The sequence below is a fragment of the Gordonia sp. ABSL11-1 genome (assembly GCF_030315685.1).
Lineage (GTDB): Bacteria > Actinomycetota > Actinomycetes > Mycobacteriales > Mycobacteriaceae > Gordonia.
This window is the reverse complement of sequence record NZ_JASXSI010000004.1, coordinates 1-229,499: the sequence shown is the minus strand read 5'-3', so window position 1 is coordinate 229,499 and position 229,499 is coordinate 1. Positions and strand designations below refer to the sequence as shown.

At 66.9% G+C, this 229,499-nt stretch carries 217 protein-coding genes, 5 pseudogenes and 1 riboswitch (1 of these 223 running past the window's edge); of the genes and pseudogenes, 135 read left to right on the top strand and 87 right to left on the bottom strand.

Translation table 11 applies throughout. The annotated features are described in order from the left end of the window. Window positions 1–202, bottom strand: partial view of a FadD3 family acyl-CoA ligase gene (locus QSJ19_RS06625; RefSeq protein WP_286319180.1) — the beginning only. 1,352 nt of this gene lie to the left of the window's left edge; the window shows 202 of its 1,554 coding nt (coding positions 1–202); the start codon lies at window positions 200–202; the stop codon falls past the left edge of the window. Window positions 203–244: 42 nt separating this feature from the next. Between QSJ19_RS06625 and QSJ19_RS06620 the strand changes: the two genes are divergently transcribed. The 5 genes from QSJ19_RS06620 (at window position 245) to QSJ19_RS06600 (ending at window position 5,905) form a co-directional block, all read left to right on the top strand. Continuing rightward, window positions 245–1,525, top strand: coding sequence for an acyl-CoA dehydrogenase family protein (locus tag QSJ19_RS06620; RefSeq protein WP_286319178.1), 1,281 nt, complete (start codon window positions 245–247; stop codon window positions 1,523–1,525). After that, a complete protein-coding gene (locus QSJ19_RS06615; RefSeq protein ID WP_286319177.1) occupies window positions 1,522–2,343 on the top strand; it encodes an SDR family oxidoreductase in 822 nt (273 codons plus the stop codon). Before QSJ19_RS06620 ends, QSJ19_RS06615 begins: the two co-directional genes overlap by 4 nt. Before the next feature lie 22 nt (window positions 2,344–2,365). Further along, entirely contained in the window at window positions 2,366–3,523 is a 1,158-nt protein-coding gene (locus tag QSJ19_RS06610; protein WP_286319176.1) for an acetyl-CoA C-acetyltransferase, read from the top strand. Window positions 3,524–3,715: 192 nt separating this feature from the next. Continuing rightward, window positions 3,716–5,224, top strand: coding sequence for an aldehyde dehydrogenase family protein (locus QSJ19_RS06605; protein ID WP_286319175.1), 1,509 nt, complete (start codon window positions 3,716–3,718; stop codon window positions 5,222–5,224). An 81-nt stretch (window positions 5,225–5,305) separates the two neighbouring features. Then, window positions 5,306–5,905 (top strand): TetR/AcrR family transcriptional regulator, encoded by a 600-nt coding sequence (locus tag QSJ19_RS06600; protein ID WP_187590025.1) that lies wholly within the window; start codon window positions 5,306–5,308, stop codon window positions 5,903–5,905. 5 nt (window positions 5,906–5,910) lie between these two features. On the opposite strand, the pseudogene QSJ19_RS06595 reads toward QSJ19_RS06600, so the two are convergent. Continuing rightward, window positions 5,911–6,058, bottom strand: a pseudogene (locus QSJ19_RS06595) (NADP-specific glutamate dehydrogenase); the annotation flags it as partial. A gap of 109 nt (window positions 6,059–6,167) precedes the next feature. On the opposite strand from QSJ19_RS06595, the gene QSJ19_RS06590 reads away from it, so the two are divergent. Together QSJ19_RS06590 and QSJ19_RS06585 are read left to right on the top strand one after the other, a co-directional pair. Beyond that, complete coding sequence (locus tag QSJ19_RS06590; protein ID WP_286319174.1) at window positions 6,168–8,039, top strand: ABC transporter ATP-binding protein; 1,872 nt, start codon at window positions 6,168–6,170, stop codon at window positions 8,037–8,039. Continuing rightward, window positions 8,036–9,781 carry an ABC transporter ATP-binding protein gene (locus QSJ19_RS06585; protein WP_286319173.1) on the top strand — a complete coding sequence of 582 codons (1,746 nt, stop codon included), beginning with the start codon at window positions 8,036–8,038 and terminating at the stop codon, window positions 9,779–9,781. The genes QSJ19_RS06590 and QSJ19_RS06585 overlap by 4 nt, the downstream gene beginning before the upstream one ends. A gap of 101 nt (window positions 9,782–9,882) precedes the next feature. Here QSJ19_RS06585 and QSJ19_RS06580 read toward each other — a convergent pair whose 3' ends face one another. From QSJ19_RS06580 to echA20, 4 genes are read right to left on the bottom strand one after another with little or no spacing between them, the layout of a single operon-like run. After that, entirely contained in the window at window positions 9,883–10,974 is a 1,092-nt protein-coding gene (locus QSJ19_RS06580) for an NAD(P)H-dependent flavin oxidoreductase (protein WP_286319172.1), read from the bottom strand. Further along, window positions 10,971–11,759: a CoA-transferase subunit beta gene (locus QSJ19_RS06575; RefSeq protein WP_286319171.1), complete on the bottom strand. Its 789-nt coding sequence runs from the start codon at window positions 11,757–11,759 to the stop codon at window positions 10,971–10,973. The genes QSJ19_RS06580 and QSJ19_RS06575 overlap by 4 nt, the downstream gene beginning before the upstream one ends. Further along, window positions 11,756–12,655 carry a CoA transferase subunit A gene (locus QSJ19_RS06570; protein ID WP_286319170.1) on the bottom strand — a complete coding sequence of 300 codons (900 nt, stop codon included), beginning with the start codon at window positions 12,653–12,655 and terminating at the stop codon, window positions 11,756–11,758. Before QSJ19_RS06570 ends, QSJ19_RS06575 begins: the two co-directional genes overlap by 4 nt. Beyond that, the gene (echA20, locus tag QSJ19_RS06565; protein WP_286319168.1) at window positions 12,655–13,443 is read right to left on the bottom strand and encodes a (7aS)-7a-methyl-1,5-dioxo-2,3,5,6,7,7a-hexahydro-1H-indene-carboxyl-CoA hydrolase; all 789 of its coding nucleotides are present in this window, start codon (window positions 13,441–13,443) and stop codon (window positions 12,655–12,657) included. Before echA20 ends, QSJ19_RS06570 begins: the two co-directional genes overlap by 1 nt. Before the next feature lie 65 nt (window positions 13,444–13,508). On the opposite strand from echA20, the gene QSJ19_RS06560 reads away from it, so the two are divergent. From QSJ19_RS06560 to QSJ19_RS06550, 3 genes are read left to right on the top strand one after another with little or no spacing between them, the layout of a single operon-like run. Continuing rightward, window positions 13,509–14,309 (top strand): SDR family oxidoreductase, encoded by an 801-nt coding sequence (locus tag QSJ19_RS06560; RefSeq protein ID WP_286319166.1) that lies wholly within the window; start codon window positions 13,509–13,511, stop codon window positions 14,307–14,309. Window positions 14,310–14,357: 48 nt separating this feature from the next. Beyond that, on the top strand, window positions 14,358–15,254 hold the full coding sequence (locus QSJ19_RS06555; RefSeq protein ID WP_286319163.1) for an SDR family oxidoreductase: 897 nt from the start codon (window positions 14,358–14,360) through the stop codon (window positions 15,252–15,254). Between the two features lie 2 nt (window positions 15,255–15,256). Beyond that, window positions 15,257–15,646, top strand: coding sequence for a DUF8021 domain-containing protein (locus tag QSJ19_RS06550; protein WP_286319160.1), 390 nt, complete (start codon window positions 15,257–15,259; stop codon window positions 15,644–15,646). Window positions 15,647–15,692: 46 nt separating this feature from the next. On the opposite strand, the gene QSJ19_RS06545 is transcribed toward QSJ19_RS06550, so the two are convergent. Further along, entirely contained in the window at window positions 15,693–16,349 is a 657-nt protein-coding gene (locus QSJ19_RS06545) for a GNAT family N-acetyltransferase (RefSeq protein ID WP_286319157.1), read from the bottom strand. Window positions 16,350–16,532: 183 nt separating this feature from the next. On the opposite strand from QSJ19_RS06545, the gene fadD8 reads away from it, so the two are divergent. Beyond that, window positions 16,533–18,173, top strand: coding sequence for a fatty-acid--CoA ligase FadD8 (gene fadD8, locus QSJ19_RS06540; RefSeq protein WP_286319155.1), 1,641 nt, complete (start codon window positions 16,533–16,535; stop codon window positions 18,171–18,173). Between the two features lie 94 nt (window positions 18,174–18,267). Here the strand turns inward: fadD8 and QSJ19_RS06535 are convergent, their stop codons facing one another. Together QSJ19_RS06535 and QSJ19_RS06530 are read right to left on the bottom strand one after the other, a co-directional pair. Further along, window positions 18,268–19,506, bottom strand: a complete 1,239-nt coding sequence (locus QSJ19_RS06535; protein ID WP_286319153.1) for a cytochrome P450 — start codon at window positions 19,504–19,506, stop codon at window positions 18,268–18,270. A 72-nt stretch (window positions 19,507–19,578) separates the two neighbouring features. Next, window positions 19,579–20,832 (bottom strand): cytochrome P450, encoded by a 1,254-nt coding sequence (locus tag QSJ19_RS06530; RefSeq protein WP_286319151.1) that lies wholly within the window; start codon window positions 20,830–20,832, stop codon window positions 19,579–19,581. Between the two features lie 185 nt (window positions 20,833–21,017). On the opposite strand from QSJ19_RS06530, the gene QSJ19_RS06525 reads away from it, so the two are divergent. Next, window positions 21,018–21,671: a TetR/AcrR family transcriptional regulator gene (locus QSJ19_RS06525; protein WP_286319149.1), complete on the top strand. Its 654-nt coding sequence runs from the start codon at window positions 21,018–21,020 to the stop codon at window positions 21,669–21,671. Here the strand turns inward: QSJ19_RS06525 and QSJ19_RS06520 are convergent. Both QSJ19_RS06520 and QSJ19_RS06515 read right to left on the bottom strand, forming a co-directional pair. Then, a pseudogene (locus QSJ19_RS06520) lies at window positions 21,641–22,128 on the bottom strand (nitroreductase family deazaflavin-dependent oxidoreductase). The gene QSJ19_RS06525 and the pseudogene QSJ19_RS06520 sit on opposite strands and share 31 nt — an antisense overlap. Continuing rightward, window positions 22,128–23,291, bottom strand: a complete 1,164-nt coding sequence (locus QSJ19_RS06515; protein ID WP_286319147.1) for a steroid 3-ketoacyl-CoA thiolase — start codon at window positions 23,289–23,291, stop codon at window positions 22,128–22,130. Before QSJ19_RS06515 ends, QSJ19_RS06520 begins: the two are co-directional and overlap by 1 nt. Before the next feature lie 353 nt (window positions 23,292–23,644). Here QSJ19_RS06515 and QSJ19_RS06510 point away from each other — a divergent pair, with 353 nt between their 5' ends. From QSJ19_RS06510 to QSJ19_RS06500, 3 genes are all read left to right on the top strand, one after another. Then, window positions 23,645–24,934 (top strand): cytochrome P450, encoded by a 1,290-nt coding sequence (locus QSJ19_RS06510; protein WP_502876103.1) that lies wholly within the window; start codon window positions 23,645–23,647, stop codon window positions 24,932–24,934. Then, window positions 24,931–25,395 carry a nuclear transport factor 2 family protein gene (locus QSJ19_RS06505; RefSeq protein WP_286319145.1) on the top strand — a complete coding sequence of 155 codons (465 nt, stop codon included), beginning with the start codon at window positions 24,931–24,933 and terminating at the stop codon, window positions 25,393–25,395. The genes QSJ19_RS06510 and QSJ19_RS06505 overlap by 4 nt, the downstream gene beginning before the upstream one ends. Window positions 25,396–25,514: 119 nt before the next feature. Further along, window positions 25,515–26,057, top strand: a complete 543-nt coding sequence (locus QSJ19_RS06500; protein WP_286319143.1) for a carboxymuconolactone decarboxylase family protein — start codon at window positions 25,515–25,517, stop codon at window positions 26,055–26,057. A 151-nt stretch (window positions 26,058–26,208) separates the two neighbouring features. Here QSJ19_RS06500 and QSJ19_RS06495 read toward each other — a convergent pair whose 3' ends face one another. Genes QSJ19_RS06495 through QSJ19_RS06485 form a run of 3 tightly spaced genes read right to left on the bottom strand, consistent with a single transcriptional unit; the run spans window position 26,209 to window position 29,493 of the window. Then, a complete protein-coding gene (locus QSJ19_RS06495; protein WP_286319142.1) occupies window positions 26,209–27,387 on the bottom strand; it encodes a thiolase family protein in 1,179 nt (392 codons plus the stop codon). Then, complete coding sequence (locus QSJ19_RS06490) at window positions 27,387–28,421, bottom strand: thiolase family protein (RefSeq protein WP_286319140.1); 1,035 nt, start codon at window positions 28,419–28,421, stop codon at window positions 27,387–27,389. The genes QSJ19_RS06495 and QSJ19_RS06490 overlap by 1 nt, the downstream gene beginning before the upstream one ends. A 37-nt stretch (window positions 28,422–28,458) precedes the next feature. Beyond that, entirely contained in the window at window positions 28,459–29,493 is a 1,035-nt protein-coding gene (locus QSJ19_RS06485) for a Zn-ribbon domain-containing OB-fold protein (RefSeq protein ID WP_286319137.1), read from the bottom strand. 69 nt (window positions 29,494–29,562) lie between these two features. Between QSJ19_RS06485 and QSJ19_RS06480 the strand changes: the two genes are divergently transcribed. Beyond that, entirely contained in the window at window positions 29,563–30,600 is a 1,038-nt protein-coding gene (locus tag QSJ19_RS06480; RefSeq protein ID WP_286319327.1) for an LLM class F420-dependent oxidoreductase, read from the top strand. An 11-nt stretch (window positions 30,601–30,611) separates the two neighbouring features. Here the strand turns inward: QSJ19_RS06480 and QSJ19_RS06475 are convergent, their stop codons facing one another. Further along, complete coding sequence (locus QSJ19_RS06475) at window positions 30,612–31,220, bottom strand: TetR/AcrR family transcriptional regulator (protein WP_286319135.1); 609 nt, start codon at window positions 31,218–31,220, stop codon at window positions 30,612–30,614. Next, complete coding sequence (locus QSJ19_RS06470) at window positions 31,192–31,629, bottom strand: PaaI family thioesterase (RefSeq protein WP_286319132.1); 438 nt, start codon at window positions 31,627–31,629, stop codon at window positions 31,192–31,194. Before QSJ19_RS06470 ends, QSJ19_RS06475 begins: the two co-directional genes overlap by 29 nt. 105 nt (window positions 31,630–31,734) lie before the next feature. Between QSJ19_RS06470 and QSJ19_RS06465 the strand changes: the two genes are divergently transcribed. Continuing rightward, complete coding sequence (locus QSJ19_RS06465) at window positions 31,735–33,156, top strand: cytochrome P450 (protein ID WP_286319130.1); 1,422 nt, start codon at window positions 31,735–31,737, stop codon at window positions 33,154–33,156. A gap of 43 nt (window positions 33,157–33,199) precedes the next feature. Here QSJ19_RS06465 and QSJ19_RS06460 read toward each other — a convergent pair whose 3' ends face one another. Further along, on the bottom strand, window positions 33,200–34,021 hold the full coding sequence (locus QSJ19_RS06460; protein WP_286319129.1) for a crotonase/enoyl-CoA hydratase family protein: 822 nt from the start codon (window positions 34,019–34,021) through the stop codon (window positions 33,200–33,202). A 70-nt stretch (window positions 34,022–34,091) separates the two neighbouring features. Between QSJ19_RS06460 and QSJ19_RS06455 the strand changes: the two genes are divergently transcribed. Together QSJ19_RS06455 and QSJ19_RS06450 are read left to right on the top strand one after the other, a co-directional pair. Continuing rightward, window positions 34,092–35,735, top strand: a complete 1,644-nt coding sequence (locus QSJ19_RS06455; protein WP_286319127.1) for an acyl-CoA synthetase — start codon at window positions 34,092–34,094, stop codon at window positions 35,733–35,735. 1 nt (window position 35,736) lies between these two features. Next, window positions 35,737–36,885 carry an NAD(P)H-dependent flavin oxidoreductase gene (locus QSJ19_RS06450; RefSeq protein ID WP_286319126.1) on the top strand — a complete coding sequence of 383 codons (1,149 nt, stop codon included), beginning with the start codon at window positions 35,737–35,739 and terminating at the stop codon, window positions 36,883–36,885. Between the two features lie 92 nt (window positions 36,886–36,977). Here the strand turns inward: QSJ19_RS06450 and QSJ19_RS06445 are convergent, their stop codons facing one another. The 3 genes from QSJ19_RS06445 to QSJ19_RS06435 form a co-directional block, all read right to left on the bottom strand. Next, a complete protein-coding gene (locus tag QSJ19_RS06445) occupies window positions 36,978–38,558 on the bottom strand; it encodes a long-chain-fatty-acid--CoA ligase (protein ID WP_286319125.1) in 1,581 nt (526 codons plus the stop codon). 11 nt (window positions 38,559–38,569) lie between these two features. Then, window positions 38,570–39,715, bottom strand: a complete 1,146-nt coding sequence (locus tag QSJ19_RS06440) for an acyl-CoA dehydrogenase family protein (protein ID WP_286319124.1) — start codon at window positions 39,713–39,715, stop codon at window positions 38,570–38,572. A 96-nt stretch (window positions 39,716–39,811) separates the two neighbouring features. Further along, entirely contained in the window at window positions 39,812–41,017 is a 1,206-nt protein-coding gene (locus QSJ19_RS06435; RefSeq protein ID WP_286319123.1) for an acyl-CoA dehydrogenase family protein, read from the bottom strand. 152 nt (window positions 41,018–41,169) lie between these two features. Here QSJ19_RS06435 and QSJ19_RS06430 point away from each other — a divergent pair, with 152 nt between their 5' ends. The 12 genes from QSJ19_RS06430 (at window position 41,170) to QSJ19_RS06375 (ending at window position 53,039) form a co-directional block, all read left to right on the top strand. Further along, entirely contained in the window at window positions 41,170–41,358 is a 189-nt protein-coding gene (locus tag QSJ19_RS06430; RefSeq protein ID WP_286319326.1) for a ferredoxin, read from the top strand. A gap of 94 nt (window positions 41,359–41,452) precedes the next feature. Further along, entirely contained in the window at window positions 41,453–42,343 is an 891-nt protein-coding gene (locus QSJ19_RS06425; protein ID WP_286319122.1) for a 3-oxoacyl-ACP reductase, read from the top strand. Between the two features lie 114 nt (window positions 42,344–42,457). After that, on the top strand, window positions 42,458–43,198 hold the full coding sequence (locus tag QSJ19_RS06420) for an MlaE family ABC transporter permease (protein ID WP_502876109.1): 741 nt from the start codon (window positions 42,458–42,460) through the stop codon (window positions 43,196–43,198). Window positions 43,199–43,201: 3 nt separating this feature from the next. After that, window positions 43,202–44,053: an MlaE family ABC transporter permease gene (locus QSJ19_RS06415; protein WP_187590052.1), complete on the top strand. Its 852-nt coding sequence runs from the start codon at window positions 43,202–43,204 to the stop codon at window positions 44,051–44,053. A 4-nt stretch (window positions 44,054–44,057) separates the two neighbouring features. Then, window positions 44,058–45,236, top strand: coding sequence for an MCE family protein (locus QSJ19_RS06410; protein WP_286319121.1), 1,179 nt, complete (start codon window positions 44,058–44,060; stop codon window positions 45,234–45,236). Beyond that, on the top strand, window positions 45,229–46,293 hold the full coding sequence (locus tag QSJ19_RS06405) for an MCE family protein (RefSeq protein WP_286319120.1): 1,065 nt from the start codon (window positions 45,229–45,231) through the stop codon (window positions 46,291–46,293). Before QSJ19_RS06410 ends, QSJ19_RS06405 begins: the two co-directional genes overlap by 8 nt. Beyond that, the gene (locus QSJ19_RS06400; protein ID WP_286319118.1) at window positions 46,290–47,534 is read left to right on the top strand and encodes an MCE family protein; all 1,245 of its coding nucleotides are present in this window, start codon (window positions 46,290–46,292) and stop codon (window positions 47,532–47,534) included. Before QSJ19_RS06405 ends, QSJ19_RS06400 begins: the two co-directional genes overlap by 4 nt. Window positions 47,535–47,541: 7 nt before the next feature. Further along, complete coding sequence (locus QSJ19_RS06395; RefSeq protein WP_286319117.1) at window positions 47,542–48,792, top strand: MCE family protein; 1,251 nt, start codon at window positions 47,542–47,544, stop codon at window positions 48,790–48,792. Further along, window positions 48,789–50,054, top strand: coding sequence for an MlaD family protein (locus QSJ19_RS06390; RefSeq protein ID WP_286319116.1), 1,266 nt, complete (start codon window positions 48,789–48,791; stop codon window positions 50,052–50,054). The genes QSJ19_RS06395 and QSJ19_RS06390 overlap by 4 nt, the downstream gene beginning before the upstream one ends. Beyond that, the gene (locus QSJ19_RS06385) at window positions 50,054–51,478 is read left to right on the top strand and encodes an MCE family protein (RefSeq protein WP_286319115.1); all 1,425 of its coding nucleotides are present in this window, start codon (window positions 50,054–50,056) and stop codon (window positions 51,476–51,478) included. Before QSJ19_RS06390 ends, QSJ19_RS06385 begins: the two co-directional genes overlap by 1 nt. Further along, window positions 51,475–52,416 carry an Rv1363c family protein gene (locus QSJ19_RS06380; protein ID WP_286319113.1) on the top strand — a complete coding sequence of 314 codons (942 nt, stop codon included), beginning with the start codon at window positions 51,475–51,477 and terminating at the stop codon, window positions 52,414–52,416. Before QSJ19_RS06385 ends, QSJ19_RS06380 begins: the two co-directional genes overlap by 4 nt. Beyond that, window positions 52,416–53,039 carry a hypothetical protein gene (locus QSJ19_RS06375; protein ID WP_286319108.1) on the top strand — a complete coding sequence of 208 codons (624 nt, stop codon included), beginning with the start codon at window positions 52,416–52,418 and terminating at the stop codon, window positions 53,037–53,039. Before QSJ19_RS06380 ends, QSJ19_RS06375 begins: the two co-directional genes overlap by 1 nt. A 155-nt stretch (window positions 53,040–53,194) precedes the next feature. Here QSJ19_RS06375 and QSJ19_RS06370 read toward each other — a convergent pair whose 3' ends face one another. The 3 genes from QSJ19_RS06370 to QSJ19_RS06360 form a co-directional block, all read right to left on the bottom strand. Next, on the bottom strand, window positions 53,195–54,697 hold the full coding sequence (locus QSJ19_RS06370; RefSeq protein WP_286319105.1) for an aldehyde dehydrogenase: 1,503 nt from the start codon (window positions 54,695–54,697) through the stop codon (window positions 53,195–53,197). A 93-nt stretch (window positions 54,698–54,790) separates the two neighbouring features. Continuing rightward, on the bottom strand, window positions 54,791–55,402 hold the full coding sequence (locus QSJ19_RS06365) for an LON peptidase substrate-binding domain-containing protein (protein WP_286319325.1): 612 nt from the start codon (window positions 55,400–55,402) through the stop codon (window positions 54,791–54,793). A 44-nt stretch (window positions 55,403–55,446) separates the two neighbouring features. Further along, a complete protein-coding gene (locus QSJ19_RS06360) occupies window positions 55,447–55,755 on the bottom strand; it encodes an antibiotic biosynthesis monooxygenase family protein (RefSeq protein WP_286319103.1) in 309 nt (102 codons plus the stop codon). Between the two features lie 175 nt (window positions 55,756–55,930). Here QSJ19_RS06360 and QSJ19_RS06355 point away from each other — a divergent pair, with 175 nt between their 5' ends. Beyond that, window positions 55,931–56,740, top strand: coding sequence for an alpha/beta fold hydrolase (locus QSJ19_RS06355; protein WP_502876108.1), 810 nt, complete (start codon window positions 55,931–55,933; stop codon window positions 56,738–56,740). A 32-nt stretch (window positions 56,741–56,772) separates the two neighbouring features. Here QSJ19_RS06355 and QSJ19_RS06350 read toward each other — a convergent pair whose 3' ends face one another. Continuing rightward, on the bottom strand, window positions 56,773–57,669 hold the full coding sequence (locus QSJ19_RS06350; RefSeq protein ID WP_286319101.1) for an iron-sulfur binding domain-containing protein: 897 nt from the start codon (window positions 57,667–57,669) through the stop codon (window positions 56,773–56,775). Between QSJ19_RS06350 and QSJ19_RS06345 the strand changes: the two genes are divergently transcribed. Then, on the top strand, window positions 57,668–58,312 hold the full coding sequence (locus QSJ19_RS06345) for a carbonic anhydrase (protein WP_187590040.1): 645 nt from the start codon (window positions 57,668–57,670) through the stop codon (window positions 58,310–58,312). The two genes, QSJ19_RS06350 and QSJ19_RS06345, sit on opposite strands and share 2 nt — an antisense overlap. Window positions 58,313–58,426: 114 nt before the next feature. Further along, window positions 58,427–59,194, top strand: coding sequence for a hypothetical protein (locus QSJ19_RS06340; protein WP_286319099.1), 768 nt, complete (start codon window positions 58,427–58,429; stop codon window positions 59,192–59,194). A 121-nt stretch (window positions 59,195–59,315) separates the two neighbouring features. Here the strand turns inward: QSJ19_RS06340 and QSJ19_RS06335 are convergent. Further along, window positions 59,316–60,318: pseudogene (locus QSJ19_RS06335) on the bottom strand (LacI family DNA-binding transcriptional regulator). 117 nt (window positions 60,319–60,435) lie between these two features. On the opposite strand from QSJ19_RS06335, the gene QSJ19_RS06330 reads away from it, so the two are divergent. The 4 genes from QSJ19_RS06330 to QSJ19_RS06315 all read left to right on the top strand — a co-directional run bounded on the left by QSJ19_RS06330 (window position 60,436) and on the right by QSJ19_RS06315 (window position 64,218). Next, window positions 60,436–61,623: an acyl-CoA dehydrogenase family protein gene (locus QSJ19_RS06330; protein ID WP_286319097.1), complete on the top strand. Its 1,188-nt coding sequence runs from the start codon at window positions 60,436–60,438 to the stop codon at window positions 61,621–61,623. Next, entirely contained in the window at window positions 61,620–62,801 is a 1,182-nt protein-coding gene (locus QSJ19_RS06325) for a CaiB/BaiF CoA transferase family protein (protein WP_286319096.1), read from the top strand. Before QSJ19_RS06330 ends, QSJ19_RS06325 begins: the two co-directional genes overlap by 4 nt. Before the next feature lie 155 nt (window positions 62,802–62,956). Continuing rightward, complete coding sequence (locus QSJ19_RS06320) at window positions 62,957–63,766, top strand: MFS transporter (protein ID WP_286319323.1); 810 nt, start codon at window positions 62,957–62,959, stop codon at window positions 63,764–63,766. Further along, complete coding sequence (locus QSJ19_RS06315) at window positions 63,721–64,218, top strand: MFS transporter (protein WP_286319094.1); 498 nt, start codon at window positions 63,721–63,723, stop codon at window positions 64,216–64,218. The genes QSJ19_RS06320 and QSJ19_RS06315 overlap by 46 nt, the downstream gene beginning before the upstream one ends. 3 nt (window positions 64,219–64,221) lie before the next feature. Here QSJ19_RS06315 and disA read toward each other — a convergent pair whose 3' ends face one another. After that, window positions 64,222–65,304, bottom strand: coding sequence for a DNA integrity scanning diadenylate cyclase DisA (gene disA / locus QSJ19_RS06310; RefSeq protein WP_286319092.1), 1,083 nt, complete (start codon window positions 65,302–65,304; stop codon window positions 64,222–64,224). 110 nt (window positions 65,305–65,414) lie between these two features. On the opposite strand from disA, the gene QSJ19_RS06305 reads away from it, so the two are divergent. Beyond that, the gene (locus QSJ19_RS06305; RefSeq protein WP_286319321.1) at window positions 65,415–65,924 is read left to right on the top strand and encodes a PaaI family thioesterase; all 510 of its coding nucleotides are present in this window, start codon (window positions 65,415–65,417) and stop codon (window positions 65,922–65,924) included. A gap of 18 nt (window positions 65,925–65,942) precedes the next feature. Here QSJ19_RS06305 and radA read toward each other — a convergent pair whose 3' ends face one another. Next, a complete protein-coding gene (gene radA, locus QSJ19_RS06300; RefSeq protein WP_286319090.1) occupies window positions 65,943–67,325 on the bottom strand; it encodes a DNA repair protein RadA in 1,383 nt (460 codons plus the stop codon). 180 nt (window positions 67,326–67,505) lie between these two features. Further along, entirely contained in the window at window positions 67,506–68,084 is a 579-nt protein-coding gene (locus QSJ19_RS06295; RefSeq protein ID WP_353507121.1) for a copper chaperone PCu(A)C domain-containing protein, read from the bottom strand. A 391-nt stretch (window positions 68,085–68,475) separates the two neighbouring features. Here QSJ19_RS06295 and QSJ19_RS06290 point away from each other — a divergent pair, with 391 nt between their 5' ends. The 7 genes from QSJ19_RS06290 (at window position 68,476) to QSJ19_RS06260 (ending at window position 75,127) form a co-directional block, all read left to right on the top strand. Continuing rightward, window positions 68,476–68,964 (top strand): CarD family transcriptional regulator, encoded by a 489-nt coding sequence (locus QSJ19_RS06290; protein WP_005169342.1) that lies wholly within the window; start codon window positions 68,476–68,478, stop codon window positions 68,962–68,964. Between the two features lie 7 nt (window positions 68,965–68,971). Beyond that, a complete protein-coding gene (gene ispD / locus QSJ19_RS06285; protein ID WP_502876102.1) occupies window positions 68,972–69,703 on the top strand; it encodes a 2-C-methyl-D-erythritol 4-phosphate cytidylyltransferase in 732 nt (243 codons plus the stop codon). Window positions 69,704–69,763: 60 nt separating this feature from the next. Beyond that, on the top strand, window positions 69,764–70,222 hold the full coding sequence (gene ispF / locus QSJ19_RS06280; protein ID WP_286319085.1) for a 2-C-methyl-D-erythritol 2,4-cyclodiphosphate synthase: 459 nt from the start codon (window positions 69,764–69,766) through the stop codon (window positions 70,220–70,222). Window positions 70,223–70,277: 55 nt separating this feature from the next. Then, complete coding sequence (cysS, locus tag QSJ19_RS06275) at window positions 70,278–71,672, top strand: cysteine--tRNA ligase (RefSeq protein WP_286319083.1); 1,395 nt, start codon at window positions 70,278–70,280, stop codon at window positions 71,670–71,672. 1 nt (window position 71,673) lies between these two features. Next, a complete protein-coding gene (rlmB, locus tag QSJ19_RS06270; protein WP_286319080.1) occupies window positions 71,674–72,627 on the top strand; it encodes a 23S rRNA (guanosine(2251)-2'-O)-methyltransferase RlmB in 954 nt (317 codons plus the stop codon). 77 nt (window positions 72,628–72,704) lie between these two features. Next, complete coding sequence (locus tag QSJ19_RS06265; protein ID WP_286319079.1) at window positions 72,705–73,478, top strand: LamB/YcsF family protein; 774 nt, start codon at window positions 72,705–72,707, stop codon at window positions 73,476–73,478. Window positions 73,479–73,576: 98 nt separating this feature from the next. Next, window positions 73,577–75,127 carry a carboxylesterase/lipase family protein gene (locus QSJ19_RS06260; protein ID WP_286319077.1) on the top strand — a complete coding sequence of 517 codons (1,551 nt, stop codon included), beginning with the start codon at window positions 73,577–73,579 and terminating at the stop codon, window positions 75,125–75,127. Window positions 75,128–75,178: 51 nt separating this feature from the next. Here the strand turns inward: QSJ19_RS06260 and QSJ19_RS06255 are convergent, their stop codons facing one another. Beyond that, window positions 75,179–75,973, bottom strand: coding sequence for an alpha/beta fold hydrolase (locus QSJ19_RS06255; protein WP_286319075.1), 795 nt, complete (start codon window positions 75,971–75,973; stop codon window positions 75,179–75,181). 272 nt (window positions 75,974–76,245) lie between these two features. Here QSJ19_RS06255 and QSJ19_RS06250 point away from each other — a divergent pair, with 272 nt between their 5' ends. The 4 genes from QSJ19_RS06250 to QSJ19_RS06235 are packed head-to-tail and all read left to right on the top strand — an operon-like array spanning window position 76,246 to window position 82,944. Next, the gene (locus QSJ19_RS06250; RefSeq protein ID WP_502876101.1) at window positions 76,246–78,204 is read left to right on the top strand and encodes a hypothetical protein; all 1,959 of its coding nucleotides are present in this window, start codon (window positions 76,246–76,248) and stop codon (window positions 78,202–78,204) included. Beyond that, window positions 78,201–79,730, top strand: coding sequence for an archaeosortase/exosortase family protein (locus tag QSJ19_RS06245; RefSeq protein ID WP_286319073.1), 1,530 nt, complete (start codon window positions 78,201–78,203; stop codon window positions 79,728–79,730). Before QSJ19_RS06250 ends, QSJ19_RS06245 begins: the two co-directional genes overlap by 4 nt. Next, window positions 79,727–81,262, top strand: coding sequence for a glycosyltransferase (locus tag QSJ19_RS06240; protein ID WP_286319072.1), 1,536 nt, complete (start codon window positions 79,727–79,729; stop codon window positions 81,260–81,262). The genes QSJ19_RS06245 and QSJ19_RS06240 overlap by 4 nt, the downstream gene beginning before the upstream one ends. Then, window positions 81,259–82,944 (top strand): ArnT family glycosyltransferase, encoded by a 1,686-nt coding sequence (locus QSJ19_RS06235; RefSeq protein WP_286319071.1) that lies wholly within the window; start codon window positions 81,259–81,261, stop codon window positions 82,942–82,944. The genes QSJ19_RS06240 and QSJ19_RS06235 overlap by 4 nt, the downstream gene beginning before the upstream one ends. 55 nt (window positions 82,945–82,999) lie before the next feature. Here the strand turns inward: QSJ19_RS06235 and QSJ19_RS06230 are convergent, their stop codons facing one another. Continuing rightward, entirely contained in the window at window positions 83,000–84,121 is a 1,122-nt protein-coding gene (locus tag QSJ19_RS06230; RefSeq protein WP_286319070.1) for a beta-mannosidase, read from the bottom strand. Between the two features lie 33 nt (window positions 84,122–84,154). Between QSJ19_RS06230 and QSJ19_RS06225 the strand changes: the two genes are divergently transcribed. Next, a complete protein-coding gene (locus tag QSJ19_RS06225) occupies window positions 84,155–84,679 on the top strand; it encodes a DUF2599 domain-containing protein (RefSeq protein ID WP_286319069.1) in 525 nt (174 codons plus the stop codon). 121 nt (window positions 84,680–84,800) lie between these two features. Here the strand turns inward: QSJ19_RS06225 and QSJ19_RS06220 are convergent, their stop codons facing one another. From QSJ19_RS06220 to QSJ19_RS06210, 3 genes are read right to left on the bottom strand one after another with little or no spacing between them, the layout of a single operon-like run. Further along, complete coding sequence (locus QSJ19_RS06220; protein WP_286319067.1) at window positions 84,801–85,676, bottom strand: metal ABC transporter permease; 876 nt, start codon at window positions 85,674–85,676, stop codon at window positions 84,801–84,803. Continuing rightward, on the bottom strand, window positions 85,673–86,518 hold the full coding sequence (locus tag QSJ19_RS06215) for a metal ABC transporter ATP-binding protein (protein ID WP_286319066.1): 846 nt from the start codon (window positions 86,516–86,518) through the stop codon (window positions 85,673–85,675). Before QSJ19_RS06215 ends, QSJ19_RS06220 begins: the two co-directional genes overlap by 4 nt. Window positions 86,519–86,522: 4 nt before the next feature. Next, a complete protein-coding gene (locus tag QSJ19_RS06210; RefSeq protein ID WP_286319064.1) occupies window positions 86,523–87,530 on the bottom strand; it encodes a metal ABC transporter solute-binding protein, Zn/Mn family in 1,008 nt (335 codons plus the stop codon). A 160-nt stretch (window positions 87,531–87,690) separates the two neighbouring features. Between QSJ19_RS06210 and QSJ19_RS06205 the strand changes: the two genes are divergently transcribed. Further along, entirely contained in the window at window positions 87,691–88,080 is a 390-nt protein-coding gene (locus tag QSJ19_RS06205; RefSeq protein ID WP_286319062.1) for a DUF5313 domain-containing protein, read from the top strand. Window positions 88,081–88,129: 49 nt separating this feature from the next. Here the strand turns inward: QSJ19_RS06205 and QSJ19_RS06200 are convergent, their stop codons facing one another. Further along, the gene (locus QSJ19_RS06200; RefSeq protein ID WP_286319060.1) at window positions 88,130–88,726 is read right to left on the bottom strand and encodes a TetR/AcrR family transcriptional regulator; all 597 of its coding nucleotides are present in this window, start codon (window positions 88,724–88,726) and stop codon (window positions 88,130–88,132) included. Then, window positions 88,719–90,002 (bottom strand): cytochrome P450, encoded by a 1,284-nt coding sequence (locus QSJ19_RS06195; protein WP_286319058.1) that lies wholly within the window; start codon window positions 90,000–90,002, stop codon window positions 88,719–88,721. The genes QSJ19_RS06200 and QSJ19_RS06195 overlap by 8 nt, the downstream gene beginning before the upstream one ends. Before the next feature lie 113 nt (window positions 90,003–90,115). Between QSJ19_RS06195 and mshA the strand changes: the two genes are divergently transcribed. Beyond that, entirely contained in the window at window positions 90,116–91,465 is a 1,350-nt protein-coding gene (gene mshA / locus QSJ19_RS06190; protein ID WP_286319057.1) for a D-inositol-3-phosphate glycosyltransferase, read from the top strand. A 4-nt stretch (window positions 91,466–91,469) separates the two neighbouring features. Further along, window positions 91,470–92,084 (top strand): type III secretion system chaperone family protein, encoded by a 615-nt coding sequence (locus QSJ19_RS06185; protein WP_286319056.1) that lies wholly within the window; start codon window positions 91,470–91,472, stop codon window positions 92,082–92,084. Between the two features lie 52 nt (window positions 92,085–92,136). Here QSJ19_RS06185 and QSJ19_RS06180 read toward each other — a convergent pair whose 3' ends face one another. After that, window positions 92,137–92,343, bottom strand: coding sequence for a helix-turn-helix domain-containing protein (locus QSJ19_RS06180; protein ID WP_286319055.1), 207 nt, complete (start codon window positions 92,341–92,343; stop codon window positions 92,137–92,139). Then, window positions 92,343–92,822: a DUF2975 domain-containing protein gene (locus tag QSJ19_RS06175; RefSeq protein WP_286319053.1), complete on the bottom strand. Its 480-nt coding sequence runs from the start codon at window positions 92,820–92,822 to the stop codon at window positions 92,343–92,345. The genes QSJ19_RS06180 and QSJ19_RS06175 overlap by 1 nt, the downstream gene beginning before the upstream one ends. Window positions 92,823–93,042: 220 nt before the next feature. Here QSJ19_RS06175 and QSJ19_RS06170 point away from each other — a divergent pair, with 220 nt between their 5' ends. Beyond that, window positions 93,043–94,647, top strand: a complete 1,605-nt coding sequence (locus QSJ19_RS06170) for an AMP-binding protein (RefSeq protein WP_286319051.1) — start codon at window positions 93,043–93,045, stop codon at window positions 94,645–94,647. Between the two features lie 112 nt (window positions 94,648–94,759). On the opposite strand, the gene QSJ19_RS06165 is transcribed toward QSJ19_RS06170, so the two are convergent. Next, complete coding sequence (locus tag QSJ19_RS06165; RefSeq protein ID WP_286319049.1) at window positions 94,760–96,184, bottom strand: APC family permease; 1,425 nt, start codon at window positions 96,182–96,184, stop codon at window positions 94,760–94,762. Between the two features lie 205 nt (window positions 96,185–96,389). Here QSJ19_RS06165 and QSJ19_RS06160 point away from each other — a divergent pair, with 205 nt between their 5' ends. From QSJ19_RS06160 to QSJ19_RS06145, 4 genes are all read left to right on the top strand, one after another. Further along, window positions 96,390–97,136, top strand: a complete 747-nt coding sequence (locus tag QSJ19_RS06160) for a phosphoglyceromutase (protein ID WP_286319048.1) — start codon at window positions 96,390–96,392, stop codon at window positions 97,134–97,136. A gap of 71 nt (window positions 97,137–97,207) precedes the next feature. Beyond that, a complete protein-coding gene (locus QSJ19_RS06155; protein WP_286319047.1) occupies window positions 97,208–97,540 on the top strand; it encodes a GNAT family N-acetyltransferase in 333 nt (110 codons plus the stop codon). A 151-nt stretch (window positions 97,541–97,691) separates the two neighbouring features. After that, complete coding sequence (locus tag QSJ19_RS06150; protein WP_286319045.1) at window positions 97,692–99,110, top strand: sensor histidine kinase; 1,419 nt, start codon at window positions 97,692–97,694, stop codon at window positions 99,108–99,110. 20 nt (window positions 99,111–99,130) lie between these two features. Further along, window positions 99,131–99,817 (top strand): response regulator, encoded by a 687-nt coding sequence (locus tag QSJ19_RS06145; protein WP_286319043.1) that lies wholly within the window; start codon window positions 99,131–99,133, stop codon window positions 99,815–99,817. Between the two features lie 196 nt (window positions 99,818–100,013). Here QSJ19_RS06145 and QSJ19_RS06140 read toward each other — a convergent pair whose 3' ends face one another. Then, window positions 100,014–100,856: a DUF3109 family protein gene (locus QSJ19_RS06140; protein WP_286319319.1), complete on the bottom strand. Its 843-nt coding sequence runs from the start codon at window positions 100,854–100,856 to the stop codon at window positions 100,014–100,016. 147 nt (window positions 100,857–101,003) lie between these two features. Here QSJ19_RS06140 and QSJ19_RS06135 point away from each other — a divergent pair, with 147 nt between their 5' ends. From QSJ19_RS06135 to QSJ19_RS06090, 10 genes are all read left to right on the top strand, one after another. After that, complete coding sequence (locus tag QSJ19_RS06135; protein WP_286319042.1) at window positions 101,004–101,996, top strand: Ppx/GppA family phosphatase; 993 nt, start codon at window positions 101,004–101,006, stop codon at window positions 101,994–101,996. A gap of 58 nt (window positions 101,997–102,054) precedes the next feature. Next, the gene (locus tag QSJ19_RS06130) at window positions 102,055–103,659 is read left to right on the top strand and encodes an Rv0497 family membrane protein (protein ID WP_286319040.1); all 1,605 of its coding nucleotides are present in this window, start codon (window positions 102,055–102,057) and stop codon (window positions 103,657–103,659) included. A gap of 8 nt (window positions 103,660–103,667) precedes the next feature. Further along, window positions 103,668–104,588, top strand: a complete 921-nt coding sequence (locus tag QSJ19_RS06125) for a sugar phosphate isomerase/epimerase family protein (protein WP_286319039.1) — start codon at window positions 103,668–103,670, stop codon at window positions 104,586–104,588. A gap of 47 nt (window positions 104,589–104,635) precedes the next feature. After that, window positions 104,636–105,490 (top strand): thioesterase family protein, encoded by an 855-nt coding sequence (locus QSJ19_RS06120; protein ID WP_286319038.1) that lies wholly within the window; start codon window positions 104,636–104,638, stop codon window positions 105,488–105,490. A 70-nt stretch (window positions 105,491–105,560) separates the two neighbouring features. Beyond that, on the top strand, window positions 105,561–106,421 hold the full coding sequence (gene proC / locus QSJ19_RS06115; protein WP_286319037.1) for a pyrroline-5-carboxylate reductase: 861 nt from the start codon (window positions 105,561–105,563) through the stop codon (window positions 106,419–106,421). Between the two features lie 188 nt (window positions 106,422–106,609). Continuing rightward, a complete protein-coding gene (locus tag QSJ19_RS06110; RefSeq protein ID WP_286319036.1) occupies window positions 106,610–106,843 on the top strand; it encodes a helix-turn-helix domain-containing protein in 234 nt (77 codons plus the stop codon). 214 nt (window positions 106,844–107,057) lie between these two features. After that, a complete protein-coding gene (locus QSJ19_RS06105; protein WP_003402602.1) occupies window positions 107,058–107,159 on the top strand; it encodes a 30S ribosomal protein bS22 in 102 nt (33 codons plus the stop codon). A 186-nt stretch (window positions 107,160–107,345) separates the two neighbouring features. Then, window positions 107,346–108,401 carry an NAD-dependent epimerase/dehydratase family protein gene (locus tag QSJ19_RS06100; protein WP_286319034.1) on the top strand — a complete coding sequence of 352 codons (1,056 nt, stop codon included), beginning with the start codon at window positions 107,346–107,348 and terminating at the stop codon, window positions 108,399–108,401. A 159-nt stretch (window positions 108,402–108,560) separates the two neighbouring features. Next, window positions 108,561–109,769 (top strand): lysophospholipid acyltransferase family protein, encoded by a 1,209-nt coding sequence (locus QSJ19_RS06095; RefSeq protein ID WP_286319033.1) that lies wholly within the window; start codon window positions 108,561–108,563, stop codon window positions 109,767–109,769. Window positions 109,770–109,879: 110 nt separating this feature from the next. Next, complete coding sequence (locus QSJ19_RS06090; protein ID WP_286319032.1) at window positions 109,880–111,043, top strand: zinc-binding dehydrogenase; 1,164 nt, start codon at window positions 109,880–109,882, stop codon at window positions 111,041–111,043. A 76-nt stretch (window positions 111,044–111,119) separates the two neighbouring features. On the opposite strand, the gene QSJ19_RS06085 is transcribed toward QSJ19_RS06090, so the two are convergent. Then, on the bottom strand, window positions 111,120–112,184 hold the full coding sequence (locus QSJ19_RS06085) for an HAD family hydrolase (protein ID WP_286319318.1): 1,065 nt from the start codon (window positions 112,182–112,184) through the stop codon (window positions 111,120–111,122). 254 nt (window positions 112,185–112,438) lie between these two features. On the opposite strand from QSJ19_RS06085, the gene QSJ19_RS06080 reads away from it, so the two are divergent. The 10 genes from QSJ19_RS06080 (at window position 112,439) to QSJ19_RS06035 (ending at window position 121,869) form a co-directional block, all read left to right on the top strand. Beyond that, the gene (locus QSJ19_RS06080) at window positions 112,439–112,696 is read left to right on the top strand and encodes a glutaredoxin family protein (protein WP_286319030.1); all 258 of its coding nucleotides are present in this window, start codon (window positions 112,439–112,441) and stop codon (window positions 112,694–112,696) included. A 179-nt stretch (window positions 112,697–112,875) separates the two neighbouring features. Then, complete coding sequence (locus QSJ19_RS06075; RefSeq protein WP_286319317.1) at window positions 112,876–113,574, top strand: redox-sensing transcriptional repressor Rex; 699 nt, start codon at window positions 112,876–112,878, stop codon at window positions 113,572–113,574. Then, complete coding sequence (locus tag QSJ19_RS06070) at window positions 113,571–114,974, top strand: glutamyl-tRNA reductase (protein WP_286319029.1); 1,404 nt, start codon at window positions 113,571–113,573, stop codon at window positions 114,972–114,974. The genes QSJ19_RS06075 and QSJ19_RS06070 overlap by 4 nt, the downstream gene beginning before the upstream one ends. Continuing rightward, on the top strand, window positions 114,971–115,930 hold the full coding sequence (gene hemC, locus QSJ19_RS06065) for a hydroxymethylbilane synthase (protein WP_286319028.1): 960 nt from the start codon (window positions 114,971–114,973) through the stop codon (window positions 115,928–115,930). The genes QSJ19_RS06070 and hemC overlap by 4 nt, the downstream gene beginning before the upstream one ends. A 114-nt stretch (window positions 115,931–116,044) precedes the next feature. Next, entirely contained in the window at window positions 116,045–117,733 is a 1,689-nt protein-coding gene (locus tag QSJ19_RS06060; RefSeq protein WP_286319027.1) for a bifunctional uroporphyrinogen-III C-methyltransferase/uroporphyrinogen-III synthase, read from the top strand. 74 nt (window positions 117,734–117,807) lie between these two features. Further along, the gene (gene hemB, locus QSJ19_RS06055) at window positions 117,808–118,785 is read left to right on the top strand and encodes a porphobilinogen synthase (protein WP_286319026.1); all 978 of its coding nucleotides are present in this window, start codon (window positions 117,808–117,810) and stop codon (window positions 118,783–118,785) included. A gap of 147 nt (window positions 118,786–118,932) precedes the next feature. Then, window positions 118,933–119,706: an MATE family efflux transporter gene (locus tag QSJ19_RS06050; RefSeq protein ID WP_286319025.1), complete on the top strand. Its 774-nt coding sequence runs from the start codon at window positions 118,933–118,935 to the stop codon at window positions 119,704–119,706. Beyond that, window positions 119,693–120,112 (top strand): hypothetical protein, encoded by a 420-nt coding sequence (locus QSJ19_RS06045; RefSeq protein WP_286319024.1) that lies wholly within the window; start codon window positions 119,693–119,695, stop codon window positions 120,110–120,112. Before QSJ19_RS06050 ends, QSJ19_RS06045 begins: the two co-directional genes overlap by 14 nt. A 65-nt stretch (window positions 120,113–120,177) precedes the next feature. Then, window positions 120,178–120,858 carry a transport-regulating membrane protein Mce1N gene (mce1N, locus tag QSJ19_RS06040; protein WP_502876107.1) on the top strand — a complete coding sequence of 227 codons (681 nt, stop codon included), beginning with the start codon at window positions 120,178–120,180 and terminating at the stop codon, window positions 120,856–120,858. A 93-nt stretch (window positions 120,859–120,951) separates the two neighbouring features. Beyond that, window positions 120,952–121,869, top strand: coding sequence for a hypothetical protein (locus QSJ19_RS06035; RefSeq protein ID WP_286319023.1), 918 nt, complete (start codon window positions 120,952–120,954; stop codon window positions 121,867–121,869). Between the two features lie 126 nt (window positions 121,870–121,995). On the opposite strand, the gene QSJ19_RS06030 is transcribed toward QSJ19_RS06035, so the two are convergent. After that, complete coding sequence (locus tag QSJ19_RS06030; protein ID WP_286319022.1) at window positions 121,996–124,035, bottom strand: acyl-CoA dehydrogenase family protein; 2,040 nt, start codon at window positions 124,033–124,035, stop codon at window positions 121,996–121,998. Window positions 124,036–124,170: 135 nt separating this feature from the next. On the opposite strand from QSJ19_RS06030, the gene QSJ19_RS06025 reads away from it, so the two are divergent. Then, a complete protein-coding gene (locus QSJ19_RS06025) occupies window positions 124,171–124,986 on the top strand; it encodes a TetR family transcriptional regulator (protein WP_286319021.1) in 816 nt (271 codons plus the stop codon). 122 nt (window positions 124,987–125,108) lie between these two features. Then, complete coding sequence (locus QSJ19_RS06020; protein ID WP_286319019.1) at window positions 125,109–126,272, top strand: acyl-CoA dehydrogenase; 1,164 nt, start codon at window positions 125,109–125,111, stop codon at window positions 126,270–126,272. Window positions 126,273–126,312: 40 nt separating this feature from the next. Here QSJ19_RS06020 and QSJ19_RS06015 read toward each other — a convergent pair whose 3' ends face one another. The 5 genes from QSJ19_RS06015 to QSJ19_RS05995 form a co-directional block, all read right to left on the bottom strand. After that, window positions 126,313–126,870 (bottom strand): YdcF family protein, encoded by a 558-nt coding sequence (locus QSJ19_RS06015; RefSeq protein ID WP_286319017.1) that lies wholly within the window; start codon window positions 126,868–126,870, stop codon window positions 126,313–126,315. Between the two features lie 210 nt (window positions 126,871–127,080). After that, window positions 127,081–128,550, bottom strand: coding sequence for an NAD-dependent succinate-semialdehyde dehydrogenase (locus QSJ19_RS06010; protein WP_286319015.1), 1,470 nt, complete (start codon window positions 128,548–128,550; stop codon window positions 127,081–127,083). Between the two features lie 50 nt (window positions 128,551–128,600). After that, complete coding sequence (locus tag QSJ19_RS06005) at window positions 128,601–130,553, bottom strand: primary-amine oxidase (RefSeq protein WP_286319013.1); 1,953 nt, start codon at window positions 130,551–130,553, stop codon at window positions 128,601–128,603. A gap of 100 nt (window positions 130,554–130,653) precedes the next feature. Beyond that, entirely contained in the window at window positions 130,654–132,003 is a 1,350-nt protein-coding gene (gabT, locus tag QSJ19_RS06000) for a 4-aminobutyrate--2-oxoglutarate transaminase (protein ID WP_286319011.1), read from the bottom strand. Between the two features lie 25 nt (window positions 132,004–132,028). Then, window positions 132,029–133,438, bottom strand: a complete 1,410-nt coding sequence (locus QSJ19_RS05995) for an aminobutyraldehyde dehydrogenase (RefSeq protein WP_286319010.1) — start codon at window positions 133,436–133,438, stop codon at window positions 132,029–132,031. A 145-nt stretch (window positions 133,439–133,583) separates the two neighbouring features. Between QSJ19_RS05995 and QSJ19_RS05990 the strand changes: the two genes are divergently transcribed. The 9 genes from QSJ19_RS05990 to ccsB all read left to right on the top strand — a co-directional run bounded on the left by QSJ19_RS05990 (window position 133,584) and on the right by ccsB (window position 143,419). Then, the gene (locus QSJ19_RS05990) at window positions 133,584–135,095 is read left to right on the top strand and encodes a PucR family transcriptional regulator (protein WP_286319009.1); all 1,512 of its coding nucleotides are present in this window, start codon (window positions 133,584–133,586) and stop codon (window positions 135,093–135,095) included. Next, window positions 135,092–135,991: an SGNH/GDSL hydrolase family protein gene (locus QSJ19_RS05985; protein WP_286319008.1), complete on the top strand. Its 900-nt coding sequence runs from the start codon at window positions 135,092–135,094 to the stop codon at window positions 135,989–135,991. The genes QSJ19_RS05990 and QSJ19_RS05985 overlap by 4 nt, the downstream gene beginning before the upstream one ends. 196 nt (window positions 135,992–136,187) lie before the next feature. After that, window positions 136,188–137,078, top strand: a complete 891-nt coding sequence (locus tag QSJ19_RS05980; protein WP_286319007.1) for an endonuclease domain-containing protein — start codon at window positions 136,188–136,190, stop codon at window positions 137,076–137,078. Between the two features lie 137 nt (window positions 137,079–137,215). Further along, entirely contained in the window at window positions 137,216–138,553 is a 1,338-nt protein-coding gene (gene hemL / locus QSJ19_RS05975; protein ID WP_286319005.1) for a glutamate-1-semialdehyde 2,1-aminomutase, read from the top strand. A gap of 17 nt (window positions 138,554–138,570) precedes the next feature. Then, window positions 138,571–139,179, top strand: coding sequence for a histidine phosphatase family protein (locus QSJ19_RS05970; protein WP_286319312.1), 609 nt, complete (start codon window positions 138,571–138,573; stop codon window positions 139,177–139,179). 27 nt (window positions 139,180–139,206) lie between these two features. Next, window positions 139,207–139,836, top strand: coding sequence for a TlpA family protein disulfide reductase (locus tag QSJ19_RS05965; RefSeq protein ID WP_286319003.1), 630 nt, complete (start codon window positions 139,207–139,209; stop codon window positions 139,834–139,836). Between the two features lie 8 nt (window positions 139,837–139,844). Further along, window positions 139,845–140,669 carry a cytochrome c biogenesis CcdA family protein gene (locus QSJ19_RS05960; RefSeq protein ID WP_286319002.1) on the top strand — a complete coding sequence of 275 codons (825 nt, stop codon included), beginning with the start codon at window positions 139,845–139,847 and terminating at the stop codon, window positions 140,667–140,669. Continuing rightward, entirely contained in the window at window positions 140,666–142,369 is a 1,704-nt protein-coding gene (resB, locus tag QSJ19_RS05955; RefSeq protein ID WP_286319000.1) for a cytochrome c biogenesis protein ResB, read from the top strand. Before QSJ19_RS05960 ends, resB begins: the two co-directional genes overlap by 4 nt. Window positions 142,370–142,402: 33 nt before the next feature. Next, window positions 142,403–143,419 (top strand): c-type cytochrome biogenesis protein CcsB, encoded by a 1,017-nt coding sequence (ccsB, locus tag QSJ19_RS05950; protein ID WP_286318998.1) that lies wholly within the window; start codon window positions 142,403–142,405, stop codon window positions 143,417–143,419. On the opposite strand, the gene QSJ19_RS05945 is transcribed toward ccsB, so the two are convergent. The 3 genes from QSJ19_RS05945 to QSJ19_RS05935 all read right to left on the bottom strand — a co-directional run bounded on the left by QSJ19_RS05945 (window position 143,404) and on the right by QSJ19_RS05935 (window position 144,685). Next, window positions 143,404–143,883 (bottom strand): helix-turn-helix domain-containing protein, encoded by a 480-nt coding sequence (locus tag QSJ19_RS05945; RefSeq protein ID WP_286318996.1) that lies wholly within the window; start codon window positions 143,881–143,883, stop codon window positions 143,404–143,406. The genes ccsB and QSJ19_RS05945 overlap by 16 nt on opposite strands. 295 nt (window positions 143,884–144,178) lie before the next feature. Continuing rightward, on the bottom strand, window positions 144,179–144,391 hold the full coding sequence (locus tag QSJ19_RS05940; protein ID WP_286318994.1) for a hypothetical protein: 213 nt from the start codon (window positions 144,389–144,391) through the stop codon (window positions 144,179–144,181). Between the two features lie 57 nt (window positions 144,392–144,448). Continuing rightward, a complete protein-coding gene (locus QSJ19_RS05935; protein ID WP_187587297.1) occupies window positions 144,449–144,685 on the bottom strand; it encodes a BldC family transcriptional regulator in 237 nt (78 codons plus the stop codon). A 90-nt stretch (window positions 144,686–144,775) separates the two neighbouring features. Between QSJ19_RS05935 and QSJ19_RS05930 the strand changes: the two genes are divergently transcribed. The 4 genes from QSJ19_RS05930 to QSJ19_RS05915 all read left to right on the top strand — a co-directional run bounded on the left by QSJ19_RS05930 (window position 144,776) and on the right by QSJ19_RS05915 (window position 149,693). Further along, window positions 144,776–145,183, top strand: coding sequence for a DUF4229 domain-containing protein (locus QSJ19_RS05930; RefSeq protein ID WP_502876100.1), 408 nt, complete (start codon window positions 144,776–144,778; stop codon window positions 145,181–145,183). Window positions 145,184–145,190: 7 nt separating this feature from the next. Continuing rightward, a complete protein-coding gene (gene cds1, locus QSJ19_RS05925; protein ID WP_286318993.1) occupies window positions 145,191–146,321 on the top strand; it encodes an L-cysteine desulfhydrase Cds1 in 1,131 nt (376 codons plus the stop codon). A 163-nt stretch (window positions 146,322–146,484) separates the two neighbouring features. Next, complete coding sequence (locus tag QSJ19_RS05920; RefSeq protein WP_286319309.1) at window positions 146,485–147,114, top strand: ABC transporter ATP-binding protein; 630 nt, start codon at window positions 146,485–146,487, stop codon at window positions 147,112–147,114. Then, entirely contained in the window at window positions 147,111–149,693 is a 2,583-nt protein-coding gene (locus QSJ19_RS05915) for an FtsX-like permease family protein (protein WP_286318991.1), read from the top strand. The genes QSJ19_RS05920 and QSJ19_RS05915 overlap by 4 nt, the downstream gene beginning before the upstream one ends. A gap of 40 nt (window positions 149,694–149,733) precedes the next feature. On the opposite strand, the gene QSJ19_RS05910 is transcribed toward QSJ19_RS05915, so the two are convergent. From QSJ19_RS05910 to QSJ19_RS05885, 6 genes are read right to left on the bottom strand one after another with little or no spacing between them, the layout of a single operon-like run. Then, entirely contained in the window at window positions 149,734–150,777 is a 1,044-nt protein-coding gene (locus QSJ19_RS05910) for an LLM class flavin-dependent oxidoreductase (RefSeq protein ID WP_286318989.1), read from the bottom strand. Window positions 150,778–150,791: 14 nt separating this feature from the next. Further along, the gene (locus QSJ19_RS05905) at window positions 150,792–151,004 is read right to left on the bottom strand and encodes a tautomerase family protein (protein ID WP_286318988.1); all 213 of its coding nucleotides are present in this window, start codon (window positions 151,002–151,004) and stop codon (window positions 150,792–150,794) included. Between the two features lies 1 nt (window position 151,005). Further along, the gene (locus tag QSJ19_RS05900) at window positions 151,006–152,493 is read right to left on the bottom strand and encodes an aldehyde dehydrogenase (RefSeq protein WP_286318987.1); all 1,488 of its coding nucleotides are present in this window, start codon (window positions 152,491–152,493) and stop codon (window positions 151,006–151,008) included. Further along, window positions 152,486–153,217, bottom strand: coding sequence for an alpha/beta fold hydrolase (locus tag QSJ19_RS05895; RefSeq protein WP_286318985.1), 732 nt, complete (start codon window positions 153,215–153,217; stop codon window positions 152,486–152,488). Before QSJ19_RS05895 ends, QSJ19_RS05900 begins: the two co-directional genes overlap by 8 nt. Before the next feature lie 27 nt (window positions 153,218–153,244). Next, window positions 153,245–153,799 (bottom strand): amino acid synthesis family protein, encoded by a 555-nt coding sequence (locus QSJ19_RS05890; RefSeq protein ID WP_286318983.1) that lies wholly within the window; start codon window positions 153,797–153,799, stop codon window positions 153,245–153,247. After that, window positions 153,793–154,413 (bottom strand): amino acid synthesis family protein, encoded by a 621-nt coding sequence (locus QSJ19_RS05885; RefSeq protein ID WP_286318981.1) that lies wholly within the window; start codon window positions 154,411–154,413, stop codon window positions 153,793–153,795. Before QSJ19_RS05885 ends, QSJ19_RS05890 begins: the two co-directional genes overlap by 7 nt. 264 nt (window positions 154,414–154,677) lie before the next feature. On the opposite strand from QSJ19_RS05885, the gene QSJ19_RS05880 reads away from it, so the two are divergent. The 5 genes from QSJ19_RS05880 to QSJ19_RS05860 are packed head-to-tail and all read left to right on the top strand — an operon-like array spanning window position 154,678 to window position 158,612. Then, window positions 154,678–156,363 carry a BCCT family transporter gene (locus QSJ19_RS05880; protein ID WP_286318979.1) on the top strand — a complete coding sequence of 562 codons (1,686 nt, stop codon included), beginning with the start codon at window positions 154,678–154,680 and terminating at the stop codon, window positions 156,361–156,363. Between the two features lie 14 nt (window positions 156,364–156,377). Beyond that, window positions 156,378–156,806: an ester cyclase gene (locus QSJ19_RS05875; protein ID WP_286318977.1), complete on the top strand. Its 429-nt coding sequence runs from the start codon at window positions 156,378–156,380 to the stop codon at window positions 156,804–156,806. A 5-nt stretch (window positions 156,807–156,811) separates the two neighbouring features. After that, window positions 156,812–157,321, top strand: coding sequence for a flavin reductase family protein (locus QSJ19_RS05870; protein WP_286318975.1), 510 nt, complete (start codon window positions 156,812–156,814; stop codon window positions 157,319–157,321). A gap of 32 nt (window positions 157,322–157,353) precedes the next feature. Beyond that, a complete protein-coding gene (locus QSJ19_RS05865) occupies window positions 157,354–158,040 on the top strand; it encodes a GntR family transcriptional regulator (protein ID WP_286318973.1) in 687 nt (228 codons plus the stop codon). Beyond that, window positions 158,037–158,612: a 3,4-dihydroxy-2-butanone-4-phosphate synthase gene (locus tag QSJ19_RS05860; RefSeq protein WP_286318972.1), complete on the top strand. Its 576-nt coding sequence runs from the start codon at window positions 158,037–158,039 to the stop codon at window positions 158,610–158,612. The genes QSJ19_RS05865 and QSJ19_RS05860 overlap by 4 nt, the downstream gene beginning before the upstream one ends. A 75-nt stretch (window positions 158,613–158,687) precedes the next feature. Here QSJ19_RS05860 and QSJ19_RS05855 read toward each other — a convergent pair whose 3' ends face one another. Further along, window positions 158,688–159,545 carry a DUF559 domain-containing protein gene (locus tag QSJ19_RS05855; protein WP_286318971.1) on the bottom strand — a complete coding sequence of 286 codons (858 nt, stop codon included), beginning with the start codon at window positions 159,543–159,545 and terminating at the stop codon, window positions 158,688–158,690. A 130-nt stretch (window positions 159,546–159,675) separates the two neighbouring features. Between QSJ19_RS05855 and QSJ19_RS05850 the strand changes: the two genes are divergently transcribed. Together QSJ19_RS05850 and QSJ19_RS05845 are read left to right on the top strand one after the other, a co-directional pair. Beyond that, entirely contained in the window at window positions 159,676–159,963 is a 288-nt protein-coding gene (locus tag QSJ19_RS05850; protein ID WP_286318969.1) for a helix-turn-helix domain-containing protein, read from the top strand. Then, window positions 159,956–160,843, top strand: coding sequence for a Clp protease N-terminal domain-containing protein (locus QSJ19_RS05845; RefSeq protein ID WP_286318967.1), 888 nt, complete (start codon window positions 159,956–159,958; stop codon window positions 160,841–160,843). Before QSJ19_RS05850 ends, QSJ19_RS05845 begins: the two co-directional genes overlap by 8 nt. A 131-nt stretch (window positions 160,844–160,974) precedes the next feature. On the opposite strand, the gene QSJ19_RS05840 is transcribed toward QSJ19_RS05845, so the two are convergent. Then, window positions 160,975–161,202 (bottom strand): hypothetical protein, encoded by a 228-nt coding sequence (locus QSJ19_RS05840; RefSeq protein WP_286318966.1) that lies wholly within the window; start codon window positions 161,200–161,202, stop codon window positions 160,975–160,977. A 540-nt stretch (window positions 161,203–161,742) separates the two neighbouring features. On the opposite strand from QSJ19_RS05840, the gene QSJ19_RS05835 reads away from it, so the two are divergent. The 4 genes from QSJ19_RS05835 (at window position 161,743) to QSJ19_RS26755 (ending at window position 165,287) form a co-directional block, all read left to right on the top strand. Beyond that, window positions 161,743–162,402, top strand: coding sequence for a response regulator (locus QSJ19_RS05835; RefSeq protein ID WP_286318964.1), 660 nt, complete (start codon window positions 161,743–161,745; stop codon window positions 162,400–162,402). Continuing rightward, window positions 162,369–163,574 carry a sensor histidine kinase gene (locus QSJ19_RS05830; RefSeq protein WP_286318962.1) on the top strand — a complete coding sequence of 402 codons (1,206 nt, stop codon included), beginning with the start codon at window positions 162,369–162,371 and terminating at the stop codon, window positions 163,572–163,574. Before QSJ19_RS05835 ends, QSJ19_RS05830 begins: the two co-directional genes overlap by 34 nt. Continuing rightward, window positions 163,571–164,644: a DUF8320 family protein gene (locus QSJ19_RS05825; RefSeq protein WP_286318961.1), complete on the top strand. Its 1,074-nt coding sequence runs from the start codon at window positions 163,571–163,573 to the stop codon at window positions 164,642–164,644. Before QSJ19_RS05830 ends, QSJ19_RS05825 begins: the two co-directional genes overlap by 4 nt. Window positions 164,645–164,804: 160 nt before the next feature. Further along, complete coding sequence (locus tag QSJ19_RS26755) at window positions 164,805–165,287, top strand: response regulator transcription factor (protein WP_353507120.1); 483 nt, start codon at window positions 164,805–164,807, stop codon at window positions 165,285–165,287. Between the two features lie 122 nt (window positions 165,288–165,409). On the opposite strand, the gene QSJ19_RS05815 is transcribed toward QSJ19_RS26755, so the two are convergent. The 5 genes from QSJ19_RS05815 to QSJ19_RS05795 form a co-directional block, all read right to left on the bottom strand. After that, window positions 165,410–166,114, bottom strand: coding sequence for a DUF8020 domain-containing protein (locus QSJ19_RS05815; RefSeq protein ID WP_286318960.1), 705 nt, complete (start codon window positions 166,112–166,114; stop codon window positions 165,410–165,412). Window positions 166,115–166,279: 165 nt separating this feature from the next. Next, window positions 166,280–166,864 carry a YdcF family protein gene (locus QSJ19_RS05810; RefSeq protein WP_286318959.1) on the bottom strand — a complete coding sequence of 195 codons (585 nt, stop codon included), beginning with the start codon at window positions 166,862–166,864 and terminating at the stop codon, window positions 166,280–166,282. Between the two features lie 64 nt (window positions 166,865–166,928). Beyond that, a complete protein-coding gene (locus QSJ19_RS05805; RefSeq protein WP_286318958.1) occupies window positions 166,929–167,795 on the bottom strand; it encodes a 1,4-dihydroxy-2-naphthoate polyprenyltransferase in 867 nt (288 codons plus the stop codon). A gap of 21 nt (window positions 167,796–167,816) precedes the next feature. Continuing rightward, window positions 167,817–168,119, bottom strand: a complete 303-nt coding sequence (locus QSJ19_RS05800; protein ID WP_286318957.1) for a hypothetical protein — start codon at window positions 168,117–168,119, stop codon at window positions 167,817–167,819. 409 nt (window positions 168,120–168,528) lie between these two features. Continuing rightward, complete coding sequence (locus QSJ19_RS05795) at window positions 168,529–169,530, bottom strand: glycoside hydrolase family 26 protein (RefSeq protein ID WP_286318956.1); 1,002 nt, start codon at window positions 169,528–169,530, stop codon at window positions 168,529–168,531. Window positions 169,531–169,836: 306 nt separating this feature from the next. On the opposite strand from QSJ19_RS05795, the gene QSJ19_RS05790 reads away from it, so the two are divergent. Beyond that, a complete protein-coding gene (locus tag QSJ19_RS05790) occupies window positions 169,837–170,919 on the top strand; it encodes a GmrSD restriction endonuclease domain-containing protein (protein ID WP_286318953.1) in 1,083 nt (360 codons plus the stop codon). A gap of 104 nt (window positions 170,920–171,023) precedes the next feature. Here the strand turns inward: QSJ19_RS05790 and QSJ19_RS05785 are convergent, their stop codons facing one another. Further along, window positions 171,024–172,025: an FUSC family protein gene (locus QSJ19_RS05785; RefSeq protein WP_502876106.1), complete on the bottom strand. Its 1,002-nt coding sequence runs from the start codon at window positions 172,023–172,025 to the stop codon at window positions 171,024–171,026. Between the two features lie 200 nt (window positions 172,026–172,225). On the opposite strand from QSJ19_RS05785, the gene QSJ19_RS05780 reads away from it, so the two are divergent. Then, the gene (locus QSJ19_RS05780; protein ID WP_286318950.1) at window positions 172,226–173,110 is read left to right on the top strand and encodes a LysR family transcriptional regulator; all 885 of its coding nucleotides are present in this window, start codon (window positions 172,226–172,228) and stop codon (window positions 173,108–173,110) included. 302 nt (window positions 173,111–173,412) lie between these two features. Here the strand turns inward: QSJ19_RS05780 and QSJ19_RS05775 are convergent, their stop codons facing one another. Then, window positions 173,413–174,006: a hypothetical protein gene (locus tag QSJ19_RS05775; RefSeq protein WP_286318949.1), complete on the bottom strand. Its 594-nt coding sequence runs from the start codon at window positions 174,004–174,006 to the stop codon at window positions 173,413–173,415. 345 nt (window positions 174,007–174,351) lie between these two features. Between QSJ19_RS05775 and glsA the strand changes: the two genes are divergently transcribed. Together glsA and QSJ19_RS05765 are read left to right on the top strand one after the other, a co-directional pair. Continuing rightward, complete coding sequence (glsA, locus tag QSJ19_RS05770; RefSeq protein ID WP_286318948.1) at window positions 174,352–175,362, top strand: glutaminase A; 1,011 nt, start codon at window positions 174,352–174,354, stop codon at window positions 175,360–175,362. A gap of 19 nt (window positions 175,363–175,381) precedes the next feature. After that, window positions 175,382–177,022, top strand: coding sequence for an MFS transporter (locus QSJ19_RS05765; protein WP_286318947.1), 1,641 nt, complete (start codon window positions 175,382–175,384; stop codon window positions 177,020–177,022). On the opposite strand, the gene QSJ19_RS05760 is transcribed toward QSJ19_RS05765, so the two are convergent. The 3 genes from QSJ19_RS05760 to QSJ19_RS05750 all read right to left on the bottom strand — a co-directional run bounded on the left by QSJ19_RS05760 (window position 177,019) and on the right by QSJ19_RS05750 (window position 179,536). After that, window positions 177,019–177,288, bottom strand: a complete 270-nt coding sequence (locus QSJ19_RS05760; protein ID WP_286318946.1) for a hypothetical protein — start codon at window positions 177,286–177,288, stop codon at window positions 177,019–177,021. The two genes, QSJ19_RS05765 and QSJ19_RS05760, sit on opposite strands and share 4 nt — an antisense overlap. 671 nt (window positions 177,289–177,959) lie before the next feature. Further along, window positions 177,960–178,523: an LGFP repeat-containing protein gene (locus tag QSJ19_RS05755; RefSeq protein ID WP_286318944.1), complete on the bottom strand. Its 564-nt coding sequence runs from the start codon at window positions 178,521–178,523 to the stop codon at window positions 177,960–177,962. A gap of 272 nt (window positions 178,524–178,795) precedes the next feature. After that, entirely contained in the window at window positions 178,796–179,536 is a 741-nt protein-coding gene (locus tag QSJ19_RS05750; protein ID WP_286318942.1) for a VOC family protein, read from the bottom strand. A 104-nt stretch (window positions 179,537–179,640) separates the two neighbouring features. Then, window positions 179,641–179,737: riboswitch (TPP riboswitch) on the top strand. Between QSJ19_RS05750 and QSJ19_RS05745 the strand changes: the two genes are divergently transcribed. Beyond that, window positions 179,728–180,498: a 3-oxoacyl-ACP reductase gene (locus tag QSJ19_RS05745; RefSeq protein ID WP_502876099.1), complete on the top strand. Its 771-nt coding sequence runs from the start codon at window positions 179,728–179,730 to the stop codon at window positions 180,496–180,498. Its footprint overlaps the riboswitch before it by 10 nt. Window positions 180,499–180,522: 24 nt before the next feature. On the opposite strand, the gene QSJ19_RS05740 is transcribed toward QSJ19_RS05745, so the two are convergent. Both QSJ19_RS05740 and QSJ19_RS05735 read right to left on the bottom strand, forming a co-directional pair. Then, window positions 180,523–182,040: a phospholipase D-like domain-containing protein gene (locus tag QSJ19_RS05740; protein ID WP_286318938.1), complete on the bottom strand. Its 1,518-nt coding sequence runs from the start codon at window positions 182,038–182,040 to the stop codon at window positions 180,523–180,525. An 80-nt stretch (window positions 182,041–182,120) separates the two neighbouring features. Further along, window positions 182,121–182,729 carry a TetR/AcrR family transcriptional regulator gene (locus tag QSJ19_RS05735; RefSeq protein ID WP_286318936.1) on the bottom strand — a complete coding sequence of 203 codons (609 nt, stop codon included), beginning with the start codon at window positions 182,727–182,729 and terminating at the stop codon, window positions 182,121–182,123. 116 nt (window positions 182,730–182,845) lie between these two features. Here QSJ19_RS05735 and QSJ19_RS05730 point away from each other — a divergent pair, with 116 nt between their 5' ends. The 3 genes from QSJ19_RS05730 to QSJ19_RS05720 are packed head-to-tail and all read left to right on the top strand — an operon-like array spanning window position 182,846 to window position 184,425. Further along, a complete protein-coding gene (locus QSJ19_RS05730; RefSeq protein WP_286318934.1) occupies window positions 182,846–183,667 on the top strand; it encodes an SDR family NAD(P)-dependent oxidoreductase in 822 nt (273 codons plus the stop codon). Window positions 183,668–183,724: 57 nt separating this feature from the next. Further along, on the top strand, window positions 183,725–184,129 hold the full coding sequence (locus QSJ19_RS05725) for a phage holin family protein (protein WP_286318933.1): 405 nt from the start codon (window positions 183,725–183,727) through the stop codon (window positions 184,127–184,129). Further along, window positions 184,126–184,425, top strand: a complete 300-nt coding sequence (locus QSJ19_RS05720; protein WP_286318932.1) for a DUF3618 domain-containing protein — start codon at window positions 184,126–184,128, stop codon at window positions 184,423–184,425. Before QSJ19_RS05725 ends, QSJ19_RS05720 begins: the two co-directional genes overlap by 4 nt. A gap of 104 nt (window positions 184,426–184,529) precedes the next feature. Here the strand turns inward: QSJ19_RS05720 and QSJ19_RS05715 are convergent, their stop codons facing one another. From QSJ19_RS05715 to QSJ19_RS05695, 5 genes are all read right to left on the bottom strand, one after another. After that, complete coding sequence (locus QSJ19_RS05715; RefSeq protein WP_286318931.1) at window positions 184,530–184,976, bottom strand: Hsp20/alpha crystallin family protein; 447 nt, start codon at window positions 184,974–184,976, stop codon at window positions 184,530–184,532. Between the two features lie 1,213 nt (window positions 184,977–186,189). Continuing rightward, window positions 186,190–187,881 (bottom strand): ATP-binding cassette domain-containing protein, encoded by a 1,692-nt coding sequence (locus QSJ19_RS05710; protein WP_286318930.1) that lies wholly within the window; start codon window positions 187,879–187,881, stop codon window positions 186,190–186,192. Then, on the bottom strand, window positions 187,878–188,786 hold the full coding sequence (locus QSJ19_RS05705) for an ABC transporter permease (RefSeq protein ID WP_286318929.1): 909 nt from the start codon (window positions 188,784–188,786) through the stop codon (window positions 187,878–187,880). Before QSJ19_RS05705 ends, QSJ19_RS05710 begins: the two co-directional genes overlap by 4 nt. A gap of 1 nt (window position 188,787) precedes the next feature. After that, a complete protein-coding gene (locus QSJ19_RS05700; RefSeq protein WP_286318927.1) occupies window positions 188,788–189,861 on the bottom strand; it encodes an ABC transporter permease in 1,074 nt (357 codons plus the stop codon). Continuing rightward, window positions 189,861–191,453 carry an ABC transporter substrate-binding protein gene (locus tag QSJ19_RS05695; RefSeq protein WP_286318925.1) on the bottom strand — a complete coding sequence of 531 codons (1,593 nt, stop codon included), beginning with the start codon at window positions 191,451–191,453 and terminating at the stop codon, window positions 189,861–189,863. Before QSJ19_RS05695 ends, QSJ19_RS05700 begins: the two co-directional genes overlap by 1 nt. Before the next feature lie 283 nt (window positions 191,454–191,736). Here QSJ19_RS05695 and QSJ19_RS05690 point away from each other — a divergent pair, with 283 nt between their 5' ends. The 7 genes from QSJ19_RS05690 to QSJ19_RS05660 all read left to right on the top strand — a co-directional run bounded on the left by QSJ19_RS05690 (window position 191,737) and on the right by QSJ19_RS05660 (window position 201,160). Continuing rightward, entirely contained in the window at window positions 191,737–192,936 is a 1,200-nt protein-coding gene (locus tag QSJ19_RS05690; RefSeq protein WP_286318923.1) for a GNAT family N-acetyltransferase, read from the top strand. Window positions 192,937–193,005: 69 nt separating this feature from the next. Then, window positions 193,006–194,256, top strand: coding sequence for an acyl-CoA dehydrogenase family protein (locus QSJ19_RS05685; protein WP_286318921.1), 1,251 nt, complete (start codon window positions 193,006–193,008; stop codon window positions 194,254–194,256). 2 nt (window positions 194,257–194,258) lie between these two features. Further along, window positions 194,259–195,173 carry an LLM class oxidoreductase gene (locus QSJ19_RS05680; protein WP_286318920.1) on the top strand — a complete coding sequence of 305 codons (915 nt, stop codon included), beginning with the start codon at window positions 194,259–194,261 and terminating at the stop codon, window positions 195,171–195,173. Between the two features lie 58 nt (window positions 195,174–195,231). Continuing rightward, window positions 195,232–196,527 (top strand): NtaA/DmoA family FMN-dependent monooxygenase, encoded by a 1,296-nt coding sequence (locus tag QSJ19_RS05675; protein WP_286318919.1) that lies wholly within the window; start codon window positions 195,232–195,234, stop codon window positions 196,525–196,527. A 169-nt stretch (window positions 196,528–196,696) separates the two neighbouring features. Continuing rightward, complete coding sequence (locus QSJ19_RS05670) at window positions 196,697–198,265, top strand: APC family permease (protein ID WP_353507119.1); 1,569 nt, start codon at window positions 196,697–196,699, stop codon at window positions 198,263–198,265. Next, entirely contained in the window at window positions 198,147–199,052 is a 906-nt protein-coding gene (locus tag QSJ19_RS05665; RefSeq protein ID WP_286318918.1) for a hypothetical protein, read from the top strand. The genes QSJ19_RS05670 and QSJ19_RS05665 overlap by 119 nt, the downstream gene beginning before the upstream one ends. A gap of 995 nt (window positions 199,053–200,047) precedes the next feature. Continuing rightward, window positions 200,048–201,160, top strand: a complete 1,113-nt coding sequence (locus QSJ19_RS05660; RefSeq protein ID WP_286318917.1) for a T6SS phospholipase effector Tle1-like catalytic domain-containing protein — start codon at window positions 200,048–200,050, stop codon at window positions 201,158–201,160. Window positions 201,161–201,417: 257 nt separating this feature from the next. Here QSJ19_RS05660 and QSJ19_RS05655 read toward each other — a convergent pair whose 3' ends face one another. Beyond that, a complete protein-coding gene (locus QSJ19_RS05655) occupies window positions 201,418–201,936 on the bottom strand; it encodes a DoxX family protein (protein WP_286318916.1) in 519 nt (172 codons plus the stop codon). Window positions 201,937–202,133: 197 nt separating this feature from the next. Between QSJ19_RS05655 and QSJ19_RS05650 the strand changes: the two are divergent. The 4 genes and pseudogenes from QSJ19_RS05650 (at window position 202,134) to QSJ19_RS05635 (ending at window position 205,519) form a co-directional block, all read left to right on the top strand. Beyond that, window positions 202,134–203,284: pseudogene (locus QSJ19_RS05650) on the top strand (dicarboxylate/amino acid:cation symporter). Window positions 203,285–203,359: 75 nt separating this feature from the next. Continuing rightward, window positions 203,360–203,974: a DJ-1/PfpI family protein gene (locus QSJ19_RS05645; protein WP_286318914.1), complete on the top strand. Its 615-nt coding sequence runs from the start codon at window positions 203,360–203,362 to the stop codon at window positions 203,972–203,974. A 265-nt stretch (window positions 203,975–204,239) separates the two neighbouring features. After that, complete coding sequence (locus tag QSJ19_RS05640; protein ID WP_286318913.1) at window positions 204,240–205,037, top strand: cyclase family protein; 798 nt, start codon at window positions 204,240–204,242, stop codon at window positions 205,035–205,037. Window positions 205,038–205,207: 170 nt separating this feature from the next. Further along, the gene (locus QSJ19_RS05635) at window positions 205,208–205,519 is read left to right on the top strand and encodes a GlsB/YeaQ/YmgE family stress response membrane protein (protein ID WP_286318912.1); all 312 of its coding nucleotides are present in this window, start codon (window positions 205,208–205,210) and stop codon (window positions 205,517–205,519) included. A gap of 526 nt (window positions 205,520–206,045) precedes the next feature. On the opposite strand, the pseudogene zapE reads toward QSJ19_RS05635, so the two are convergent. Together zapE and QSJ19_RS05620 are read right to left on the bottom strand one after the other, a co-directional pair. Beyond that, a pseudogene (gene zapE, locus QSJ19_RS05625) lies at window positions 206,046–207,140 on the bottom strand (cell division protein ZapE). Window positions 207,141–207,549: 409 nt separating this feature from the next. After that, window positions 207,550–207,915, bottom strand: a complete 366-nt coding sequence (locus tag QSJ19_RS05620; protein WP_286318907.1) for a PLDc N-terminal domain-containing protein — start codon at window positions 207,913–207,915, stop codon at window positions 207,550–207,552. Between the two features lie 415 nt (window positions 207,916–208,330). On the opposite strand from QSJ19_RS05620, the gene QSJ19_RS05615 reads away from it, so the two are divergent. Continuing rightward, complete coding sequence (locus QSJ19_RS05615; RefSeq protein WP_286318905.1) at window positions 208,331–208,804, top strand: hypothetical protein; 474 nt, start codon at window positions 208,331–208,333, stop codon at window positions 208,802–208,804. A gap of 27 nt (window positions 208,805–208,831) precedes the next feature. On the opposite strand, the gene QSJ19_RS05610 is transcribed toward QSJ19_RS05615, so the two are convergent. Together QSJ19_RS05610 and QSJ19_RS05605 are read right to left on the bottom strand one after the other, a co-directional pair. Beyond that, the gene (locus QSJ19_RS05610; RefSeq protein ID WP_286318903.1) at window positions 208,832–209,302 is read right to left on the bottom strand and encodes a hypothetical protein; all 471 of its coding nucleotides are present in this window, start codon (window positions 209,300–209,302) and stop codon (window positions 208,832–208,834) included. 164 nt (window positions 209,303–209,466) lie between these two features. Then, entirely contained in the window at window positions 209,467–211,065 is a 1,599-nt protein-coding gene (locus QSJ19_RS05605; protein WP_286318901.1) for an HNH endonuclease signature motif containing protein, read from the bottom strand. A gap of 339 nt (window positions 211,066–211,404) precedes the next feature. On the opposite strand from QSJ19_RS05605, the gene QSJ19_RS05600 reads away from it, so the two are divergent. Genes QSJ19_RS05600 through QSJ19_RS05585 form a run of 4 tightly spaced genes read left to right on the top strand, consistent with a single transcriptional unit; the run spans window position 211,405 to window position 216,704 of the window. Next, window positions 211,405–213,144 carry an ABC transporter substrate-binding protein gene (locus QSJ19_RS05600; RefSeq protein WP_286318900.1) on the top strand — a complete coding sequence of 580 codons (1,740 nt, stop codon included), beginning with the start codon at window positions 211,405–211,407 and terminating at the stop codon, window positions 213,142–213,144. A gap of 2 nt (window positions 213,145–213,146) precedes the next feature. Further along, window positions 213,147–214,100, top strand: coding sequence for an ABC transporter permease (locus QSJ19_RS05595; RefSeq protein WP_286318898.1), 954 nt, complete (start codon window positions 213,147–213,149; stop codon window positions 214,098–214,100). Window positions 214,101–214,104: 4 nt separating this feature from the next. Next, on the top strand, window positions 214,105–214,983 hold the full coding sequence (locus tag QSJ19_RS05590; protein WP_286318896.1) for an ABC transporter permease: 879 nt from the start codon (window positions 214,105–214,107) through the stop codon (window positions 214,981–214,983). Then, a complete protein-coding gene (locus QSJ19_RS05585; protein WP_286318894.1) occupies window positions 214,983–216,704 on the top strand; it encodes a dipeptide ABC transporter ATP-binding protein in 1,722 nt (573 codons plus the stop codon). The genes QSJ19_RS05590 and QSJ19_RS05585 overlap by 1 nt, the downstream gene beginning before the upstream one ends. 32 nt (window positions 216,705–216,736) lie before the next feature. Here QSJ19_RS05585 and QSJ19_RS05580 read toward each other — a convergent pair whose 3' ends face one another. The 7 genes from QSJ19_RS05580 to QSJ19_RS05550 form a co-directional block, all read right to left on the bottom strand. Further along, the gene (locus QSJ19_RS05580) at window positions 216,737–218,119 is read right to left on the bottom strand and encodes an NtaA/DmoA family FMN-dependent monooxygenase (protein ID WP_286318892.1); all 1,383 of its coding nucleotides are present in this window, start codon (window positions 218,117–218,119) and stop codon (window positions 216,737–216,739) included. A gap of 32 nt (window positions 218,120–218,151) precedes the next feature. Continuing rightward, a complete protein-coding gene (locus QSJ19_RS05575) occupies window positions 218,152–219,240 on the bottom strand; it encodes an LLM class flavin-dependent oxidoreductase (protein ID WP_286318890.1) in 1,089 nt (362 codons plus the stop codon). A gap of 1 nt (window position 219,241) precedes the next feature. Then, the gene (locus QSJ19_RS05570) at window positions 219,242–220,273 is read right to left on the bottom strand and encodes an aldo/keto reductase (RefSeq protein WP_286318889.1); all 1,032 of its coding nucleotides are present in this window, start codon (window positions 220,271–220,273) and stop codon (window positions 219,242–219,244) included. 39 nt (window positions 220,274–220,312) lie between these two features. Then, entirely contained in the window at window positions 220,313–221,341 is a 1,029-nt protein-coding gene (locus QSJ19_RS05565; RefSeq protein ID WP_286318888.1) for an aldo/keto reductase, read from the bottom strand. A 61-nt stretch (window positions 221,342–221,402) separates the two neighbouring features. Continuing rightward, window positions 221,403–222,641, bottom strand: coding sequence for an acyl-CoA dehydrogenase family protein (locus QSJ19_RS05560; RefSeq protein ID WP_286318887.1), 1,239 nt, complete (start codon window positions 222,639–222,641; stop codon window positions 221,403–221,405). Continuing rightward, window positions 222,638–223,552, bottom strand: a complete 915-nt coding sequence (locus tag QSJ19_RS05555; protein WP_286318886.1) for an LLM class flavin-dependent oxidoreductase — start codon at window positions 223,550–223,552, stop codon at window positions 222,638–222,640. Before QSJ19_RS05555 ends, QSJ19_RS05560 begins: the two co-directional genes overlap by 4 nt. Window positions 223,553–223,561: 9 nt before the next feature. Beyond that, a complete protein-coding gene (locus QSJ19_RS05550) occupies window positions 223,562–224,824 on the bottom strand; it encodes an LLM class flavin-dependent oxidoreductase (RefSeq protein WP_286318885.1) in 1,263 nt (420 codons plus the stop codon). Window positions 224,825–225,003: 179 nt separating this feature from the next. Here QSJ19_RS05550 and QSJ19_RS05545 point away from each other — a divergent pair, with 179 nt between their 5' ends. The 6 genes from QSJ19_RS05545 (at window position 225,004) to QSJ19_RS05520 (ending at window position 229,148) form a co-directional block, all read left to right on the top strand. Next, complete coding sequence (locus QSJ19_RS05545; protein ID WP_286318883.1) at window positions 225,004–226,116, top strand: acyl-CoA dehydrogenase family protein; 1,113 nt, start codon at window positions 225,004–225,006, stop codon at window positions 226,114–226,116. Window positions 226,117–226,158: 42 nt separating this feature from the next. Beyond that, entirely contained in the window at window positions 226,159–227,244 is a 1,086-nt protein-coding gene (locus QSJ19_RS05540; RefSeq protein WP_286318882.1) for an LLM class flavin-dependent oxidoreductase, read from the top strand. Between the two features lie 105 nt (window positions 227,245–227,349). Beyond that, a complete protein-coding gene (locus QSJ19_RS05535) occupies window positions 227,350–227,748 on the top strand; it encodes an MFS transporter (RefSeq protein WP_286319308.1) in 399 nt (132 codons plus the stop codon). 418 nt (window positions 227,749–228,166) lie between these two features. Beyond that, the gene (locus QSJ19_RS05530; RefSeq protein WP_286318881.1) at window positions 228,167–228,466 is read left to right on the top strand and encodes a hypothetical protein; all 300 of its coding nucleotides are present in this window, start codon (window positions 228,167–228,169) and stop codon (window positions 228,464–228,466) included. Window positions 228,467–228,531: 65 nt separating this feature from the next. After that, the gene (locus tag QSJ19_RS05525) at window positions 228,532–228,744 is read left to right on the top strand and encodes a ribbon-helix-helix domain-containing protein (RefSeq protein WP_286318880.1); all 213 of its coding nucleotides are present in this window, start codon (window positions 228,532–228,534) and stop codon (window positions 228,742–228,744) included. After that, window positions 228,741–229,148, top strand: a complete 408-nt coding sequence (locus QSJ19_RS05520) for a PIN domain-containing protein (protein WP_286318878.1) — start codon at window positions 228,741–228,743, stop codon at window positions 229,146–229,148. Before QSJ19_RS05525 ends, QSJ19_RS05520 begins: the two co-directional genes overlap by 4 nt. Before the next feature lie 102 nt (window positions 229,149–229,250). Here the strand turns inward: QSJ19_RS05520 and QSJ19_RS05515 are convergent, their stop codons facing one another. After that, window positions 229,251–229,412 carry a hypothetical protein gene (locus QSJ19_RS05515; protein ID WP_286318877.1) on the bottom strand — a complete coding sequence of 54 codons (162 nt, stop codon included), beginning with the start codon at window positions 229,410–229,412 and terminating at the stop codon, window positions 229,251–229,253. Window positions 229,413–229,499: the final 87 nt, after the last annotated feature.

The following is a 229,499-nucleotide window of genomic DNA, read 5'->3' as shown; positions in this document are numbered from 1 at the left end:
ACCAGATCGCGACGCGGTCGCCGGTGGCGATACCCGAGGCCACCAGCGCGGCGGCGAATGTTCGGACTTCTTCGGCGAACTCCGACCACGTCAGCTCGACGATGGGACGATCGCTCCATTGGTCGTCGACGACGGCCAGCCTGTCCGGCCAGGTCTGGGCGGCCCGGCGCAAGGCAGCCGGGGTCGTCAGGATCGGCTCCATGTCCCCAACCTAGCACTTGCTTGGTGAGTTATGCTAGCGGTCATGACCTCGAACAATCTTGCCGATCGGTCGCTTGACCTCGGCGAATGGGCGCGCTCCACCCCGGACGCCGCCGAGGTGTTCGCGACGGCGGTGCGCGCGTGGCTCGACGAGAACCTCGCCGGAGAGTTCGAGCACCTGAAGGGTCGCGGCGGGCCGGGCAGTGAGCACGAGTTCTTCGCCGAGCGGCTCGCCTGGGATCGGCACCTCGCACGGTCCGGGTGGACCTGCCTCGGTTGGCCCACCCGTCACGGAGGACGCGGCGCGACCCTCGATCAGCGGATCATCTTCCACCAGGAGTACGCCCGTGCGAATGCGCCGGCGCGGGTCAATCACCTGGGGGAGGAGCTGCTCGGGCCGACCCTGATCGAGTTCGGCACGCAGGCACAGCAGGAACGCTTCCTGCCGGGGATCGTCGACGTCACGGAACTCTGGGCACAGGGCTATTCGGAACCCGGCGCCGGCTCCGATCTCGCCGGGGTGTCGACGACGGCCGCTCTCGACGGCGACTCATGGATCCTGAACGGGCAGAAGGTCTGGACGTCGCTCGCGCATGTGGCGCAGTGGTGTTTCGTCATCTGCCGTACCGAGAAGGGTTCGACGCGACACAAGGGACTGAGTTTCCTACTGGTCCCCCTGGATCAACCGGGTGTGACCGTGCGGCCGATCCAACAGCTCACCGGCACATCCGAATTCAACGAGGTGTTCTTCGACGACGCGTCCACCGACGCCGATCTCGTCGTCGGTGAACCCGGCGACGGGTGGAAGGTCGCGATGGGCCTGCTGCAGTTCGAACGCGGCGTGTCCACGTTGGGGCAGCAGGTCGGCTTCGAGCGTGAACTCGACAATCTGACGACGATCGCGCGCCGAAACGGCGCGACGGGCAACCCCGAGATCGCATCCCGTCTCACGCGGGCGCGTATCGGTCTCAAGGTGATGCGTGCACACGCTCAACGGACCCTGGCCGGCGGCGGAAGTGCGAGCGGGCCGTTCGACGCGCAGGCGGGTTCGGCGTCCGTCGCGAAACTGTTGTGGGCGAACTGGCATCGGGATCTCGGTGAGCTGGCGATGGCCGTCATCGGCGCGCCGTCGCTGCTCGGTCCCGCGCAGACCGTCGAGGGCGTCGCGAACGACATCACCGACCCCGACCACGTCGAACTGGACGAATGGCAGCGACTGTTCCTCTTCACCCGCGCCGACACGATCTACGGCGGTTCGAACGAGGTGCAGCGCAACATCATCGCCGAGCGCGTGCTCGGCCTACCGCGAGAGGCCCGACAGTGACCGAAACGACGATCTCCCAGCACCGTTCGCCGCTCGCCACGCCACCGGAGGAGACCCCGGGACATGGTCTGCTCCTCGGCCGCAAGGTCGTCGTCACCGCTGCAGCGGGTACCGGGATCGGCTTCGCGACCGCGCGCCGAGCGCTGCTCGAGGGGGCCGACGTGGTGATCAGCGACTGGCACGAACGGCGGCTGGGGGAGGCGCAGGACCGGCTCGCGACCGAGTTCACGGACTCCACCGTCGGCCAGATCGTCTGCAATGTCCAGGAGTCTTCTCAGGTCGACGCTCTGATCGAGTCGGCCGCAGGTGAACTCGGACGGATCGATGTGCTGGTCAACAACGCCGGACTCGGTGGCGAGACCCCGGTGGCCGACATGACCGACGAGGAGTGGGATCGGGTCATCGACATCACCCTCAACGGCACCTTCCGCGCGACCCGTGCCGCGCTGCGCTACTTCCGTGGGGTCGAGCACGGTGGCGTCATCGTGAACAATGCGTCGGTGCTCGGTTGGCGCGCACAGCGCGGGCAGGCGCACTATGCGGCCGCCAAGGCCGGGGTGATGGCGTTGACCCGATGTTCGGCGATCGAAGCCGCCGATGTCGGCGTCCGCATCAATGCGGTCGCGCCGTCCATCGCCAACCACCCGTTCCTCGCGAAGGTCACCAGTGACGATCTCCTCGACGAGCTCGCCTCACGCGAGGCCTACGGCCGTGCCGCCGAGGTCTGGGAGGTCGCCGCCACCATCGCCATGCTCGCCAGCGACTACACCACCTACCTGACCGGCGAGGTCGTCTCGATCTCCAGCCAGCGTGCCTGACAACAGAATTGGAGCACTGACCATGTCCACACCCCAGGCCTACATCGTCGACGCCGTCCGCACCCCGGTCGGCAAGCGCAACGGTTCGCTCGCCAAGACCCATCCCGCCGACCTCGGCGCACACGTCATCTCGTCGATCATCGATCGCACCGGCATCGATCCGAACGTCGTCGACGACGTCGTGTTCGGGTGTGTCGACGCGATCGGGCCGCAGGCCGGCAACATCGCGCGCACCGCGTGGCTGACCGCGGGTCTGCCCCTCCACATCCCGGGTACCACCGTCGACCGGCAGTGCGGGTCGTCGCAGCAGGCCATCCACTTCGCCGCGCAGGGTGTGATGAGCGGAACACAGGACGTCGTCGTCGCCGGTGGTGTGCAGAACATGAGCGCCATCCCGATCTCGCAGGCGATGATCGCCGGGCAGGAGTTCGGATTCACCACGCCCACAGCGGAATCCACCGGCTGGCGCGAACGGTTCGGCGACGCCTCGATCTCCCAGTTCAACGGCGCCGACATGATGGCCACCAAGTGGGACATCAGTCGTGAGGACATGGAACGGTGGGCCCTGCAATCCCACGAGCGTGCGCGCGCGGCGATCGCCGACGGCCGCTTCGACAAGGAGAACGTCGCGATCGGCGATTGCGTCGCCGACGAATGCCCGCGCGAGACGTCGATGGAGAAGATGGCCGGCTTGTCGCCGCTCGCCGAGGGATCCCGGCTGACGGCGGCCGTCGCGTCACAGATCTCCGATGGTGCGTCGGCGACGCTGGTGGTGTCCGAGCAGGCGCTCAAGGAGTACGGTCTGACCCCGCGGGCCCGCATCCATCACATGTCGGTGCGTGGCGACGATCCGGTGATGATGCTGTCGGCACCGATCCCCGCGACGGCGTACGCGCTGCGGAAAGCGGGCCTGTCGATCGACGACATCGACGTCGTCGAGATCAACGAGGCGTTCGCATCGGTGGTGCTGGCGTGGCTCAAGGAGACCGGTGCCGACCCGTCGAAGGTCAATCGCAACGGTGGCGCCATCGCCCTCGGGCATCCGCTCGGCGCGACCGGCGCCAAACTGTTCGCAACCCTGCTGAACGAACTCGAACGCACCGGCAGCCGATACGGTCTGCAGACGATGTGCGAGGGCGGCGGCACGGCGAACGTGACGATCATCGAGCGTCTGAGCTGAGCGCTGCGGCCGCAGCTCGAATCGGTCCCCGAGGAATCACGCTGAACCGGTCCCTGAGGAACTCCGCTCAAGGTGGCCACATCTGAAAACAGGTGTCGCCAGAAGGGTGTGATCTGACGCATACTATGGTGGAACAAACATGCGCGGTCGTTTCACGACACGCATGGCCATCGGTACGAGTCGGAGGATCGGATGACCAAACCAGCAGAGGTGAACACCGCGGCGGCCGGCCGCGTGTCGTCGGAAGCCCACACCATGACCGAGCTGCTGGAGATCCAGCGGGCCGCGTTCCTGCGTGACGGCATCCCGGATGCGAAGACCCGGATCGATCGCATCACCCGATTGTCGTCGCTGCTGCTCGACAACGCCGACGAGATCGCGGAGGCGCTCGAGGCCGACTTCGGCAGTCGGCCGCGTGAGTTGTCGATCGCGGCCGACGTCGTCGGCTGCATGATCGACCTCACCCACCAGCGGCGGCACGCCGAGAAGTGGATGAAGGAGGTCAATGTCGCCAAGGGGCAGGGGCTGGCCGGATTCAAGCAGCGGCTGCGGCACGATCCGCTCGGCGTCGTCGGCATCATGGGGCCCTGGAACTTTCCGCTGCAGCTGACCTTCGTCCCGGCCGGGTCGGCGTTCGCGGCAGGCAACCGGGTGCTGATGCGCCCTTCGTCGATCACCGCCCGCACGACCGATGTGATCGCCAAGCATGCCCCGGACTACTTCACCGTCGAGGAGTTCGCGGTGATCACCAGCAAGCATGGTTCGGGATCGGACTTCGCGAAGCTGAAGGTCGATCACATGTTCTTCACCGGCTCGCCGGAGGTGGGTGCGTCGGTCGCGGTCGAGACCGCCAAGAACCTCGTGCCGGTCACTCTCGAACTCGGTGGCAAGAACCCGGCGGTCGTCGACGCCGATGCCGACATCGACAAGGCGGCGAAGTTCCTCGCCGATGCGCGCATGGTCAACGGCGGCCAGGTCTGCCTGTGCCCCGACTACGTCTTCGTGCCGGAGGCCAAGGTCGGCGAGTTCACCGACAAGGTCATCGCGCGGTGGAAGGACAAGTTCGCGACGATCCGCTCCAACCGCGAGTACACCGCGACGATCAACGAGAAGAATTTCAACCGGATCGTCGACCTGATCGACGACGCCGAGAAGCTCGGCGCGACCAAGCATCAGGTGATCCCGGCCGGGGAGTCGCTGCCCGACGCCGATACCCGCAAGATCCCGCCGACGCTGCTCACCGGTGTCAAGGCCGGCATGAAGATCGAAGAGGACGAGGTCTTCGGGCCGGTGCTCACGGTGTACCCGTACCGCAAGTTGTCCGAGGTGATCAGCCACATCACCAGCCACCCGCATCCGCTGACCATGTACTGGTCCGGCGATGACAACGACAATCTGAAGACCCTCGCCGACAGTACCCGCAGCGGATCGATCAACGCCAACGACTTCGCCACGCACCTGTTCAGCGGTGGCCTGCCGTTCGGCGGCGTCGGCAAGAGCGGAATGGGCAACTATCACGGCAAGTTCGGGTTCGAGACGTTCAGCCATGCCCGCGCTGTCACTGTCTCGACCTTGCCGCTTTCGGTCGCGGAGATGATGTCGCCTCCGTTCACCTCACGCGACAAGAAGATGACGAACAGCCAGCTGAAGCTGTGGGCGCGACTCAACAATCGCGCCATCAAGAAGCTCAAGCGCCGCTGATGCGACACTGATCGCACACGACACCGCTTGGCCGGGCTCGCATCACCGCGCGCCCGGCCAAGCGCTTGCTAGGGTGGACCAATGGCACCACGCGGCTCCGTCACCGGCACCACCAGGCGCGACGAGCTCCTGGCGACAGCGGGGAGGATGTTCGCCGAGCAGGGTCTGAGGTCGACGACAGTGCGGGACATCGCGGATGCGGCGGGCATCCTGTCGGGCAGCCTCTATCACCATTTCGATTCCAAGGAATCGATGGTCGACGAGATCCTCCGCAGCTTCCTCGACGACCTCTTCGCGCGCTACCGCGAGATCGCCGGCTCCGGCCTGAGTGCCGCGGAGACCCTGCGTGGACTGGTGGTCGCCTCGTTCGAGTCCATCGACGCGCAGCGCAACGCCGTCGCCATCTACCAGGACGAGGCCAAACGCCTCGCCGGCCAGGAGCGGTTCGCCTACATCGACGAACTCAACACCGAGTTCCGCCAGCTCTGGCATGCCGTCCTCCGCCGAGGCGTCGACGACGGTGAATTCCGCGCCGACCTCGACGTCGAGCTGGCCTACCGATTCCTGCGCGACACGGTGTGGGTCGCGGTGCGCTGGTATCGGCCCGGAGGCGCGCTCGCCGCCGATGACATTGCGCGTCAATATCTTTCGATCGTGCTCGACGGTATCCTGCCTCGCTGAGACGGTCAGATCACGCCGAGTGACAGCATCGCATCCGCCACATGGGTGCATCCTGCGATGTTCGCGCCGACCACGTAATCGCCTTGGGGCGCCGTACTCCTCCGCAGTCGCCAGGCAGATCTCGTGGATCGGCCGCATGATCTCGGCCAGTCGGTTCTCGGTGTGATCGAAGCGTGTCGATGGACAGATATGAGGTACCACGTGGGAGAGTGCAAGTTAGGGCACCCTTGCCCAGGATTCACGCGGGCGTTATCGTACGCGTATGACAACTGGTGCCGAGCTCGCCGAACGGACGGAGAATCTACCGGACCCACCGCCCGAGAATGTGACGCCGGACGCACGAGCCGAAGCGCAGCAGAGTGCTGCTGCGCTGCGGTCGCTGCTCGAACCCGTCCGCACGAGGATTCGTGTCGCGCAGATCCTGCAGGTCATAGCATCGGCAGCGACGGTCATCCCGTTCATCGGCATCGTCGAGTTGGGCAGGACGCTTCTCGGCGACGGTGCGGTGGACACCGGCCGTGTCTGGCTCATCGTCTGGGTGGTGACCGCCGGTCTCGGCGCCCGCGCCTTCTTCAGTGGGCTGGCCCTGGCGGTGACACACTTCGCCGACGTCGACCTCCAGGCAATACTGCGGCGACGCATCACCGCGAAACTCAGTCGGCTGCCGTTGGGATGGTTCACCCGCACGACCTCTGGGCAGGTCCGCAAAGCCACCCAGCACGACGTCGGCGAACTGCACTATCTCGTCGCACACGCCGACGTCGAGACGACGGCCGCGGCCGCGACACCGCTGTTCGCGCTGATCTACTGCTTCGTGCTGGACTGGCGCCTCGGTCTGCTCGCCGTGGCAACCCTGCCGCTGTACGCCATCGCCTACGCATGGATGGTCAAGGACAGCACCGAGCAGATGGCCAAGATGAACGCGGCACTCGCGCGGATCAGCAGCACCATCGTGGAGTTCGTGTCCGGCGTGTCGGTGGTGAAGACGTTCGGGCAGACCGGCCGCGCGCACAAGGCGTTCGTCGATGCGGCCGACGAGTTCAACGACGACTTCGCCGGTTACGTCGGCCCGATGCTGCGCATCGAGGCTCTCTCGATGCTGATGTTGTCGGCACCGCTGGTGTTGCTGGTGAACCTCGGCGGGGGCTACTGGTTCGTGCGGTCGGGCTCGGTGGATCCGATCGAGGTACTGGGGTCAACCCTCGTCGCACTCATCCTGCCCGCGACACTGCTCACCGTCAGCATGGCGATGTACAGCAGGCGTGAAGCGGCCGCTGCGGCGCAACGACTCGTCGAGCTGTTCGACCTCCCAGAGCTCGAGATCTCCACGACACCTTCGGTGCCGCAGGGGAACACGGTCGAGTTCCTGGATGTCTCGTTCGCCTACCCAGGCGACGCCGCCGCCGCCGAGGTACGGGCCCTCGAGTCGGTGTCGGCGACGCTGCACCCAGGCACGGTGACCGCCCTGGTCGGGCCGTCGGGAAGCGGGAAGTCGACGCTGGCAACGCTTCTCCCGCGGTTTGCCGACCCCGACGAGGGCGCGGTCATGATAGGCGGCGTCGACGTCCGGGACATCGCTCCAGAGGAGCTCTACCGACACGTCGGATTCGTGTTGCAGGACGTCGCACTTCTGGGTGTCAGTGTCGCCGACAACATCCGTCTCGGACGCCCAGAGGCGGGACTGGACGAGGTCATCGCGGCCGCCCGCACGGCCAACATCGACGATCGGATTCGTCAGTTGCCCAACGGCTACGACGCGATAGCAGACGTCGACGCGCACTTCTCCGGTGGTGAGGCTCAGCGCATCAGCATCGCGCGGGCACTGCTGTCCGATGCGCCCATCCTGGTACTCGACGAGGCGACCGCCTTTGCCGATCCCGACTCGGAGGCCCAGATCCAGGAGGCCGTCGCGCGATTGATGGTCGGTCGCACAGTGCTCGTGATCGCCCACCGCCTGGGCTCGATCACTCACGCCGACAACATCATCGTCCTCGATGGCGGGCGGGTCGTCGAGACCGGTATCCACGCCGAACTCGCCGGCGGCGATGGGCTGTACGCGTCGATGTGGCGGGCATACCTCGGTGGGACATCCCACCGTGACGAAGAGATCGCCGGAAAGGGTGTGTCCGAATGATCAAAGGGTACTTGATGATCCTCGGATCAGAACGCTCCCGGATGATCGTCTATCTGATCTGGGCCGCAGTCTTCGGAGTCGCCCAGGGACTCTCCATGATCCTGTTGGTGCCGATCGCCCGAGATCTGTTCGACGGTGATCTGACCGCTGCCGGGCGGTGGCTGCTCGTGTTGCTACCCGTCGTCGCGTTCTGCGCCGTGACGTTCTATGTGCAGTCGCTGAAATCGATGCGGATGGCCGTGTTCACCATGCGCACACTCCATCATCGGTTGGGCGATCACCTGGTGACCCTGCCGTTGGGATGGTTCAGCCGCGAGAAGGTCGGATCGGTGTCCCAGATCGCGGTGAAGGGAACGATGTTCGTCGGCAGCGCTGGTGCCCACCTGATCACGCCGGTGGTCACGAATCTCATCAGTTCGATCACCGTTGTCGTCGGTGTACTGATCATCGACTGGCGGATCGGAATCGTAGCGGTGATCGGCGCCGTCGTCCTGTGGGGCATCGGCGGGCTGTCGAGCCGCATGATCGCCGAGGCCGAGGCGCGCAATCACGGAGCCGCCGTCGAGGTCAACAACCGGGTGCTCGAGTTCGCTCGTCATCAACCGGTTCTGCGTGCGTTCGGCAGGGCCGGGGACCGATATGAGCCGCTCGACGATGCCCTGATCGGGCAGCATCGGGTCGGGCGTCAGGTGATGTGGCGATCGGTGCTGGGCATCATGCTCAACGGCGTCGCCGTGCAGGTGGTGTTCACCGCGATCATCGTCGTCGGTGCGTGGCTCGCGGTGACCGGGCGTATCGAGGCCGCATTGCTCGTCGCGGTGATCGGCCTGGCCGCTCGCTTCACCGACCCGATCGCCGAATTGGCGTTGCTCGGTTCATCGTTGCGGATGGCGACGGCGGAGATCGATCGCATCGCGGCGATTCTCGACACCGACGCCATGCCGCAGCCCGACCATCCGAAGGCAGTCACAACGCCGGGTCTGGTCGAGATCGACCATGTCGGGTTCTCCTACGAGGGTGAGGCGACGCGCCGAGTACTCGCGGACGTCGATGTCCGGCTGCCGACCGGATCGATGACCGCGCTCGTCGGACCGTCGGGATCCGGCAAGACCACGATCACACGCCTCATCGCCCGTTTCTATGACGTCGACTCCGGTGCCGTGCGGGTGGGCGGCGTCGACGTCCGCGACCTGGATCCGGCGACCCTGATGGACCAACTCTCTCTGGTGTTCCAGGACGTGTATCTGTTCGACGACACACTGTGGGACAACATCCGCATCGGACGTCCCGCAGCGTCCGACGACGACATCCGTGCTGCCGCTGCGACCGCCGGAGTGACCCCCATCGTGGACCGGTTGCCGGACGGCTGGCGAACGCGCGTCGGGGAGGGTGGATCGGCGCTGTCCGGGGGTGAGCGGCAACGGGTCTCGATCGCACGGGCTCTGTTGAAGAACGCTCCGATCGTGCTGTTCGACGAGGCGACGAGCGCGCTCGACCCGGAAAACGAGGCGCATGTCGCGGCGTCGATCCGCGCCCTGGCCGAGCACAGCACTGTGCTGGTGATCGCCCACAAGCTGTCGACTGTGGTGGCGGCCGATCAGATCGTGGTCCTCGACGATGCCGGACGTGTCGACGATATCGGTACGCACGAGGAACTCCTCGGACGCGGTGGCAGGTACACCGATTTCTGGGATCAGCGCAGCGCTGCGACCGGGTGGAGGATGGCGTCTGCCCGAAACTGACGGAGTCGACAGTTGATACTGTGAGCGGCCCGAGTAGGTCCCTTGCACAGATGACGTGGTTCGTAACGCTGACCGTTACGAACCACGTCATCTGAGTGCGGTCACGCCAGCGTGCCCAGCGCCTTCAGTCGCGCGTGGGCCTGCGTCATGATCGACTGGATCAGCTCGTCGCAACTCGGCAGGTCGTCGATCATGCCGACGACCTGACCCGACGCGAGCACACCCGCGCGGGTGTCGCCCTCGACAAGACCGGCGCGCAACAGCATCGGCGTGTTGCCGGCCATGATGACCTGCTGCCATGTGCGTTCACCGGACTTCCGCATGGTCCGACCGTCGCGCAGCATCGTGGTCCATTTCATGCCGGTCATCTGCTTGAACTCGTTGGCGTTTCGGGCGGCGGCGACCAAGGCCTTCGCCCGGCTACCGCTATCGAGAGCCTCGACGAGCGGAGTACGGAGTACTCGGTGCGGCATGCCGTCGACCTTGACAGAGACGACGGTGTCGCCGAGACCGCGCCCGAGATACTCCTGTTTGACGGCGTCCGGAACGGCGCTGTCGGAGGTGAGCAGGAAGCGCGTGCCCATCGCGACGCCCTCGGCCCCGTATGCGAGCGCAGCGAGCAGGCCTCGCCCGTCGAAGAACCCGCCCGCCGCCACGACAGGCATGTCGATGCCGTTGGACGACAGAGCATCCAGCACCGACGGCAACAGCAGGGTGGTCGCCACCGGTCCGGTGTGGCCACCGCCCTCTCCGCCCTGCACGATGACGGCGTCGGCCCCCCACGACGCCACCTTCACAGCATGTTTGGCGGCACCGATCGACGGGATGACCACGACGCCGTGGTCCTTCAGCTTGGCGATCAACTCCTGCTTCGGAGCCAGGGCGAACGACGCGACCTTCACACCCTCCCGGATGAGGAGGTCGATGCGCTCGGGTGCATCCGTGGCGTCGGCCCGGATGTTGACTCCGAATGGCTTCTCGGTCAACGACTTCGTCTTCGCGATCGCCGCGGCGAGTTCGTCGAACGTCATGGTCGCCGACGCGAGGATGCCGAGCCCGCCCGCATTCGACGTCGCCGACGTGAGCGACGGACCCGACACCCACCCCATACCGGTCTGCACGACCGGGTACTCGACGCCGACGAGTTCGGTGAAGCGTGTCGACAGGCCCGCCGCCCTGGCAGCGGAGGTCATTTCACTTCTCGATTCCGGACGCCCTTGGGATCGAGAACGTCCCGGATCAGGGAGAGTTCCTCCGCCGAGGGCAGGCGCGTCGTCGGAGCGGAGTCGAGTCCCGCGACCTCGAATCCGGTGTTCTCGGCGACTTCCTCGGGCCCTACGCCGGGGTGCAGCGACCGCACACGCATCGTGTGGCTCGGCCCCTCGAAGTCGAAGACACCCAGGTTGGTCACCACACGGTGGATGTTCAGGAAGCGGAAGGCCGGATTGTCCGGGGCGACCTTGTCGTAGCCGACACCCGCGACGATGTCGACGCTGTCGCCGAACACCCTGGTGGAGTGACGAGGGACCCAGTAGCTCGTCGGATGATTGATGGTGTTGCCCGGTGCGCCGCGGACGCCGAACATCTGCCGGGTCGGTTGCTGCAACGGTCCGAAGGCCGACAGGTTCTGATTGCCATAGCGGTCGATCTGGTTGGCGCCCATGACGACATGACGACGGCCGGAGGCGACGACGTCGAACACCTTCCGGAACGGCATCCATCCTTCGATGGGGCCCGACTTGCCGATGGCGGGGGTGTCGGCCAGGATCAGCGCCTCGCCATCGGTGATCAGCAGATCGGGCTCGGTGGTGAGCCGGGCCAGACGGGCTCCGATCAGCGGTGTCGGCGCCATCGGCGACGCCATGATCTCGCCGGCGCCGGTGAATATCTCGGCGCAGGCGATGACGCACACCTCGGCCCTGGTGACCTCGGCGACGTCGGTCGGCGACACGGACTCGGTGGTTGCGTTGTTGCTCACTGCTGGTCCTCCTGCTCGCTCTGCCATTCGGTCACCGCGCGTTGATAATCGGCCTCGTCGACCTCGAGGAAGCGAGTGGAGAACGCCTTCCAGGTCTCGGGATCCTTCGCGGACTCGACATAGAACTGCTGGAACCTCTCATCGCGCCCGTACTCGCCGGCGAAGGTGAAATGAGCACCGTTGGGGGCGTGCACGACACGATCGACGTTCATCCTGTTCAACAGGAGCCGTTGCGTCGGAACGGTCTTGACGAGCACCTCGGTCGAGACCAGTTGATCGGCCTCGAGATAACGACGTTCCGCGGCGGCGCAGAACAGGTCGTCCATGTACGGGTCGACCCCCGTGTAGGCGGCGTTGCCGCGGTTGTCGGCGAGGTCGAGATGGACGAAGGCGGCGTCCAGACGCAGTGCCGGCATCGCGATCAGGGTCTCGGCACGGCCGTCCTCGTCCGGATAGGGCGACGTCACGGTCTGCAGCTCGCCATCCCAGAAGTTGGGCACATCCGAGCCCAGCCCGGCGCGGATCGGCAGGAACGGAAGTCGGGCCGAGGCGGCCTCGAGGCCGCACTTGACCATCCCCTCATCCATCTCACGGGCCTCGAGAGTGCCCGACGTCCGTGCCTTCGCGAACCACGGATCGTAGAACGGAGCCGAGTCGAGCGACACGAATCCGTAGTAGGCGCGGGTGACCTTGCCTGCGGCGCAGAGCAATCCGAGGTCGGGTCCACCGTAGGTGACGACGGTCAGATCCTTGACGTCGGAGCGGGCGAGCGCGCGCACCAGTGCCAGCGGCTTGCGGCGCGAGCCCCAGCCGCCGATGCCGATGGTCATGCCGTCACGCAGTTCGCCGATGACGTCGTCGAGCGAACTGGTCTTGTCGGTCGGTGTGGCCGCCATCAGGCATGTCCTCCATTGGTGTTCGATGCAGCGGTGTCGAGGGCCTTGCCGGTCGAGACGAACGCGTCACGATGCTCGTCGGCAACACCGGCCAGATTGAGTTCGAAGGTGAAGCCCTGCTCGAGTCGGTAGCTGCTCTTCACATCCACCGGGTCGATGTGGTTGATCGCTTCCTTGGCCGCCCGGATCACGCGGGTGTCCTTGGTGGCGATCTTCTCGGCCACCTCCATCACGGCGTCGAGCAGGTGATCGCGGGTCACCACGCGGTAGACCGAGCCGAAGTGTTCGAGCTGCTGCGCGGTGACGTTCTGCGCGGTGTAGTAGAGGGTCCGCATCATGTGCTGGGGGACCAGTCGGGCCAGGTGGGTGGCCGCGCCGAGGGCCCCCCGATCGACCTCTGGCAGGCCGAAGACAGCGTCGTCGGTGGCGACGATGACGTCGGCATTGCCCACGAGGCCGATGCCTCCGCCGACGCAGAAGCCGTTGACCGCGGCGATCACCGGGACGGCGCAGTCGTACACCGCGGAGAACGCGGCTGCGCATCCGCGGTTCGCGCCGATAAGTGCATCGAATCCCTCGGTCGCCTGCATCTCCTTGATGTCGACGCCGGCGTTGAACCCGCGCCCCTCGGCCCGCAGGATCACGACGTGCGTGGACATGTCGTGGCCGGCCGCGGTGACGGCGTCGGCGAGTTCGAACCACGCCGCCGACGGCAGTGCGTTGACGGGCGGGTAGTCGACGGTCACCGTCACGATCCCGTTCTCGGTGCGTGTCGTGGTGATCGGCACACCTGCTCCTCTCGGGTACGAATCACAACCAAGCAAGTGCTTGGTTGTTTGGTAGGGTAGCACCCATGAAGGCGCAGCGGCAGACCGCAGGTCAGCGGTCATCGGCTCGGGACCTGGGGCTCGACAAGAAGGTCGTGCTCATCACCGGGGGCACGCGTGGCGTCGGCGCGGGGATCACCCGCGTCCTCGCCGACCTCGGCGCCGTCCCGGTGGTGTGCGGTCGCCATCCCGGAGCCGAGGACGATGTCGAGTTCGTCGCCTGCGATGTCCGTGACGCCGATGCCGTCGACGCGATGGTGCGTGGCATAGCGGAGGATCACGGCCGGCTCGATGGAGTGGTGAACAATGCCGGGGGGTCACCGTTCGCACTGGCCGCCGACGCCTCGCCGCGGTTCTCGAGCAAGATCGTCGAACTGAATCTCCTGGCGCCGCTTGCCGTGGCGCGTGCGGCCCACGCCGTGATGACGGCCCAGGAGTCCGGTGGGGCGATCGTGAACGTGTCGAGCGTGAGCGGCCATCGTGCGTCGCCGGGGACCTCGGCCTACGGTGCGGCCAAGGCGGGCCTGGACAATCTGGTGACGTCGCTGGCCATCGAGTGGGCACCGCACGTGCGCATCAATTCGGTGGTCTGCGGTGCCGTCCTCACCGAGCAGGCCCACCTGCACTACGGCGACGACGAGGGCGTTGCCGCCGTCGGCGCGACGATCCCGATGGGTCGGCTGGCGATGCCGGAGGATGTCGGCAACGCGGTCGCGTTCCTGCTGAGCCCGATGGCCGGATACATCACCGGGTCGACGCTCACGGTGCATGGTGGAGGAGAACGTCCGGCCTTCCTGGCCGCGGCCACCGCCGACAACACGATGTGATCGGCCGTGCGTCGTCGGGCGCACGAGGAGACGAACGAGGGGAAGAACTTGTCTGACAAGCTGAATGAAGGACGGGTGGCGATCGTCACCGGGTCTGGCCAGGGCATCGGGCGCGCACATGCGCTGGCGCTCGCGGCCGACGGCGCCAAGGTGGTGGTCAACGACTTCGACGCGAATGCCGCACACTCGGTCGCCGACGAGATCACCGCGGCCGGAGGCCAGGCCATCGCGATCGTGTCCGACGTCGCCGACTGGGCGGCGGGGGCGACGATGATCGACTCCGCGGTCAAGGAGTTCGGCGGCCTCGACATCATCGTCAACAATGCGGGTTTCGTCCGTGATCGCATGCTGGTCGCGATGTCGGAGGACGAATGGGATGCGGTGATCCGTGTGCATCTCAAAGGGCATTTCGTGACGATCCATCATGCCGCGGCGTTCTGGCGGGCGCAGTCCAAGGCGGGGCAGGAGCCGGCGGCGCGCATCATCAACACTTCCTCGGGTGCCGGACTCTTCGGCTCTGTCGGCCAGGGGAATTATGTTGCCGCCAAGGCGGGTATCTCTGCGCTCACGATCCAGGCGGCTGCGGAGCTGGGCAACTACGGTGTCACCGCGAATGCGATCGCACCGTCGGCGCGGACGCAGATGACGATGAGCGCCGGCGATGCGATGGCCGCGCAGATGGCGGCACCGGCCGACGGATCGTTCGACACGATGGACCCGGCGAACATCTCGCCGCTGATCGTGTGGCTGGGCTCGCCCGAGTCGTCGGCGGTGACCGGACGGGTCTTCGAGGTCGAGGGTGGCCGGATCACGGTCGTCGACGGATGGCAGCGCAGTGCCGAACAGGACAAGGGATCTCGATGGGCGCCGAGCGAACTCGGTCCCGTCGTCGAGGAGATCCTGGCCAAGTCGCCTGTGCCCGTTCCGGTCTACGGCGCGCGGTAGACGTGACGCCGAACGTCGATCCCGAACGGGCCTCCGAACGCGTCGCGGTGGCCCGTGCCTACGTCGATGCACTGGTCAGCCACGACCCGTCGGGCGTCTCGCTGCACGGCGAGTGCACCCGCACCGAAATGGGTGTGAAGACGGGACGCAGTGGGTCGCACATCGCACGGAGTCTCGCGCGCGGGCCGCAGTTCCGGCTGATCCATCGCATCAGCGATTTCAGCGCAGACGTCGACGGCCACACGGTGTCCACCAGATACTGGGTGCACGTGCGGCCCAAAGCGATCGGACTCGCCGCCCACGTCAGCGAGTCGTTCGTCGTCGACGAGGACAACCGGATCCGGGCGATCGTCGCCCGGTTCGGCGTGCCTCGGCGACGCGTCGGGTCCTGACCCTTCGAGACGCTCGCAGGCTCGCTCCTCAGGGATCGGGGTAGGCCTAGGAACTCGGTGCGCGGACCACCATCGGGACGCCGGGGAAGTCGGCGGCCATCTCCGAGCGTGACTTCCGCAGCGCCGCTGTGCCATAGCCCTTCTTGCGGTGCTCCGGATGGATCCAGATCCGGACGTCGACCTCACCGTTGACGAGCTCACCGAAGACGAAACCGACCTTGGTGTCACCCTCGAGCGCGACCAGCCACACGGCGTCCTCATTGTCGACGCGCTCGGTCGCCTTGGCGATCTCGTCGCCGAGATCTCCCGCCGGGCTGCCGGAGCCGTCGCCGGCGACCTTCAGTTCTTCGGTGCGCACCTTGAACAGGTCGGCGTCGTCGGATGCGGAGAAGGGGCGCAGATCGAGCGAGTCGCCGCTGCTCGCCGGCCGCTCGGCCAGAGTGAAGGTCAGCGCATTGTTGAGGTCGTCGAGCTCGGCCTGATTCTTCCGGCGCTCGTCCTTGGTGAGCTGATAGAAGGACATACCCAGGACGGCCTGGGCGCCGAGCGTCGACTTCCCGAGCAGGGTGGCGATGGCCTCGACCGCCTCGTCCCGGGTCTCGGCGTCGACGATGGCGTCGAGGACGTCATGGCGACGCTCGAGTGCGGCCAGAAGTGCATCGGTGATGTCGCGGCGAGTGGTCGCCAGGTCAAGATCGGTCATGACTCCCGATGGTAGTTCAGCACCCGCTGGGGTGGGGCGTCGATGACATTCCTCGTTCGATCAAAATGAAACACGTTCTATGTTGCTCCGATCGCGAGCTGAATGTCCTTATTGCCACGTCATCGCCACTGAAGTGAACCCGGTCCTTCCCTGAAGCTGTAACACGTCCTAGTCTTTAGAACCATGACTGATGTTCAGGATGCGACGACCGACCTCGACCACCTGCGCGGCGGCACCCACCTCGGCGACCTGCTGGTCGCGGCTCTGCGCCGCCACGCGAGTCGCAAGGTGCTGTTCCTCGGCGAGACCGAACTGACCGGTCGTGAGATGGCCGACGCGGTCAGCCGGTATCAGCAGGCGTTCGAATCGCTGGGCGCCGGAACCGGGTCCACGGTCGGATTGCTCGCGCTGAATCGGCCGGAGGTCCTGCTGGTGATCGGCGCCGGGCAGACCCAGGGCTGGCGGCGTACCGCGCTGCACCCGCTCGGTTCGCTCGACGATCACGCCTACGTTCTCTCCGACGCCGGCGTCACCACCCTGGTCATCGACCCGGTGCCGATGTTCGTGGAGCGCGCGCTCGCCCTGGTGGAGCGGGTGGACAGCCTGAAGCAGGTCCTCACGCTCGGCCCGGTCCCCGAAGAACTCGCCGCCTACGGTCGCGATGTGATCGCGGAGGCGGACAACTATCAGCCCAAACCGCTCGCCGCTGCGGATCTGCCACCCGAGCACGTCGTGTCCATCACCTACACGGGCGGCACGACCGGAAAGCCCAAGGGCGTCATCGGAACTGCGCGCGCGATGTCGACGATGACGCAGATCCAGCTCTCCGAGTGGGAATGGCCGGAGAATCCGCGGTTCCTGATGTGCACGCCGCTGTCGCACGCGGGTGCCGCATTCTTCGTGCCCACGCTCATCAAGGGTGGGTGCATGGTCGTCATGGCGAAGTTCGATCCCGCCGAGGTGCTCCGGGTCATCGAGGAGGAACGCATCACCGCGACGATGCTGGTGCCGTCGATGCTCTATGCCCTGATGGACCATCCCGACTCGCGGACGCGCGACCTCTCGTCGCTGGAGACCGTGTATTACGGTGCGTCGCCGATCAATCCGGTCCGGCTGGCCGAGGCCATCGAACGCTTCGGACCGATCTTCGCCCAGTACTACGGACAGTCCGAGGCGCCGATGGTGATCAGCTATCTCGGCAAGAACGATCACCCCAAGCCCGGCGAGGATCCGCGTCGGCTGAGCAGTTGTGGACGCCCGTCGGCGTTCTTGCGCACCGCATTGCTCGGTCCCGACGACAAGCCCGTCCCGCAGGGTGAGCCTGGCGAGATCTGTGTGGCCGGTCCACTGCTCGCCGGCGGCTACTGGGGCCTACCGGAACAGACCGCCGACACCTTCCGCGACGGGTGGCTCCGTACTGGCGATGTCGCCCGCGAGGACGCCGACGGATTCTGGTACATCGTCGACCGGACCAAGGACATGATCGTGACCGGTGGTTTCAATGTCTTCCCGAGAGAGGTGGAAGACGTTGTCGCCGAACATCCCTCGGTCGGTCAGGTGGGTGTGATCGGTGTCCCCGACGACAAGTGGGGAGAAGCGGTCACCGCCGTCGTCGTCCTGCGGACCGATGCCGATCAGAGTGATGAGGCCAAGGAGAAGGTGACAACAGAGATCCAGCAGTCGGTGAAGGATCGCAAGGGCGCCGTCCAGTCGCCCAAGCAGGTCATCTTCGCGGAGTCGCTGCCCCTGACCGCGCTGGGCAAGCCCGACAAGAAGGCGCTCCGCGCACAGTTCTGGGAGGGGTCGGGACGCGGGGTGGGATAGGGCGGAACGTCCGAGAGTCGACGCTGCGCGAGCGTCCCGGGGGCCGTAGGGAAGTGATGGGTGGGCGACTCGCTCCTCACTCAGGGACCGGAGTTCAGCTCACTCCGTAATCGACCCGTAGCTCCTTCACCCCGTTCAACCAGCCGGATCGGACACGTTGTGGCTCAGCGAGTTTGGTGATGTCGGGGACGAGGTCGGCGAGGGTGTCGAACAGCAGGCGAACCTCCAGGCGCGCGAGATTTGCCCCGATGCAGAAGTGTGCGCCGTTGCCGCCGAAGCTCAGATGCGGGTTCGGGTCGCGCAGGATGTCGAAGGTGAACGGGTCGTCGAAGGCCATGTCGTCGTAGTTCGCCGCACTGTAGAACAGGCCCACTCGCTGGCCCTGCGCGATCCGTACGCCGCCGACTTCCGTGTCGATGACAGCAGTGCGCTGGAAACAGTGCACCGGGGTGGCCCAGCGGATGATCTCGTCGACTGCGGTGGGCGGACGTTCACGCCGATACAACTCCCACTGATCGGCGCGGTCGAGAAAGGCGTCGAGGCCATGGGAGATCGCGTTGCGGGTGGTCTCGTTGCCGGCGATGACGAGCAGGATCACGAAGAACCCGAACTCGATCTCGCTGAGCGCGTGACCGTCGACGTCGGCCTGGACGAGGACGGTCACCACGTCGTCACGGGGATGTGCACGACGGTCCTCGGCCATCGCCTGGGCATAGCCGAGCATCTCGATGTGGGCGGTGAAGGGATCGAACTTGCTGTCGGGGTCGTCGGGATTGACCATCGAATCGGCGAGATCGCAGAGATGCTCGTGATCGGCCTCCGGAACGCCGAGGAGGTCGAGGATCGCACGCAGCGGTAGGTGGACTGCGATGTCCTCGACGAAGTTCCCGCTACCGTGATCCGCTGCGGCGAAGATGATGTCGCGGGCATGCTCGCGGAGGTCATCCTCCAGTGCGGCGACCGCACGCGGTGTGAACATGCGCGAGACGATCCTGCGCATCCGGGTGTGCTCGGGCGGATCCATGTTGAGGAGGAAGGCGCGCCCGGCGTCGACCTGTTCCCGTGTCGACGTCTCCGGCAAGCGCATGACGGCACCCTTGGCCCAGTTCGACCACGTGGCGGTGTCCTTCGAGACCGACCGGATGTCGGCATGGCGACTGATCACCCAGAATCCCTCGTCATCGAAGAAGGCCGGGCCGATGGCCTGCGGATTCCACCACACCGGCGCGGTCGCGCGGCGCTCGGCGAACTCCGCCAGGGGGAGACCACGCTCGAGCAGTGCCGGATCGGTGAAGTCGATGACGTCGAACGTGTGGTGAGTCGATGCGGTCATGGCGTCCTCCGCGGTCCCACGGGCGGCCGGTCCACACCGTGGATGTGTCCTACGTCACATGACCGTACACCGTCAGGTCACCGGACAGCCCCCGTAGCGCACGGGGAGGTCCTTGACGCCGTTCAGCCAGCCCGAGCGGACCCGACGCATGTCGCCGAGCCGGCCGATGTCGGGCAGGACCTCCGCGATCGCGTTGAAGATCAGGGTCAGTTCGAGCCGGGCGAGGTTGGCGCCGATGCAGAAGTGCGCGCCGTTGCCGCCGAATGCGAGGTGCGGATTCGGGTCGCGGGTGATGTCGAAGGCGAACGGGTCGGTGAACACGTCTTCGTCGTAATTGGCTGAGCTGTAGAATAATCCGACGCGCTGCCCCGCGGTGATATCGACGTCGCCGACCCTCGTGTCGGCCAGCGCGGTGCGCTGAAACGCGTGCACGGGCGAGGCCCACCGCAGCACCTCGTCGTTCGTCGTGCCGGGTCGTTCGCGCTTGAAGAGCTCCCACTGGTCCGGATTGTCCAGGAAGGCGTTCATCCCATGAGTGGTCGCGTTGCGGGTGGTCTCGTTGCCGGCGGTGATGAGCAGGATGACGAAGAAGCCGAACTCGAGTTGGTCGAGGGCCTCGCCGTCGATGTCGGCCTGGATCAGGGTGGTGACCACGTCGTCGGTGGGGTTCTTCCGTCGCTCCTCGGCCATCGCATAGGCGTACCCGAGCAACTCGGCGTTGGCGGTCGTCGGATCGATCGTCTGATCGGGATCGTCGCTGTTGATGATCGCGTCGACGAGCTCGTGCAACCTCGGACGGTCGGGTGCCGGCACGCCCAGCAGATCCAGGATCGCCTGCAGCGGAAGGTGAATCGCGACGTCGTCGACGAAGTTGCCGGTGTCCTTCTCGGCCGCTTCGCGGACGATGCGGCGGGCCGAGTCCGTCAGGTTCTCCTCCAGGGTGGCGACCGCACGCGGGGTGAACATCCGGGAGATGATCTTGCGCAGTCGGGTGTGCTCGGGCGGATCGTGGTTGATCAACAGCGCCTTGGTGAACTCGATCTGGTCCGGGGTGACGTAGTCGGGGAGCCGGATGATCCCGCCGTTCGCGTTCGTCGACCACAGCTGACTGTTCTTCGAGATCTCCCGGACGTGGGCGTGTTTGGAGATCACCCAGAAACCGCCGTCGGTGAAGCCCGATGTCCCTTCCGGCTGGGCGTTCCACCAGACGGGTGCGGTCGCGCGGAGCTGGGCGAACTCGGTCAGCGGGATGCCCTGCTCCAGGACGTCGGGATCGGTGAAGTCGAAGTCCGGGCTGAACGGGCAGACGCCGGTTGCAGAGGCCATGGTGTCTCCTCGGATCCGGCTCGCGGTGGGACGGGAACTGTCCGCCGACTGTGGCGGCCGTCACCACACCATGCATTATCCGCGCATCGCGTATGGTCGGCGAGATGTCCGACTCCGCCGGGAGCGTGCCGGTAGGCTGGCGTCCCATGAAGGTCCGTCGGATTCGGTGAGGGGTAGAGCGGTACATGCGCACCCACGGATGGGGAGGCAATGTCCCGGTCAACGACGAGGACGCGGTGGCCAGGATTCTCGCGGCGGCTCGCGAGACGATAGACCGGGAGGGGCCGGGCACCGGGCTTGCCGACGTCGCCCGCACCCTGGGTGTGACGCGGCAGACCGTCTACCGGTATTTCCGCAGCACCGATGAATTGCTCTCGGCCACAGCGATAGACGCCGTGGGTGCACTGCTGGGCAGGATCGAGGAGAGGTTACGGGGGATCACGGCCCCGGATGAAGCGGTGGTGGAAGGTCTCGCGGTGTGTCTCGCCGAGCTCGCCGACGACCGATACGTCGGTCTGCTGCTCCGGGCCGACCGGCTGAGCGTGCCCGTCGTCGGCGAGATCACCTCGGAGATGGCGCGCCAGTTCGCGCGGTCGATGGTCGATCGGATGGACGTCGACTGGGTGGGTGCCGGCTATCGGTTCGCCGAGATCGAGGACATCATCGAAATCGTCCTGCGGACACTGCAGTCCATGGTCCTCGATCCCGGCCGGCCACCACGGTCCGATACGGAGCTACGGGCGTTCCTCGACCGCTGGGTGGGCGCTGCCGTCCGCGGGCTACCGCGGTCGGACCGGGAAGCAAAGGGTCAGCGCGGCTCGCAGACGACCGGGATCTGACGGTCGGTCCACGCGGCATAGGTGTCGAAGTCGGCATAGAGCTCGACGAGCTCCGACCAGAGTTCGGCACGTTCGGAGTCGGACGCGGTGCGCGCCACCAGCTCGTGGGTGGTGTTCTTGCCGACCTGGATGCTCACCGCCGGATTCGCGGTCAGGTTCGGGAACCACGCCGGATTCCTGGGCAGTCCACCCTGCGACGCGACGAGCACGAAGGCATCGCCCTTTCGGAGATAGAGCAGCGGCGCGGTCCGCGGCGCACCGCTCTTGCGGCCGATCGTCGTCAGCAGACACACCGGACGGGCTTGCGGAAGCCGGACCCGACGCGCCAGCTGTTGCCCAAGCGACCACCCGTGGCCCGGTAGAGCTTCGTGTTGAGGCGGGAGCCGGCCTTGATCAGCCACGCCACCGTCGGCGAGCCGGGCTGCTTCGGCCTCGCGTTGGGATCCATGACCGGCATCAGATGCGCTCGATGATCGTTCCGGTGGAGAGTGCCCCGCCCGCGCACATCGTGATGAGGGCGGTCTGACCGTCGGTGCGCTCGAGTTCGTGCAGAGCGGTGGTGATGAGCCGGGAACCGGTGGAGCCCACCGGATGTCCGAGCGCGATAGCGCCGCCGTTGACGTTCACCCGATCCATGTCCGCCTTGTGGACCTGAGCCCAGCTGAGGACGACGGAGGCGAAGGCCTCGTTGATCTCGACGAGGTCGATGTCGGAGAGCGCCATCCCGGACTTGGCGAGAACACGCTCGGTCGCCTGCACCGGACCGTCGAGGTGATAGTACGGTTCGGCGCCGACCAGTGCCTGGGCCCTGATCCGTGCTCGCGGCGTCAATCCGAGCGCACGGGCCTTCGATTCGTCCATGATCAGGATGGCGGCGGCGCCGTCGGAGATCTGGGATGACGTGCCGGCGGTGTGGATTCCGCCGTCGATCACCGGCGTCAACCCGCCGAGCGACTCGAGTGTCGTGGCGCGCAGACCCTGATCGCGACTGACGTCGAGGATGTTGCCGGTGTACTCACCCTCCTTCGTGCGCTCGGGGGCCTTGAGGGCGAGGACCTCCCGGTCGAACCGGCCCTCGTCCCACGCCCGCTTCGCCAGGCGCTGGCTGCGCTCGCCCAGGGCGTCGACATCGGCGCGGCCGATACCCCGCCGCTCCGCGATGCGTTCGGCCGCCCGGAACTGATTCGGCATGTCGACGTCCCAGGAGTCCGCGTGGTAGGGCCCTGCATCGGTGCCGACGTTCGCGCCCAGCGGCACCGTCGACATCATCTCGACACCGCAGGCGACGCCGACGTCGATCGTGTCGGAGGCGATGAGTCCGGCGATGAGGTGATTGGCCTGCTGCGCCGACCCGCACTGGCAGTCGATGGTGGTCGCGCCGGTCTGATCGGGCAGCCCGGCAGACAGCCACGCCTTACGCGTGATGTTGCCCGCCTGCGCACCGGCCTGGGTCACGCAGCCGCCGATCACCTGCTCCACCAGGGAGGTGTCGATTCCCGCCCGCTCCAGCAGCCCCCGCTGGGCGGCGCCCAGCAGTTCCTCGGCATGCAATCCCGACAGCCAGCCGGCACGCTTGCCGATCGGGGTCCGAACCGCTTCCACGATCACCGGTACGCCCATCGCGCTCCTCCTCGTTCTCGTCACCACACGTCATGTCGTCATCCTCAAACTAGAACATGTTCTCATCCGAGTCCATGGGCGGGTGACCTGGGCCTGCGCTGGTGATCGGAAGACGTTCTGTCGGATGTCGGCGATGATGTGGAGACGTTGCTGGTCGCGCATAACAGCGCGCGACGGGGCGCCACCGGCCATCTCTGAGGCATGCCACAATTGATGGTGGCAGTATCGCCGCATCTCGAGACGGGTCGGGCGGCCCAAACTAGAACAAGTTCTCGTTGAGGCCTGTCATTCGGGTCACAATGTGCTCTAATGAGATTGAAACAGGTTCTAATCTCACAGCGAGGTGGTGTGACGTGACCCAGGCACAGGGTGCGACAACCGGCGCCGACATCGGGGGCGCTGCGGCCAATGTTCCGTTCATGGAGCAGGAGGGTTGGGATTTCACCAACCCGGACCTGCTCGAGAACGGCATCCCGGTCGAAGAGTTCGCTCAACTGCGCAAGACAGCTCCGGTCTGGTGGAATGCCCAGTTGCCCGGCAAGGGCGGGGGCTTCCATGACGGCGGGTACTGGGTGGTGTCCAAGCACGCCCACATCCGGGAGATCTCCAAGAACAACGATGACTGGTCGACCGCGACCAACGGTGTCATCATGCGCTTCGAGGACGACATGAGCCAGGATCAGCTCGACGTCACCAAGGCGCTGCTGATCAACCATGATCCGCCGGATCACACCAGGCTGCGCAAGCTCGTGTCGAAGGCCTTCACGCCACGCGCGGTGCATTCGCTGGAGGAGAAGCTCGACAACGCGGCGCGCACCATCGTCAGCAAGGCCGCGGAGAAGGGGAACGGTGACTTCGTCCACGACGTCGCCGTCGACCTGCCGCTGCTGGCGATCGCCGACCTGCTCGGCGTGCCGGAGGAAGACCGCGGCAAGCTGTTCGACTGGTCGAACAACATGATGAACTACGACGACCCGGAGTTCGGCGAGGATCCCGCCATGGCATCCGCCGAGATCCTGGGCTACGGGTACACCATGGCCGAGGCGCGACGCAAGGACCCGGTCGAGGACATCGTCTCGACCCTGGTCAATGCCGACATCGACGGACAGGCTCTTGACGAGACCGAGTTCGGGTTCTTCTTCATCCTGCTGACCGTCGCCGGCAACGAGACGACGCGCAATGCGATCAGCCACGGCATGAACGCATTCCTCGAGCACCCGGATCAGTGGGAGATCTTCAAGAAGGAACGCCCGGCGACGGCCGTCGACGAGATCGTCCGTTGGGCGACCCCCGTCAACGCGTTCCAGCGCACCGCCAAGCGCGACACCCAGATCGGCGGGATCGACATCAAGGAGGGCCAGCGCGTCGGGATGTTCTACGGCTCGGCCAACTACGACGAGGACGTATTCGACGATCCGTTCTCGTTCAACATCCTTCGCGATCCCAACCCGCACGTCGGCTTCGGCGGCAACGGTGCACATTTCTGCATCGGCGCGAACCTCGCGCGCATGGAGATCAACCTGATGTTCAACGCGCTCGCCGATCTCGTCCCAGACATCAGCCGGCTGGCCGCGCCGCGCCGACTCCGTCACGGGTGGATCAACGGCGTGAAGGAACTCCAGGTCGATTACGGCACCAAATGACGGATCAGGAAACAGGTCTGGGCAACGACGCCCCCGCCTACCTGAACATCGACCGGGAGAATCATCCCGCGGTGGTGGCTGGTCGTCGGTCGCGGGAGCTCGTCGCGTCACGTGACAAGCAGGCGTGGGTGGAGAACTTTGCCGCTGAGGGGACGGTGGAGGATCCGGTCGGGCCGTCGATGTTCGATCCCGAGGGACACGGATTCCGCGGACACGAACAGATCGCGGAGTTCTGGGACAAGTCGATCGCGACTACCGCGAGCATCGAGTTCGTCTTCGACGACGAGATCATCTGTGGCAACGAGGTCGCTTACGTCGGCAAGATCGTCACGCACATCGCGGGGCACATCTCCGAGGCGCACGGCGTGTTCACCTACCGTGCGGACGCCGACGGCAAACTGAGTGCGCTCCGCGCATTCTGGGAGGTCGAGAAGACGATCAACTCGGTCCGACCGGCCTGAGAACTCGATCACGAATCCACCCCATCTCTTGTCAACCACCTTCGGACCGACGAAGGTGAGAGACGAGAGGTGGGGTGGACGCATTTCTCCCCACGTTCATCGGCTGCAAAGGTGGAGCGATGCGTGCAATCGAACGAATCCGTGGCTACGGCAAGGCGTTTGCCTCCTCCAAGCGACATCGCGGTGACCTGGTCGGGTGGCTCGGACGACGACCGCAGATCGCCGCGGCCACCGGTGTCTACGAGACCGCATTGCTGCTGAGCAACGCACTCGACCCGAAACTCAAGGAACTCGCCGAACTCAAGACCGCGGGCCTCGTCAGTTGCGAGTTCTGCCTCGACATCGGATCGGCGCTGGCCCGCGGTGCGGGCGTCACCGAGCAACAGATCCGTGACCTTCCACGCTTTCGCGACAGCGGCGCCTACACGGATCTGGAGAAACTGGTCATCGGCTACGCCGAGGCGATGACCATCACACCGGCCGTCGGCGACGATCTCTCGGAACTACGAGATCGACTGTCACACCATCTGTCCCGCCGTCAGATCGCCGAATTGGCCGCCACGGTGGCGTGGGAGAACCAACGGGCGCGACTCAATCAGGCGCTCGGTGTCCGTCCGACCGGGATGTCCGACGGGGCGGCGTGCGCGGTGCCGGAGAGGTAGCGCCCCACCGCACGCACCGCACCGCAGCTTCCCCCCAACGTGCCCAGCACGGAGGCGCCCCGCGGCGTCGTGTCCCTGGCGCGGCGTAGCCTCCGTGCTGGGTGCGTTCGGGAGGCGGGTGCGGTGGCCTCCGTGGTGGGCGGGCGCGGGGCTAGTGGACGGGTTTGTCGGCGCCTACCAGCCACATCGAGAAGTACTGGGAGCCACCGCCGTAGGCGTGGCCGAGGGCCTTGCGTGCGTCGGGGACCTGGTGCGCGTCGGCTTTGCCCATCACCTGGATGGCGGCCTCGGCGAAACGGATCATGCCGGAGGCGCCGATCGGGTTCGACGACAACACGCCGCCGGACGCGTTGACCGGCAGGCGTCCACCGATCTCGGTCTCGCCCGCCTCGGTGAGCTTCCAGCCCTCGCCTTCGGCGACGAAGCCGAGGTTCTCCAGCCACATCGGCTCGAACCAGGAGAACGGCACGTAGATCTCGGCGGTGTCGACCTCCTCGAGCGGATTGCTGATCCCGCCGGCCTTCCACAGTGCCGCCGCCGCGTCGCGTCCCGCCTGCGGACTGACGACGTTGCGATGAGCGTACGACAGCGGTTCGGTGCGCATGGCGGTGGCGTGGATCCAGGCCACCGGATCGCCCGCGGCGATCGCGCCGTCCGCGGTCTTCTCGTCACCGATCACCACAGCGCACGCCCCATCCGACGACGGGCAGGTCTCGTCGTATCGGATCGGATCCCACAGCATCTGCGACTCCATCACCTTCTCCTTGGTGATGTCGGGTTGCTGCAGGTGCGCCAGCGGGTTCTTCGAACCGTTCCGACGATCTTTGGCGGCGACGATGGCGCCGATGTGCGAGGGCGCCCCCGACTGTCGGATGTAGGACCGGACATGCGGGGCGAAGAACCCACCCGCACCGGCGCCCACCGGCTTGGTGAACGGCACCGGAATCGACAACGCCCACATGGCGTTCGACTCGGACTGCTTCTCCCACGCAACTGCGAGCACGCGCTGATGAACGCCGGCGAACACCAGGGAGGCGGCGACATTCGCGGTGGATCCGCCGACCGAACCGGCGGTGTGGACACGGATCATCCGCTTGCCGACGGCGCCGATCGCCTCGGCCATCGCGAGTTCGGGCATCATCGAGCCCTCGAAGAGGTCGGGCGCCTTGCCGATGACGATGGCGTCGATGTCGTCGATGGAGACCTTGGCGTCGGCGAGGGCGGCGTCGATGGCCTCTCGGCACATGCCGGCCATCGTCACGTCGTGCCGCTTGGCGACGTACTTCGTCTGTCCCGTGCCGAGGACAGCCGCGCGGTTGTTGTGTGCCATCAGTTCTCGTCTCCTGCCAAGGTGACCACCATGTTCTGTTGCAGCAGCGGGCCGCTCGTCGCGTGCGCCAGTGCTGTGCCGGCGTTGCCGGTCAGGATCTCGTGGGCCGCATAGCCGACCCGCTGCAGACCTGCGGAGAACAGCGAGTTGCCGGCCAGCGAACCGCCGGACGGATTGATCTGCACCGAATCCGGGAGCTCGAGCGCGTTGCGGATGATCAGTTCCTGATGGGTGAACGCCGCGTTGATCTCCGCGACGTCGACGGCGCGGCTGCGATCACCGAACGCCGTGCGGCCGGCGAGCGCGGTCGACGGTGACACCGTCAGATCGCGGGCCCCGAAGTTCGGGGTGTCGATCCGATGATCCCAACCGGTCACGAATGCCGGATTCGCGACGAGCTCGCGGGCGCGTCGTTCACTCGCGATGATGACCGCGGCGGCCGCGTCGGTGTACGGCGCGATGTCATGGGCGCGCAGGGGATTCGCGACATAGTCCGCGGCGAGCAGGTCGTCGAGGGAGGCGCCGGTGGTGCGGGCCGCGACCGAAGCCATGTCGGCCTCGGTCCAGGTTCCGGCGTCGAGGCCGGCTCGTGCCTGCAGGGCGCCGAGTGACCGGGCGTCGGGCCACAACGGTCCGACGGTGTACGGATCGGTCTGCAGTGCGAGGGTCTGATCCATGTTGCCTGCGGTCGACTTGCCGAAGCCGTATGCGAGCGCGAGATCGACCTCGCCCGTGGCGATCTTCACCCACGCCTCGTACAGTGCCCAGGCGCCGTCCATCTCGACGTGGGATTCGTTGATCGGCGGCATGGCGCCGATGGAGTCGATTGCCGAGATGAACGAGAATGCCCGCCCGGCGAGGTAGTCGGATGATCCACTGCACCAGAAGTCGATGTCGGTGCGGGAGATGCCGAGGTCGGCGTACAGCTTCTGGAAGCAGGGGATCAACATCTCGACACCGTTGGTGGTGCCGTGGGTCCCGACGACATTCGGGCTGTGTGCGAACCCGATGATCGCGATCCGTGGGAGTGTCACAGGTGCTCCTAGTCCGGAGTGGTGGTCTGATGTGCGATCAGAGCTGATCGCGGTAGGTCTCGTAGTCGGCGTCGGGTTCACCCGTCGGCGCGAAGTGGCTGATGTTGCCGATCGAGTACTCCCACTCGTCCTCCGGGAGCCAGACGGCCTTGACGCGCATGCCCATTCGGACGTCGGCTGCCTCGCAATCCAGGATGAGATGTAGGAACGGGATGTCGGTGCCGTCGAGGAGGACGTAGGCCGCGACATACGGCGGCTTGATGCGCTGGCCCTGGAACGGCACGTTGACGATGCAGAACGTCGTCACGATGCCGGTGTGCGCCAACTCGACACGCTCGACTGCCTGCGCGCCGTCGGCGGGGCTGACCTTGCGGGGCGGGAAGTAGACCCGGTCGGCGTCGACGCCGGAGCCGATCCGGGTGCCGTAGAGCTTGCCGGCCTTGAGACCCTCCAGATACCAGGACTCTTCCTCGGTGGCCGAATGCTCGATCTCGGTGGTGATGGGGGTCGGCATCACGACGAGATCGCCCTCGGGGTTCTCCGCCTCGTTGGGTGGTGCGTCCGCGGCCGCGTCGCCGGGCGCGAAGTACGCGATGTCGTCGATACGCCCGACACGAGCAGCCCTCCACACGGCGTGGACCCGCAGGCCGGTGGAGATGCCGGCGGGGGAGTCGACCGCCACGACGTGCAGGAGTGAGGTTCCGGCGCCGTCGAGGGTGATCAGTGCCCAGGCGAACGGCTTGTCGACCGGCTGGGCCGCCAGCGGTTCCGGCTGCCACGACCACGTGGTCACGGTGCCGGTGGTGGCGACGTCGACGAGTTCGGTGATCGGCGCGCCGCCGGCCGGATCGAATTCGACGGGCGGGACCGACACCGTGCCGTCACTGCTCTTCGAGCCGATGATGCGACCGTCACGCAGCGCGAGGGCGAACTGACTCAACACCGGGCCCAGCGAACGCGTGTAGTCGAACGAGTTCTTCAGGGGAGCGGTGAGGATCGGGGACTCCGGTCGGGGTACCGCCGCGACGGGGCTGGCCGGGGCCGGGCGGGGTGCAGTTGTGCTGGTGCTCACGCTTCGAGTAGAACACGTTCTAGTATTGAGGCACAAGGTGCACGTCACGGACCCGTGGAGGACGCAGAGGTGAAGCTCGGACTACAACTCGGCTATTGGGGCCGAGGACCCATCGAGAATGCTCCGGGCCTGATCGCGGCCGCCGAGGAGTCCGGATTCGATGCGGTGTTCACCGCCGAGTCGTGGGGGTCGGACGCGTACACGCCCCTGGCATGGTGGGGGGCCGCCACCGAACGTGTCCGGCTCGGGACGGCCGTTGCCCAACTCTCCGCCCGACCGCCCACCTCGTTGGCGATGCACGCGCTCACGCTCGACCATCTGTCGGGCGGGCGACACATCATCGGACTCGGGGTGTCCGGGCCGCAGGTCGTCGAGGGGTGGTACGGGCAGCCGTTCGCCAAACCGCTCGCGCGCACCCGCGAGTACGTCCAGGTGGTCCGCGACGTCCTGGCGCGCGACGGCGCCGTGACCAGTGCCGGCCCGCATCATCCGCTGCCCTATCCGACCGACGCGCCGGGCGCGACGGGACTCGGCAAGCCCCTCAAGCCGATCACGCACCCACTCCGCGCCGACATCCCCATCTGGCTGGGCGCCGAGGGGCCCAAGAACGTCGCGCAGACCGCCGAGATCGCCGACGGCTGGCTGGCGATCTTCTACAGCCTGCGGCTCGCCGATCAGTACGAGGAATGGCTGGCCGAGGGCTTCGCCCGGCCGGGCGCCCGGCGCACACGCGACGAGTTCGAGGTAGCCGCGACGGTCCAGCTGGTGATCACCGATGACGTCGCGGAGGCGGTGGAGCGATACCGGCCGTCGACCGCGCTCTACGTCGGTGGAATGGGCGCCAAGGAGAAGAACTTTCACGCCGAACTCTACCGGCGGATGGGATACGGCGATGCGGTCGACGAGATCGGTGCCCTCTTCCGGGAAGGCCGCAAGGTCGAGGCGATGGCTGCGGTGCCCGACGAGATGGTGCGCGAGACGATGATCGCGGGAACAGCGGACGAGGTGCGTGCGCAGATCAAGCAGTGGGAGGCGGCCGGCGTGAGGATGCTGATGGTGACCGCCCGCGACACCGAGACGATCCGGGAATTGGCGGCATTGGTCTGACCCTGCGAGCGTCACGAAGGGTCCCCGCCGGGATCCATCTCCGCGAGTATCGCCAGCGCCGACCGAACAGTGAAGTCGCGCAGCCACTCCGACGGCGTACCCCGATCCGGGAGATGTCGGCGGACCGCGGCGTAGGGCAGGTCGACGAGCGCGAAGGTGACCCGGTCCATGACCTCGACTGTGTCACTGGCGAAGCGTCGACGAGCGTAGTCGCGCAGCGCAGTTCGAGCTGACCGGTTGTGCCTGCGCAGTTCCGTGGCGAGGGTGTCCGGCCACGACCGCAGGAGATCCCGCTTGTCGTACTGCACCAGCAGCGCGGACTCTCCGGGATGTGTGGCGGTCCAGTCGAAGCAGTGGGCGACGACGGCGCGGGCGGCGTCGTCGGCGCCGTCGATCGCCAACGCCGCGACGACACCCTCCTGGTACCGGACGATCGTGCGCAACCACAGTCGAGCCATCAGTTCGTCCCGGCTGGCGAAGCGGTGATACACCGACCCCGACGGTGCGCCGATTGCTCGCCCGATGGCTGTGGCGGTCGCCGCTCCTGGGCCGTCATCGACGACGAGTGCCAGTGCCGCGTCGAGGATCTCGTCAGCGCTGAACTGCGGTCGACGACCCACGGCCCCGTACCATGCTCGTACCCTGCGCCGCAGCGACGATCCGCCGCGAACCATCGTCGGCGACCAGGCTGATGTCGCACCGCGCAACGGCTTTCGTGCGACCCGAGTGGACGAGGACGGCGTCGGCGACGAGTTCTCGACCGTCGTCGGCGGGCGCGAGATACTCGATGCTGAACCCGCTCGTGATGATGTCCGTCCCGAGGCCGAGGGCCGCCGCGTAGGTCAGTGCGTTGTCGGCGAGGTAACTCAGCACGCCGCCGTGGATGTAGCCGTACTGCTGCCGGAGATCATCGCGGATGTCGACGGTCAACGAGACGCCGTCGTCGCCGACACGGGTGAGTCGTGCACCGATCATCCGACTGAACGGCTGAGCGTCGAGCACCGAGCGTGCGAGGTGTAGATCCATCATTTATCAGAGAGTGCTCGCTATTATCGACTCTGTCAAGAGCGCCGGGGGCTCGATTCCACCCGTGGATGGATTGACATCGTCGACGGCCCGGCGCAGGGTCGAGGTGTGGTCGGCAAGGTGAAGAACGACTGGTCGGGACAGTCCTTTCCGCATGCGGGCGCACGCAAGCCGCTGATCGGTGATCTGGGCGTGTCCGATCCGCGGCACCCGCTGCTGGATCTCCTGGAGTGGGGCGCCGACCTCGGCCCGATCTACGAGATGCGGATCTTCCGACAGAATTTCGTGTTCGTGTCGAGTGCTGAGCTCGCCGCGGAGCTCTGCGACGAGTCGCGATTCTGCAAGGCCCTCCCGCCCGCGATCGTCGCGCTCCGGCACTACGCCGGCGACGGACTGTTCACCGCGCGCAATGACGAGCCGAATTGGCAACTCGCGCACGAATTGCTGATGCCGGCCTTCACCAAACCGGCGATGCAGTCATATCACCCGATCATGCTGGAGACGGCCGGTGAGCTGTTCGACTACTGGGATCGACAGTCCGGACCGGTCGACGTCACGCGATCGATGACCAAACTCACCATGGAGACACTCAGCCGCGCGGCGTTCAGCCACGACTTCGGGTCGTTCACGACGTCGCAGCCACACCCGTTCGTCGACGCCATGATCCGCGCGCTGGAGACCGGCCGGCGGAAAGGCGGTCTCCTGACCGCGCCCGGCGGCCGACTGCTGGGTCGATGGCTCGATCGCCGCAACGCCGCCCAGCAGGCGTATGTGGACGAACTCCTCGACGACCTGATCGCCGAACGTTCCGGCAGTACCGATCAACACGACCTGCTCGGCATCATGCTCAACACGGCGCATCCGGAGACCGGAGATCGACTGTCTGCGTTGAACATCCGGTATCAGATCCTGACGTTCCTCGTCGCTGGGCACGAGACCACCTCGGGGGCACTGGCCTTCACGCTCTACTACCTGTCACGGAATCCCGGGTGCCTCGCACGGGCGCGGCAGGAGGTCGACGACATCCTTGGTGAGGATGCCGGCGCGACACCCACATTCGAACAGGTCCCGAAGTTCCGCTACATCCGTCGGTGTCTGGACGAGGCGTTGCGGATCTGGCCGACGGTCCCCGGATTCGCCCGCAGCCCGAAGTCGGAGACCACCATCGGTGGCGGTCATCGGATGCGGCCGGAGGATTGGGCGGTGATCGTGCTCGGCCAGGTCCACCGGGATCCGACCGTGTGGCGAGATCCTGACACCTATGACCCGGATCGATTCCTGCCGGCCGAGGTCAAGAAGCGCCCCGCGCACAGCTACAAGCCGTTCGGTGCCGGACTGCGCGCGTGCATCGGGCGTCAGTTCGCGTTACACGAGGCGGTGCTGGTGTTGGCGTGCCTCATCCACCGGTATGACATCGCCGCCGATCCCGGCTACGAGCTGGCCGTCGATGAGCGACTGACGATGGTGCCGAGGGGATTCGAGCTCACGGTGACGCCGCGGCGGGTAAGGGCGACGGTACCCATTCTGTAGTCCGGACACGCGTCGAGGGCGGGTTCGTACTACGAAATCGCAGTCACTCCCCCGTGAAGACCGGCTTCTCCTTGTTCGCGAACGCTCGCGGGCCGACCTTGGCGTCCTTGCTCTTGAACACGGCGATGCCGAGCTTCGACTCGATGTCGAACGCGTCCAACTCGTGCAGCCCCTCGGTGTCCCGGATGGTCTTGAGGATCGCCTGTACCGCGAGCGGACCGTTGGCGGCGATCGATTCGGAGATCTCCAGGGCCTTGTCGAGGGCCGAGCCGTCCGGAACCACGTAGCCGATGAGGCCGTACTCCTTGGCCTCGGCCGCGGTGATGTGCCGGCCGGTCAGCAACAGGTCGGCGGCGATCGTGTACGGGATCTGCCGGGGCAGTCGCACCGCACTGCCGCCGAGCGGGAACAGACCCCACCGTGCCTCTGCGACACCGAACTTCGCACCCTCGCCGGCGACCCGGATGTCGGTGCCCTGCAGGATCTCGGTGCCACCGGCGATCGCAGGCCCCTCGACCGCGGCGATCAGCGGCTTGGTCAGACGGCGACCCTTCAGCAGTGCCGGCAGACTGGCCGGATTCCACGTGCCCTGATCGGCGGTCTCGCCGGGGGAGTTCTTGTTCATCGCCTTGAGGTCCATGCCGGCGCAGAACGCGCCCCCGGCACCGGTGAGGATTGCGACTCGGATGTCCGGGTCGTTGTCGACCTGGTCCCAGGCCTCGACCATGATGCGCATCATCTCCGCCGACAGCGCGTTGCGTGCCTGCGGGCGGTTCATGGTCACGATCAGGATGTGGCCGCGCTTCTCGACGAGGCACTCCGGTGCCCGGTCGGTGTCGGTCTCGGCGCCGGCAACAGTGGTCATCGTCGTCCCTCGCGAATCTGTGCGTGATTGCTGCTTGCCCGAAACGATAACACGTTCTAATTTTGTTGCCATGGCCTATACGATTGCCGACCTCATCGAGCATGCAGTCGACCTGGTGCCCGATCGCGTCGCGCTGGAATCCGGCGACGAGACGCGGACCTACGCACAGCTCGAGGCGAGATCCAACGCCCTTGCCCACACGCTTCGCGAGCTCGGGGTGAAACCGGGCGACAGAGTGGGGTTGTACAGCAGGAACATCATCGAGGCGGTCGAGTCGATGGTCGCCATCTTCAAGGCGCGCGCGGTGATGGTGAACGTCAACTACCGCTACGTGGAGTCCGAACTCGAGCACATCTTCACCGACTCGGGGATGTCGGTGCTCATCCACGAGCGCCAGTTCTGTGAACGGGTGTGCAACACGTTGCCGAACGCGCCCTCGATCGAACACCGAATCGTCGTCGAGGACGGCTCCGATGCCCCACCGACCTGCGTCGGATACTCCGACTCCATCCGGTTCGAGGACGCCATCGCCGGAGCGAGTGGGGAACGGGACTTCGAGGAGCGGTCCGACGACGACCTGTACATGCTCTACACCGGCGGCACGACCGGCAAGCCGAAGGGTGTCGTCTGGCGCCAGGTCGACGTGTGGCGAGTTCTCGGCGGTGGAATCGACTGGTACACCAGCACTCCCGTTGCCGACGAGTGGCAGCTCGCGCGTGCGGGTGCCGACGGCGGGCAGCTCGTCCGGTTCCCGATCCCGCCGTTCATCCACGGCGGTTCGCAGTGGGCGATCTTCCAGGCGCTGTTCGGTGGCGGAAAAGTGGTGGTGTACCCCGAGTTCAGCGGTGGCCATGTCTGGGACGTCATCGAGCGGCACCGCGTCAACGTCGTCTTCATCACCGGAGATGCCATGGGACGTCCCATGATCGAGGCGCTGGCGGAGAAGGACGAGCACGATCTGAGCAGTGTCGTGTCCATCGCGTCGTCGGCGTGTCTGTTCTCGCCGAGCATCAAGGAACAGTTCATCGACCGCTTCCCGAATGCCATCATCATCGACGCGATCGGGTCGTCGGAGACGGGCTTCGGCGGTCTCGGAGTCGCGTCGAAGGACTCCCCGCACACGGGTGGGCCCCGGGTGAAGGCCGACAGCGAGACCCACGTACTCCGGGAGGACGGCACCCGCGTGGCACCTGGCAGCGGTGAGATCGGCGTGCTGGCGCGCACCGGCCACATCCCGCTGCGCTATCACAACGACCCGGAGAAGTCGGCGAAGACTTTCAAGGAGTTCAACGGAGTTCGCTATTCACTCCCGGGAGATTTCGCCCAGGTCGAGGAGGACGGCACCATCACGATGCTCGGCCGGGGCTCGGTCTCGATCAACACCGGCGGCGAGAAGGTGTTCCCGGAAGAGGTCGAGGGTGCGCTCAAAGCTCATCCGGATGTGTTCGACACGGTGGTGGTCGGCGTCGCGGACGACCGGTTCGGCCAGCGGGTCGCCGCGGTCATCGCCACCCGCGACAACGCCCGGCCGACCCTCGCCGAACTGAACGACGTGGTGCGCAAGGAACTCGCGGGCTACAAGTGCCCGCGCAGTGTGTGGTTCGTCGACGAGATCAAACGATCGCCGGCCGGCAAACCCGATTACCGGTGGGGTGCCGGGATCACCCAGGAACGACCCGCAGATGAGGCGCTCGGCGCCCCGGAGAAGAGCTGACATGCGTACCGCACTCGCCGAACGATTCGGCATCGACTATCCGATCTTCGGATTCACCCCGAGTCAGGACGTCGCCGCGGCGATCAGCCGCGCGGGCGGGTTGGGGGTACTCGGCTGCGTCCGCTTCAACGAGGCCGACGAACTCGACGAGGTGCTCGAGTGGATGCATCAGAACACCGACGGCAAACCGTTCGGTGTGGACATCGTGATGCCGGCGAAGATCCCCACCGAGGGCAGCAAACTCGACCTCGACTCGATGATCCCGCCGGAGCATCGCGCGTTCGTGGAGCGCACCCTCGACGATCTCGGCGTGCCTCCGCTGCCGAACGGCGAGCGGGTCGACGCCGGGGTGCTCGGGTGGTTGCACTCGGTGGCCCGCTCGCACGTGGACGTGTCGATGGAGCATGCGCGTAAGTACGGCCAGATCAAGTTGATCGCGAACGCGCTGGGCTCGCCGCCCGCCGACGTCATAGCCACCTCGCATGACAACGGAGTTCTCGTGGCCGCCCTCGCGGGCGCGAAAGAGCATGCGCTGCATCATGTCGAGGCTGGTGTCGACATCGTCATCGCACAGGGCTACGAGGGTGGCGGTCACACGGGTGAGGTGACCTCGATGATCCTGTGGCCCGAGCTCGTCGACGCCGTGGGAGATGCCGCCCCGGTGCTCGCGGCGGGTGGCGTCGGCAGTGGACGCCAGATCGCGGCTGCCATCGCACTCGGCGCACAGGGGGTGTGGATGGGCACCTACTGGCTGACCGCGGCTGAGTACAAGCTCGGTGTGCAACCCGACGCCGACGGGCCCTCGACGATCCAGAAGGCCCTGCTGAAGGCGACGTCGCGGGACACCGTGCGGCGGCGGATCTACTCCGGAAAACCTGCGCGACTGCTCAAGACGAAGTGGACCGACGCCTGGGACGCGCCCGGTGCGCCCGATCCGCTACCGATGCCGCTGCAGAACCTGCTGGTCGGCGAGGCCCACGCGCGGATCTCACGGGCCGACGATCCCGAGGTCGTCGCGATGCCTGCGGGTCAGATCGTGGGTCGCTGCAACGAGATCGTCCCCGTGGCCGACATGATCGCCGGTCTGGTGGGGGAATACGACCGGGCGGTCGCGCGGATGAACGCGACGGTCACCACCCCGGTGAGCTGAGCGGCCGCGATATCAGAGCAGTGCGGGGGGGCCGGGGCGACAACAGTCGTCGCCCGGGCCCTTTCGTGCTGCAGGCGCATCTGGGTCGTCGACTACTGCGACGGTGAGTGCTGGACGGCGACATATCGTCCGTCACGCCGGGTCCAGGTGCACGGCTCGGGGGCGTCGCGGAGCTGTCGCTTCACCGTCTTGAAGGTGGCGGTGTCGGGCAACTCGTGGGTGAGGCGGATCCGGTGCGGCCACTGCTTGGGGCCGAGATCGTTCTGTGCCTTCAGGAATTCGGTGAACGCTTCAGCGTCGACGGTGTCGTCGGTGACGAGGACGGCCTCGATCTCGTCGCCGATCTCGACGGGCACACCGTAGACCGCGGTCTGGCGTACGGCCCGGTGCCGCAAAAGGATTCGCTCGATCGGTCCGGTCCCGAGATTCTCACCGTCGACCCGTAGCCAGTCGCCGAGCCGCCCGGCGAAATGCAGGAAGCCGTCGTCGTCGACCCAGGCGAGATCGCCGGTGTGATAGACGCCGCCGCGCATCCGATCCGCGGTGGCGTCGGGATCATTGTGGTAGCCGCTGAACAGTCCCGGCCCAGAGGCATTGACGATCTCACCGACCTCTCCGGGAGGCACCGGGTCGCCGGACTCGGGATCGATGACGGCGGTGGGTGCGCGCAGGGGACCCAGCGCGTCCGGGGGCGTGTCCGCTGTGCGGGTGATCGCGACACCACCCTCGGTCGATCCGAATCCGTCGACGACACGGCAGCCGAACCGCTCGGCGAACCGGGCTCGATCACGTGCCGACGCCTCGTTCCCATACATGATCCGCAGGGTGTTGTCGGCGTCGTCGGCGTGCTCCGGTGTCGCCAGGATGTAGTTGAGCGGCTTGCCGACGTAGTTGGCGAACGTGATGCCGTAGCGGCGCACGTCGGAAAGGAAACCGCTGGCGGAGAAACGATCTCGAAGGGCGATCGAGGCGCCTCCGGCGAGCGCCACCGACCATCCTGCGATCACCGCGTTGGAGTGGAACATCGGCATCGACAGATACACGACGTCTCGGGAGCCGATCTCGAAGCGATCGGCGAGCATGCGCCCGCTTTCCGCGAACTTCCGCTGCGTGCACCGCACGGCCTTGGGGTCGCCGGTGGTCCCGGAGGTGAAGATGAGCATCATCAGGTCGTCGGGTGTCGGGAGTGGTCTCGATACGCGTCGGGCTTGCTGCGCTCGCTCGCCGCTACTCGACCAGCGGTTCGAGGCGTCGGGATTCTCCTGCTGATCGCGTTCTTCCTGCTGATCGAGTAGCGGCGAACGGAGTGAGTCGCGTATCGAGATCACCGGCAGATCACCGAGATCGGCATCATCGAGCAGTGCGCGGTGCGTGCCGTCGGTGAGGACGATCTGACACTCGGATCGCGCGATGTCGGCGGCGAGTGCGGCGCCCCGTCGGGTCGTGTTCAGCCCGACGAGGACGAACGCGCCGGTCGCCGCGGCCCCGAGCAGGTAGCTGAACCCCGGCGAATTCCCCATCAGCACACCGACATGCGGGGGACGGTCGGCCGGCAACACCTGGTGTACGGCCGTGGCCCACTCATCGGAGCGGGCCACATGGTCGCGCCACGACACGAACTCGTCTCCGTGGTGGAGGCCGCGGTCGTCGACGTCGGCGACCGCGGCCAGCATCTCCGCGAGGGTCACACCGGGGTGGCGGCCAGCTCGGCGCCGATCGAGGCCAGGACGACGGGCGCCGAGCCGAGGGTGAACTCGTTCTGCTTGGCGCGCAAGAAGTATCGATGCACCGGGTCACTGGTGTCGAGGCCGACGCCACCGTGCACGTGGACGGTCGTGTGGGCGACGCGGTGGCCGGCCTCCGTGGCCCAGAACTTGGCCGTCGCGATCGCGGTCCGCAGGTCTGACTCGGTTCCGGTCGGTGCGTCGGTGTGCAGGTTCGCGAGCATCCACGACGCCTGGGTGGTCGTGAGCGACAGCCCCTGGGCGTCGATGTAGCCGTCGGCGAGGCGCTGCGCGACCGCCTGGAACGACCCGATCGCGCGGCCGAACTGCTCACGTTCACGGGCGTACTCGGCGGCGAGTTCGAGCGCGCGCGTCACGACGCCGGACTGCTCGGCACAGACCGCCAGCGTGAACCGGTCGGCGATGTCCTGGACGGCGGTGAGGCCGCCGTCGAGGACGTGGTCGGCGTCGACGACGACGTCGGTGAGATCGACCTGTGCGGTGGGGATCTTGCCCGTCGAATCCGTGGCGGTGATCGAGAGGCCCGTGGAGCGCGCGGGGACGACGACCGCCACCGGGCCGTCGGGTCCGACGGTGTTGACGACGAAGTGATCGGCCGCCTCGGCGTAGGGAACGTTGACCTTGGTGCCGGTGACGGTCAGTCGGTCACCGTCGCGCGTCGCGGTGGTAGCCGGTGCGGTGACGTCGACCCCGAGGTCCTCCTCGAAGGCGACGGTCAGCACGACCTCGCCCCCGGCGGCGGGGACCACGATCGAGTCACGCAGTGCGTCCGCGCGGGTCGCGATCACCGGCAGGGCGGCGCAGGCGTGCGCAGCGAACGGCACACGCGCCAGGGCGCGGCCCAGTTCCTCGGCGACGAGGTCGTTCTCGATCGCTGACAGGTCGCCGCCGCGCTCGCCCGCTGCGGCGCTGGACACCTCGAGACCGAGCAGGCCGGCCGCGCCGAGTTCACGCCACAGGTCGGTGTCGATCGGCGCCGACGACGACTCGAGGTCGGCGACGCGTTCCGGTGTGCTGATCTTGCCGGTGATGTCGCGGGCGAGGCCACGGACGTCCTCGCCGGATTCGGGAAGTGTGAAGTCCATTGTGCTGGGGTGCTTTCGGTGTGTGGGGTTTCGATACGCGTCGGGCCCGCTGTGCTCGCTTGTTGCTACTCGACCGGCGGATGGAGGTCGGGGCGGCTACCGACGCTGGTGGGGGAGGCCGAGGGCGAGCATCGCGATGATGTCGCGCTGGACCTCGTTGGTGCCGCCGCCGAAGGTGAGGATGAGCGAGGATCGCTGGAATCGCTCGAGACGGCCCTGTAGGTGAGCGCCCGGGGTGCCCTGCCGGAGAGTGGCGGCGGGCCCGACGATCTCCATCAGCAGCCGATAGGCCTCGGTGGCGAACTCGGTGCCGAACACCTTGGTGGCGGAGGCGTCGGCCGGACTCGGCGATGCGCCGGACGCGGCGATCGACGCGATCTTCCAGTTGATCAGCTTCAGGAACTCGACCTTGGCGTGAACCCGCGCGAGGTTGGCCTGGACCCACGGGGAGTCGATCACCCGCTGGCCGTCACCGGTCTTGGTGTGCTGTGCCCACTCGATGGTCTCCCGTAACGCGGTCTGGATCGGGGCCGCGCTGCACAGTGCCACGCGTTCGTGGTTGAGCTGATTGGTGACCAGCGACCATCCGCCGCCCTCCTCGCCGACGATCGCCGACGTGGGCACCCGCACGTCCTGGTAGTAGGTCGCGCTGGTGTCGACTCCGGCCATGGTGTGCACCGGCGTGTAGCTGAAACCGTCGGCCGTGGTCGGCACGATGAGCATCGAGATGCCCTTGTGCTTCTTTCCGCCCGGCTCGAGCGTCGATGGATCGGTGCGGCAGGCGAGCCAGATGTAGTCGGCGTAGGGGACCAGGCTGGTCCACATCTTCTGGCCGTTGATGACGTACTCGTCGCCGTCGCGGATGGCGGTGGTGCGCAGGGCGGCGAGGTCGGTCCCCGCGCCCGGCTCGGAGTACCCGATGGAGAAATGGAGTTGTCCCGCAGCGATCTTCGGGAGGAAGAACGCCTTCTGCTCGTCGGTGCCGTAGTGCATGATCGTCGGCGCGACGGAGTTGATCGTGAGGAACGGGACGGGCGCACCCGCGATGGCCGCCTCGTCGGTGAAGATCAGCTGATCCATCATCGATCGGTTCTGCCCGCCGTACTCGGTGGGCCAGCCCAGCGCGAGCCAGCCGTCGGCGCCCATCTGTGCGACCACGTCGCGGTAGGCGTCGCCCTCACCGAGCTCGCCGCCCTCACCCCCGGTCAGCGCGGCGCGACGATCGTCGGTCATCAGACCCGCGAAGTAGGCCCGGAGTTCACGGCGTAGTTCGTTCTGCTGGTCGGTATAGGCGATGCGCATCGGGCTGTCCTCTGGGGCGTGGTCTCGGGCGGGTGTGTCTACAGTGATCAACCGGGGTCGGGCGAACTGTTGCTCGCCAACTTCTGAAACACGTTCTAACCTGAATGACACAGCCCGTCAACCAGATGAACTTTCGTGAAGGAGTGGGCACGATGCGAATCAAGGCCGATTTCGACCTCTGCGAGTCCAATGCCGTGTGCGTGGGTATGGCACCCGACGTCTTCGACCTCGGTGACGACGACTACCTGGTGATTCTCGCCGAAGATGTTTCCGCCGAGCGAGAAGAGGAAATGCGTCAGGTGGTCGCCAGTTGTCCGAAATCCGCGCTGTCGATGGAATGAGTTCGCGACAGCCAATCTGACCAATCGGTTCCGGCCCGAGCGCGTTCGTGCTAGAACAGGTTCTAGTTTGTGGCAGCCTCGGAAAGGAACAGGCGTGGGTCGGTCGTTGGACGGACGGGTGGCGGTCGTGACCGGTGCCGGTGGGGGGCTCGGTCGCGCGGAGGCGATCGGGTTGGCCGCACACGGTGCGGCCGTGATCGTGAACGACCTTGCGTCGTCGTTGGATTCGAGTGACGTCGTCGACGTCATCAGCAGTGCGGGTGGCCGTGCGGTGCCGGTCGCTGGTGACATCGCGGAGTCCGCGACCGCAACCGAGATCATGCGGACCGCCACCGAGGATCTCGGTGGACTCGACGTGGTCATGAGCAACGCGGGCATCACCCGCGACAAGATGCTCTTCAACATGACCGACGACGAGTGGGACCTGGTCATCCGGGTCCACCTGCGCGGGCACTTCCTGCTCAACCGCAATGCCGCGAGCCACTGGCGTGCCGCGTCGAAGGCCGCGGGTGCCCCGGTGTACGGCCGGCTGATCAACACCGCGTCGGAGGCCGGCCTGCTGGGTCCGGGTGGACAGGCCAACTACGCGGCGGCGAAGTCGGGGATCATCGCGCTGACGGTGTCGGCATCCCGGGCTCTGGGGCGCTACGGCGTCCGTGCGAACGCGATCTGCCCCCGGGCCCGGACGTCGATGACCTCCGACGTGTTCGGCGAGGCGCCGACCGACGGTGTCGATCCGTTGTCGCCCGAACACGTCGTGAACCTCGTGACCTACCTGGCCGCACCCGACGCCGCGCAGGTCACCGGACAGGTGTTCGTCGTCTACGGCGGCAAGGTCATGCTGATGGCCGCGCCGACCGTCGAGGAGACCTTCACCTCGGTGGGAGAGGCGTGGGATCAGGGTGACCTGGCGAAGACGCTGACCAGCTACTTCGCCGACCGCGACGAGAACCGTACGTTCTCGGCGAGTGAATTGGTCGACTGACCTAATCCATCTGAGCGTGCGTGATAGGTTCGCGGTGTTCGCCGGGGCGAACGCAGGAACGGGAGCGATCCCGGGGGGTGAGGAGTGTCGGTGTTCGAGAAGCTCGCAACGCCCATGTCCGGTGTTGGGGACTTCGTCGCCCTGGGGGTCGAATCGGCACGGGAACTGCTCCGCCGCCCGTTCCAATGGCGGGAGACCGTCGAACAGTCATGGGCCATCGCGCGGGTCTCGATGGTGCCGACCCTGCTGGTCGCGATCCCTTTCACGGTGCTGGTCAGCTTCACGCTGAACATCCTGCTGCGTGAGATCGGCGCGCAGGATCTCTCCGGTGCCGGCGCCGCACTCGGCACCATCACCCAGATCGGCCCGATCGTCACCGTGCTCATCGTCGCGGGTGCCGGTGCCACCGCGATCTGCGCCGACCTCGGTGCGCGCACCATCCGCGAAGAGATCGACGCGATGAAGGTGCTCGGCATCAACCCGATCCACCGTCTCGTCGTGCCGCGCATCATCGCCTCCACGGGCGTGGCCGTCCTCCTCAACAGCCTCGTGTGCACGATCGGCATCGGTGGTGGATTCATGTTCTCGGTCTTCCTGCAGGACGTGAACCCGGGTGCGTTCATCGCCAATCTGACACTGCTCACCGGCTTCGGCGAGCTGATGATCTCGATGGTCAAGGCCGCGTTGTTCGGGCTGTTCGCCGGGATGGTCGGGTGCTACCAGGGACTGAACGTCAAGGGAGGCGCGAAGGGTGTCGGCGACGCGGTGAACGAGACGGTCGTGTACTCGTTCATGGCACTGTTCGTCGTCAACGTCGTGGTCACCGCCGTCGGTCTCAAAGCAACGGCGGGATGAGCGATGGTACTTCCGTTCACGACCCGGTTCCGCACTGCGCGGGTCGCGGTGAAACGAGCCGGCGAGGACTGGGACCAGATCGGCGACCAGGCGCTGTTCTACTGGGACAGCATCATCGCCATCCCGCGGGCCCTCAAGCACTACAAGAAGGAGACCCTCCGCCTCATCGCGGAGATCTCGATGGGCACCGGCGCGCTGGCGATGATCGGTGGCACCGTCGTCGTCGTCGGCTTCCTGACGCTGTTCACCGGCGGCACGATCGCCGTCCAGGGATACAGCTCGCTGGCCAACATCGGTGTCGAGGCGCTCACCGGCTTCTTCTCCGCCTTCATCAACGTGCGTATCGCCGTCCCCGTCATCGCCGGTATCGCGCTGGCGGCGACGATCGGTGCCGGCGCGACGGCGCAACTCGGTGCGATGCGCGTGAGTGAGGAGATCGACGCCCTCGAGACGATGGCCATCTCGTCGATCCCGTACCTGGTGAGCACCCGCATCGTCGCCGGCCTGATCGCGATCATCCCGCTGTACTCGCTGGCCTCACTGGCGTCGTTCCTGGCCAGCCGCTTCGCGACGGTGTTCATCTACGGACAGTCGCCGGGCGTCTACGACCACTACTTCAACACCTTCCTCATCCCGTCCGACATCCTGTGGTCGTTCGTGCAGGCGATCTGCATGGCCGTCGCGGTGATGCTCATCCACACCTACTACGGCTACAACGCCTCGGGTGGGCCGGTCGGTGTGGGCGTGGCCGTCGGCAACGCGGTGCGCGCGTCGCTGGTCGTCGTCGTGGTGATCACCCTCCTGACCTCACTCGCCATCTACGGCGTCGACGGCAAGTTCAACCTGGCGGGGTAGGCAGATGGCACGGAGACAGGAACGGAGCAGAGCGGTCCGACGGACCGCGGCGGTCGTCATGGTCGGCTCGCTCGTCGTGATCGTCGCGGCGGCATCGGGGCAATTCCTCGGCTGGTTCTCCTCGACGCAGACGGTCACGCTGGAGGCGCCGCGCGCGGGTCTGGTGATGAGCCCGGACGCCGAGGTGCGCTTGCGGGGAGTGCCGGTGGGACGTGTCGAATCGATCGAACAGCAGAACGATCAGGCGGTGCTGACCCTGCACATCGACTCGGATCAGATGTCGCAGATCCCCGGCAACGTCACCGCGGACATCAAGTCCAACACGGTCTTCGGAGCCAAAACGGTCAACTTCGTGGTCCCCGAGTCGGGTGCCAGCGGGCAACTCGCCCCGGATCAGGTGATCGAGGCCGATCATGTCGTCGTCGAACTCAACACGGTCTACCAGCAGTTGGTGAACGTGCTCGCCGAGATCCAGCCCGAGAAACTCAACTCGGTCGTCGGCGCGGTGAACACCGCACTCGCGGGCAACGGCGAGCGGATCGGATCGGCGCTCGATCAGCTGTCGGGAATCCTGGAGCAGACCAATCCGCATCTGCCCGAACTGAATCAGCTGCTGCGTCAGGCCGCGACGACGACGGACGTGTACGCCGATGCGATGCCCGACCTGATGCGCACCGTCGACAACGCCACATTCATCGGCAACAACCTCGTCGACAACACCGCGAACCTCGATGCCCTGCTGATCAACGCGACCGGGATGGCCAACACGATCAACGGGGTGCTCGCGCCGTCGAAGTCGACGCTGATCTCGACGCTGACCAACCTCGATCCGGTGTCCCAGTTGCTGGGGTACAACTCGCCGGGTATCAAGTGTTTCCTGACCACCTCGGCGAAGGCGGCCGACCTGGCCAAGCCGTACTTCGGCGGGCGCAACGGCAACCTCTTGCTCTACGCCGGTCTGCTGCCCGGCAAGGAGCCCTACCGCTACCCGCAGAACCTGCCGCGTGTGGGCGCTGCCGGACCTCCGACATGCGCGGGCGGCCTGAGCGACCCGACGACGACCCAGCATTCGAAGTTCTACGTCACGAACAACGCCCCGGTGCCGTATCAGCCGCGCACGACGCCGAAGGCTAACCGAGAGAAGTTGTTCCAGCTGTTGTTCGGGGAGCCGCCACGTGGATAACCGCGCACGCGCGTTCCGCGCGACCGTGATCAAACTGGGCGCTTTCGCCATCGTCATGCTGCTGGTGTTCGTCGGCCTCGTCGTCGTGTTCAGCAACTACCGCTCCGGCAAGTCCGACGACTACCATGCCGTGTTCACCAGTGCCTCGGCGATGAAGTCGGGCAGCAAGGTGAAGATCGCCGGCGTCGAGGTGGGCCGCGTCTCCGGGATCTCGCTGAACCGTGCCAACCAGGCGGAGGTGGAGTTCACCGTCGACCGGCAGTATCGTCTGCCCGCATCGGCACGTGCTCTCATCCGGTACGAGAACCTCACCGGAGACCGCTACCTCGAACTGCAGCAGGGGACCGGCGAGCCGGGCAAGTTCCTGTCGCCCGGGGACGAGATCCCGATCAGTCAGACCGAACCCGCTCTCGATCTCGACAAGCTGCTGGGTGGCTTCAAGCCACTCTTCCGCACATTGAACCCGGAAGAGGTCAACCAACTGTCGGCGTCCATCGTCGAGGTGTTCCAGGGGCCCGCGCAGACCGCCGCCGTGGACAAGCTCCTCACCGACACGGCGTCGTTCACCAGTACCCTCGCCGACCGCGACCAACTGATCGGGCAGGTCATCGACAACCTGAACGCGACCCTGGGCACCCTCGACGGTGACCGCAAGGGCCTCGACACGAGCCTCGACCAGTTGCAGCAGCTGACCTCCGGACTCGCCGAGCAACGGGGCATCATCGGGAACTCTCTGACCCAGACCTCCGAGGTGACCAACGGGTTGTCGGATCTGCTGGGGGCGACGCGGCCGGACCTGAAGCAGATGATCGCCAACACCGGGCAGACCTCGGACTCGATCCTGGGCGCCGAACCCTACGTCCGCTCGCTGCTTCAGCGGCTGCCGAGCGACTACCAGAAGCTGTCGAATCTCGGCAGCTACGGATCGTGGCTGCAGATCTACTTCTGCCGCATCCGGTTGCTGGTCACCGGACCGGCGGGCAAGCAGTACTTCTTCACGTCGAACGACGTCATGGGTGACGCGACCAGAGCAGGCGGGAGGTGTGCGGCGACATGACCAATCCGTTCGGACGGTTCTTCTCGAGCCAGCGCACCGAGTCCTCCGAGGCCGACGTCTCCCGCGAGCAGAAGCGTGGCGGCCGCAGCCGGGCCGGCATCGGTGTCATCGGCGTGGTTATCACGGCGCTGGTCGTCGTGGTGGCGTTGCAGATGGACAAGCTGCCCTACCTGTCGCCGATCAGCTCCTACACCGCGTACTTCGACGACGCGGGCGGTCTGGTGTCCGGCGACATCGTCACCGTCTCCGGCGTGAACGTCGGCACGGTGGAGGGCGTGAAGCTCGCCTCGACGGGGCAGGGCACCAAGGCGGCCGTCACGTTCCGCATGAAGGACGACCTCGTCATCGGCGACGAGACGCAGGCCGCGATCAAGACCGAGACCGTTCTCGGTCGGCGCAACCTCACCGTCATTCCTCACGGCGGGAACCGGATCAAACCCGGCGGTGAGATCCCGAATCAGAACACGGTGGCGCCGTACTCGCTCACCGATGCGCTCGACGACGCGTCGTCGACGTTGGAGACCACCGACACCGACGAGCTGAACAAGGCACTGACCACGCTGTCGGTGACGTTCGAGGACACGCCTGCGCAGGTGCAGGGTGCCGTCGACGGGGTCGCACGCCTGTCCAAGGCCGTGGCCGACCGGGATGGTGCGTTGCGGGAACTGCTCGCGAAGGCCAACTCGGTGAGCAAGATCCTCGGCGACCGCAACAATCAGATCAACAAGTTGCTCGTGGATGCCAACTCGTTGCTCGGCGAACTGCAGTTCCGGCAGTCGGCGGTCGCGTCGTTGATCACCGGCACCCGCGATGTGTCCATCCAGATCAAGGGATTCATCGCCGACAACAACGCGCAACTCACCCCTGTGCTGACCAAGTTGGACCGAGTCACCAAGATCCTCACGGACAACGAGAAGAGTCTGAAGGAGACCATCGATCGGCTCGGCCCGTACGCCAACGCGCTCGGTGAGGCGGTCGCGAACGGACCGAACTTCGACTCGCTGGTCGGGGTGTCGACGTTCGGTGACTACACCGCGACCTTCCTGAAGGTCTTGCAGCAGAAGTATCCGGAGGCTGCGAAAGCATTCTCCTACAGCGGTTTCCCGCTGCTACCGAACGCATGGAGCGAGGCGCCGCCGGCAGGTACCCGGCCCAAACCGCCGGTCGTGCCGGAACCGACGTATCCGACGCCGCCGCCCGGTTCGACGCCGTCCGGTGCCGCACCGAGGTCAGGAGGGTGATGTCGCAATGACCAAACGAATTCTGCAGATCGTCGCGGTCGTCCTCGTGGTCCTCATCGGTGTGATCGCGTGGGTCGGTTTCACCCGCGCGACGACGAAGTCGGTCACCGCCTACTTCCCGACGGCCACCGGTCTCTACGAGGGTGATCCGGTGCGTGTGCTCGGGGTGAACGTGGGCGAGGTCCGCTCCATCACGCCGCGCAGCGGCGATGTCCGCGTCGAACTGCAGGTGGACAAGGACACCGCCGTCCCGGCCGATGCGAAGGCCGTCGTCGTCGCACAGAGCCTGGTGTCGGGTCGCTTCATCCAGCTGACACCGGTGTATTCCGGTGGGCCGCAACTCGAGAACGGCGGCACCGTCCCGATGGAGCGGACAGCCGTTCCGATGGAATGGGACGACATCAAGAAACAGCTGAACCGCCTGACCGAGGCCGTCGGACCGAAGGGCACCGACCCGGGTACCGCGGAGAAGGTCATCGACGTCGCCGAGAAGAATCTCACCGGAAACGGTGCGGCCATCAACCGGTCGATCAACGAACTGTCCGACGTGATGGGCACCCTGGCCGCGGGCAGTGGAGATCTGTTCGCGACCATCCGCAGTCTGCAGAAGCTGACCGACGCCCTGTCGGACAGCCACGAACAACTCGTGCAGTTCAACGGACGGATCGCGTCGGTGAGCGACGTCCTCGCCGACAACACGAAGGGCCTGAACGAGGCGCTGCACGAACTGGATTCGGCGATGGGCGACATCCAGGTGTTCATCGACCAGAACAAGAACGCGCTGACGTCGTCGGTGAAGAGCCTGGCCGACACCACGCGGATTCTCGCCGAGAAGGACGAACAGGTGCGCGGAGTGCTCCACTCGGCGCCCAACCAGCTCGCGAACTTCTACAACATCTACAACCCGCTCACCGGATCGCTGTCGGGTGTGTTCGGACTCGGTATGGGCAACAACCTGATCACCCTGCTGTGCGGCACGATGGACGCCAACAACCGGCCCGGGGCCAGCAAGGCCGACGTCGAACACTGCGCCGATGTCCTCGCGCCGATGCTGTCGACGATCGCCGTCGCCTACCCGCCGTTCATGACGAATCCGGTCAGCGGCATCAACGCGACACCGGATCAGATCACCTACCAGAACTCGAGCGTCGAGGCACGGGCGAAGGCCGGAGTGCGTGCGCAGGACGCACAGACCCGCCGAGACAACGGCGGCGGTGCGCTCGGTGACCTGCTCGTGCCGTGGGGAGGCGAAGGATGAGGCGCCACCTGCGGATGGCGATCGCCCTGCTCGCCGTGATCCTCGCGTCGTCGGCGTGTGGATTCTCCGGACTCAACAACCTTCCCGTGCCGGGCGCACAGGGGACCGGCAACGGCTCCACCGAGATCAGCGCCGTCCTGCCGAGCGCCGCCGGTCTGGTCACCAACGCCCCGGTCATGATGGACGACGCGACCGTCGGCAGCGTTGGCAAGATCACCGTGGAGAACTGGAACGCCGATCTGGGCATCCGGCTCGATCCGGGCGTGCGGGTCCGCAAGGGCTCACATGTGATGGTCGGGATGACCAGCGTCCTCGGCTCGACGCACCTGCAGATCGTCGAACCGGAGACCTCGGACGGGTATCTGCAACCGGGAGATCAGATCCCTCTGCCCGCGTGCCCTCAGCAGGCGAACATCGCCACACCGACCGACGTGGCGCCCGTCGCCGACATCAACTCCGCCCAGCAGGTCCCCGGGTGTTCGTACCCGACGACGGAGCAGGTGCTGAGTTCGTTGTCGGTGGTGCTCAACGGCGGTGGGCTCTCGCAGTTCGGCGACATCGTGCACGAGATGAACTCGATCTTCGACGGTCACCAGAAGCAGATCCGCTCGCTGATCCCACGACTGTCCACCCTGGTCGCCGACCTCGACCGTCAGACCGGGAACATCATCTCGGCGATGGACGGGCTCGATCGGCTGAGCGCGTCGATCAACGAGCAGAAGCCGACGGTGGAGAGGGCTCTCGCCGACGCGCCGAAGATCCTGCAGTTGCTGAACGACCAGCGCCAGCAGTTCGTGACGGCTCTCGACTCACTCGCCCGGCTGTCGAAGACCACCAACGACGTGCTCGATGCCAACAGTGAGGACATCAAGACGATCGTCGGCAACGTCAAACTCGCTCTCGCTCAACTCGCGGCGGCCGGTCCGTCGTTGCCTGGGTCGCTCAAGATCCTGCTGACGTTCCCGTTCCTCGAGGAGGCGATCCCGACCATCGTCAAGGGCGACTACGTGAACTCCGACCTCGTCCTCGACCTCACCTTCGAGAAGCTGAACGACAGCATCTTCCGGGCGGTCGGTGTGGTCGGACCGGAAGCGGTCGCCGGGAAGCCGGCGGGTGCGGCGAAGCAGGGGATGAATCCGTTCACGTCGCCGCTCAAGCCCGGCGGCGAACGCAAGCCGGACACCAAGGACCCGGTCCCGTCGATTCCCGGCCTGCCCAAGCTGCCCGCACTTCCGGCGATTCCCGGGGTAGGGGGTAACTGATGAAGATCACCCGGTTCGTCCGGATTCAGCTGACGATCTTCGCGATCGTCACGGTCGTCGCCATGGTCGCCATGGCCATCTACTACGTGAAGCTGCCCGCGATGGCAGGTGTCGGACGCTATGCGGTGCAGCTGGATCTGCCGAACACCGGTGGCCTGTACCAGAATGCGAACGTCAGCTATCGCGGCGTCAATGTCGGCAAGGTGACCGGGGTGCGGCTCACCGAGAGCGGAGTGCAGGCGGAGCTGTCGATCAACAGTGACGCGAAGATCCCGGCGTCATCGAATGCGGCCGTGCGCAGTGTGTCCGCCGTCGGCGAGCAGTACGTCGAGTTCACCCCGCAGCCCGACGGCCCGTCGGGGGACCTGCACAACGGGTCGGTGGTCACCAGTGACGATGTGCCCGTGGAGATCTCGTCGGTGCTGGATCAGGCGAACGCGCTGTTGGACAAGGTCGGTGACACCAAGTTGCGTGCCCTGATGGACGAGGCGTTCACCGCGTTCAACGGGACGGCGGAGAATCTGCGGCGGCTGCTCGACTCGATGGTCCTGCTGGTCGACGACGCCGACAAGAACACCGGTGTCACCATCGACCTGGTCCGTCAGGCGGGGCCGTTGCTGGCGACCCAGTCGGCCACCTCGGACGAGATCCGGGCGTGGACCGCGAACGTCACGAAGGTGACCGATCAGCTGCGGGCCAACAACCCGGAAATCACCGGGATCCTGCAGAAGGGGCCGTCGACGGCGTCGAAGTCGCAGGATCTGTTCGCCTCGATGGACGAGACGTTGCCGATGCTCATCTCGAATCTGGGCGTCGCGTCGAAGACGCTGGCGGTGTACCTGCCGAACCTGCAGCAGGTCCTGGTCATCTATCCGCGACTGATCGACGCCCTGCTGACCGCACTCAACGCCGGCGATCCGCGCTATGGCCCGAGCGTCGAGTTCTCGTTGGGCTTCCAGGATCCCCCACCGTGCACGATCGGTTATCTCCCGCGCTCGGACTGGCGGTACCCGTCGGCCCAGACCGCCCGGGAGTTGCCGCCCGGCATGCTGTGCCGGGTCCCGCAGAACGCGCAGGTGGCCGTCCGCGGTGCCCGCAACTATCCCTGTGTGGAGTTCCCCGGGCGGCGCGCGCCGACGCCCGAGGAGTGCCGTACCGGCTACAAGCCGCTGCCCGGATACAACAACGCCCTGCCGAACGGTATCCCCGGCGTGCGGCTGCCCACCGATCCCGCGGGTTACACGACCCCGGGGACGCCGACCGACCATGAGCCCGGACCCGCGGTCTATGCCACCAGTTACGATCCGAAGTCAGGAGATTTCATCGGACCGGATGGCAAGACGTACAACGCCGGTACCGGGCAGGATTCGCGAGGACAAGACAGTACATGGCAGAGCCTGATAACGCGGACCGTGCACGGATGAACGAGGGCACGGATCCCGGCGACACCGAACAGAACAGCACCGAAGCCGGCAACACCGAACCCGGCGCCGCGGAGGCCGGCAACACCGAACCCGGCGCCGCGGAGTACGACAACACCGACGGAGCACGCGCCGCGACCGGCGGCAGCGAACGCAAGGGACCCGTCCGGTCGGCGCCGCTGCGCCGTAAGCGCCGGCCACCGGCGCGATCGGCCGACGAGTGGACCGACGCGCCCGGCACCGCGGATCTGTCGGACGACACCCCGGGCACGTCCGAGGTGGTCACTCCCGTCGACCCCGATCCCGCCGCCGCCCCCGACCCGGCACCACCCGAGCCGGAACCCGAGGCCGTCGAACGCGAACTGAGTTATCGCGAGCGTCGCAACCGCCGGATGTCGTCGACGCCGGCCGCAGGTGCGGGTCGCGGCGTCCGGTACCGCGGTAGTCGCACACGCTCCGCGTCGACGATCGCCGCCGTCAGCGTGTGTGCGGTGCTGCTCGTCGCGAGCATCGTCGCGGCCGCCGTCTTCGCGACCGGCATCGGACGGATCAGAGATCAGCAGGAGCTGCGTGAGGAGTACTCCGGCTTCGCCCAACAGATGGTGGTGAACCTGACCTCCCTCAACGCCGGCAACGTCGACGACGCGATGAAGACGTTGGAGGACAAGACGAGTGGTCGTGCCCACCAGCAGATGCAGGAGTCGATGAAGCAGGCGGTCAGTCTGGTTCGCGACCAGAACCTCGAGACGAAATCGACCGTCCTGTCCGACGCCGTGACGCAGTCGACGCCGGACGAGGGCACCGTCATCCTCGTATACGGGTGGCAGATGAAGCCCGAGAACCCGAAGGAACAGACGATAGTGCAGACCTTCCGCTGGCGCGTGCAGATCACGCGCATCAACGGAGAACTGAAGATGACCAACTTCGAGTGGGTGACGTGATGACAGTGTCGACCCGACGTCTCGTCGCCGGTGCCGTCGTCGTCCTCACCGTCGCGGCGATCGCCGTCGCCGGATTCCTCGGATACCGCTACTACGATCTGCGGCAGACCGAGAACGCCCGCGACTCCTCGCTCGCTGCGGCCAAGGACTACGCGACCACGATGTTCGGGTACACGCCCCAGAACGTCGAAGATCATGTCGCACAGTCGCAGAAGGTGCTGACCGGCGCGGCGAAGCCCACGTACGACGAACTCGTCACGAAGAACAATCTGGTCTCCGAGGTCCGCAAGCAGCAGGTGGTGTCCGAGGCGGCGATCCAGGACGCGGGCGTAGTCACCAACACGGCCGACACGTCGACGGTCCTGATCTTCATGAACCAATCCGTCACGCGCGGTGGGAAAGATCTCGTGCGCGTCGATCCGAGCCGGCTCACGTTCACGATGGTCAAGCGCGACGATCAGTGGCTGATCGAGGGCATCGACGTGATCACCGACGACTCGTTCCGCAGCCGGATCCAGCAGACCGACACCCCGCCACCCGGAGCCGTGCCGCTGCCGAACCCCGCGCAGGGATCGTCGGAGGCGCAGTCATCGGCACCGGTGCCGTCGGCACCTGCGGGCTGATCTCGATACGCGTCGGGCTCGTAGGCTCGCGCGTCGTTACACGATCGGCGGGTGGGGCAACCGCTCCGGCGCCATATCGTCGGCGGGCATGGCGACAGCAGAAAGGGCCGGCCACCTCTCGGTGGCCGGCCCCGCCCCCCTGTGAGAGCAGGCCTTCAGGACTCCGACGTGTATCCCATCGGCATCAGGATCGACTTGTGCTCGAGATACGACTCGAGGCCCTCGCGTCCGTTCTCGCGGCCGATGCCCGAGTTCTTGTAGCCGCCGAACGGTGACGCGGGATCGATGGCGTACCAATTGATCCCGAGTGTCCCGGTACGGATCTGCTTGGCGATCGCGACACCGCGCTCAACGTCGGCGGTCCAGATCGACCCGGCGAGACCGTAATCCGAGTCGTTGGCGATGGCGATGGCGTCGTCGTCGGTGTCGTAGGCGATGACGCTGATGACCGGGCCGAAGATCTCCTCGCGCGCGATCGTCATGTCGTTGGTGACCCCGGTGAAGATGGTGGGCGTCACGTAGAAGCCGTTGTCGAGGCCCTCGGGACGGGTGCCCTCCAAAACCGCTGTCGCACCTTCTTCCTTGCCTTTCGCGACGTAGCCCTCGACCTTGTCGCGCTGCTTCTCGGTGATGATCGGCCCGAGCGTGGTGCCCTCGGTAGTCGGCAGGCCGGGGGTGAACGACTTGGCGGTCTCGACCATTGCGGCGACGATCTCGTCGTGCCTCGAGCGCGGGACCAACACGCGGGTCTGGGCAACACACGCCTGACCGGCGTTGATGAGCCCGGCGGAGAAGACGAGCATGTGGATGTTCGCCTCGAGGTCGACGTCGTCGAGGACGATCGCGGCGGACTTGCCGCCGAGTTCGAGCGAGCAGCGTTTGAGGGTCTCACCGCATCGTGCGGCGATCGCCCGGCCGGCCGCCGTCGAGCCGGTGAAGGTGATCTTGTCGACGTCCGGGTGGTCGACGAGCGCCTTACCGGTCGCGACGTCGCCCGGGATCACCGAGATGACCCCCTCGGGCACACCGGCTTCCACGAACAGCTGCGCGAGCAGGTTGGCGTTGAGCGGAGTCTCGGGTGCCGGCTTGAGCACGATCGAACAGCCGGCTGCCAACGCGGGCCCGAACTTGTTGCACAGCAAGAACAACGGGACATTCCAGGCGATGATCGCGCCGACGACACCGACCGCCTCGCGGGTCACGAGCGTCTCACCGAACAAGCCGGTACGACGCTCCTCCCACGGAAAATCGGTCGCCGCGGTGGCGTATCCCTGCAGCACGCCCGTCCCGGCGAGTTGCTGGAGGGTCGCGACGTCGGTGGGTGTCGCGCCCATCTCGGCGGACACCAGGTTCGTGATGTCGGCGGACCGCTCGTTGATCAGGTCGGCGGCACGGTTGAGGACCGCGGCGCGCTCGGCGGGCGCCGTGTCGCGCCAGATCCCGGATTCGAAGGCGGTACGAGCAGCTTTGACGGCGGTGTCGACGTCCACCTCGTCGGCCAGCGGCACCGAGCCCACCCGTTCGCCGGTGGCCGGCGAGAACACCTCGAGCGTCTCGGTCGAATGCGGATCGACCCACTGCCCACCGATGAACAGTTGCGATTGGTCGCCGGCGCCGACAAGATCGGCGGCCGGACGGGACTCGACGGTCTCGGTCATGAAATGTGCTCCTGGTGATGGTGTGAACTACTCCACACCCGATACTAGAACACGTTCTAACTTTAGGGCCAGGGGCATCCGGGACGAAGGTCGTCAGCGGCCGAAGCGGATCATCGCGGTCAGCCCCTCGGCAACGTCGTGCAGGACGGTGACCTGGTCGGCGACTGAGTGGCACTCCAGTAGTCGCTGGCGATCCGCCGGTCCGATGGGCAGTCGGATGGCCCACTCGAAGACGCCGAACACGGCGAGATCCGCGAGGTCGAAGTCCGGCAACCCCACCGGGACAGCCTCGGGCCTGACCTCGGCGACTTCGTCGACGAACGCGCGCAGTTCGAGAGCCAGTGCGCGCAGCGACGCCTCGTCGTCGGGATCGATCTCGATGGCCGGCAGGGTCTCGGTGACCGCCCGCGGATACGGGTCGTCGGCCAGCCACTCGATCACCCGGAAGCGTTCCGCTCCCGTGCAGGTCAGCGATGCGCGACCGTCGGGTTGCGCCAGCACGTTCTCGATGCGCGCGAAGGTGCCGATGTCATGACGGACGTCGCCACCACCGACCTCGTGTCCACGGGCGATGAGCGTGACACCGAACCGGCCGCCGTCGGGCCCGCTGTCGAGGCAATCGGCCAGCATCTGCCGATAACGCGGCTCGAAGATCCGCAGCGGCAGTGGTTCGCCGGGCAGCAACGCGGTGCCCAGTGGGAACATCGGCGTGACCGGCACCGGATCGGCGTCGGTCACCTACGACTCGTTCAGGCGCTCGGCCGTGCGTCGAGGACGACCTCGAACTCGAGTAGGTCGGCGCCACTGGCGACGGGCTTGGCGCGCTCGCCCGCGTGGGCCTCGCGTGCGGGACCGGACGCCCACGCCTGGAAGTCCTCCTCCGTCTCCCACTGGGTGACGACGAAGTACCGATCGTCACCCTTCACCGGGCGGAGCAACTGGAATCCGAGGAATCCCTTCGACCCGTCCACCGAGTGGGCGCGATGGGCGAAACGCTTCTCGAGTTCGGGTCCGGCACCCTCGGGAACCGAGATCGCATTGATCTTCACAACAGTCATGTGCCCCACCCTACTGTCGCCTGTTCGTCACCGGAACGGCGATCGGACGAGACCGATGACGGCGACGACGCCGTCGGCGTGCGGATCGGGCTGATCAGCCTACTCGTGTCCTACCCTTGAGCGCGTGACTGCCGATCCGACCGTGCCCGACTGTGATATCGACGGCACGACACGGGTGATCGGCGCGAGCGCACCGGAGACCGGGTTGCGCGACCACGGCGGTCCGGTCGGCGCCGACGGCCAACCCGTGCGCGGCGTCGGGCCGATCGTCCTGCTCCACGGTCTGATGGGACGCGGCCGCACGTGGCGTCGGCAGATCCCCTGGCTCCGACGACACGGCCGTGTGTTCACCTTCGACGCGGCCTTCCACACCGGCGCCGACGCGGAGCCGCCGCAGGGTCCCGACGACATCAGCACCGAACGGTTCGTCGCCGACCTCGCGGAGATCCTGGTCTGGATCGACCAGGGGCCCGCGGTCCTCGTCGGGCACTCGATGGGTGCACTGCACGCCTGGTGCACGGCCGCGGCGTACCCGGAGATGGTGTCGGCGTTGGTGATCGAGGACATGGCGCCCGACTTCCGCGGCCAGACCACCCGCAACTGGACGCCCTGGTTCGACAGCTGGCCCGACCGCTTCACCTCATCGGTCCACGCGCAGGAGATGTTCGGTGCCGTCGCCGGACGCTACTTCTACGAGGCCTTCGACGACGGACGACTGCACGGGCGTCTGTCGGTCTGGACCGACATCGCCGAGGAGTGGGGCGGCCGGGACTTCTGGGGCGAGTGGGCCGCCGTGCGTGTGCCCTCGCTGGTCATCGAGGCCGGCAGCACCGTCACCCCGCCCGGGCAGATGCGGACCATGTGCTCGACCAACCACCGGGCCCACTACCTGCGGGTGCCCGGCGCCGGACATCTCGTCCACGACGATGCCCCCGACGTGTACCGCGGCGCCGTCGAGGCGTTCCTGTCCGCACCGGCCGGCTGAACCGGCGCCGTCGTGAGGAAGGGCGCGTGAAGTCAGTTCGCCTCACCCGCAAGGCAATACCGTCCGTCGTCGGTGATCTCGACGAGTCCGTCGACGAGCAGCGAGTCGAGCGCACGATCGCGCTGCGCGACATCGGTGGTCCAGACGGCGTCGAGCCGATCGCGGATCACCGGGTGATCGGTGCCTCGCAGGACGTCGAGCAGCAGTCCGCGGACCTGACGGTCGGTCCCCGCGAATTTCTGCACCTTGCGCGCCGCACCCGCATGGGCGGGCCGGCCCAGATGCACCCACGTGCAGTCGGCGAGCGGACACACGGCGCAGTTCGGGTTGCGTGCGGTACAGACCAGCGCGCCGAGTTCCATGAGTGCGGCCGAGAAACGAGGTGCCCGATCGGCCGGAGAGCCGTCCGGATGTCGGGGGAGGAGGCCCTCGGCGTCGGCGAGGTCGGTGCGTGACGGGTTCCCGGGCTGCTCGCGGCCGTGCACCGCGCGGGCGATGACACGGCGGACGTTGGTGTCCACCACCGGAACGGACTGTCCGTAGGCGAAACAGGCCACCGCACGTGCGGTGTAGTCGCCGATCCCGGGCAGCGTGAGCATGGTGTCGACGTCGTCGGGGACACGGTCGCCGTGCTGCTCGGCGAGGACGCCCGCGCACTCGTGCAACCGCAGCGCCCGGCGCGGATAGCCGAGTTTCCCCCACGCACGCAGGACCTCACCCGCCGACGCGGCCGCCATCGCCGACGGCACGGGCCACCGCTGCACCCACTCCTGCCACGGGCCGACGACGCGCGACACCGGCGTCTGCTGCAACATGATCTCGCTGATCAGGATCTGCCAACCGGACAGGCCGGGGGCGCGCCAGGGCAGGTCGCGCTCGTGGAGGTCGAACCAGCCGAGGAGAACGGCCGGTGGCACACTAATGGCCATGAGCCAAGTGACGCCCACCGAAGCCTGGAAGATCCTGCAGGAAGGGAACGATCGGTTCGTTGCCGGTGAGTCTCAACATCCCAAACAGGGTATCGAGGATCGTGAGCGACTGACATCGGGTCAGCACCCGCACGTCGTCCTCTTCGGCTGCTCCGACTCACGACTGTCCGCGGAGATCATCTTCGACCAGGGCCTCGGCGACATGTTCGTGGTCCGCACCGCGGGCCAGGTCATCGACTCCGCGGTGCTCGGCTCCCTCGAGTTCGCCGCGGAGGTGCTCGAGGTCCCGTTGATCGCGGTCCTCGGCCACGACAGCTGTGGCGCGGTGAAGGCGACACTCAACGCCCTCGACAACCTCGAGATCCCGGGCGGCTACATCCGCGACGTCGTCGAGAAGGTGAGCCCCAGCATCCTGGCCGGACGCAGCGAGGGCCTGAGCCGCGTCGACGAGTTCGAGGCGCGGCACGTCCTCGAGACGGGCAAGCAGCTCATGGAACGCAGCCGGATCATCGCCGATCGCGTCGCCGACGGCCGCCTCGCGATCGTCGGGCTGACCTATCAGCTCGGCGAGGGACGCGCCCACGTCCGGGGCGTCCTCGGTCAGGTCGACGGCGTCGAGACCGTCGACGTCGCGCACAGCTGACCCATACGCCGGGGGTGAACCCCGACTTGAGACTTTCCGCCGGTCAGACCCTGTTCCCGCGACACGCCGAGCAGGGTCGGACAGCGCTCTGAGATCGGCCGTTAGCGTGGGGGCGTGATCGAACCGCAAGGCCCGTTACCCCCCGAGATCTACTGGCGGCGTCGTGTCGTCGCGCTCGGCGGTGCGGCCATCGCGGTGGCATTGATCATCGGTCTCATCATCTGGGCCACCGGCGGCAGCAACGACAAACCGTCGAACGCCGCGGCGACATCGTCGGTCGCCTCGTCGACTGCCTACTCGGCCGAACCGTCCGCATCGGCGGATCCCTCGGCGAGTGAAGGTGTCTCCGGCGGCCCTGTCGCCGGTGGTGGCAGCGGTGGCGGTGTCGCCGCTCCGTCAGGCAGTGCGGCCGCGTCGTCGGTGCCCGCGCCCGGTGGGTCGTCGGCGGCTCCCGGTCCGGTACCTGCGTCGGGTCTCTGCCCGGACGCCAACATCTCGGTCGTCCTCTACACCGACAAGCCGACGTACTCGACCGGCGATCAGCCCGTCTTCACCATCGTCACCACCAATGCGGGACTCACCGACTGCACGCGCGACGTCGGCAAGGCGGCCCAGAACGTGGTGGTCCGCACCCTCGACGGCACCCGCACCCTCTGGTCGGCCCGCGACTGCTCGCCGCTGCAGACCGTCAACAACGTCAACCTCAAGCCCTCCCAGCAGGTGCGCGACACCATCACCTGGTCGGGCACCACGAGCAGCCCCGGCTGTGACAAGCCACGCGTGCCGATCCCGGTCGGGGCCTACCAGGCCATCGGAAAGATCGGGGAGAAGGAGTCGGCGCCGATCACGTTCAACGTGGTCGCGCCGGCGCAGCAGCCCTGAGGATCATGCCTCACCCGATCTGAGGAGCGAGGCATCATCCTTGGCGAGGCAACATCCTCACTGTCTCGAAGGGCGGCCATTCGTGAGGCTCGCAGGCTCGCTCTTCAGTGGTCGGGGGCGGTCAGCTCGTCGCCCGCGCAATGAGTTCGACGGGGAGTCGGACCGTCTCGCCCTCGTCGCCGTCGACGAGGCGGAGGAGTCGGGAGACGGCAGTCGCGCCGATGTCGTGAGCCGGCGACCGGACTGTCGTCAGCGGGACAGTAGCTGCGCCACCACCGGGATGTCGTTGTAGCCGACCAGCGCGAGGTCGTCGGGGATGCGCAGCCCGAGGTCGCGGGCCACACCCATCACGCCGATGGCGATCGTGTCGGAGACCGTGAAGATCGCGCGTGGTGGGCTCTGCGATCCCAGGTCGGAGCCGGCGGCGATCCCGCCGTCGACCTCGAACGTCGACTGCACGATGCGCTCCGGCGGCAGCGGGACCCCGGCGGCGTCGAGGGCAGACCGGAACCCTGCGACCCGGTCGGTAGCGGTCGTCGCGTGTGCCGGACCGGCGATGACCGCGATGTCGGTGTGTCCCCGGTCGAGCAGGTGGGCCGCGGCGAGTTCTCCACCGCGGCGGTCGTCGCCGACGAACGGGATTCCGGCGTCGGCATGGCGCGTGACCGCGAGCAGGGGCACGCGCCCGATGGACAGTGAGTCGATGAAAGGAGCGACCGGGCGTGTGCAGGCTGCTGATCATGAGGCCGTCGACCTGGCGGCCGACGAGGAGTTCGATCGCCCGACGTTGCGCATCGACATCGTCGGTGGGACTCGACAGCAGCACCGAATATCCTGCGCGCGTGGCGGTTTCCTCGATGCCCTGGTACGTGGTGGCGACCACGCCGTCGGTGAGTCGCGTCATCACCACGCCGATGGTGGTGGTCTTGCGGGTGCGCAGGTTCGCCGCCCAGAGATTGGGCTGGTAGCCGAGGTCCGCGGCGACTCGTCGCACCCCGTAACGCCGACTCCGACCACCCGTCGGCCGGTTCGCGCTGGCGGAGGATCCGCGAGGCGGTCGACACGTGCACGCCGGCCTGCTCGGCGATCTGCCTCAGTGTCGGCGCCCGGCCACCACCCCGCATACCGTGCTCCACCCGACCTCCCTCGATGTTGACCTTCCTCGGCGACTCCCCTGGTTTAGTGGATGCAAACGTTCTTGCAATCGTTCTCAGCACTGCTTTCGCCGATGGAGGCCAGATATGTCCCGCCCGCAGACCCTCAGTCAGCTGTTCGCCCTCGACGCGCTGCTCGAGCCCGAGCAGATCGCGATCCGCGACACGGTGCGCGGATTCGCCGACCAGAACCTTCGCCCGCATGTCGCGGACTGGTTCGAGAATGCGCAGATCCCCGCCCGGGACATCGCGAAGGAACTCGGCTCCCTCGGTGTGCTGGGCATGCACCTCGACGGCTACGGCTGCGCCGGCATGAGCGCCACGTCCTACGGCCTCGCCTGCCTCGAGCTCGAGGCCGTCGATTCGGGCATCCGCAGCCTGGTCTCGGTGCAGGGGTCTCTCGCGATGTTCTCCATCCATCATTGGGGCAGCGAGGCGCAGAAGCAGGAGTGGTTGCCGCCGATGGCTTCCGGCGACGCGATCGGTTGCTTCGGCCTGACCGAACCCGATTTCGGTTCCAACCCGGCCGGTATGCGGACGAACGCCAAGCGCGACGGCGACGACTGGGTGCTCAACGGCACCAAGATGTGGATCACCAACGGCTCGATCGCCGACGTCGCGGTGGTGTGGGCGCAGACCGATCTCGAGGACGGATCCGCCGGCATCCGTGGATTCGTCGTCCCCACCGACACCCCGGGATTCACCGCGCCGGAGATCCACAAGAAGCTCTCGTTGCGCGCCTCGGTCACCTCGGAACTGGTACTCTCCGATGTCCGTCTGCCGCAGTCGGCGATGCTGCCCGAAGCGCGCGGCCTGCGTGGTCCGTTGACCAGTCTGGGCGAGGCGCGTTTCGGAATCATCTTCGGTGCCGTCGGTGCCGCGCGGGACTGCCTGGAGACCGCGATCGGCTACGCGCAGACGCGCGAGGTCTTCGACAAGCCGCTGGCGGGTTATCAACTGACGCAGGCGAAGATCGCCGACATGGCACTCGAGGTCGGCAAGGCGCATCTGCTGGCGTATCACCTCGGACGCATCAAGGACCGCGGTGAGATCACGCCCGAGCAGGTGAGCACGGGCAAGCTCAACAATGTCCGCGAGGCGATCGCGATCGCTCGCGAATGCCGAACCATTCTGGGCGCCAACGGCATCACCCTCGAGTACCCGGTGATCCGGCACGCGAACAATCTCGAGTCGGTGCTCACCTATGAGGGCACCTCCGAGGTGCATCAGCTGACCATCGGCAAGGCGTTGACCGGTGAGGCCGCCTTCCGATGAACCGCTCTGCGGGCGACGAGAACGGCAGTGCGCTCGGCGGCCTCGTCATCGCCGACTTCGGTCGTGTGCTCGCCGGGCCGTACGCCACGATGCTCCTCGCCGACCTCGGCGCCGAGGTCGTCAAGTTCGAACGGCCCGGCTCCGGCGATGACACGCGGACGTGGGGGCCACCGTGGGTCGGCGATCCCGGCGCCCGGGAGTCGACCTACTTCCTGTCGGTCAACCGCAACAAGCGTTCTGTGGACATCGACCTCGCCGCCGACGACGGTCGGGTCGCGGCGCGCGAGCTCGTCGGCCGGGCCGATATCGTGGTCGAGAACTTCCTGCCCGGCACGATGGATCGTCTGGGCCTCGGGTACGACGCCGTTCGCGAGATCAATCCCGACATCGTCTACTGCTCGATCACCGGATTCGGCGGCGACAACCGGCTTCCCGGCTACGACCTGTTGATCCAGGCCGTCGGCGGACTGATGAGCGTCACCGGGCCCGACCCCGCGACCCCGACCAAGGTCGGCGTCGCGATGGTCGACGTCATCACGGGACTGCATGCGGCGGTGGGGATCCTGGCCGCGCTGCGGCACCGCGACCGTACCGGCGAGGGGCAGCGGGTCGAGGTCAACCTGCTGTCGTCGCTGCTGTCGGCGCTGGTCAACCAGACGTCGGGCTACGTGGCCGCGGGCGTGGTGCCACAGGCCATGGGCAATCGACATCCCAGCATCTCGCCCTACGAGATGTTCGCCACGGCCGACCGCCCCTTTGTGCTCGCGGTCGGCAACGACCGGCAGTTCGCCGCTCTCGTCGATGTTCTCGGCCGTGCAGACCTCGCCACCGACGAGCGATTCGCGACGAACGACGCGCGAGTCGCACACCGGGTGGAGCTCGGATCGATCCTCGACGACATCCTCGCGACCGACACCGCCGACGCCTGGTTCGAGAAGCTCACGGCACGGCGGGTCCCATGCGGCCCGCTCAACGACATCGCCGACGCGATCGCACTGGCCGAGCGACTCGGACTGGAACCTGTCGTCGAGATCGACGACCCCCGGCGCGACGGCCCGGTCCGGCAGGTGGCCAACCCGATCCGGTTGTCCGGGACACCCGCGACCTATCGGTCGGCGCCACCGCGGCTGGGCGAGGACCACGACGTGACCAGCCGCACGCAGGGCGCATCGCACTGAGGTCCCCGTGCTCGGATCTTCGTGCTCGGATCTCCGTGACCGGGATCTGCGCGACCTGATCCATGGCTGCTCCTCGGCGCGGCATCCGGCGCGGCGCGACTCGCCGGATCACAGTCGTTGCCACCCGACGATCGACGGCGTCTCATCGACCGGTGATGGTCCGCCGCGGTCTCGGACGCCCGTTCGAGCTGCTCTGGGCGTCGTTCGCCGTCAGCAGTTACGGCACCTGGCTGGGATTCGGTGCGTTCGCGATCGTCGCCGTCCAGGTCCTGCACGAGGGCCCGGCACAGGTCGCCGCGCTGTCGTCGGCGGGTCTCGCGGTCGGTGCTCTCCTCGCCCTGCCGATAGGCCCGTGGGTGGAGTTCCGTCGGAAGCGTCCGGTCATGATCGTCATGGACCTGATCCGCTTCGGGGCACTGGCCACGCTCCCGATCGCCTATGCGCTCGGCGCATTGACCTTCGGCCAGTTGCTTGCGGTGTCCGTCGTCGTCACTGCGTCGAAGATCGCGTTCGGGGCGGCCAGCGGTGCGTTCGTGAAGGACGTGGTCGATTCGCCGGATCTGTTGCAGGCCAACAGTCGGTTCGAGTCGACGACATGGTCGGCGTCCGTCGTCGGGCCGACGCTCGGCGGCGCGATGGTCGGGCTGGTCGGCCCGGTCGTCACGATCTGTGCCGACGCCGCCAGCTACCTGTTCTCGGCATGTGGGATCGCCGCGATCGGACGCGACGGACAGACCCGTCCACCGCATCGGCCTGCGCAACGGGCGCGGTTCGCTGATGTCGCCGACGGCTGGCGGTACATCGGCAGGCATCGGCCCCTGCGGCTCCTGTTCGTCAACGTCGTCGCCGTGAACGGCCTGATCATGGCCGGCGAGCCACTGCTGGCCGTACTGATGCTCGGAGACCTCGGGTTCTCCGCGTGGCAGTACGGTCTGGCGTTCTCCTGCCCTGTCTGGGCGGTCTGATCGGCGCACGCTGCGCCGGCCGCATGGTCGCGCGGTTCGGTACCCGCGGCGTCTTGTTCGGGGCCGGTGCTGCCTGTGCATGCTGGCCGATCGGTCTCGCGTTCGTCGGGCCCGGTGTCGTCGGTCTGGCCGTCGTGATGATCACCGAGTTCGGACTCATCTTCTGCTGCAGTCTGTTCAACTCGGTGTTCGCGACGTACCGGCAGCAGCAGACGCCTGTCGACCGCCTGTCCCGGGCGCTGACCTCGTGGTCGATCTCGACCAGCCTCAGCATCGCCGCGATCACCGCACTCGGCGGGCTGCTCGCCGCGGCCACGTCGGCGCGTATCGCTCTCGTCGTGGCCGGCCTGCTGCTCCTGCTCACACCGGTCGCGCTGCTCGGGCTGCGACTGCGGGCACGCTCGTCCGTCGACTCCGCCGACGTGGATGCCGAGTCGGCGGCGCGGACCTGATCGCTACTCGTAGCGTTCGATACTGCTTTCGGCGAGACGGGACAGTCCCTCACGGATGTGGCGCGCCCAGATGCTGCCGATGCCTTCGACGGCCTGCAGGTCGGCGGCGCTGGTCGCGAGAAGTGCCTGCAGTGTGCCGAAACTGCGCACCAGTCGGTCGATGTGGGCGAACTGCAGACGGGAGATCCGGGCGAGCAGACGGTAGCCGCGGGGACTCATCGCGGTGTCCTGCGCCTCGATCGTCGTCGGATAGCCGAAGGCCCCGGCCAGCAACGTGAGATCGAGAAGATCGGCGTCGGACAGTTGCTCGATCGTCTCCAGCGCTTGCCGTACCTCCTCGGTGCTGGCGGGCTCGGGGCTGGCGTAGTAGTCGCGGACCAGGAGTTCGCGCATGGTGTCGTTGTCGCTGATCAGTTCCTCGAGCTGCAGGCTGACCTGCCGTCCGTTCACACCCAGTTCGAGGACGTACTCCTCGATCTCCACCGACACCCGGCGGACCATCTCCATCCGCTGTGCGGTCGACATCGCGTCGCGCAGCAGGACGAAGTCCTCGATCTCGGCGCGCGACAGTCCGGCGATCACCTCGTCGAGGCGCATCTTGTAGCGCTCGAGCGTGGCGAGCGCGACATTCGCGCGCGAGAGGATGGGATCCGGGCTCTCGACGACGCGGCGGGCGCCGTCCACGTACACGCTGACGATCGACATCGACGCACTCACCGAGATGACCGGATGCCCGGTCTGGATGGCGGTGCGTTCGGCGGCACGGTGGCGGGTACCGGACTCCTCGGTCGGGATCGACGGATCCGGGACGAGCTGTACGTTGGCCCGCACGATCCGTTTGCCGTCGGTCGAAAGGACAACCGCCCCATCCATTTTCGCGAGCTCGCGCAGACGGGTCGGCGCGAACTCGACGTCGAGGTGGAAGCCGCCGTCGCAGATCTTCTCGACGTCGGAGTCGTGCCCGAGGACGATCAACGCGCCGGTGCCGCCGCGCAGGATCCGCTCGAGACCGTCACGCAGTCCGCTGCCCGGTGCGACGCGCGCCAGGGTCTCCCTGGCGAGTTCGGATTTGACGATCTCCGCCATCACGGCCTTCCTGCTCCTACGAGCTGATCCGCCCACCGCGTACAGGTGTGCTCCGACTAGGGTAGCGGGACGTGAAGAGCAGTTTTGTCGTGCCCACCGACCTCGAACCGATGAAACGCCATCCCAAGGCGGTCCCGCCGGGTGAGCGCATGCGGATGCACAACCCGTTGTGTTACGGATGTGGCGAAGAGGCACCGCAGGGCCTGCATCTCGAGATGTACGCAGGAGAGGACTTCGTGGTCCACGCGCGGATGGCGGTGGAGGCCCGGTTCGAGGGCGGTCCGGGCGTCGTCCACGGCGGCGTGCTGTCGACAGCGTTCGACGACGTGATGGCGATGGCGCCGTTGCTGATCGGGCCGTCGGCGGTGACCGTGCACCTCGAGGTCGACTATCTGCGACCCATCCCGATCGGCTCGACACTGGAGTTCACCGCGACGCTGCTCGGTCGGCAACGTCGCAAGCTCTACACCGAGGGATTGGCCCACATCGGGGATCCGGACGCGCCCGTGGCGATGGCCCACGGGATCTTCGTCTCGGTCGACGCGCGCGAGCATTTCGCCGATCACCTCGAGAAGAGCCAGCTCTCCGACGAGTACAAACAGCGGATGTCGCGACCCTGAGGGTGGGCGGCGCCAGGGTCAGAACGGGGCGTCGACGACCTCGCGTGACTCCGCGGCGACGGCTTGGGCGAGATCGTCGACGCGGGTGATCCGGATGCCCGTCGGCAACTTCTCGTCCGTCCCGGCCGGGATGATGGCGTGGGCGAAACCGAGTCGCTTCGCCTCGGCGACGCGGCGCGACACCGCCGACACGCGGCGGACCTCGCCGGCAAGCCCGACCTCGCCGATCGCCACGGTGTTGTACGGGATCGGCCGATTCCGGAATGTGGAGGCGATGGCCAGTGCGAGCGCGAGATCGGCGGCAGGCTCGGTGACGCGCATTCCGCCCACGGTCGAGACGTAGATCTCCTGGTCGTGCAACTTCAGGCCGAGCCGGCTCTGCAGCACCGCGATCACCATCGCCACCCGTGCAGAATCCACCCCGGAGACGGCACGTCGCGGCATCGCCATCGTGCTCGTGTTGGCCAGCGCCTGCACCTCGCCGACGAGTGCTCGTTTGCCGTCCATCGTGACCATCGCCGTCGATCCGCTGACGTCGTCGTCGCGTTGATGCAGGAAGATCCCCGACGGGTCGGGGACCTCGTGGATGCCGTCGTCGCGCTGCTCGAAACAGCCCACCTCGTCGGAGGCCCCGAAGCGGTTCTTGATACCCCGCACCATCCGCAGACTCGAATGCCGGTCGCCCTCGAACGACAGCACGACGTCCACGAGGTGTTCCAGTGAGCGCGGTCCCGCGACGGCGCCGTCCTTGGTGACGTGACCGACCAGGATCACCGCCACCCCACGGTTCTTCGCCATCGAGACCAGAGCGGTGGTGACCGCCCGGATCTGCGTGACGCCACCGGTGACACCGTCGGTGCCGGTGGCGACGACTGTCTGCACCGAGTCCATGATCACCAGAGTCGGGTCCACCGCGTCGATGTGGCCGAGGATGGTGGCGAGGTCGGATTCGGCTGCAAGATAGACGTTCTCGTGCACCGCATCGGTGCGCTCGGCGCGCATCCGCACCTGTCCGGCCGACTCCTCGCCGGTGAGATAGAGCGCCTTGCGGCCACCGCGGGCCCAGTGTTTGACGGCCTCGAGCAGAAGAGTCGACTTGCCGACGCCGGGCTCGCCCGCCAGCAGGATCACCGACCCCGGGACCACTCCTCGACCGAGTACACGGTCGAGTTCGCCGATCCCCGTCGCGATGGCCAACGAGGAGTTCGCGTCGATCTCCGTGATCGGCCGGGCGGGACTGGTGGGCGCGACCCCGCCGACACCGCCCCCGCGCGGGCCGGGTGCGATGCCGGCGATCTCGTCGACCGTGCCCCACTCGCCGCAGTCGGGGCAACGCCCAACCCATTTGGCGACCGAGTGTCCGCAGGCGCTGCAGCGGAAGGAGGATCTGGGTTTGGCCACGCGATCACACTACTGGGCATCGCCGACAGTGGTCCGATCCCGGACGTGAGCATGTGCACCGGCCAGGTGCACCGACGAAACCACCCCGACGTCAGAACATCACCTCGGTTCTGGACCGAGGTGATGTTCTGCAATCGGGGTGGATCGAAAAAGCCTTGTGCGCGAGGCGCAATGGTGGGTTCAGTGGCCGCCGGAGTGCCCTTCGGCGGGCGCCTCGGCCTGGCGGACCTTGTCCTGCCGGATGAGGTAGGTGCCGGAGTCGACCGGGGTGTTCATGGTGATCGAACCGGACTTCTCGAAGCGGAACGTCAGCGGCGTGGTGAGGCCGGGGGCGACCGAGTCGCCGGCGTTCGACAGCGTGACGGTCAGGCGTTTCTGCTCGTCGGTGGTCTGGATGTCCTCCGGCTCGAGCAGCCCGATCGGCTTCCCGGCGCGCAGCGCCTGCCCGGCCGGGATCTCGGTGTTGCCGGCCAATGTCACCGATCCGCCCTGGGGGGCGTCGATGCCGAGCAGGCGATCGTTCTCCACGGGGTCGATGTTGCTGATCACGAACGAGACCTGGAAGGGGCCACCGTTGCCGAACACCTCGTCGGCCTTGTCTGCGGGATAGATGATCTGCACGTTGCGCAGCTGCATCGAACCGACGTTGGCGGTGTTGCCGTTCACCGCCGGCTCCTGATTCGCGGTCTGCGAGATCTGACCCGCACCGCAGGCGGTGCTGCCCATCGCGAGTGCGATGCCGAAGGCGGCGACCGTCACCGCCCTGAGCGTCCGCCCTCCGATCGCACGTCCATTGACCGTACGCACAGCCGAACGCCGAGCGGTTTTCCGAAGCACAGACACCCGTTCCTCCCAGGTAATCGAAGGCCGATACGCACATGTCGCGAACCCTGCACTACGCAGCGTAGTGGGCATGGGTGGCAAAAGTCCGATCGGGTGCCCGATTGGTGTCGCGAACCTGGTGCGGCGGAGTGTGTCCGGGGCCTGGCGTGACGCCGCTGCGAGGGGGATCACAGTGGGTGTTTACGCTGGTCCACCGGCCCTGGTGTCAGCGCGCTCGGCGTTCGTTCATGGCCTTGACCTGCACCGTTGGGTGGGCGCTCTCGGACGCCCGTGCTAGACTGGCTGTACTCGAAAGGGGCACGGAACATTGAATTTCAAAGTTGGCGACACCGTTGTCTACCCACATCACGGTGCTGCTCGGGTCGAGGACATCGTGACTCGGACCATCAAAGGTGAGCAGATCGAATACCTCGTTCTCAAAGTTGCCGATGGTGACATGACCGTTCAGATCCCCTCGACGAAGCTGGAGTACGTCGGCGTTCGTGACGTCGTCGGCGAAGAGGGTCTCGACCAGGTTTTCCAGGTGCTACGCGCCCCGCACACGGAGGAACCCACCAACTGGGCCCGACGGTTCAAGGCGAACCAGGAGAAGCTCATCTCCGGCGACATCATCAAGGTCGCCGAAATTGTTCGTGACCTGTGGCGTCGCGAGCAGGACCGCGGTCTGTCGGCAGGCGAGAAGCGCATGCTGACCCGCGCACGTCGGGTGCTCGTCGACGAACTGTCGCTGGCACAGAACACCGACGACGAGAAGGCCACCAGCATTCTCGACGAGGTCCTCGCCGCCGCGTCCTGACGCATTCGTGGTGACTGCCATCGGCGACCCGGACACGGTCGCGGCCGGCGTGACGGTCGGCGTGATCATCCCGGCCGCCGGGTCGGGAACCCGACTCGGCGAACCGGTTCCCAAGGCTTTCGTCGACCTGCACGGCCGGACGATTCTCGAGGTCTGTGTCGCAGGTGTCGTCGATGCCGGCGTTGCGACGACCGTCGTGGTCGTCGTTCCGGCCGATCTCGTCGAAAGAGCTCGGGGCTTGGTCCCCGATGCGATCGTCGTCGCCGGTGGGGCGCACAGATCGGACTCCGTCCGGGCGGGTATCGATGCTGCCGGAAGCGCCTCCGAGGTTTTGCTCGTCCACGACGCCGCCCGACCCCTCACCCCGTCCGCGGTGTTCGGTCGGGTCGTCGCGGCCGTCCGTTCGGGCCACCCGGCCGTGGTGCCGGGACTGCCCGTCACGGACACCCTCAAACAGATCGAGCCACGATCGGCCGCCGGTTCCGAACGTGTCGTCGCCACGGTCGACCGCGACCTCCTGCGTGCGGTGCAGACGCCGCAGGGTTTCACGCGCGACGCGCTGCTCGCCGCGCACGCCGACACCTCCGGCCTCGCCACCGACGACGCCGGCCTGGCAGAGCGTTGCGGTATCCCGGTCCATGTCGTCGCCGGCGATCCGTTGGCGCTGAAGATCACCACGCCCTGGGATCTGCGGATCGTGCGCGACATCGTCGCGGAGCCACCTCCGCCGGTCGAGTAGCGTCGCACGAGCGCAACGAGTCCGGCGCGTATCGAGACCACCCGCCCCAGGAGCGCACCCATGAGAGTCGGCATCGGCAGCGACGCACACCGCGTCGTCGGCGGCACATCGTGCTGGATGGTCGGTCTGCACTTCCCCGACGCGCCCGGGTGTGAAGGCCATTCCGACGGTGACGTCGGCGCCCACGCCCTCTGTGACGCGGTGCTCTCGGCCGCCGGCCTCGGCGACGTCGGATCCGTGTTCGGAACCGGACGTCCCGAATGGGAGGGCGTCTCCGGCGTCGCCATGCTCGAACACGTCCGCGAACTGGTCACCGCCCAGGGACTCACGATCGTCAACGCCGCGGTGCAGGTGATCGGCAACCGGCCCAAGATCGGTCCACGCCGCGAAGAAGCCCAGCAGGTGCTCGGTGCTGCGCTCGGCGCGCCGGTGTCGGTTTCGGCGACGACCACCGACGGACTGGGGATGACCGGCCGGGGCGAGGGCGTGGCCGCCATCGCGACCGCACTGCTCGGCTGACGGGGACGGCCGTCGGGTCCCGGATGGCGAATCTGACCAGGTAGGATTGCTCGTCGTGACCTTGCGCCTGTTTGACACCGCTACCCGAGAGGTGCGCGACTTCGTCCCGCTGCACCCCGGACACGCTTCGGTGTACCTGTGTGGCGCGACCGTCCAGGGTGTCCCACACATCGGCCACGTCCGCAGCGGCATCGCCTTCGACGTGCTGCGCCGCTGGCTCGAACACAAGGGCCTCGACGTCCTGTTCGTCCGCAACGTCACCGACATCGAGGACAAGATCCTCCGCAAAGCCGAGGAGGCCGGCCGGCCTTGGTGGGAGTGGGCCGCCACGCACGAGCGCGCCTTCGACACGGCCTACGACGCGCTCGGCGTGCTGCCGCCGTCGGGTGAGCCGCGGGCCACCGGGTTCATCACGCAGATGGTCGAGTACATGGAACGGCTGATCGAGCGCGGTCACGCCTATGCGTCCGACGGGAACGTCTACTTCGACGTGCTCAGCCTGCCCGACTACGGCGCGTTGTCGGGGCATCGTCTCGACGACGTGCACCAGGGCGAGAGTGCAGGCACCGGCAAGCGGGACGCCCGCGACTTCACGCTGTGGAAGGCGGCCAAACCCGACGAGCCGTCGTGGCCCACGCCATGGGGCCCCGGCCGCCCCGGCTGGCACCTGGAATGCTCGGCGATGGCCACGTCACTGCTCGGTCCCGAGTTCGATATCCACTGTGGCGGAATGGATCTCATCTTCCCGCATCACGAGAACGAGATCGCGCAGGCGCACGGCGCCGGAGATCCGTTCGCGCGCTACTGGTTACACAACGGCTGGGTGACCATGGGCGGGGAGAAGATGAGCAAGTCGCTCGGCAACGTCGTGTCGATCCCGGCGATGCTGCAACGTGTGCGGGCCGTCGAACTGCGCTATTACCTCGGCAGCGCCCATTACCGATCGATGCTGGAGTACTCAGACGGTGCGCTCACCGAGGCCGCTGCCGGTTACCGTCGGGTCGAGTCCTTCGTGGCCCGGGTGTCCGCGCGCGTCGGCGACGTCCCGGTCGGCGACATCCCGGATGAGTTCGCCGTCGCCCTCGACGACGACCTGGGGGTCCCCGCAGCCCTGGCCGCGGTGCACAACGCTGTGCGACAGGGCAATACGGCCCTCGAGTCCGGGGACGGGACCGGTGCGCTCGCGGCGGCGTCGTCGGTGCGGGCGATGATGGGCATCCTCGGTGTCGATCCGCTCGACGCACATTGGGTCGACGAGGGCGCCGACGAGTCCGCCGCCACCACAGCACTGGACGTGCTCGTGCGCGCCGAATTGCAGCGGCGCGCGCAGGCGCGCGCCGACAAGGACTGGGCCACCGCGGATGCGGTGCGGGACCGGCTCGCCGAGGCGGGCATCGAGGTCACCGATACCCCCGATGGTGCGCAGTGGTCGCTGAAGGGAACCTCCTGACATGGCCGGTAACTCGAAACGTAAGGGCGCGGTCCGTAAGACGGGCAGCAAGAAGGGGCAGACCGTCGGTTCCGGCGGTCAGCGACGACGCGGTCTCGAGGGCCGTGGCGCAACGCCCAAGGCTGTCGATCGTCCGTACCATCCGGCGCACAAGCGTGCCAAGGCCGCGGCGAAGTCGGTGGCCGGTCGTGGTGGGGGCAACCGCCGCAAGGACGACGGGCCCGAGTACGTCCTCGGTCGCAATCCGGTGCTGGAGTGCCTGCGTGCGGGCGTCCCGGCGACCGCCCTCTACATCGCGACGAACTCCGAACCCGACGAGCGTGTCGCCGAGGCGGTCAAGTTCGCCGGAGACACCGGTGTGTCCATCCTCGAGGTCGGTAAACCGGAACTCGACCGGTTGTCGTCGAACGGTCTGCATCAGGGCATCGCCCTCCAGGTCCCGGAGTATCAGTACGCCCACCCGGACGACCTGATGCGCGCGGCCATCGACAGCGGCACACCGCCACTGCTGGTGGCGCTCGACAACATCACCGATCCCCGCAACCTCGGCGCGGTCATCCGCTCGGTCGCGGCGTTCGGTGGGCACGGCGTGGTGATCCCGCAGCGTCGTAGCGCGAGTGTCACCGCGGTGGCGTGGCGGACCAGCGCCGGTGCGGCCGCTCGACTACCGGTCGCGCAGGCATCGAATCTGACTCGCACGCTGAAGGATTGGGCCGAGTCGGGGGCTCAGCTCGTCGGACTCGACACCGGGGGCGATGTCACGCTCGACGACTACGACGGCACCGGGCCGACGGTCATCGTCGTCGGCTCCGAAGGCAAGGGGCTGTCGCGCCTGGTCCGTGAGACCTGTGACTCGATCCTGTCGATCCCCATGGCCGGAAACGTCGAGAGTCTCAACGCCTCGGTTGCGGCGGGCGTCGTGCTCGCGGAGTTCGCCCGCCAGCGTCGGCGCTGACGGCAACGCCGATCTCGCCGACGGCAAGCCAGATCACGCCGGCGGCAACCGGGTGACGCCTCACTAGACTCGGCTCCATGTCGAACTCATCGCCCGCGGGTCCGAAGGTCGACCTCAACGCCGATCTCGGGGAGGGCGTGGGCGACGACGAGGCCATGGTCGCGGTCGTCACCAGTGCGAACGTTGCCTGCGGCTTCCATGCCGGTACACCCCTCGAACTGGTCGCCACGTGCCGCGCGGCCGTCGCGGCAGGTGTTCGTATCGGGGCCCAGGTCTCCTATCCCGACCGGGAAGGATTCGGCCGACGGTTCATGGACGTCGAACCGGCGCAGCTGACGGCCGACATCCTTTATCAGATCGGTGCGCTCGACGCGATCGCGAGATCGGTCGGATCGAGTGTCGAGTACGTGAAACCGCATGGGGCGCTGTATAACTCGATCGTCTCGCACGAGCGGCAGGCCGACGCCGTCGTCGAGGCCATCGTCGAACTCGGTGGCTCGCTGCCGTTGATGGGCCTGCCCGGGTCGCTCTCGTTGCGTCGCGCGGAGGAGCGCGGCGTCGCGGTGATCACCGAGGCGTTCGCGGACCGCGCCTATCGCCCGGACGGGTCGTTGGTGCCGCGGTCGGAGCCGGATGCTGTCCTGACCGACGCCGCGGAGATTGCTCGAAGGGTCGTCACGTTGGTCGAGCGCGGTGAGGTCATCGCGATCGACGGGTCACGCGTGGAGGTGTCGGCGGAATCGATCTGCCTCCACGGCGACACCCCGGGAGCGGTCGAGCATGCGCGCGCGGTCCGCGCGGCGCTCACCGACGCGGGGGTGGTCGTGTCGTCGGCGGCGCAGCGCCGCTGATCGATTCGGCATTTCTGAGGTCGCCGTCGGCGCCGGGCATGTGACGGTCGTCACGGGCCTCCGGCGGTGTTCACGGCGTGTCCACTATGTTGGGTGACATGACATCGATCGATAGCAGGGTTACCACCGCCGATGGCATCGTCGAGGGTTCCCCGGGCAAGCGCACCCGGCGCGGCACGATCAGCTGGAAGGGCATCCCGTTCGCGGCGCCGCCGGTCGCCGGGCTCCGCTTTCGAGACCCGCAGCCGGTCCATCCGTGGCCTGGCGTGCGCGACTGCACGCGATTCGCGAAGGCGGCGATCCAGGAGAAGCGGTTCACCGCGGTCGCGCCCGGCAAGTACCAGCCGATGGGGGAGGACTGCCTCACCCTGAACGTCTTCGCGCCGGACCGTCCGTCTCCCACACCGCGACCGGTGATGGTCTTCATCCACGGTGGCGCCTACATCCTGGGTACGGCGGCGACGCCGCTCTACGACGGTTCGCTCCTGGCCCGGTCGCAAGACGTGATCGTCGTGACCGTGCAGTACCGTTTCGGGCCGTTCGGCTATCTGGACCTCGGAGCGTTCGCGACCGAGGACCGGCCGTTCGACTCCAATCTGGGGCTCAAGGACCAGGTAGCGGCACTGCAGTGGGTGCAGCGCAACATCGCTGCTTTCGGTGGCGACCCCGCGAATGTCACCGTGTTCGGCGAGAGCGCCGGCGGATCGGCGGTCATCTCGTTGCTGAGCACCCCGGCCGCCGAGGGCCTGTTCGTGCGGGCGATCGCGGAGAGTCCCGCCCCCGAACTCGTGATCTCGTCCGACGCCGCGCACACCTTCGCCGACGAGTTCGTGCGCTTTCTGCGCGATCCGGATCGTCGGCCCACCGCGGTCGACCCCGATGCCGACCCGATCCCTTCCGACGAGGCGCAGCGACTGCTCGCCCGGTCGTCCGCACAGGACGTCCTCCGCGCAGGCAACCTGCTCATGTCGTTCGCCCGGCGTGTCGAGGGTCTCGACCCGATCCCGTTCGGGCCGGTCGTCGACGGTGAGTACCTGCAGGAGGCGCCGCTGGCGGTCGTCGCGGCGGGCCGGACGTTGCCGGTGCCGCTCATCATCGGCAGCAATCACGACGAGGGACAGCTGTTCACCCGCCTGTGGAACGTGCTGCCGGACGCGGAGAAATCGCTGCTGCGCGTGACCGACGAGCAGGATCGACGCGAGATCCGCGCGCTCTATTCGGGCGGTAAGCGCGACGACGTCCAACTCACCGCCGATTCGGTGTTCTGGGCACCGATGGTGGCCTTCGCCGAAGGACACAGTGCCGTCGCCCCGACCTGGGTCTATCGCTACGACTTCCGGACCCGTGTCCTCGCCGCGACCGGCATGGGCGCAACCCATGCGACGGAGATGTTCGCGGTGTTCGGTGCCTACCGCACCGCGATCGGCGCAGGTCTCGCGGTGGGCGACTGGCGGTCGACGGGCCGGGTGATCGCCGACGTGCAGGACCGGTGGGGAGCCTTCGCGACCGGCGGTGTCCCGGGTGTGGGCTGGCCGGTCTACGACACCGAGACCCGTCGCGTGCTGATCATCGACGACCCCGACCGTGTGCAGTCCGATCCGGACGGCGCCCGCCGCGCAGCGTGGCAGCGCGTACACGCATCGGCGTGAGTCGCCGGCCTCGATCGACCCCGGCGAGCCGTTTCCCGTGACGGTGTCGCCTCAGGGGTGCGGCACCCAGTGGCTCGGGGGATCGGCCGTCAGGAACGCCACGACCAGCGGGTTGAACAGCTCAGGTGACTCGACGGGCAGGATGTGCGTGCCCGGCAGGACGGCGAGACGCGCCTGCGGCAGTGCACGCGACAGCGCGAGGATGTGATCGACACGTGCCACCCCTCGATCCGCCGCGACGAGCAGGATCGGTACGTCGACATCGGTGAACTCCGCGTAGTCGTAGGCCGGCTCGTGCGCGAGCATGGACACCGTCTTGTCGTAGACGACATCGAAGTGGTCGGGGCCGTCAGGCGTGATGTCGACGTAGCCGCTGCGCAGGAAATCGACGGTCGCGCTGTCCCGCGACTCGATCAACCGGAAGAACTCGTCCGCGTCCTGATCGGCGCGATTGACGTAGAACGACACCACGACGACACGGTTGACGAGGTCGGGGCGGTATTTGGCCACCAACAGCGCGATCACCGCACCATCGCTCCAGCCGATCAGGTGCGCGGGGCCCTGGACCTGCTCCTCGAGGTAGGCGATGGTCTCGGCCACCATGTCCGAATACGTGAACGGACCATGGTGGTCGGGTGAGTGTCCGTGTCCGCTGCGCTCGGGTGCGTGGATGGCCAGGCCCGCGGATGTGAGGTCGGCGAACTGCGCGCCCCACGCCGACGCCGAACCGAAGGCGCCGTGGAGCAGGACCGTCGGCTGGCCGGATGGCTCGCCGCCGACGAAATGCCAGATCCGCCTTTCCCCGAGGTCGACGTAGACGCCCCCGTCGATACGCTCACCTGTCATGACGCTGGACACCCCGCCATCGTCGCAGACCACACGTGGCCGGCAGGAAACGGTTGTGACTCGATCCCACAACGACAAGCAGACGGACAACGCAGACGGACAACGCAGACCCAGTGCGATGGCGGTCCGAAGTCGACGGCGACGCCACCGATCGGCAAACCTCCGTCCATTGGCAATGCCGACGCCCGGTTGTTCCGATAGTTTCTTTCTGAAAGATCCAGTGGAGTATGTTGTCCCGCCGAGTATCCGCGCATCATGTCTGAAAGGGCCCGATGGTTGTGCGCCAGAGTTCTCGCTGTGGAAGCCGTAGGGTTTCGGTCGTCATCCTCGTCGCGGCGGTGATCGCGTCCCTCATCGGTTTCGCAGCACCGTCCGCGGCCGCCCCGGGAGATCCGCCGCCGCCGATGAGCCTGCAGGATCTCGGATCGTCGTCGACGATCTCCTTTCCTGGTCAGCAGGGCGAGGTCAGCATGAGTTTGCCCGTGCCGCAGAATCTCACGCCATCGGTGTTGCGCGGCCTGACCGAGCTGCCGGCGTTCGTGACCGGGGGCAGCGTCGACGTCTTGCAGGACGAAAGGCTGATCTCGCGGACGCCGATCAATCCGGAACCCAATTCGCCGATCGAATTACCGCTGCGCGGACTACGAGTCGACCAGAATGGCGCGGATATCGTTCTGCGGGCGTATCTCCGGGTCGAGGGGTTGTGCCAGTTCGATCCCGAGAACGCATTCCGAATGGTGAATGCGACCGTGTCCTATACCGGCCGCGAGGCGATCCCGGATTCGGTGGCCGAGTTCCTGCCGCCGATTCTGCGCGGTCTCACGATCTACATCCCCGACGACGTGCAGCAGGCCGAGGGTGCCGCTGCGGTCAACCTCGCGACCGCCGTCGTCGCGAATTACGGTGCCGCGCAGGTCCCGATCCGGACCGTGGCGCTGCCACGCTCGAACATGACGCCGCCGACCGTGCCGGGACCGCTCGAGCGCCAGATCGTCATCAACACCCAGGCGAATCCCGGTCTGTCGCTACAGTCCGATGACGGGTCGGCATATCTCGTCATCGGCGGCTCGGCCGACGAACTCGTCACCCAGACCCAGTTCCTCACGTCGAACATGGCACCCATCGCGTTGAGTTCGGCCGCCGTGGCCGGGTCGCTGCACAACGCGCCGCAGATCGCACCGTCGGTGCAGACACTCGGCGACCTGGGCATCGGCGACCAGTCGGTGACGTCGGCGTCGTGGCCGACGATCGACTTCGGTATCGACCAGACGCGCCTCGGCCGCCCGTCGAAGAGCATCAGCGTCCAGCTCTCGGGCTCGTACAGCCCGGGCCCCCGCGACAGCGACGGTCTCGTCGCCGTCCGTTCCGGTGACCGCACGATAGCGACGATCCCGACCGATGAGTCCGGGTCGTACAACCAGTGGGTCGACATCCCCGACGACGTCGTCCGCCGCTACACCCCGATCTCCCTGGTGCTGCAGCGCGGTGATCTGAGTGAGGGCTGCGGCAACGGGTACCGCAGCACGCTCAGCCTCAGCTCGTCCGGAGAGGTCCGCTCCGAGGCGGCGGCCGATCCGCCGCAGCCGCAGGGTTTCCAGTCGTTGCCGCAGTCGCTGATGCCGCGCACCCAGCTCGCGTGGACGAAGGGCGACGTCGGGGACGTGTCGCGGGCGGTGTCGATCGCCGCCGGTCTGCAGGGGATGTCGGCGGTGCCGCTCGGTCTCGACGTGGTGTCGATGGATTCCGCCTCGTCGTCCGATCAACCCGCGATCCTGATCTCGGCGGACGGGACGGGTTTGCCGTCACTGGACCTGCCGTTGCGTGCGGATGGCCGCAAGCTCAGCGTCGTCTCGCCGGGCGGCGGGTCGTCGTCGGTGACCCTGGACCCGGGGATCAGTTTCGGGGCGCTCGAGGTGACCCGATCGGGTGACCGCAGTGTGCTGGTCGCCACCTCCACGAACGACTCCGGCGATCTCGACTCGCTGCTCGACTATCTGTCCACCGATCAGCGATGGGGCGAGGTCGACGGTGACGCGGTCATGAAGATCGCCGGCAACGACCCCGTCGCGGTGAACTCGACAGCGATCAACCCGGAGAGCGAGGACACCAGGTCGACGGGTTCGTGGGGCACCGTCGTCGGCGTCCTCGTCGGTGCCGCGATCCTGGTCGGCGCGGTGATCGGCGGCACGCTGCTCGTGCGGCGACGTCGCGAGCGGTCGGCCGCCGGATGACGGTGACCGACATCGCGCCCGCCCCGGCGGCACGCGGTCCCGGCTTCCGAGAGCGGTTGTCGGGCAACACGTCGGCACAGATCGCTCTGCGGTGGCTGCTGGTGCTGGACGCGACGATCGTGGCGTTCTGGCCGACCCTGGGCGCGTTGGCTATCGAGATGCGGGCGCAGACCGCGATCGCCTATCTTCCCGCGGTCATCCTGCTCGTCGTCATCGCGGCGATCGGCACGTCGTGGCGGCGGGGTGATGAGCTCCCGATCCGCGACCGCCAGACCGACGTCATCGTCGGGATCGTCGTGTTGATCGTCTCGCTGACGTTCACGGTCATGAACCTGCGGTACGCAACGTCCTATCTCACCACCCACGTGGATCTGCTCGCACTGTGGATGTTCCTGCTCGGCAGCTGCATCCTCGTGTTCGGCCTGCGGCCGGTTGCCCGCTACAAGTGGCCGTGGTTCCTGTTGTTGATGATCTTCCCGGTGCCCTACCGCGTCGCAGTCCTCCTACTCGGGGGAGGGCCGTGGGCGGCCGGCGGGGTGATGATCGCCTTCGGCGCGGTGGCGAGCGGGGTGGCGACCGGTCGCACCGTGCGTCGCGGGCTGTTCGGCGCGGCGATCACGACGACGGTCGGGGTCATCACCCTGGTCAGCCTGCGTCACTTCCACCCGAGCGCACCCGGCTGGGTCTATCAGACCCTTCCGTGTGTGGGTGCCGCGCTCGTCGCGAGTGCCTGGCTGTACGTGGATTATCGTCGTCGGCACAAGGACTCGTGGACGCCACTCGGCCGCGACATGATCCCCGTGTCGGTGCCGAGAGTCGGGCGACCCGCATGGGTGATCGTGGTGTTCGCCGTCGGGATGTTCTTCATCCCGATCCCGAGCTTCGGGACGACCGAGAACACCGAGGTACCGGGCCTCGACACGCGGCCTCCGCTCGTCGTGCCGTCCAACTGGGTGGCCGGCGATGTGAACGAGTACGACTGGATCACCCGACTGTACGGCCGCGGGTCCATCATGACGACCCAGGATCTGTTCCAGGCCAAGGGGAGTCTCGCATTCGACAAGTTCGCACGGCCACGCAAGGTCGTCGTCAACGCCATCGAGACCCGGTATCCGCTGCGCTTCGACGTCTACCCCTTCACATTCGTCTACGACCTCGTCGGGGATCGCATCAGCGAAACCCAGCCCGTCGCACTGCCCCACGGGGTCACCGGACATCTGCAGACCGTCGTCGACGACCAGAGCTATCTGACCTTCAACCGCATCTTCTGGCAATGGAACAACGGGACACGGACACAGCGCGTCACGGTCATCTCCGTCGACAACCACGACGCCGACGCCGAGTTCCCCCGTCCGGAGATGACGGTGGCCCGCAATCTGAACACCTTTGTCACGGTGCTGTTCCGGGGCAACTCGGTCACCGTCGACCTCGAGCCGCAGTTCAAGGATCGCGACCTGCTCGTCCAGACCGCGGGTGATCTGATCGACGCGCAGGTCGATGCGATCACTGAGGACGACGCCCGATGACCCCGCGCAACGACCGCGAGGTCGCCGAACTGCTCGACGATCCGGAGTACCGGCATGCCGCACTCTACGACGCCGTCGAACGTCTCCGCGACATCGACTCCCAGATGACCGCCTCGGTGCCGTTCAGCCGCGGGCAGAAGATCCTGGGTGCGATCGGCGCCGCGGTGATCATCGTCCTGCTCGTGTTGTTCACCATCCCCGCCGTTGCCGGGCTGGTGTCGATCGCGACGGTCGTCTACATCCTGGCTCTCATCGACCGGCTGACCATCTTCCGGCGCGGTCTGGTGAACGGCGCGATCGTGATCCCCGACGACGAGGCCCGGATGATCCCCGACGACGAGCTGCCGCTCTACACGGTGCTCGTGCCGGCCTACGGTGAACCGGAGGTCGTCGGCGACCTGATCGCCGCCATGGAGTCGCTCGAGTATCCCCACGACAAGCTCCAGGTGCTCCTCCTCCTCGAGGCCGACGACGAGCCGACGATCGAGGCGGCTCGGGACATGGGGTCTCATGATCTGGTCACCGTGGTTCTCGTCCCGCCTGCCGATCCGCGGACGAAACCCAAGGCATGCAACTACGGTCTGCATTTCGCCACCGGCGACATCGTCGCGATCTACGACGCCGAGGATCTGCCCGATCCGCTGCAATTGCGCCGTGCGGTCGCGGCCTTCCGGGCCGAGGACGAGACCGTCGTCTGCGTCCAGGGAAAGCTCAACTTCCACAACGCCCGCGACAACATCCTGACAGAGTGGTTCGTCGCCGACTACGGCATCTGGTTCAGCTACCTGCTGCCGGGTCTGATGGCCAGTCGCGCGCCGATCCCGTTGGGCGGCACGTCCAATCACTTCCTCCGACAGGTCCTCGACGACATCGGCGCGTGGGATCCGTTCAACGTCACCGAGGACGCCGATCTGGGGGTCCGTATCGCAGGCAACGGCTATCGCACCGCCGTCCTGGATTCGCTGACACTCGAAGAGGCGAACGTCGACGCGATCAACTGGGTTCGTCAGCGATCCCGGTGGTACAAGGGCTACATGCAGACGTGGCTGGTGCACATGCGCCGGCCGGTGGATCTGTGGCGGATCCTGGGTCCGGTCGCCTGGTACCGGTTCACCCTCCTGATCGCGGGGACACCGCTCATCGCCTGCATGAACATGGTGTTCTGGCTCATCATGGTGGTCTGGATCGCCGGGCAGCCCAAGGTCTTCGCCGACATCTTCCCGGGACCGATCTACTATCTGTCGTTGATCTCGCTGATCTTCGGCAACGGCGCCGCCATCTACATGAACCTGGTCGCGATCCGGGAGGACGGTCGCAGTGGACTGATGTGGTCGGCACTGCTGGTGCCGGTGTACTGGGTGATGATGAGCGTCGCGGCGATCAAGGGCATGTGGCAGATGCTCGTCAACCCGTCGTACTGGGAGAAGACCTTCCACGGACTGGCCACCGGGTCCAAGGACGAAGCCGACGATTCAGCGGTCTCGGATGCGGATGCGGGTGCGGCCCGGGCGACCGAGGGCGGCACGCCATGAGCCGGCGCCGGATCGTCGGGCTGTTCGTCGTCGTGTGGCTGCTCTACCTCGCCGTCGGCGTCTATCTTGCCGCGGATGTCCGTCTGTACGTGGGTGACTCACTGTCTCGCGTGCAGTCGGCGCAGAGTGTGCTGTTCAGTCGCGACCCGCACCTGTCGGCCATCGGCTTCATCTTCACCCCGCTGACCGCGATCATCCAGCTCCCGCTGACGGCCCTGACCCCGCTGTTCCCGGCGATGACGACGTCGGCGCTGTCGGCGGCGGTGATGTCGTCGGCGTTCATGGCCGGCTCGGTCATCCAGGTGTCGGGCATCGCCCGCGATCGTGGTCTGTCCCCGGCGATATCGATCGCGGTCACCGCGTGTTACGCGATCAACCCGATGATCATCTTCTACGCGGCCAACGGGATGAGTGAGGCGCCGTATCTGTTCTTCCTCGCGTGGGCGGTGCGACGTGGCATGAGGTGGGTGGACACCGACGACGTGCACGACCTCGTGACCACGGGAATGGCACTCGGATTCGCCTATCTGACCCGCTATGACGGCGCGGCCGCGGCGCTCGGTGCCGGGCTGCTGGTGGCCACCGTCAGCTACCGACGGCCCGATCGCACCGACCGGGTCATGCGCGCATTGCTCGACGTCGCGCTCGTCGCGCTGCCTGCGTTCGTCGCCTTCGTGATCTGGGCCCTCACAAGCTGGCTGATCACCGGTAACCTGTTCGCCCAGTTCACCTCCGAGTACGGCAACTCGTCGATCATCGCCGAATCCGGCGGCAGTGGCTCCGACACTGCGACCAGTGCGCTGCAGTTCTCCATCGTCGAGCTCACCATCCTCGCGCCGCTGTTCCCGCTGCTGCTCGTGATCGTGCTGGCCTTACGACAGCGGCGGCATCGGCTGTATCCGCTGCTGGCGCCGCTCCCGCTGATCGGCGGTGTGCTGTTGTTCCAGATCTACAGCTACTCCAAGGGATCCACGTTCGGCTTCCTGCGGTTCTACATGACGGTCGTCCTGCTCGCCGCGATCATCGCGCTGCTCGCGGTTCCCGCGCGCCGTGTGGCACCGCGACGCCGGCTCGGACGACACGCACAGATCCCGCCGGTGGTCACCGGACACCGACGGCAGATCCGGGCACTGACGGCGATCGCGATCGTGACGATGGTCGTGGCCATACCGGTCACCGCCTACGGCATGACGTCACCGAAGTACGCTCCTCAGGAGTTCGCCCTGCAGAGCATCGTCATGCCGAATCCCGACGCGGTGGACAAGAAGACGCTCGATGCTCAACGTGTCGTCCGCTCGTTCTCGACGGAGCGGTCGATCGCGGAATACCTCGACAGCCTGAACCTGCCGGAGGGCAGCGTACTCTGCGACACCGTCTACGGTTTCGCGGTGATCGCGCAGTCGGCGCGTCCGAAACAGTTCGTGATCCCCTCCGACCAGGACTTCACCGAGATACTCAATGACCCTGCGGCGCATGATGTCCAGTACATGCTCGCTGTCCCGCGTTCGGGTCGAGGTGAGTCGGATGCCCTCAACATCCGCTTCCCGACGTTGTACGAGAACGGTGCGCAGGTGTCGGTGCTGATACTGGAGGCCCGCAATCAGGGTGCGGATCTGCCGAACTGGCGGATCTACCGGGTGTCCCCGGCGGCCGACCTGCTCGGGGGTGGCAGCGTCAACTGAGGGCGGCGCGCGTCGGGTGGACGTCGACGTGGACACGCCGGAACCATAGCCGCCCTCACCGGACCAGGTCGGTCACGACCTGCCATGCCGGGCCGTCGTATCCGATGTCGAAGGTGCAGTCGTCCGGTCGTGGATCCGGGACGAACGCCCACAAGAGCGCCGCGGCGGTTCCGGCGTCGCGTTGCACGGTGATCTTGCGGCGGAACTGATCCGCCCGATCGGGCAGTGAGAGACAGGCGCCCGCTTTGATACCCATCTCGCCGACGATCAGTGGCTTCCTCAATGCGCGCGCCTGGTCGAGTCTGGTGGGCAGGTCGCTTCCCGCGGGGCCGAAATCGGTGGGGGTGGTGCCGTAGTCGTGGAAGTCGAGGACGTCCAGAGTGGGGGAGGCGCCGACCTTCGCGTAGTCGTCGCCCTCCATTCCACATTGATCGCCGCCGATGAAGCCGGCGAACACCAGGTGGCGGTCGTCGAGGGAACGTAGCCGGGCGCCGGCGTCGTCGTAGAAGCGTCGCAAGACATCCGCGCCGCCGGTCGGGCACGTACGTACCTGCCAATCGCATCCGCGGGCTGTGCACATGCTGGCCTCGGGCTCCCCGACCATCTCCCAGCCGACGAGGCTCGGCTCGTTGCGCCATCTGGTGATCGCGGCGCGCATCCAGTCGGCGAAGGTGAGTCCACCCACCGATTTCTTTGTTTTCCAGCCGGATTCGTACCAGGTGCGTTCCTTGAACCGGTCGTCCTCACAGGTGCCCGGCCCGCCGGTCAGGACCGGAAGGACCATCTGGCGGTGGCGTTTCGCGGCCGCGAACACCGCGTCGAGGGGCCCGAAATTCAGCAGCCCGCTGTGCTTGTCGACGGCGAACATGGAGAACAGGCTGATCCGCGTCAGCGCGCGCGGCGGAAGGCGATCGAAGTAGTCGTCGACGTCGACGGCGGCGCCGCATCCGCGGTTGACCGACCAGTCGGTGCCGAGTTGGTAGGCGTTGAATCCGGTGGGCCACCATGGCTGTCCGTCGAGCCGGAGGTGCGTGTCGGTGGTGGTCACGCGTGGTTTTCCGCCGTCGGTGGAGGTCTCGCTCGGTGGAATGGTGGTACCGGACGGATCGGTGCATCCGGTCGCGACGATCGTCACGATCAGGAGGGCGCAGAGCGCGGCGACACGAAGTCTTCCCACAGCCGAAGGCTACTCGTCGATAGGGTCCGGGGTATGGATGTCGTTCGTTCGTGCGGGTTCGGGAGTCGTCGTCTTGTCATTGCGGTGTCCCTTGCGATGGTGGGGCTCGTGTCGTCGGCGGCGTGCTCGGCGGAGGGGCCCGGGACTGGGGGAGAGAACGCCGGTAGCAGCGCGGCCGTGCCGGTCGTGGGGTCGTCGTCGGCAGGTTCGACGAGTTCCGCGGCGACCGGGTCGACGACCCCGGTGATACCACCGCCGTACGTCGATCATGTGGAGTGGGTGCGGACCGCGGTCGGACCCAGCCTCCAGATCCATCCCACCGTCGCCGGCCGACGGACCGAGAACCCGGACGGTGCGGACATCGCCTGGGCGGAGGTACTGCGGCTGGAGCCGGACGCGGACACGCCGGGCATGCGGGCACAGTTCGACTGCCACTGGGATTTCGCGCGTGCCGTCGAACCGGACAAGCCGAGCTGGAACATCGAGCCGTCGCGGCCCGTCGTCACCGATCAGGTGATGATCCAGACCCGTTGCAACCCGGGCGCGCCGGAGGAGTGACGCATCCCCGCCGACGGCCCGCGGCCTGGCGGAGCCCCACCTCGCCGACCGTGCCCTGGTTCTCGCCGAGCGTGCCCTGGGCACGATCGGCGAGTTCAGGCCAGCTCTGGCGAGGGGCGGCCTAGCGGGTGGCGAACTGCCGACGACGACCCACCACGCGGCACACCACGTAGATCACGAACGAGATGGTGGTGACGAACACCGACACCGGCAGCCCGGGGGCGAGGGACAGGATCAGACCGCCGACGGCGGCCACCTCGGCGAACACCACCGACAGCACGAGCACCGTCGTCGGGTTGGCGGTCAGCCGGGCTGCGGCGGCCGCCGGGGTGATCATCAGTGACATCACCAGCAGCGCACCGATGATCTGCACGCCTTGCGCGCAGGCCAGTCCCATCAGGACCGCGAACACCACCGACAACGCGCGGATCCGGACGCCGTGAGCGCCGGCGACCCTCGGATCGAGCGAGGCGAACAGTAGCGGACGATAGATGACCGCCATGCCGAGGGCCACGACGACGGTCGTGGTCGCGACGGCCGTCAGGCCACCCGTCCCGACGCTGACCACCTGGCCGGTGAGCATCGCGAAACCCGTTCGCGCACTGCCGTACAGCGACAGGAACAGCACGCCGAGGCCCAAGCCGAACGCCATCACCACACCGATGACCGAGTCACGTTCGCGCGCACGGTCTCCCATGAAGCCGAAGACCGCGGCGACGACGACGGCGCCGATCACCCCGCCCACATTGATGCTGATGCCCAACAGGAGTGCGGCCGCGGCACCGGTCACCGACAACTCGCTCACACCGTGGACGGCGAACGACATCTGGCGCGCCACGATGAGTGGCCCGAGGATGCCGCCGAGCAACCCCAGCAGAGCGACCGCGATCAACGATTGCTGGACGAAGTCACGTTCGAGCAGTGAGCCGGTCTCGCCGAAGTCCCAGAGTTTGCTGATCTCGATCTGCGCGGCGGCCAGGGGAGCGCCGACCGTCATGACTGCGTGGTCCGCTCACCGTGCGAACCCTGCGCCGTCGGTGCAGGCGCTTCGGGACGGTGATCGCAGTGGTGGGCGTCCTCGCCGCCGATCACCAGCAGCCGGCCGTTGACCCGGAGCACCTCGACGTCACTGCCGTACAGGTTGGACAGCGTGGCGGTGGTCATCACCTCGTCGGGCGTCCCGATGCGGAAACGGCCGCCGACGAGGTAGAGCACACGGTCGACGTAGGGGAGGACCGGATTGATCTCGTGGGTCACGAACACGACGGCGGTCTCCGCGGTCCGACGACGCTCGTCGATGAGGTCGACGACCAGGTGCTGATTGGTGGGGTCCAGGCTCGACAGCGGTTCGTCGCACAGCAGGAGGGTCGGATCCCCGGTCAGCGCCTGGGCCACTCGAAGGCGCTGTTGTTCACCACCGGAGAGCAGGCCCATCGGGGCCTCGGCGTACGCCGTCGCGCCGACCTCGGCGAGTGCGGCATCGACCAGTCGCCGGCGACGCGCCCGGCCGCGCAACCCGACGCCCCACCGGGCACCGTCGACACCGAACCCGACCAGATCGCGTCCGCGCAATGCCATCGGGTCGGCGTCGTCGGAATGTTGCTGCGGGATGTAGCCGATGCGTTCGGTGACCTCGAGCCGACCGTCGTCGAGCGGGTACTGCCCGAGCAGGCACCGCAGGAACGACGTCTTCCCGGATCCGTTGGGGCCGAGCACCGCGATGAACTCCCCGCGGGAGATGCCCAGGTTCAGGTCGTCGAAGAGCACCCGCGACCCGAAGCCGAGGCGCGCGTGGTCGAATCGTGCGACCTGCACGTCCGTCCGGGCGGGTTCGGTCATGACATCAGTGTGCGGCATGGTTTCCGAGTGCGGCGCTCAACGCATCGATCTGGCCCTGCTGCCACGCGATGTAGTCGGTGGTGCCGTCCGGCAGCGTCTCGGTGAACTTCACGACCGGCACCCCGGAACGCTCCGCGACCGACAGCATGGCCTCGGTGACCGAGTCGACGGCCTGCGTGTTGTAGATGAAGGCGTGCACGGTTTTCGAGGTGAGCAGGTCCTCGAGGGCGGCGCGGTCGGCCGCCGACGGCGACTGTCCCTCCTCGACGGACTGCGTGAACCCGGCGGGCGATGCGTCGACGAGGCCCGCCTCGGTCAGCAGGTAGCCGGCGAGAGGTTCGGTCTGGGCGACCTCGGTGCCGTCGTGGTCCTTCTTGATGGTGGCGAGATAGCCGCGCAACCCGCTGACCTTGGTGCCGAATGCCTCCGCGTTGGCGCGGTAGGCCTCGGCGTTGGCCGGGTCCTTCTCGGCGAGCGCGTTCGCGAGGTCCATGGCCACCTCGGCGACGACAGGCAGGTCGTAGAAGACGTGCTCGTTCTGATCGCCGTGGTCGTGGTCGCCATGGTCGCCATGGTCGTGATCTCCGGCTGCTCCGGAGTCGGAAACCCCATCGGAACCATCCCCGGAACCATCACCGGAACCATGGTCGTGGTCGCCCTGGAAGATGTCATAGGCGTTGATCGTCGGGATGTCGGAGCCCTCGACGGCCTTCTCCATGTAGGCGTCGTATCCGCCGCCGTTGAGTACGACGACGTCGGCGTCGGACACCTCTGCGGTGTCGGCGGCGGACGGCTCGAACTCGTGCGGGTCGCCCTCGGCGTTGGTGTACAGCGTGGTGACGCTCGCCTTGTCCCCGGCGACCGCGGAGGCCACCGAGCCCCAGACATTGGTCGAGGTGACCACCGTCGGGGTGCCGGACGCGGCCGTCCCGTGGTCGCTGCCCGAGCAGCCGGCCAGGGCCAGCGCGCTCGCACCGATCAGAGCCACGGTCGCGGCCAGTGTTCGCCTCATCGTCTTCTCCGCCTCACGCAAATGACAATCGTTACCGAAAGCAGTGTAGGGGACCCCGCGACGGCGCGGCGAATCGGCACAGCAGAGATGGTCCCCGGTCGGAACGGTTGGTACGGAACCCGACGGGTAGCCATCGATTCAATCGCGTACTATCGAATTCGTGAGCGACGGTCTGACGGGCCCCAAGGGCTGGCAATACGTGAAGTACGCCTATGGGGCGAAGTTGCCGCCGTCGACGCGGGACTGGGTCGCCAACGATCTCGCCGGGCCCGGGGCGGCCGCTCGGATGGTCGCGCGGTGGGCGGTGCCGTGCGTGATCCTGCTCGCGCCGATGATGTTCATCCCCACCGACTTCATCATCCGGCTCAACATGACCATCCCGATCCTGTTGCCGTACATCTTCTTCTCGATCGCTCTGAACCGCGTGTACCGCCGCTACCGGCTGACACAGCATGGTCTGGATCCCGAGCTCGTCACGAAGATCGAACGCGAACGCGACGCCGATCTGTACGACGAGTACCACCGCAAGTACCGCGGTCGGCAGCGCTAGCAGACCTCACCGCACGCGCTCGCCGACCGGCTCCCGTCCGGGCGGAGGATCACGGACCGAGAACCACCGGCACGACGAATTGTTCGAGCATCGCCCGCTCGTCGTCCGGGTCCCGTCCCGGCGTGGTCAGGAGGGAGACGATCACGCGGACCAGCCATCGCCCGCGTTCGCGCAGGTCGGCGGCATCGGGGTCGCGTCCGCCGTCGTCGGCGCGGATGTCCGCGAGGAAGCCGCGCACGATCTCCTCGATCGCGGGGGACAGGAGTGCGAGATTCGCCGACGCCCCGGCGGTGTCCGCCGTGAACCATGCCGACAATGCCGGGTTCGCCCGCACGGCCTCGACGGCCGTCATGACTGCGGCGATCAAGCGTGTGCCGGGATCACTCGTGCCGTCGGTGGCCCCGGCGATGGCGACACCTACCTGCGCGGCCGCGCGTTCGACATAGGCGGCGAGCACCTCGGATTTTCCCGGGAAGTACCGGTACAGAGTCGCCCTCGAACAGCCGACCGCGGTGGCCAGCGAACGCATGGTCACCGCTGCGACGCCGTGCTCGATGAAGAGACGTTCCGCGACGTCCAGGATGCGTTGGGTACCGAGTTCGGCTCGGTCCGTCGCGAGCCAGTCCACGGTGCGGGAGTCAGACATGGACGCCCACGTAGGTGGGTCGTCGGACGTAATTGCCGTCGGCCCATTGGATTCCGTCGACGTCCACGGTGAACCGCGGGTGGCGAGCCAGCAATTCGGCCAGGGCCACTCGCGCCTGCATCCGAGCGGCGGCGGCGCCGAGGCAGTGGTGGTTCCCGTGGCTGAACGTGAGGATGTTGCGGGGACGCCGCGTGACGTCGAGCTCGTCGGCGTCCGGTCCGTACACCGACGGATCTCGGTTGGCAGACCCATAGCACAACAACACCTTTCGGCCGGCGGGGATCGTGGCGCCGCCGTCCGGGGTGTCCGGATAGTGCACGTCGCGCGACGTCGTGCGGGCGAGACCCTGCACCGGCGAGGTGAGGCGCAGCAGTTCGTCGACGGAGCCGGGAATCAATCCGGGGTCGTCGACGAGTCGCTGCCGTTCCTCGGGAAAGCGGTGCAGCAGAGCCACACTCCCGCCGAGCATCCCGGTCGTGGTGTCGTTTCCGCCGGCCACCATGGTGAAGGTGAACGCCATGATCGACAGCAGCCCGTGCGGATTCTCGGGATCGTCGGCCAGACCGGCCGCGACCAACTGCGAGACCGTGTCGTCGGCCGGGTGGCGCTTGCGGTAGTCGACGAGCTCGCTGAAGTACCCGAGCATCTCCAGCGTCGCCGCCCCGGCGGACTCGGCGGCGGCGTCCATGCCACCGACCCCACCGGCCGACGACGTCGCGCCGACCACGGCCTCCGTCCACCCGTCGAAGCGTGACCAATCCTCTTCGGGCACACCGAGATAGTGGGCGACCACCATGCTGGGCAGCGGTTTGAACAGCTCGCCGACGATGTCCGCGGGGCCGCCGGAGGGGAGGCGTTCGAGGCGCTCGACGACGAACTCGCGCACCTTCGGCTCGATCTCGACGACCTGACGCGGGGTGAATCCACGCGACACCAACCGTCGGAACGCGGTGTGGGTCGGCGGATCCTGCATGACCATCGGCGGATGGTCGGCCATGCCGATCGCGTCGAGTTCACCGTAGGCGACGGTGAGCCCCTGGGCCGAGGAGAACGTCGTCGCGTCGTTGGCGGCGGCGAGGACGTCGGCGTGACGGGTGAGGACCCAGTAGTCGCCGGCGTCGGGCTCGCCGGTGCCCGGGTCGGTCGCGGGTTCGACGTGATGCACGGGTGAGTGCTGGCGCAGCGCGGCGTACATCGGATAGGGGTCGGCCCACGTCGCGCCGGATCGAAGCGAGAACCGCGGGATCTCGGCCACGTCGGACACTTCAGCACTCATGTGTCGAGAATGAGACACAATCAGAAGAGTGTCAACCCACGCCGAGATCTGCGGGCGAGGCCGGTGTGCCCGGGCACGATGAGCGTTGATACGGCCTTCTCTAAGCTGGTGGGATGACCAGCCCCCCGTTGCCGCGGCGAGTCGCACTCATCTCCGTGCACACCTCGCCGTTGGCGCAGCCGGGCACCGGCGACGCCGGGGGGATGAACGTCTACGTCTGGCAGACCGCCACCCGGATGGCCCGGCGCGGGATCGAGGTCGAGATCTTCACCCGCGCGACGTCGTCGTCGGATGCGCCGACCGTCGTCGCGGCACCCGGCGTCACCGTCCGCAACGTCGTGGCGGGCCCGTTCGAGGGCCTCGACAAACGCGACCTGCCGGCCCAGCTGTGCGCCTTCACCGCGGGGGTCCTGCGGGCCGAGGCCATGCACAAGCCCGGCTACTACGACCTCATCCACTCGCACTACTGGCTGTCCGGCCAGGTGGGCTGGCTGGCCCGCGACCGCTGGGGTGTGCCTCTGGTCCACACCGCCCACACCCTCGCGGCGGTGAAGAACGCGTCATTGGCCAAGGGCGACACCGCGGAGCCGATGCTGCGGGTGATCGGTGAGCAGCAGGTCGTCGACGAGGCCGACCGCATGGTCGTCAACACCGAGACCGAGGCGACCGAGCTGATGTCGATGTATCACGCCGACCGCGGTCGGATCGACGTCGTCACCCCTGGCGCCGACCTCGACGTCTACGCGCCCGGACCACGTGACCAGGCCCGCGCCGAACTCGGCCTGCGGCCCGACGAGACGGTCCTGACCTTCGTCGGCCGCATTCAGCCGCTCAAGGCCCCCGACGTCCTCCTGGCCGCGGCCGCACCCATCGTCGAGCGGTCGCGCCGACAGGGCCGCCGGGTCCGTGTCCTCGTCGTCGGCGGACCGTCGGGCAGCGGCCTCGCGCAGCCGACGGCGCTCATCGATCTCGCCGCCGAACTGGGCATCAGCGACGCCGTCACGTTCCTGCCGCCGCAGCCGTCCCATCGCCTCGCCCAGGTCTATCGGGCGTCGGATGTCGTTGCTGTACCGAGCTATTCGGAGAGTTTCGGGCTGGTCGCGATCGAGGCGCAGGCGTGCGGGACACCGGTGATCGCCGCCGACGTCGGTGGACTGAGCGTCGCGGTCGCCGACGGCCGTACCGGGCTGCTCGTCGACGGGCACGACGTCGAGGACTGGACCGCCGCGATCGGCGGACTGCTCGACGACCCGGACCGGCTCGCCGCGATGCGACGCAACACGCGCACACATGCCGAGCAGTTCTCCTGGGAACACACCGCGACACAGTTGCTGTCGAGCTACTCCGACGCGATGGCGTCGTTCGCGGCGCGCAACCCGGGGACGACCGGTGCGGCGTCGGTGCGCCGGGGTTCGCGTCGCTGGCGTCGTCGCCGACCACGCATGACCGTCAGACAAGGATGAACGGGTGAACCAAGCCGAGATCGTCGACCTACTCGAATCCACGCTCGCCGAACGGGAGATCCCGTTCAGCCGCAAGGACGCCGGCGGAGCACAGGCCGACCACCTCGTCCTCGAACTGCCCGGCGAACGCAAGCTCACCACGACCGTTCTGCTGACCGCCGGTCCGCACGGGGTGCGGGTCGAGGCCTTTGTCTGCCGCCGCCCCGACGAGAACCACGAGGGCGTCTACCGCTATCTGCTCCGGCGCAACCGTCGGCTCTACGGCGTCGCCTACACCATCGACAACACCGGCGACATCTATCTCGTCGGGCGGATCTCCGGTGATGCGCTCAGTGCCGACGAGGTCGACCGTGTCCTCGGGCAGGTACTCGAGGCCGCCGACGGCGACTTCAACACGCTCCTCGAGATCGGCTTCCTCTCGTCCATCCAGCGCGAGTGGGCGTGGCGCGTCTCGCGTGGTGAGTCGCTGCGGAACCTCCTTGCCTTCGAACACCTCATCGACAAGGAGTCGCTTCCCGAGCCGGGAGAGCCGCTCGAGGGGCGCTACGAGCCGGGCGTCACCGCCGTCGATCGCGCGGGGGAGCAGCCGGAGGCCTCCGCCACTGACGACGAGAGCTGAACGACGGCAGCATCTCTCGCGGATGAGCCGGTTTCCGGTCGCCCATCTCTGGTCATTCGTCGACGAATTCGAGAAGATGTCCCGGCTGGCAATCGAGCACACGGCACATGGCCTCGAGAGTGCTGAACCGGATCGCCTTGGCCCTGCCGTTCTTGAGTACCGACACGTTGGCGGCGGTCAGCCCGACGCGTTCGGCGAACTCGGCGACACTCATCTTGCGACGGGCCAGCTCCACGTCGATCCGGACGACGATCGGCATCAGATGACCGCGTCCACGTCGGTGCGCAGCGCGGTCGCCTGCCGCAGCAGTGCGCGCATCACCACCATCAGCAGACCGAGGACTCCGACGGTCACGAGGCAGAGAAACATCAACAGCGGCAGCCCCGGGTCGTCGGCGTGCACGCCGAGGTAGCGGAATGCGGCGGCGAAGGCGAGCCGGCCGGCGAGGATCGACCACACGATCACATCCACCCAGACGAGTGAGGCCGCGGTGAAGATCTTGTCGCCGCGGACGAGTGTGAGCAGTCGCCAGACGCAGATCACCACGATCTCCACGCCGAGGACCAGGAACGCCGCGACCGTCGTCGCGGGCCAGCGGAGGTACGCCACATCCGGAGATTCGGCGGCCGTGTGCGCGAACTGGCCGGGCAGCGACAGCGTCTGCGGGACCACGAGGAGCGTGACGAACACGACCAACGCCGCACGTGAGACAAGTACCACTCGATTGTCGACGTTCACACATCGATAATCGATCTACAACCATCGCTTGTCAATGCGCGGTACTCAGGTCAAGATATTTGCCGCAGTCGGGAGTTCGCAGGGGTGCCGCCACGTAGAGTGGTGCGCTGTCGAGGCGGAATCCGATTCGCGTCAATCGGACGATGCGGACATTGTGTTCAGGTCAATCGTGACAACGCGTGTTGCTACGATTCTCCTGGAGTCCCCCAACGGAGGTGTCATGAGCTTCACGAGTCCCTTTCCCGATGTCGAGATCCCGAATGTGAGTGTCTACGACTTCCTGTTCGGTTCGATCAGCGACGCTGATCTCGACCGCGTCGCGCTGGTCGATCCGAAGTCCGGCGACGAGACGACCTACGGGCGGTTGATCGGACAGATCCATGCGGCGGCCGGCGCCCTGGCCGCGCGTGGCGTCGCGGTGGGGGACGTCGTGGGGGTCCTGTCCCCGAACATCCCGGCGTTCGCGACCGTCTTCCACGGAATCCTGCGGGCGGGCGGCACGGCCACCACGATCAATGCGTTGTTCACCGCGCCCGAGATCGCGAAGCAGTTGACCGATGCCAAGGCGAAGATGCTGATCACCATCTCGCCGATGTTCGAACAGGCCGCGGCCGCGGCCAAGGAGGTCGGGATCTCCGACGAGAACCTGATCGTGCTCGACGGTGAGGGCCAGAAGGCGACCGGCAATCCCAACGCCGTCGACCTGTTGGGTCCGAATCTCCCGGCGCCCGACATCACGATCGACCCGGCCACCCATGTCGCGGCGCTGCCGTACAGCTCCGGCACCACGGGCAACCCGAAGGGTGTCGCGCTCAGCCACCGCAACCTGGTCGCCAACGTCGCCCAGATCAAGCCGCTGCAGGGGATGACCCCCGATGACGTGGTGATCGCCGTGCTCCCGTTCTTCCACATCTACGGGATGACGGTGCTGCTCAACGCCGCGCTGTACAACCGCGGCCGCCTTGTCATCATGCCACGCTTCGACCTCGTCGAGTTCCTGGAGAACATCCAGAACCACAAGGTCACCAGCGCCTACATCGCTCCGCCGGTCGCGGTCGCGCTGGCCAAGCACCCCATCGTCGACAACTACGACCTGTCGTCCCTGCACACGATGATGTCGGGTGCGGCGCCGCTCGACGACGAGCTGGGCAAGGCGGTTGCCAAGCGGCTGAACCTGCACATGCTGCAGGGGTACGGCATGAGCGAGTTGTCGCCGGTGAGTCACCTCATCCCGTTCGACACGCAGGCTGCGCTGGGCCGTGAGGATCCGCCGTTGTCGTCGACCGGATGGGCGATCCCCAACTCGGAGAACAAGATCGTCGATCCGGCCAGTGGCGAGGAGATCGACCTGCCGTCCGAGGGGCTCTCGGAGCCCGGCGAGCTGTGGGTGAAGGGGCCCAACGTGATGCTCGGATACCTGAACAACGAGCAGGCCACCGCCGACACCATCGATGCCGACGGCTATCTGCACACCGGCGACATGGCCCAGGTCGACCCGACCGGATGTGTCTACATCGTCGACCGGCTCAAGGAGCTCATCAAGTACAAGGGCTACCAGGTGCCGCCGGCCGAGCTCGAGGCTCTGCTGCTGACACATCCGAAGATCGCCGACACCGCGGTCATCGGTGTCAATGATGATGAGGGCGAGGAGATCCCGAAGGCGTTCGTCGTCAAGCAGCCCGACACGGAGCTGACCGCGGACGAGGTCATCGAGTTCGTCGCGGCCAAGGTCGCCCCGCACAAGAAAGTCCGCGCCGTCGAATTCATCGACGCCATCCCGAAGTCGGCGTCGGGCAAGATCCTGCGCAAGGATCTGCGCAAATAGCCTTGGACGCAGGCGGTCTCGATACGTCGGCGCGCCTGCCGGCTCGCGTGCTACTCGACCAGCGGGCAAGAGATCTCGCCGGTCGAGTATCCCGAGGGCGTATCGAGACCCGTCAGTTCACCTCTTCCAGATGACCTTTCGGGATGTGTCGGCGTCGATGGTGCCAGTACGTCAGCGCCCACAGGATCACTCCCAGTAGCAGGAGCCACCCGGCGATCACGTACTGCTCCGGATCGCGGCCGGTGACCGGCAGCGTGAGGTAGCCGCACGTCACGGCGCCCAGCACGGCGATAGGCGTCCACGTGCGGAAATGCTTGTGCTGCACCGGCTTGCGGCGGAGCACGAGGACCGAGATGTTCACCACGGTGAAGACGGCCAGCAGGAGTAGTGCGGTGGTGCCGCCGAGCAGGCCGACCACCGAGCTCTCCGGGTCCGCGCTGACGTACACGAGCAGGCACAGCGCGATGACGGTGGTGAAGATGATCGCCGCAACGGGTGTCCGGCGACCCGGGTGGACGTAGGAGAGGAAGCCCGGCAGCACGCCCTGCTTGGACATGCCATAGAGCAACCGGCTGGCCATCATCATGTTGATGAGCGCGGTGTTGGCGACCGCGAACATCGAGATCCATGGCAGCAGCTCACCGATCGGGAAGTCGGGGGCCGCGGCCTGCACCACGTCGATGAGCGGGGTCTCGCTCTCGGCGAGGACGCCGACCGGCACGATCGCGACGGCGGCGATCGAGATGAGCACGTACACCACGGCGGTGATCGCCAGACCGCTCAGCATGACCTTGGGGAAGATGCGGACCGGTTCCTTGCATTCCTCGGCCATGTTCACCGAGTCCTCGAATCCGACGAGCGCGAAGAACGCCAGTGATGTCGCCGCCGTGATCGCTATGAAGACGTTCTTGTCGTCGGGTGTCTCGAAGGCCGCCACCGCGTCCCAGTGCTCGGCGTTGCCGCCGACGATGAACCAGTAGCCGATGAAGATCACCATCAGCAGGCCGGACAGCTCGACCAGGGTCAGCACGACGTTGGTGCCCACGCCCTCGGCGACGCCACGGAAGTTGATGAACATGACCACCAGCAGGAAGGCGATCGCGAAGAAGAGCAGGGCCGGACTGGTGGTGTCGGGCTTGTCGCCGCCGCTGAAGGCGGTCAGCATGTTCACCGCGAACGCCCGGGACGCCGTCGTCGCCGACGTGATACCGGAGCACATCACCGTGAACAGCACGATGAACGTGATGAAGTGGACGCCGAATGCCTTGTGCACATACAGCGCGGCGCCCGCCGCCTGCGGGTACTTCGTCACCAGTTCGAGATACGAGAAAGCGGTCAGGGTCGCGACCGCGAAGGCGATCAGGAACGGGACCCACGCGGCGCCGCCGACCTCGCCGGCCACCTGGCCGGTGAGAGCGTAGACGCCGGTGCCCAGGATGTCGCCGATGATGAAGAGCAGCAGCAGCTTCCATCCGAGAACGCGTCTGAGTTCGGGTTGGTCGGTACTGGGCGCACCGGCTTCAGGGGTGGCTGTCATGGATCAACGCTAGACCCAGAATGTCCGTTATGTGAGATAAGTGCACCGGATCGGGACCTGCTGTGCGATCGCGCAATCGCCGATCGTGCCCTGGACCCCGCCGAGCGTGCCCAGAATTCCGCGGAGCGTGTCCGCGGAGCCGATGGAACGGCTGTGCAGGGGAGAAGCCACGACCCATCTGTCCATCTGTGCAAAACTTTGTGGCATGAGCAACGGCACCTTGATTCTGATGCGGCACGGCGAGAGCGAGTGGAACGCGTCGAACCAGTTCACCGGCTGGGTCGACGTCGCACTCACCGAGAAGGGCGAGGCCGAGGCGGTCCGCGCGGGCGAACTGCTCGTCGAGCACGACGTCCTGCCCGACATCCTGTACACGTCGCTGCTCCGACGGGCCATCCAGACCGCGCAGATCGCACTGGACAAGGCCGATCGCCACTGGATTCCGGTGACCCGCGACTGGCGGCTCAACGAGCGTCACTACGGCGCCCTGCAGGGACTCGACAAGGCGGACACCCTCGAGAAGTACGGCCAGGAGCAGTTCATGCTCTGGCGTCGCAGCTATGACGTCCCGCCGCCGGCGATCGAGCGCGACGCCGAGTACAGCCAGTCCGACGACCCGCGGTACGCCGACCTGGCCGAGGTCCCGCTGACCGAATGCCTCGAGGACGTCGTCGCCCGGATGATCCCGTACTTCACCGAGACCATCGCCGCCGACATCCGGGCCGGCAAGACGGTGCTCGTCGCGGCGCACGGTAACTCGCTGCGGGCGCTGGTGAAGTACCTCGACGACATCTCCGACGCCGACATCGCCGGGCTCAACATCCCCACCGGCAACCCGCTGCGCTACGACCTCGACGAGAACCTCGAGCCGCTCAATCCGGGCGGCACCTACCTCGATCCGGAAGCAGCTGCAGCAGGGGCCGCGGCCGTCGCCGCGCAGGGGCAGAAGTGACCTACGGGTCGGTGCACCTGTAACACAATCGTCATGGTGCCGAAGGTGTGACGCGCGCTACATTGGATGCCATGGCGGATGCCGGGATTCTGAGAATCAATCATTCCCCAGCTCAGGAGCGTTACGAAGCGATATTGAGCTCGGATTCGACTGCCGACGGGAGCGGCGACGAGGAGACGGTCGGATATCTCGACTATGTCTCGGAGCCCTATCAGGTGGTCCTCACCCATACCGTGATCCGCGAGCAGTTCAGCGGACACGGATACGCGGGTCAGCTCGTGCGCGTGGTTCTCGACGACATCCGCACGACGGGGAAGCAGGTGGTCCCGGTCTGCTCGTATGTCCAGCGGTTCATCTCGCAGAACCCGGAGTATGCCGACATGGCGGTTCCCGTTCCGCAGTGACGGTGTCAGATCGGGTCGGTGGAGCGGCCGTTTCCCCCGCGTAGCAACGTCGTGTCACAACCGTGTCCGGTTGGCCGAACAGTGCGTGAACACCCGCAGAACAATGGCGACGAATGTGCAGTGCGCGTTTGTCGCGCCGTAAGCTGCCATTGTGACCGTTGCACTGGTTTTCGCGGCGATCGCGCTCGCATTGTTCTGCGGGGTCCTCCTGGGGCTCGGCTGGCACGGACGCGGCTGGAGTGCCTGGCACGTGCGGAGATCGGTGTCCCCGGCCAACGCACGTGTGTCCCAGTCGACCGCTGTCCCGGTCACCACTGATCTGGTCGCGACCCGGTTGAACCAAGCGAACGCACCCCGCGAGGTCGCCGAGGCCGCCGAGCTGCGCGACTCCGATGTCACCGTGACCACCGACGACGGCCGGATGACCAAGGCGGGGCTGCTCAGCCTCATCGTTCGCCACAGCGAGTCGGCGGTCGCCGTCGTCGACCAGTTCCGCGATGTCGTCCTCTACAACCATCAGGCCGTCGAGATGGGGGTGGTCCGTGACCGTCTCCTCGCCGACGAGGTGTGGGATGCGGCCAAGGAGGTGCTTGACACCGAGGTCGAGGCCCGGTTCGAGTTCAGTCCGCCGCAGTCGTCGCTGGGATTCATCTCCACCGGGCGCACCACCGCGCGACATTTCGAGTCGGTGCGCTGTCTGATCCGCCTCGTCGCCCACGACGACGAGCGCTACGCCGTCGTCTACGGCGTCGACGACACCGAACACAGTCGGGTGGAGGCCACCCGCCGCGACTTCGTGGCCAACGTGTCCCACGAACTCAAGACCCCGGTCGGCGCGATCGGACTGCTCACCGAGGCCCTGCTGGAATCCGCCGACGACCACGAGTCCGTCGAACACTTCGGTCGTCGGGTGCTGACCGAGGCCGATCGACTCGGCAACATGGTCAGCGAGCTGATCGCGCTGTCCCGACTACAGGGCGGCGAGACGTCGGCGTTCACGACGGTCGACGTCGACGAACTGGTGTCCGAGGCGATCGACACCGCCACCACCAATGCGGAGGCCGTCGGCATCACGCTCAAGGCCGACATGCCCGCCGGGCTCACCGTGCGCGGCGACCGCGTGCTGCTGCTGACCGCGCTGAGCAATCTCGTCGTCAACGCGATCGCCTACTCGTCAGAGAACACCACCGTCTCGATCAGTCGCCGCGTCGCCACCGTCGACGGCCGTCCCATGGTCGCGATCGCGGTGACCGACCGCGGGATCGGGATCGCGCAGGAGGACCAGGAACGCGTCTTCGAACGGTTCTTCCGTGTCGACAAGGCCCGCTCGCGACGTACCGGCGGCACCGGACTCGGTCTCGCGATCGTCAAACACGTCGCCGCCAATCACGGTGGCACGATCGGGCTCTGGAGCAAGCCGGGCACCGGTTCGACCTTCACCCTCTGCATCCCGCAGGACCTGACCCCCGAGGTCGTCGACTCCGACGACTCCGGCATCGCCGACATCCACCCGGGTGCGGCCGCCGCCGACCGCGTTCCGATGCACCAGTCCGCACCGGAACGTCCCTGACTACCAAAGGAATTCCATCGGTGACGCACGTACTTATCGTCGAGGACGAGGAATCACTGGCCGACCCGCTCGCCTTCCTGCTCCGCAAGGAAGGGTTCGAGGCCAGCGTCGTCAACGACGGTGCGCAAGCGCTGTCGGCCTTCGATCGGGTGAGCCCCGACATCGTGCTCCTCGACCTGATGCTGCCGGGCATGTCCGGAACCGAGATCTGCAAGTCGCTCCGACAGCGTTCGGGTGTCCCGGTGATCATGGTGACCGCCCGCGACAGCGAGATCGACAAGGTCGTCGGACTCGAACTCGGTGCCGACGACTACGTCACCAAGCCGTACTCGGCCCGCGAACTCATCGCGCGCATCCGCGCCGTCCTGCGACGGGGTGGTGACGCCGCCGAGGAGGAACTCGCCATCGGCGTCCTCGAGGAGGGGCCGGTCCGGATGGACGTGGAGCGGCACACCGTCGCAGTCAACGGTGACGCGATCACCTTGCCGCTCAAGGAGTTCGACCTTCTCGAGTACCTGCTTCGCAACTCCGGCCGCGTCCTGACCCGCGGTCAGCTGATCGATCGGGTGTGGGGCGCCGACTACGTCGGTGACACCAAGACCCTCGACGTCCACGTGAAGCGGTTGCGATCCAAGATCGAACCCGACCCCGGCAACCCCAAACACCTGGTCACCGTCCGCGGCCTGGGCTACAAATACGAACCGTAAGGTACCCACACAACTCGCGGCACGGAGGCTCCTTTCGCGCCGACCGTGCCCAGTTTTGCGCCGACTGTGCCCGGTGCTACCGAGCTGAGCGCGCGCAGGGTGGATGGCCGGGCACAGTCAGCGCAAAACAGGGCACGGTCGGCCTCCGTGCCGGTGGCGTCGGGAGGCCGGCTTCCGGACGAGTTGATGACGGGCGCTACTCCTCCATCAACTCGTACTTGATGTCGGTCTCGCGGCGGGTGGTGGCGGCGGTCGTCGCCGGGTGGACGGCGATGAGCCCCAACCCGTTTCGACGACGGCACGCGGCGGCGAGCACGTCGTAGGCGGGTTGGCCGATCAGTTCGACGAGTTCGGGGGCGTACGACTCCCACACCTGGGTGGCGCCGACGTGTGCGTCGGGTGAGCCGGAGCAGTACCACTTCAGGTCGTGCCCGCCCTCGCCCCAGCCGCGACGGTCGAACTCGGTGATCGTGGTGCGCAGCACCTCGGTGCCGTCGGGCCGCTCGACCCAATCCTGTTCGCGGCGAACGGGTAGCTGCCAGCACACCTCGGGCTTGACGGTCAGCGGTTCGATACCACGGCGCAGCGCCATCGAGTGCAATGCGCAGCCGGTCCCGCCTGCGAACCCGGGTCGGTTCAGGAAGATGCACGCGCCCTTGTATTTTCGCGTCTTGAGAGCTGGCCCGTCGTCCCCGGGATCGTCATCGCCGTCGCCCTCCTCGAGGTAGCCGCGCGGGCCGAGTGGGTCCTTGCCGGAGCCCTTCTTGTAGTACTGCCAGTCGTCCTCGGTCAGCATCGCCATGGCCTTCGCCAACTTCTTGCGGTCGCCCTTGTCCGACAGGTACGCGCCGTGACTGCAGCACCCGTCGCTCTCGCGGCCCTCGATGATGCCCTGACATGCGGGGGTGCCGAAGACACAGGTCCAATGCGACAGCAGCCACGTCAGATCCGCGTTGATCACGTGTTCGGAATCGGCCGGATCGGCGAATTCGTACCATTCGCGAGGGAAATCCAGATCGACCTCCGGCGCAGGCGTGATGCGCTCGGGGGTCTGTCGCGGGGCTTGTGTGCGGCTCACATGGTCAACGGTAACCGCCGTCGGCGAAGTCGCACGGCGGCGGGCGATCGCGGCGGAATTCCACTCCGCGTGCCGAGAACCCCATGCCACGGACTAGCCTTGGAGAACGTGCGTCTAGGAGTGCTCGACGTGGGCAGCAACACTGTCCACCTGCTGGTGGTCGATGCTCATCGCGGTGGGCATCCCACCCCCATGAGTTCCACGAAATCCGTGCTTCGGCTCGCGGAGCAGATCGACGATCGCGGTCGGCTCTCCGATCGCGCGGCTGCCAAGTTGATCGAATCGGTGGACGAGTTCACCCACATCGCGTCGACGTCGGGGTGTGAACAGATCATGGCGTTCGCGACGTCGGCGGTCCGTGACGCGAGCAACAGCGACGAGGTGCTTGCCGCGGTCGCCGACAAGACCGGCGTGCAGGTGACCGTGCTGTCGGGACGCGACGAGGCCCGGCTGACGTCCCTGGCGGTGCGCCGCTGGTACGGCTGGAGCGCCGGTCGGATCCTCGCCCTCGACATCGGCGGCGGGTCGCTGGAGATGTCGAACGGCGTCGACGAGGAACCCGACTCGGCGTTGTCGCTGCCACTCGGTGCGGGCCGACTGACCAGGGAGTGGTTGCCGGGGGACCCGCCGGACCGTCGTCGGGTCGCCGTCCTGCGTGACTGGCTCGACGCCGAGCTGCGGCCCGTGGCGAAGGCGCTGATCGAACCCGGCCGTCCGGACCTCGCAGTCGGCACATCGAAGACCTTCCGCAGTCTGGCCCGCCTGACCGGCGCGGCCCCGTCGAGCGCGGGACCGCGGGTGCAGCGGCAGCTGACCACCAACGGTCTACGCCAGCTCATCTCCTTCATCTCCCGGATGACGCGCGACGACCGCGCCGAACTCGAGGGGGTCAGCGCCGACCGCGCTGGTCAGCTGGTGGCGGGTGCTCTGGTGGCGGAGGCGGCCATGCGCGCACTGGCAGTCGATACACTTGAGATCTGTCCATGGGCGCTGCGCGAAGGCGTCATCCTGCGCCGGCTCGACTCCGAGCCGGTACAGGCTGCCGAGGCCGGCGGAACCGAAACGGTGGGAACCGGGGGGCCCGGCCGCGGCGTTGGATGAGCTGACACATGCCCCGCATGGGGGCGGGTTTTGATCTCGAGGACGGAGAGCGCACTCTATGGCCAACGAATCGGAAACGGGCGGGCAAGGACAGCGCGGGTCGGATGCACCCGATTCCCGGCCGATTTCGGTCTCGGAGTTGTTGGCGCGCAGCCGTGAGCAGGGCGATGCAGGCGCCGGCACACCACGTGAAGGGCGCGGTCGCCGTCGCGTCGGACGTGAGGGATCGGTATCGGTCTCGGAACTGACCGGCGAGATCCCGCGCGTGCAGTCGGCCGAGCCGACAACCGGACCCGACACATCGCGACCTTCCGATGCGACGACCCGCTCCGCCCCGGACCCCACCTCGGCGCGGCCCACGACGGGTCCGACCACACCTGTCGGCCGTCCCCTCGGCGACACCGGCGCGTTCCCGCGTTCGGCCAACCCCGTCGCACGGCGATACGCCGACGACCGCCCCATCGCGGATCGCCCGACCGCGGCGTCCGGCCGTGGCCCGGCCGACGGCGCGGGACCGTTCGGTGAGCGGCCGGCGCGGCCCACCTCGAGCGGCATGCCCGGCTATGCGCAGCCCGCGACCCGTGACTTCAGTTCGTCGGCGGTCGCCGGTCGGATGGCCGACGACGCGAACGCCAACGCGGTGACCGGCATCATCCCTGTCGTCGGCGATCAGGATTCCGACGGTTTGGCCGTCGTCGAGTCCGACGATGTCGATCTCGCGGAGCTGTCGGCGCCCTCTGCCGATTCCGCCAACGACCCCGGCGCCCGGCCGACCAGCGGTTTCGCCGAGGTGATGGACGACGACTTCGAGTCGTACCGCAATTTCGCGGACGTCGAGGACGACGAACCCGAACCCAAGAAACGACGCTTCGGCGGCTGGCGGAAGAAGAAGGCCGATCGCACCGCACGACCGGCCGCCGCCCGCCGGCGAGAGCAGCTCGACGGATCGGACGAGACCGCGCCCGCGGTGCCCGCCGCGTCTGTGTTCGCCGCGCCGACCCCGTCCCCTGACGCGACCCCGGCCCCCGACGAGACACCCACCGGTGACGTCTCCGACGCCCTCGTCGACGACACCCCTGTCGACGACACCCATGTCGAGGACACCGGAACCGCCATCGCCGACGGTGACATCGACACCGCTGCCGACCACGCGCCGACGCCGCAGAGCGCACCACCGGTGACCGGCGACGCGACCGCCACCGACCTGTCCGGACTCGGTGCGGTCCCTACCGACCGCACCCTCGACACCGACGACCTCACCAGCACGTCCGTCGCCGGCGAGGCGCCTGCGCCGGCCGCCGAGGCGCCTGCGGTTCGGTCCGAGCCGGTCACCGACGATCCCGAGCCGACCGTGGCAGCACCCGCCGCAGACGCCGAGGCGTCCGACCATCCGGGCCGTGAGCTGTCGCCCGTGGTCGCGTGGCTGCTGATCATCGGGCAGGCGCTCGCCGGGCTGGCCGTCGGCGTCGGACTCTTCTGGGGCTTCACCGAGCTGTGGAAGTGGAACGTCTACTTCGCGCTGGTGCTCGCAGTGCTGGTGATCTTCGGCATCGTCACCTTCGCTCACCTGGTGCGGCGGACAAAGGACCTGACCACCACGTTGCTCGCACTCGGCGTCGGTCTGATCGTCACGATCGGCCCGCTCGTGCTGCTGGCGACCTAGCCGCTCCCGTGACCGCACCTGCCTCGCCCGGTTCGCCGCACGACGCGGCCGACATCCCGATCGGTCTGTCGACGGCGTCGGTGTACCCGCAGAACACCGAAGCGGCCTTCGCCTATGCGGCGGAGCTGGGCTTCGACGGCGTCGAGCTGATGGTGTGGGGGGAGCAGGTCAGCCAGGACATCGCCCACGTCGAATACCTGTCGGAGCGCTATCAGGTCCCGGTGCTGTCCATCCATGCGCCGTGTCTGCTGATCTCCCAACGGGTCTGGGGGCGCGATCCGCTGGTCAAGCTGTCCCGCTCGGTCCAGGCGGCCGAGGATCTGGGTGCCTCCACCGTCGTCGTGCACCCACCGTTCCGCTGGCAACGTGCGTACGTCGTCGGGTTCGACGACATGGTCGCCGAACTCGAGGAGGACAGTGGTATCGCGATCGCGGTGGAGAACATGTTCCCGATGCGTGCCGATCGCCTCTTCGGGGCGGGGGAGCGATCCGCGCGGCGCCTCCTCGACCGCGGTGGGCCGGGTCTGGCGGCGTCGGCGTTCGGGAAGTCGATCGACCCGACCGACGACGGCTACGCGCACTACACCCTCGACCTGTCGCACACCGCGACCGCGGGCGCCGATGCGCTGGGCATGTTCGAGCGGATGGGGTCGGCCCTGTCACACCTGCATCTGGCCGACGGTGACGGCGCCGCGACCGACGAGCACCTCCTGCCCGGCGACGGCAATCAGCCCTGCGCCGAGGTGTGCCGACGGCTGGCGCAGAGCGACTTCGACGGCGCGGTTGTGTTGGAGGTCACCACGAGTGCGGCCCGCACCAAACCCGAACGCAGTGCGCTGTTGGGTCGTTCGCTAGATTTTGCGCGACAGCACCTCGCCCGGGGGTTGGGGTCCGACGGCCCCGGGCGGGTTCGATCAGAACGTGGCTGAGAGCGCCGGCGCCACGCGCCTCCCACGACGCGACCAAGAGCGGAACGATGACCCGAAAGCTTGACGACGTACGCATCCTCACCGAGGTGTCGCGATCCGGATCGGACCGCATCACCTATCGCGCGGTGATCGATCCCGTGTTCACCATCGGTCCGAAGGTGCACGGCGGCAGCCTGCAGATGGTGGTCGCCGCGGCCGCCGAGCGTGCACTTGCCGACCTGGGCCCGTCGGACCCCGCCGACGATCACGACGCGCCCAAGATCCCGGTCGCCATCGCGAGCGACTATCTGCACGCGCCCGACGCCGCCGAGATCGATCTCGAGGTGCTCGTGCGTAAACGCGGCCGGACGGTCACCGTGATGACCGTGGACGCGGTGCAGAACGGGCGGACGACGGTGTCGTCGTCGGTGACGTGCGCGCGGCCGGATACCGGTGCGCCGCATCACTCGTCGTCGACCGTGCTCGACGGCACACCGGCCGGGCCGCCCGCCGACGGGATCGCGCTCGACGACTCGCCGGTCGCCGAGGTGAACCATCTCGGTCCGGCGATGGATCTGGTGCTCGACGCCGCGACGTTCCCGATCGTGCGTGGGGAAACCGGTGAGCCGGTGGTCCGCGGGTGGGCGCGACCGAAGAGCGGCGACGCCGACACGGGGTTCGCGGTCCTCGTCTGCGACATCTCGCCCCCGGTGGTGATGAACCTGGCGCTGTTCGGCTGGGCGCCGACGGTCCAGCTGACGACCTACGTGCGGCGACATCCCGCGCCGGGTTGGCTGCGGTTCGCGGCCACGAGCACCGAGGTGGGCCCCGGGATGTTCGAGGAGGATCATCTCGTGATGGACTCGACCGGGACGATCGTCGCCCAGTCGCGGCAGCTGGCCCTCATCCCGCAGCGTTCCTGACCCACGTCCCGGCGACCCGCCGCGACCCAGATCCTCTACCCAGACACCGGTTCCAGAAAGGCAATCACCCGTGACCGAACGCATCGCCATCGTCGGCGGAGGCAAGATCGGCGAAGCACTGCTGGCCGGCCTGATCCAGTCCGGCAAGCAGACCAAGGACCTCGTCGTCGCCGAGAAGATGCCGAAGCGGGCCAAGGAGATCGCCGAGGAGTACGGCGTCCTGGTCACCGACGTGACGTCGGCGGCCGAGGGCGCGCAGTACGTCTTCCTCGCCACCAAACCCGACGACGTCGACGCGGTGTTGCGTCAGCTCTCCGGTGCTGACGACGACGCGGAATCCGAGCGCGTGACCGTCACCCTGGTCGCCGGCATCCCGATCTCCCGCTATGAGAACGCACTGCAGGCCGGGTCGCCGGTCGTGCGCGTCATGCCGAACACGCCGATGCTGGTCAACGAGGCCATGTCTGCGGTGTCGGCCGGTCGCTACGTCGACGAGGACCAGCTCGGCGCCGTGGTGCGGTTGCTCGAGTCCGTCGGCAAGGTCGCCGTGGTCCCGGAGAAGCACATGGACGCTGTCACCGCGATCTCCGGCTCGGGCCCGGCCTACGTGTTCCTCATGGCCGAGTCGATGATCGACGCCGGCGTGGCACTGGGCCTCACCCGCGCGCAGGCGTCCGAACTCGCTGTTCAGACGGTCAAGGGCGCCGGCCTCCTCCTCAGCGAGTCGGGGCTGTCCCCGGTCGACCTGCGTGCCGCCGTCACCTCCCCGGGCGGCACGACCGCCGCCGCGATCCGAGAATTCGAGGCCAACGGTTTCCGGCACGGCGTCTACCAGGCGACGCGGGCCTGCGCGGCGGCGAGCGCGAAGGCCGGGCATCGACCAGACGTTGAGGGTTTGAAGGGTAATCGGGGCGACACGGACACCCCATGATTTGTGGTCGGAGGCCGTGAAAACCCCAGCATGTTGGGGTCGTCGTCACTTTCGGCGCAATTTTCACACAACTCACGTCGCTTTTTTCACATCAGCCACGCTAAGCTCCTTTAAGCACGTGCGTGTCTGATGTCCGCCGGAGGGGAAGCCGGCGGCCGCGACGCGTGCTCCGGAGGTATGAGTAATTCATGGCATCTGCAGAAAAGCCTGGTGACAGGACCGGCGCGGTGAGCAATGCGGCCTCGGGCTCGCAGTTCCTCACGGTCGCCGAGGTCGCATCGTTGATGCGCGTCTCGAAGATGACGGTGTACCGGCTCGTGCACAGCGGTGAACTGCCGGCCGTGCGCGTGGGCCGCTCGTTCCGGGTGCATGCCAAGGCCGTGCACGACTATCTGGAGACCTCGTACTTCGACGTCGGCTGACCTCACCCGACTCGTTCGACTCCCTCGACCGTCCACCCCGAGCGGTGTGACGGGGCGGGGGAGTCGTGGCATTTCCGGCAGCCGGATTTCGCCTGTTCCACACCGACCGGTAATGTGGCAGTTCGCGTGCTGATGCCCCCGCGTTGCGTCACGCACCGGCTGGGCACACCAGAGCAATCAGTGGAAACCGCGTCAACCGTGAGGAAGCACCCAAATGGGTTCAGTGATCAAGAAGCGTCGCAAGCGCATGTCGAAGAAGAAGCACCGCAAGCTGCTGCGGCGGACCCGGGTGCAGCGTCGCAAACTCGGCAAATAGTCGACTCGCGGCGTCCCGACGTCGAGAAGAACCCGCCTCGTCGCGGGTTCTTCGTGTTTTCGGGGGGCGGTTGCCGGGATCTTCTCCGCAATCCGTCGAACACACCCGGGCCACCCCGGCCCCTGCAGCAGGGTGTTGACCGCCGTCACCGGGCGAACCCTCCCACCTCCCGGTTAGCCTGGGAACATGTCTGACGAGAGCCCTGCACCGACCCCGCGGACGGTGCTGGTGACCGGTGCCTCCACGTTCCTGGGCGGCTACCTCGTCGCGCGACTGGCGGCCAATCCGGCGATCGAGCGGGTCCTCGCCGTCGACTCCCGGGTTCCGCGCAAGGACCTCATGCGCCGAATGGGCCGTGCCGAGTTCCTGCGCCTGGACATCCGGCGGCCTGCGATCGCGAAGGCCATCGCGGGCTACGAGGTCGACACCGTCGTCCATGCCGCGACGTCGATCATGGACACCGCGCCGCACTCCTCGGCGATCAAGGAGTTCAACGTGGTGGGCGCGATGCAGGTCTGCGCGGCCTGTCAGCGCAGTCCGTCGGTCAAACGGCTCATCCTGCGGTCGACGGCCATGGTCTACGGCGCCAGCGCGCACGACCCGTCGCACTTCGCGGAGGAGACTCCCGCACGGCGCGAACCCAAACGCGGCTACGGTCGCGACCTGCTCGACATCGAGGGCTACGTGCGTGGCCTGGCGCGACGTCGTCAGGACATCGACGTCACGACCGTCCGGCTGCAGGCGATCCTCGGTCCGAGGATCAACACCCGCATGGGCTCGTACCTGTCGTTGCCGATCGTGCCCACGGTGATCGGATATCAGCCGCGTCTGCAGTTCCTGCACGAGGAGGATGCGCTGGCAGCGATGGAGCACGTGACCCTCGCAGGCAAGACCGGCACCTTCAACGTCGCCGGTGAGGGCGTCGTCAGTCTGACCCAGGCGATCCGACGAATCGGGCACATCGAACTCCCGGTGCCGAGCAGCCTGCTCGCACCGATCACCGGCGTGTTCCAGGATCTGCGGTCGGCCAAGCTGCGATCGAGCCAGACCGAATACCTCACGTACGGAAGGGTTCTCGACACCACGCGAATGCGTTCGGAACTCGGTTTCGCGCCGCGGTTCTCGACCGCCGAGACCGTCGACGACTTCATCGAGCGGGGCGGGTCGTCGGCGGTGATCGAACCCGATTCATGGCGTTCACTCGAGCGAAAAGTGGTCGCCACTGCGCATCAATTGCAATGAAATCAACACCAGTGAATCCGGTTCGGCATGTCAGCGTGGGATGAGGCACAATCGAGCGCAACGCGAATCCAACCTTTAGACTTGGACGACAGACCCACTGGCGGATTCCGCGTAGCATCGTTCGTGTTGCCCGTGGCCGCGTGGTGATCAATCCATCAAATGGACGCAGGGGTGAGAAGCTTGGCAGGTGGCGGCGTGACCGACGCACGTACCGCGAAGGTGATCCAGCTCTATGCGACTCCCGGCGGTGACGCGCAGGCGCCTGGCGGCCGTCGTGCATCGCGGGATCAGGGCCGCCGGCGACATCCCAGTCAGCAGTCTGGTGACGCCGTCAATTCTCCTGCGACGCAACGCAAACCGGGTGAGTCCGGGCAACTCGGGCATCCCAACACCGACGGCTTCGGTCGTCCTCCCGCGGCGGTCACGCCGATCAGCGACGACGTCCGGCTGCCCGCCGAGACGCTCGGCGTCGAACATCTCGGACCCTCGCGGTCCAGTCCGCTCTTCTCTCTGTCGGGGATCCGCGGCGCAGTCGCCGACTCGCTGACCGCGACGGCCGGGTTCATCCGGGAGCGGATGACCGGGGAGTACGAGGTCGACGAGTTCGGGTTCGACCCGCACTTCACCGAGTCCGTCTGGTTCCCCGCGGTCCGGCAGGTCTACGAGAAGTGGTTCCGGGTCGAGGTGACCGGCATCGAGAATCTCCCGGTCGAGGGTGGCGCCCTCCTGGTCGCCAACCACGCAGGCACCATCCCGGTCGACGCGATCATGACCTCCCTCGCGGTCCGCGACAACCATCCGACGAATCGCTATCTCCGAGTCCTGGCCGCCGACATGGCGTTTGACACGCCGGGCGTGAGTGAGGTGGCACGCCGGATCGGCGCGACCCTCGCGTGCAACAACGACGCGGATCGATTGCTGCGCGCCGGCGAGCTCACCGCGGTGTGGCCCGAGGGGTACAAGGGGATCGGCAAGCTCTACAAGGATCGCTACAAGCTGCAACGATTCGGCCGGGGTGGTTTCGTGACGACCGCCCTGCGCAATGCCGCGCCGATCATCCCGGTCTCGATCGTCGGGTCGGAGGAGATCTACCCGATGCTCGCCGACCTCAAGCCGCTCGCGAAGATCCTCGGCCTGCCGTACTTCCCGGTCACCCCGATCTTCCCGTGGCTCGGACCGCTCGGCGTGGTCCCGCTGCCGTCGAAGTGGCACATCCACTTCGGCCGCCCCATCGAGACCGGATCGTTCGACGAGTCCTCCGCCGACGACCCGATGGTCGTCTTCGACCTCACCGACCACGTGCGCGAGGAGATCCAGCAGACGCTGTTCCGGATGCTCAGTCGTCGCGGTAGCGTCTACTTCGGCTGAGCAGGGACCGCGTCGGCCCGCTCGCGGAGCCGGGTTGCCGCGCGTTCGCCTGCTCCCTGAGGAGCGAGCGCAGCGAGCATCACGAAGGGTCACGAGGGGGCGGAGAACACGTGAGAGCAGTGGCATGCCGGGACGGGCAACTCGAGGTCGTCGACCTCCCGACACCCACTCCGGGGCGTGGCCAGGTGCTCATCCGGGTGACCCGCGCGGGCATCTGCGGCTCCGATCTGCACGCCCGCACCCACTGCGACGAGAGTGCTGCGGTCGCCGACGAGGTCGGCTACGACGCGTTCATGCGGTCGTCGGAGTCCGTCGTCATGGGACACGAGTTCACCGGGGACGTCGTCTCCTACGGTCCGGACTGTCGTCGACGCTGGGCCCCGGGTACCCCGGTCGTGTCGGTGCCGATGATCAAGCACGGTGACGCCGCCCACCTCACCGGACTGTCCGCGCAGGCGCCCGGTGCGTACGCCGACCTGCTCCTCGTCTCCGAGGACCTGACGATGCCCGTTCCCGACGGCCTGTCGGCGGACCTGGCCGCGTTGACCGAACCGATGGCCGTCGCCCACCACGCCGTCCGACGCGGCGAGGTCGGCAAGCGCGATGTCGCGGTCGTCATCGGTTGCGGGCCGATCGGCCTCGCGGTGATCCTGATGCTGAAGGCGGCCGGGGTCCGGTCGGTCGTCGCCGCCGACCTGTCCGCCGGACGCCGCGACCTCGCCCGCCGGTGCGGAGCCGACGTCGTCGTCGACCCGACGACCGACTCACCGTGGGAGGCTGCGACGCAGAAGCGGCGCTACGTCACCCAGGCGTCCGGGCTGTTCGACACCGCGTTCTCCGCCATGCACGATCTGCAGCGCATCCCGGGTGTGCCGTGGGCGAAGGTGATGCGGGTCGCCGAGCGGGTCGGCGCGACGCCGCAGGGTCCGGTGGTGTTCGAGTGCGTCGGCGTGCCGGGGATCATCGAGGACATCGTGTCGCATGCGCCGTTCCGATCACGGGTCGTCGTCGTCGGCGTGTGCATGCAACCCGACACCTTCCGTCCCGCGATGACGATCAACAAGGAGATCGAACTCCGCTTCGTGTTCGCCTATGACCCAGGAGAGTTCCACGACACGCTGCACATGATCGCCGACGGCAAGGTGGACCCGGGTCCGTTGATCACCGCCACGATCGGGCTCGGCGGGGTCGCCGCCGCCTTCGACGCCCTCTCCTCGGCCGAGCGCCACGCCAAGGTGCTCATCGATCCCACCTCCGACGTCGTCGACCTCTAGCCCCCTCTAGCCCCCCGGGCAACGGAATCCGAAACTTCTCCGGTGGCAACCGGATTCGCGGCTACATAAGCCGGCATCAGCCCCGATGTTGCCGGAACATGCGGGTGGCCGTCGCCGCACCCGCACCCGCCGCCCCCAGGACGAGGGCCGTCGTCGCGCCGTACTTCGCGGCCTTGCGTGCGGTGCGGAAGTCGTACATCTCCCAGCCGCGGACCTTCGCGACGTCGCGCAGATCCGCGTCGGGATTGATCGCGACCGCCGTGCCGACCAGCGACAGCATGGGAACGTCGTTGTGTGAATCCGAATAGGCGGTGCACCGCTTGAGATTCAGTCCCTCACGGATCGCGAGGGCGCGGACCGCGTGGGCCTTGCCCGGCCCGTGCAGGATGTCGCCGACGAGCCGTCCGGTGAACACACCGTCGACGCTCTCCGCGACGGTCCCGAGCGCACCGGTGAGTCCGAGGCGTTCCGCGATCGTCTGCGCGAGCTCGACCGGCGTCGCCGTCACCAGCCAGACCTGCTGGCCCGCGTCGAGGTGCCGCTGCGCCAAAGCCCTTGTGCCAGGCCAGATCTTCTCGGCGATGTACTCGTCGTAGATTTCCTCACCGAGCTCGACGAGTTCCGACGTCCGACGGCCCGCGATGAACGACAGCGCCTTCTCGCGGCCCTCGGCGACATCGTCGGCGTTCTCCTTGCCGGTGATCTGGAACTTGGCCTGCGTCCACGCGAAATCGAGGATGTCGCCGTAGGTGAAGTACTTGTGTGCGGCCAGGCCGCGCGCGAAGTGGATGATCGACGCGCCCTGCACCAGGGTGTTGTCCACATCGAAGAATGCCGCAGCCGTGAGATCCCTTGGTACGTCGGTGGGTTCGACGTCATCGGAGGGACGTGACCGCAGCGAGTCGACGGCGGCCTTGGCGCTGGCCTCGCCGGCGAGGCTCTGTCGAAGCTCGTGGGCGGTCTGACGGAAGCGTCCGCTGGTGGCGCGAGCCCGCTCGGAGATCCACGTGGTGACGCGGGACGCCTCTTCGTCGTCGTCGGAGTCGTCCGCGTCGTCGTCGCCGCCATCGGGGTCGATCGCGTCGGCGTGTGCTTCCCAGTCCTCGCCGTCGATAACGTCGACACCCGGAGTGGTGTCCACCCCGTCGTCGGGTCCCGCCGATGGACCCCCGGTCGAACCGGCGTCGACGAGGTCCTCGGGGCGCTCGCCCGCCTGATCGGGCCGGTCAGCATCACCGGAGCCAGAGACCTCCTCGGCCACGGCTCACCTCCACTCGCTCGTCCGTGCCGGAACTCCACACTATCGACGCCGAGCCTAGTCGGCACCGATTGCGAGGGGTGACACACTGATCGGCGCGACACCGCCCCGGCCGGGCGGACGGGAAGGAGGCGACCATGCCCACGGTGACCCTGCTCACCCGCGCGGAATGCTCGGCATGCGCCGCAGCGCGTGCCGACCTGACCCGGATCTGCGCGGAGCTCGGCACGGACTTCGACGAAGTCGACGTCGACCGCGCCGCCGCCGACGGCGACCCCACACTCCGCGCCGAATTCGGCGATCGACTGCCGGTGGTCCTGCTCGACGACGACGAACACAGCTACTGGGAAGTGGACGAGCAACGCCTGCGCGCGGACCTGACGACCCGGGGGTGAACATGTTATCGGGCGGTATACCCTGATCTCTGGTATCAGCTGCGGCGGAAGGTGACCACAGGGTGAGCGGCAGAGCGACAACGTCGAGGGCCTCGGACCCCGACGGTGATCATGACGCCGACGCCGTCGGAGACGATCATGCCGACGCCGTGGGTGACGAATCCGCCTCCCGCGACGCCGTGACAGCCGAGTCCGTGCACATCTCCTCCGACATCCCGGAGCCCACCGTCACCCGCTTGGCGACCTACCTGCACGTCCTGCGCTCGTTCAGTGAACGAGGCGTACTCGTCGCGTCCAGTGTCCAACTGGCCACCGCCGCGGGTGTCAACTCGTCGATCCTGCGCAAGGACTTCACCCACGTCGGCGCCAACGGCGTCCGCGGCGTCGGCTACGACGTCGGCCGGCTCACCGCGCGCATCAAACTCGCCCTGCACACCGACAGCACGCACACCGTCGCCCTCGCCGGCGCCGGTCGTCTCGGTCGGGCGCTTCTCGAACACGCCGGGTTCGGACGGGGCTTCCGCATCGCCGCGATGTTCGACGCCGACCCGCGACTGATCGGCACCATCATCGACGACGGCGGTCCGACCGTCGCGCCGCTGACCGCCATCGTCGACGTCTGCGCAGGTCGCGACGCCGAACCGATCGAGATCGGCGTGATCGCGACCGCCGATCCGGACGCACAGACGGCGTGCGACGCATTTGTCGAGGCGGGCGTGCGGCAACTGCTCAACGTCACGCCGACGACCCTGAGGACGGAGTCCGATGTCGTCGTGAGGCAGGTTGATCTAGCCTTGGAGTTACAGGTGTTGGCGTTCAACGCGTCGCGATCGCGTGGACGTCGGACAGTCATGGGTGAGGAAACGGTGACGGCGTGAGTGTTTTGTTGTTCGGGGTCTCGCACCGCAGCGCACCGGTCGAGGTGCTGGAACGGCTTGCGGTCTCCGACCACGATCGGCCCAAGATCGTCGACGAGCTGCTCTCGTCGCGCGCGATCTCCGAGGCGATGCTCGTCTCGACGTGCAACCGCGTCGAGATCTACGCCGTCGTCGACGCGTTCCACCCGGCTCTCGAGGCCGTCGGTTCCGTCCTGGGCGAGCACTCGGGCATGACGGTCAACGAGATGACCCGTCACGCCTACGTGCGCTACTCCGAGGCCGCCGTCGAACATCTCTTCACCGTCGCCGCCGGACTCGATTCCCTTGTCGTCGGCGAGCAGCAGATCCTCGGTCAGATCCGCAACGCCTACCTCAACGCCGACGCGAATCAGTCCGCAGGCCGCGTGCTGCACGAACTCGCCCAGCAGGCGCTGCGCGTCGGCAAGCGCGTGCACACCGAGACCGGAATCGACCGGGCAGGCGCGTCGGTCGTCTCCGTTGCGCTGCATCGTGCGCAGTCCGTACTGGGCGGGGCCACCACCGCCGAGGAGCCCACGCTCCGCTCGGCGGTCGTCGTCGGCGCGGGAGCGATGGGCGGGCTCGCCTGCGCTCAACTCGCGCGCGAGGGTGTCCGCGAACTCGTCGTCGTCAATCGCACCGTCGCCAACGCCGAACATCTCGCCGGCAACGTCGCCGCCAACCACGGGATGGCCGTGCGCGGCGTCGGACTCGAACATCTCCCGGAGGCCATGGCAGGTGCCGACGTCGTCGTCGCCTGTACCGGATCGGTCGGTGCTGTCGTCAGCGTCGGCGAGGTGCACTCCGCGCTTGCTGCCCGCGACCGCACCCGCCCACTGGTCATCTGCGACCTCGGACTGCCCCGCAATGTCGACCCCGCGGCCGGGCGACTCCCCGGCGTGCACGTCGTCGACATCGAAGGCCTGCGCGGTGACTCCGAGGCACAGGCCGCCGAAAACGACACCAGCGCAGCACGTTCCATCGTCGCCACCGAGCTCGCCGACTACCTGACCCATCAGCGTCAGGCCGAGGTCACCCCGACCGTTGCCGCACTACGGCAGCGCGCCGCCGACGTCGTCGAGGCGGAGATCCTGCGCCTCGACGCCCGCCTGCCCGGCCTCGACGACCCGCAGCGCGACGAGGTCGCCAAGACCGTGCGACGCGTCGTCGACAAGCTGCTGCACGCGCCGACGGTGCGGGTCAAGCAACTCGCCTCGACCCCCAACGGCGATCACTACGCCGAGGCGCTGCGCGAACTGTTCGAACTCAAGCCCGGCGCCGCCGAGTCGGTCTCCGCACCCGAGGCCCCCGGCTTCGCTCCCGGTGCCGATGAGAATCGGCCCGCTCGCTACGCTCCCGGCGCCGGCCGGACCGAGAAGTGAGCCCCTTCACCCCTGGCACCGGCGCGATCCGCATCGGTACCCGGGGTTCGTTGCTGGCCCGCACCCAGGCACAGACCGTCGCCGACGCCCTCGGCGCCGCCGGGCACCCGGCCGAGCTGGTCATCATCAAGACCGCCGGCGACGCCTCGCAGGCGCCCGTGGCCGAGATCGGCGTCGGCGTGTTCACCACCGCCATCCGCACCGCACTGCAGAACCACGAGGTCGATGTCGCGATCCACTCCTACAAGGATCTGCCGACAGCACCCGAACCCGGACTCGTCATCCCCGCCGTCCCGCCTCGCGAAGACCCGAGGGATGCCCTGGTCAGCAGGGATGGCATGGTCCTCGGCGAGCTCCCTCCGGGGTCCACGGTCGGCACCTCGGCCCCGCGTCGGGCGGCACAGCTTAGAGCATTGGGTCTCGGTTTGGAAATCCGCCCCCTACGAGGCAACCTTGATTCTCGGTTGGGCAAAGTCGCCGGCGGTGAACTCGACGCAGTCGTGGTCGCCCGGGCAGGTCTGGTACGGATCGGCAGAGCCGATGAGGTCACCGAGGCCTTCGACCCGGTGGTGCTGTTACCGGCACCGGCACAGGGCGCCTTGGCCGTGGAGTGCCGCTCCGACGATGCCGAACTGGTGAGAATACTCGCCGAGTTGGACGACGCGTCCACACGTGCGGCGATCGATGCCGAGCGTGCGGTGCTCGCGGCCCTGGAGGCCGGGTGTACCGCACCGATCGGGGCGATTGCCGAGGTGGTCGAGTCGATCGACGACGACGGGCGCATCTTCGCCGAACTGTCGCTTCGCGCGGCGGTGGCGGCCGAGGACGGATCGGACGTGATCCGGGCCTCGGTGGTGGGTCCCGTGGATCGCGCGGCCCAGCTCGGCAAGGATCTCGCCGCCGAACTGCTGGAGCTGGGAGCGGCCGAGCTCGTCGGCCGCGGTTCGCAAGCCTAGCGGCGCCCTGTGCGCCCGAGGTGAGCGGGTCGCGACCTCGGGGTCACGCACCGTCTCGCAACTCCGGTAGCAGAAGGAACTGCAGCTCCGACAGGGGCAGGAGAGTGCGAACTCATGAGCCGTACGAAAAAGGTCAATCCGGGGCGGATCCTGTTCGTCGGGTCGGGACCAGGCGATCCCGAACTGCTGACTGTGCGCGCCCGCAACGTCATCGAGAAGGCGACCACCGCCTACATCGACCCTGACGTCCCCGCCGGTGTGGTGGCCATGATCGGCTTTGCCCACATCGACGACGCCGAGGAGACGTCGAGGTCGTCGAAGAACACCAAGACCGCCGCCAAAGAGGCCGCCCAGGCCGCTGCCGGCGCGGACTCGGCCGATTCCGCCGAGCCGACACAGCCCGTCGGCGACGCCGCCGAGGCGCACGAAGCCTCCGTGGTCCACCCGGCTCTGGGCGATCCGGCCGAGGTCGCCAAGACCCTCGTCGCCGCGGCCAAGGCCGGCGACGACGTCGTTCGTGTCGTCTCCGGTGATCCCCTCACCACCGACTCGGTCCTCGCCGAGGTCAACGCCGTCGCGCGGTCATCGGTCCAGTTCGAGGTCCTGCCCGGGCTGCCGTCGGCCTCCGTCGTGCCGAGCTACGCCGGGATGCCGCTCGGCTCCACACACACCGAGGCCGATGTCCGCGCCGAGGGTGTCGACTGGGCCGCCCTGGCCGCAGCGCCCGGTCCGCTGGTGCTGCACGCCACCGCCGGACACCTCGCCGAGACCGCGAGCGCGCTGACCGAACACGGCATGGCCGCGCAGACCCCGGTCGCGATCACCGTCAACGGCACCACCTGCGCCCAGCGCACCATCGAGGCCACCCTCGCGACGCTCAACGAGCAGGGCAACGCGCTCGTCGGCCCGCTGATCCTGACCATCGGCAAGGTCGTCGGACACCGCGGCAAGCTCTCCTGGTGGGAGTCGCGCGCCCTCTACGGCTGGACCGTGCTGGTGCCGCGCACCAAGGACCAGGCCGGCGACATGAGCGATCGGCTCCGGTCGCACGGCGCGATCCCCAAGGAGGTGCCGACGATCGCCGTCGAACCCCCGCGCAGTCCTGCCCAGATGGAAAGGGCCGTCAAGGGATTGGTCGACGGACGCTACCAGTGGGTGGTGTTCACCTCGACCAACGCGGTGCGTGCCGTGTGGGAGAAGTTCGCCGAGTTCGGTCTCGACGCCCGCGCGTTCTCCGGCGTGAAGATCGCCTGCGTCGGTGAGGCCACCGCGGAGAAGGTGCGCACCTTCGGCATTCAGCCCGAACTCGTGCCGTCGGGAGAGCAGAGTTCACTCGGACTCCTCGACGACTTCCCGCCGTACGACGACGTGTTCGATCCGGTCAACCGAATCCTGTTGCCGCGCGCCGACATCGCCACCGAGACCCTGTCCGAGGGCCTGCGTGAGCGTGGCTGGGAGATCGACGACGTCACCGCCTACCGCACCGTCCGGGCGGCACCGCCGCCCGCCGAGACGCGCGAGATGATCAAGACCGGCGGCTTCGACGCGGTCTGCTTCACCTCGAGTTCGACGGTCCGCAACCTGGTCGGCATCGCTGGAAAGCCGCACGCGCGCACCATCGTTGCGTGCATCGGCCCGAAGACCGCCGAAACCGCAACGGAATTCGGTCTGCGGGTGGACGTGCAGCCGGAGAACGCGTCGGTGACCGAGCTGGTCGACGCGCTCGCCGAACACGCCGCACGCCTGCGGGCCGAGGGCGCCCTGCCCCCGCCGCGCAAGAAGTCGCGTCGCTCGCGGTCCTGACGTCGCCGAACCATCCGGTCCCTGAGGAGCGGGCTTGCGAGTGTCACGAAGGGCAACACGAGGAGGAAGCGCACATGGCACCGGTGATCCGTCCCCGCCGACTACGCACCACACCGGCGATGCGGCGCCTCGTCGCCGAGACGACGCTCGCGCCGTCGGACCTGGTGTTGCCGATGTTCGTCGCCGATGGCCTCGATGCCCCGCGCGACATCTCGTCGATGCCCGGCGTCGTCCAGCACACCCTCGACTCGCTGCGTAAGGCTGCCGACGAGGCGGTCCGCGCCGGCGTCGGCGGACTGATGCTGTTCGGTGTGCCGGCTGCGGCGGACAAGGATGCTGTCGGTTCCGGCGCCGACGCCGACGACGGCATCCTCAACCGCGCGTTGCGAGCCCTCGCCGACGACCTCGGCGACAGTACCGTCCTGATGGCCGACACCTGCCTCGACGAGTTCACCGATCACGGCCACTGCGGTGTGCTCGACGACCGCGGCCGCATCGACAACGACGCCACTCTCGACCGGTACGTCTCGATGTCGATCGCACAGGCGCAGGCCGGTGCGCACCTGCTCGGACCGAGCGGGATGATGGACGGACAGGTCGCCGCGATCCGTGCCGGACTCGACGAGCTGGGACTGACCGACACTGGGATCCTCGCCTACGCCGCCAAGTACGCCTCCGCGTTCTACGGACCGTTCCGCGAGGCGGTCGGCTCGTCACTGCAAGGTGACCGGCGCACATACCAGCAGGACGCCGCCAACCGGATCGAGGCCCTGCGCGAGATCCGCCTCGACCTCGAGGAGGGCGCCGACCTCGTGATGGTCAAACCGGCGATGAGCTATCTCGACATCGTTCGCGATGCCGCCGAGATCGCCGACGTCCCGGTTGCCGCCTATCAGATCAGCGGCGAGTACTCGATGATCACCGCGGCCGCCGAACGCGGGTGGATCGATCGCGACGCCGCCATCCTGGAATCGCTCACCTCCATCAAACGCGCGGGCGCATCCATCATCCTCACGTACTGGGCAACAGAAGTGGCCGGCCGGTTGACGTAGGCCTGAACGGTCAACATGAGAGTCACCACAGCGGCCCGATGAGTGGATAATCCACTCGACTCCTCTCTCTGGTGACCCTGATGCGGGCCGACCTCCGCTGATCGAGCGCCGAACACAGTCGGAACCCCATTCACTACCCTGGGACCCATGACCGCACCGATCCATCCGGCGCCGACGGACCCGGGCACCCGCCCCGAGCGGCCCGACGCCATCTCCATCGCGACCGAACTGTGGGCGGTGGTGATCCTCGGTCAGCTCGTCGCCTTTATCGGCCAGTACCCGTGGTTGCGTGACGCCTGGGATCGGCAGATCCGCACACTCCCCGCGGACACCCCGGCCGAGCAGGTCGAGATGCTCAACTCGAGCGGCACTCTCATCGTCGTCCTCGCCATCTTCGGGGTCGCCCTGACGGCGGTGTCGACCTTCCTTGTCCTGATGACACGCTCCGGCTACAACTGGGCACGGATCATCGTCGCCGCGATGGGGGTGTTCATCACTGTCAACGTGGTCTTCACCCTGTTCGGTGACATCGAGCCGCAATGGGTGATGATCCCGATGATCATCAGCGGTGTCGCCGCGCTCGGCGGCTCGGTGCTCCTCCTCCGACGCGAGTCCGAGCAGTATTGCCGCGACATGACCGCTCATCGTCGACGCCCGCAGTACCCTCCGCCCGGCGCCGGCCCGGGAGCGTCGGCGTGGCCGGGCGGTCCCGGCCATCAGCAGGGCCAGACGCCCCCGTGGACGTATGGTGGCGGACAACACAATCCTCCACAACACAATCCTCCACAACACAATGCGCCGCAGCCCAACCCTCCGCAGCACAGCAATCCATCACACCATCCGTACCCGCACAATCCTGCCCAGTCATCCGGCGACCGGCCGCCGTCGAACGAAGGAAACGACAACCGTGGTGAGTCCTGATCCAGCTCAACGGCCGAAACAGGTCGTCTGGGCCTACCGATGCTGGACGGTGTCCGGCGGTTTGCTCGCCGCGCTCGGCGTCCTGTTCATCGTGATCGGGATCGTCAGTTCGGGACCGACGTTGCTGCCCATCGGGGTCGGCGTGATCGTCGGCATCATCGGTGTCGCGTACATCCTGCTCGGCAGCAAGGCCTTCGTCGGCGACGTCCGGTGGCGTTCGTCGCTGGCCGCCCTGACGCTCGTGGTGGTCATCCTGCTTCTCGTGGTCAGCTTCGGGCTGCCGATCCTGGCCTTCGCGTTGCTGGCAGCGATAGTCGGACTGTTCGGCTCGATGATGGCCTACCGTCCCGAAGCCGACACGTGGTACGCACCGGACACGCCGAAGAAGCCCAGCAAGAAGAAGTGAGCCGCGCCGAGGTGAACGAACCGAGAAGGACCGACGACGGCAACGACGACGGCACGGCGGATGTCGTGCCCGACGGTACCGCTGAGGCGGCCGGCGCCGAGTCGGCCATCGATGTCGACCCCGCCGACTACACCCCCGCCGACTACACCCCCGCCGACTACACCCCCGCCGCCGACGAGTCCGCCGCCGACTCCGCTGATGATGAGTCCGCCGCCGACCCGGACGACGACATCCCGCCCGAACCCGTCGACGAAGGCGAACTGCTGTTCTACGAACCCGGCGGCAGCTGGTGGGTGGTCGCGATCGGACCGGTGCTGATCGGCGCGGTCCTTGCGATGGAGATCGCCGGACCGGGCCAGGTGCATTGGCCCGTGCTCATCATCTTCGCGGTCATCCTGATCGGCTTCTCGCTCGTCCAGGTCTACGCTGCGCGGACCCACGTGAGTGTCCGCCTCACCGAGACCACGCTCCGGCAGGGCACCCGCACGATCCCGTTGTCGGACATCACGAAGATCCTCCCGGCCAGCAACGGCCCCGAACCGCAGACGTGGGAGAGTGCCCGCGCCCTGGGCGAACTCCCCGCCGTTCCCCGACGGCGCAAGGGGATCGGCGTCGAGCTCGCCGACGGCGCGCTCGCCCAGGCCTGGGCACGCGACGTCGAACGGTTCCGTACCGAATTGTCCGAGGCGCATCAGGCCGTGCGGATGGGTTTGCCCCCGCGCGGCCACAACCACACGGGGGACTGACAACGACGGGGGTTGTTCCCCGTGTGGATGGACAGTTCCCCATGTGGTTGGCCACGACGGGAGCCGATCGGACGCACCGTGCGTCTAAGTTCCATGACACCTTTCGGAGCCGATTCCCACGGCATCATCTACCGGCACACCGCGATCGACCAGGGATACACCGACAAACAACTGGCGCGGGCCGTCGACGACGACACCCTGGCCCGGATCTGGCCCGGCGCCTACGTACCCACGCTCACCCGCACACCCGAGGAACTGCACAAACTCACCGCGATCGCCGCCGTGACGCTCAGCCCGGGCGACTTCGCACTCAGCCACCACACCGCCGGGACCATGCATGACCTGTCGATGCTCGACCCTGATCTCGAGCGGGTGCACATCAGTACCGGATACACCACGGGGGCGCGTCTCGAGTCGCGTCGGCACATCCACTCGGGAACCCTCGACGACGCAGACCTCACCGTCATCGACGGCATCCCGGTGACGTCGATCGAGCGCACGGCCGCCGACATCGCGTGCAGCGGTGGCTTCGCCCCGGCGCTCGCGGTCATGGACTCGGCGCTACGGAGAGGTGCGGACCGCGACGTCATCGGCGAGTACCTCGACGGACACAAGCGCGGTGTCGCGCAGGCCCGTCGGGCGCTTGCTCACGCCGACGCCGGTTCCGAGAACGCCGGCGAATCGTGGGGCAGGGCGCAGATCATCTGCGCCGGCCTGCCGATCCCGCGGCTGCAGCACGAGTTCCGGGACGCTCGAGGCACACTCATCGCCCGCACCGACTACGACTGGATCGGCAAACTCGTCGCCGAGTTCGACGGAATGGCCAAGTACCAGAAACATCTCCGTCCCGGAGAGACGCCGTTCGACGTGATGCGGCGTGAGAAGGAACGCGAGGATGCGCTCCGTCGCCTCGGAATCATGGTGATCCGATGGGTCTGGGAGGATCTGCGTCGCAACCGTGTCGTGCCGATGGTTCGCGAGTGGCTCGAGCGACTCGGGATCGCCGCCTAGACTCCGCGCCCCCCGAACCGCAACCACATGGGGAACTGGCCATTCACATGGGGGATCTCCCCGTGAATGTAAGTTCCCCATGTGGATTTGCCGCGCGGGCGGCTCAGCGCCTCTATGCGCGCCCGATCACCCGTTCTGGATCATCGGGGCCGCGAGCAGTTCCTCCGGGATGCCGAAAGCGTCGACGAGACTGTGCACGTGCGGCCGGAGCTCCAGGCACAGTTCGTTGACGCCGCGTCGGATCGCCTTCGCCCGCTCCACGGACACCTGTCGGTGCATGAGGAACCACGACAGGTCGTCCTCGAGTGCCGAGTAGACGAACAGATCGCACACCTTGCCGAGCAGCTCCGCCGCCGATCGCGAGTCGCAGTCGTTGATCGCCTGCACGAACGCCTCCAGCACGATGCGTTCGGTGCGCGCCTGCCCGACCTTCAGCAGATGATCCTGAGCGTTGTTGAACACCTCGAACGGATCGTTCTCGTCGTCGGTCGCGCGACGCAGCCGCTGCGCGCAGGTGCGGACCAGATGATCCTCACGATTGCGGAAGAGCCGGAGCTGCGTGCCGCGGTTGGTCAGGTTCGACTTCTCGGTGTCCTCGTCGGAGCCCTCCAGCAAGGTCTGCACGACCTGACGCACCGCGGTCTTCTCGACGACCACATCGCGGGCCATCCCGGCGATGAACTTCACCCAACCGCCCGCCGACAGCCCGCGGACGTCCTCGGCGTACGCCGACAGCAACTCCTTGGCGACGAGCTGGGTGAGGACGGTGTTGTCGCCCTCGAACGTCGTGAAGACGTCGATGTCGCCGCGCATGATCGAGATCTGGTTCTCGTCGAGATACCCTGCGCCGCCGCAGGCTTCGCGGCTGATGTTGATCGCGTGCGAGGCGTGCCACGTCGCATACGCCTTCAGACCTGCTGCCGCACTTTCCAATTCGCGTTGACGTCCGGCGTCGGAGTCGTCGGGCGACGTCGACTGCACCTCGTGCAGTTCCTCGGTCAGTTCGTTCTGGGCGCACGCGATCGCATACGACTTCGCGATCAGCGGCAACAACTTCCGCTGGTGGCCCAGGTAATCCATGATGGTGATCTCGTTGTCGGCGTCCGGCGCTTCGAACTGTTTGCGCACCAACCCGTATCGAGTGGCCAGCGTCAGCGCCTTGCGCCCCGCCGCGCCCGCGGTGGCCGCAACGCTGACCCGACCGCGGATCAGCGTGCCGAGCATGGTGAAGAATCGGCGGTTCGGGTTCTCGATCGGTGACGAGTAGGTGCCGTCGGCCTCGACGTCGGCGTAGCGGTTGAGGAGGTTCTCGGCCGGGATGCGCACGTTGTCGAACATGATGCGCCCGTTGTCGACGCCGGCGAGCCCGCCCTTGTAGCCGCAGTCGCTGGTGGTGACGCCGGGCAGGTCGTTGCCGTCCTCGTCGCGGATCGGCACGACGAAGCAGTGCACGCCGCGACTCGACGGCTCCTCGTCGGGACCCGCGGTGATCAGCTGCGCGAACACGGCCGCCACCCGCGCGTGCTGGGCCGCGCCGCCGATGTAGTCCTTGCGCGCCGCCGGCGACGGCGAGTGCACCACGAACTCGCGGGTCTCGGGGTCGTAGGTGGCCGTCGTCTCGAGGGCCTGGACATTCGACCCGTGACCGGTCTCGGTCATCGCGAAGGAGCCGAGCAGATCGAGACTGATGATGTCGGAGACGTAGCGGTCGTGGTGGCGGGCGGTGCCCAGGTTCTCGACTGCGCCGCCGAACAGTCCCCACTGGACGCCCGACTTCACCATCAGCGAGAGGTCGGCGTAGCCGAGCATCTCAATCGCCGTGATCGACGCCCCGACGTCCCCGGTGCCGCCGTGATCGGACGCGAAACCCGCTGAGGCGAAACCGTTCTGCGCCAACTCGCGCATCTCCTCGAGCATGCGGGCCCGCGCTTCGTCGAGCGTCCTCGACGGGTCCGGCAGCAGGTCGGCGCGGTTGGCGTTCTCGCGCACCATGTCGCGGGTGCCGCGCCAGCGTCCGTCCAGTACGTAACGGAGGTTGTCGACGAGCAGGGCGCGCTCATCGTCGGACAGGTCGTCGGTCGGTGCGGGCGGGGCGACGACCTCGGGATCGTCGGTCACGCGCGTCTCGGGCGTGGGTGTTTGCGGACTCTCGATGGGAGTTGCCATGCCTCCACGTTACGTACGAACTACCCGCCAGTAGGTCGGATTGTGGCACCCGCTACACGTTCGCGACGGTATGGTCACGGCCGGATCAATGGGCGACCGAGCTGCCGTCCGGACGCCGTGCGCCATACTTGCCCCATGTCCGACGGCCGCCCCTCCGCGATCACCACGTCGAACGACCGCGCGAATGCCGACACCGATCCAGCAACGGACGCCGGCGACCCGACCGACGCCGGGCGGCCCACGGATTTCCGCGTGCACGTCGTCGCCGAGTCGATCAGGCTGTTCGCCGAGCAGGGCTACGAGTCGACCACCGTCGAGCAGATCGCAGCGGCCGCCGGGATCTCACGCCGCACCTTCTTCCGGCAGTTCGGGGCCAAGGAGGATGTGATCTTCGCCGATCACGAATCGCTCCTGGATCAGGTCGTCGCCCATCTCGACGGCGCCGGGGGAGACCCGTGGATCGCGGTCTGTTCGGCCGCCGAACTCGTCTTCGGCCACTTCCGTGCCGCCCGGGAGATGGCCGTCCGCCGATTCCGCATCGTGCAGGGGGTCCCGGCCCTGCGCGATCGTGAACTCGTCACCACCTATCGATACCAGCGGCTCTTCGAGGACTTCCTCCGCACGCGGCTGCCCGGGGAATCGCCGGTACGGATCGTCGGCTACGCGGCCGCCGTGACCGGTGCACACAACTATCTGCTGCGCGCGATGATCCGCGGCGACGACGACGCCACACTCGAGCGTCTGCGCACCGAACTCGACCGCACCCGCATCGCGTTCGATGCCTGGGCCGACGACCCGGGCAGCAAGCGTCCGGACGCTTCGGACCGCGAGGTCCCCGCCACCGGGACGGTCGTATCGGTCGTGACCTATCCCGCCGGGACGCCGCCGGCGGAGATCATGCGACAGGTCGGTGAACAACTACGCGGTGACCGCGACGATCGCGGACAATGAGAGTGACAGACGCGGAGATTGACATGGCACTGAGTGCCGTGGTGCACTACATTGGAACTGGACATTGGCACTCGGTGCCGCGCTTATCGGAGAGTGTGGCCGCTGAGTCGTAAGGAGTGATCATGGCGTTCGGCAATCCCGACTTCCCCGTTTTCGAGCTGCCCGAGGAGCACGTCGCGCTGCGCGAGGCGATCCGCGCTCTCTCCGAGAAGGAGATCGAGCCGCACGCCGCCGACGTCGACGAGAACTCCCGGTTCCCGCAGGAGGCACTCGATGCCCTCGTGGCGTCGGGCTTCAACGCCATCCACGTGCCCGAGGAGTACGATGGTCAGGGTGCCGACTCGGTGGCCGCGTGCATCGTGATCGAAGAGGTGGCACGAGTGTGCGCGTCGTCGTCGCTGATCCCGGCAGTCAACAAGCTCGGCACCATGGGGCTGATTCTCAACGGATCCGACGACCTCAAGAAGCAGGTGCTGCCCTCGATCGCCTCCGGTGAGGCCATGGCGTCGTACGCGCTGTCCGAGCGCGAGGCGGGCTCCGACGCCGGGTCGATGAAGACCCGCGCCCGCAAGGACGGCAGCAACTGGGTGATCAACGGCTCCAAGTGCTGGATCACCAACGGCGGTAAGTCGTCCTGGTACACCGTCATGGCCGTCACCGATCCGGAGAAGGGCGCCAACGGCATCTCGTCGTTCATGGTCCACAAGGACGATCCGGGCTTCACCGTCGGACCGCTGGAGAAGAAGCTCGGCATCAAGGGCTCGCCCACCGCCGAACTCTATTTCGAGGACTGCACCATCCCCGAGGACCGCATCGTCGGGGACGAGGGCACCGGCTTCAAGACCGCACTGCAGACCCTCGACCACACCCGTCCGACGATCGGCGCGCAGGCCGTCGGCATCGCGCAGGGTGCGCTCGACAAGGCGATCGAATACGTCAAGGACCGCAAGCAGTTCGGCCAGTCGATCAGCAAGTTCCAGGGCGTCGAGTTCATGATCGCCGACATGGCGATGAAGGTGGAGGCCGCCCGGTTGATGGTCTACACCTCGGCCGCCCGCGCCGAGCGGGGCGAGAAGAACCTCGGGTTCATCTCTGCCGCGTCGAAGTGTTTCGCCTCCGACGTCGCGATGGAGGTCACCACCGACGCCGTGCAGCTGTTCGGTGGCGCCGGCTACACCCGCGACTTCCCGGTCGAGCGGATGATGCGTGACGCCAAGATCACCCAGATCTACGAGGGCACCAATCAGATCCAGCGTGTCGTCATGAGCCGCGCGCTGCTGCGCTGACGAACTCCCGCGCACGGTGAGCGCCGAACCCGGTTGGCGATCAGGCGTACGCCGCCTGGAAGGTGAGACGGGCGTGCTGTTTGCCGGCCGCGTCACGGAAGTCCTTCATCGCCCGCGGCATGTGGAAGCCGTTGGTGACGATCAGCGCACCGCTCGCGCCCATCGCCTTCAGCATCGCGACGGTGTTGCTCGCGTTCTGCACGGTGTTGGTCGAGGCACCCTCGTTGACCATCTGCCACATCGGCACACCGCGCCGGATCAGACCGACATTCATGAACTGCGCCTCCGACACCGGCAGCCACCAGGTGTTGCCGCCGGACACGATCATGCGGTTGAAGGGGTGGGTCTTCGCCAGGTGTGCACCGACGTCGAGGCGGCGCTGGAGGATCTGTGGCGTCTGACCGAACGTCCCCATCTTGGCGCCCAGCACGACGATGTAGCGCTGCGGCGGGCTCTGCCACAGGAACAAGCTGTTCGGCGACAGCAGGTCGGCGCTGCCGGCGCCCAGGCTTCCCGTGTCGGCGCGTGCCGGCGCCGCGACCGCCACACTCAGTGCGGTCAGGAGCGCGATCACCAGTGCTGCAACCCGAATACGCATGGGGGCGAGTGTACGGAATGAATTGCGCCGTCGCCGGTCTCGGGGCCGACATGCTCAGGTTGCGTTCAGGTACGACCGTCCCGAATGTCGGAGTCGCCCCTTCGAGACGCTCGCACGCTCGCTCCTCAGGGGTCGGGTGATCTGTCTGTTGTGATCCCTGAGGAGGACCGGAGCCTGCGGAGGTCCGTCACGAAGGGTCCCGCCGCGCCCTCAGGTCAGCGCCACGTACTTGATCGACAGGTACTCGTCGATGCCCTCGCTGCCGCCTTCGCGGCCGATGCCGGACTGTTTGACGCCACCGAACGGCGCTGCGACGTCGGAGATCACGCCCCGGTTGACGCCGACCATGCCGGAGTCGAGCCCGGACGCGACGCGCATGCAGCGGTCGAGATCCTTGCTGAAGAAGTACGACGCGAGACCGTACTCGGTGGAGTTCGCGGCCTTGATCGCGTCGGCCTCCGAGTCGAAGGTGCTGATCACCGCGACCGGCCCGAAGATCTCCTCACGGGTGATCGCCGCGTACGGATCGACCTGATCCAACACCGTCGCCGGATAGAAGTAGCCCTTGCCCTCGGGAACCTTGCCGCCCAGGCGGACCCGCGCTCCGTCGGCGATGGCGCTGTCGACGAGTTCGGCGACTTTGTCGCGCTGCTTGGCACTGACCAGCGGCCCCAGGGTGACGCCGGACTCATGGCCGGCCCCGAGCCGGACCGCCGACATCTTCTCGGTCAGCTTGGTGGTGAACTCCTCGGCGACACCGGACTGCACGAGGAAGCGGTTCGCGGCGGTGCACGCCTCACCGCCGTTGCGCATCTTCGCGGCGAAGGCACCCTCGACGGCGGCGTCGACGTCGGCGTCGTCGAACACCAGGAACGGGGCGTTGCCGCCGAGTTCCATCGACGTCCGCTGGACGCGTTCGGCGGCCTGGCCCATCAGGGTTCGTCCCACCGGGGTCGAGCCGGTGAAGCTGATCTTCCGGATGCGGTCATCGGTGATGATCGCCGTCGACACCTCGCCGGACGCCGTCGTCGGCAACACCGTCAGCACGCCTGCCGGCAGTCCCGCCTCGGCGAAGATCTCGGCGAGGGCGAGCATCGTCAGCGGCGTCTCGTGCGCCGGCTTGACCAGCATCACGTTGCCCGCGGCCAGTGCCGGGCCGATCTTGCGGGTTCCCATGGCGAGCGGGAAGTTCCACGGTGTGATGGCCAGACATGGACCCACCGGTGCATGCGACACCAGCACCCGCCCGGTGCCGGCGGGGGCATGCGTGAACCGGCCGCTGATCCGGACCGCCTCCTCGGAGAACCAGCGCAGGAACTCGGTTCCGTATTTCGTCTCGGCCATGCTGTCGGGCAGGGCGCGACCGAGTTCGAGGGTCATCAGGAGCGCGAGGTCGTCGGCGCGATCGGTCAGCAGTTCGAAAGCACCGCGCAGGATCTCACCGCGCTCGCGGGGTGCCGTCGCGGCCCAGTCCTCGGCGACGGCGACCGCCTTGTCCAACGCGCGCTGGGCGTCTTCGACGCCGGCGTCGGCCACCGACACCAGCGGTTCTTCGGTCGCCGGATCGAGGACCTCGAACGTGGCCCCGGACTCAGCCGGAACGGATTCGCCGTCGATCCACAGCCCGGTCGGGACGCGGTCGAGGACGGTCTGGGGGTCGAGCTTCTCCTGCGTGGTCATGCGGGTTCTCACCTTTTCGTGTTTCGGGTGTGGGTGTGGACGGCGCGGCGTCAGTCGTGATGACAGCCGTGTGCGCCGGGGGAGGGTTCGACGTCGAGCGCCGGGTTGCGATCGAAGAACCCGAAGGGCTTGAGCCAGAAGGAGACCGTGTCCACGGGCATCACCGGCCAGTCCTCCGGGCGGGTGATGTGATGGATGCCGAAGGTGTACCAGAGCACGACGTCGGTGTTCGAGATGGACCGGTCGGCCTTGGTCCACTCACCGAGGCCGGTGTCGTGATCGGACTGGTTGACGAACTCGCCTGCCGGCCAGCGCTCGTCGGCGTTGTTCGGGGTGACCCACAGGGTGTGCCCGATGACCGTGGCGCGCCGGAAGATCGGTGAGGCGGGATCGAACATCGCGGGAAACGCGCCGGTCGGCACCAGTTTGTAGGCGGGGTGATGGCCGAGTGCGGTGGTCACGTTGGTGTTCGCGACCTTCCACGTGCGTTGCGTCGCGAAATCCGGGTCCTGTCTGCCCTCGGACTCGGTGTGCAGCTCGGTGTTCTGTTGCACCAGTGACAATCCCAGCGGATTGCCCGGACCCATCGGCTCGGCGATCGTCTCCGATGCGAACACGGTGTTGTCGGTGCCGTCGATGTCGAGGTCGAGGCGCGCCACCAGGAAGTGCTGGTGGAACGGTGCGTACGTGCGGTTGTCGATGGTGGTGCCGTGCGGATTCGACGTCACGCCCGGCGGCATCGGGGTGGTGACCATGATGCCGGTGGCGCGCACCTCGCATTCGATGTTGCCGTCCTGGTAGAACCGCCAGTACACGAGGTACTCGTAGTTGGCCACGGTGACATGGGAACTCACCGTGAGACGGCGCATCCGTCGTACCTCGGCACCTGCGTCGTGGTCGACGTGCTTCCACAGGACGGCGTTGTCCTCCTCGTGGATGCAGATGGCGTTGGTGATGGTGAACGGTTCGCCCGCACTGTCGTGCAGGACCGCATCGAGGTAGCGGATCTCGCCGAGGCAGTCACAGCCGAGTTCCAGTGAGGTGGTCATGAAACCCAGCCCCCACTCGCCGATGTCGAACGCCGTACGGCGGTAGTGGTCCTCGCAGTGATCACGGTAGGGGACGACCATCTCGGCGAACGAGAGCCGGTGGGCGACACTACGTTCGCGTCCGGCATCGGTGTAGGTGATGGCATGCAGTGTCATGCCCTCTCGATAGTTGAAGCCCACCCGCACCGACCAGTTCTGCCAGGTCAGCTTGTTGCCCTCGAGTGTGAACGACGGCCCCTCGGGCTGGGTGATCTCCAGTGGCTTCAGCGGAGGCCGACGGAACTCGTCGCGGATGCGCTGCGGGATGTGCCGCGGCACGTACTCGCCCATCACCTCGGGCTGCTCGAATCCGCCGCTGTCCTCGATCCGCAGCAACTCCATCGTGTTGACATCGATCACGCAATGCAGTCCGGCCACCGGGTTCGCGTAGGGGTTGGAGCCGTCCGCATTCTTCACCCAGGTGTCCGACCATCCCAGCCGACGACCCTCGAACTGCTTCGGGATGACGGCCCCGCCGTAGGTCCAGGTGTCCATGAAGACCTTGTCCAGGTCGGTGATCCCGCGTGCGGCCAACGCCGCCTGCACATCCGGGTGGGCCCGCAGGACGCGGTCGCACTCCTCGAACTCGTCGACGGTGAAGTTCGCCTGCGCACCCGGGATGTGGTCGAACGTCTCGACCCGGTCGTCGGACAGCGACACGAACGACTTGTAGGTGGCGTTCTCGCCGGAGTCGAGGCAGATCACGATCGCCCGTCGTGCCGGGGCCGTCCCGTCCGCGGCGTACGCGGCCAGTTCGACCTTGCCCGGTTCCGCCAGTTCGATCGACGCAATGCGCCAGCCGTCGCCGACGCCGTGCTCCCGGGCCAGGATCGCGGTGACCGCCCGGAACTCGTCGGTACCGAGTGGGTCGAGGGGATGCGCGAAATCTGTGGCTGCGATCGCGGTGTCGGTCATCGGTGGAACTCCTCACGGGTTGGCGGGCGGGAGGTCGACGGGTGTGCGGGCGGGCAGGACTGGTCGGGCAAGGGTGGCGGGTGGCCGTCTGGCGTGGGCGTCAGCCGGCGGCGAGCGCTTCACCCAGGATGGCGAGCGCCTCCCGGAGCAGGTCGTCGCCGATGACCAGCGGCGGCAGCAGGCGCAGGATGTTGCCGTAGGTGCCGCAGGTCAGCACGACGACCCCCTGGGAGATCGTATGGGCGGCAGCGGCCTTGGCCAGCTCGGGGTCGGGTTCGGTGGTGCCGGGCTTCACCAGTTCGACGGCGATCATCGCCCCGCGGCCGCGGATCTCGCCGATCACGTCACGTCCGGATGCCGCCAGCGACTCCGCCGTCGACGACAGCGAGGCCGTGACGATCTCGCCGATCTCGCGAGCGCGGCCGGCGAGATCGAGCGTCTGCATCGCCTCGATCGCGGCGAGCGCCGCGGCGCAGGCCACCGGGTTCCCGCCGTAGGTACCGCCCAGACCACCCGGATGAACCGCATCCATGAGGTCGGCATGGCCGGTGACCGCGGCCAGCGGCATCCCACCCGCGATGCCCTTGGCCATCGTGACCAGATCGGGGATGACGCCCTCATGGTCGCAGGCGAACCAGTCGCCCGTTCGGCAGAACCCGCTCTGTACCTCGTCGGCGACGAACACGACGCCGTTCTCGCGGCACCACTGCGCCATGGTGGGCAGGAAACCCGGTGCGGGGACGACGAATCCGCCCTCACCCTGGATGGGCTCGACGATCACCGCCGCGACGCTGTCGGCCGACAGCTGCTTGTCGATCATGCCGATCGCCCGCTGCGCTGCGGCCACACCGTCGGTGCCGAGGGGATCACGGTACGGATAACTCATCGGCATCCGGTAGACCTCAGGGGCGAACGGACCGAAATTGTGCTTGTACGGAATCGATTTCGCAGTGAGCGCCATGGTCAGGTTGGTGCGTCCGTGATAGGCGTGGTCGAATGCGACGACCGCGGTACGTCCGGTGGCCAGGCGCGCGATCTTCACCGCGTTCTCGACGGCCTCGGCACCCGAGTTGAACAGCGCCGACCGCTTCTCGTGATCGCCGGGCGTGAGCTCGTTGAGTTTCTCCGCGACGGCCACGTACCCCTCGTACGGCGTGACCATGAAGCACGTGTGGGTGAAATGATGCGCCTGCTCGGCAACAGCGTCGGCGACCGCCGGATTGCTCGCCCCGACGGTGGTGACCGCGATGCCCGAGCCGAGGTCGATGAGCGAGTTGCCGTCGACGTCGACGATGATCCCGCCGTCGGCGTCGACGGCGTAGACGGGTACCGCCGACCCCAACCCGGCCGCGACCGCGGATCTGCGGCGTTCGGTCAGCTCGGACGAGCGCGGCCCGGGCAGCTCGGTGACCAGGTGACGCTTCTGCGGTAGCCGGTGGGTGGTGGTCATCGTCGCCTCACTTCGATCGGACTCGCTACTCGATGTTGCTCATGACGTGCTTGACCCGGGTGTAGTCCTCGATGCCATACAGCGACAGGTCTTTTCCGTGCCCGGAGTGCTTGAACCCGCCGTGCGGCATCTCGGCGACCAGTGGGATGTGGCAGTTGATCCAGACGCACCCGAAGTCGAGCGCGGCCGACATCCGCATCGCGGTCGAGTGATCCGAGGTCCAGACACTCGACGCCAGGCCGTAGGCGACGTCGTTCGACATCTCGATCGCCTGCTTCTCGTCGGAGAACGGCTGCACCGTGATGACCGGTCCGAACGTCTCCTCCTGCACCAGCTTGTCGTCCTGGCGGACACCGGTGATGACGGTCGGCTCGATGAAGAAGCCCTTGTCGCCCTTGCGTTTGCCGCCGGCGGCGACGGTCGCGTGCGGCGGGATGTTGTCCAGGATCGACGACACCTTGCCGAAGTGGTTGACGTTGTTGAGCGGTGGGACGGTCGCCTTCTCCGCCTCCTCGACGAGCAGGTCGACGACCCTGTCGTGGATGGAGTCGTGCACGAGGACACGGGTGACGGCCGTGCAGTCCTGCCCGGCGTTGAAGAACGCCGCGGCCGCAAGCGGTTCGACGGTCTTGTCGAGGTCGGCGTCGGCGAACACCACGGCCGGGGCCTTGCCGCCGAGTTCGAGGTGCGCGGTCTTGAGGTTCTGTGCCGCCGATACGGCCACCGCGATGCCGGCCCGCACCGACCCGGTGATCGAGACCATCCGCGGTGTGGGATGCCCGACGACGGCGGCGCCGGTCTCACCGTTGCCGAGAACGACGTTGAGCACACCCGGCGGCAGGATGTCCTTGCTCGCCGCGGCGAGCGCGAGCGTCGACTCCGGCGTGGTGTCCGACGGCTTGAGCACCACCGTGTTGCCGGCGGCGATGGCCGGGGCGATCTTCCAGATCGCCATCATCAGCGGGTAGTTCCACGGGGTCACCTGCCCGATCACACCGACCGGCTCGCGGCGGACGAACGAGGTGTGGCCGGTCATGTACTCGCCCGCGGACTTGCCCTCGAGCATGCGTGCCGCGCCGGCGAAGAAGCGCACCTGATCCGCGCCGACGGTGACCTCCTCGTCGGCGATCTGGTCCTCGGGCTGTCCGGTGTTGCGGGCCTGCGCCGCCACCAGCTCGTCCGATGCGGCCTCGATCGCGTCGGCGAACTTCAGCAACGCCTTCTGGCGCTCCGACGGGGCCCTCTGACTCCACGCGGGGAACGCACCGGCGGCCGCCGCCATGGCGGAGTCGACGTCGGCGGCGGTGGAGACCGGTGACACGGCGACCACGGATTCGTCGACCGGATTGACGATGTCGATGGTCTCGGTGGAGGTGGATGAGACGAACTCGCCGTTGATGTAGTTCTGCAAGACGGACATGGTGCTGTCGGACATGGTGCTGGCCCTCGCGATGGTGCGGTGGTGGATTGTCGGTTCAGACCCCAGTGTTCGCCTCCGGACGCCCGGACGTGGCCTGCCAATCTGTACAAGCACTTTCGTAGATCGCTCCACTATGTCCATGGATGGGTAGGGTGGCGGTGTGACGACCGTGCGGTGGTTGATGGCCCAGCGCCGGCTGGAGCTCGCCCTGCGCGGGGGTGCCGCGGGCCTCGGCCGACAGCTGGACTGTGCGGTGTCGTCGGAGCTGGTGAACGCGGGCGAGTGGCTGTCCGGCGGGGAGGTCCTGCTGACCACCGGCATGCGACTCGCCGACGACCCCGACCTGCGCCGCGACTACCTCCGCCACCTCGACGAGGTCGGTGTCGCGGCGGTCGGATTCGGCGTCGGTTTCGGGTTCGACGCGGTGCCGCCGGAGATGTCGGAGGTCGCCGACGACCTCGGGCTGCCACTGTTCGAGGTGCCGCTGCCGGTCCCGTTCTCGGCGATCACGCGAACGGTGCTCGACCAAATTGCCGCACAGCGTTCGGCTCGACTCGTGTCGGCCACCAAGGCGCAGCCGCGGATGACCCGGGCCGCCGCGTCGGGCGGATCGGCGGCTCTCGTCCGTGAACTCGCCGACGCGGTGAGTCATGATGTGGTCCTCCTCGACACCGGTCTGGCCGTGGTCGCCACGGCTCCCCGCACCATCGCCACCGCCGATCTCAACCGGATCCGCGACCTCGTGATGCGCGACCCGGCGTCGGCCGGGGCCGTCCGTGTCACGGGCACCGCGACGATCACGGTCGCGCGGATCGGATCGGGCGGCCGCACCTATGGGCATCTCGGTGTCGTCGGACCGATCGCGCTCGATGACGTCGAGCGCATGCTGCTCGGGCACGCCATCTCCCTGCTCGCCATCGAGCACGCCGCACCGCGTCAGGTGTCGCGCGACGTCGCCGACGTCCACGACGATGTGCTCGCACTGGCCATGGACCCCGCCGGCTCGAGCACGGTCGGGCCCGGACTGCGCCGGATCCTCGGTCGGGCCGCCGATCCGTCGGGACGCGTCCGCGCGGTCGCGTTCGCCTTCACCGATGCCGACGCCGCCACCCACGGCCGCAGGCGCCTCGTCGACGAACTGGAACATCGCTGGCGTCCGGTGTTCGTGCACCGCGACGGCCCCGACGTCATCGCGGTGCTTCGCGGTGACGACCGCACCGACCTCGCCGCCGGGCTGCTGACCATGTTGAATGCGACCGCGCCGGTGTCGGGGGGCATCGGGTCGGTGACCCTCGCACGGGATGTCGGCGAGTCGGTGCGGCAGGCCCGGTTGGCCTGCCGGTCGGCCGCCGTCGGACAGATGGTCGACCTGCACGGCAGCCGGTCACTGCTGGCGATCGACCCGGTGCGCCGCGCGCTCAACGACGCCTTCGACCAACGGCTCCGGCCGGTGCTCGACCACGATGCCGACCACGGCACCGCCCTACGGGAGAGCCTGCTCGCCTACCTCGAGGCCAACGGCAACTGGGGTGTGGCCGCTGCCGCGCAAGGCGTACACCGGCATACCCTGCGGCACCGGATCGAACGAATCGAGGACATGCTCGAGGTGGATCTGTCGGATGCCCGGACGCGCGCCGAGCTGCTGCTGATGATGTTGGGCGCCGGCGCATGAGGGCCGTCCGCATGGTGTGCGCGGCGGTCGTGGCCGTCGTGATGGCGACCGCCGGGTGTGCGTCCTCGACCTCGGATCAATCGGGTTCGGCGACATCGGCTTCCGCGACGTCGGGTTCCGCCCGGCCCGACGACACGAGAACCCTCGCGAACCTGGGGGACAGTTTCAGCGCCGCCGTCGGCGTGCAGCCGCTCGTCGAGGACTCCTACTTCCTGTGCATGCGGTCATCGCGCAACTTCGCGCACGTGCTCGCCGCCCGCGAGACCTACCGGCTCGATGACGTCAGTTGCGGCGGCGCGGACACCTCCGACTTCTTCGACGCCCAATACGACGGTGTCCCACCGCAGATCGATGCCGTGTCGGCCGACACCGACGTCGTGACGGTCATGATCGGCGGCAACGACAGCAGCGTGTACACGCGGGCCATCGGCACGTGCTCGGATGTCGCGGCGACGGATCCGACCGGATCCCCCTGTCGGGACGCATACGGCGACGAGTACGTCGACATCATCCGTGACCGCACGTATCCGGCTCTGCGACGGGCACTCTCGGCCGTGCGGGCGAAGGCCCCGGACGCCCGGGTCGTCGCCGTCGGTTATCCGTGGATTCTGCCCGAGCGGACCGGCTGCTATCCGACGGTGCGGGTCGCGACCGGCGACGTGCCGTACCTGCACGACCTGCAGGCCGAGCTGAACGATGCGATCCGCCGGGCCGCCCAGGTCACCGGTGTCACCTATGTCGACATGTCGTCGGTGTCGCAGGGCCATGACGCGTGCGCGCCGGTCGGGCAGCGCTGGGTCGAACCGCAGACCGGCGCGAACGGCGCGGCGCCGGTCCATCCCAACGAGCTCGGCCAGCAGGCGATCGCCGACCAGATCGCCGCGGTGCTCCGCTAGCCCGCCGCTAGCCCGCCGCTAGCCCGATCCGAGAGCAGCCCTGGAGGTCACGGGCGACAACTATTGTGGCCCCTGACGTCCAGGGCTGCAGCTGTATATGGCTTGTTCTGTCCACAGGCAGAAATCTCTCCACAGATCTGCGTCCGAGTTGTCGGCAGGCGGTAGTGCACCTCGCTCAGGCGACATCCTTTGTGCCATGACCTTGCTCGAGATCGAGAATCCGTACGGGGTGCTGTCCTGGGCCGAGATGTCGTCACAAGGGGTGACGCTCGCCGAGGCCAGGCGGGGACTGGCGGACAAGACGATACGCAGGATCCGGCGTGGTTGGTACGCATTCACCTCCGCGGATGCCACTGTCCTCGAGGCGGTCACGGCCGGCGGAGTGCTGAGCTGCCTCTCCGCGCTCAAGCTCCACGGGGTGTGGGTCCCGGTCCATACGAAGAAGGTTCATGTGCGTGGCCGCGAGTCGGCTCATCGCGGTGGTCGGGGGAGACGCTTCTGCAAGTGTTACGGCGCTCCGGAGCCGGAGGTGTCGGCTGTCGACGACGTTCGGACGGCGTTCCGCCACGCACTGAAGTGTCTCGACGACGAAGGCATCGTCGTGATCTGCGATTCACTACTCCACAAGGAACTGCTCGAGATGTGTGACCTCGAACAGCTGATGGCATCTGCGCCGCGACGAATCCGACGCCTGCTCGCGCGGTGCGACTCGAAGGCCGAGTCCGGTACGGAGACGATGGTTCGGCTTCGCCTACAGCTCGCCGGGATCAAGGTACGCGCTCAGGTGAAGATCAAGGGAGTCGGACGTGTCGACCTGTTGGTAGGCACTCGCCTGATCATCGAGGTGGACAGCAAAGAGTTCCACGACCGGACGCCCGAGCAGCGCGAGAAGGATCGACGACGCGATGAGGAGGCCGCACGTCTCGGGTACGTGACCTTGCGCTTGAGTTACCAGCGGGTGGTCAACGACTGGGACCAGGCCGAGAACACCGTGCGTGACCTGGTCCGCCGACGCGAACATCTGAAGAAGCTGCCGACCGGCAGGCGCCGCCGGCGCCGGAAGAAGGCCGATCCGACAGCAGCCTGAGCGGGCGACGGCGACAACAGTTGACGTGACATCACTCTCTTGCTGCAGCTGAATCGGCGGCAGAACCCGCAGGTCGCAGCCTGAGAGCAGCCTGAACGATTTTGGCCACGTCGACGGCGTTTGGAACACTGGAGCCCGTGACCCGTTCCGCTGATGCCGCCCCGACGTCCGCGGCGCTGTTCCGCCGCGCTGCACAGGCGATTCCCGGAGGGGTCAATTCCCCGGTCCGCGCGTTCTCCGCGGTCGGCGGCGATCCCCGCTTCATCGCGTCGGCCAAGGGCAACCGCCTCATCGACGCGGACGGCAACGACTACGTCGACCTCGTCTGTTCCTGGGGACCGATGATCCTCGGACATGCACATCCGGCCGTGGTCGAGGCGGTGCAGAAGGCAGCCGTCGACGGTCTGTCGTTCGGCGCGCCCACCGAGGCCGAGATCGCCCTCGCCGAGGAGATCATCGACCGCGTGGACCCCGTCGAACTCGTCCGGCTGGTCAACTCGGGCACCGAGGCCACCATGTCGGCGATCCGCCTGGCCCGCGGATTCACCGGCCGCTCCAAGATCATCAAGTTCGCCGGCTGCTACCACGGTCACGTCGACGCCCTGCTCGCCGACGCCGGTTCCGGCGTCGCAACACTGGGCCTCCCGACCTCTCCGGGCGTCACCGGCGCCTCCGCCCACGACACCCTCGTCCTGCCGTACAACGACCTCGCGGCCGTCGCGAAGACCTTCGAGGAATTCGGCGACGACATCGCCGCGGTCATCACCGAGGCTGCGGCCGGCAACATGGGTGCCGTCGCACCGCGGGACGGATTCAATGCCGGCCTGCGCGAACTCACCCGCCGGCACGGCGCGCTGTTCATCATCGACGAGGTCATGACCGGTTTCCGGGTGAGCCCATCCGGTTGGTACGGACTCGAGGGTGTGGGTGCGGACCTGTACACCTTCGGCAAGGTGATGAGTGGCGGGCTGCCGGCGGCGGCCTTCGGCGGTCGCGCCGACGTCATGGAACGTCTCGCCCCGACCGGCCCCGTCTATCAGGCGGGCACACTGTCCGGCAATCCCGTCGCCGTCGCCGCGGGTCTCGCGACGCTACGTCACGCCGATGCCGCCGCCTACGCCGCGCTCGACGCCAACGCTGATCGTCTCGATGCGCTGCTCACCGACGCTCTGACGACCGCGGGTATCGCCCACCGTGTACAGCGCGCCGGGAACATGCTGTCGGTCTTCTTCACCGACCAGACCGCGCCGATCGTTGATTATGCGGGCGTGAAAGCCACCGAGACCTGGCGTTTCGCGCCCTTCTTCCACGCGTTGCTCGATCAGGGGGTCTACCCACCCCCGAGTGCCTTCGAGGCCTGGTTTGTCTCGGCGGCGTTGGACGAGGATGCTTTCTCACGAATCGCCGATGCACTGCCGGCCGCTGCCCGCGCCGCCGCATCTGCGTACAGAGCTGACCCGGGGGAGACCAGGTGACCAACACGATCGTCCACATGATGCGCCACGGCGAGGTGCACAATCCCGACGGGATCCTCTACGGCCGACTGCCCGGCTTCCGTCTGTCGGAGAACGGGCGGGCGCAGGCCCGCAAGGTCGCCGACACCCTCGCCGACCACGACATCACGGCGGTGTTCGCGTCACCGCTGCAGCGTGCGCAGGAGACCGCGACACCGATCGCGTCCGCCCACGGTCTGTCGATCGTCACCGACGACGAGCTCATCGAGGCCGACAACGTCTTCGAGGGACTCAAGGTCTCCGTCGGCGACGGCGCGCTGAGCAAGCCGCGGCACTGGCCCAAGATGCGCGATCCGTTCACCCCGTCCTGGGGCGAGCCCTACATCCAATTGGCGCACCGCATGCTGGCCGCGGCCAACAAGGCGCGCGACGCGGCCCGCGGGCACGAGGCGGTCTGCGTGAGCCATCAGTTGCCGGTCTACACCCTGCGCCGCTTCCTCGAGGGCCAGCGCCTCTGGCACGACCCGCGGCGTCGGCAGTGCTCACTGGCCTCGCTGACCAGCCTCATCTACGAGGGGGATGCCCTCGTCGACATCATCTACTCCGAGCCGGCGGGCTCCTCGGATCCGCTCGCGACCGGGGCGTGATCATCATCCCGGTGCGATAGGACGAGCGTGCGCAAGGTTTCTCTGCTGCTGACGGTGTTGGCGGCCCTGGTCGGTGTGATCAGCGGCTGCGGTACCGGCGACGACGCCGTGGCGCAGGGGGACACCTTCCAGTTCGTGTCGCCCGGCGGGCAGACGGTCATCACCTATCCGGTCGCCGACCGCAAGAAGGTCGCCGACCTGTCCGGCCCGGACCTGGTCACCGACGCACCGCTGTCGCTGTCCGACGACCGCTTCCGCGACAAGGTCGTCGTCGTGAACGTCTGGGGTTCGTGGTGCGGTCCGTGCCGCGGTGAGGCCGACGACCTCGAACAGGTCTACGAGCAGACCAAGGATCTCGGCGTGGAGTTCGTCGGCATCAATCTGCGCGACGACCGCGACTCCGCCAAGGATTTCGTCGCCGACCGCAACGTCGGCTTCCCGTCCATCTACGACTTCGACGGCATGACCCTGTCGGCGTTGACCACTCCGACGGCCGTGGTTCCGACAACCGTCATCCTCGATCGCCGGCACCAGCCCGCCACGGTGTTCCTGAAGGCAGTCACCGCCGAGGAACTCGACGCCGCGGTCCGCCGCGTCGCCGCCGAATCGCCTGCCGCCACGACCCCGGCACCCGCCTCGGCCCCGGGGCAGCCATGACCTCGACGATGACCACCGTCACGGCGATGGTCGACCTCACCCCGCAGGCGGCCGTCGGCGAGACGTTCGCCACCACAGTGTCCAGCGGTCCGCTGCTGCTGGCGCTGGCCGCATGTGTGGTCGCCGGACTCGTGTCGTTCGCGTCGCCCTGCGTCGTCCCGCTGGTTCCCGGATACCTCTCGTATCTCGCGGGCCTCGTCGGCGCGGAGGCCCCGGCCGTCAGCGTCGGCGAATCGGCCAAGCGCGGACGCTCCCGCGTCGCCGTGGCCGCCGCGCTGTTTGTCCTCGGCTTCACCGTTGTCTTCGTCGCGGCCACCGCGACGGTCCTCGGCATCACCAGCACGTTCGTGGTGAATCGTGAACTGCTGCAACGTATCGGCGGTGTCGTCACCATCGCCATGGGCCTGGTGTTCATCGGCCTGGTGCCGATGATGCAGCACGAGTTCCGGTTCGCGCCGCGCAACGTCTCCAACATCGTCGGCGCCCCGCTGCTCGGCGCGGTGTTCGCGCTGGGCTGGACGCCGTGTCTCGGACCGACCCTCGCCGCGGTCATCGCGACCGCCAGCGGCACCGAGGGTGCCACCGCGGCCAAAGGCGTCGCGCTGATCGTTGCCTACTGCGCCGGTCTCGGCATCCCGTTCGTCATCCTGGCGTTCTCGTCGGCGTGGGCGCTGCGCAGCCTCGGCTGGCTGCGCGATCACGCCCGCGCGATCCAGGTCTTCGGCGGGATCATGCTCATCGCCGTCGGCGTCGCCCTGGTGACCGGGCTGTGGGATCAGTTCATTGTCTGGGTCCGTGACGCCTTCATCACCGACACGGAGTTACCCGTATGACCGACACCGACGTCGCCCCCGAACCCGATGTGGCCCAGGGCCCCGGCCCGTCGCGTCCGCACTGGTTTGTGCGTCGCGTCCTGTGGCCCGCCCGCAATCTGTGGCGCTCGCTGACCTCGATGCGGACAGCCCTCATCCTGCTGTTCCTCCTGGCACTGGCCGCCATCCCCGGCGCGCTGCTCCCGCAGCGGTCGCTGAACGAGCAGAAGACGCTCACCTACATCGACGACCACGGCTGGATCGGTCAGACGATGGACCGTCTGCAACTGTTCGACGTCTTCTCCAGCACCTGGTTCACCGCGATCTATGTCCTGCTGTTCGTCTCCCTGGTGGGTTGTCTCACACCGCGGATGGTCGAACACTTCCACAGCCTGCGCGCCAAACCTGTTGCCGCGCCCCGCAATCTGAGTCGTCTGCCGAGGCACGTCAGCCAGGAGGTCGACGGCACACCCGACGAGGTCGCCGAGCGGATCTCGACGAATCTGCGCGGTTGGCGTCGGACGACGACCGTTCGCCCGTCGTCGAAGGCGTTTCCCGAGGGCACGGTCGAGGTGTCCGCGGAGAAGGGGTATCTGCGCGAGTTCGGCAACCTGGTCTTCCATTTCGCGTTGCTGGCGCTGCTCGTGTCGATCGCCGTCGGCAAGCTGTACGGCTACGAGGGCACCCGTAGCCTGGTCGCCGACGGTGAGCAGGGCCTGTGCAACACCTCGACCGCGGTCTACGACTCCTTCCGCGCCGGCAACCTCGTCGACGGAACCGACCTGGCGCCGTTCTGTTTCCGCGTCGATCAGTTCGACGCGAGCTTCCTGCCCAACGGCCAGCCCGACATGTACACCGCGAAGACGCGCTACACCGAGGGCACGACGTCGTCGGACTCGTCGACGTGGAAGCAGGCGACGATCCGGGTGAACGAGCCGCTGCGCGTAGCGGGCGACCGCGTCTACGTCCTCGGCAACGGGTTCGCCCCGAAGTTCACCGTCACCTTCCCGAACGGGCAGGAGCGGTCGCAGACCGTGCTCTTCATCCCGGACGACATGCAGACGATGATGTCCTCGGGGGCGGCCCGATTCGACACACCGGCCGGGCTCTACCCCAACGAGGACGAACGCCGCTCACATCAGATCGCGCTCGAGGGGCTGTTCGCGCCGACCGCGGCCTTCCACGGGACGCTGCTGCTGTCGTCGTCGCCGGAGCCGAAGGATCCGTACGTCGCCATCCGCATCTACGAGGGTGACACCGGGCTCGACACCGGTAAACCCCAGAACGCCTACTCGCTGGATCAGGGGCTGATCCAGCAGGGACGTCTGCAGCAGCGCGCCCAGGTCAACCTGGCGCAGGGGCAGACGCACGCCCTGCCCGACGGCACCTCGGTGCGGTTCGACGGCTACGACCGCTGGGTGTCGGTGCAGGTGTCGCACGATCCGGCGCAGATCTGGGTGCTCGTGTCGTCGATCGTGATGCTCGGCGGACTGCTCGTCTCGTTGCTCATCCGCAGGCGCCGGATCTGGGTGCGGCTGGTGCCGGTGACGACATCGGTTTCCGGTGACCCGGGCGAACGACGTACTGTAGTAGAAATTGCCGGTCTGGCGCGGACCGATCAGGCGGGCTGGGGCGAAGGCTTCGAGGAGCAGGCCCGCGGCCTGGTGCTCGACCCGAACGATCCGGATGCAGGGCGTCCGTCACGACGGCGGCGACTGTAGCGACCGCAGCAGAGAACTGGAGGGACGGGTGCGATGAACACCGGCTCGATACACGTCGACGAGACGCTGGCGCGATACTCCGATCTTCTCTTCGGCACCGCCATCACCATCTACGTGCTGGCGATGGTGCTGTTCCTCGCGGCGCTCGCCGGCGCCCGCAGCCGGAAGCTGGCGGCGGCGTCGCAACTCGTGACCGCCGGCGGCGCCTCGGTCACCGTCGACGACCGCGCGCCCGGACGCGTCGGGCGGGCCCCGCGCCGCAGCCTCGGCGAGCGTCTCGGCAACATGGCCTACCCGGTCGTCATCGTCGGGCTGATCGCCCACGTCGCCTCGATCGTCCTGCGCGGCATGGCCACCGACCGTGCCCCGTGGGGCAACATGTACGAGTTCATCTCACTGACCTGTGCCGCCTGCGTCGTCGCGGGTCTGGTGGTGTTGCGCAAGCCCGAACATCGCCCGTTGCTGTCGTTCGTGCTGTTGCCGGTCGCGCTGCTGATGTTCATCGGCGGCCGCTGGCTCTACACCCAGGCCGCGCCGGTTGTGCCCGCCCTGAAGTCGTACTGGCTGGCGATCCACGTGTCGATCATCTCGATCTCGTCGGGTGTGCTGCTGGTGTCCGGCGTGGCCAGCCTGCTGTATCTGGCGAAGATGCGCTGGGGCCGCCCCGAGAGCGAGGACACCGCCGCTGTCGGTGGTGGGTTCGTCGCCGGTGTGCGCCGCGTCGTCGACCGGATCCCGTCGGCGGACACCCTCGATCGCCTCGCCTACAAATGCGTCGTGTTCGGCTTCCCGCTGTTCGGTCTCGGTGTGATCTGTGGCGCGATCTGGGCCGAGTCGGCATGGGGGCGCTTCTGGGGCTGGGATCCCAAGGAGACGGTGTCGTTCATCGCGTGGGTGATCTACGCGGCGTACCTGCACGCCCGCGCAACCGCCGGATGGCGCTCCCACGCGGCCGCCTGGATCAACGTGGCAGGTTTCGTCGCGTTGCTGTTCAACCTGTTCATCATCAACCTGGTGGTGTCCGGGCTGCACTCCTACGCGGGACTCTGATCCGGATCACGCGGCGCGACGGACTTGTTGTCCAGCGCCTGTGTCTTGACCACCTTCAGTAGGTCGATGAGGACGTCGATGGTGTCCGGGCAGATCGCCCGAACGTCGATCCCCGACAGGTGGGTCCCGGTCGTCGCGAGCATCTCCACGTAGTCGCGCTGCTGCCGCACCCGATCGAGATCCTCGTCGGGGTTGGCCAGGAAGTACGTGACGCTCACCTCGAAGGCCCGCGCGATCGCCTCGACCGTCCGGAACGACGGAGTCCGGGCCTTACCGGTGCGCAGCTGCGAGATGTAGGCGTCCGACAGCGAGTAGCCGAGCCCGTTGGCCCGTTCCGCGATCTTCTTCCCGGTATACGGGAGCCCGTTCTCGTCCCGAGAGTGTTCGAAGAGGTATCCCAGCCTCTCCGCGAAACTGGAGTCGTCGTCCGACGCCGACAGAGGGCGTCCGTCCCCCGTTGTCAACGGCGATCATCCCCGCATGATTCGTTGATCTCCCACACCTTTCGCCGGCCGTCCTTCGCAGGACGGCTCCGGGTGATGAAGAGAGATTACCCTACCTCTCGGTAGGGTCGCCCTGCTGCCGGAGTAGGGCCGGACGCGCATCAGGATCACCTCAGAGGGCCGTCAAGTGGATAATCCACTTTCCGCCACCCTCACGTGACTTTCATGCGGGCCGGCGACGAGGTGCGAGTGTCACCCGGTCCCGTGGGGAGCGAGCGTGCGAGCGTCACGAAGGGCAGCCCGCCCGAAGTTCCGCTCAGATGTCCTCGCCGTCGGCGCCGTTGGGCCCGCGGGTGCGACGGTCGAGATCGAGCAGGAAGTCCGGATCATCGTCGGGGCCAACGGGTCCCGACGGCTGGCGCGTCGGCCGCTCGTCACGGTTCTCGGAGTCCGCGAGCTGGGGGCCGAATGCGCGCCACAACAGGAAACCGATCGCGGCGATGCCGATTACGGCGAACAGAAACGTCATGGCAACCTCCCGTAAACCAGCGTACGTGAGGTTGCCATGCTGCGGGGGCGACCCCGGTCAGTGGGTGCGGCGGTTCAGCAGTTCGACGACGTCGGACTCGCGGAAGCGACGATGGCCGCCGGGGGTGCGGATCGAACCGAGCAGCCCGGAGCTGGCCCAGCGGGCGACGGTCTTCGGGTTGACGTTGAACATGGCGGCCACCTGGCCGGGGGTCAGGGTGTGCTGACTCGCGAGGCCGGGGGTGATGATGCCCGGGTGGACTGTGTCGGCGATGGTCACGTGAGTTCCTCTCATCTCCGCTGCAACGATGAATAATCGGGGCGCGAGTTCATGGATACACGCCGAACACCCAGGTACTCGAACGGTCAGCAATTGGTAAAGAGAGTGCAAAGGCCGCAATTCGGGCGTCCCGATCGCCCCGAATGGGCGAATTCCGGGTCCGCGGCAGGTCCCGGCCCCGCCTCCGGGGGCGGCAGTACCCTGATAGCCGTGAGTGAAGAGAAGGAACCCACCGTCGGCAGCGTCGCCTTGTCGGTGGCGTTGTACACGCTGGCGCGGCTGGCCCTCGTGGTCGTCGTCGCCGCGATCATCATGGGCGTGGGTGCGTTGTTCGGGGTCGAGGTGCCCCTGCTCGTGGCGGCCGTGTTCGGTGTGCTGATCGCGCTGCCCCTCGGTCTGGTGCTGTTCAAGTCGCTACGGCTTCGCGTGAACCGACAGATCGCCGCGGTCGACGACTCCCGCAAGAAGCGGCACGACGACCTGCAGTCGCGGCTGCGTGGACAGTCGGACTGAGTCGATGATGCAACCGACCAGGATCGTCGACCATCGCGCCGACCGCTCGTGGTCGGAGAACGCCGTCCGGCTGATCGAGGCGGACGGTCGACGCAGTGCCGATACGCACCTGCATCTGGTCACGCTGCCACCGTGGTCGCGCTGGACCGTCGACGGCCGCGAGACCGGTGTCGACCTGTATCTCAAGGACGAGAGCACCCACCCGACCGGTTCGCTGAAGCACCGGCTGGCCCGATCGCTGTTCCTGTATGCGCTGTGCAACGGCTGGATCACCGAGGGCACGACGGTCATCGAGGCGTCGTCGGGGTCGACGGCGGTCAGCGAGGCCTACTTCGCGCAGCTGATCGGTGTCCCGTTCATCGCCGTGATGGCGTCGAGTACGTCGCCGTCGAAGACCGCCCTCATCGAACGGCAGGGTGGCCGTTGCCATTTCGTCGACCGCCCCGGCGACGTCTACGCAGAGGCGCTGCGCCTCGAGGCCGAGCTCGGCGGACACTTCATCGACCAGTTCACGATGGCCGAGCGTGCCACCGACTGGCGTGGCAACAACAACATCGCCGAGTCGATCTTCGCCCAGATGGCCGAGGAGGAGCACCCGATTCCGACCTGGCTCGTCGTCGGCGCGGGTACCGGCGGCACATCGGCGACCCTGGGTCGCTACCTGCGGTACCGGCGTCACCCGACGTGGCTGGCGGTGGTCGATCCGCAGAACTCGGTCTTCCTACCTGCCTACGAATCGGCCGACGGCACACTGACCTCCGAGGTCGGGTCGCGGATCGAGGGCATCGGTCGTCCGCGGGTCGAGCCGTCGTTCGTCTCCCAGGTGATCGACAAGATGATCGGGGTGCCCGACGAGGCGTCGATCGCCACGGCCCGCTACATCAGTGAGCGGCTCGGACGACGGGTCGGCGGATCGACCGGCACCAATCTCTGGGGCGCACTGCAACTGGTTTCCGGGATGGCGTCCGAGCGCAACCCCGGCAGTGTCGTCACCCTGCTGTGTGATCCCGGGGACCGTTACACCGGAACCTATTTCGACGACGACTGGATCGCCGCGCAGGGATTCGACCTGAGTGAACCGACCGCGGTACTCGACGAGTTCTTCGCGACGGGACGGTGGACCGCGCCGGCGGGGTGAGCGAACTCGCGAGCGTCACCCGGTTCCTGAGGAGCGAGCTCGCGAGCGTCACGAAGGGCCCGCCACCTAGGGTGACCTCAGCACCGTCGGCTACCATCTCGCTGTGGGCGATGTCGTGGGTGAACCGCTGGTCAAAGCCGTTGATCTGGTGCGCGAGTACCGGATGGGCGATCAACTCGTACGGGCGCTCGACGGCCTCGACCTGACTCTCGACGGCGGCCAGTTCGCCTCGGTCGTCGGCCCGTCGGGTGCCGGCAAGAGCACCCTGCTGCACGTCCTGGGTGCTCTCGACACACCGACGTCGGGGACCATCAGCGTCGACGGCGTCGACCTCGGTTCGCTCGACGACGAGCAGGCGTCCGCCTTCCGACGACACCGCGTCGGGTTCGTCTTCCAGTTCTTCAATCTCGTGCCGACGATGTCCGCATGGGAGAACGTCGCCCTGCCCCGGCTGCTCGACAGTCAGTCGTTGCGCAAGGCGAGACCGCGTGCCGTCGAACTCCTCGAGCGTGTCGGGCTCGGCGCCCGCGTCGATCACCGGCCGTCGGAACTCTCCGGCGGGCAGATGCAACGCGTCGCGATCGCGCGGTCGCTCATCATGGACCCGACCATCCTGCTCGCTGACGAACCGACCGGGAACCTCGACTCCAAGACGGGCGACTCCGTGCTCGAGCTGCTGTCCGAGGTGGCTCATGACACCCCGAACCGACTTGTGGTGATGGTGACGCACGATCCGCACGCCGCGTCCGTCGCCGACACCACGATCACGGTGCGCGACGGGAAGATCGCGTGAGCGAACCGTCGTCGAGGCCGGTTGCCCGGCGGGCCGGTCCGATCCGTTCCGTCGCCGCCGGGTTCTCCCGCATCCGCGTCCTCAACCTGCGTGAGATCCGGACGCATCGACTGCGGGTGACCACGTCGCTGCTCGTCGTGGTGGTCGCGTCGGCGCTGCTCATCTCGGTGCTCGGGCTGTACGGTTCGCTCACCGAGTCGGTCCGGCAGGTGAACGCGGCGATCTCCGGGACCGCCCAGGTCGAGGTGACCGCGATCGCCGATTCCGGCATCGACGCCCAGATCGCCGGCGACATCCGCGGTGACGTGCCGGACGCGAAGTCGGTGGTGCCGCTGATCCGCGACTCCGTCGTCATCGACGACCGCAGAATCGCTTTGCTGGGTTCGGATTTCCGCGTTACCGCGCTGTCCGGCGAACTGCAGAAGGCGGTGTCGCAGGAGCAGTCCGGATCGTCGGGTATCGATCAGACCGACCTCGAGGACGGCATCGTCGCCGGTGCCGGGACCGGGTTGCGCACCGGGCAGGAGATCACCCTCAACGGTGTTCCGGTGCGGGTGATCTCGGTCATCGATGGTGACCAGGGGGCCGCGCTCAACAACGGCAACTTCGTCTTCGCCTACCTCGGTCTGGCGCAGAAGCTCGTCGCACGCGAGGGCAAGGTCGACTCGATCCTCATCGTCGCCAAGCCCGGCGTCGACATCCCGCAGCTGAAATCCCAGGTATCGCAGGTCGTCGACGGACGAGCGGCCGTCGTCGATCCCGAGTTCCGGGCCAAGCAGGCAGAGGTGGCGGGGTCGGTCACCCGCGACGCCACGCTGCTGGTCTCGCTCATCTCACTCGTCATCGCCGGATTCCTGGTGTTCAACACCATGAACATGGCGGTCGCGTCCCGTCGTCAGTCGTTGGCGATGATGCGCGCGCTCGGTGCCAAGCGCGGTCACCTCGTCGGCGATCTGCTGGGCGAGTCCGCGCTGTTCGGCCTCGTCGGCGGGCTCATCGGTCTGCCGATCGGCATCCTCGCCGGGCGGTGGGCCATCGGTCGCATCCCGGAGGCGAGTGCCGACTCGATGGCCACCGTCGTCAGCTATCACCTGCCGGGTTACGCCCCCGTGGTCGCGGTCGGTGCGTGCGTGGTGGCCTGTGTCGCCGCGACATCGCTGGCGGCTCGATCGGTGTTCGCGGTGTCGCCGGTGGAAGCGATGATCGCCGGAGAGATTGACGACAGTTCGACGAAACCCGGTCGGGCGGTGTGGGTCTCCGGGGTCGTCGGCGTCGCACTGCTGATCGCGTCCTGGTTCGTCGCGACGACGGTGCCCGGCAGGCCGGCGATCCTCGCCGGTGCCGTCTACGCCGTCGGCGGCCTGCTGCTGTGTTACGCGCTGACCACCCAGCTGGTCGCGTTGGTCGTGATGCTGACGCGGCGGTTCCGCGGTCCCGGGCAGCTCGCCGCGGTCAACACCGAACGCGCTCCGCGCCGTGCCTGGGCCACGCTGATGACCGTCGCCGTCGCGGTCGCCGTCGGCATGGGTACGTCGGGTGCACTCGACAACCTCGTCGGATCGATCTCGAATTCTCTTGACGGACTGGCTGATCCGAACTTCTACGTGGCCACCGACGTCGGCGGCGGGCTGCCGACCGGTCCCGCGCTGTCGTCGGCGATCAAGCCCGAGGTGGAGAAGATCCCGGGTGTCACCGAGGTCGTCGGCACGCAGTGGGCGGGCATCAATGTCGGTGACGCCAAGGTGTACGTGCAGGGACTCGAGCCCGGATCGTTGGCGCCGTTCGTGAAGAAGGCGAGTCCGCAAGCGCTACAACAGGTTCTGGACGGTGACGGGATCTTGTTGTCGAATGTGCTCGCGCGCACGCTCGACGTGGGGACCGGCGACACCCTGCGTCTGGCGACCCCGAGCGGGAGCCGGGAGATCGTCGTCCGCGAGATCGTGAACTACATCTCGATGGGTTCGGGCACCGCGGCGATGTCGAACACCCTGCTGTCGGACTGGTTCGACCGACCCGCCGACACCTACCTGCAGGTCTCGACCGATCCGGCGGCCGATCAGGGGCAGATCCGGGCGCAGTTGGAGGCGATCGCCACGGCCAATCCGTCGGCAGGTGGGCAGAAGGTGCACGTCGAGTCGGGCACCGAGGCGCTCGAGGCGGCACAGGCACAGGCCCAGCAGGCCGGCGCGTTCACGGTCGCGATCCAGTGGATCGTCGCCCTCGCGGCGGCGGTTGCGCTGCTGAACACCTTGTTGCTGTCGGTGATCGAGCGCCGACGTGAGATCGGCGTCCTCCGCGCGATGGGTGCCTCGCGGCGCTTCGTGTCGCGGATGGTGGTCTCGGAGGCTGCCGGTGTCGCCCTGATCGGGTCGGCCACCGGCCTGATCCTCGGCAGCGCACTGCACTACCTCTCCGACAAGATCCTGTCGGCGACGACATCGATCGACATCGCCTACTCCCCGCGGCCGACGACCCTGCTGTTCGTCGGCGTGGCCTGCGCCCTCTGTGTCGTCGGTGCCCTCGTCCCGGCCATGCGCGCGTCGCGGATGAACATCAGCGAGTCGATTCTCGACGAGTAGGTGGCCGTGGCGCCGGCGGGCCCACAGCCCGCGCGACAACCTACCGGAACTCCGGCATGACCTCCTTGACGAACATCTCCAGCGAGGTCCGCTTCTCGTCGTGCGAGAGTCCGTTGTCGATCCAGAAGCTGTACTCGTCGACGCCGAGGTCCTGGTACTCGTGCAGACGTGTGATGACCTCGTCGGGTGTACCGATCATCGCCGTCCTATGCAGCGAATCCAGCTCGAACTCGGGGCGTTCGGCGAACTTCGACGTCGGGCTCGGCGCGAGGAAGCCGTCGACCGGGGTGGTCTTGTTGCCGAACCAGGCGTCGAAGGTCCGGTAGTACTTGGAGACGCCCTCGGCGGCGGGCCGCCATCCCTCGGGATCGTCGGGAGAGTGGACGTGCGTGTGGCGCAGCACCATCAGCTCGGGGCGGGGCACCTCGGGATGATTGGCGACGGCGGTGTCGAACTTGCGCTTGAGGTCGACGACCTCCTCGTCGCCCTTCATCAGCGGGGTCACCATCACGTTGCAGCCCTCGCGGACGGCGAAGTCGTGCGAGTCGGGGTCGCGGGCGGCCACCCACATCGGCGGCGTCGGCCGCTGCACCGGCTTGGGCACGCTCGTCGACGTCGGGAACTGCCAGATCTCCCCGTCGTGGGTGTAGTCGCCCTGCCACAGCTTGCGGACGGCCGGAACCAGCTCGCGCAGGTGTTTGCCGCCGTCGGAGGCAGCCAAACCCGGTGCCATCCGGTCGAATTCGTACTGATAGGCGCCGCGGGCGAGACCGACCTCCATCCGGCCGTTGCTGATGACATCGAGCAGTGCGGTCTCCCCGGCGACCCGGATGGGATTCCAGAACGGTGCGATGATGGTTCCGGCGCCCAGGCGGATCGTCGACGTCTGGCCGGCCAGGTAGGCGAGCAGCGGCATCGGGCTCGGTGCGATCACGTATTCCATCGTGTGGTGTTCGCCGATCCAGACGGTGCTGAACCCACCGGCTTCCGCGATCTGGGTGAGCTCGGCGAGGTTCTGGAACAACTCCCGATGGCTCACGCTGTCGTCCCAGCGCTCCATGTGTACGAACAGTGAAAACCTCATCGCATTCTCCTCTCTCAGCGTCCGGACGCGGCTGCTGCATCGTCGCGCTCGGCGATGGTCGTGTCGTTCGATGCCCACGCACCGCGCGGCACCTGCCGCACGATCACGTGGATGTTCTGTGGCAGGGCGTCGACGGTGCGGACGGCCGCATCGTGCACCTCGTGCATCAGCCTCCGGAGCTGGTCGGGTGACCGCCCTTCGGCGATGCTGATCTCGATGAGCGGCATGTCAGCTCCTCAGCACGAACGGGTCGGCGACGGCATCCTCGCTGGTGTTGATCCAGACGCTCTTGAGCCGCGTGTATTCCTTGATCGTCTCGGTACCGTGCTCGATGCCGACGCCGCTGGTCTTGAAACCCTGTCGCGGCGACATCGGCGACATCGCGCGATAGGTGTTGACCCACACGGTGCCGGCTTCCAGCCGTGACGCCATCCGGTGTGCGCGAGACAGATTCGACGTCCACACGCCTGCCGCCAGACCGTAGTCGGTGTCGTTGGCCAGGCGGAGGACCTCGTCCTCGGAGTCGAACGGCATGATCGCGGCAACCGGACCGAAGATCTCCTCGCGCACCACCCGCATGTCGTTGTCGACGTCGACGAGCACGGTCGGCTCGTAGAAGTACCCGCCGAGACCGCCGTCGCTGGAATTCCCTCCCGTGAGCACCCGGGCACCCTCGTCGCGCCCGATGTCGACATAGGACGCAACCTTGTCCCGCTGCGCCTCGAAGGCCAGTGGTCCGAGCTCGGTGGCGTCGTCGAGCGGATCGCCGATCCGGATCGACCGTGCCCGCTCGGTGACGCGTTCGAGCAGTTCGTCGTAGACGGCGCGCTGCGCGAACACCCGGCTGCCGGCGATGCAGGTCTGTCCGGCCGCCGCGAAGATTCCCGCGACCACACCCATCGCGGCATTCGCGACGTTGGCGTCGTCGAAGACGATGTTGGGTGACTTGCCGCCCAGTTCCAGTGTGGAGCCGATGAATCGGGACGCCGTGGCCGCAGCGATCCGTGATCCGGTCGCAGTGCTCCCGGTGAACGAGATCTTGGCCAGTCCGGGATGATCGACGAGGGCCTGTCCGGCCTCGGCGCCGAATCCGGTGACCACGTTGACCGCGCCGGGCGGGAACCCGGCCTCGACGGCGAGTTCGGCCAGCCGGAGCACGGTCGCCGACGTGTACTCCGACGGCTTGACGACGACGGTGTTCCCCACGCACAGTGCCGGCGCGAGCTTGCTCGTCGTCAGCGTCAGCGGGGAGTTCCACGGTGTGATCGCGCCGACGACGCCGAGCGGTTCGCGTGCGGTGTAGTTGATGACGGCGCGGTCCGACGTCGGGACCACGTCGCCGTGGATCTTGTCCGCGAGGCCGGCGTAATAGTAGTAGTACTCCGGCAGGTTGGCGAGCTGACCGCGCATCTCGCGCAACAGTTTTCCGTTGTCGCGGGACTCCGAACGAGCCAGCTCCTCGGCATTCTCGCCGATGAGGTCGCCGAGCTTGCGAAGCAGATGTCCGCGCCGGGTCTGGGTGAGGTCACGCCAGCGCGGATCGTCGAATGTCGCGCGGGCCGCCTGCATCGCGGTCTCGATGTCGGCCGTGTTGCCACGAGCGGCCTCATAGAGTGTTTCTCCGGTGGCGGGATTGGTGCTCGCGAAGTACTCACCGGATTTCGGGGCGACGCGTTCGCCGCCGATGAAATGCTCGAGCTTCGTGTGTTCAGACATATGTGTGTTCTCCGATGAAGGCGGTCAGGTGATCGACGAACTCCCGAGGACGTTCGACCGGCATCATGTGGCGGGCCCCGGCGACGACGACCTCCCGGCAACCGGGAATCGCGTGCGCGAGCCGATGCGTCATCTCGGGCGTCGAGCCCGGATCGTTCTCCCCGGTGATGGCCAGTGCGGGGACGGCGATCTCACCCAGTTCCGGACCGATGTCGGCGTCGCCGGTGGCGAACACCCGGTAGCAGTTGCGGAAACTGGTGGGGTCGGTGGATTCCAACACGGACCTCGTCTGTGAGATCAGCTCGGCCGGCACGTCGGTACCCTGATACCACCGTTGCAGCGAGGCGTCGGTCGCCGCGCCGATATCCTGTTCGGCGGTGTGCAACCGGGCGAGGACGGCCGCCCTCTCGTCGTCGGTGCGCCGGCACACCGAGCTCACCGACGTCACCGACGACACGGCATCCGGATGGAAACGCGCGATGTGTTGCGCCACCAGGGCGCCCAGCGAGAAGCCGACGAGGTGTGAGCCCGACGGGATCTCCGGCAGCACGCCGTCGGCGAGATCGGCCAGCGTCGTGCCGGCGGCGGCCGGCGGATGGACACCGTGCCCCGGGAGATCCGGTGTGACGACGTCGAACTCGCCGTCGAGCAGGCGCGCGACCGGATCCCACATGGTGTGGTCCAGGCCCACTCCGTGGAGCAGGACGATCGTCGGCGTGGTCATGATGGAACTCCTACCGGTGACGGGAGATCACTGCTCGCTGGACAGGGCGGCGAGTCGCTGCTGCGGACGGCCCTGAGCGGCTGCCGCCAGTGCGATCACGATCTCGTCGGGATGCGGAGCGTCGGCGATGCGCACCTCGACCGTCTGGTGATGTGACCGGATCGTGGCGTCGGTGATGTGCTTGAGGGGGATGTCGAAGAGAACGCCTGCGGGACCGCGCTTCTCGACAGCGGGCAGCAGGGTGGTCGCGTTCGCCGCCTTGCGGAAGTGATCGCCGAACTTCAGAGTGTGGATGAGCCCGGAACCGTGTTCGATCTCCCCGTCGAGTCCGACGATGGCTGCCTTGCCGTAGGCCTCGGCGGTCTCGCCGAGCGCCTCCAGGACCGAAGGCGCCAGCAGGGCGCCGAGATCGGAGGCGTGGGCATCGATTCCGGGTCCGAGGTCGTCGACGAAACCGGCACCTGCCCAGGGGTTCTCGATGACGGCGGCGACGATGGCCACGCGGGCGGCGGGACTGACCTCGCGGCCGCCCTCCGTCCGGATCTCTTCGACGACGGTCACGATCTTACGGATCTTCAGCACAGTGCACCTTCCAGGGTCGCGAGGGAAACGGCGGGGTCGGTCGAGCGGTCCCCGATCCGCGGATGCGGGCGGGGGCCGGTGGACGCGGCGGCGGCGATGACCAGTTCGTCGGAGCGCGGGGCATCGGAGACCCGGGTGGTCACCGTTTGATAATGGCTGCGAGTGGCAGCGGCGGTCTTGTGCCACAGCGGTACGACGAGCGCCTCGCCGGCATCGGCACGCGTGTCGGCGAAGCAGATGATCGATTCGCCCTCGAGGATCTCGCGCATCAGATTGCCGAAGTAGGGTGTATGGATGAGGGCTCCGCCGTGTTCGATCTCACCCGCGGTCCCCACGATGGCGGCCTTGCCGAACGCCTCGATCCCGTCGACGTCACCCAGTGCGCCGATCAGTTCGTCGGTGACGACCCGGGCGAGCACGGGCGCGATGCGACGCGCCTCGGCGGCCAGGTCCTGCGCCGGCCCGGTGCCCGCCCACGGGTTGCGCAGCACGACGGCGACCGTCGCCTGCTGGGCCGGACGCCCGGGCGCCACGCCCGATTCAGTGACGATCTGCTCGCGATAGACGACCACTTTGCGTATCCCGCACGCGGTGCCACATTCGTTCTCTTGCATGCCACAGAACGGTAGACCTCGATGCATACATGGTCAAGAGTTGGCGTCCGAACCGATGGTCCCGAATGTCTTCTTCTGTCCTGCAAGACCGCATTGTCACAGTTAAGACGGTGTGACAACGGTTTCGATCAGGTTTCGAATCGCTGATTTTCGAGGTCGCGGCGCCGTAGCTGTTGACAGCCGTTGTGATCGCTCTTACCTTCCTGTTGCATACCAGAGGACGGTCAACGCCTTTGGTGAACACCCGCCCCAGAGAGGTATGTCATGACGAAACGTCCGTCGAAGGAGCCCGTTGGCGGTCTCCTCACCGAGTCCGCCAGTCCGCCCGCCACCGAGGACCTGGAGGTGTTCGACGACGTGACCGACACCGACCGCGCGGACAGTCCCGGGGGACGCGCGCACCCGCCGTCGCGGCGGCTCGGTTCGGTGTTCTGGACCGCTGCCGGCGTCTCGATCATCTTCATCGCGTGGGCGACGCTGTTCACCGACAACCTCAACACCGTGACCGCCGCGTCGTTGGATTGGGTGACCGGGACCTTCGGCTGGCTCTACCTGGTCGTCACCCTGGCGATCCTGGTGTTCCTCGTGTTCCTGGCGCTCAGTCCGGCGGGCGACCGTCGGCTCGGCAAGCCCACCGACCGCCCGGAGTTCAGCACGCCATCGTGGCTGGCGATGATCCTGAGCGCCGTGATGGGCATCGGACTGATCAGCTACGGCGTGGCCGAGCCGATCTCGCACCTGACGACTCCGCCGCGTGGTCTCGCCGCCCCCGGGTCGCCGGAGGCTGCGGTGCGTGCCATGCAGTACTCCTACTTCGACTGGGGCCTGCACGCCTGGGCCATCTTCGCCATGGTCGGCCTGGCCATCGCCTATTCAACCTACTGTAAGGGGCGTCGGACACTGGTCAGCCAGCTGTTCTATCCGCTGCTCGGTGAGCGTGTGAACGGACCGATCGGCAAGGGTATCGACGTCCTCGCCGTGTTCGCGACGCTGTTCGGCACCACGACCTCGCTCGGACTCGGTGCGCTGCAGGTGAACAACGGGCTGTCGAGCCTCTTCGGGATTCCGGTCAACAATGTCACGCAGGTCCTGATCATCGCCGCGGTCACCGCCGTCTTCACGATGTCCGCCGTGACTGGTGTCCACAAGGGCATCAAGTACCTCAGTCAGGCGAGCACCGGTCTCGCGATCGCCTTGTTCGTGTTCATGCTCATCGTGGGTCCGGCGGTGTTCATCGCGAACCTCTACATCGAGTCGATCGGCACCTGGGCGACGGACTTCTTCCGGATGAGTCTGCAGGGCAGCGCTTTCGGCGACCTCGCCTGGATGCAGGGCTGGACGTACTTCATGATGGCGTGGTGGGTGTCCTGGGGCGCCTTCGTGGGTGTGTTCCTCGCCCGGATCTCCAAGGGCCGCACCATCCGTGGATTCGTCGTCGGCGTGCTGGTGGTCCCGAGTGTCGTGTTCTTCACCTGGTTCACCGTCTTCGGTGGCACGGCGATCCACGTCGACATGTTCGAGGGCGGCGACATCGCGGCCCGCACCGCCGAGGATCTCAACAGTGCGTTCTTCGCGACGCTGGAGCATTTCCCGCTCAGCACGGTCACCTCGATCGTCGCGATCGCGCTCGTCGTGTTGTTCTTCATCTCGGGTGCCGATGCGAACACCTACGTACTGTCGATGATGACGTCGGGCGGATCGCTCACCCCGCGTCGCTGGGTGCTGATCCTGTGGGGTGTCCTCACCGGTGTCGTCTCGATCGTCCTGATGCTCGCCGGCGGTCTCAACGCCCTGCAGAACACGGTCATCATCGCCTCCCTGCCGTTCCTGGTGATCATCGCCGGCATCACCATCGCCTTCTGGAAAGAGTTCCTGACCGACAATCGCGCTCTGCGTGTGGAGGCCGTCGCGGCACGAGCGGCCGTGCGAGACCTGCAGGCCGAGAAGTGAGAGGAGTCGCCGACATGTCCGTGACCATCGATCGCGCCGGACGCATCCGCCAGATCTGGGATGCCGCCTGGGACCGGGGGCAGGTGGAGATACTCGATGACCTGCTGAGCCCCGATTACCGCCGGGTCGGCAGCTCCGGCGAGCTCCAGGATCGTCAGGAGTTCAAGGACTCCATCACCGCGACCCGGTTGGCGTTCCCCGAACTCGTCACCACGATCGACGAGATCGTCGTCGACGGGGACACCGCAGCCATCCGCTGGCACAGCCGGGGTACCCATCAGCACTCGTTTCTCGGGGTGCCGGCCACTCGCCGTGAGGTCACGGTCAGTGGTGCCACCTTCGCCCACTTCGCCGCCGACCGGATCGTCGACGAGTACGTGACCTGGGATCCACGCGCATTGCTCACCGCGCTCGGCATCATCAGCGTCGGACAGGATCAGTGATCACGTTGACCCTTCAGAGCCCGATCGCACAGCCCGACGTCGACGTCATGAAGCAGGTGAACCGGCAGTTCATCACCGGCGTGACCGTGGTGACAGCGATGGACGAGGACAAGCCACGTGGCCTTGCGGTCAACGCCTTCTCCAGCATCTCGCTGGACCCGCCGACGGTGATGGTCGCCGTGCAGCGCACCTCGTCGACGCATGACTGCCTGTTCCGTGCCACCAATCTCGCCATCAACATCCTCTCGGTCGGCCAGCTAGACGTCGTCTCCGTGTTCGCCACGAAGTCCGATGACAAGTTCGCCGGGTTGGACTGGGCGCCGGGGCCGTTCGGCAGTCCGCTGATAGCGCGGAGCAGCGCCCGGATGGAGGTGGAGATCCGGGAGCGTCTGCAGGCCACCACGCACACGCTGTTCGTCTGCCGAGTCCTGCACGCCGACGTCGACGACCGTGCACCGATGATCTACAGCGCAGGTAGATTCTTCGACAGCGATGCGCTGTCGCCTCTGAGCTGACGCATCGCACAGCGAACCGAAGGAGGACCACGGTGGGTGTCAACGGGGCGGGCAACGGATCGATCCAGGCCCGGCTGGTCACCGAGATCCGACGTCGGATCATCGACGGCAAGGTCTTGCCCGGCGTGAACATCTCCGAACTGGCCCTGGCCGAGGAGTTCGGGGTCAGCCGCACACCCGTGCGTGAGGCCTTCAAGCAGTTGCAGACCGAGGGACTCATCGAGATCCGTCCGCGCGTGGGCACATTCGTCACTGCTCCGTCGCGACGCGAGGTCACCGAGCTCTTCGAGATGAAGGAACTGCTCGAAGGTGCGGCCGCCCGACTGCTGGCGCAGCGGGGCCGGGTCCCGGAGGTCGAGCAGATGGAGGAGAACCTGCGCGAGGCCGACGCCGCCGTCGCCCGCAACGACCGCGCCCGATACGCCGAGCTGGTCGAGGAATTCCACAACCTGCTCATCGTCGGTGCCGACAACAAGAAACTCGAAGCGCACTACCGAACCTTGATGAACCAGCTCGCCTATGCGCGACTGGTGCACACCTCACTCAGTCAGCCCGGACGCGCCCTGCAGTCCGACCGCGAACACCATCGCGTGCTCGAACTCATCGTCGCCAAGGACGGTGACAGTGCCGAACGCGTCATGCGCGAACACGTCCGCGCCAGCCGACAAGCACTGCTCATCGGGCTCGAGGCAGAACACCACAGGACCGAGGACCCATGACGACCATGCTCACCCGCGCATCCGCCGACCACGACACGCAGATCTTCTCCGACGGGGCATCCGTCATCGTCGACGCCGACGGTGCGGTGCTGTCGTTTCCGGCGGCCACGGTGACCGCTGTCGCGCTGCATCATGCAATTCGTCTGTCTTCCGGCCTGATTCACGCAGCCATGCCGTCCTGGCTGTTGGATCGGCTGCGTGTCCCGGATCAGCCGGTCTTCGCCTCCGAGCGGTCCGACGCCACGTTCACCGTCGCCGTGGACGCGGCATCCGGCATCGGGACGGGGATCTCGGCGCACGATCGGGCCAGGACCCTCCGCGTGCTCGCCGACCGGGCGACCATCGCCGACGATCTCGTCCGCCCCGGCCATGTGCTGCCGGTGCGATGCGACGACGGCGGCTTCCGCGCACGCCGCCGATGCTGGGAACTCGCCGTCGACCTGGTTGTCGCCGGAGGGCTCCCACCGGTCGCGGTCGTCGCGCGCCTCGTCGACGACGACGGCGACGTGCTCGACGACGACGCCGCGCTGGCTTTCGCGGTCGACCACGGCCTTCAGGTGCACTGGGCGTAGCCCCGCCTGCATGAGCGTCACCGCTGGTGTGTGGTTGTCTGGATTATCCAGTTATCCACCCGTCAGCGGTGATCCTCATGCCGTCTCGGCAGGTGCCTTGGCTTTCGGCTTCCGCTTGCGGGGCCAGAGGTGGCGGCCTTCGCGGACGATCGTGAGCACCTGCTCCTCCGCGGCCTCCCAATCCGTGGTCACCGCGGCGTAGGTGAATCGCAGTGTGATGTAGCCCAATTCGGCCGCGCGTCGGTCGCGGCGCCGATCCTCGGCGTACTGCTCCTTCGTGCGGTGGTACTCCTCGCTGTCGACCTCGATGATGAGCCGGTCGCCGACGACGAGGTCTACGCGACCCAGCCCGGAGATCGCGACCTGCACCCGCACCTTGAGGCGCCGCGCTCGCAAACGCACGCGGACCATCGTCTCCGTGCCGGACTGCGCGCGCGCATCGCACTTGTCGAGCAGACGCTGTTTGGCCTTCGGCGCGGACCTCATTTCGGACCTCATCTCGTCGAGGGTCATCAGCTTCTGGTTGGCGATCGAATCGCACACGGCAACCAGATCTTCGCCGTCGAGACACCGGACAGCGTGGCGGAACGCGATGGGCACTTCGTCGACGGCCCCGTACTCGGGCTCCGGTCGTCCGTACTGCCGGCAGTAGGTGATCTTGCTCGGCGCGCGGTGAGCTCGGGAGTTCCCGCGCCGATGGATCGTCGTCGACGACCCGGGCACCCACACCTTGCGGTACCGCAGCGCGGTCAGGCACCCGACGACACCTCCCGCACGAACGACCTCGCTAGTTGTCGCGTCGGCACGCTTGTCCGCGTACCAGTCATGGCGCAGCAGTACGAGCTCTCCGTCCGCGAGCTGCCGGCGGATCTCTTTGCGGGTGAGCCCGCCCTCGATCAGTTCCGCGAACCTGTGCACCCCGATGTACTTCATCGGGACAGTGTCGACACCCCGACTTCGGACGACGGGTCGCGACGACAATCTGTGGACAAGTCCGGAAGCATCCCCAGAGCCATCGTCAATAATTCTTGACAACATCGCGATGTCAACATAACCTGACACCATGCACGACGAACAGACGACCGATACGGCACATGACGACGCCTCGAGCGCCGACCTCGCGGGAGACGCCGCGAGCAGCGACCCCGCCCGGGGGCTGGCCGCGGTCCGGGCGTTGCGCACACTGGCCGACCGACTCGAGGACGTCCAGGTCGCCAACGCCCGTGCCAACGGTTGGAGTTGGCAGGCGATCGCAGAGATTCTGCAGATCAGCCGCCAGGCCGTGCACCAGAAACATTCACACCGTGAGGTCCGCGCGAGCGGGCCAGAAGGAGACGAGAAAGATGTTTGAGCGAATCAACCGCGACGACAAGATGCTGCTGGCATTCGCCACGCAGGAGGCCGGCGACCTCGGTCACCGGCAGCTCGGAAACGACCACCTCATCCTGGGCATGTTGTGCAACGCCCGGAGCCCGCTGTTCAGCCTGCTCGGCGAACAGGGCTTGTCCCTGGCCCCGGCCCGGGAAGTGGTCGAGAAGTTCCATGCTGAGCGGGACGACGATGGAGACGAAGCCGCGACAACCGACGACGAGTCGGCGCAGCAACGTTACGAAGAAGATCGAGATGCTCTGCGCAGCATCGGAATCGATCTCGACAAGGTCCGCGAGGCCGTGCGCGGCCGCTTCGGCGACGACCTGTCCGACGGCTGGGCCGAGCGGCCTGAACGCGGACCCGGCCGACGCGGTCGGGGCGAGGGCCGCGGTCGTGGACGTGGACATCGGCACGGGCACGGCCCGCACCGCGGTCGCGGACCGCGGCCGGAGGGCTGGGGCCCGGGCTTCGGTTCGGGTTGGGGACCCGAGAACCCCGGTCCCGAGGGCTTCGGCCCCGGGTTCGGTCCGGGTGGGTTCGGCCCCGGCCCAGGCAGTTTCGGTCCCCGCGGACCGTTCGGCTGGGACGAGGGGCCGTGGGAGCCGGGCCGTGGACGCCGCGGTCCCCGTGGTCGCGGATCACGCCCGCGCTTCGGCAGCGGTCCGCGCGACGCGTTCAGTCGGGCGATCGAGATCGCGCGTGAACGCGGCGACCGCCGACTGCGCGCCGAGTACCTGCTGCTCGGGATCATCGACGCCGGCGACGATGCATCGCGCGCCCTGATCGAGTCGGCCACCACGGCCGGCGACCTCAAGGCCGCCGTGTGGGCGAGCCTTCCCGACGTCGAGGCCGGTGTATGACCGAGCCTGACTGATCGACGTCGGACCGAGGGTCCGATGACACGATCCGCACCATCACATGACCGCGGGCGTCGGCTTCTGGCCGGTGCCCGCGGTCATGTCCTCACCTCCATCTCGCAGATCGCGCGACGTCAGGAGATCAGGAATGTGCCGTTGAGCTGGCAGTTGACGTATCCGGCGCCTGGAACGTACTTCGCGTATGCGCCGCTGAGGGTGCCCAGTCCAACGCCGCGCGTCTCGACCTTGATTCCACCGCGAACCGTCGTCGCGGCGAAGTCGCCGTCGAGGCTGCCGGTGCCGAACGATACGACCTTGACGCTGTTCGGGTACGTGCCCGGACTTGTATCCGAGATGAACACCCCACCCGGAACCCCCACTGGCGCCGACGCCGTGCCGTCACCCGCACACGAGTTCGTCGCCCGCCCCAGTGCGGTCGCCGCGCCAGCAGTTCCGCCGCCGGTCCCGATGCGTGCGGCTCGCTCCCGTCGGCCGCCCGACCAAGGTGGCCGCCGACGACCCCTGTCTGCGTACCCGGCTTGTCGGCCTGCATCGATTCGAACTAATAATGTTCGATTGTGAGTGGTACGGCCGGGCAGCTACACGATCACTGCGAAGGAGCGGCAGGAGAAGGTGGTGCCCGGGTGGGCGCTGCGACCGGCAGACCCCGACAGGGGCAGGGACGTGCGCGGTGAATCTGCGGCGCCCGTCGGCCGTTCGACGGATGTCCGGTGCTCGACCGTCGGCAGGTTCACGCACTCAGGTGATACCGATGACCTTCACATACGCCGCATACTGACCGCATGGCTGCGATGACATCAGCGCGTCGTCTCGGCTTCGTCCGTTGGGATCGGCGCAGGATTATGTCTCACCGTGACCCGCCATCGGCGATGATTGTTCCCATGACCGAGGTGCCGAGCCGTGTGTGGCGCATAGGGGTGGTCGATGACCACGAGCAGATTGTCCGTGGATTGCGGGCCACGCTCGACGAGCAGGCCGACATGGAGCTGGTCGCGGGAGCCGAGACCGTGACCGGACTGCTCGCAACGGCGACCGACCTCGACCTCGTTCTCCTCGACCTGCGGCTCGGTGACGGCACATCGCCGATCACCAATATCGAGACCCTGCAGCAGGCCGGTATCCCGACGCTCGTGTACACCTCGGGCGACGAAATGTACATGGTGCGGCAGGCCGCCAGTGCCGGCGTGATGGGCGTCGTCCGCAAGAACGCCCGCGAAGACGAGTTGCTCGCCGCGATGCGTCAGGCGCTCTCCGGTGACACCGTGCCGAGCATCGACTGGGCTGCCGCGATCGACTCGGATCCGGGTTTCGTCGATCTCTCGCCTCAGCTGCGGCGGGTGCTCGAGCTGTATGCGGCCGGCGAGTCGTCGGCGCGAGTGGCCAAGGAGCTCGACATCTCCGCCGAGACGGTCACCGACTATGTCAACCGCATCCGCGGTCGCTACAACACCGCCGGACGTCCGGCGCCGACCAAGACCGATCTCTACAAGCGCGCGATCGAGGACGGATGGCTGCCCATCCCACGACGTTTTCGCCGTTGAACGGCGTTCATGACGAGCGCGACGAACAGGCGGGACGGCAGATCCTGCGGCTGATGTCGATCTTCGTCGCCGTCGGCTACCTCGCGTATGCCGTGATGACCGCGCCGATGCTCGTCGAATCGCTGGATGTCATGGACACGTGGTGGACGGTCTCGGCAGTCGCCCTGATCTTCGGCACTGGCGTCGCGCTCGGTCCGGTGAGTTGGGGCGCGAGTGTCCGGCGGATTCGGACCGCGGCTGCGACGGCCGCCGCGGGGTTCGTCGTCGCGCTTGCGCTGTGGCGATTCGGATGGAACGGGCAGCAGATCGATGCCGTCAGCGGCATCTGGTTCTCTCAGTTCCCGGGGCTCGCCGCGATCGCCGCGGCACTGGCGTTCCGTGCCGTGTTCGCCTTCGCCTACCTCGGAATCGTCAGTGCCATAACCATTCTGGTCAGCCATCAGATCCGGTCACCGGAGTTCAACGGACGGCTCCTACCCGACATCGCATGGTCGATCGCCTTCTCGTTGATCTTCGTCTCGGCGGCGGTGATGGCCATCCGCACTGCTGCCGTCCTCGACGCCACGCGAGCGCAGGCATACACCGCGACCGCCGCCGCCGCGGCGGCGAACGCGCGTTCCGCGGAACGCAGTCGTTTCGACGCCCTCACCCATGACAACGTGATGTCGACGCTGCTGCTCGCAGCCCGACAGGGCGCATCGACCGAGCTGGCGCAGAACGCGCGAACGGCTCTGGCCGCCGTCGATCAGGCGGCCGCCGGGGACGTCCGCCCCTCGGTCGGTGCCTTCGAGGCGATCGGGCAGATCCGGGCCGCCGTCGGGCTCATCGATCCGGCGCAGCATGTCACCGTCGTCGACGGGCAGCCGGAGGTCAGCTATCCCAGCGGTGCGGTGTCCGCCATCGCGACGGCCACGGCCGAGGCGCTCCGCAACAGTCTGCGCCACGCCGGGCCGGACGCGGTGGTGGAGGTGACGATCACCGCGACCGCGACGTCGTTGCGCGCCGACATCGCCGACAACGGAATCGGATTCGATCCGTCCCAGGTATCGGCGACGCGGCTCGGCATCGCAGTGAGCATCCGCGGGCGCATGGCCAAGGTGTGTGGCGGGACGGCGGACATCGACGCCTCCCCGGGCAGCGGCACGCTGGTGACGGTGGAGTGGTCGGCGTGACGCGCGCCAAGGTCGGGGGAGTCCCGCGCGAGGACGTTCGCGATCTCCTCGGGATGCGTCAACCGGGTGCATGGCTCGTGCTTGCCACATTCCTCGCGTCGACGTGGATCATGATCGCCTATGTCGTCGACGACGTGACCCACGTCTGGCCGATGATCGTCGCCGGCATCATCCTGTCGGCGTCGGCGGTGGCGATCGTGCTGGTACCCGGTGATCCGCTACCCACGAGTACGACGGTGGTGCTGACGTTCTCGGGCCCGCTCGCCTGTATCTGCGCGCTGGCGGTCACCTCGAGCGCGACGGCGGCCTCGGTCAGCGCCACCTGGATTCATGGCGGTGCGATCGCGGTGTACTGCTTCATGTGTGTGCGCGGACGCCGGATCGCGCCGTGGGCGGGCCTCGTCGGTGAGGCGATCGTGTTCGGGGCGTGGGGTCATCTGGTCGGCCGCTCCGTCGTCGAGAGTGCGGCGATCGTGGCGATCGATGCTGCGCCGCTGACGATGGCGACACTTTTCTCGTTCACCCTGCGTCCCACGGCGCGCGCGGTGTTCGCATTGCGGGCGAGGACGACAACCCAGGTGGCCCAGTTGTCGGCTGAAGCAGCGGCCGCAGAAGAACGCGCACACCAGGTCCGGTTCCTCGACGCGCTGGCCCGCCCGATGCTGGAGCGCATCGCGACCGGGCAGGAGCTGTCGGAGGAGGAACGCACCCAGTGCGCGCTGCTCGAGGCGCATCTGCGTGATCGGTTGCGCGCGCCGCTGATGTCGACGCTCGACCTCGACGGGCCCGCCTACCGGGCGCGCACCCAGGGTGTCGAGGTGGTGTTCATCGACGACTCCGGCGCCTCCCCGAGCGGAAACGGCAGTGACCCGGCGATCGAGCCGCGCGTGGCGTCGGCGGTCAGCGGGCTGGCCTCCGACGTACTCGACGAGGCAGATGAGGGCCAGATCTATGTGCGGGTGTCGCCGCCCGACCGGCCGATCGCGGCATCTGTGCTGCATCGGCGCACGGACGGATCGAGTGTACGTTCGGAGATCGACCGCTTCGGCGTGATCCGTTCCTACAGTTAGATATTTCGCGTCGCTAACGGTGCCCCCGGAATGCGGGGCACCCGCGTTGGGACCCCGAAAAGTCGCGTCTGTCCGCTGTCGGTACCCGCTCGTATGGTTTCTGTAGGTCGTGGCGAGTTGGTCGGGTCTCGCTCACGGCCCGGAGACGAGGAGAACGACAATGTTGAGTGACCGTGAGGTCGAGGTGCTGACGCAGTGGCTGATCTGCGACTCCAAGAAGGAGGCCGCGGCGGCGCTGTTCATCAGCGACGCCACGGTGAACACTCACCTGGCCCGTATTCGCGCCAAGTACGACGAGGCCGGCCGTCCCGCGGCCACCAAGATCGCGCTCCTCATCCGCGCGATCGAGGACGGGTACATCACCCTCAACCAGATTGCCCAGAGCGTCGGCGGAAACCTCGCCGCCACCCCCGTCGCGGACGCGCCCGCCGAGCCCACGATCCCGATCGCCGTCGGCGCCGAGCGCGTCGCACCGGTACCGCCGGTCGGGCGCCCGGGTCAGGTCGCCCAGGCGGGGACGATCGGTCAGGTCGCGCAGGCGGGTCAGGCCGGCCAGCTGCCGTGCCGATCGGTCGAAGGAATCCGCCGCGACCGCACCGTCCACTACCTGACCCCGCGCTCCGAACCCTCGCGTCGCGCCTGATCGGGTACGGGGCCTCGCGGAGTCGAGTAGCGCCGACATGAGCGTCACCGCTGGTGTGGCAATGACTGGATAACCCAGACATCACCACGCCAGCGGTGATCCTGGCGTCAGCCGACCTGGACTCAGCCGAACGGGATCTCGACGATCTGCTTCGGGATCTCCCCGTTCAGCGTGTCCTCGACGACGCCCTTCGCTGCCGCAGTGAGGCACGCGGCGCCGAAGCCGGAGAACCCGGTCAGCACAGCCCCGCCGACCGCACCCGGTACCGCGCCGAATCCGCCTGCGAAGAACCCGGCGACACCCGCGGTGATCGCGCCCACCACTGCTGCGGTGAGAGCGGGCATCAACCCCGACGACACGCACCGCTGCGCTGCATTACCGACCTGATTCGCGGTGAACGCTGCGATGTTCGCGCCGATTCGGATCGCGTTGTCGGACAGAAACGAGACGGACTTTCCGGCTTTGGTGATGGTCGCCGACAACGGCTGGACCACGCCGTCGACGACGACTTTCGGCACGAACTCCGCCGCGACCTCACCCGCGGCGTCCACCAGTCGAACTGCGCCGGTGGTCTGGTCGAGCACGAAGGTGCCGGCGCTCACGGAGACGACCGCCCCCTTCGCCTTGATCGTGGTGGCGGTGACCTTGCCGAACGCAGCGATCGGACCCGACGGTGCGGCGTACGCCGACTGCGACAGCGGACTCGACTGGGTGAGTCCGACGACCGCGGCGATCGCGATGAGCGCGACCGACACCTTTGCGAAGACCCTGCGAGAGACGCGATCCCGCACTGACCCTGGCGTGCCCCGACGCACTGCGATGGTCACCGGCGATTCCTTTCGTCCGAACTCCCGGTCGGGAGACGGTCAGAGTCTAGGGCCGCCACACGCACGCGCCGATGTCCTCATCGTGAAGGTCCGACGACGCTGCAGGTCAGCGGCAGATTGGAGATTCCGGACCGGAGCCGGCGCCCGCAACGACCGCGCCGGATCTCACCTGGCACACCCGATCACCGCGGCCTTCGCCAGCCCGCCGTACTGATACGCGTACTGGTAGGCCCACTGCCGCAGCGGACGGGAGTAGTCGCGGGGGACGCTGCGCATCACGACCTCGCCGTCGAAGCACTGTCCGAAGATGTAGCGGGCCCGGACCATGTGGTAACGCCAACTGATCACGATGACCGAATGCCACCCGCGCTGTTTCGCCATCCGCTGCACGAACATCGCCTCACCCTGCGTCGTCGACGGATCGGGTACAAAACAGATCACCTCGACGGTCCGTGTGCCCGCGTCGCAGACGCGATCCATCAGTTTCTTGTCCCACGGGTTGTACGGCCGGTAAGGGTCCGAGATCAGGACGGTGTCCGCGTAGCCCTCGTCGGCCAGGCGCAGACCGTAGTCCTCGCGGCCGTCGTGTTCACCGCCGAGCACGACGATCGCGTCGGCCGGACGCAGCGCATCCTGATGTTCACGATTGAAGAGTTGGTAGCCAACCGCCCCGATGACGGCGACGAGTGCCAGTGCGACGAGGACGATCACGGCGGCCGAGCGGAGTCGAGACCGCCGCCGCACCATCATGAATCAAATTGTGCATGTCGCCCGCCGACGACGCGTTCCGGAGTACCGCAGATCACACACGATGTCAGAGGAACAGAGCTACCGCGGTCAGCACCGCCCATGCCAGCATCGCCTGACCGGTTGCGCCGAGTGACGGGATGAGGCCGGGTCCGAGCGCGCCGCCGCGAACCGGCTTCAGCGCCACCCACACCAGGGGAGCGGCCAGCAGACCCAGCAACGCCCACGGCGTCACCGGAACGAGAGCGACGCTCACGATCAGTGGGACGACGAGCAGGGCGGCGAAGAGGATGCGAGTTCGTCTGTCGCCGAGCCGGACCGCGAGAGTGATTTTCCCCGATTCGATGTCGCTCGGGATGTCTCGCAGGTTGTTGACGACGAGCACCGCAGACGAGATGCTGCCGACCGCGACCGCGCACAGCAGACCGGTCCCGTCGACCGAACCGCCCACGACGTACTGCGTGCCGAGCACGGCGACCAGTCCGAAGAAGACGAACACGGCGATCTCGCCGAGCCCGATGTAGCCGTACGGCTTGTCGCCGCCGGTGTAGAACCAGGCGCCGGCGATACAGATGGCGCCGACGACGACCAGCCACCACGCCGTCGTGATCGCGAGGGCCAGTCCGCACACGGCACCGAGCGCGAAGCACGCGAATGCGGCACGTTTGACCGCCGACGGTGACGCGGCGCCGGAACCGACGAGGCGCATCGGGCCGACGCGGTCGTCGTCGGTGCCGCGCACGCCGTCGGAGTAGTCGTTGGCGAAGTTGACGCCGATGATGAACGCCACCGCCACCACCAGGGCGAGGACCGCCTTCCACCAGACGACGCCGCCCAGTTCACGCACGGCGCCGACACCGACGATCACCGGAGCGATCGCATTGGGCAGCGTGCGCGGACGCGCGCCTTGGATCCACTCCTTCGGGGTTGCCACGGGTCGATCTTTCCACGTGGCTCAGTCACGCCGACGACGGCGCCGCGACCACCGTCGACCGCCGGCCGTCTGGGTCCGCCAGAGCGCGAACGCCGCGATGGCGAACCCTGCGACCGCCAGCAGATCCGACTCGGTGATCCCGTGCCGCTCGCTGAGCACGAGAAGCGTCCGGCCCTCGAGCGGTCCGTTCCACACGATCCACACCCCGGACACCACGACGAGCACGACCGCCGACCACCGTCCCGGCCGCGCGAGGCACCACGCACCACAGGTGAAGAGCAACGCCATGAGTACCAGCGCATGGAACGGGTCGACGGATCGCATCCGTCCAGTATCCGGGCGATTGCTGAGGGGACTCACAGGAAGCCGCACCCCGCCATCCACTCCAGGTCGGCTCGACGGCCGCAACATGGGTGACCCGCCGCAGGAGATCCGAAACGATCTTCAGGTGGTCGAACCGGTCGGTGGCCGGCAACTTCCGAGGCGTCTGGACTCAGACTGCTCAATACATCGTTCGTACGCACAATCTTTCGGGGAGGTTGACATGAAGAACGCTCGTACACGCATGGCGCCGACGACACGTCCACCGGGTCCGCGGACAAGTCGAGCGGTTCCTCCAGTGGGTCGGCCACCGGATCGTCGGACCTCATCGGCGACGCCGACAGATGGCAGATGACGGCGAACGTAACGCCCACCGTTACGTTCGCCGTCATCTACCCGAACGCCACCGGCCCTACTTCTGCGAACTCATCGCCGCCAACGAGGAGCGGAAGGCGTCGATGCTGGCCGACGTCGAGTTGAAGCGCCAATCTCGTTGCGTGTCGGCCTGATACCAGAGGAACGCCTCGAGCCGGGGCTCGTTGTCGATCAGGGTGAAGAAGTCGCGAATCCAGTTGGCCTTCAGGCCGAGTTGTGGCGCGGTCGCGCAGGCGACCTCGGTGATCAGCATCGGGTGATCGCCGTCGAGTTCACGTAACACGGCCAGACTCGTGCCGAACAGGTCCGCCGCCGGCGTCCAGCGGTGGCCGTCGGCGTCACCCCAGTTGTAGCCATCGAGCGCGACGTAGTTGACCTCGTTGGCGTCGGGATAAGCCTCGGCGAAGGGCTTCGTCTCTGTGGTCAGCACCGCAGGCGCCCAGACGAACCGGATGTTGCCGGTGCCCTCGGTGCCGACGACGGTCCGCATCCGCGACCACGCCCCGCGGTAGTCGCGGGCGGTGTTGCCGTTGACGCCGAGCGACCATGGGTACGCCGCGGTGTTCATCTTCGGGGCGAACCGGAACAGCACAGGCCTGCCCCAGGCCGTGAGTTCCGCACCCCAGCGGCGCAATTCGCGGTCGAAGTCGCCTGCGGCGATGCGCTGCAACGCGTACTCGGGCTGGTTCGGGCCCTGGCCGGCCAGCCATGGCTCCACGGTCAGAAGAGGAGTCGACCCAGCGGTCACGATGGCGTCGAATTCGGGGATCGGGGCGGGTTCGCCGATCGCGGCATACCGATGGAGGTACCGCGGGTGGACCTCAGCGAGGGCCGCGAGCTGTTCGATGGGTGAGTCTGCAGACCCGTCCGACGGCAGCACGGTGGGGATATAGGCGCCCCAGGCCCGGGCCCGCATCGCATCGCTCGTGGCCGCGGAGGAACACGCTGCCACTGTGAGTCCGGCCAAGCCGACCGCGGTGATGCGGAGGAGATCGCGACGGGTCAGATCACGTGGCGGATGTGATGGCCTCGCATTCATGGTCAATATTGTTGCGCCTTCGAGTGCATTTCTCTAATCGACATTCCTGAACCTCCATCACGGCAATCCTGAGGCGATTGTTCCGACGTCGACACAACCGGCAATCCTGGATGAAATCTGTTGCTGCACTGTAGGTATGGTATTCCTTCACAACTGAACTGAAGAGACCTTCATTTCTCAACAATTGTTGTGTTCGAGCATTTGTTGATGGTCGACGATGACCCCGAGGCGTGCCACGTAACATCGAGGCAATGTCGGACGATTGTCCGAGGAGCATGAAGTGTTGATGAAGCAAAGGATGACGAAGTGCGTGCGCGGTCGGTAACGAAGATCTCTCGGGGCAGTTGGACGGCGGTGGGTGTGGGTGTCGCCGTCGTCGCAGGCCTCGTCGCCGTCGGAGCGGTCTCCGGTGAAGAACCTCGGTCCGTGACCTCTGCTACCACCTCGACGACGACCCCATCGACCACGCTCGCCACCTCCACGTCGGCGAGTCCGATGCCTGCGCCGACGATGCAGCAGGTGTCCCGAGGTCCGAGCACCATGTCGGCGACCGCTGCCGACAGCTCGCTCGCGAAGCTCCAGACGCTGGCCGTGAAGGGCCGCGCCCCCAAGACCGGCTACTCGCGTGAGCAATTCGGTCAGGCCTGGACCGACGACGTCACCGTCGCCGACGGGCACAACGGCTGCGACACCCGCAATGACATCCTGCGCCGCGACCTCACGTCGCTCACGATGAAGCCGGGCTCCCACGGTTGCGCGGTGCAGACCGGCACCCTGAACGACCCGTACACGAACTCCACGATCGCGTTTCAGCGCGGGGCGTCGACGTCGTCGGCGGTGCAGATCGATCACGTCGTCGCGCTGTCGGATGCCTGGCAGAAGGGTGCGCAGCAGCTCAGCGCGATGGAACGCCGCAACCTCGCGAACGATCCGCGCAACCTGCAGGCCACCGACGGCAGCGCGAACCAGCAGAAGGGTGACGGCGACGCGGCCACCTGGTTGCCCTCGAACAAGTCGTATCGGTGCGTGTACGTGTCCCGCCAGGTCGACGTCAAAGCGGTGTACCGCCTCTGGGTGACGCGGGCGGAGAAGGACGCGATGACGCACATCCTCACCGGATGCGGGGCGACGCCGGTGGAGACGTCGGAACCGTCGGAAACCGCCACGCGGACAGCCACACCCGTGCCGACGACTCCTGCGCCGACCGCGACCCGCCCCCCGGCGACGCAGACCCCGATGTATGTCGCACCACCGCAAGACGACAGGGTCAGCGCCTACTACAAGAACTGCTCGGCGGCGAGAGCTGCCGGAGCGGCCCCGCTGTATCGGGGCCAACCCGGCTACCGCAGCGCCCTCGACCGCGACGGTGACGGCGTCGCCTGCGAATGATCTCCTTCGCGCCTGTCGTCGTCGAGAATCGTTGACCCAGATGGCACGTCAGCGCGAAGTCGAGGCGACTGTCGACACGGCGTCGCGCCGTGGTGACACCTGGGTCAGGCGTTGAGGCCGATAGCCCTCCGACGCCCCGCGGGATTCGATGATGGGAGTGGCGACGACGACCGCCGATGTCCCCGAATCGCCACGACCACGACGACACCGGTCACCACGCCGATGAGCGTGTCCCATCCGCGGGCGGTGAGCAGCACAGCCGGATCAGATGGGTCGGCGAGTTCGGTCATCAGCATGATCAGCGGGGTGAAGAAGCCGATGGCCACCGCATAGTGGCGCGTCATGAACAGTTCGGTGGGGAAGAGCAGCGCCATCATGAGTGCGGCCAGCGCGGACGGACCCAGATCCGCGGCGAGCAGCGCCGCGGCGACGACGAGACCCGCGGCCGTGCCGACGACCCGATGAATCGCGCGCACCAGCACCAGCCGGACTTCGCCCTCAGATGGTCGCCCGACGTCCATCGCGCCCAGGGGCACGGCTGCGGCCGCCATCGCCCAGTTCGCGTGATCGAACCCGAACACCATGCCCAGTGCTCCGGCGGCGCCGACGGCGACCGCATAGCGGACCGCGTGCACACACGCACCGCGCGGCAGGCGACGAACCTCACGCGATGGGCCCTCGCGCGGTACGCCGATGAGCCCGATCGCTACTGCCAGCGCGGCGGTGGCAGCGCAGATGCCGATCGCGACCGCAGGAGCGACGAGCGACGGCGGTACCGTGGCCGTGGCGCCGAGAGCGAAGAGGAAGAAGAACGGCCCCACGGGTCGGAGCCGGAGCCGATCGGCCAGCAGGGAGCTGAGCGCCGCGAACGTCGATCCGACAGCCACGAGCACCCATCCGGACACCGTCCATGCCGACAAGAGCACGCCGATGACGACACCGGCGGTCAGCAGACAGGCGGCCTCGAGCTGTTGTCGGAGACGGGTCGCGCCGATATCGGTGCGGCCGTACATGCCTGCGAACGAACCGAACGCCGCGTACACCATCAAGTCCGGCCGGCCCGCGATGAGCAGGACCATGCCCGGGACCGCGAGACCTGCCGCCACGCGCAGGGCGTGGCGGTGGTCGTGTCCGTCGGGTCGTAGTGTTTCTGACCTCACGGTCGGTCTCCGTTTCGCCGGTTGTCGCTCAGTCCGCGGCGTGCCGACGCTGCCCGACCATGGTCCGTCGCGCCGAGTCGTCGTGTCCAAGACGCCGTGCTACTCGGTCGATAGGAGTCGCCTATCGACCGTGCTAGAACGGGTGGATGCAGTTCCGTCAACTCGAGTACTTCGTGGCCTTGGCCCGGGAGCAGCACTTCGCGCGTGCCGCCGCTGCATGTTTCGTGTCGCAGCCGGCGTTGTCGGAGGCGATCCGCAAACTCGAGCGTGAACTCGGCGTCCCGCTCGTCCGACGCGGCTCCAGTTTCGAGGGACTCACGCCGGAAGGCGAACGGCTCGTGCTGAGCGCACGACGAATTCTGGCCGAACGTGACTCACTCGAGCACGAGGCCGCGACCCTCCACACCGGCCTGACGGGCGAACTGCGGCTCGGGGTGATCCCGGCGGCGACCACCGTCGTCGCCGACCTCGTCGACCCGTTCTGCGACGCTCACCCGCTGGTTCGGCTGCGAATCGAATCCGCGTTGCGCTCCGACGACATCGTGGACCGCCTACGCCGGTTCGAACTCGACGCGGGAATCCTGTACACCCACGGGGTCGACACGAGCGGACTGGTGTGCCGACCGCTGTACGACGAGGAGCATGTGCTCGTCATCGGCGATGGCCTCGGCCCCGCCAGAGTCGAATCGATGAGCTGGCCGGAGATCACTGACCTCCCGATGTGCTTGCTGCGCAAAGGAATGCGTGGACGAGACCGAATCGATGAGGTGGCTGCGTCCCAGGGTGTGACGATCACGCCGCGGCTGGAGGCCGACGCGATCTCCACCCTGCTGGCGCTCGTCGCACGAGGCGGTTGGGCCAGTATCGTCCCGCGCGCCTGGGTGCGGCGACGAGGCGAGCAGACGCCGTACCACGTCGTCGACCTCGACGACCCTGAGTTGAGCGGGCATGTGGCGTTCGTCCGCGTCGACGTCGATCCGGCGCCGGTGCTGGTGAAAGCTCTGGAGCAGGTGGGCTTCGGAACTCGCTGAGCGACGCGATCGGCGACATGCAACCCGTGTTGTAAGGCCTCGATCCTCAACGGAAGTTGGAAGACATTGCGCCACTGATGTTTTCCCGTCGTCCACATGGCGTCGTGCTGGAAGGTTTGTTACCGTGGCGATACGTCCGTCGGGGCGGTGCCAGCGGAATGTTCGGAGCGCTTACGCGCGAACTCCCCCCTTTCGCGTGAGTGACCACTGGCAACGTGGACGTGGAGGCGCCGCGTGCACTGGCTTGAACTTCCGAGCGCGCGGCGCCTCAACACGGTGCGGCGGGGGTCAGGTGCCTGTGATCACGGCAGCGGCAGACAGAAGCCCGCGATGCAGATCGTCTTCGGTCCGCCGGGCGCGGTCGGCGCCGGTGCGGGAGTGGACGGCTCGGTGCTGGTGGTTCCCGGAACGTCGACACGGAGTGGCGTCGTTGCGGTCGCAGGTTTGTTGCCGAGCGGTGGGTTGGTGCCCCAGTACTCTTCGGCGGCCGGGTCGCCCGGCGGCAGTGAGATGGTGCCGCAACCCCAGTAGACGTCGTAGCTGCCGTCGGGGATGGTGGTCGAGCCGGCCGGCCGAGGGGGTGTGCCCACCGACAGTCGCATCTCGAGGTTCTTCGTGCTGCCCGGCACGATCAGCGCGCTGAGTTCCTCGGGAGTCTGGTAGCCGAACTTGACCTGATCGGCGGACGGCTTCGCATCGGCCGGGACACCGAAGATCTCGCAACCGATCCGCTTGGCGGCGCTGTTCTTGACGGTCAGCGTGATGACACTGCCCGACACGGACGACGTCGCGGTGACGTCGGCCGGCGCAGCCGACGCGGTCGGAGCCATCGCGGCGGCGAGTATGGCAGCGCCGAGTGTGGTTGTGCCGAATGTCGTACGGATTCTCCTGGTCATGGTCGGACTCCTTGGGGATATCGAGAACGTCGTGCGTGGCGCATGAGAACACCCGGGACGTTCATTTCTCACAACACTCGTTGGATGATCACGAGACGCAGATCCGCAGCCGAATTGCAACGCCTGCAGTACAATTCACCCGACTCGGGACAGCCATCCACGCAAGGTTCTGTACGGCCGATGGTTGTCGACATCATTCTTGCACTCTCTGTCCGATTCTGCAGAATACGTTTCCGTTGCTCATTGTGCGCGGCAAGGAGACGTGATTCAGATGTCGGACGGTTCGTTGCATCTCAGTCGCGGGTCATGAGCCGTACACTCCGTAGCGGAAAGGGGGGCGGTTGAGTGGAACTCGAGGTCGACGGGATCGAACAGGCGGTGTCCACAGGTGCGCTTCCTGGATGGGAGCGAGTCGACCACCTCGTGGGATCGGCGTATGAGAGGTACCGATCGCGGACCGCAGGTGCAGTGGCCGACTACATCCCCGCCCTCGCTCGTGTGGATCCGGACCTGTTCGGGGTTGCCGTCGCCGATGTCGGTGGACGTGTACACACCATCGGTGCAGCGGGCCACGACTTTTCCATCCAATCGATTTCGAAGGCCTTCGTCTACGCATTGGTGTGCGATGCGTTGGGACATACAGTGGTTGCGGATCGAGTCGGTGTGGACAACACCGGTTTCGGATTCAACTCGGTCATCGCGATCGAGCTGAACAACGGGCATCCGATGAATCCCATGGTGAATGCGGGGGCCTTGGCGACCACGGCATTGGTGCCGGGCGAGACCCCGGCGGCACAATGGGAGTACATCCGCACCGGGGTGTCGCGCTTCGCGGGCCGGTTCCTCGAACTCGACGGGGACGTGTACCAGTCCGAGATGCTCACCAACCAGCGGAACAAAGCGATTGCCCGACTGCTGGAGAGCTACGGCCGCATCACCATCGATCCACTCGATGTGGTCGATGTCTACACCCGGCAGTGCTCCCTGTTGGTCAACGCCCGCGATCTCGCGATCATGGGCGCCACTCTCGCCGACGGCGGCGTCAATCCCATCAGTGGTCAGCAGGTCGTGAGTCCACACGTCTGCCAGGACACACTGTCCGTGCTTGCCGCGGCGGGCATGTATCAGCGCTCGGGAGAGTGGTTGTACGAGATCGGACTACCGGCGAAGTCGGGAGTGGCCGGCGGAATCGTGGCCGTGGCTCCGGGCAAGGGCGCAATCGGCACTTTCTCACCTCGCCTCGATGAAGCCGGCAACAGCGTCCGAGGGCAACGGGCGACCGCATACCTGTCTCGTACGCTCGGCCTGAACGTCTTCGCGTCGGCGGCCACCACCCGTCACCTCCCACAACCGTGACCGAGAAGGAGTTCCGCTTGTGACCACACCTCTGTCCGAGACCGCCCCAGCCGAACGTACCTCGTGGATGCCGATGATCGGCTTGTTCCTCGCGCAGGTGATGATGTCGTTCAATGTCGCGGCACTGCCTGTCTCGCTGGGTGGGATGGTCGATGATTTCGACGTCGCACCGACGGTCGCCAGCACCACCATCGTCGTCTACGGGCTGGTGGTCGCCGCGCTGGTGATGTTGGGCGCCAAACTCGGACAACGCGTCGGCTGGTTGCTGATCTTTCGGCTGGTTGTCGGCGTATTCGCCTGCTCGGCGATCCTGATGATCGTCTCGCCCGCGGTTGGGTGGGCGATCGCGGGCCAGGCTCTCGCCGGTGCTGCCGCCGCGATCATCGTGCCGTCGCTGGTCGCGTTGATCGCGGCGAATTACCACGGCGACCAACAGGCCACCGCGATCGGCTCGCTCGGCTCGGCGCGGGCAGTGTCGGGTGTGAGTGCGTTCTTCATCGGCGGCGCATTGGGGACGCTGGTCGGGTGGCGTCCGGTGTTCGGCATCGTACTGGCGCTGGCGGTGTTGATCCTGATCTTCAGCTTCTCCCTCAAGCCGGTGCCCGGCGACCCGGACATCACCATCGACGGTGTCGCGGCGATCCTGATCGGCGTCGGAATCATGTCGCTCACTCTGGGCTTCAACAACCTCAACAACTGGGGCGTCTTCTACGCCGACGACGGCGCACCCTTCGACATCCTCGGAGTGTCTCCGGCACCCGTACTGATCGTCGTCGGCGTGATTCTGGTGCAGGCGTTCTTCGTGTGGACGCGACGACGGATGGCGGCGGGCAAGGTTCCGCTTGTCGACCTGTCAGTGTTGCGAAGCTCGCGGGAGCGATCTGCCGTCTACGCGATGTTCATCGTCGTCGCGATGGAGGCGGCATTGAACTTCACCGTGCCGCTATACATCCAGATCGTGCAGGGGCGAACACCATTCGACACCGCGCTGGCGATGATGCCCTTCAACCTCACCGTGTTCATCACTGCGACCCTGGTGGTCCGCGTCTACAGGCGGTTCACCCCGCGCGCGATCGGCGTGTTCTCGTTCGTGCTCACCACCGGCGCCCTGGTCTGGTTGGCGTACGTGGTGTCGAACAACTGGGAGACGCTGCCGACGATCGTCGGGTTGATCGTCTTCGGCATCGGGCAGGGCGCACTTGTCACCCTTGTGTTCAACGTGCTGGTGACCTCGGCGCCGAAGAAGCTCGCGGGCGACGTCGGGTCGGTACGCGGCACCACGCAGAACCTGGCGTCGGCAGTCGGTACGGCCGTCATGGGCGCCCTGCTGGTCACGCTGCTCAGCGTCGGTGTCGGGCAGGCGGTCGTCGACCACCCGCGACTCCCGGATTCGCTGGTGTCTCAGGTGGACCTCGACAACGTCAACTTCGTCAGCAACGACGAACTGCGCAAAGTCCTCGACGGCACCGACGCCACACCTGCGCAGGTCGACGAGGCCGTCCGCATCAACGAGGACGTCCGTTTGCGCACGCTCAAGTACGGGTTACTGCTGCTGGCCGCGTTGAGTGCCATTGCGATCGTGCCGGCCAGTCGACTGCCCGATTACCGGCCCGGTGAGATCCCGGAGGACACGTACGGGGAGCGACCCGACCCGCGCTAGTCGACGGGGACGCAGACGACCGTGATGCAGACGGTCTTCGGAGCGTCGGGAATCGGGAAGATCGGGACGACCGGTACGGGCACCAGCGGAACCGGGAGCAGCGGTACGGGCAGGAGCGGGACCGGGATGTCGGGCACCTCGATGGTCGCCGCTGGGGTGGGTGCGACGGCCACGGCCGGAGCGGCGGATGCGATCGGTGCCGCGAACAATGTGGCGGTTGCACTGAGTGCGAAACCGATGGAGATCGCGCGGATTCGGGTGGTCATGACTTCATTCCTTCGGGAGATGTCCGAGAAGAACGTCTGGCCGTCGAATCTGTTTGCGATGCAAAAGAATCAACCGATTCGACCAAGCATTTCGTTCTCGACACTAATTTGTTGGGCTCCCCGACCCGATATCGATCTGACCTGACTTTCTGATGGTGGATTCTTCGTCGAGTTTCTCATATCGGGGTGTCGATATCGACAGGAATCTCCGGCGGGCACGAGCATCGGCTGAGTGTGTTCATCTGAACGGTGGACCGGCCAGGATCGCGTGCGCAGATGACGGAGAACGTAACGGTGAGCGCTACGTTCTCCGTCATCTCGCGAATCCATCCGGCCACCGGGCAGCCGGCAGGACGGACGGGATGAAGGCGCCCCACCGTGCCGCGACGCCAGCAGGTCGCGACTGATGCGGCACGGGTGAGCTGCACGCGACAGCACACGATGCCATCATTGCTGTGAGCACCGACCGGCGAAGCAGCATCCTTCGCGTGATCGGTTGCGCGTCATCGGACCCGGGGTACCTGCACCGTAAGAACCTACGACACCGCGGCCATGAGCGTTTCACCGATGACCCGCGCTGGAGCAGGACATCAGTGAACGCTTTACGGGGAAGACGTTGTCGAGAATCCCTGGCGTGCCATGCTTGTCGCGGTCGGGTGTTCCAGAAAAGATCAGGGCCACAGGATCGTGCCCTGTTGGAAGTTCTGGGCGTATCGGGTGCCGATGCGGTACTCGTCGCCCACGGGTAGGCCGAACGACGACTTCGTCGCTCCCGCGCGCACCCACTTGTTGAGGATCTCGCCCCACACGGGATGGGCGCCGGTCGGTGCGGACCAGAAGATCACGCCGCCCTGGAAGTCATTCGACCGTGCTCCCGGCGTCGATGACTCCTGGTGTCCCTGTTCGTTGTTCACCGGATACCCGAGGGCGCCTCGCTCCCAGTTCAGCGCTGCCCATTTGGCGCGGATGGCGCCGCCCACCTGGTGGGCGACCCCGTAGGACACCCGCGGATTCCAATAGAACGAGGTGTCCTTTGCGAAACGTTGGAATCGCCCACCGTTGGCAGCAGCCGCTTCGGACATCGTCGGATTGCCCCAGGTCCCAGGGCCCCCGGTGTCCAGGTAGGCCTGCTCGATCCGGCCGACGACCAGATAGCGGCCGTAGAGTCCGTCGGCGTGCGCCTGCGCCGTAACCGGGAGCCCCATCGCCAGCGCCACGATGGCTGTGACCAGCATAAGTCGTTTCCACAGCGTGTTCGACATGTCGATTCCCTTCGTCGGTCCCCGACCGGTTCACCCCACAGGGCGACCAGGCATGCGAATCGTCAACCGCTCGCCCGCGCCGCCTCAGTGAGACCTGGATCACTCACGCTCTCCATCGGAGTATCCGAATGACCGTGTTCGTTCGTTACCAAAGCTAAGAAAGTTCATCCGGGCGAATGACACCCATCGGGCGCTGACCTGTGATGCTGCGGCACCGCGTGCGGTCTGTGCCAGACGAGCCGCCCTCAGCCGTCGTGGACGATCGACATCCCGCTCACGTCGACCGGACGACTATCTCGCAAGTTCGGATCGCGCACCGCGATGCCGTACAGGCCTCGTGGCGCATCGTCGGTCAGCCGCAGCTCGGCGCCGGGTAGCTCGACGGTGCGGCCGCGAACCTGGCATCCGATGAACTCTCCGAGAAGGACGGCGTCGGCGTCGGGGGCGGTACTGCCGATGAGCAGTGCAATCAGGTCCGGTCGGCCATCGAACGAGATACCGTGCGCCCTGCGGTGGTCGGCGCGCATCCGGGCGATGTCGGCACGTGGCGGATCGTAGGTGATGAAGAACGGGAAGTGTGTGGGCGCGTCGCTGGCGAACACCTCGACGAAACCTGCATCCCTGTCATGGAGGTGCACGTCGACCTCCTCGACGGCGTGACCTGACGCGCGGAGTCGACTGGCAACCGCCCGTGCGTCCGGCACGTGAACGGCGAACGTCAGCGGACCGGGGCCGCGCAATGCTTCGACCGCCGGTCGAAGGATCGCCAAGCTCTCTCCGTACGGCGAGGATTCCACGGCATTCCAGTCGTCCACGCAGGCCAGCTCGACGTAACGCTCATCGTCGATTCCCCAGGCCGCGTTGCGGAATCCGGGCATCGTGAGCGCTGGTGTCACCGGAATCCCGGCGGACTCGTAGGACGCCGAGGCCGTGTCGAGATCGTCCACCCAGTGGATGAGATGGTCGAACGTGGCGACGTGATTCATGGTACCCCTGCCTGCTGGCTTGATTAGGCCACCCTAACTGACCTCCGGCGACGGGTCACGCGTCGAGTCCTGCTTGCACTCACGCCACTCAGTGCGATCACATGGACTTCGACACGGGGTGCCGGCATGGGCCGGCTGAGATCAGACCCGTCGAACCTGCTCCGGTCAGCACCGGCGAAGGGATGGTCCGAATGTCTGCTGTGCCCATGTCCGAGCACGTCGTCCTCGTCACCGGTGGTGCTCGCGGACTCGGCGCCCATGTCGTGTCGGCGGTCGCCGCGCAGGGGGCGCGTGTCGTCATCAACTACCGCCGCAGTCGTGACGCCGCACTGGCCTTGGCCGAGAAGATCGGCGAGCAGGCCTTCGTCGTCGGCGCCGACGTCACCGATCGAGATGCGGTGCACCACATGATCGCCACCGCAGCAAAGCATTTCGACGCGCCGGTGACCGCAGTGATCAACAACGCACTGCCCGACTATTCGTTCAACGGCGACGAGCGCTCCCACGCCGACGACCTCACGTGGCGCGAGCTCGACACACAGTTACACGGCATCGTCGGCGGTGCGCTCACCACCATCCAGGCGGCGCTACCGGGTATGCGTGAGGCCGGTGGCGGTCGCGTGATCAACATCGGGACCAACCTGGTGCAGAATCCCGTTGTCCCGTATCACGATTACACCGCTGCCAAGGCGGCTCTGCTCGCCCTGACCCGCACGCTGTCGCACGACCTCGGGCCCGACGGCATCACCGTGAACATGGTCTCGGGCGGACTGCTGCGGACCACCGACGCCAGCGCGGCCACACCCGAGGCCGTCTTCGACGCGATCGCAGCATCCACGCCCTTGCGGTCGGTGACGACGCCCGCCGAGTTCGCCGACGCCGTGCTGTTCTTCCTGTCCCCGTGGTCGCGTGCGGTGACGGGACAGAATCTCGTCGTCGACGGCGGTCTCGTCAAGAACTGACGGCAGTCGCAGTCTGGAGCGACATCATCGACGACCGGCGACGGCGCCCGGCAGACGCTGGAGCGGTCGACCCGCGACGAACCGGATGGCGCGGGTGAGAAGCGAATTGCCCTTCGCGGTCTCCGGGTCCATCAGATCGTTCTCCGCCAACGGACTCTCCTCGTCCTCGACGGTCGTCGCCTCGAATTCCACGAGGGTTTTCCCTTCGCCACGGAGTTCATCGATGGCGGCGATCAGGGAGCGACGGCGGTCGATTTCGTCGCGGAAGTCGGTCACCGACACGGCGAGGTGCTCGGAGATCAGGCGGTCGCGGACGGACTCGATACTCCTCCGATGCTCGCCGGCTGACGGATCGCCGGCGGTGACCTCGACGGCGAGATCGCACTCGCTGTCGAGTCCGAGCGAGCGGTTGTTGAGGTTGGACGAGCCCACTCGCAGCAGTTCGTCGTCCATGACGAGAACCTTCGCGTGCACGTAGATCGGTTCGCCCGCGGCGGTTACCGGATGGTAAGCGCGAAAGTGGTTGTGCCGGTCGGCGTCCCACAGTTGATGGAGGAGGCGCTTGCGGGCGCCGTCCATGGCCTTCTGCTCGAGCCATCCGTCGGCGTGGCGGGGGAGTACGACGACGATCTCCGGACCCCCGGGTTCCCGAAGACGTTCGGCCAACGCATCGGCGATCACGCGCGCGGCGAGGTACTGACTCTCGATGTACAGGAATCGTTTCGCAGAACCGATCGCATCGAGGTAGAGCTGTTCGATCTCGCGGACCTCGCTCTGGTGTCCCAGTTCCGGAAGTGTGCGGGCCACAGCGACGTCGACTGATCGCATCGTCGGATCCAGGGCGTCCGGCCACGGGTCGGCGTCGACGCCCCGGACCGGATCGAGTTCCTCCCCGGTGGCGACCTGCCACCGTTGGCGCGCGATATCGCCGACGAGACGGGCCGCGTCACCGTCGACGGCGGTTGTCGCGTCATGCCACGGCCCGTACGCGTCGCCGTTGGGCTCGACGCGACGCGGATGGTCGTCGGTATGGTCCGACCGATCCCAGCGGTCCACGGTCATGTCAATCCCTCCGCAGAACGCGATACAGTCGTCGATCACGACGATCTTCTGATGATGCGCGGCCCGCAGCGGGTGGCGTGTGTCGATCTCGAGGTGGACGTTCTTCGTGGTGGCGAGGTTGGCGAGGAAGACGGGGGTCATCCCGCGGGTGATCGCGGTGAATGCGCCCACGCTCCACTTCAGGAGGTGTATCTCGAGACCCGGCTGATGTTTCGGCAGCCAATTGAGGAACTCGCCGAGCTCATTGGGGCCGTCGAGCGTCTGGCCTTCCGGCTCGAACTGAATCCGCGTGTCGAAGTCCCATCCGATGAGCATGATTCGCTTCTGTGCTCCGAGCATCGCCTGCTTCGCGAACCGGAAGTAGTCCGCGGCGTCGACGATGCAGGCGAACCGGTCGGCGCGCGCGATCCCGTGGCAGTTGCGGCCGGGTGTCAGTAGGGGTCGACCGCCTTCTCGGCGCACCTCTTCCGCGTTTGTCATGAGCGTCCCCTCGTAACCGTCCTCCACCGACCGCTGACGGTATCCGTGGAGGTGACAGGCGCGGCACGTGGGGGTGCCTTCTATCGGTGGTCGGTTCGGGGTGCGAAGGCCCGGAGGGCGACGTCCACAATGGCGTCGGTGTACTCGGGCGTCAGTTCACCGGAACGCTGCAACCAGCGCTGGTAGAGCGGGGCGTACAGGAACTCCACGACCAAATCCAGGTCGGCCTCCGAATCGAGTTGCCCGGCCTGCTGGGCGGCGCGCAGCCTCGTCTTCTTTGCATCGTCGAGTGGGTCGGCAAGCCTCTCCCGATAGAGGGCCGAGAGGTGGGGATCGTCGGTGATCTGGGTGTTGAGTGCTCTGAGCGAGGCCTCGAGAGCCGGGTCGTCGAACTCGGCCACGGTTGCTCGCATGACCGCCTTCAGGTCTGCCTCGAGGTCGCCGGTGTCGGGGAGTTCGACACCGTCCTCGCCTTCGCTGAGCGCGAGGTAGGCATCGAGGATGACGGCTCCCTTGGACGGCCACCAGCGATAGATGGTCTGTTTGCCGACGCCGGCCCTGGCGGCGATGGATTCGATCGTGACCTTGGGATACCCCCGTTCGGCGACGAGATCGCGTGCAGCAGTGAGGACGGATTGGCGGGATCGCTCGCTGCGTCGTGTGGGATTCGGGGTGGCGGCATCGGGCATGAGTCGACGATACATGCGGGACGAGACGAGACGGGTCGTCTTGACAACGGCCCGTGCTTGCGGGCACTCTGTGCCGAGACGAAACGTCTCGTCTTTTGGATCTCGAAGGAGTGCGTATGACGACTGCGAGAGTCTGGTTCATCACCGGTGCGTCGAGGGGGCTCGGCAGGGCGTTCACCGAGTCGGCACTCGCGACCGGCGACACGGTGGTGGCCGCTGCGCGTGATCTCGAGCCGCTGGCCGATCTGGCGGCCGCCCATCCCGACCGGCTCGAGTTGCTGACGTTGGATGTGCGCGACCGTGAGGCGGTGTATAGCGTCGTCGATCGGGCGGTCGACGTGTTCGGGCGGATTGATGTGGTGGTCAACAACGCCGGGGTGATGTTGCTCGGTATGGTCGAGGAGGCCACCGAGGAACAGATCCGCGATCAGTTCGACGTCAACTTCTTTGGCGCCGTGTGGGTCTCACAGGCCGTCGTGCCGCATCTACGCGCCCAGGAATCCGGACGCATCCTCCAGGTGACGACGATGGGAACCGGCGGCGGGGTTGCGTCCACCGGCTTCTACGGGGCGAGCAAGAGTGCGCTCGATGCGCTGAGCCAGGCGTTGGCGATGGAGGTGGCGCCGTTCGGGATCACGGTGACGATCGTGCAGCCCGGCGGATACGGAACCGACCTCTTCACGCGGGGTACGACGGATACCCGAGCGATCTCGCACTACGAGCCCTTGCGTGCTCAACTGGCCGAGATGTGGGGCGGCGGACCCGGTCCCGACCCGAGTACCGCGGCACCCGTGATCATGAAGGTGGTGGATCTCGCGGAACCCCCGCTGCGGTTGATCGTCGGCGGCGCGTCCTTCGACATGGTCCAGCAACTGGAGGCGGCCCGCAGCGATGAATACCGGAACTGGGAGCATCTCAGCCGACAGGCTCCTGGCTGAGCCGGTGCAGAACGCGTGGCGGGGTTTGGCTCCCGTCGGGAGTGGTACACGCACCACATGGCTGATCAGAACCAACGGACGGACGAGTTGTCGACCGTGCAACTCGTGGAACGGCTGCAGCAGCAGACGACCACGCTCGTCAAGACCGAGATCCGCGATGCGCTCGACGAGGTGAAGGGCAAAGGCACTCGCCTGGGTGTCGGGGTGGGCATCTCGGGTGCGGGCACGCTGCTCGTGCTGTTCGGACTCGGGACTCTTGTGGCCGCGGCCGTGCTCGGACTGGCCACGGCAGTCGCCGCGTGGCTGGCCGCCGTCATCGTCGGTGTCGTCTTGTTGGTGGTCGGCGGCGTGGTCGCGGCCATCGGAGCGCAACGAGCCAAAGCAGCTGTGCCGCCGGCTCCGGAGCACACCGCCGCCAGCGTTCAGCAGGACATCGACACTGTGAAGGAGCATCTCCGATGACGACGCCGGCCCCTGAACCCGAGAAAGTCGGGCCCGAGAACAGCGAGCCCCAGAACACCGGACCCGCGGCTGCCGATCCGCCACCCGTCGAGCAGCAGCGGGAAGAACTTGCCGAGACCGTCGATGCACTGACGAAAAAGCTCGACGTGCCCGCACGCGTGAGCGCTGCGACTGACGAAACCGTGCATGCGGCAGCGGCGAAGGCCAAGGACAACCGGCAGGCGATCATCGGTGTCGTCGTCGCCGGTGCGCTGGCTCTGGGCGCGTTTGTCGTGATCCGACGGCGGAAGCGCTAGCCGCTGACCGGCCCCGTCTGCCGTGGCGGGCCACCCGTTCGGTGGCCCGCCACACGCATCAACCCCCCTTTCTCACACTGGTTTACGACGCCGAGCGAACTCGGTCAGTCGCTGTGATGGGCAGCGATCGCCTGCGGCCGATCCTTGGCCTCCACGGTGATCTTTCGGGGTTTGGCGCGTTCGGCCAGTGGGATCGTCAGCGTGAGAACGCCGTTGTCGTAGTCAGCGCTGATGCGCGAGGTGTCGATGCCGTCGCCCAACGAGAGCTGCCGCCGATAGGCTCCGGCGAATCTCTCACTGCTCAACCATTGCACCCCCTCGTCCGACGGCGCGCTGCGTTGTGCGGACAACGTCAACGTGCCGTTGTCGACACTGACGTCGATCGAGCCGGGATCGGCGCCGGGCAGGTCGGCCACCAGCATGTAGTGGTCGTCGACCTTGTAGAGGTCCATCGGCATGAACTTCGGCGTGCGCTGAGTACCGGTCACAGAGCCGGTCATCAATCCACGAGCAAGTGCGTCCACATCGCTGAACGGATCAAAACGAAGCACAGCTACTCACCTCCTGAACATCAGGCTGCTCGCCACCCGTTGACGAGCAGCACATCGCTGTACACATCCATAAATAGCACTCGTCGGCCGATCGCGCTAGCACTCGTCGGCAAAGAGTGCTAGATAATTCTTGTTCGTTCGCGCCAGGGCACCAGACCCGGAACAACAAGGAGGACACCATGACTGCGCGTGAATCCGATGCGGCCCCGTTCGTCGAGTGGCCCGACCCATCGCCGCTCGAGCCATGGTGGACATCCATCATGGGGTTCACCCGTTCACGAGTGACGAGAGCGGCCGATCCTCGGCGTGACGCGGCGACCCCCACGCAGATACCACGTCGCTTCGATGGTCCCGCTGTATCAGAGGCGGCGGCGTCCGAGCACGGCCGTGCGGCGGTGGCATCATGACTCTCGCGGCGGCGGCGAACGCACACGGGAGGCTGATCGGTCCACCGCCGTCGACGTCGCGGTCGGAGTCATGGCTACGGCGCGCGAATCCGAAGTGGCGATGGCCCGGTCGCGGTTCGTCGACACGGATGATCGGTCGTGGTGGACACGCGAGGCCGCGCCGTCCTACTCCACAGGGGTGGCGTTGGGGTCCCTTCGAGGGACTGCTTGCCGCGATCCTGACGACCATCGGGTTCGTGGTGACGTTTCTGCTCATCGTCGCTGGCTCGTCACCCGTTGCGGTTGCTCTGGCAGCCGGAGTCGCAGTCGGCTCGTTGTGTGTAGAGGTCTACGTGCTCGGTCGACTCCGGTAGCCAAATCGTCTGTGAAACAGTCGCGCACCTTCGGGCCCAAGGACCTGGTCGTAACCTCCAGGTCACCTCGATGGGCACGGGCGGCGGCGCGTCCACCGGGTTCTGCGGGCGGGCAAGAGTGCGCTCGACTCGATGATTCAGGCGCCCGGTATGGCGGTGGCGCCGTTCGGTAACGGGGTGACGGTCGTGCAGCTCGGCGGATACGGCACCGACCCGCTCACCCGGGGCATCACACACAGTGGGTCCCGACCCGAATGCAATTCCCTCCGAGCGCAATTGGCGGAGATGTGGGGCAATGATCTCGGCCCCGACCCGACCACCGCAGCTCCGGTGATCATGCAACTCGTGGATCTGGCCGACCCGCCGTTGCGGCTGATCGTCGGCGGCGCCTCTTACGACATGGTCCAGCAATGGAGGTGGCCCGCACCGACGAGCACCGAGCGTGGGAAGGACTCAGCCGGAAGGCTCCCGGCTGATCCGCGTGGGCCGCGGCGGCAGCACGGCCTCTACGAGACGCTGGGTGACGGGATCGCGGTCGGGTGCGCGGAAGTCACGGGCGTCGAACCGGTCGACGACCTGTCCCCGATCCAGGACCACCACGTCGTCCGCGAAGGCCTGGACGACGGCCAGGTCGTGCGCGATGAGCAGGTAGGTGACCGACGTCGCTTTGCGCAGGTCGGCGAGCAGGTGCAGGATCTCGTCCTGCGTGGTGACGTCCAGCGCCGACGTCGGTTCATCCAGGATCACCAAAGCCGGCTCGACGCCGAGCGCGCGGGCGACGCCGACGCGTTGCCGCTGACCCCCGGAGAGCTGATGTGGGTAGCGATCCCGGAGCACGGCGGGTTCGAGCCCGACGAGGTCGAGGAGTTCGTCGGTGCGGCGTCTGGCGGCCGACGAGGTGGCGGCGACACCGAGACGACGGATGGGTCGGGCGATCTGCTCGCCGACCCGGATGCGTGGGTTGAGTGCGCTGCCGTGATCCTGGAATACGAGCTGGACATGACGCGCACGGTCCGCGCGACCCAGCTGCGAGATCTCGATCTGACGTTCGTCCCGGTGCACGGTGACCTTGCCGCTCGATGCGGGTTCGATGCCGGCCAGGATGCGGGCCAATGTCGACTTCCCGGAGCCTGATTCGCCGATCAACCCGAGAGCTCGACCCCGGTCGACGCGGATGGACACCTCCTGCAGCGCGGCGAAGTCGCTCGTCCGACTCCCGTTGCCGTGGAACACCTTCGACACCCCGTCGATCACCGCCGCCGGCGCCGGATCGGCCGACGAATGATCCCGCGCCACCAGATGAGAATCGGCCGACAGTTCGGGCACCGCGGCGATGAGACGCTGCGTGTACTCGTGCTGCGGATCCGCGAGCAGCGCGGCGGTGGCGCCGTGCTCGACGAGACGCCCATGGCGGAGGACCGCGACGGTGTCGCTGAGCCGTGCCACCACGCCGAAGTCGTGCGTCACCAACAGCACGGCCATGCCGAGGTCGCGCCGCAGACCGTCGATCAGATCCAGGATCTGAGTGGAGAGCGTCGGATCCAGTGCGGTCGTGGGTTCGTCGGCGATCAGCAGATCGGGCTCGGGTAGGCATGCGACCGCGATCATCACCCGCTGTCGCATACCGCCACTCAACTGATGCGGATAACTGTCGAGCACGCGGTGCGGATCGTGGATGCCCACCCGCTCCAGCCACTCAGCTGCCAGCGTCAGAGCGTGGCGCCGAGCCACCGGTCGGTGGAGTCGGATCAGCTCGACGAGCTGGTTGCCGATGGTGAACGACGGGTCGAACGACGTAGCCGGGTTCTGGAAGATCGTGCCGATCCGTTTGCCTCGCAGCCTGTTCAGATCACGTTCGGCGGCGCCGATGATCTGGTGGCCACCGAGCTCTATCGACCCGGTCACCTCGGGCCGAGCACTGGCGGGGAGCAGGCCCGCGATCGCGGACGCGGTGACGCTCTTGCCCGATCCCGATTCGCCGACCAGGGCGAGCACGCGATCGGTCGGCAGGTCGAGGGAGAGGTCCGACACCGCGTCGACGCCCCCGGCCCGATTCGGGAAGCGGACCGACAAGCCGTCGACACGCAGCAGTGGGCGCGCGTCGGAAGTCTCGGCGGATGAACGTGATTCATGTGTGGTCGTCATCGGTGTGCGCTCCAGCGGGGGTCGAGCACGTCACGGAGGCCGTCGCCGAGCCAGTTGAAGGCGAGGCCCACGATGAGTATCGCGACGCCCGGGACGATCGCGACGAACGGGCTGCCCGAGATCAGGACCTTTGCACCTTCGGCGACCATCCGCCCCCAATCGGGCGTGGGTGGCTGCACGCCGATGCCCAGTGCACTGAGGCTCGACGCCAACACGATCAGTATGCCGATGAGACTGGTCCAATACACGATGATGGTCGCACCCACGTTTGGCAAGATCTCCGAACGCAGGATCGTCCACGACGATGCGCCCAGCCCGATGGATGCCTCGACATACTCCAGCTCGCGCTGGCGTCGCGTCTCGGCGTAGACGATCCGCGTCACGTAGGGGACTGCGGCGAACACCACTGCAGAGGCCACCACCCAGACGCCCATCCCGATTACCTCGGCCAGCGCGAAGGCGACGATGACGACGGGAAACGCGAACAGGATGTCGATGATCCGCATGACCGCGGACGACACCCACGACCGCGACCAACCGGCCAGGAGTCCGATGACGGAGCCGATCAGCACGGCGACCGAGGTCGCGATCGCGGTCGGGACGATCGTGGCGCGACCACCCCAGATGAGGCGACTCAGGACGTCGCGACCCTGCTCGTCCGTTCCGAGCAGGTGTCCATCCGAACCGGGTTGCAGATATCGCGACGCCGGGTCCCCGATCGTTGGATCGTAGGGAGCGAGCCACGGCGCCAGAGCAGACACCACTATCACCAGCGTCAGCACGGTGACCGCGAGAACCAACTGTCGGTGGTAGGTCCATGCAGGGCGATTCCATCGGCGAGTGGCCGACGACGACACGCCCGCTTCGACGTCGGCCGTCGTCTCCTGATCGTCCGAGATCGTCACATCAGCTCCTGAGTCTGGGGTCGAGCAGATCGGCGATGACGTCGGTGACCAGGTTGACGAGCACGAACACCACCGTCACCAACATGACGCCGCCCTGGATGACTGGGTAGTCGTGGGCGCTGATGGCGTTCATCAGGTCGGTACCCACACCGGGCCAGCTGAACACGAACTCGACGAACACCGCGCCGCTGAGAAGTGTGCCGATCTCCAGACCCGTGGTCGTGACGATGATCGGTGCGACGTTGCGGCCGACGTGCTTCGTCAGGATTCGCCACTGGGGGAGCCCTTGGCTGCGCGCGGTCCGGATGTAGTCCGATTCCAGGCTCTCGATCACGCCGGCCCGTGCGAACCGCGCGAGGATGAGCATCGAGATGAGAGCTGCGGAGAACGCGGGCAGGATCAGGTGATGCAGGAGGTCGGCGGCACCGCCGTTGCCGGTGAGGTCGCGCATACCGGTGGCAGGCAGCACCTTCCACTGCAGCGCGAACAGCCAGATGAGGATCAGACCGAACCAGTAGACCGACAGGTTCGAACCGATCTGCACCAGCAGCATGATGGCGCGGTCGACGAAGCGGTTGTGATTGAGCGCCGCAACGGTTCCGATCAGCACCCCGAACACCACGGATACGAACACCGCGGCGGCGGTGAGGATCAACGTGTTCACGAACGCCGTTCCCAGTGTGTCGAACACGTTGGAGCCGTTGATGATCGACCGGCCGCCGCCTGCGGTGAACAGACTCGACACCCAGTCGAGGTACTGGGCGACCAGTCCGTCGTTCAGCCCGTACGCCTGTTGGAGGTCGGCAACTGCATCCGACGACAGCACGCCGTGCAGGCTGGCCTTGATTGGGTCTCCGGGACTCGCCTTGCCGAGCAAGAACACCAGGATCGAGATGACGAACAGCACTGGGACCAGAAGGAGCACCCGACCGAGAATCCGTAGTGCCAGGCGGTGCCGACGGGCCGCGGCACGCACCGTATCCCAGCGACCGGTCGGTTCGACGGCGCGCGATTTGGGTGCATCGGGCTCGTCGGCGCCGACGTCGGCGTCCGTCTCGATCAGGGTGGTCGACATCAGCTCTCCTTCGACACCGGTCCGAGGTCGTACCAGTTCGTGTTGGGCCAGACGAAGCCGCGAACCTGGGGTGAGATCGCGTAGTAGCGGGTGAAGTTCACCGTCGGGATGACCGCGTGGTCCGCGGCGATCACCTTGTCGGCGTTCTGCCAGTCGACGATTCGCGTGTTCGGGTCGCTGGTGTAGCGCGCGGTGTCGAGTGCACGGGTGATCGCCGGGTAATCGACGTAGCGTTCACCTCCGTTGGCCAGGACCGTCGAGTTGAATCCCTCCAGTGCCCACTCGGGGTACGTTCCGCCGTATTCGCCGAGGTGGAAGCCGTCGTCGGATTGCGGATTGGAGATGCGCGACGAGTAGTTGCCCCGCTCGAGGGCAACGACGGGCGCGTTGATCCCGACGGCCTTCAGGTTCGCGGAGATGGCCTCCGCCTCGGGCTGGCCGGCGAGGTCGGCGATGATGTTGAACGACACCTGACCATTGCCGAGCCCGGCTCCGGACAACACCTGCCGTGCGCGGTCCGGATCGTAGGAGTAGTTACGCAGATTCGGGTCGTAGGCCTCGTTGCCGGGATTCAGAAACGACCAGAGTGGTTGTGCGTGGCCGGAGTAGATGTTGTCGGCCAGACCCTGTCGGTCGATGGCGAGCGATACGGCCTCGCGCACTTGCGGGTTCTGCGCCCAACGGTTGCCGAACAGGAAGGAAACGTAGTCGAGTTGCGCCGCGGTGCCCTTCGGCACCGACGCACCCTGACGCTCGAGCAGTTCTACGTCGGTGGGTTGCACGCGCGTCAGGATGTCGATCTCGCCACTCTGAAAGGCGGCCAGCCGACTCTGGTTGTTCGGGATCGTCCGGAACACCAGGCGTTTCAGCTGCGGTGTCTCACCCCAGTAGGCGTCATTGCGGTCGAGCGTGATGTGGTCGTTGATCTTTCGCTCGACGAACCGGTAGGGGCCGGTACCCGTCGGATGCTCCGACAACCCGTCGTTGCCGTACTGCCGCAGTGCGGCCGGGCTGAATACGAGCGGCGAGCCGATGGACTGGGCGAGCAGACGCGGGAATCCCAGGTAGGGCCGATTGAAGGTGAACTCGTAGGTGTGGTCATCAACGATGCGGGTGCTCTTGAGGTCGCTGAACCGTGCTTTCAGCATCGCCACACTCTTCTCGTCGTAGAACTCGAACGACGGATCGCTGAAGCGCTTGACGTTGAAGTCCAGTGCGGCCGCGTCGAAGTCGGTGCCGTCGTGGAACTTCACCCCGCGCCGCAGGTCGAACGTCCATGTGGTGGCATCGGGGTTGGACCGCCACGCCGTCGCGAGACCGGGCGCCAGTTTCGTCACGCCCTGATCGGTCGACAGCACCTCCTGCACGAGCGGCTCGTAGACATTCCGTGACGCTCGGAAGGTCTCCCAGAAGTACTCGCGCTGTGGATCGATCGCCGTCGGTTCGGTGTACAGGCCGACGACCAGGGTGTCGGCAGGGTTCTTCGATGTCACCGAGCCGCCTCCGCCGCCACAGGCGGTCGCGACGACGGCGACCGTCAGAGCGAGTACGGCGACGACGAAGCCGCGCCGACGGATACGTTCGATTCGCATGATGTGTGGGGCCGTTCCCTCGTGATTGGCGCCGGCGATTGTCGACGGCGCACGTCGGTGGCCGACCCTACGGTGGGCGTGTGCATATCGGCACCTCTTCGGTTCAGCGTGATCGGATGTCCGAGTCGCCGGAATAGCGGATCTGATCTCGATGGTGATGTTCGGTTGTCACACAGGTCCTTTCCCCATGGGGTCCGGCAGTTGTCGATTCCCGATTCTTCCGATGAAATCGCCGCGGGTGAAACGCTCGATCTCGCCTACGCTCGCGCCGATACTCGTCGGAATGAGCGTTGAGATCCGCACGCTGTCGACGCCGGATGAGGTGAGGTCGGCGCTGAGCGCCTTCTTCCGTTCGATGGTCGGACTCCCCGCCTGGGACGTCGACGCCACCGCCATCACCGAACCCGGCCGCTTCATCGGGGCCGTCGACGACGGCGTGGTCGTCGGCGGGGCCGACGCGTACACCAGTCGGCTCGTGGTCCCTGGCGGTGCGCACGTGCCACACGCCGCGGTCACCCACATCGGCGTGCTGCCGACCCACCGCCGTCAGGGGGTTCTGCGTCGGCTGATCGCCGCCCAGTTCGACGACTTCGCCCGTCGCGGGGAGATTGTCGCGACCCTCCGCGCCTCGGAGGCGGTCATCTACGAGCAGTTCGGTTACGGCGTCGCGTCGTCGGCGCGGTCGGTCCGCGTGGATCTCCGACGCGCCCGGTTGCGACCCACGCTGCCTGACCGCGGGCAGGTCCGTCTGGTGGACGGTGCGGTGACCACGGATCTCCTCTCCGAGATCGCCGACCGGGTCGACTCGACCGGCACCATCATCCGCCCGGACGGGTGGTGGGAGTTGCAACGCATCCGGCGAGCGAGTGACTCCGCCAGTGTGTATGTCGCGGTGCACAGTGCGAACGGCGTCGACGACGGGTACGTGGTGTATCGGCCGGAGGACCCGGAGCACTGGTTCGGCAGCAGGTCACGGACGGTAACCGTGTCGGACTTCGTCGCGGTCGACGACGACGCCCGTGCCGGACTGTGGCGCCACCTGCTCTCCCTCGATCTGGTGGATGTGGTCGCCGTCGATGCCGTGGCGCTCGACGATCCGATCGCCCTCGCTGTCGGCGACCGCCGCGCCGTCGACCTGGGCCCTGAGCACGACGAGACCTGGCTGCGACTCGTCGACGTGGAGGCGGCGCTCGCCGCGCGCACCTACGCCGAAGAGGACCCCGTCGTCGTCGCCGTCGACGATCCGCAGCTGCCCACCAACTCCGGTGTCTACGAGATCGGCCCGAAGTCGGTGCGCCGCGTGAGCGCCAACCCCGACGTGACCGTCGGTGTCGCGGCACTCGGCGCCACTTATCTGGGCGGCACCCGCTGGCGGAACCTGGCCGCGGTCGGGCAGGTCGTCGAGCACCGTGTCGACGCTGTCCGACGACTCGACGTGCTGTTCGGCGCGCACCGACTCCCGTTCTCCGGGATCGTGTTCTGACACGCCCCCGTCCAGACGCTGCGGTATGTGGCGCTGCACCACAACAACTCTCGACAGGAAGTGACGACCATGAGCGACATCGACGCGCCGATCGCGCCGGTCTACCTGCGGCCCGCGACAGCCACCGACGACGAGCTCGACGAGCGGTTCGCACCGATCTTCGCCCGGATCGCGGAGGGCAACACCGAACGTGAACGCAATCGAGAGTTCGCGCACGAGCAGGTGCAATGGCTGAAGGATGCCGGGTTGGGGCACATCCGGATACCGATTGCGCGTGGCGGACTCGGGGCGTCGCTGGAACAGACCTTCGCGGTGCTGGCAGCGTTGGCCGAGGCAGACGCCAACGTCGCACATGTCTGGCGCAACCATTTGGCATTCGTGGAAGACCGTCTCAACGCACCGCAGTCGGCGGCCAACGACCGGTGGATCGAGCGATTCCTCGCGGGGGAGTTCGTCGGCGGAGGATGGACCGAGGCCAACAACGGCACTTTGGCGGCGATGGCGACGACCATCCGGCCAGACGGCGACGACTACCGTGTCACCGGCGCGAAGTTCTATGCCACCGGTAGTCTCTTCGCCGACTGGCTCGATGTCATCGGTCGCACCGACGACGGCGGACTGCTGACGGCTCTCGTCCGCCGCGACGATCCGGGTGTCGATCTGATCGACGACTGGACCGGCTTCGGCCAACAGACGACGGCCAGTGGCAGCGCCAATTACGTCGACGTGCCCGCCGAGGAGGGCGACGTCTTTCCCGTCAGCGAGCGGTTCGTCTACCAGGGCCACTTCTATCAAGTGGCGATCCTCGCCGTCCTGACGGGGATCATCCGTGCCACGCTGCGGGACGGGATCGCGGCGCTGAAGGCCCGCGGACGGAACTACCCGCAGGGTCTCGATCCCGTGCCGGCGTCGGATCCACAACTGCTGCAGGTCATCGGAAGTGTCTCGGCGCACGCGTTCGCGGCGGAGGCCGCGTTGCGTCAGACGTCACGCGAGCTCGATCGGCTGGCCACAGCACATGCCGCCGGCGACGATGACGAACGGTCGTTCCGTGTCCGCAGCTCGCAGGTGGCCACCGATCAGGCGCAGCTCGTCATCATCGACGCCGCCCTCGCCGCGACGACCACCGTGTTCGACGCTCTCGGCGCTTCCGGGGTGTCGACAACGAAACTCCTCGACCGCCACTGGCGTAACGCTCGGACGCTGGCATCACACAACCCGCGCGTCTACAAAGCCCGCATCCTGGGCGACTGGTTTGTGAACGGCACCGACCCTGTCCCGAATCTCTTCGCGGCAGGCCGCGGTGGTCAGGGCAATTGACCATGGCTGCACCATTTCTCGCACTGGGGTTGACCGGTAGAACAGTGCTGCAACTCCTCGACGACCGGACCCTGGTCGCCGAGTGGGATGCGCTGCCGCTGGCCTTCACGATCCTCGGCGTCGATCGGTTCGACGGCCGCGTAGGACAGGCTCAGCCGACCATCGACAGCAGCGCCGCGGCTGCGGTTCTCGCCGCGCGGACGACCAACGCCCGCACCCTCGTGGCCGCCGCACCACGACGTGACCATCCGTACAACTTGGCGCGCCGCGTCGCCTCACTCGGCCACCTGTCGGCCGGCCGCACCGGTGCGGTGTTCGGTCTTCCTGATTCCGCCGTCGGAATCATCGACCCGTGGGTGGCCTCCGGCAGTCTCGCCGACAGATCCGCTGCAGCACACCACGTGGCGTCCGCTGCACGTGCTGTGCGGGCGCTGGAGCGCAGCTGGCCGTTGGAGTCCGTTGTCGGCGAACGAGACTCCGGGATCTTCGTCCGATCCGATCAGATCGATCACGTCGACATCGACGACGCCTACCGGATCGCCGGTCCGTTGACGGTGCCCGAACCGCCGCACGGTCCGTCGGTCCTCGCGTGGTACGGCGACCCTGCCGCGGACGGCGTGCCGGATGTCGCCGACGACGTCGATCTCGTGATCGGCTCGACCGGACAGCCGATCGTGGCCATCGGCCTCGGCGACGAGGTGCCGACGGACGCGACCGGTATCGTGCTGAGCCCCGCTGTCGACGGTGGCGACGTCGAAGTCGTCGACCTGCTCCACGCCGCGCGTCAGCTCCTGGTCGACGGTGTCGCCACGACCGACTCGACGTTGCCGTTGCGTGAGGCGCTGACCCTCGCAATCGCACCACGAGCGCCGCGCCGCCCGGCATTTCCTGTTCCGCAACCATATCCGTGGCTATGACACATCCCCTCGTGCCAGGTCAACGGCCGGCACCACGACACGCCTTTCAGGAGTACCCATGACCGATCGCCGCGACGGACACGTCATCCTCGGGATCAACGTGCTCGTCCTCGGGTATCTCCCCGCAGCGTGGCAGTCGCCCGAGCTGACGGCGCGATCCTTCGTCGATCCCGGCTACTGGCGACGGATCGGCGCGGCCGCTGAGCGTGGCACACTGGACGCCCTGTTCCTCGCCGACGTCCCGGCACTCGGCGACCCGGCCTATGACGCGAACCCGGCCCACCTGGAACCGACGGTCAACTGGGGCTTCGTGGCGGGGGCGACCGAGAACGTCGGGCTCGTCTCCACCGCGTCGACGACGTTCAACGATCCCGTCGAACTCGCCGAGCGTCTGCTGTCGCTAGACCACGCGTCCGGTGGCCGAGCAGCGTGGAACATCGTCACCACCCGCGGCACCGTGCCGGCCCGCAACTTCGGATTGCCCGACGTCCCGGTTCGCGACGACCGTTACGAGCGTGCGAGCGAGTTCGTCGATGTGGTGCGCGCACTGTGGGAGTCGGCAGCGACGGGAGAGGATGTCCACCATCGCGGTGACCACTTCTCGGTCGACACCCGCCTGCGGATTCCCCCCTCGCAACAGGGACACCCGGTGCTGTTCCAGGCGGGTGGTTCCGCCAAGGGTCGCGCGTTGGCGGGTCGCGTCGCCGAAGGTGTCTTCGCCGCGGAGCTGACCAAGGACAAGGCCATCGAGCACTACCGGCTCGTGAAGGGTCTCGCGCAGGACGCCGGCCGCTCGCCTGACGACGTCAAGATCCTGCCGGGGCTACTGCTCTCGCTGGGCAGTACGGAGGAGGAGGCGCGCCGCCGCAGCGATGAGCTGCACGACCGTGGCCCGGCGTCGTACTCCATCGGGTGGTTGTCGCAGGCCATCGGGTACGACGCGTCGAAACTGGAGCTCGACGAACCGTTCCCGGAAGAGGTTCTGGCCGCACCTGCTGATCTTCAGACCTTCGCTGGCAGCGTCGGGTTCCGTGAGTCGATCGTGGCGCAGATCAGGCGAACCAGTCCGACCGTACGTGAGTACCTCAAGCAGACGCGGTACACCGGGTCCGGGCATGCCGGATTCGTCGGCACACCAGAACAACTCGCTGACCACATCGAGGACTGGTTTCACTCCGGCGCGATCGACGGGTTCAATCTGCAGCCCGACGTGCTCGTCGACGGGCTCGATGTCATCGTCGACGAACTGGTCCCCATCCTGCGACGCCGCGGGTTGTACCGGCATGAGTACGAGACCCACACTCTCCGTGATCATCTGCGAGCGGCGTCGTCGACTCCGGTCGCCGCTCTCTGAGCGTCGTCGGAATTCGGACAGATAGAACCTTCCCGCGCGCAACGCGTTCGTCGGCAGCCGGGTCCGGCCATACTCGGGATTCCACACCATTCGAACACGATCCATGCGTCGGAAGCGTTGCACATCAACGTGTCCGGGCATCGATGGTTCCCGGAGAAAGCAGGGAGTCATGACCGCATCGGCGGAGACTTCACCATCACCATCAGGCTCAGACCGGGTGAACACCGCGGCTGCGGACGCCGGTGCGACGGAGACCGCGCGGACGTTGTCGGTCGGCGGCCGCGACATCATCTCGGCGGAGTCCACCGGATTGAAAGAGAACGCTCTCGGTTCGTGGGGCGTCTTCGCGCAAGGGCTCGCCGCCGCGGCGCCCAGCGTCGCGATCGCCGGGGTGCCGTTCGCGCTGTACACCGCGGCGGGCAAAGGCGCGGCGTGGGCGGCGATCGTCGGCCTCGTCATCGTCCTGCTGATCGCCCTCACCATCGGATTCCAGGCGCAGCGCACGGTGTCGAGCGGGTCGCTGGGCACCTACACCGGCAATGGGCTCGGTCCCGGGTTCGCGTTCGTCGCCGGTGTCAGCCTGCTGTTGGGGTACATCGGATTCGCCACGACCGGCGCTCTCGGCGGCGTGCTCTACGTCGATTCTTTCCTCTTCGAGATCGGGTTGGGCAGCGAGGCGACGTGGTTCAAACTGTTGCTCGTGGTGATCGTCGTCGGCGTGGCGGTGTATCTGCCGTTGCGCGGCGCGACGCTGGCCGCGAAGTACGAACTCGCCTTTGAAGTGCTGGCACTCATCTCCATCGCGGTCATCATCGTGGCGTCCTATGTGGCCTACGGTTTTCACATCGACGGTGAGCAGTGGAGTCTGTCCAACCTGGGCAACAGCTCTACGTTCGTGGCCGCGGTGACCGCCGTCGGGTCATATGCGGGCTTCGAGAGTGTCGCCTCGCTGGGTGCCGAGGCGCGCGACGCGCATCGCACCATCGCGCGTGCTCTGCTCCGAGTGGTGTTGATCATCGGCGTGCTCTACCTCCTGGCCACGTACCCGCAGGTGCTGCACTTCGACGGAATCGACGGCGACAAGGCAGTGCTGCCGCAGCTCGCCGACGAGACCGGTGTCTCCTGGATCAACTCGGTTGTCAGTGCGGCGGTTGCGATCGCGTTCATCGTCTTCGTCACCGCGGTGACGACGTCGGCGGCCCGATCCCTGTTCACCCTCGCCCACGAGGGTGCGTTGCCTGCGGCGCTCACACGTGTTCATCCGCGCTACCGCACCCCGTGGGTGGGCATTCTCGTGGTCGGCGCCGCCGCACTGGTGTTCGCTGTCGTGGCGACCTTCAGCTCGGCGGGTCGGCTCGTCTTCGACGTGTACGGCGCCTACGTCGCCAACTGGGGATTCCTGATCAGCTACCTGCTGGTGGTGATCGCGACTCCGATCTGGCTGTACCGCATCAACTTCTCGTCCGCGCAGTCGCGACTCTACGTCGCGGCACCGACAAATTGGCTCGCCGATGTGCGTCGCGGGGTGCCATCCTTTGTCGATGACGATGTTCGATTCTTCCCGCAGGGAGCGCGTGTTGACGGCGGCCTGGATGCCGCGGCGTGGGATCGAGGTATCGATGTCCGACGTGCCGGAGACCTGGTCGGACGCACTGGATCGGCTGGGTCGCGACCTGCATGTGCGGCAGTACAGCGGGTACATCGAACGCATCGACTGGGTGGGGGAGTACGACGATGACAGCGGGGTGGTCGTGCTCCTCAGCGATGTCACGATCGCCTGGCGCGAGGGGTCGGGCTTCGGTGTGACCGGTGGATGCCCGCGCGTCGACGATGACGTGGAGACAATACTGCTCTGCATCGCCGACCTCGTTCAGGACCAGGTCGCGCGGGCGCACGTGGCCTGGCCGTGGGCCGACGACGGTGGGTTCATGAGCGTTGCCCTCGTCGATGGTGTCGCCATGTGGGTCAAGGGGGACGTCCGCACACGCGTCGGCGATCTCCGCGAGGCGCCTGCGCTCGATTCCGACTACCCGATGACCAGCGACTATCCGTTCCGGGTCGTGGCCAGTTGGACCCGACGGTGGGGCACCGGCCTGTGGCTGGGTCCGTCCGAGTTGCCGTCGAACTGGTCGTCCGCGGTGGCTGCAGTCGAGCACGATCTCCGGTGTTGGGTGCGTAAGAAGCCGTTGCCCGACGTCGCCGATCACACGTGGGAAGTACTGATCACCGAGTTCGGCGGTGTGAAAGTGCAGCTACGGCGGCACGGCCTGCGGGGCTGGAGCGGTGACCTCATGACCGTGAACCCCGAGAGCGTCGACCTGTCGACCGCGCGTGCGACGGCCCATCTCGCTGACGAGGTGCAGGGAGACCTCACCGGCAACGCCTGGATCGACTGGCCGTCGGCAGGCTGGGACATCCTCGTCCCGACGGTCGTCGACGGGATCGCGATGTGGGTGAAGAACCGTGACAACCGGCCGATCGCGCGCATCGGCCGGTTGTGTGAGGACTGCACCGAGCCGTGGTGAGGTTCTCTCTCCCGAAATGCATCTGGTGTCTGATGAGCGGAGATAAGGTCCGCCATGGACCATTACGTTGCGTGAAGGACCGATCCCTGGTCCGCGACATGTCCCGCGGCTTCCGTGCTCGGTTCGCAGCATGGCGCCGTCGCGTGTTCGGTCGTGAGACGAGCACGTACTCGTCGATCGCCCCCCCGCAATCCCGATGGCACGCGCGGACCGACCTTTCCGTTCGATTCGAGCGGTGGTGGCACCGGTCCCGGGTAGGACGCCGCGTCCGCTGCTTCGCTCATCAGCCGACGCAGTCCGCCCCATCCGCGCCTCACATTCACCGGGCACCAAGACGGACTCGGAGGTCGACGGGACGTGGATCTCCTACGGGTGACAGAATGGGACGAACGACGCGAAGATACGCGCGTATCGCGGTGGGCTACTGTCGGTAGATTTCGACGTGGGCACCTGTCACGACGCCGACATTCAGCGACGGCGCGCCCCAACTGGAGCTGCAGTTCCCCGACGCCCGTCCGGTCGGGACAAACCATCGACTGGACTGCGAGTAGGGCCCGACGGCGTAGAGCGGGAATCGATTGGGAATCCCGTGTAAGCCCCAACACTCGACGACCAGTACGTACTCCCTGCCCGCGGGAGCACCAGTATCGTGACATGTCGCGGAGGCGCCCAGGGGATCCCAGCGGACGTGGCACTTGTCGGTACCTGCGTAAGAGTTGCCGGCACCGGCCAACAAGCCAGCCACGACCACCGCGACAACGCATGCAGTGACCCGCATTCTGGAAACTACCGCACCTGACATAACGACCCCTGTTTGGTGACCTCTATCGTGCTCGTCGTCTCGACCACCCGAGACGTTACGCCACACACCGGTGGCGCTCAGCGTGGTGATGGCGTCTCCCGTGGTCCGTCGATCGCTCGACGCGGCCGTCCACGCCCCCGCCGTAAGATTCGGTAGCAGAACCATGAGGTGGTTGAGGAAGTCGGGTGTGGCGATGGCAAAGAAGTTGATCGTCTGTTGTGACGGCACGTGGAATGTGTTCGGACAGAAGAACCCGACGAACGTGGTCAAGCTGTACGAGGCGATCGCCGACGTCGACGACGAGGGAGTCGAGCAGAGGAAGTTCTACATCGCCGGGGTGGGGACGGGTCATTGGGAGAAGATTCGGGGTGGTGCGCTCGGGCTGGGCTTGTCCAAGAACGTGAAGACGGGATATGCCGAACTGGTCGCCTCCTACGAACCGGGTGACGAGATCTTCCTGTTCGGTTTCAGCCGGGGCGCCTACACCGCGCGTAGCCTGGGCGGGTTCATCGGTAACGCCGGAATTGTGAAGCGCGAGAACCAGGCCCGGATCGACGAGGCCTTCGAGTTGTACCGCGACCGCGCCGACGAGAAGAAGCCTGACGGCGATCTCGCCAGAGAGTTCCGTCGGAAGTACTCTCACGATGACGTGACCATCCGCCTCATCGGCGTCTGGGACACCGTCGGGTCACTCGGCATCCCGTTCGGCAAAACCCCGGTGATCAAGTGGATCAACAGGCGATGGTCGTTTCACAACACCAAGCTCGGCCCGGCCGTCACAGCGGCCTACCAGGCTCTGGCCATCGACGAGAAGCGAGGACCGTTCGAGCCGACGCTGTGGCAGACCAATCCAGATGCGAAAGATCAGGTCGTGGAGCAGGTGTGGTTCCCCGGAGTCCACTGCAACGTCGGCGGCGGATACGCGAACACGCCGATCAGCGACATCCCGCTCGTGTGGATGATGACGAAGGCCGCGGATCACGGCCTCTGGTTTCGAAACGGGGCGCCCGGTGGAGGTTCCCCAACGGGATCGTCGACTTCACCTCTGATTGCCCTGAATCCGTTCGAGTTCCTCCTGCAGGCCACCAACGCTTATGCGGCGCTGGAGGAATCGCGGAAGGGGTTCTATCGCGTGCTCAAGCCGCTGAACCGTCCGATCGGCGAGACCGACGTCCCGTCGGAGTATGTCGCCTCGTGTGCGGTGCGACGTGCCGGAAAGGACAAGACGTACGTGCCGCCCCGGTTGCTCGCTTACCTGGACGACGACGGTCAGCAACTCGACGTCGACTTCCGGCCGGTCGATTAAGCGGCAGAGAACCCCGAAGAATGTTCGACGGCCCGGAATCCGCCCCCCCGAAAGCGCCCGGCGGTCCGGCAAACCGCCCCCGAAAAGCGCCCGCCATGAGTGTGTGGATGCCGAGGGTCAGCGTTGACCTGGGACAACGCCAAACCGCTGGGCGCATTTCCGGGTGGAGTCGGCTGCACGGGCGCTTTTCGAGGGCGTAATTCCGGGACGGCCCCGGCGGCCCGGGCCCGCCCGACCCGCGCTCCGACGTCCCATTCCTACGCCGTCGGGCTCTTCCGCTTGTAGAGCACACCCGCTGCGCCGATGGTCGCGGCGGCCAGGGCCAGCACGCCCACGCGCTCCTGCTCGAGACGATGGCCGATGAGTCCGTCCACCGAGTACCGGCCGGGTCCGGTCAGCGCCAGGGCCGCCGACGCCACGCCCAGTACGGCCGGGAACTCCAGCCCGCCGTTCTGCGAGAAGAAGCCGTTGGGTCGGTGGACGTCGGCTGCGGCGAGCATGGCCGCAGCACCGGCCGCCGAGGCGAGACGGGTGCCTGCACCCAGCGCGACCAGTCCGCCTGCGGCTTCGCTGACGCCGGCCGTGACCGCCGACAGCTTGGCGGGACGGAAGCCCATCTTCTCCATGCCGGCAGCGGTGCCGTCGATACCCGGGCCGTTGAACCAGCCCGCGAGCTTCTGAGTACCGTGCGCGAACAACGTGGCGCCGACCGCAGTGCGCAGCGTCAGCAGTCCCACGTCGAGCGCCTTCGTCCGCTTGGAGTTGTCATCAGACATCGCGTCGTCCTTCCTCATTCTCAGCAGGTCTAAACAGAACCCTAGTCCGCTTGATTGAACACGCGCACGGCGGCCCATTCCCGCACTCCTCGGACACGGCGGGGGTATCGCGACACAAACGTCGAGGCCACGGGCGGGGTAGCGCGCGTCGCATACCGTTTCGCCGGAATTGCGAACCGACGGAAGCGACGAAACACATGAGTTGGACGATTCTGAAGAGTCCGGCCGCCCAGATCGGTGTGGCGGCGGTCGCCGGGGTGATCTTCGGTCTCGCCGTCGGCGAGTGGACAGCCAATCTCCAGTTCATCGGCGACATGTTCATCCGATGGATCCAGATGTCGATCGTCCCGCTGGCGATGGCGTCGGTGATCGTTGCCACCGGATCGGAGACCGGGTGGATCGCGTTCCGGACCTTCAAGTGGATGATCGGATTCTCGGTCATTGCAGCACTTCTCGCGTACGGACTGAGCGCCCTCATCGAGCCCGGGTTGGGCATGGTGTTCACTGGCCAACTCGACTCGGAGCTCGAGTCAGAAGCCGATGCGGCGCTCGGTTGGCAGGTCACCCTGCTGGAGTTCGTGTCCAAGAACGTCTTCGAGGCCATGGCGAGCGCGACGATGGTGCCGATCATCATCTTCTCCCTACTGTTCGGTATCGCCCTGCGACAGCACATCACCAGACCGGGAACGACAGCGTGTTGTCGTTCGTGGATCAGATCCAGCAGATCGTCCTGACGATGATCCCTCTGGTCATGTACATGGGACCGATCGGCGTCTTCTGCCTGCTCAGTTCGCTGGCCAGTGACGTCGGGTTCGGCGTCGTCACCACTGCGTTGAAGTATCTCGGCACCACGCTGATCGGTGTTTCTCGTCCTGTTCGTCGTGGTGCGACCGTCCGCACGCGACTCAGCCCGTGGAAACTGCCGTCGAAGCTCGCCGAACAGACAGCGATCGCCGTCACCGCCACGAGCTCCGCGGTCACCTTTCCGACTGCGCTGAAGAACACGGTGGAGAAGGTAGGTGGGCGTCAGAAGATCGCCAACTTCACCCTGTCGGTGGGTCTCACATTGGGTTCGTACGGCGCTGTTCTCAACTGCATGATCGTGGTGATGTTCCTGGCACAGGCCGGCGACGTGCAATTGAATGTCGGCGCCATTGTGCTCGGCATGTGTCTGGCGATCCTGGTGAACATGGGCACAATCACCGTGCCGGGTGCGTTCCCTGTGGTGGCGATGTTCCTCGCGAATGCCGAAGACGAGGTCGACCGCGAGGTGTACAACGGCCACAAGGCCGTCACCGCTGACACCATCGACATCGAGGAGTACGGCGGCACCTTCGCCCGGGCATGATGCGGCAGACTGAAACTCTGCAACCCTGATCATCGATCCTGTCGAGCGGGGGCTGAGGCGGCGAAGGGAGTCCCGATGTCCGAGACCTCGGCCAGGCGCAGAGTGTCCGTCGTGATGTACGAGGGCTTCGAACTCCTCGACGTCTTCGGACCCGTCGAGATCCTGGGTGTGCTGGATCAGCATTTCGAAGTCACGATGGTCGCCGCCGAGGCCGGGTTGATCGCGAGTTCTCAGGGAACACGAGTCGAGGCGCCCGAGGGTTTCGCCTCCGATGCGGACGTGGACATCGTGATGGTCCCCGGTGGGATCGGATGGCTCAGGATGGTCGACGACGCCGGATTCCTCGAGCAGTTGCGCACCTACGTCGTCGACGCGAACCTGGTGACGTCGGTGTGCACCGGTTCGGCGATCCTCGCCGCCGCCGGACTCCTCGACGGTTATCGAGCGACGTCGAACAAGAGGTCATTCGACCGCGTGACCCGGTACGGCAAATCGGTGAGCTGGGAGCGTCGTGCCCGATGGGTGCAGGATCGTGACCGTTGGACGTCGTCGGGCGTTGCTGCGGGCATCGACATGACAGCGGCCTTGATCGCCGACCTCGTCGGTGCCGAACTCGCACAGCACGCCGCTGAAGTCATCGAGTTCGAACCGCAGACCGATCCGGACCATGACGTGTTCGCCAATCGCTAGCGTAGGCGGTCTACCGACGTCTCGACCGAGAAGCACGGTGATATGGGAGAGGCGAGAACGTGAATGATCACGTCAGCCAACGTCTGCGGGCACTCGAGTCGAGGTGCAACAACGCAGGACGCTGGGATTTCGACGATGAGCGCGGCACCCTGAATCTCATCACCGCGACGGTACGACGACGAGCGGCGCGTCTGATCCGGGAGGGTGTGTCGGTACTCTCGCGTCCGAGATGAGTCTGCCTCTGACACAGCGGAGTGACCTTCTGGTGGAGCACACGATCGACTCGGAACCGGCGGTTGCCGATGCAGTCGTCGACCAGATCACGCTCGACATCCACGGATGGGGCACCCATCTCGACGCGTTGGGGCACTGTCATCTCCGTGGGATGGCGTACAACGGTCGCCGAGACGACACCGTTCTCGGTCCAGAAGGTCTGAGGCGTCTTTGGGTCGCAGCGACGAGAGGCGGGATCTTCACGTGCGGAGTCCTGCTCGACATCGCGCAGTTGCGTGGTGTCGAGTGGCTCGATCCCACCGAGTTCGTCACCGCAGACGATCTCGATCGTGCGGAGCAAGCAGCGGGACTCACCGTCGAGTCGGGAGACGCGCTGATCGTGCACGTCGGACTCGATGCGCGCCTGTCCGCGCACCCGGACGCTGCACCCCGATGTCGGGCAGGGCTCGACACGTCAGCAGTGCTGTGGCTGCGGGAACGGGATGCCGCGATCTTCGGCGGCGATTGCATCGAACGACTCCCGAGCGGGGACCCCGACCTCGACCTGCCCTTGCATCGACTCGGTCTGGCGCGCATCGGACTCACATTCCTGGAGTGGCTCGCGTTGGACAGGCTGGTGCAGGTCGTCGACCGGTTCGGCCGCAGCGAGTTTCTGCTGACGGCGGCGCCGCTGGTGATCGCGTCGGTGTGCAGGGTCGCCGCTCAATCCGTCCGCCACGTTCTGACCGCGCGCCCCTGCGCGTTATCGTTTTGTTATATGGGTGTCGGCGCAGCGTCGAATCGCTCGTGCGGCTGGTTCGTCGGCGCTTGTTCGACCTACGGTTCATGAAATACGTCCGATAAGGGGGAACGGCTTTATGACACTCCTGCCGTGACTGGGCAGCATCTGAAGCCGGCCCAACGCCGCGCGGTTTGAATTACCGTGTGATCGGGTATGCGCGCATGCCCTAAGTGGATTGCGTCGGGGTGTCATGAAAACACTGTGAGAAGGGCTGTCGAATGAGTGCGTCAGAAGCTGTGCAATGGGTAGTGGCCGAGCGGTCGACGACGACCACCGCGGTCGGGTGGATCGGTTACATCATCATCGGGGGTATCGCGGGCTGGTTGGCCAGCAAGGTCATGGGAACTGATGCCCAGATGGGTGTGGTCCTCAATGTGGTGGTCGGGGTCGTCGGCGCATTCCTTGGTGGATTTCTCCTCAGCTTCGCCTTCGACACCGCCAGTGGCGGATGGTGGTTCACGTTCTTCACCGCGCTCCTGGGTTCGGTGATCCTGTTGTTCCTGGTCAAACTGGTCACCGGACGACGCTGATCGCGCAGCGGGGCAACGACGCGAGTGGGCTGATGACGTGGTCGTCAGCCCACTCGCCGTCTATGAACCCCCCTCATGAATAATGATGCGAGACAAGCCGTATCACGGTTTTCCGGGGGTTCGTCACGTCTGACGCCAATATTCGGGGATCGACAGAGTCGCGGCGCGTGATCGACGATAATGGCGATATGAAAGATCGGTCGTCATGGCATAGCGAGCGTCAGGAAATGGTCGCCTTCGCGGTGCGTTGGGCGCCGTTCGGTGGAGGTGGCGCCGAGGAGATCTGGGTACGTTTCGGGATTTCCGAGCGCGTCTACTTTCTCCGCCTGCGGCTTGTGCTCCAGGGGTCGGTGCCGCAGGGTCTCGACGAGATGATGTGGACCCGACTGCGGCGCGTCTGCGATCAGCGATTGGCGGACCCGACGATCCGGGTGCTCCACCGCCGAGGCAAGTCCCTGCATAGTGTGGCGATCATCGCGGGTGAGGGGAGATGGTCGGACAGCGGAAACGTCGCAGCACACAGGTGTCAACACCTCGTGGAATCACGTCTCAGTAACTGCATCCGGCTCTGCATGCGGAACGCATCCGGTCGTCCGCTCGCCGCGGCCAAGAATCGATGCAGGGTATGCGATGAGTGAAAGGTGACGCGGACGTCGATGTCGACCAGGATGTCGATGAGATTGATGAAGCGTTGTTGGGCCTCGGCATCGATGCCGTTGAACATCGGAATGTCCACGATCACCCAATGACCGTAGGTTCGCGCCTACTCCAGGTACTCGATGGTCGACAACGGTGCATCGCAGACCTGCGCGAAGGTGACCCATAGCTCGCCGGGACGTGCTGCGAGGACAGGAAAGTGGCGGTCCCGAACGGCGAGGGAGGTATCGTCGTAGCGCTTGGGCACCGTGACGGGGGCGGTCGTCCATTCGCCGGCGGCGAAGCCATTGACCCGTCCGCCTCCGGCTGTGCGGTAGTCGATTGATCCAGTCAGATGGACGGTCGACATGTGGGCGTTGATCAGGGCAACACCCGGCTCGAATATGTGGTGCCAGATGGGGTTTGGTAACAAGTCATCCGGCGCATAGTTCGAGGTGGCCACCACGACGATCCGTCGCGCGAAGACCCGTTCGAGCAGCCGGGTCAGCAGCCGCGCGTCACCGGAGTCATGGACGTGCAGCTCATCGAAGAAGAGTAAGTGGCAGTCGCGGATGACCTCGTCGAGTGCCTTCTGAACGGCTCGATCCTGGTCGCGGTGGTGGTGAATGTGGCGATGAAGCTCGTCGAAGAAGCTGTGAAAATGCATGCGTGTCTTGCGATCTGTGGGAACTGCGTCAAAGTACGCGTTGGCGAGCCACGATTTCCCTCGTCCGGCTGGCCCATGAACGAAGAGACCATTCGGTGTCGGCGTGCGTGTGGGCGACCAGTGGGACAGGTGTGGATCGAGATCGGCCAGTCGACCGGCGAGTTGCCGTTGTCCGGGGTCCAGCGACATGCCGTCGCGAGTCGCTGCCGCCTCGATCGCCGAGAGAATTGCCTGCCGCCGAGAGGACACAGCATGATCGTGCCACGCCGCAACTGTGAGATCTCGGTGCTGATCCCGCGACGTACCGCGACGTACCATCACGGCCGCCTACGAGAAGCCGCGATCGAGGCCACGGTCGCCGAGGTGGAACGGGTCGGCGCGGCCGGCGTGAGCATGCGACAGGTCGCGCGGCGTGCAGGCGTCACGCACGCTGCACTGCTTATCAGTTCGGGGACAAGGCCGGCCTGTTCACTGCTGTCGCCACGGAGGGCTTCCGTCTGGCGGTCCAAGCCATCACGCCGGCAGCGCGGGGAACCGACGGCTTCGTCGATGGCGGTGCCGCTTATGTGATGTTCGCGGTGACGCACCCAGGTCATTTCGAGGTGATGGTCGACTCGATGGTGACCCCTCGGCTGTCGCCGAGCATGTTGCCACAGGGGTCGTGGAGTTGGGCAGGATGTCGGCACGCAGCCTCGGGCAGGATCGGTGACGAGGTCCGACAACGACGTCAGGGTCCGGATTCGGGTTCATCGGTGCGGCGCTGTTGTTCGCGCGCAGCTTGGCGCTGTTTTTCGGCACGATCACGCAATTGCTGAAGGAACTCGCGATCTGCCTCGGGGTCGGCCGGGATGAACCGGCCGGGGCGGTCATATTCGGGGTACGCCGATGCCGCGCCGGATGCGGGTTGCCGACGTTCCTCGCCGGTGGGGCGACCGAACGCGAGCCACAGCAGCGCGCCGATCAACGGGAGGACGACGACCAGTAGCACCCACGCGATCTTCGGCATCCCCCGGATGAGGGCGTCGTCGGTGTTGATGATGTCGATCAAGGTGATGACCAGGATCACCAGATACAGCAGGCCCAGGTATGGCATGTCGATTGATCTCCCACGTCGGCGCCCGCGTTACGTGCGGGCTCGGCAAACCGTAGCGCGTGCACGCTGACAATGCTCGTGCATCATCGAGAATTCGATCGATCGACGGGCAGCTCGGGCCATGTCATCCCGCGGGGCAGGAGGTGCCGATCGACGGTTGGAGCGTCCGCGGGGTGTCGCCACGCCGGTACGGACATCTGCGGTCCGAGTCACTCGGTCGGACGATTGTGATTAGCGAGGGTAACGATCGCCGAGAGTCCCCGCGATAGTCCTTATGTGACAGCGAAGGTCACCGCAGAGACTCCGCGACGACTGCTGCTGCCACGTGTGCGGACTCAGATGCCCACGGCGACATCTGAGTCCGCGAGACCTCTGCACAGTGCGTAGGCACGACTCGTGAAAGGGTGACACATAGATGAGAAATCCACGACCGGTCGCCACACTCTCTGCCGCAGCGTTGGTTGCCTTCGGTGGCGGCGTGGCGAGCACCACGGCATCAGGTGAGGCGGGCGCTGCGCCGGCGAGCACGCCGCTGTGCTCGATCACCTATCCGGACCCGATGCATCCCATGCGTGCCGAATACAGCATGGTCAGTGTCGAGTCGGCCGGCGCCGGTGCCACGACGTTTGCCTTCCATACAGTCTCGAAGGCGTTGGTCCCTTACAAGCAGCAGGCTTCTGTCACGTGGGCCAACCTCGATACCGGACGCACGGGTGGTGGCTGGGACAGCAACACCGTCGCCGAGATCGACCGTGGCCGCACCACCATCACCCTGCCCACCCAGCAGGTCGGATCGGGTCGAATCACTGTCGTTGCCGCAGTGAGTAATACGGCCGCCAACGGATGGACCTCCAACCTCGACTGCACGGCCGAGTACACGGCTGAGTAGATCGAGGGCTGGTGGAGATGGGAGAGTTCACCACTGGTCGAAAGTGGTGTTGATGTAGGGGTTTCCGCTGTCGATGGTATGGCTGATCGGGTACTGGGATGCTTGGGGACCCCACACCCACTGAAAGGCGTTGACTCCAGCGAAATCATTGACCACGTAGCGCACGTCGGGTCCGGAGTCGCCCATACGATACTGCACTGCGGCACTGAGCTGTCCGGGCGTGGTCCCGATGGCGACGACAGTTTCGCTGGCTCCGGGTGCGAGGAACGGCTGTGGCGCGTTCATCCAACTGCCACTGCTGCTGGTGAGGTCATTGAGCATGAACTCATCGGTGCCGGAGTGATTGGTGATGGTCATCGCGATGGACGGTGTTCCCATCGGCATGGTGCCTGCATGGGCAGATCCGGCGCCGACGATGGCCGCGGCAGCGACACCCACGCCGGCGACGCCGGTGAGCAGGGCCAGAACGGTGCGGTGGCCGATTGTGCTGGTGTTCATGACGATCTCCCTCGGGATTCGGGATTCGGGAGTCGGGAGTCGGGCCTCGTGTCCGACCTCTCACCCATCACGGTGCTCGCATGTGCGGTTAACCGGAACTCCCCGGATGGGGGATCAGCCAGGTGACCATCGTGTCCACCGATCGGGGGACGGGTTCCCGCGCACTACCGCCGCGACGTGCCGATGCGCTCCAGCGGTCGCCGTCCAACCCTCCGAGTCGTCATCTTTCGACTCCGATGGAGACGGATCGCGGACTTCTGCGGCGAGGCGACGATCCGGTCGACCGTGCGCGGCGTCGGTGAAACAGGCTGCGGTGCATCACTGATCGACCGTCGGCGCCGATACTGCTCCCACAGTTCGTCGACTTCGTGTGCACGGTTGACCCGCGGCGACGGTGGTGGTCCGCTGGCCGGGTTGATCGTCCATCCGGCCCGGCCGGTATCGGGGCCCTCCCGGATGATGCGGGTGCTCCACTGGCCCGGTTCGGGTCCGACCATCCTGTTGTGGGGTGGGCAGGCCGGTGCGGTTTCGTCGATGTTGGTGCGCCCTCCCTTGGCCCAATCCTTCTCGGCGTGATGGATTTCCACGTGAGTGCTCGGTTGAGTGCATCCCGGTGCAGAGCATCCGCCGCCGCCGGGTTGCGCGAAGTGCATGAGGCGTTGTGCCTGGTTGGCAAGGCGTTTGGCGGTTCCGAGGTAGAGGGCCTGTGCCGAGTGATCCTTGAACACCGCGAGATGCCAGTGCGCCTCGGCGGCGATCTCGAGCACATCGGTGATCGGCAGGTGGGTACCGGTCGCGGTCATACCGAGGCCGGCACGATCGTGCAGATCGGACTCGCTGATCTTGACGATCAGATGCGGCGGTAGGCCGCGGTGGCTTTTGCCGAGCACGCCGCCGTCGAGCACCGCCTTGAGCAAGGCCTTCAACGCGTCATGATTGCGCTGACTCTGCGTCCGGTTATCCCTGCCCGCAGCTTCTTTCAGCCTTTCCACGTCGGCGGTGTCCTCGGCGCCCTTCGGCGACTCGTCGTCGTCCGGGTTGTTCATGCCGGGCGCGCCCCACACGGCGAGCAGCACCTCGAGCATCGCTCGGGCAGTGGGGTCGAGCGTGCCGGTCACGGTGCTCATGGACTGGGCGTCCTGCTCACCCGTGGTCAGGCCGCGACGACGTTTGCGGTCGACGTCGGCGGTCAACGAACCGTCGGGATCGACGCGTGCGAGCAGGTGGGTACCGACCTGTGTGATCTGCTTCGGCGACAGCTGCCGCGCGAAGTCGGCCATGAACTTCTCTGCCGTCTGCTTGACGTCTGCCGGCACGGCCTGTGGGATCTTGTTGAGGATCTCGAGAACGGCGTTCACGTGGGCGGGGGCGCAATCGCCCTGTGCGACAGCCTCGGCCAGGTTCGGGCAGCGAGGTTCGAGGATTTCGCCCGAGAACGAGCGGAGCGCCGCGATCATGCGCATGTGGTGCACACGTCGGTTGGCATCCGGGATACGCAGGCGGTCTGCCATCAGGTCTCGCACAGTGCGGTAGCCGAGTTCGCCGACCATGCCCCGATCGGACACCTCGGCGACCCGCTGGTGGCCGATGCTACTCATCCGGCGGTAGGCACGTTCATGCTCTTCGGCCACGGCGAGGACGGCGAGATCTGAGGCGGGTGTGCTGTCGACCTGCTGGATCTGATCGAGCAGGTCATGCAGCTGGCGGTACAACGACTCCACCTCGGAGACGGGAACCTCGGTAACCGGAACATCGGTCGACATGTCGCTGCACCCCCCGGATCTGCGAGTCGAACGTATATTCGAGAGTAGGCCCGTTGTGCGAAGTTCGCAAGGTCAATTGTTTCGCGTCGACGACCCATGCCTGAGGCCGAGATCGTCTGGGAGCCCTTCGTCGAGCATTGTGCGGCAACGTGTTCGCGGAGCGGGTAACGCTCATGTCAGCGGTCAGCCGACCGTCTTGAGATCAAGCTGAACGCAAAGCTGCCATTCGGCGACCACCGCCCGGATGATGTGACGCCGAGGCAAGAGTATTCCGGCGCAGGCGTTCTGGCATCTGCATGGGATTGCTCCCACCGACCCTTCATCATCCGAAAGTGACCGATGTCTGATCTCCGAAGTTCGATCGAGCAGTCCGATTCCGCACAACGCCGGCGCTGGCCATGGATCACCGGTGCGATCGCGGTGATCGTCGCCGTGGTCATCGGTGTGGTGGTGACCAGCGGAGGTTCCGACGACACGAGCACCGGCACTGATGGCACACCCGTCCGGGGCGGAACCCTGAACTTCGCGTTGATCGACTATCAGCGCAGCCCGGACCCGCAGTGGGGGACCAATTATGCCGAATCCCTGATCGCCGGGAACGTCACTGACAAGCTGCTCTGGCAGGACCCCAAGTCCGGCGAGGTGACGCCGTGGCTGGCGGAATCGTGGAGTCACAATCCCCAGCTGACGGAGTTCACGTTCAGGCTGCGCAAGGGGGTGACGTTCAGCGACGGGGTCCCGTTCGACGCCGAGGCCGTCAAGCTGAACTTCGACCAGTACATCAACGGCGATCCGGCACTGGGTATCACGCCCAACGGTGCGACCCTCTTCCCCGGTTACGTCGGTACCGACGTGGTCGATGCCCAGACCGTTCGACTGCGTTTCGAGCGTCCGTTGGCCAGCGCACTGCAGGCCGTGTCGTTCACCGCCAACGCCGGTCCGGGCTTCCTGTCGCCGAACACGCTGCGACTCTCGGCCGAGCAGCGATCGGCCGACGCCACCAAGGTGGTCGGCACGGGACCGTTCGTCTACGAGAGCTGGACGCCGCAGGTGGAGACGGTGCTGGTGCGTCGTGCCGGCTACAACTGGGCTCCGCCGGCGCTCGAACACAAGGGTGAGTCCTACCTTGACAAGATCGTGTTCCGGTCCATCCCGGAGTCCAGCGTTCGCACTGGCTCGCTGACGTCTGGTGCCATCGATGCCACCCTTGACGTCGGCACCACCGACGAGAAGGCCTTGGCAGCCCAGGGTTACCCGATCATCTACCGTCCGGTGTCGGGAACGTCGATCTTCTTCAACTTCAACTCGCAGCTTTTCCCGACAAACGACATCGCCGTCCGTAAGGCGATCCAATTGGGCTGGAACCGGCAGTCGTTGGAGAAGACCGTGCTCACCCCGTCGTACTCGGTTGCGACCTCGGTGCTGCAACCGTCCGTGCCGGGATACGTCGACTACAGCTCGTCCGTCACACGTTACGACGCGCAAGCGGCGCAGAAGATCCTCGACGACGCCGGCTGGCGCCCCGGTCCGGGGGGTATCCGGGTCAAGGACGGAAAGCGGCTGACCGTGAAGCTCTTGGGCATCAACAATCTGGTGGTCAACACCCCGGCCTACGAGTCGATCCAGCAGGACCTGAAGAAGATCGGCGTGGATCTGCAATTGACGGTGGTCCCGATTCCGGACTACACCGCCCAGCAGGCCAAGGCCAAGACCGACTGGAACATCGTCGCGGCCAATCGTTCCCGAAACGATCCCGCCGTGCTCAACCTGCAGTACGGCCCCGAACTGGGCAACGGCTCCTATGTCGGACCGGAGTCTCCGGGCATCGATCCTGCCGAGGTGACCAGGGTGCTCGGCCAGATCGAGACGACCCTTGATCCGGTGCAGCGCGCCCAGTATGCCAAGGCCGCACAGGATCTGCTGCTCCGCAAGTACGCCCTCGTCAACCCGGTGTACAACCCGTCGCAGGTGATTGCTCACTCCCCGAACGTCCATGGCATCATCTTCGACGCACAGTCCCGCAACACGTTCGTCGATGCCTGGAAGGGCAACGGTGACGACAATCGTGCGGGAAGCTGACCGTGGGTAGGTATGTCGCGGAGAAGGTCGGCCGGGCGGTCTTCGTCGCCTGGGCCGCCTTCACCGTCACCTTCATCCTTTTGTTCGTCCTACCCGCCGACCCCGTCGACCTGCTGTTCGACCCGGCGACCATCAATACCGTCCCGCCGGAGGTCAAGGAGCAGGTTCGCGACAACTACGGCTTCAATCAACCCGTTGTGGGGCAATACCTGTCGCGGTTGTGGCACGCTCTGCAGGGCGACTTCGGCAACTCGGTCCAGTCCGGCAAGTCGGTGACGGCCTCGATCGCCGAGGTGGTGCCGCACACTCTCGTGCTGGCCCTGGGCGCCCTGCTGCTCGCGATCGTCCTCGCCTTCGTCATCGCGGTCGTCGCGACGTCGACACGCCACCAGTGGCTTCGGGGCCTCGTCGAGGCGTTGCCCACGGCTGCGGTGTCGGTGCCGGTGTTCCTGTCAGGAATCCTGTTGCTGCAGATCTTCGCATTCCGGCTCGGTTGGTTTCCGGCGTTCGGCGACGACGGCTGGCGCAGCCTCGTTCTGCCGCTCGTTGCGCTCGCGATCCCTGTCGCCGGTCCGATAGCCCAGTTGCTGGTCCGTAGTTTCGGCACCGAACTGCACGCGGGTTACGTGACCACGAGCCGAGCCAAAGGCGCAGGGCGCTCCCATATCCTGTCGCGGGAGGTCTTCCGCAACGCCGGGCTGCCGGCGCTGACGATCGCGGGCGTGACCTTCGGAAATCTGATCGCCGGGTCGGTCATCACCGAGACGGTGTTCGCGCGCACGGGTGTCGGCAGGCTGACCCAGTCGGCGATCAGCACCCTCGATGTACCCCTGGTCCAGGGGTTGGTGGTCTTCGTGGCGGTCGCGTTCGCCGTGATCAATCTGACCGTGGATCTCGTGTATCCCGTTCTCGATCCGCGGCTTCGCGCAGCAGTCGCGACGACCGGGCAGGCGTGATCCGATGACATCGATCGAGATCGGGACCGTGCCGCGGTCACATTCGGGCCGAGACGTCGCGGACGAGTTCCGGCGCAGGGCGGTCGAGCTGGCCCGAACCCCGGTACTCGCCCTCGCCTGGGTCGTCGTCCTCATCGCGCTCGGCTGGGCCCTGGTTCCCGGATTGTTCACCCATTTCAGCCCCTACGACGGAAATCCCGACGCCAGCTTCCTGGCGCCGAGCGCAGACCACTGGTTCGGCACCGACCGGCTCGGACGGGATCTCTACGCGCGCAGCGTGTACGGTGCGCGGACGACCATCGCGGCCACATTGCTGGCGGTGGCGATCGCGTTCGGCGTGGGAACGGCCCTGGGCCTCATCGCGGGGTTCCGTCGTGGTTGGGTTGACACCGTCGTGATGCGACTCGCCGACGTGTCACTGGCGATCCCGAGCCTGCTGCTCGCCATGGTGATGGTGTCGGTCCTCGGGTACTCGACGTACAACATCGCACTGGCGGTGGGTATCTCGTCCATCGCGGCGTTCGCCCGCGTGATGCGCGCCGAGGTTCTGACCGTGTCGTCGCGGGACTATGTCCGCGCCGCCGAGGGATTGGGGGTGGGCCGGGTGGCCATCGTGATCCGCCACGTCGTCCCCAATTCGATGAACTCGGTTCTCGCGCTTGCCGCTCTGGAGATCGGCACGGCTATCCTCGCCGTCGCCGGCCTGGGCTTCCTCGGCTACGGTGCGCCACCGCCGGAGCCCGAATGGGGTCTGTTGGTTGCCGAAGGACGCGACTACATCTCACAGTATCCGTGGGTCTCGATCATGCCCGGCATCGCGCTCGCGATCGTGGTCATCGCCACGCACCGGATCAGCGTCTCGTTCAGAAAGGCACAGAGCTGATGACACAGACACAGGCCGCCGCCACGAGCGCCGTCGACGACCAGATCCTGCCGGATGAGCTCGTCGCCGACGAGCCGTTGCTCACGATCAGCGATCTCGCGATCGACTACAAGACCGGCCGCACGTGGGTGTCCGCGGTGCGTGGGGTCGATCTGACCGTCGGACCGGGTGAATTCGTCTCCCTGGTGGGTGAATCCGGCTCGGGCAAGACGTCCGTCGTCCTGGGGGCCCTCGGACAGTTGCCCGCCAACGCACGCGTGACCCGCGGACGCCTCGCGTACTCCGACGTCGACGTCACCGGATGGAGCGACCGTCGTATGACGCTGGTCCGCGGTAATTACGTCGGCTTCATCCCGCAGGATCCCAACACATCGCTGAATCCGGTGAAGAAGATCGGACAGCAGGTCGCCGATGCGGTGCGATTCAACGAGCCTAAGGGGACCTACAGCGGGACGGCACGTCTGCATCAGGCGCGGTGGCGGGAGTCGGCGCTGGTGAGCCTGCGCACCGCAGGACTGGTCGACGCCGAGCGGGTGTTCGACGCCTACCCGCACGAACTGAGCGGAGGGATGAAACAACGCGCTCTCATCGCGATCGCACTGGCAGGCAAGCCGAAGATCATCGTCGCAGACGAACCGACCAGCGCACTTGATGTCACGGTGCAGAAGACGATCCTCGACCACTTGGTGACCCTCGGACACGAACTCGGGATCGGCGTCCTGTTCGTCACCCATGATCTCGGGGTGGCACTCGAGAGGTCCGACCGCATCCTGGTCATGCGTGACGGACTCATCGTCGAGACCGGGACGCCCGCAGCCGTCGCCGATCACGCCGCCGACGACTACACCCGTCGGCTGCTCGCTGCAGCACCCGGTCGGCACTCCGGGCGGCTGCGGCCGTCACGACCTGTCGCCACGATCGACGGCGATCCCTCCACGGCGGTGCTGGTGGCGGAAAATCTGACAAAGTCGTACCGCCGCACCACCGGCCGGTCCGGAGGTGTCTTGCGCGCACTCGACGGTGTCGGGCTCACCGTCAAGCGAGGCACCACCCACGCCATCGTCGGCGAATCGGGAGCCGGCAAGTCGACACTGGCCGGGATCATCGCGGGGTTTCTCCAGCCGGACACAGGGACGGTCCGTGTCGGCGACGTCGACATCACCTCCGCCGACCGGCGCCGTCGGCGCGAACTACGCCGCGACCTCCAATTCGTCTTCCAGAATCCCTACACCTCCCTCGACCCACGATTCACCGTGGAGCGGCTGATCGCAGAACCCCTGGCGGCCTTCGGCGTCGGAGACGGCAAGCGTGCGCGCAGCCAGCGTGTCCTCGAGTTGCTCGACGCCGTCTCACTCGATCGTTCCTTCGCCCGACGACGACCGCGCGAACTCTCCGGAGGTCAGCGACAGCGGGTGGCCATCGCGCGGGCACTCGCCCTCAACCCTGATGTCGTGATCCTCGACGAAGCCGTCAGCGCACTGGATGTCTCGGTGCAGGCGCAGATCCTGCAACTCCTCGTGGATCTGCAGGCCGAATTGGGCCTGAGCTACGTGTTCGTCACACACGACCTCGGCGTCGTCCGACTGATCGGCGATCACGTCACGGTGATGAAGGACGGTGCCGTCGTCGAGTCGGGGGCTGTCGACGCCGTTTTCGACAACCCCACGCAGCCATACACCCGTCAGCTGCTGGCGGCGATCCCCGGCGCCGACTCGCACTGACGGCGACCCGGCGGCGAGCGGTCGTCAGACACTCACCGTGCGGCAGCGGCAGCGGCAGCGGCGGCGACGTCGTCGCGGACCGGACGAGCCGTCGTCGAGTCTGATGCCGAGTGAGCCGCGGAGCCGAACAACCGGCCGCGCAAGGTCGGGTCGGTGTATCGCGACGGGAACAGGCCGCGCCGCTGCAGGATCGGGACGACGAGGTCGGCGAAGTTCTCGAAATCCACGGCAGTGTCGGCGGGCATGATGGTGAACCCGTCGGCTGCGCCCGCGGTGAACCAGGCCTCGAGGTCGTCGGCGACCTGTTCCGCCGAACCGATCAGCAACCGATGACCGGAACCGCCGGCGCCCCGTTGGACGAGTTCGCGTGGTGTGCTGGGGCGTTCGGCGATCAAGGCCCGCGTGGAGACGCTGAATCCGGTGGAGAAGGCTCCGGTCGGGATGGTGTCGGGCAGATCGTCGGCCGAGATCGGGTCGTCGGGGCCGAAAGATCCATCGGGGAGACCGAGATTCGCGACCAGCTCGGCCGTGAGCCGCCCGATCGGCAACGTGGCGTACAGCTCCTCTGCTCGACGACGGGCTTCGGCTTCGGTGGCGGCCACCAGGACGACCACCCCGAGCGATATCTTGACCGCATCCGGCGCACGACCCGCCGCGAGGGCTCGTTGACGGATGTCGTCGCGAAAGGCGATCGCCTTTCCTGTGGTCTGTGCGACGGTGAACACCACATCGGCGAAGTCTCCGGCCAGCCGGAGGCCGCCCTCGGAGCCGCCGGCCTGCACCAGCACGGGACGGCCCTGAGGTCCGGCCGGCACCGGGAGAGGCCCGGCGACACGGAAGAACTCGCCCTCATGGTCGATCCGGTGTATCCGCGCTGTGTCGGCGTATCGGCCGCGCGACTTGTCGGCGACGAGCCAGTCCGGCTCCCACCCATCCCACAGCCCCGTCACCACATCCAGGAACTCCCATGCACGGCGATACCGCGTCTCCTTGTCCGGATGACCGGTCAGCCCGTAATTGGCTGCTGCCGCCGGGGTTCCGGTGGTGACGATGTTGACGGCCGCCCTGCCCTTGGTGACGTGATCCAGCGCCTGGAACCGGCGGGCCAGGTTATAGGGCGAGTTGTAGGTGGTGGAGCTGGTGACGATCACACCGAGCTTCTCGGTGATGGCGGAGAGATTGCCGAGCAGCACCAGGGGATCGATCCCGGTGCCCGGCGCCTCCTCGATCTCTCCGCGCAGCGCGGGTCCGTCGCCGAGGAACACCGCATCGATCGACGCGCGCTCGGCGACTCGGGCGAGCCGCTGGAAATGGTCGATGTCGAGGTAGGCGGCCGGATCGGCGTGCGGCAATCGCCACGCATGCCGGAAGTGGCCCGGCGTCATCAGTGACAGGTTGAGGTGCAACGTTGACATCGTCGTCTCCGGGAGGGTGAGAGCAGCAGGGGTCAGGACGGAACAGGCGAGTGCACAGGCGAATCCGCGGGCGGACGCCAGCCGAGCAGGGGTGCGAGCTCACGCGCGGTGCTCTCCAACAGCCGGAGATGCTCGTCGTGGTCGGGGACGCCCGGCACGAAACTCACCAGCAGGTCCGTCGCATGGCGCAGTGCGGGATCGGCGATGAGCTCGCCGGCCAACGCCTCGGCGGGACCGATCAGCGCGCGGTCGGCGGCCAGATAGTCGTCGACGGTCTGCGCGTTCTTCGGCTCACCGGAGGTGCTCCAGCTCTGCCAGCGGCGGACCCCGGGTGTCACGAGTTGTTGCGCCAGCGCGCGGTCTGCGTGCGGGTATACCGCCCGCGACACCTGGACCCGGGGTGAGCGCCCCGGATCGGTCCAGCCCGCGCGGTAGGCCTCGATGATCGCCGCCTGCCGACGTTGCGCGTCGCGCGTGGTCCCGCCCTGCCAGGCCGTCGCCCGCGACAGCTGGAGTCCGTCGCCGGCGATGGCCGCGGCGGTGGCCGCCTCGTGCGCGTGGTCCGGATTGCTCGTCGTCGCCTGCCAAAGCCGTTCTCGAAGTGCATCTCCCGGAGGATGGAGGACCTCGCCGAGGTTGTTGACCGCACGACCGACGAGCAGCTCGTGAAGCCGTGCGAGGGAGCGGCCGAACAGGTCATGTCGTTCCGCGAGGTCACGGCCGAACGCCTCCCACGCGCCGGGGAACGGGCCCGACCCGATGCCCAATTCGAGCCGACCAGAGCTGATCTCGTCGAGAGAGGTGGCGTCCTCGGCGACCCGGAGCGGATCCTCCAGCGGCAGCACGAGGACACCGGTGCCGAGGCGTATCCGGTGCGTGTGCTCGGCGATCGCGGCGAGCACCACCAACGGCGACGAGATGTGCTCGTTGCCCTGCCGGAAGTGCCGCTGGATGACCCAGCCCGAGTCATAGCCGAGTTCCTCGGCGGCGACGAACAGGTCGACCGCCTCGCGGTAGGCCTGACGTGGCGGGATGTCCCGGTCCAGATGGAGCAGGAAGTTGAGCCGGAACGCGCGGCCGTCCGTCAGACCCGCCCCGACCGGCGCGTCGATGCCGACCATGTCAGAGATTCAGGCCGGTGCCGTGCACACCATGCTCGTCGATGAGGGCGAGTTCCTCGTCCGTGAGTTCCGGGAAGTCGAGCGCCGTCACGTTGTGGTCGAGCTGCCAGGTGGAGCTGGCGCCGACCAACGCCGTGGTCACCTCCGGACGCCGCAGAACCCATTGCAGCGCAAGCTGGGCCAGCGACTGGCCGCGGGCCTCGGCGAGTTTGTTCAGCTCGGCCGTACGCCGACGGTACGTCTCGTCGATGACGTCGGGGGTCAGGAACGTACTGTTCACCGCGCGGGCGTCGTCGGGGATCGACTCCAGATACTTGTTGGTGAGCAGCCCCTGTGCGAGGGGCGAGTAGACGACGAGGCCGAATCCGTCGTCGGCTGCCAACTCCAGCAACCCGTTCTGCTCCACCCGGCGATCGAAGATCGAGTAGCGCGGCTGATGGACGAGCAGCGGGACGCCGGCGTCACGCAACAGGACGGCGGCCTCATGCGCTCGATCCGGCAGATAGTTGGAGATGCCGACGTACAGGGCCTTGCCCTGCTCGACCGCCGACACCAGGGCACCGACGGTCTCCTCGAGTGGTGTCGAGAGATCCGGGCTGTGACTGTAGAAGATGTCGACATAGTCGGTGCCCAGGTCCCGCAGACTGTGGTCGAGAGACGTCAGCAGCGACTTGCGTGACCCGCCCTTGAGGTACGGACTCGCACCGATGGCGTTGCCGGCCTTGGTGGAGAGGATGATCTCGTCGCGATACGGTGCGAGATCTTTGGCCAGCACCCGCCCAAAGGTCTGCTGCGCCGCCCGGTGCGGTGGTCCGTAACGGTCGGCGTTGTCGAAATGGGTGATACCGAGATCGAAGGCGTGCAGGATGATCTCGCGCTGCGTCTCGAAGGAGTAGTCGGTACCGAACTTCTGCCAGAGGCCGAACGAGAACGCGGGGAGATCGAGACCTGACCGCCCGGCTCGGCGGTAGGGGATCTTCTCGTAGCGGGTGTCGTCGGCGGCAAATGTCTGTTCGACGGGTCCGTGACTCATCGTGGTGTCCTCTCGGGGCGGGTCAGGGTTCAGATGGACTCAGCGCGAACGGCGCAGGGCAGCTGGTTGCAGGGATGGGGTGTCGCGACCGGTATCGCGTTCGAGGAAATGAGTCCCCGGGTCGACGATCTCGTCGATCCGGTCGAGCACGGTGTCGGGCAGGTCGACGGTCGCCGCCTTCAGGTACGCCTCCAGGTGTTCCTGGGTGCGCGGCCCGATGATGACGCTGCTGATCGCCGGGTGGTTGAGCGCGAAGGCGATCGAGAGTTCGACCAGGGTCAGCCCGTTGTCCTCGGCCAGGTGGGCCAACGCATCAGCGGCGGCCAACTTGCGCTGGTTGCGTTCCGCGGTGACATCGAATCGACCCGGGATGAGTTTGGCGCGAGCCGATTCGGGCTGCTCGCCGCCGACACGGTACCTGCCGGACAGCCAGCCCGCGGCGAGCGGGCCGTAGGACAGGACGCCCACGCCGTACTTCTGGACGACGGGGAACACCTCGCGTTCGGCCCCGCGGACCAGCAGTGAGTAGGGGAGCTGTTCGGTGTGGGGCGCGATCAGCCCGTACTTCTCCGCGAGCCAGTGTGCTTCGACCTGGAGGTGGGCGGGGAACACCGAGGTGCCGTAGTACCTGATCTTGCCCTGGTGGATCAGACTGTTGAGCGTCTGCAACGTCTCGAGGAGGCTTGTGTTCTCATCCGGCCGGTGTGCCTGATAGAGGTCGAGGTGGTCCGTCCCGAGACGTCGGAGGCTGTCCTCGACAGCCTGCGTGATCCAGCGGCGCGAGTTGCCCGACTGTCGGGGGTCGTCACCGATTTGGCCGTGGAACTTGGTTGCGAGGAACAGACGGTCGCGTCGGGTCCTGATGGCCTTGGCGACGATCTCCTCGGAGACGCCCTGCGCGTAGACGTCGGCGGTGTCGATCGACGTGATGCCGGCGTCGAGTGCGGCGTCGATGATGCGCAGGCTCTCCGCCTCGGACTGCCAACGCCCGAAGTTCATGGTGCCGAGGGTGAGTGGCGTGATGGGCACGCCGGTGCGGCCGAGGAAACGGGTGACCTCGATGGTCATCGATGTCCTTTCGATTGTGCTGTGGTGGTTGTCGGTCGACGATGTTTCGGGAGAGGTGAGATCAGAACAGGCCGGTGGTGGGAGGCTCCTCGCCGGTCAGGTGATAGGCGCCCGCGACGGCCGCCTTCCATTGCCGCGGATTGTGATTTGCTGCGGTCCGCGAGTTGCGCCAGTGACGATCGAACCCGTACTCCCGGTTGGTGATCGATCCACCTCCCACGTCGAAGACGAGTTGAGTGGCCTGCAGCGCCGATTCGATTGCGACGACGCCGGCCTGTGCGACGGTCACAGCGGATTCCGCGCCCGCAGCCCTGGCGGCGTCGCCGGTGAGCCCGCGCACCGATTGCAGCGATTCGGCACCGATGAGGACGACTGCTCGTGCAGCCTGTGCGCGGGCGGCGATCTCACCGACTGTGTGACGCACATATGGGTCGTCGGCGCTGGTGGTGGCGGTGCTGTGCTTGATCGGGCGGGCATGTTCGCGCACGAACCAGATGGCGTCGTCGAGGGCGCGGGCGGCGATTCCCGCTTGCACTGCCGCAAGATACAGCTGCGCGAATGAACCGAGCCAGGGATTGTCAGGTGTCGATTCATCGACGACCACGACTTCGTCGTCGGTGACACGGACGGAGTCGAGCACGGTGGAGCCACTCTGCGTCAGACGCTGCCCGACGGCATCGAAGTCATCGAGCCGGGTGACCCCGGCGCGGTCGGTGGGCACGGTGAAGCCGATGTTGGTGCCGTCCTCGGTCACGGCAGAACCGGAGAAGTAGGACGCGTACAGGCCGCCGGTGGAATAGTACTTGCGGCCGGCGATCAGGTAGCCGCCGTCGACGCGACGGGCCGTGGTGGTCACGCTGCCGCCGGCTCCGCCGTTGCGTTCGTTGCCGGTTCCGGCGAACAGCGCCCGTGCGCGCAATCGGGCGAGGTTGATCGACCGCAGCGGGATGTCCTCGCGTCCCGCGATCTGGTTGGCCAACAAGAAGGTACCGCGGAGTGCCTGCGCCACATTCGAGTCCGCGCGGGCAACCTCGATGATCACGTCGGTGACGTCACGGACGGTGCCTCCCGCACCGCCCTCGCGTAGAGCGATGCCGGTGAGTGCGATCCCGGCATCGGCCAGTGCACGGACGTCGCCGAAAGCGTAGTCGCGGCTGTGCTCGCGGTCGCGGGCGCTCGCACCGATCCGCGACAGTACCGGTGCGATCTCCGCGCGGATACCGTCGACGGTGAGAGCGGGACCCCTCACGCCCACATGATTGAGATCTTGCGCCGTGTCGCCGATGTCGGTGGTCGTCATCGCGTCGCTCCCGCGATCTCGCGCAGTCCGAGAAGGGCTCGTAACGTCACGCTGTCCGGGGTGTGCGGGTAGCGGTCGGTGGCTGCTCGAATGAGGTCGGCTGTCGTGTCGTCGAATTCGGTAACGAGCAGTGTCACTCCATCGGTGGCATGAACGGGTGCGGAATCGCGGGTCGACGCAGGCGACGACGTTCGCGCCAGCAAGGCGATGTCGTCACGTCGGCGGTCTGCTCGCTCGGCGGCAGCGGCCAACTCCAGATCGGCGGTCGAGACCTGTTCCTCGTCCACGATCACTGCGTCGGCATACCGGGCAACCCGGTCCCAGCCGAGCGCCGATGGATCGTTGGCGAGTACCGCCGGTCTGCCCTGCGGGGACGACGGACCGTCGAGTGGGCCGGCCACCCGGTAGAAGTCGCCGTCGTGGTCGATCGGGCGGATGTGCGTGTCGTCGGCAACGACCGCGTTTCCCTGGTCTCCGCGTAATGCGCTTGCCGGGAACGATTCCCACAGACCGTTCAGAATGCGGACGTACTCGACCCAACGATCCGATTCCGCCAGCGATTCGTGCGGGGGAGCATTGGCCACATCGGTGACCTCGTCGCCGTCCCCGGGCCGGAGAAGGACGCCCACCCGCCCGCCGGTCGCGCGGTCGAACGAGAGCACACGCCGCGCCAGGTTGTACGGCGCGTTGTGAGTCGTCGGCGCCTCGACGACGAACGCCAGGGCGGCATGACGTCCGGCGAGGTAGGAACCCACGACAGACGGGTCGGTGCCGCGTACGCCGTCGACCGAGTCCCGGATCACCAATCCGGCTGCGCCGGCGTCCTCCGCGGCGCGCGCGATCGCGGCGGCCGCGTCCAGTGACACCTGACCCGGCAACTCGCCGACGGCGATCTCGATGAACACACTCATCTCATCCTCTTACCGTGCGCTCACGAGTGGTTGATCGGCCGAGCCGCGAACAGCCGGGAGACCGAGTCCGAGGTGATGTCGCAACGTCGAACCGCTGTACTCGGTGCGGAACAGGCCGCGTCGCTGCAGTTCGGGGATGAGGTGATCGGCGAAGTCGTCGAATCCGGAGGGGAGGACGTCGGGCATCACGTTGAAACCGTCGGCGGCGCCGTGGGTGAACCATCGTTCGATGTCGTCGGCGACTTGCTCTGGTGTGCCCACGACGATCCGGTGCCCACCCCCGCCGGACAGTGTCTTGAGAAGCTGACGCAGGGTGGGGTTCTCGCGGGCGATGATGTCGCGGACGACACGGTAGAAGGTCTGGGAACCGCCGGCCTCGTCCGGCTCGCGGAGGAGACCAGGCGGGATGGGCGCGTCATCGTCGAGATCGTCGAGCGGAAATCCGAGCTGTCCCGCCAATCGCCCGCGCGCGTAGGCGTCGGGCAACAGTTCGTCGAGGAGCTCCCGACGGGCACGTGCCTCGGCCTCGGTGCTTCCCAGTACGGTCGACAGGCCGGGCAGTACCACGATCTCATCGGGATCGCGTCCAAATGATGCTGCACCGCTTCTCAATTCGGTGCGGAAGGATCGAGCCTTGTCGATGTCCTGCTCGGCGGAGAAGATGACTTCGCCGACACGGGCGGCCAGCCTCTTCCCGTCGCTCGAGCCGCCGGCCTGGACCACGACCGGCCGGCCCTGCGGGGACACGGCTTGGGTCCGTTCATCCCAGGACGCGACGACTCGTTCGACCACTGCCGCCGCTCGACGGTAGCGAAGTCCGTGGTCGGGCTCGCCGTTCCGACCGAAGTTGCGTGCCGCCACGGGGCCCGCCGTGGTGACCACATTCCAACCGAATCGGCCGCCGCTCACATGGTCGAGATCGCCCAGACGCCGGGCCAGTTCGTCGGGATCGTTGTAGGACGACGACAGCGTGCCGATCAGTCCGATGTGGTCGGTCTGCGCCGCAATGCGGGCGAGCACCGTCGTCGGCTCGAGATTGTTGCCGGGACGATGGCGCACGCTCGGGTCCAGCACCGGACCGTCCGCGAGGAACACGGCGTCGAGCGATGCCTGCTCGGCCTTCTGCGCGATCGACGTGTAGTGGTCGACCGAGTAGCTCGCCAGGCCATCGGTGCCGGGCAGACGCCATGAACCACCGAAGACCCCGGCATTGAGGATGTTGACGTTGAGGTGGAGCTGTGGCGGCTCGGCGCCGTTCCTGGGTGCGGACACTTGGCACAGTGAAGCAGGGTGCGTCCGGCGCGTCACCGTTTCGGTTCACCGTGAACACAAGAAGGCCATTGGCGCTGTCGCTCAGTAGCTTTACCCGGGGCAGTACCGATCACTTGCGTGACTTCCCACCGCCGGTCATGACGCCTGACGACGTCATCAGAGAGAGGACATCCGACTCGATGACCGTTGACTCCCCAGTCGACGTGGCACACGCGGCCGATGAGGTGACCGCTGCCGACGCCCATCCGGTGGTGGCTCGGGTGCGGAATTATGCGGACTCCGTGCTGCGGCCGGCCGCGCTGCGTACCGACAGCGACGGCGTCACACCGGAACGAATCGACGAGCTGTCGGTGCTCGGCCTTCTCAATCACCAGGCTCCGGCGGATCACGGAGGCGCTGCACTCGGGCGCAACCCAGACCGCCGGATCCACGAGATCATTTCGGGCGCATGCTTCAACACCTGGTTGGTGTGGGCTCAGCACGCCCCGATGGTGGGTCGATTGCTCGCAGAGCAGAGAAAAGGCCGTGTGCTGTCGTCAATCGGTGACGATGTCGTGCACGGACGAGTGCTCGTCGGCGCGGCGGTCAGTGACGTCCGCAGGTTTCCCGACCACTTCATCAGAGCAAGAAGACATTCGGGCGGGTGGGAGTTCGCAGGAACCATCTCGTGGGTCAGCGGTTGGGGATTGAACTCGGCCCTCGTGGTGTCCGCCGTCGAGTCGTCGACCGAGCGGGTGATCACCGCGCTCGTGCCGGTGGGCGCTTGGACCCGCTCGACGCACCTGGATCTCTCTGCCGTCGCCGGAAGCCGCACCGAACGAGTGACGCTTGACCGCGTGTACGTCCCGGAGGACGAGGTGCTCACGATCCAGTCGTTGGCCGAGTGGCGGATCGAAGATCTCGACACAGCGAGTGATGCCCGCGCACAACATTTCGGCCTCGCGCAGACCGTGCTCGCGGAGCTGGAGGCGGCCGACCACCCCGGAGCGCGGCGGGTCGCCGAAGTGTGGCGCCCGCGGATCGGGTTGATCCGTGCCGAGGCCTATGGACTCGCCGACGAGGCGAAAGCTGCAGGCGACGGCCGTCATCGCCTCGACGAACGCTTGGCCGTCAAGGTGGCCTCCGGTGAGGCGTTGACGACGATCACGCGCGCTCTTCTCGTCGCGCGGTCCGGACGTGGCATCGGTTCGGATGACACCGCTCAACTGCACGCACGATCAGCGCTGTTCGTCCTCGTGCAAGGACAAAGCGTCGGCGTGCGGTCCGCACAACTCGCCGCCCTCGCCCGCTGACCGCGAGCACGGCATTGACCCACCCTCGACCCGGAAAGACCCATGAGTTCCGAATTCCTCTGGTACATACCGAATCAGATCAACCCTGGACATCGCGGCGACGACACGGTGGCGAACCACAACAGCCTCGACACGCTGACCCGTCAGGCAGTTGCTGTGGAGGACAGCGGATGGACCGGGGCACTGATCGGCACGGGATGGGGCCGGCCGGACACCTTCACCGTCGCCTCGGCACTGGCAGCGCGCACGACGACGTTCGAACCGCTGATCGCGGTCCGGCCGGGCTATTGGCGGCCCGCGAACTTCGCCACGGCGGCAGCGACGCTGGATCATCTGACCGGAGGCCGCGTTCGCGTCAACATCGTCTCGGGCAAGGACGATCTGGCCGCCTACGGTGACTCGGACGGTGACCAGGCTGATCGGTACGTCCGCACCAGCGAGTTCCTGCAGCTGGTTCGTCGTCTGTGGACCGAGGAGAACGTCACCTTCCACGGTGAGCATTTCCGCGTGGAGAACTCGACGGTGGTGCCGCGCATCGATGTCCATGACGGACGGACGCACCCGACGCTGTATTTCGGGGGTGCATCCACGGCCGCGGAACGAGTAGCGGCTGCCGAGGCGGATGTGCAGCTGTTCTGGGGAGAGCCTCTGGACGGCGTCGCTGAACGGATCGACCGACTGAAGACGTTGAGCGAGAGCGTCGATCGACAGCACCGCCCACTCGAGTTCGGGCTGCGGGTCACGACCTTTGTCCGTGACACGACCGACGAGGCATGGCGCGATGCAGAAGCCAAGGTCGCCGACATGTCGGCTCAACAGTCGGCCGTGGCCGGCGAGCATGGTCCGGTACCGGAGAATCCGCATCGACGGGCGGCCGTCGGACAGCAGCGCCTCCTCGATCTCGCCGCCAGAGGAGAGGTGCTCGACGACAACCTCTACACCACCCCGGGTCGCTACGGCGGAGGCGGCGCGGGAACCACGTGGCTCGTCGGGTCCGCCGAGGACGTGGCGAAATCGCTCCGTAAGTACGAGGATCTCGGCATCACCCATTTCGTCCTCTCGGACACCCCGTACCTGCGGGAGATCGAACGACAGGGTGATCAGCTCCTGCCACTGTTGCGCGGATGACGGCGGAGGTCTGTCGCACCGCCACAACGGAAGTCACACACCACGTCATTCGACGGCTGCTCGTCGCCGTATTCGCGATCAGCAAACACCAGTGCCTACGTGGCGATGATCCAGATCCTGCCGGTGATCCTTGACCCCATCGCCGACGACCTGGGCGTTACCCGAACCGCGGTGACCGCGGCGTCGACGGTGTCCACCCTGATGGGTGCGCTGGCAGCGTTCCCGGTCGGCCGTCTGCTGGATCGGCATGGTGGACGCGCGGTGATGGCGTCGGGATCCGCCATCGGGGCCGCGGCCGTGCTGTTGTGCTCGCTGCTCACGTCGGTGTCGCAGCTGTACATCTGTTTCGCTGCGATCGGACTGTCGATCGCGATGTCCACCTATGAGGCGGCGTTCGCCGTGATCGTTGTTGCCGCGGAGGCCGAACATCGTGATCGGACCATTCTGACGGTCACGATGATCGCCGGCCTCGGCACCTATGTGGTGTATCCGGTTCTCGGGTGACTGAACACCGAATTCGGCTGGCCAACAGCGCTGGTGATCCAGGGCGCCGTCTTCGCGGTGACCGCCGTTCCCGGACACGTGCTGGCCATACCCTCGCGCCGAGTGCATCTCAGCAGAGTGCATCTCAGCAGAGTGCAGCAGCGGGTCGGCGTGCCGATCGGCGCCGCACTTCGGCAGCGTCGGTTCTGGTTGGTGCTGGTGGCGTTCGTCGTGCAGGCCGCGTCGGTCTCGGTGTTTCTCCTTCTCATCGTGATCTATCTGCTGGACGTGGGGCATCCGATGGCGGTGGCGACCGCCATGCCGGTTGCCGTCGGAGTGCTGCAGATCCTGACACGACTCGCACTGACAACGGTGGGCCGCCGGTTTCGGCTGGCGCCGATCGCGGCTGTCGCGGTTTGCTGTCCAGGGCATCGGGCTGTTGCTGCTTCCCACCGTCGGACTGTCCATCCCGCTCACCCTGCTCTGCGTCGCGGCGGTGGGTTTCGGGCAGGGCGTCGGGGTGATCGCGCGGCCGTCGATCGTCGCCGACCACTTCGGCGTCGTGCACTTCGCGAGTGTCTTGGCAGCGATCACCGTGCCGATGGCGCTCGCGCGTGCCGGGGCGCCGCTGTTCGCTGCGTGGCTCGGAGACTGGCGGTTCCTGGTGATCGGGGACACCGTGGCGCTCGTGGGGGCGGTCGCGCTGATCCCGATGTCGACGGTCACCGCGGAGGGGTGAGCCGGCGGGGTAGGCGGAACGAACGTTCACCGGCGGAGAATGCCACCGGTGGTACCATACGTGGCATGGCAAAGACGACGTTGTACCTTCCGGATGACCTCAAACGAGCGATCGAGGTCGAAGCGCGTCGACGGTCTGTGTCTGAGGCCGAGGTCGTCCGAGAAGCACTTCGTCAAGCATTGAGCGGCAGCGCTCCTCGGCCGCGGGGTGCATTGTTTGCCGGTCGAGAGCCGATCGCCGACCGGGCTGACGAGCTTCTCGAAGGGTTCGGCGAGTGATCGTCGATACCAGCGCCCTCCTGGCATACTTCGATTCCGCCGAGCCCCAACACAGTGCGGTCGCGGCAGTCATCGATGCCGCAGACGAGCCGCTTGTGGTGTCGCCGTACATCGTCGCGGAACTCGACTACCTGGTGCTGACCCGACACGGATCCCGCGTCGAGCGCATCGTGCTCGATGAACTTGCTTCCGGGGCATGGGAGCTGGCCGCGATGCCGCGCGATCGATTGACTACAGCGTTGGCTGTCGTCGATCGGTATGCCGATGTACCGGTGGGCATTGCTGACGCGTCCAACATCGTCCTGGCGGACGCGTACCAGACAACAGTGATCGCGACGCTCGACCGTCGACATTTCGGCGTCCTGCGTCTCGGGGATGGCTCGGCGCCGACGATCGTGCCTTGAGTGTGGAGTGCCGCGTCGGGTCGTGCTGTGTTCCCTCGCCCCCGCTCAGGGCAGCGGTCTTCAGGTGAGTCCGTCAGCCGGTGTACTTCACACCGGTGTACTTCACAACTGTGGAACGCAACCGAGGCTTCCGAAGAAGAGGTAGCCCGGGGGAAGCGCGGGCCCACCGGTCACGGGCTCGCAGCTGATCGCGGACGCGGGTGGCGCGCCGAAGACGAACAGTGCACCTACGGTCGACACGATGATGGCGAAAGCGCGCTTCATGTGAGATCAACTCCTGGGGACGGGAGGACAGGATTGGTCGGCGCCGGTGCCGCGTGGCGCTCAGCGTAGTGCAGTGCCCGGCCTTAT

Coding starts and splice junctions, on each gene's coding strand:
- QSJ19_RS05660 (WP_286318917.1), top strand. CDS start 200,048: ATGGCAAAGAAGTTGATCGTCTGTTGTGACGGCACGTGGAATGTGTTC.
- QSJ19_RS05960 (WP_286319002.1), top strand. CDS start 139,845: ATGACCACCGTCACGGCGATGGTCGACCTCACCCCGCAGGCGGCCGTC.
- QSJ19_RS05685 (WP_286318921.1), top strand. CDS start 193,006: ATGAGCGACATCGACGCGCCGATCGCGCCGGTCTACCTGCGGCCCGCG.
- QSJ19_RS06255 (WP_286319075.1), bottom strand. CDS start 75,973: ATGACAGGTGAGCGTATCGACGGGGGCGTCTACGTCGACCTCGGGGAA.
- QSJ19_RS05655 (WP_286318916.1), bottom strand. CDS start 201,936: ATGTCTGATGACAACTCCAAGCGGACGAAGGCGCTCGACGTGGGACTG.
- QSJ19_RS05845 (WP_286318967.1), top strand. CDS start 159,956: ATGTTTGAGCGAATCAACCGCGACGACAAGATGCTGCTGGCATTCGCC.
- gabT (WP_286319011.1), bottom strand. CDS start 132,003: ATGACCACCACCCACCGGCTACCGCAGAAGCGTCACCTGGTCACCGAG.
- QSJ19_RS05725 (WP_286318933.1), top strand. CDS start 183,725: ATGGCTGATCAGAACCAACGGACGGACGAGTTGTCGACCGTGCAACTC.
- QSJ19_RS06220 (WP_286319067.1), bottom strand. CDS start 85,676: ATGACGGTCGGCGCTCCCCTGGCCGCCGCGCAGATCGAGATCAGCAAA.
- QSJ19_RS05545 (WP_286318883.1), top strand. CDS start 225,004: ATGACCGTTGACTCCCCAGTCGACGTGGCACACGCGGCCGATGAGGTG.
- QSJ19_RS06245 (WP_286319073.1), top strand. CDS start 78,201: ATGACGGTGACCGACATCGCGCCCGCCCCGGCGGCACGCGGTCCCGGC.
- QSJ19_RS06260 (WP_286319077.1), top strand. CDS start 73,577: ATGACATCGATCGATAGCAGGGTTACCACCGCCGATGGCATCGTCGAG.
- ccsB (WP_286318998.1), top strand. CDS start 142,403: ATGAACACCGGCTCGATACACGTCGACGAGACGCTGGCGCGATACTCC.
- QSJ19_RS05900 (WP_286318987.1), bottom strand. CDS start 152,493: ATGTCTGAACACACGAAGCTCGAGCATTTCATCGGCGGCGAACGCGTC.
- QSJ19_RS06200 (WP_286319060.1), bottom strand. CDS start 88,726: ATGTCTGACTCCCGCACCGTGGACTGGCTCGCGACGGACCGAGCCGAA.
- QSJ19_RS26755 (WP_353507120.1), top strand. CDS start 164,805: ATGTTGAGTGACCGTGAGGTCGAGGTGCTGACGCAGTGGCTGATCTGC.
- QSJ19_RS06365 (WP_286319325.1), bottom strand. CDS start 55,402: ATGTTCCCACTGGGCACCGCGTTGCTGCCCGGCGAACCACTGCCGCTG.
- ispF (WP_286319085.1), top strand. CDS start 69,764: ATGAGAGTCGGCATCGGCAGCGACGCACACCGCGTCGTCGGCGGCACA.
- QSJ19_RS06400 (WP_286319118.1), top strand. CDS start 46,290: ATGACCAATCCGTTCGGACGGTTCTTCTCGAGCCAGCGCACCGAGTCC.
- QSJ19_RS05970 (WP_286319312.1), top strand. CDS start 138,571: ATGATGCGCCACGGCGAGGTGCACAATCCCGACGGGATCCTCTACGGC.
- QSJ19_RS06345 (WP_187590040.1), top strand. CDS start 57,668: ATGAGCCAAGTGACGCCCACCGAAGCCTGGAAGATCCTGCAGGAAGGG.
- QSJ19_RS06580 (WP_286319172.1), bottom strand. CDS start 10,974: ATGACCTCCGCTGCCAGGGCGGCGGGCCTGTCGACACGCTTCACCGAA.
- QSJ19_RS05775 (WP_286318949.1), bottom strand. CDS start 174,006: ATGACCAGGAGAATCCGTACGACATTCGGCACAACCACACTCGGCGCT.
- QSJ19_RS05605 (WP_286318901.1), bottom strand. CDS start 211,065: ATGTCGACCGATGTTCCGGTTACCGAGGTTCCCGTCTCCGAGGTGGAG.
- QSJ19_RS06105 (WP_003402602.1), top strand. CDS start 107,058: ATGGGTTCAGTGATCAAGAAGCGTCGCAAGCGCATGTCGAAGAAGAAG.
- QSJ19_RS05750 (WP_286318942.1), bottom strand. CDS start 179,536: ATGAATCACGTCGCCACGTTCGACCATCTCATCCACTGGGTGGACGAT.
- QSJ19_RS05580 (WP_286318892.1), bottom strand. CDS start 218,119: ATGTCAACGTTGCACCTCAACCTGTCACTGATGACGCCGGGCCACTTC.
- QSJ19_RS06500 (WP_286319143.1), top strand. CDS start 25,515: ATGCGTGCAATCGAACGAATCCGTGGCTACGGCAAGGCGTTTGCCTCC.
- QSJ19_RS06030 (WP_286319022.1), bottom strand. CDS start 124,035: ATGGCAACTCCCATCGAGAGTCCGCAAACACCCACGCCCGAGACGCGC.
- QSJ19_RS06440 (WP_286319124.1), bottom strand. CDS start 39,715: ATGGACTTCACACTTCCCGAATCCGGCGAGGACGTCCGTGGCCTCGCC.
- QSJ19_RS06535 (WP_286319153.1), bottom strand. CDS start 19,506: ATGACCGCATCGACTCACCACACGTTCGACGTCATCGACTTCACCGAT.
- QSJ19_RS05760 (WP_286318946.1), bottom strand. CDS start 177,288: ATGACCACCCGAATCCGCGCGATCTCCATCGGTTTCGCACTCAGTGCA.
- QSJ19_RS05880 (WP_286318979.1), top strand. CDS start 154,678: ATGACGAAACGTCCGTCGAAGGAGCCCGTTGGCGGTCTCCTCACCGAG.
- QSJ19_RS06610 (WP_286319176.1), top strand. CDS start 2,366: ATGTCCACACCCCAGGCCTACATCGTCGACGCCGTCCGCACCCCGGTC.
- QSJ19_RS06170 (WP_286319051.1), top strand. CDS start 93,043: ATGAGCTTCACGAGTCCCTTTCCCGATGTCGAGATCCCGAATGTGAGT.
- resB (WP_286319000.1), top strand. CDS start 140,666: ATGACCGACACCGACGTCGCCCCCGAACCCGATGTGGCCCAGGGCCCC.
- QSJ19_RS06470 (WP_286319132.1), bottom strand. CDS start 31,629: ATGATGGATCTACACCTCGCACGCTCGGTGCTCGACGCTCAGCCGTTC.
- QSJ19_RS06600 (WP_187590025.1), top strand. CDS start 5,306: ATGGCACCACGCGGCTCCGTCACCGGCACCACCAGGCGCGACGAGCTC.
- QSJ19_RS05690 (WP_286318923.1), top strand. CDS start 191,737: ATGAGCGTTGAGATCCGCACGCTGTCGACGCCGGATGAGGTGAGGTCG.
- QSJ19_RS06585 (WP_286319173.1), top strand. CDS start 8,036: ATGATCAAAGGGTACTTGATGATCCTCGGATCAGAACGCTCCCGGATG.
- QSJ19_RS05700 (WP_286318927.1), bottom strand. CDS start 189,861: ATGTCGACCACCCTGATCGAGACGGACGCCGACGTCGGCGCCGACGAG.
- QSJ19_RS05635 (WP_286318912.1), top strand. CDS start 205,208: ATGAGTGCGTCAGAAGCTGTGCAATGGGTAGTGGCCGAGCGGTCGACG.
- QSJ19_RS05800 (WP_286318957.1), bottom strand. CDS start 168,119: ATGCGATCCGTCGACCCGTTCCATGCGCTGGTACTCATGGCGTTGCTC.
- QSJ19_RS06350 (WP_286319101.1), bottom strand. CDS start 57,669: ATGGCCATTAGTGTGCCACCGGCCGTTCTCCTCGGCTGGTTCGACCTC.
- QSJ19_RS05830 (WP_286318962.1), top strand. CDS start 162,369: ATGGCTGCCCATCCCACGACGTTTTCGCCGTTGAACGGCGTTCATGAC.
- QSJ19_RS05780 (WP_286318950.1), top strand. CDS start 172,226: ATGCAGTTCCGTCAACTCGAGTACTTCGTGGCCTTGGCCCGGGAGCAG.
- fadD8 (WP_286319155.1), top strand. CDS start 16,533: ATGACTGATGTTCAGGATGCGACGACCGACCTCGACCACCTGCGCGGC.
- QSJ19_RS05985 (WP_286319008.1), top strand. CDS start 135,092: ATGAGGGCCGTCCGCATGGTGTGCGCGGCGGTCGTGGCCGTCGTGATG.
- QSJ19_RS06015 (WP_286319017.1), bottom strand. CDS start 126,870: ATGCGTATTCGGGTTGCAGCACTGGTGATCGCGCTCCTGACCGCACTG.
- QSJ19_RS06545 (WP_286319157.1), bottom strand. CDS start 16,349: ATGACCGATCTTGACCTGGCGACCACTCGCCGCGACATCACCGATGCA.
- QSJ19_RS05795 (WP_286318956.1), bottom strand. CDS start 169,530: ATGAATGCGAGGCCATCACATCCGCCACGTGATCTGACCCGTCGCGAT.
- QSJ19_RS05710 (WP_286318930.1), bottom strand. CDS start 187,881: ATGACGACCACACATGAATCACGTTCATCCGCCGAGACTTCCGACGCG.
- cds1 (WP_286318993.1), top strand. CDS start 145,191: ATGCAACCGACCAGGATCGTCGACCATCGCGCCGACCGCTCGTGGTCG.
- QSJ19_RS06155 (WP_286319047.1), top strand. CDS start 97,208: ATGGCGGATGCCGGGATTCTGAGAATCAATCATTCCCCAGCTCAGGAG.
- QSJ19_RS05615 (WP_286318905.1), top strand. CDS start 208,331: ATGAGAAATCCACGACCGGTCGCCACACTCTCTGCCGCAGCGTTGGTT.
- QSJ19_RS05810 (WP_286318959.1), bottom strand. CDS start 166,864: ATGATGGTGCGGCGGCGGTCTCGACTCCGCTCGGCCGCCGTGATCGTC.
- QSJ19_RS05590 (WP_286318896.1), top strand. CDS start 214,105: ATGACATCGATCGAGATCGGGACCGTGCCGCGGTCACATTCGGGCCGA.
- QSJ19_RS06445 (WP_286319125.1), bottom strand. CDS start 38,558: ATGCTGGCCGCGGTCGCCGACGTCGACGACCGCGGCCTCCACCACGGA.
- QSJ19_RS05525 (WP_286318880.1), top strand. CDS start 228,532: ATGGCAAAGACGACGTTGTACCTTCCGGATGACCTCAAACGAGCGATC.
- QSJ19_RS05875 (WP_286318977.1), top strand. CDS start 156,378: ATGTCCGTGACCATCGATCGCGCCGGACGCATCCGCCAGATCTGGGAT.
- QSJ19_RS06210 (WP_286319064.1), bottom strand. CDS start 87,530: ATGAGGCGAACACTGGCCGCGACCGTGGCTCTGATCGGTGCGAGCGCG.
- QSJ19_RS06330 (WP_286319097.1), top strand. CDS start 60,436: ATGTCCCGCCCGCAGACCCTCAGTCAGCTGTTCGCCCTCGACGCGCTG.
- QSJ19_RS06620 (WP_286319178.1), top strand. CDS start 245: ATGACCTCGAACAATCTTGCCGATCGGTCGCTTGACCTCGGCGAATGG.
- QSJ19_RS06435 (WP_286319123.1), bottom strand. CDS start 41,017: ATGCGCATCGCCTATACCGACCAGCAGAACGAACTACGCCGTGAACTC.
- QSJ19_RS06250 (WP_502876101.1), top strand. CDS start 76,246: ATGGTTGTGCGCCAGAGTTCTCGCTGTGGAAGCCGTAGGGTTTCGGTC.
- QSJ19_RS05735 (WP_286318936.1), bottom strand. CDS start 182,729: ATGCCCGATGCCGCCACCCCGAATCCCACACGACGCAGCGAGCGATCC.
- QSJ19_RS05540 (WP_286318882.1), top strand. CDS start 226,159: ATGAGTTCCGAATTCCTCTGGTACATACCGAATCAGATCAACCCTGGA.
- QSJ19_RS05670 (WP_353507119.1), top strand. CDS start 196,697: ATGACCGCATCGGCGGAGACTTCACCATCACCATCAGGCTCAGACCGG.
- QSJ19_RS06410 (WP_286319121.1), top strand. CDS start 44,058: ATGGCACGGAGACAGGAACGGAGCAGAGCGGTCCGACGGACCGCGGCG.
- QSJ19_RS06415 (WP_187590052.1), top strand. CDS start 43,202: ATGGTACTTCCGTTCACGACCCGGTTCCGCACTGCGCGGGTCGCGGTG.
- QSJ19_RS06525 (WP_286319149.1), top strand. CDS start 21,018: ATGCGCACCCACGGATGGGGAGGCAATGTCCCGGTCAACGACGAGGAC.
- QSJ19_RS06360 (WP_286319103.1), bottom strand. CDS start 55,755: ATGACTGTTGTGAAGATCAATGCGATCTCGGTTCCCGAGGGTGCCGGA.
- QSJ19_RS06010 (WP_286319015.1), bottom strand. CDS start 128,550: ATGACCACGCAGGAGAAGCTCGACCCCCAGACCGTCCTCGACCGCGTC.
- QSJ19_RS05645 (WP_286318914.1), top strand. CDS start 203,360: ATGTCCGAGACCTCGGCCAGGCGCAGAGTGTCCGTCGTGATGTACGAG.
- QSJ19_RS05600 (WP_286318900.1), top strand. CDS start 211,405: ATGTCTGATCTCCGAAGTTCGATCGAGCAGTCCGATTCCGCACAACGC.
- QSJ19_RS05730 (WP_286318934.1), top strand. CDS start 182,846: ATGACGACTGCGAGAGTCTGGTTCATCACCGGTGCGTCGAGGGGGCTC.
- QSJ19_RS05720 (WP_286318932.1), top strand. CDS start 184,126: ATGACGACGCCGGCCCCTGAACCCGAGAAAGTCGGGCCCGAGAACAGC.
- QSJ19_RS06195 (WP_286319058.1), bottom strand. CDS start 90,002: ATGAGTGCTGAAGTGTCCGACGTGGCCGAGATCCCGCGGTTCTCGCTT.
- QSJ19_RS06020 (WP_286319019.1), top strand. CDS start 125,109: ATGGCGTTCGGCAATCCCGACTTCCCCGTTTTCGAGCTGCCCGAGGAG.
- QSJ19_RS05570 (WP_286318889.1), bottom strand. CDS start 220,273: ATGAGTCACGGACCCGTCGAACAGACATTTGCCGCCGACGACACCCGC.
- QSJ19_RS06370 (WP_286319105.1), bottom strand. CDS start 54,697: ATGACCGAGACCGTCGAGTCCCGTCCGGCCGCCGATCTTGTCGGCGCC.
- QSJ19_RS06215 (WP_286319066.1), bottom strand. CDS start 86,518: ATGACCGAACCCGCCCGGACGGACGTGCAGGTCGCACGATTCGACCAC.
- QSJ19_RS06395 (WP_286319117.1), top strand. CDS start 47,542: ATGACCAAACGAATTCTGCAGATCGTCGCGGTCGTCCTCGTGGTCCTC.
- QSJ19_RS06380 (WP_286319113.1), top strand. CDS start 51,475: ATGAACGAGGGCACGGATCCCGGCGACACCGAACAGAACAGCACCGAA.
- QSJ19_RS06180 (WP_286319055.1), bottom strand. CDS start 92,343: ATGCCGATCGTCGTCCGGATCGACGTGGAGCTGGCCCGTCGCAAGATG.
- QSJ19_RS06100 (WP_286319034.1), top strand. CDS start 107,346: ATGTCTGACGAGAGCCCTGCACCGACCCCGCGGACGGTGCTGGTGACC.
- QSJ19_RS05850 (WP_286318969.1), top strand. CDS start 159,676: ATGCACGACGAACAGACGACCGATACGGCACATGACGACGCCTCGAGC.
- QSJ19_RS06605 (WP_286319175.1), top strand. CDS start 3,716: ATGACCAAACCAGCAGAGGTGAACACCGCGGCGGCCGGCCGCGTGTCG.
- QSJ19_RS06120 (WP_286319038.1), top strand. CDS start 104,636: ATGACCCGAAAGCTTGACGACGTACGCATCCTCACCGAGGTGTCGCGA.
- QSJ19_RS05885 (WP_286318981.1), bottom strand. CDS start 154,413: ATGCAAGAGAACGAATGTGGCACCGCGTGCGGGATACGCAAAGTGGTC.
- QSJ19_RS06035 (WP_286319023.1), top strand. CDS start 120,952: ATGACACCTTTCGGAGCCGATTCCCACGGCATCATCTACCGGCACACC.
- QSJ19_RS05610 (WP_286318903.1), bottom strand. CDS start 209,302: ATGAACACCAGCACAATCGGCCACCGCACCGTTCTGGCCCTGCTCACC.
- QSJ19_RS05535 (WP_286319308.1), top strand. CDS start 227,350: ATGATCCAGATCCTGCCGGTGATCCTTGACCCCATCGCCGACGACCTG.
- QSJ19_RS05575 (WP_286318890.1), bottom strand. CDS start 219,240: ATGGTCGGCATCGACGCGCCGGTCGGGGCGGGTCTGACGGACGGCCGC.
- QSJ19_RS06515 (WP_286319147.1), bottom strand. CDS start 23,291: ATGGGCGTACCGGTGATCGTGGAAGCGGTTCGGACCCCGATCGGCAAG.
- QSJ19_RS06110 (WP_286319036.1), top strand. CDS start 106,610: ATGGCATCTGCAGAAAAGCCTGGTGACAGGACCGGCGCGGTGAGCAAT.
- QSJ19_RS06590 (WP_286319174.1), top strand. CDS start 6,168: ATGACAACTGGTGCCGAGCTCGCCGAACGGACGGAGAATCTACCGGAC.
- QSJ19_RS06505 (WP_286319145.1), top strand. CDS start 24,931: ATGACGGATCAGGAAACAGGTCTGGGCAACGACGCCCCCGCCTACCTG.
- QSJ19_RS05980 (WP_286319007.1), top strand. CDS start 136,188: ATGACCTTGCTCGAGATCGAGAATCCGTACGGGGTGCTGTCCTGGGCC.
- QSJ19_RS05560 (WP_286318887.1), bottom strand. CDS start 222,641: ATGACGACCACCGACATCGGCGACACGGCGCAAGATCTCAATCATGTG.
- QSJ19_RS05675 (WP_286318919.1), top strand. CDS start 195,232: ATGACCGATCGCCGCGACGGACACGTCATCCTCGGGATCAACGTGCTC.
- QSJ19_RS05555 (WP_286318886.1), bottom strand. CDS start 223,552: ATGAGTGTGTTCATCGAGATCGCCGTCGGCGAGTTGCCGGGTCAGGTG.
- QSJ19_RS06130 (WP_286319040.1), top strand. CDS start 102,055: ATGGCCAACGAATCGGAAACGGGCGGGCAAGGACAGCGCGGGTCGGAT.
- QSJ19_RS06320 (WP_286319323.1), top strand. CDS start 62,957: ATGGTCCGCCGCGGTCTCGGACGCCCGTTCGAGCTGCTCTGGGCGTCG.
- QSJ19_RS06375 (WP_286319108.1), top strand. CDS start 52,416: ATGACAGTGTCGACCCGACGTCTCGTCGCCGGTGCCGTCGTCGTCCTC.
- QSJ19_RS05585 (WP_286318894.1), top strand. CDS start 214,983: ATGACACAGACACAGGCCGCCGCCACGAGCGCCGTCGACGACCAGATC.
- QSJ19_RS06305 (WP_286319321.1), top strand. CDS start 65,415: ATGAAACGCCATCCCAAGGCGGTCCCGCCGGGTGAGCGCATGCGGATG.
- QSJ19_RS05855 (WP_286318971.1), bottom strand. CDS start 159,545: ATGAAGTACATCGGGGTGCACAGGTTCGCGGAACTGATCGAGGGCGGG.
- QSJ19_RS06235 (WP_286319071.1), top strand. CDS start 81,259: ATGAGCCGGCGCCGGATCGTCGGGCTGTTCGTCGTCGTGTGGCTGCTC.
- QSJ19_RS05920 (WP_286319309.1), top strand. CDS start 146,485: ATGGGCGATCAACTCGTACGGGCGCTCGACGGCCTCGACCTGACTCTC.
- QSJ19_RS05905 (WP_286318988.1), bottom strand. CDS start 151,004: ATGCCGCTCATCGAGATCAGCATCGCCGAAGGGCGGTCACCCGACCAG.
- QSJ19_RS06430 (WP_286319326.1), top strand. CDS start 41,170: ATGCGAATCAAGGCCGATTTCGACCTCTGCGAGTCCAATGCCGTGTGC.
- QSJ19_RS05755 (WP_286318944.1), bottom strand. CDS start 178,523: ATGCTGGTCACAGCCATCGTGGCGCTGGCGATGGGGCTCCCGGTTACG.
- QSJ19_RS06165 (WP_286319049.1), bottom strand. CDS start 96,184: ATGACAGCCACCCCTGAAGCCGGTGCGCCCAGTACCGACCAACCCGAA.
- QSJ19_RS05695 (WP_286318925.1), bottom strand. CDS start 191,453: ATGCGAATCGAACGTATCCGTCGGCGCGGCTTCGTCGTCGCCGTACTC.
- QSJ19_RS06080 (WP_286319030.1), top strand. CDS start 112,439: ATGCCCACGGTGACCCTGCTCACCCGCGCGGAATGCTCGGCATGCGCC.
- disA (WP_286319092.1), bottom strand. CDS start 65,304: ATGGCGGAGATCGTCAAATCCGAACTCGCCAGGGAGACCCTGGCGCGC.
- QSJ19_RS06005 (WP_286319013.1), bottom strand. CDS start 130,553: ATGACCGACACCGCGATCGCAGCCACAGATTTCGCGCATCCCCTCGAC.
- QSJ19_RS05565 (WP_286318888.1), bottom strand. CDS start 221,341: ATGACCATCGAGGTCACCCGTTTCCTCGGCCGCACCGGCGTGCCCATC.
- QSJ19_RS06265 (WP_286319079.1), top strand. CDS start 72,705: ATGTCGAACTCATCGCCCGCGGGTCCGAAGGTCGACCTCAACGCCGAT.
- QSJ19_RS05620 (WP_286318907.1), bottom strand. CDS start 207,915: ATGCCATACCTGGGCCTGCTGTATCTGGTGATCCTGGTCATCACCTTG.
- QSJ19_RS06455 (WP_286319127.1), top strand. CDS start 34,092: ATGGCCTATACGATTGCCGACCTCATCGAGCATGCAGTCGACCTGGTG.
- mshA (WP_286319057.1), top strand. CDS start 90,116: ATGACCAGCCCCCCGTTGCCGCGGCGAGTCGCACTCATCTCCGTGCAC.
- QSJ19_RS05740 (WP_286318938.1), bottom strand. CDS start 182,040: ATGACAAACGCGGAAGAGGTGCGCCGAGAAGGCGGTCGACCCCTACTG.
- QSJ19_RS06450 (WP_286319126.1), top strand. CDS start 35,737: ATGCGTACCGCACTCGCCGAACGATTCGGCATCGACTATCCGATCTTC.
- rlmB (WP_286319080.1), top strand. CDS start 71,674: ATGGCCGGTAACTCGAAACGTAAGGGCGCGGTCCGTAAGACGGGCAGC.
- QSJ19_RS06325 (WP_286319096.1), top strand. CDS start 61,620: ATGAACCGCTCTGCGGGCGACGAGAACGGCAGTGCGCTCGGCGGCCTC.
- QSJ19_RS05910 (WP_286318989.1), bottom strand. CDS start 150,777: ATGAGGTTTTCACTGTTCGTACACATGGAGCGCTGGGACGACAGCGTG.
- QSJ19_RS06060 (WP_286319027.1), top strand. CDS start 116,045: ATGAGCCGTACGAAAAAGGTCAATCCGGGGCGGATCCTGTTCGTCGGG.
- QSJ19_RS05515 (WP_286318877.1), bottom strand. CDS start 229,412: ATGAAGCGCGCTTTCGCCATCATCGTGTCGACCGTAGGTGCACTGTTC.
- QSJ19_RS06560 (WP_286319166.1), top strand. CDS start 13,509: ATGAAGGCGCAGCGGCAGACCGCAGGTCAGCGGTCATCGGCTCGGGAC.
- QSJ19_RS05835 (WP_286318964.1), top strand. CDS start 161,743: ATGACCGAGGTGCCGAGCCGTGTGTGGCGCATAGGGGTGGTCGATGAC.
- QSJ19_RS06570 (WP_286319170.1), bottom strand. CDS start 12,655: ATGGCGGCCACACCGACCGACAAGACCAGTTCGCTCGACGACGTCATC.
- QSJ19_RS05940 (WP_286318994.1), bottom strand. CDS start 144,391: ATGACGTTTCTGTTCGCCGTAATCGGCATCGCCGCGATCGGTTTCCTG.
- QSJ19_RS06240 (WP_286319072.1), top strand. CDS start 79,727: ATGACCCCGCGCAACGACCGCGAGGTCGCCGAACTGCTCGACGATCCG.
- QSJ19_RS05995 (WP_286319010.1), bottom strand. CDS start 133,438: ATGTCCGACAGCACCATGTCCGTCTTGCAGAACTACATCAACGGCGAG.
- QSJ19_RS06530 (WP_286319151.1), bottom strand. CDS start 20,832: ATGGCCTCTGCAACCGGCGTCTGCCCGTTCAGCCCGGACTTCGACTTC.
- QSJ19_RS06095 (WP_286319033.1), top strand. CDS start 108,561: ATGGACGCAGGGGTGAGAAGCTTGGCAGGTGGCGGCGTGACCGACGCA.
- hemB (WP_286319026.1), top strand. CDS start 117,808: ATGGCACCGGTGATCCGTCCCCGCCGACTACGCACCACACCGGCGATG.
- QSJ19_RS05935 (WP_187587297.1), bottom strand. CDS start 144,685: ATGAGAGGAACTCACGTGACCATCGCCGACACAGTCCACCCGGGCATC.
- QSJ19_RS06025 (WP_286319021.1), top strand. CDS start 124,171: ATGTCCGACGGCCGCCCCTCCGCGATCACCACGTCGAACGACCGCGCG.
- QSJ19_RS06385 (WP_286319115.1), top strand. CDS start 50,054: ATGAAGATCACCCGGTTCGTCCGGATTCAGCTGACGATCTTCGCGATC.
- QSJ19_RS05895 (WP_286318985.1), bottom strand. CDS start 153,217: ATGACCACGCCGACGATCGTCCTGCTCCACGGAGTGGGCCTGGACCAC.
- QSJ19_RS06160 (WP_286319048.1), top strand. CDS start 96,390: ATGAGCAACGGCACCTTGATTCTGATGCGGCACGGCGAGAGCGAGTGG.
- QSJ19_RS06420 (WP_502876109.1), top strand. CDS start 42,458: ATGTCCGGTGTTGGGGACTTCGTCGCCCTGGGGGTCGAATCGGCACGG.
- QSJ19_RS06225 (WP_286319069.1), top strand. CDS start 84,155: ATGGATGTCGTTCGTTCGTGCGGGTTCGGGAGTCGTCGTCTTGTCATT.
- QSJ19_RS05680 (WP_286318920.1), top strand. CDS start 194,259: ATGGCTGCACCATTTCTCGCACTGGGGTTGACCGGTAGAACAGTGCTG.
- QSJ19_RS06460 (WP_286319129.1), bottom strand. CDS start 34,021: ATGACCACTGTTGCCGGCGCCGAGACCGACACCGACCGGGCACCGGAG.
- QSJ19_RS05665 (WP_286318918.1), top strand. CDS start 198,147: ATGTCCGACGTGCCGGAGACCTGGTCGGACGCACTGGATCGGCTGGGT.
- QSJ19_RS05745 (WP_502876099.1), top strand. CDS start 179,728: ATGTCTGCTGTGCCCATGTCCGAGCACGTCGTCCTCGTCACCGGTGGT.
- QSJ19_RS05860 (WP_286318972.1), top strand. CDS start 158,037: ATGACGACCATGCTCACCCGCGCATCCGCCGACCACGACACGCAGATC.
- QSJ19_RS06495 (WP_286319142.1), bottom strand. CDS start 27,387: ATGGCACACAACAACCGCGCGGCTGTCCTCGGCACGGGACAGACGAAG.
- QSJ19_RS06050 (WP_286319025.1), top strand. CDS start 118,933: ATGACCGCACCGATCCATCCGGCGCCGACGGACCCGGGCACCCGCCCC.
- QSJ19_RS06390 (WP_286319116.1), top strand. CDS start 48,789: ATGAGGCGCCACCTGCGGATGGCGATCGCCCTGCTCGCCGTGATCCTC.